General features: G+C 64.8%; 207 protein-coding genes, 2 tRNA genes and 1 riboswitch (2 of these 210 cut by a window edge). Of the genes, 148 read left to right on the forward strand and 61 right to left on the reverse strand.

Going from position 1 to position 230193, the window contains the following annotated elements; all coding sequences use genetic code 11:
* Positions 1–32, forward strand: partial view of a Fe-S cluster assembly sulfur transfer protein SufU gene (sufU, locus tag ACZ2GY_RS04920; protein WP_346028787.1) — the end only. 475 nt of this gene lie to the left of the window's left edge; only the last 32 of its 507 coding nucleotides appear in the window; its start codon lies beyond the left edge, outside the window; it ends in the stop codon at positions 30–32.
* A 53-nt stretch (positions 33–85) separates the two neighbouring features.
* Here sufU and nhaA read toward each other — a convergent pair whose 3' ends face one another.
* The 3 genes from nhaA to ACZ2GY_RS04935 all read right to left on the reverse strand — a co-directional run bounded on the left by nhaA (position 86) and on the right by ACZ2GY_RS04935 (position 2263).
* Positions 86–1432 carry a Na+/H+ antiporter NhaA gene (nhaA, locus tag ACZ2GY_RS04925; protein ID WP_471673174.1) on the reverse strand — a complete coding sequence of 449 codons (1347 nt, stop codon included), beginning with the start codon at positions 1430–1432 and terminating at the stop codon, positions 86–88.
* Between the two features lie 112 nt (positions 1433–1544).
* Positions 1545–1766, reverse strand: coding sequence for an SCO4848 family membrane protein (locus ACZ2GY_RS04930; protein ID WP_056548728.1), 222 nt, complete (start codon positions 1764–1766; stop codon positions 1545–1547).
* Entirely contained in the window at positions 1766–2263 is a 498-nt protein-coding gene (locus ACZ2GY_RS04935) for a DUF2505 domain-containing protein (protein ID WP_471673175.1), read from the reverse strand. Before ACZ2GY_RS04935 ends, ACZ2GY_RS04930 begins: the two co-directional genes overlap by 1 nt.
* Before the next feature lie 219 nt (positions 2264–2482).
* On the opposite strand from ACZ2GY_RS04935, the gene mfd reads away from it, so the two are divergent.
* The 5 genes from mfd to ACZ2GY_RS04960 all read left to right on the forward strand — a co-directional run bounded on the left by mfd (position 2483) and on the right by ACZ2GY_RS04960 (position 10079).
* Positions 2483–6097: a transcription-repair coupling factor gene (mfd, locus tag ACZ2GY_RS04940; protein WP_471673176.1), complete on the forward strand. Its 3615-nt coding sequence runs from the start codon at positions 2483–2485 to the stop codon at positions 6095–6097.
* A 225-nt stretch (positions 6098–6322) separates the two neighbouring features.
* Positions 6323–7339 carry a deoxyribose-phosphate aldolase gene (gene deoC / locus ACZ2GY_RS04945; protein ID WP_471673553.1) on the forward strand — a complete coding sequence of 339 codons (1017 nt, stop codon included), beginning with the start codon at positions 6323–6325 and terminating at the stop codon, positions 7337–7339.
* A 10-nt stretch (positions 7340–7349) separates the two neighbouring features.
* Positions 7350–8822: an aldehyde dehydrogenase family protein gene (locus ACZ2GY_RS04950; RefSeq protein WP_471673177.1), complete on the forward strand. Its 1473-nt coding sequence runs from the start codon at positions 7350–7352 to the stop codon at positions 8820–8822.
* Positions 8819–9700: an aldehyde dehydrogenase family protein gene (locus tag ACZ2GY_RS04955; protein WP_277359805.1), complete on the forward strand. Its 882-nt coding sequence runs from the start codon at positions 8819–8821 to the stop codon at positions 9698–9700. Before ACZ2GY_RS04950 ends, ACZ2GY_RS04955 begins: the two co-directional genes overlap by 4 nt.
* A gap of 25 nt (positions 9701–9725) precedes the next feature.
* Complete coding sequence (locus ACZ2GY_RS04960; RefSeq protein ID WP_471673178.1) at positions 9726–10079, forward strand: YciI family protein; 354 nt, start codon at positions 9726–9728, stop codon at positions 10077–10079.
* Here ACZ2GY_RS04960 and ACZ2GY_RS04965 read toward each other — a convergent pair.
* Positions 10076–10750: a TetR/AcrR family transcriptional regulator gene (locus ACZ2GY_RS04965; protein ID WP_346028798.1), complete on the reverse strand. Its 675-nt coding sequence runs from the start codon at positions 10748–10750 to the stop codon at positions 10076–10078. The two genes, ACZ2GY_RS04960 and ACZ2GY_RS04965, sit on opposite strands and share 4 nt — an antisense overlap.
* A gap of 121 nt (positions 10751–10871) precedes the next feature.
* On the opposite strand from ACZ2GY_RS04965, the gene ACZ2GY_RS04970 reads away from it, so the two are divergent.
* Entirely contained in the window at positions 10872–11927 is a 1056-nt protein-coding gene (locus ACZ2GY_RS04970; protein WP_471673179.1) for an NAD(P)-dependent alcohol dehydrogenase, read from the forward strand.
* An 84-nt stretch (positions 11928–12011) separates the two neighbouring features.
* Positions 12012–12521, forward strand: a complete 510-nt coding sequence (locus ACZ2GY_RS04975; RefSeq protein ID WP_471673180.1) for a DUF6326 family protein — start codon at positions 12012–12014, stop codon at positions 12519–12521.
* Positions 12522–12540: 19 nt separating this feature from the next.
* Here the strand turns inward: ACZ2GY_RS04975 and ACZ2GY_RS04980 are convergent, their stop codons facing one another.
* From ACZ2GY_RS04980 to ACZ2GY_RS05000, 5 genes are all read right to left on the reverse strand, one after another.
* Positions 12541–13311, reverse strand: coding sequence for an amino acid ABC transporter ATP-binding protein (locus ACZ2GY_RS04980; protein WP_471673181.1), 771 nt, complete (start codon positions 13309–13311; stop codon positions 12541–12543).
* The gene (locus tag ACZ2GY_RS04985; protein WP_471673182.1) at positions 13298–13963 is read right to left on the reverse strand and encodes an amino acid ABC transporter permease; all 666 of its coding nucleotides are present in this window, start codon (positions 13961–13963) and stop codon (positions 13298–13300) included. The genes ACZ2GY_RS04980 and ACZ2GY_RS04985 overlap by 14 nt, the downstream gene beginning before the upstream one ends.
* A 131-nt stretch (positions 13964–14094) precedes the next feature.
* Positions 14095–14925 (reverse strand): amino acid ABC transporter substrate-binding protein, encoded by an 831-nt coding sequence (locus tag ACZ2GY_RS04990; RefSeq protein ID WP_056548705.1) that lies wholly within the window; start codon positions 14923–14925, stop codon positions 14095–14097.
* A gap of 183 nt (positions 14926–15108) precedes the next feature.
* On the reverse strand, positions 15109–15381 hold the full coding sequence (locus ACZ2GY_RS04995) for a hypothetical protein (protein ID WP_471673183.1): 273 nt from the start codon (positions 15379–15381) through the stop codon (positions 15109–15111).
* A gap of 95 nt (positions 15382–15476) precedes the next feature.
* Complete coding sequence (locus ACZ2GY_RS05000) at positions 15477–16073, reverse strand: LysE/ArgO family amino acid transporter (protein ID WP_056548702.1); 597 nt, start codon at positions 16071–16073, stop codon at positions 15477–15479.
* A 70-nt stretch (positions 16074–16143) separates the two neighbouring features.
* Between ACZ2GY_RS05000 and ACZ2GY_RS05005 the strand changes: the two genes are divergently transcribed.
* Positions 16144–17034 carry a LysR family transcriptional regulator ArgP gene (locus ACZ2GY_RS05005; protein ID WP_346028804.1) on the forward strand — a complete coding sequence of 297 codons (891 nt, stop codon included), beginning with the start codon at positions 16144–16146 and terminating at the stop codon, positions 17032–17034.
* 80 nt (positions 17035–17114) lie between these two features.
* Here ACZ2GY_RS05005 and ACZ2GY_RS05010 read toward each other — a convergent pair whose 3' ends face one another.
* From ACZ2GY_RS05010 to nirB, 3 genes are read right to left on the reverse strand one after another with little or no spacing between them, the layout of a single operon-like run.
* On the reverse strand, positions 17115–18263 hold the full coding sequence (locus ACZ2GY_RS05010) for a uroporphyrinogen-III synthase (protein ID WP_471673184.1): 1149 nt from the start codon (positions 18261–18263) through the stop codon (positions 17115–17117).
* Positions 18260–19336, reverse strand: coding sequence for a uroporphyrinogen-III C-methyltransferase (gene cobA, locus ACZ2GY_RS05015; protein ID WP_471673554.1), 1077 nt, complete (start codon positions 19334–19336; stop codon positions 18260–18262). The genes ACZ2GY_RS05010 and cobA overlap by 4 nt, the downstream gene beginning before the upstream one ends.
* Before the next feature lie 29 nt (positions 19337–19365).
* Entirely contained in the window at positions 19366–22020 is a 2655-nt protein-coding gene (gene nirB, locus ACZ2GY_RS05020) for a nitrite reductase large subunit NirB (RefSeq protein WP_471673185.1), read from the reverse strand.
* Positions 22021–22290: 270 nt separating this feature from the next.
* Here nirB and nirD point away from each other — a divergent pair, with 270 nt between their 5' ends.
* Positions 22291–22659, forward strand: a complete 369-nt coding sequence (gene nirD, locus ACZ2GY_RS05025) for a nitrite reductase small subunit NirD (protein WP_277359900.1) — start codon at positions 22291–22293, stop codon at positions 22657–22659.
* Here the strand turns inward: nirD and ACZ2GY_RS05030 are convergent.
* Together ACZ2GY_RS05030 and ACZ2GY_RS05035 are read right to left on the reverse strand one after the other, a co-directional pair.
* On the reverse strand, positions 22656–24371 hold the full coding sequence (locus ACZ2GY_RS05030) for a phospho-sugar mutase (RefSeq protein WP_471673186.1): 1716 nt from the start codon (positions 24369–24371) through the stop codon (positions 22656–22658). The genes nirD and ACZ2GY_RS05030 overlap by 4 nt on opposite strands.
* A gap of 2 nt (positions 24372–24373) precedes the next feature.
* The gene (locus tag ACZ2GY_RS05035) at positions 24374–25186 is read right to left on the reverse strand and encodes a purine-nucleoside phosphorylase (RefSeq protein WP_346028808.1); all 813 of its coding nucleotides are present in this window, start codon (positions 25184–25186) and stop codon (positions 24374–24376) included.
* 127 nt (positions 25187–25313) lie between these two features.
* On the opposite strand from ACZ2GY_RS05035, the gene ACZ2GY_RS05040 reads away from it, so the two are divergent.
* Positions 25314–26711, forward strand: coding sequence for an NAD(P)H-quinone dehydrogenase (locus ACZ2GY_RS05040; RefSeq protein WP_471673187.1), 1398 nt, complete (start codon positions 25314–25316; stop codon positions 26709–26711).
* Positions 26712–26938: 227 nt separating this feature from the next.
* On the forward strand, positions 26939–27763 hold the full coding sequence (locus ACZ2GY_RS05045; RefSeq protein ID WP_471673188.1) for a DUF559 domain-containing protein: 825 nt from the start codon (positions 26939–26941) through the stop codon (positions 27761–27763).
* Positions 27764–27878: 115 nt separating this feature from the next.
* Here ACZ2GY_RS05045 and ACZ2GY_RS05050 read toward each other — a convergent pair whose 3' ends face one another.
* From ACZ2GY_RS05050 to ACZ2GY_RS05060, 3 genes are read right to left on the reverse strand one after another with little or no spacing between them, the layout of a single operon-like run.
* A complete protein-coding gene (locus tag ACZ2GY_RS05050) occupies positions 27879–29459 on the reverse strand; it encodes an FAD-dependent oxidoreductase (protein ID WP_471673189.1) in 1581 nt (526 codons plus the stop codon).
* The gene (locus ACZ2GY_RS05055; protein WP_471673190.1) at positions 29456–31657 is read right to left on the reverse strand and encodes a molybdopterin oxidoreductase family protein; all 2202 of its coding nucleotides are present in this window, start codon (positions 31655–31657) and stop codon (positions 29456–29458) included. Before ACZ2GY_RS05055 ends, ACZ2GY_RS05050 begins: the two co-directional genes overlap by 4 nt.
* A 1-nt stretch (position 31658) precedes the next feature.
* Positions 31659–33062 carry an MFS transporter gene (locus ACZ2GY_RS05060; protein WP_346028812.1) on the reverse strand — a complete coding sequence of 468 codons (1404 nt, stop codon included), beginning with the start codon at positions 33060–33062 and terminating at the stop codon, positions 31659–31661.
* Between the two features lie 299 nt (positions 33063–33361).
* Between ACZ2GY_RS05060 and ACZ2GY_RS05065 the strand changes: the two genes are divergently transcribed.
* The 3 genes from ACZ2GY_RS05065 to ACZ2GY_RS05075 all read left to right on the forward strand — a co-directional run bounded on the left by ACZ2GY_RS05065 (position 33362) and on the right by ACZ2GY_RS05075 (position 36962).
* Positions 33362–34768, forward strand: coding sequence for an MFS transporter (locus ACZ2GY_RS05065; protein WP_277359603.1), 1407 nt, complete (start codon positions 33362–33364; stop codon positions 34766–34768).
* 143 nt (positions 34769–34911) lie between these two features.
* The gene (locus ACZ2GY_RS05070) at positions 34912–36249 is read left to right on the forward strand and encodes a serine/threonine-protein kinase (RefSeq protein ID WP_471673191.1); all 1338 of its coding nucleotides are present in this window, start codon (positions 34912–34914) and stop codon (positions 36247–36249) included.
* Complete coding sequence (locus tag ACZ2GY_RS05075; RefSeq protein ID WP_471673192.1) at positions 36246–36962, forward strand: hypothetical protein; 717 nt, start codon at positions 36246–36248, stop codon at positions 36960–36962. Before ACZ2GY_RS05070 ends, ACZ2GY_RS05075 begins: the two co-directional genes overlap by 4 nt.
* Before the next feature lie 48 nt (positions 36963–37010).
* Here ACZ2GY_RS05075 and ACZ2GY_RS05080 read toward each other — a convergent pair whose 3' ends face one another.
* The 6 genes from ACZ2GY_RS05080 to ACZ2GY_RS05105 form a co-directional block, all read right to left on the reverse strand.
* Entirely contained in the window at positions 37011–37628 is a 618-nt protein-coding gene (locus ACZ2GY_RS05080) for an RES family NAD+ phosphorylase (RefSeq protein WP_471673193.1), read from the reverse strand.
* Positions 37622–38146, reverse strand: a complete 525-nt coding sequence (locus ACZ2GY_RS05085) for a hypothetical protein (RefSeq protein ID WP_471673194.1) — start codon at positions 38144–38146, stop codon at positions 37622–37624. Before ACZ2GY_RS05085 ends, ACZ2GY_RS05080 begins: the two co-directional genes overlap by 7 nt.
* 120 nt (positions 38147–38266) lie before the next feature.
* Positions 38267–40078, reverse strand: coding sequence for an acetyl/propionyl/methylcrotonyl-CoA carboxylase subunit alpha (locus ACZ2GY_RS05090; RefSeq protein ID WP_277359598.1), 1812 nt, complete (start codon positions 40076–40078; stop codon positions 38267–38269).
* Positions 40079–40197: 119 nt separating this feature from the next.
* Complete coding sequence (locus ACZ2GY_RS05095) at positions 40198–40824, reverse strand: Maf family protein (protein ID WP_471673195.1); 627 nt, start codon at positions 40822–40824, stop codon at positions 40198–40200.
* A gap of 109 nt (positions 40825–40933) precedes the next feature.
* Positions 40934–42325 (reverse strand): dicarboxylate/amino acid:cation symporter, encoded by a 1392-nt coding sequence (locus ACZ2GY_RS05100; RefSeq protein ID WP_471673196.1) that lies wholly within the window; start codon positions 42323–42325, stop codon positions 40934–40936.
* A gap of 148 nt (positions 42326–42473) precedes the next feature.
* The gene (locus tag ACZ2GY_RS05105) at positions 42474–44096 is read right to left on the reverse strand and encodes a DUF885 domain-containing protein (protein WP_277359605.1); all 1623 of its coding nucleotides are present in this window, start codon (positions 44094–44096) and stop codon (positions 42474–42476) included.
* A 245-nt stretch (positions 44097–44341) separates the two neighbouring features.
* Between ACZ2GY_RS05105 and ACZ2GY_RS05110 the strand changes: the two genes are divergently transcribed.
* Complete coding sequence (locus ACZ2GY_RS05110) at positions 44342–45607, forward strand: serpin family protein (protein ID WP_471673197.1); 1266 nt, start codon at positions 44342–44344, stop codon at positions 45605–45607.
* A 9-nt stretch (positions 45608–45616) separates the two neighbouring features.
* On the opposite strand, the gene ACZ2GY_RS05115 is transcribed toward ACZ2GY_RS05110, so the two are convergent.
* The 4 genes from ACZ2GY_RS05115 to ACZ2GY_RS05130 form a co-directional block, all read right to left on the reverse strand.
* The gene (locus tag ACZ2GY_RS05115; RefSeq protein WP_056548673.1) at positions 45617–45949 is read right to left on the reverse strand and encodes a cupin domain-containing protein; all 333 of its coding nucleotides are present in this window, start codon (positions 45947–45949) and stop codon (positions 45617–45619) included.
* Positions 45950–45962: 13 nt separating this feature from the next.
* Complete coding sequence (locus ACZ2GY_RS05120; RefSeq protein ID WP_346028821.1) at positions 45963–46406, reverse strand: pyridoxamine 5'-phosphate oxidase family protein; 444 nt, start codon at positions 46404–46406, stop codon at positions 45963–45965.
* A gap of 112 nt (positions 46407–46518) precedes the next feature.
* A complete protein-coding gene (locus tag ACZ2GY_RS05125) occupies positions 46519–46749 on the reverse strand; it encodes an acyl-CoA carboxylase subunit epsilon (protein WP_471673198.1) in 231 nt (76 codons plus the stop codon).
* Positions 46746–48380: an acyl-CoA carboxylase subunit beta gene (locus tag ACZ2GY_RS05130; protein ID WP_471673199.1), complete on the reverse strand. Its 1635-nt coding sequence runs from the start codon at positions 48378–48380 to the stop codon at positions 46746–46748. The genes ACZ2GY_RS05125 and ACZ2GY_RS05130 overlap by 4 nt, the downstream gene beginning before the upstream one ends.
* A 229-nt stretch (positions 48381–48609) precedes the next feature.
* On the opposite strand from ACZ2GY_RS05130, the gene ACZ2GY_RS05135 reads away from it, so the two are divergent.
* The 21 genes from ACZ2GY_RS05135 to ACZ2GY_RS05235 all read left to right on the forward strand — a co-directional run bounded on the left by ACZ2GY_RS05135 (position 48610) and on the right by ACZ2GY_RS05235 (position 85799).
* Positions 48610–49458: an SDR family oxidoreductase gene (locus ACZ2GY_RS05135; RefSeq protein WP_277358294.1), complete on the forward strand. Its 849-nt coding sequence runs from the start codon at positions 48610–48612 to the stop codon at positions 49456–49458.
* Positions 49459–49541: 83 nt separating this feature from the next.
* Positions 49542–50261 carry a VIT1/CCC1 transporter family protein gene (locus ACZ2GY_RS05140; RefSeq protein WP_277358295.1) on the forward strand — a complete coding sequence of 240 codons (720 nt, stop codon included), beginning with the start codon at positions 49542–49544 and terminating at the stop codon, positions 50259–50261.
* Positions 50262–50308: 47 nt separating this feature from the next.
* A complete protein-coding gene (locus ACZ2GY_RS05145; protein ID WP_277358296.1) occupies positions 50309–51193 on the forward strand; it encodes a biotin--[acetyl-CoA-carboxylase] ligase in 885 nt (294 codons plus the stop codon).
* 41 nt (positions 51194–51234) lie between these two features.
* Positions 51235–51843, forward strand: coding sequence for a PH domain-containing protein (locus ACZ2GY_RS05150; protein WP_277358297.1), 609 nt, complete (start codon positions 51235–51237; stop codon positions 51841–51843).
* 55 nt (positions 51844–51898) lie between these two features.
* Positions 51899–52981, forward strand: a complete 1083-nt coding sequence (locus ACZ2GY_RS05155; protein ID WP_235563308.1) for an adenylate/guanylate cyclase domain-containing protein — start codon at positions 51899–51901, stop codon at positions 52979–52981.
* Between the two features lie 322 nt (positions 52982–53303).
* Positions 53304–59288 (forward strand): Ig-like domain-containing protein, encoded by a 5985-nt coding sequence (locus tag ACZ2GY_RS05160; protein WP_471673200.1) that lies wholly within the window; start codon positions 53304–53306, stop codon positions 59286–59288.
* Between the two features lie 141 nt (positions 59289–59429).
* Complete coding sequence (locus tag ACZ2GY_RS05165; protein ID WP_471673201.1) at positions 59430–65549, forward strand: Ig-like domain-containing protein; 6120 nt, start codon at positions 59430–59432, stop codon at positions 65547–65549.
* A gap of 72 nt (positions 65550–65621) precedes the next feature.
* Positions 65622–66593 (forward strand): AAA family ATPase, encoded by a 972-nt coding sequence (locus ACZ2GY_RS05170; RefSeq protein ID WP_056548647.1) that lies wholly within the window; start codon positions 65622–65624, stop codon positions 66591–66593.
* 15 nt (positions 66594–66608) lie between these two features.
* Positions 66609–67994 carry a DUF58 domain-containing protein gene (locus ACZ2GY_RS05175; protein ID WP_277358300.1) on the forward strand — a complete coding sequence of 462 codons (1386 nt, stop codon included), beginning with the start codon at positions 66609–66611 and terminating at the stop codon, positions 67992–67994.
* Positions 67991–70417, forward strand: a complete 2427-nt coding sequence (locus ACZ2GY_RS05180; RefSeq protein WP_471673202.1) for a transglutaminase TgpA family protein — start codon at positions 67991–67993, stop codon at positions 70415–70417. Before ACZ2GY_RS05175 ends, ACZ2GY_RS05180 begins: the two co-directional genes overlap by 4 nt.
* 182 nt (positions 70418–70599) lie before the next feature.
* Positions 70600–71682 carry an RDD family protein gene (locus ACZ2GY_RS05185; RefSeq protein WP_471673203.1) on the forward strand — a complete coding sequence of 361 codons (1083 nt, stop codon included), beginning with the start codon at positions 70600–70602 and terminating at the stop codon, positions 71680–71682.
* Positions 71679–72557, forward strand: coding sequence for a PP2C family protein-serine/threonine phosphatase (locus ACZ2GY_RS05190; protein ID WP_277358303.1), 879 nt, complete (start codon positions 71679–71681; stop codon positions 72555–72557). Before ACZ2GY_RS05185 ends, ACZ2GY_RS05190 begins: the two co-directional genes overlap by 4 nt.
* The gene (locus ACZ2GY_RS05195) at positions 72554–74275 is read left to right on the forward strand and encodes a hypothetical protein (protein ID WP_471673204.1); all 1722 of its coding nucleotides are present in this window, start codon (positions 72554–72556) and stop codon (positions 74273–74275) included. The genes ACZ2GY_RS05190 and ACZ2GY_RS05195 overlap by 4 nt, the downstream gene beginning before the upstream one ends.
* The gene (locus ACZ2GY_RS05200; protein ID WP_277358305.1) at positions 74272–75936 is read left to right on the forward strand and encodes a serine/threonine-protein kinase; all 1665 of its coding nucleotides are present in this window, start codon (positions 74272–74274) and stop codon (positions 75934–75936) included. Before ACZ2GY_RS05195 ends, ACZ2GY_RS05200 begins: the two co-directional genes overlap by 4 nt.
* A 16-nt stretch (positions 75937–75952) precedes the next feature.
* Positions 75953–76660: a flagellar basal body rod protein FlgC gene (locus ACZ2GY_RS05205; protein WP_056548635.1), complete on the forward strand. Its 708-nt coding sequence runs from the start codon at positions 75953–75955 to the stop codon at positions 76658–76660.
* 56 nt (positions 76661–76716) lie between these two features.
* Entirely contained in the window at positions 76717–81156 is a 4440-nt protein-coding gene (locus tag ACZ2GY_RS05210; protein WP_471673205.1) for an FtsK/SpoIIIE domain-containing protein, read from the forward strand.
* Positions 81157–81334: 178 nt separating this feature from the next.
* On the forward strand, positions 81335–81604 hold the full coding sequence (locus tag ACZ2GY_RS05215) for a WXG100 family type VII secretion target (protein WP_026544706.1): 270 nt from the start codon (positions 81335–81337) through the stop codon (positions 81602–81604).
* Between the two features lie 179 nt (positions 81605–81783).
* Complete coding sequence (ligA, locus tag ACZ2GY_RS05220) at positions 81784–83925, forward strand: NAD-dependent DNA ligase LigA (protein ID WP_277358327.1); 2142 nt, start codon at positions 81784–81786, stop codon at positions 83923–83925.
* On the forward strand, positions 83922–84758 hold the full coding sequence (locus tag ACZ2GY_RS05225; RefSeq protein WP_277358307.1) for an inositol monophosphatase family protein: 837 nt from the start codon (positions 83922–83924) through the stop codon (positions 84756–84758). The genes ligA and ACZ2GY_RS05225 overlap by 4 nt, the downstream gene beginning before the upstream one ends.
* Positions 84755–85216, forward strand: a complete 462-nt coding sequence (locus tag ACZ2GY_RS05230; protein WP_471673206.1) for a DUF2087 domain-containing protein — start codon at positions 84755–84757, stop codon at positions 85214–85216. The genes ACZ2GY_RS05225 and ACZ2GY_RS05230 overlap by 4 nt, the downstream gene beginning before the upstream one ends.
* Before the next feature lie 91 nt (positions 85217–85307).
* Entirely contained in the window at positions 85308–85799 is a 492-nt protein-coding gene (locus ACZ2GY_RS05235) for a GNAT family N-acetyltransferase (protein WP_346028834.1), read from the forward strand.
* Between the two features lie 93 nt (positions 85800–85892).
* On the opposite strand, the gene ACZ2GY_RS05240 is transcribed toward ACZ2GY_RS05235, so the two are convergent.
* Both ACZ2GY_RS05240 and ACZ2GY_RS05245 read right to left on the reverse strand, forming a co-directional pair.
* Positions 85893–86348: an ASCH domain-containing protein gene (locus ACZ2GY_RS05240; RefSeq protein ID WP_471673207.1), complete on the reverse strand. Its 456-nt coding sequence runs from the start codon at positions 86346–86348 to the stop codon at positions 85893–85895.
* A gap of 188 nt (positions 86349–86536) precedes the next feature.
* Complete coding sequence (locus tag ACZ2GY_RS05245) at positions 86537–88054, reverse strand: HNH endonuclease signature motif containing protein (RefSeq protein WP_471673208.1); 1518 nt, start codon at positions 88052–88054, stop codon at positions 86537–86539.
* 242 nt (positions 88055–88296) lie between these two features.
* Between ACZ2GY_RS05245 and ACZ2GY_RS05250 the strand changes: the two genes are divergently transcribed.
* From ACZ2GY_RS05250 to ACZ2GY_RS05295, 10 genes are all read left to right on the forward strand, one after another.
* Positions 88297–88824, forward strand: a complete 528-nt coding sequence (locus tag ACZ2GY_RS05250; RefSeq protein WP_277358310.1) for a GNAT family N-acetyltransferase — start codon at positions 88297–88299, stop codon at positions 88822–88824.
* A gap of 42 nt (positions 88825–88866) precedes the next feature.
* Complete coding sequence (gatC, locus tag ACZ2GY_RS05255; protein WP_277358311.1) at positions 88867–89163, forward strand: Asp-tRNA(Asn)/Glu-tRNA(Gln) amidotransferase subunit GatC; 297 nt, start codon at positions 88867–88869, stop codon at positions 89161–89163.
* Positions 89164–89165: 2 nt separating this feature from the next.
* Complete coding sequence (gene gatA, locus ACZ2GY_RS05260; protein WP_471673209.1) at positions 89166–90665, forward strand: Asp-tRNA(Asn)/Glu-tRNA(Gln) amidotransferase subunit GatA; 1500 nt, start codon at positions 89166–89168, stop codon at positions 90663–90665.
* A complete protein-coding gene (gene gatB / locus ACZ2GY_RS05265; protein WP_471673210.1) occupies positions 90666–92180 on the forward strand; it encodes an Asp-tRNA(Asn)/Glu-tRNA(Gln) amidotransferase subunit GatB in 1515 nt (504 codons plus the stop codon). It begins immediately after the preceding gene.
* A 49-nt stretch (positions 92181–92229) separates the two neighbouring features.
* Positions 92230–93132 (forward strand): aminoglycoside phosphotransferase family protein, encoded by a 903-nt coding sequence (locus ACZ2GY_RS05270; RefSeq protein WP_471673211.1) that lies wholly within the window; start codon positions 92230–92232, stop codon positions 93130–93132.
* Positions 93129–93866, forward strand: a complete 738-nt coding sequence (locus tag ACZ2GY_RS05275) for a glycosyltransferase family protein (RefSeq protein ID WP_277358315.1) — start codon at positions 93129–93131, stop codon at positions 93864–93866. The genes ACZ2GY_RS05270 and ACZ2GY_RS05275 overlap by 4 nt, the downstream gene beginning before the upstream one ends.
* A gap of 46 nt (positions 93867–93912) precedes the next feature.
* Positions 93913–95019 (forward strand): NAD(P)/FAD-dependent oxidoreductase, encoded by a 1107-nt coding sequence (locus ACZ2GY_RS05280; protein WP_277358316.1) that lies wholly within the window; start codon positions 93913–93915, stop codon positions 95017–95019.
* A 50-nt stretch (positions 95020–95069) separates the two neighbouring features.
* The gene (locus tag ACZ2GY_RS05285; protein WP_471673212.1) at positions 95070–95552 is read left to right on the forward strand and encodes a cation:proton antiporter regulatory subunit; all 483 of its coding nucleotides are present in this window, start codon (positions 95070–95072) and stop codon (positions 95550–95552) included.
* A gap of 7 nt (positions 95553–95559) precedes the next feature.
* Positions 95560–96738 carry a cation:proton antiporter gene (locus ACZ2GY_RS05290; protein ID WP_277358318.1) on the forward strand — a complete coding sequence of 393 codons (1179 nt, stop codon included), beginning with the start codon at positions 95560–95562 and terminating at the stop codon, positions 96736–96738.
* Between the two features lie 217 nt (positions 96739–96955).
* Positions 96956–97498: an AMIN-like domain-containing (lipo)protein gene (locus ACZ2GY_RS05295; protein WP_471673213.1), complete on the forward strand. Its 543-nt coding sequence runs from the start codon at positions 96956–96958 to the stop codon at positions 97496–97498.
* Positions 97499–97607: 109 nt separating this feature from the next.
* Here the strand turns inward: ACZ2GY_RS05295 and hutH are convergent, their stop codons facing one another.
* Positions 97608–99185, reverse strand: coding sequence for a histidine ammonia-lyase (hutH, locus tag ACZ2GY_RS05300; RefSeq protein ID WP_471673214.1), 1578 nt, complete (start codon positions 99183–99185; stop codon positions 97608–97610).
* A gap of 51 nt (positions 99186–99236) precedes the next feature.
* Between hutH and ACZ2GY_RS05305 the strand changes: the two genes are divergently transcribed.
* Complete coding sequence (locus ACZ2GY_RS05305) at positions 99237–99998, forward strand: IclR family transcriptional regulator (protein WP_277358321.1); 762 nt, start codon at positions 99237–99239, stop codon at positions 99996–99998.
* Entirely contained in the window at positions 99995–101674 is a 1680-nt protein-coding gene (gene hutU / locus ACZ2GY_RS05310) for a urocanate hydratase (RefSeq protein WP_277358322.1), read from the forward strand. Before ACZ2GY_RS05305 ends, hutU begins: the two co-directional genes overlap by 4 nt.
* 22 nt (positions 101675–101696) lie before the next feature.
* Here hutU and ACZ2GY_RS05315 read toward each other — a convergent pair whose 3' ends face one another.
* Positions 101697–102074 carry a VOC family protein gene (locus tag ACZ2GY_RS05315; protein WP_277358323.1) on the reverse strand — a complete coding sequence of 126 codons (378 nt, stop codon included), beginning with the start codon at positions 102072–102074 and terminating at the stop codon, positions 101697–101699.
* A 119-nt stretch (positions 102075–102193) separates the two neighbouring features.
* Here ACZ2GY_RS05315 and ACZ2GY_RS05320 point away from each other — a divergent pair, with 119 nt between their 5' ends.
* The 4 genes from ACZ2GY_RS05320 (at position 102194) to ACZ2GY_RS05335 (ending at position 106994) form a co-directional block, all read left to right on the forward strand.
* Positions 102194–103420 carry an allantoate amidohydrolase gene (locus tag ACZ2GY_RS05320; protein WP_471673215.1) on the forward strand — a complete coding sequence of 409 codons (1227 nt, stop codon included), beginning with the start codon at positions 102194–102196 and terminating at the stop codon, positions 103418–103420.
* The gene (locus ACZ2GY_RS05325) at positions 103417–104874 is read left to right on the forward strand and encodes an amidohydrolase family protein (protein WP_471673216.1); all 1458 of its coding nucleotides are present in this window, start codon (positions 103417–103419) and stop codon (positions 104872–104874) included. Before ACZ2GY_RS05320 ends, ACZ2GY_RS05325 begins: the two co-directional genes overlap by 4 nt.
* Entirely contained in the window at positions 104871–106085 is a 1215-nt protein-coding gene (gene hutI / locus ACZ2GY_RS05330) for an imidazolonepropionase (protein WP_471673217.1), read from the forward strand. The genes ACZ2GY_RS05325 and hutI overlap by 4 nt, the downstream gene beginning before the upstream one ends.
* Positions 106086–106205: 120 nt before the next feature.
* Positions 106206–106994: a CPBP family intramembrane glutamic endopeptidase gene (locus ACZ2GY_RS05335; RefSeq protein WP_277359566.1), complete on the forward strand. Its 789-nt coding sequence runs from the start codon at positions 106206–106208 to the stop codon at positions 106992–106994.
* A gap of 44 nt (positions 106995–107038) precedes the next feature.
* On the opposite strand, the gene ACZ2GY_RS05340 is transcribed toward ACZ2GY_RS05335, so the two are convergent.
* Complete coding sequence (locus tag ACZ2GY_RS05340; protein WP_277359567.1) at positions 107039–107680, reverse strand: VOC family protein; 642 nt, start codon at positions 107678–107680, stop codon at positions 107039–107041.
* A gap of 335 nt (positions 107681–108015) precedes the next feature.
* Positions 108016–108146, forward strand: a riboswitch (SAM riboswitch).
* A 17-nt stretch (positions 108147–108163) separates the two neighbouring features.
* On the opposite strand from ACZ2GY_RS05340, the gene metX reads away from it, so the two are divergent.
* The 3 genes from metX to ACZ2GY_RS05355 are packed head-to-tail and all read left to right on the forward strand — an operon-like array spanning position 108164 to position 110836.
* A complete protein-coding gene (metX, locus tag ACZ2GY_RS05345; protein WP_471673218.1) occupies positions 108164–109351 on the forward strand; it encodes a homoserine O-acetyltransferase MetX in 1188 nt (395 codons plus the stop codon).
* 55 nt (positions 109352–109406) lie between these two features.
* Positions 109407–110159, forward strand: a complete 753-nt coding sequence (locus ACZ2GY_RS05350) for an alpha/beta hydrolase (protein ID WP_471673219.1) — start codon at positions 109407–109409, stop codon at positions 110157–110159.
* Positions 110160–110191: 32 nt separating this feature from the next.
* Positions 110192–110836 carry a class I SAM-dependent methyltransferase gene (locus ACZ2GY_RS05355; protein WP_471673220.1) on the forward strand — a complete coding sequence of 215 codons (645 nt, stop codon included), beginning with the start codon at positions 110192–110194 and terminating at the stop codon, positions 110834–110836.
* On the opposite strand, the gene ACZ2GY_RS05360 is transcribed toward ACZ2GY_RS05355, so the two are convergent.
* Entirely contained in the window at positions 110811–111050 is a 240-nt protein-coding gene (locus tag ACZ2GY_RS05360; protein ID WP_277359571.1) for an RNA-binding S4 domain-containing protein, read from the reverse strand. The two genes, ACZ2GY_RS05355 and ACZ2GY_RS05360, sit on opposite strands and share 26 nt — an antisense overlap.
* Positions 111051–111112: 62 nt before the next feature.
* On the opposite strand from ACZ2GY_RS05360, the gene ACZ2GY_RS05365 reads away from it, so the two are divergent.
* A complete protein-coding gene (locus ACZ2GY_RS05365) occupies positions 111113–112078 on the forward strand; it encodes a DMT family transporter (protein ID WP_471673221.1) in 966 nt (321 codons plus the stop codon).
* Positions 112079–112165: 87 nt separating this feature from the next.
* Here the strand turns inward: ACZ2GY_RS05365 and ACZ2GY_RS05370 are convergent, their stop codons facing one another.
* On the reverse strand, positions 112166–113788 hold the full coding sequence (locus ACZ2GY_RS05370; RefSeq protein WP_471673222.1) for a M28 family peptidase: 1623 nt from the start codon (positions 113786–113788) through the stop codon (positions 112166–112168).
* 241 nt (positions 113789–114029) lie between these two features.
* Between ACZ2GY_RS05370 and ACZ2GY_RS05375 the strand changes: the two genes are divergently transcribed.
* Positions 114030–114206: a hypothetical protein gene (locus ACZ2GY_RS05375; protein ID WP_157359096.1), complete on the forward strand. Its 177-nt coding sequence runs from the start codon at positions 114030–114032 to the stop codon at positions 114204–114206.
* Here the strand turns inward: ACZ2GY_RS05375 and ACZ2GY_RS05380 are convergent, their stop codons facing one another.
* Positions 114207–114638, reverse strand: a complete 432-nt coding sequence (locus ACZ2GY_RS05380; protein ID WP_277359575.1) for a universal stress protein — start codon at positions 114636–114638, stop codon at positions 114207–114209.
* 227 nt (positions 114639–114865) lie between these two features.
* Here ACZ2GY_RS05380 and ACZ2GY_RS05385 point away from each other — a divergent pair, with 227 nt between their 5' ends.
* Together ACZ2GY_RS05385 and ACZ2GY_RS05390 are read left to right on the forward strand one after the other, a co-directional pair.
* On the forward strand, positions 114866–116257 hold the full coding sequence (locus ACZ2GY_RS05385; RefSeq protein WP_346028923.1) for a glycine--tRNA ligase: 1392 nt from the start codon (positions 114866–114868) through the stop codon (positions 116255–116257).
* Complete coding sequence (locus ACZ2GY_RS05390) at positions 116258–117175, forward strand: GNAT family N-acetyltransferase (protein ID WP_471673223.1); 918 nt, start codon at positions 116258–116260, stop codon at positions 117173–117175. It abuts the gene before it with no gap.
* A 39-nt stretch (positions 117176–117214) separates the two neighbouring features.
* Here the strand turns inward: ACZ2GY_RS05390 and ACZ2GY_RS05395 are convergent, their stop codons facing one another.
* Together ACZ2GY_RS05395 and ACZ2GY_RS05400 are read right to left on the reverse strand one after the other, a co-directional pair.
* Positions 117215–118030 (reverse strand): lysophospholipid acyltransferase family protein, encoded by an 816-nt coding sequence (locus ACZ2GY_RS05395; RefSeq protein WP_277359577.1) that lies wholly within the window; start codon positions 118028–118030, stop codon positions 117215–117217.
* Between the two features lie 44 nt (positions 118031–118074).
* On the reverse strand, positions 118075–118830 hold the full coding sequence (locus ACZ2GY_RS05400) for an alpha/beta hydrolase (RefSeq protein ID WP_471673224.1): 756 nt from the start codon (positions 118828–118830) through the stop codon (positions 118075–118077).
* A 153-nt stretch (positions 118831–118983) separates the two neighbouring features.
* Here ACZ2GY_RS05400 and ACZ2GY_RS05405 point away from each other — a divergent pair, with 153 nt between their 5' ends.
* From ACZ2GY_RS05405 to ACZ2GY_RS05430, 6 genes are all read left to right on the forward strand, one after another.
* Entirely contained in the window at positions 118984–120387 is a 1404-nt protein-coding gene (locus tag ACZ2GY_RS05405; RefSeq protein WP_471673225.1) for a YibE/F family protein, read from the forward strand.
* 37 nt (positions 120388–120424) lie between these two features.
* A complete protein-coding gene (gene dusB / locus ACZ2GY_RS05410; protein ID WP_277359871.1) occupies positions 120425–121603 on the forward strand; it encodes a tRNA dihydrouridine synthase DusB in 1179 nt (392 codons plus the stop codon).
* 13 nt (positions 121604–121616) lie between these two features.
* A complete protein-coding gene (locus tag ACZ2GY_RS05415) occupies positions 121617–122912 on the forward strand; it encodes a deoxyguanosinetriphosphate triphosphohydrolase (protein WP_277359870.1) in 1296 nt (431 codons plus the stop codon).
* An 86-nt stretch (positions 122913–122998) separates the two neighbouring features.
* The gene (gene dnaG / locus ACZ2GY_RS05420; protein ID WP_277359869.1) at positions 122999–124936 is read left to right on the forward strand and encodes a DNA primase; all 1938 of its coding nucleotides are present in this window, start codon (positions 122999–123001) and stop codon (positions 124934–124936) included.
* Positions 124937–124991: 55 nt separating this feature from the next.
* Positions 124992–125064, forward strand: a tRNA-Asn gene (locus ACZ2GY_RS05425).
* Positions 125065–125157: 93 nt separating this feature from the next.
* Complete coding sequence (locus tag ACZ2GY_RS05430) at positions 125158–126636, forward strand: SDR family oxidoreductase (protein WP_471673226.1); 1479 nt, start codon at positions 125158–125160, stop codon at positions 126634–126636.
* Between the two features lie 37 nt (positions 126637–126673).
* Here the strand turns inward: ACZ2GY_RS05430 and ACZ2GY_RS05435 are convergent, their stop codons facing one another.
* The gene (locus ACZ2GY_RS05435) at positions 126674–127897 is read right to left on the reverse strand and encodes a multidrug effflux MFS transporter (RefSeq protein ID WP_471673227.1); all 1224 of its coding nucleotides are present in this window, start codon (positions 127895–127897) and stop codon (positions 126674–126676) included.
* A gap of 307 nt (positions 127898–128204) precedes the next feature.
* On the opposite strand from ACZ2GY_RS05435, the gene ACZ2GY_RS05440 reads away from it, so the two are divergent.
* From ACZ2GY_RS05440 to ACZ2GY_RS05470, 7 genes are all read left to right on the forward strand, one after another.
* Positions 128205–129590, forward strand: coding sequence for a sugar porter family MFS transporter (locus tag ACZ2GY_RS05440; RefSeq protein ID WP_471673228.1), 1386 nt, complete (start codon positions 128205–128207; stop codon positions 129588–129590).
* Positions 129591–129679: 89 nt separating this feature from the next.
* Positions 129680–130519, forward strand: a complete 840-nt coding sequence (locus ACZ2GY_RS05445; protein WP_471673229.1) for a phage holin family protein — start codon at positions 129680–129682, stop codon at positions 130517–130519.
* Positions 130520–130599: 80 nt separating this feature from the next.
* Positions 130600–131208 carry a CDP-alcohol phosphatidyltransferase family protein gene (locus tag ACZ2GY_RS05450; RefSeq protein WP_318533044.1) on the forward strand — a complete coding sequence of 203 codons (609 nt, stop codon included), beginning with the start codon at positions 130600–130602 and terminating at the stop codon, positions 131206–131208.
* Positions 131209–131221: 13 nt separating this feature from the next.
* Positions 131222–132112 carry a DMT family transporter gene (locus ACZ2GY_RS05455; RefSeq protein WP_471673230.1) on the forward strand — a complete coding sequence of 297 codons (891 nt, stop codon included), beginning with the start codon at positions 131222–131224 and terminating at the stop codon, positions 132110–132112.
* 43 nt (positions 132113–132155) lie between these two features.
* On the forward strand, positions 132156–133352 hold the full coding sequence (locus ACZ2GY_RS05460; RefSeq protein ID WP_277359643.1) for a glycosyltransferase: 1197 nt from the start codon (positions 132156–132158) through the stop codon (positions 133350–133352).
* 63 nt (positions 133353–133415) lie between these two features.
* Positions 133416–133489 (forward strand) — tRNA-Ile (locus ACZ2GY_RS05465).
* A gap of 169 nt (positions 133490–133658) precedes the next feature.
* Entirely contained in the window at positions 133659–134849 is a 1191-nt protein-coding gene (locus ACZ2GY_RS05470; RefSeq protein WP_277359642.1) for an acyl-CoA dehydrogenase family protein, read from the forward strand.
* A 14-nt stretch (positions 134850–134863) separates the two neighbouring features.
* On the opposite strand, the gene ACZ2GY_RS05475 is transcribed toward ACZ2GY_RS05470, so the two are convergent.
* Positions 134864–135376, reverse strand: a complete 513-nt coding sequence (locus tag ACZ2GY_RS05475; RefSeq protein WP_471673231.1) for a M23 family metallopeptidase — start codon at positions 135374–135376, stop codon at positions 134864–134866.
* Between the two features lie 456 nt (positions 135377–135832).
* Here ACZ2GY_RS05475 and rpsB point away from each other — a divergent pair, with 456 nt between their 5' ends.
* From rpsB to ACZ2GY_RS05505, 6 genes are all read left to right on the forward strand, one after another.
* Positions 135833–136792, forward strand: a complete 960-nt coding sequence (gene rpsB / locus ACZ2GY_RS05480; protein WP_277359640.1) for a 30S ribosomal protein S2 — start codon at positions 135833–135835, stop codon at positions 136790–136792.
* Between the two features lie 114 nt (positions 136793–136906).
* Positions 136907–137743, forward strand: coding sequence for a translation elongation factor Ts (gene tsf / locus ACZ2GY_RS05485; RefSeq protein WP_471673232.1), 837 nt, complete (start codon positions 136907–136909; stop codon positions 137741–137743).
* A gap of 207 nt (positions 137744–137950) precedes the next feature.
* The gene (gene pyrH / locus ACZ2GY_RS05490) at positions 137951–138688 is read left to right on the forward strand and encodes a UMP kinase (protein ID WP_277359638.1); all 738 of its coding nucleotides are present in this window, start codon (positions 137951–137953) and stop codon (positions 138686–138688) included.
* A gap of 108 nt (positions 138689–138796) precedes the next feature.
* Positions 138797–139354 carry a ribosome recycling factor gene (gene frr / locus ACZ2GY_RS05495; RefSeq protein WP_056548557.1) on the forward strand — a complete coding sequence of 186 codons (558 nt, stop codon included), beginning with the start codon at positions 138797–138799 and terminating at the stop codon, positions 139352–139354.
* A 155-nt stretch (positions 139355–139509) separates the two neighbouring features.
* A complete protein-coding gene (locus ACZ2GY_RS05500) occupies positions 139510–140364 on the forward strand; it encodes a phosphatidate cytidylyltransferase (protein WP_346028925.1) in 855 nt (284 codons plus the stop codon).
* A 71-nt stretch (positions 140365–140435) separates the two neighbouring features.
* Entirely contained in the window at positions 140436–141014 is a 579-nt protein-coding gene (locus tag ACZ2GY_RS05505; protein WP_277359684.1) for a DivIVA domain-containing protein, read from the forward strand.
* A gap of 23 nt (positions 141015–141037) precedes the next feature.
* Here ACZ2GY_RS05505 and ACZ2GY_RS05510 read toward each other — a convergent pair whose 3' ends face one another.
* The 4 genes from ACZ2GY_RS05510 to ACZ2GY_RS05525 are packed head-to-tail and all read right to left on the reverse strand — an operon-like array spanning position 141038 to position 144865.
* Positions 141038–142498 (reverse strand): sodium/solute symporter, encoded by a 1461-nt coding sequence (locus ACZ2GY_RS05510; RefSeq protein WP_471673555.1) that lies wholly within the window; start codon positions 142496–142498, stop codon positions 141038–141040.
* Between the two features lie 11 nt (positions 142499–142509).
* Positions 142510–142890 (reverse strand): DUF485 domain-containing protein, encoded by a 381-nt coding sequence (locus ACZ2GY_RS05515; protein WP_318533045.1) that lies wholly within the window; start codon positions 142888–142890, stop codon positions 142510–142512.
* 5 nt (positions 142891–142895) lie between these two features.
* On the reverse strand, positions 142896–143615 hold the full coding sequence (locus tag ACZ2GY_RS05520) for a LytR/AlgR family response regulator transcription factor (protein ID WP_056548551.1): 720 nt from the start codon (positions 143613–143615) through the stop codon (positions 142896–142898).
* A 56-nt stretch (positions 143616–143671) separates the two neighbouring features.
* Positions 143672–144865: a sensor histidine kinase gene (locus tag ACZ2GY_RS05525; RefSeq protein ID WP_471673233.1), complete on the reverse strand. Its 1194-nt coding sequence runs from the start codon at positions 144863–144865 to the stop codon at positions 143672–143674.
* Between the two features lie 260 nt (positions 144866–145125).
* Between ACZ2GY_RS05525 and ACZ2GY_RS05530 the strand changes: the two genes are divergently transcribed.
* Together ACZ2GY_RS05530 and ACZ2GY_RS05535 are read left to right on the forward strand one after the other, a co-directional pair.
* Entirely contained in the window at positions 145126–145509 is a 384-nt protein-coding gene (locus tag ACZ2GY_RS05530; RefSeq protein WP_346028854.1) for a DUF485 domain-containing protein, read from the forward strand.
* On the forward strand, positions 145506–147125 hold the full coding sequence (locus ACZ2GY_RS05535; protein WP_277359679.1) for a solute symporter family protein: 1620 nt from the start codon (positions 145506–145508) through the stop codon (positions 147123–147125). The genes ACZ2GY_RS05530 and ACZ2GY_RS05535 overlap by 4 nt, the downstream gene beginning before the upstream one ends.
* Before the next feature lie 90 nt (positions 147126–147215).
* Here ACZ2GY_RS05535 and ACZ2GY_RS05540 read toward each other — a convergent pair whose 3' ends face one another.
* The 3 genes from ACZ2GY_RS05540 to ACZ2GY_RS05550 form a co-directional block, all read right to left on the reverse strand.
* A complete protein-coding gene (locus ACZ2GY_RS05540) occupies positions 147216–147857 on the reverse strand; it encodes a hypothetical protein (protein WP_346028855.1) in 642 nt (213 codons plus the stop codon).
* A 16-nt stretch (positions 147858–147873) separates the two neighbouring features.
* Positions 147874–148293 carry a DUF4383 domain-containing protein gene (locus tag ACZ2GY_RS05545; protein WP_471673234.1) on the reverse strand — a complete coding sequence of 140 codons (420 nt, stop codon included), beginning with the start codon at positions 148291–148293 and terminating at the stop codon, positions 147874–147876.
* A gap of 106 nt (positions 148294–148399) precedes the next feature.
* Positions 148400–148870 carry an Lrp/AsnC family transcriptional regulator gene (locus ACZ2GY_RS05550; protein ID WP_056549215.1) on the reverse strand — a complete coding sequence of 157 codons (471 nt, stop codon included), beginning with the start codon at positions 148868–148870 and terminating at the stop codon, positions 148400–148402.
* 214 nt (positions 148871–149084) lie between these two features.
* Here ACZ2GY_RS05550 and pdhA point away from each other — a divergent pair, with 214 nt between their 5' ends.
* From pdhA to ACZ2GY_RS05565, 3 genes are read left to right on the forward strand one after another with little or no spacing between them, the layout of a single operon-like run.
* The gene (gene pdhA / locus ACZ2GY_RS05555; protein WP_277359677.1) at positions 149085–150230 is read left to right on the forward strand and encodes a pyruvate dehydrogenase (acetyl-transferring) E1 component subunit alpha; all 1146 of its coding nucleotides are present in this window, start codon (positions 149085–149087) and stop codon (positions 150228–150230) included.
* Complete coding sequence (locus tag ACZ2GY_RS05560; protein ID WP_346028858.1) at positions 150230–151246, forward strand: alpha-ketoacid dehydrogenase subunit beta; 1017 nt, start codon at positions 150230–150232, stop codon at positions 151244–151246. Before pdhA ends, ACZ2GY_RS05560 begins: the two co-directional genes overlap by 1 nt.
* Positions 151247–151254: 8 nt before the next feature.
* Positions 151255–152658: a dihydrolipoamide acetyltransferase family protein gene (locus ACZ2GY_RS05565; protein ID WP_471673235.1), complete on the forward strand. Its 1404-nt coding sequence runs from the start codon at positions 151255–151257 to the stop codon at positions 152656–152658.
* Positions 152659–152775: 117 nt separating this feature from the next.
* On the opposite strand, the gene ACZ2GY_RS05570 is transcribed toward ACZ2GY_RS05565, so the two are convergent.
* The gene (locus ACZ2GY_RS05570; RefSeq protein WP_318533035.1) at positions 152776–153315 is read right to left on the reverse strand and encodes a GNAT family N-acetyltransferase; all 540 of its coding nucleotides are present in this window, start codon (positions 153313–153315) and stop codon (positions 152776–152778) included.
* 39 nt (positions 153316–153354) lie between these two features.
* On the reverse strand, positions 153355–153969 hold the full coding sequence (locus ACZ2GY_RS05575) for an SACE_7040 family transcriptional regulator (RefSeq protein ID WP_471673236.1): 615 nt from the start codon (positions 153967–153969) through the stop codon (positions 153355–153357).
* Between the two features lie 174 nt (positions 153970–154143).
* On the opposite strand from ACZ2GY_RS05575, the gene ACZ2GY_RS05580 reads away from it, so the two are divergent.
* The 7 genes from ACZ2GY_RS05580 to ACZ2GY_RS05610 are packed head-to-tail and all read left to right on the forward strand — an operon-like array spanning position 154144 to position 161795.
* Positions 154144–155748: a carboxyl transferase domain-containing protein gene (locus ACZ2GY_RS05580; protein WP_346028861.1), complete on the forward strand. Its 1605-nt coding sequence runs from the start codon at positions 154144–154146 to the stop codon at positions 155746–155748.
* A gap of 5 nt (positions 155749–155753) precedes the next feature.
* Positions 155754–157826: an acetyl/propionyl/methylcrotonyl-CoA carboxylase subunit alpha gene (locus ACZ2GY_RS05585; RefSeq protein ID WP_471673237.1), complete on the forward strand. Its 2073-nt coding sequence runs from the start codon at positions 155754–155756 to the stop codon at positions 157824–157826.
* Positions 157820–158983 (forward strand): acyl-CoA dehydrogenase family protein, encoded by a 1164-nt coding sequence (locus tag ACZ2GY_RS05590; protein ID WP_277359213.1) that lies wholly within the window; start codon positions 157820–157822, stop codon positions 158981–158983. Before ACZ2GY_RS05585 ends, ACZ2GY_RS05590 begins: the two co-directional genes overlap by 7 nt.
* A gap of 48 nt (positions 158984–159031) precedes the next feature.
* Positions 159032–159826 carry a CoA transferase subunit A gene (locus tag ACZ2GY_RS05595; RefSeq protein ID WP_471673238.1) on the forward strand — a complete coding sequence of 265 codons (795 nt, stop codon included), beginning with the start codon at positions 159032–159034 and terminating at the stop codon, positions 159824–159826.
* A 2-nt stretch (positions 159827–159828) separates the two neighbouring features.
* Positions 159829–160485 carry a CoA transferase subunit B gene (locus tag ACZ2GY_RS05600; RefSeq protein ID WP_056548528.1) on the forward strand — a complete coding sequence of 219 codons (657 nt, stop codon included), beginning with the start codon at positions 159829–159831 and terminating at the stop codon, positions 160483–160485.
* Entirely contained in the window at positions 160475–160990 is a 516-nt protein-coding gene (locus ACZ2GY_RS05605) for a MaoC family dehydratase (RefSeq protein WP_277359197.1), read from the forward strand. The genes ACZ2GY_RS05600 and ACZ2GY_RS05605 overlap by 11 nt, the downstream gene beginning before the upstream one ends.
* The gene (locus tag ACZ2GY_RS05610; RefSeq protein ID WP_346028864.1) at positions 160983–161795 is read left to right on the forward strand and encodes an HpcH/HpaI aldolase/citrate lyase family protein; all 813 of its coding nucleotides are present in this window, start codon (positions 160983–160985) and stop codon (positions 161793–161795) included. The genes ACZ2GY_RS05605 and ACZ2GY_RS05610 overlap by 8 nt, the downstream gene beginning before the upstream one ends.
* Positions 161796–161819: 24 nt before the next feature.
* On the opposite strand, the gene ACZ2GY_RS05615 is transcribed toward ACZ2GY_RS05610, so the two are convergent.
* Positions 161820–162779 carry an NAD-dependent epimerase/dehydratase family protein gene (locus tag ACZ2GY_RS05615; RefSeq protein ID WP_471673239.1) on the reverse strand — a complete coding sequence of 320 codons (960 nt, stop codon included), beginning with the start codon at positions 162777–162779 and terminating at the stop codon, positions 161820–161822.
* Between the two features lie 121 nt (positions 162780–162900).
* Between ACZ2GY_RS05615 and dxr the strand changes: the two genes are divergently transcribed.
* The 10 genes from dxr to ACZ2GY_RS05665 all read left to right on the forward strand — a co-directional run bounded on the left by dxr (position 162901) and on the right by ACZ2GY_RS05665 (position 172558).
* Positions 162901–164118 (forward strand): 1-deoxy-D-xylulose-5-phosphate reductoisomerase, encoded by a 1218-nt coding sequence (dxr, locus tag ACZ2GY_RS05620; protein WP_471673240.1) that lies wholly within the window; start codon positions 162901–162903, stop codon positions 164116–164118.
* Positions 164119–164145: 27 nt separating this feature from the next.
* The gene (locus tag ACZ2GY_RS05625) at positions 164146–165495 is read left to right on the forward strand and encodes a M50 family metallopeptidase (RefSeq protein WP_471673241.1); all 1350 of its coding nucleotides are present in this window, start codon (positions 164146–164148) and stop codon (positions 165493–165495) included.
* Positions 165496–165559: 64 nt separating this feature from the next.
* Entirely contained in the window at positions 165560–166180 is a 621-nt protein-coding gene (locus ACZ2GY_RS05630) for a MarR family transcriptional regulator (protein ID WP_277359202.1), read from the forward strand.
* Positions 166180–166614 carry a hypothetical protein gene (locus tag ACZ2GY_RS05635; protein ID WP_318533036.1) on the forward strand — a complete coding sequence of 145 codons (435 nt, stop codon included), beginning with the start codon at positions 166180–166182 and terminating at the stop codon, positions 166612–166614. The genes ACZ2GY_RS05630 and ACZ2GY_RS05635 overlap by 1 nt, the downstream gene beginning before the upstream one ends.
* A 17-nt stretch (positions 166615–166631) precedes the next feature.
* The gene (locus ACZ2GY_RS05640) at positions 166632–166928 is read left to right on the forward strand and encodes a YciI family protein (protein WP_277359203.1); all 297 of its coding nucleotides are present in this window, start codon (positions 166632–166634) and stop codon (positions 166926–166928) included.
* Between the two features lie 66 nt (positions 166929–166994).
* Entirely contained in the window at positions 166995–168161 is a 1167-nt protein-coding gene (ispG, locus tag ACZ2GY_RS05645) for a flavodoxin-dependent (E)-4-hydroxy-3-methylbut-2-enyl-diphosphate synthase (RefSeq protein ID WP_056548510.1), read from the forward strand.
* Positions 168115–169008: a GNAT family N-acetyltransferase gene (locus ACZ2GY_RS05650; protein WP_346028869.1), complete on the forward strand. Its 894-nt coding sequence runs from the start codon at positions 168115–168117 to the stop codon at positions 169006–169008. The genes ispG and ACZ2GY_RS05650 overlap by 47 nt, the downstream gene beginning before the upstream one ends.
* A 44-nt stretch (positions 169009–169052) precedes the next feature.
* Positions 169053–169844: a hypothetical protein gene (locus ACZ2GY_RS05655; protein WP_471673242.1), complete on the forward strand. Its 792-nt coding sequence runs from the start codon at positions 169053–169055 to the stop codon at positions 169842–169844.
* 110 nt (positions 169845–169954) lie between these two features.
* Positions 169955–171754 carry a proline--tRNA ligase gene (locus tag ACZ2GY_RS05660; protein ID WP_471673243.1) on the forward strand — a complete coding sequence of 600 codons (1800 nt, stop codon included), beginning with the start codon at positions 169955–169957 and terminating at the stop codon, positions 171752–171754.
* A 9-nt stretch (positions 171755–171763) separates the two neighbouring features.
* Positions 171764–172558, forward strand: a complete 795-nt coding sequence (locus tag ACZ2GY_RS05665; RefSeq protein ID WP_277359207.1) for a sulfite exporter TauE/SafE family protein — start codon at positions 171764–171766, stop codon at positions 172556–172558.
* A 6-nt stretch (positions 172559–172564) separates the two neighbouring features.
* On the opposite strand, the gene ACZ2GY_RS05670 is transcribed toward ACZ2GY_RS05665, so the two are convergent.
* Positions 172565–173569 (reverse strand): aminoglycoside phosphotransferase family protein, encoded by a 1005-nt coding sequence (locus ACZ2GY_RS05670; RefSeq protein WP_471673244.1) that lies wholly within the window; start codon positions 173567–173569, stop codon positions 172565–172567.
* A 9-nt stretch (positions 173570–173578) separates the two neighbouring features.
* On the reverse strand, positions 173579–174661 hold the full coding sequence (locus ACZ2GY_RS05675) for a DUF4439 domain-containing protein (RefSeq protein WP_471673245.1): 1083 nt from the start codon (positions 174659–174661) through the stop codon (positions 173579–173581).
* 104 nt (positions 174662–174765) lie between these two features.
* Here ACZ2GY_RS05675 and rimP point away from each other — a divergent pair, with 104 nt between their 5' ends.
* From rimP to rbfA, 5 genes are all read left to right on the forward strand, one after another.
* Positions 174766–175383 carry a ribosome maturation factor RimP gene (gene rimP, locus ACZ2GY_RS05680; RefSeq protein WP_277359210.1) on the forward strand — a complete coding sequence of 206 codons (618 nt, stop codon included), beginning with the start codon at positions 174766–174768 and terminating at the stop codon, positions 175381–175383.
* Positions 175384–175413: 30 nt separating this feature from the next.
* Positions 175414–176385, forward strand: a complete 972-nt coding sequence (gene nusA, locus ACZ2GY_RS05685; protein WP_277359211.1) for a transcription termination factor NusA — start codon at positions 175414–175416, stop codon at positions 176383–176385.
* Between the two features lie 74 nt (positions 176386–176459).
* Entirely contained in the window at positions 176460–176738 is a 279-nt protein-coding gene (locus ACZ2GY_RS05690; protein WP_277359212.1) for a YlxR family protein, read from the forward strand.
* A gap of 205 nt (positions 176739–176943) precedes the next feature.
* Positions 176944–179838, forward strand: a complete 2895-nt coding sequence (gene infB / locus ACZ2GY_RS05695) for a translation initiation factor IF-2 (protein ID WP_471673246.1) — start codon at positions 176944–176946, stop codon at positions 179836–179838.
* Between the two features lie 117 nt (positions 179839–179955).
* The gene (rbfA, locus tag ACZ2GY_RS05700) at positions 179956–180402 is read left to right on the forward strand and encodes a 30S ribosome-binding factor RbfA (protein ID WP_471673247.1); all 447 of its coding nucleotides are present in this window, start codon (positions 179956–179958) and stop codon (positions 180400–180402) included.
* 19 nt (positions 180403–180421) lie between these two features.
* Here rbfA and ACZ2GY_RS05705 read toward each other — a convergent pair whose 3' ends face one another.
* Positions 180422–181558 carry a pyridoxal phosphate-dependent aminotransferase gene (locus ACZ2GY_RS05705; RefSeq protein WP_471673248.1) on the reverse strand — a complete coding sequence of 379 codons (1137 nt, stop codon included), beginning with the start codon at positions 181556–181558 and terminating at the stop codon, positions 180422–180424.
* Positions 181559–181693: 135 nt separating this feature from the next.
* Between ACZ2GY_RS05705 and truB the strand changes: the two genes are divergently transcribed.
* The 4 genes from truB (at position 181694) to ACZ2GY_RS05725 (ending at position 184052) form a co-directional block, all read left to right on the forward strand.
* Positions 181694–182554 (forward strand): tRNA pseudouridine(55) synthase TruB, encoded by an 861-nt coding sequence (gene truB / locus ACZ2GY_RS05710; RefSeq protein ID WP_471673556.1) that lies wholly within the window; start codon positions 181694–181696, stop codon positions 182552–182554.
* A complete protein-coding gene (locus tag ACZ2GY_RS05715; RefSeq protein ID WP_277359865.1) occupies positions 182554–182928 on the forward strand; it encodes a hypothetical protein in 375 nt (124 codons plus the stop codon). The genes truB and ACZ2GY_RS05715 overlap by 1 nt, the downstream gene beginning before the upstream one ends.
* Positions 182925–183353, forward strand: a complete 429-nt coding sequence (locus ACZ2GY_RS05720) for a hypothetical protein (RefSeq protein ID WP_277359866.1) — start codon at positions 182925–182927, stop codon at positions 183351–183353. Before ACZ2GY_RS05715 ends, ACZ2GY_RS05720 begins: the two co-directional genes overlap by 4 nt.
* A gap of 87 nt (positions 183354–183440) precedes the next feature.
* Positions 183441–184052, forward strand: coding sequence for a DUF4345 domain-containing protein (locus tag ACZ2GY_RS05725; RefSeq protein ID WP_471673249.1), 612 nt, complete (start codon positions 183441–183443; stop codon positions 184050–184052).
* Here ACZ2GY_RS05725 and ACZ2GY_RS05730 read toward each other — a convergent pair.
* On the reverse strand, positions 184049–185902 hold the full coding sequence (locus tag ACZ2GY_RS05730; RefSeq protein ID WP_471673250.1) for a hypothetical protein: 1854 nt from the start codon (positions 185900–185902) through the stop codon (positions 184049–184051). The two genes, ACZ2GY_RS05725 and ACZ2GY_RS05730, sit on opposite strands and share 4 nt — an antisense overlap.
* A 313-nt stretch (positions 185903–186215) precedes the next feature.
* Between ACZ2GY_RS05730 and ACZ2GY_RS05735 the strand changes: the two genes are divergently transcribed.
* The 4 genes from ACZ2GY_RS05735 to ACZ2GY_RS05750 all read left to right on the forward strand — a co-directional run bounded on the left by ACZ2GY_RS05735 (position 186216) and on the right by ACZ2GY_RS05750 (position 191693).
* On the forward strand, positions 186216–187208 hold the full coding sequence (locus tag ACZ2GY_RS05735) for a bifunctional riboflavin kinase/FAD synthetase (RefSeq protein WP_056548476.1): 993 nt from the start codon (positions 186216–186218) through the stop codon (positions 187206–187208).
* A 115-nt stretch (positions 187209–187323) separates the two neighbouring features.
* On the forward strand, positions 187324–187593 hold the full coding sequence (gene rpsO, locus ACZ2GY_RS05740) for a 30S ribosomal protein S15 (RefSeq protein WP_056548475.1): 270 nt from the start codon (positions 187324–187326) through the stop codon (positions 187591–187593).
* A gap of 355 nt (positions 187594–187948) precedes the next feature.
* The gene (locus tag ACZ2GY_RS05745) at positions 187949–190222 is read left to right on the forward strand and encodes a polyribonucleotide nucleotidyltransferase (protein WP_277359474.1); all 2274 of its coding nucleotides are present in this window, start codon (positions 187949–187951) and stop codon (positions 190220–190222) included.
* A 103-nt stretch (positions 190223–190325) separates the two neighbouring features.
* The gene (locus ACZ2GY_RS05750) at positions 190326–191693 is read left to right on the forward strand and encodes a M16 family metallopeptidase (protein ID WP_471673251.1); all 1368 of its coding nucleotides are present in this window, start codon (positions 190326–190328) and stop codon (positions 191691–191693) included.
* A gap of 21 nt (positions 191694–191714) precedes the next feature.
* On the opposite strand, the gene ACZ2GY_RS05755 is transcribed toward ACZ2GY_RS05750, so the two are convergent.
* A complete protein-coding gene (locus ACZ2GY_RS05755; protein WP_346028878.1) occupies positions 191715–191966 on the reverse strand; it encodes a MoaD/ThiS family protein in 252 nt (83 codons plus the stop codon).
* A 1-nt stretch (position 191967) separates the two neighbouring features.
* Positions 191968–193038 (reverse strand): GTP 3',8-cyclase MoaA, encoded by a 1071-nt coding sequence (gene moaA / locus ACZ2GY_RS05760; protein WP_277359470.1) that lies wholly within the window; start codon positions 193036–193038, stop codon positions 191968–191970.
* Between the two features lie 145 nt (positions 193039–193183).
* On the opposite strand from moaA, the gene ACZ2GY_RS05765 reads away from it, so the two are divergent.
* From ACZ2GY_RS05765 to ACZ2GY_RS05790, 6 genes are read left to right on the forward strand one after another with little or no spacing between them, the layout of a single operon-like run.
* On the forward strand, positions 193184–194497 hold the full coding sequence (locus tag ACZ2GY_RS05765) for a molybdopterin molybdotransferase MoeA (RefSeq protein WP_471673252.1): 1314 nt from the start codon (positions 193184–193186) through the stop codon (positions 194495–194497).
* The gene (moaC, locus tag ACZ2GY_RS05770; RefSeq protein ID WP_346028880.1) at positions 194494–194973 is read left to right on the forward strand and encodes a cyclic pyranopterin monophosphate synthase MoaC; all 480 of its coding nucleotides are present in this window, start codon (positions 194494–194496) and stop codon (positions 194971–194973) included. Before ACZ2GY_RS05765 ends, moaC begins: the two co-directional genes overlap by 4 nt.
* The gene (locus tag ACZ2GY_RS05775) at positions 194970–195452 is read left to right on the forward strand and encodes a MogA/MoaB family molybdenum cofactor biosynthesis protein (protein ID WP_056548469.1); all 483 of its coding nucleotides are present in this window, start codon (positions 194970–194972) and stop codon (positions 195450–195452) included. Before moaC ends, ACZ2GY_RS05775 begins: the two co-directional genes overlap by 4 nt.
* Entirely contained in the window at positions 195442–195873 is a 432-nt protein-coding gene (locus tag ACZ2GY_RS05780) for a molybdenum cofactor biosynthesis protein MoaE (RefSeq protein ID WP_471673253.1), read from the forward strand. The genes ACZ2GY_RS05775 and ACZ2GY_RS05780 overlap by 11 nt, the downstream gene beginning before the upstream one ends.
* 16 nt (positions 195874–195889) lie before the next feature.
* A complete protein-coding gene (gene dapB / locus ACZ2GY_RS05785; protein WP_471673254.1) occupies positions 195890–196648 on the forward strand; it encodes a 4-hydroxy-tetrahydrodipicolinate reductase in 759 nt (252 codons plus the stop codon).
* The gene (locus ACZ2GY_RS05790) at positions 196648–197121 is read left to right on the forward strand and encodes a hypothetical protein (RefSeq protein WP_277359464.1); all 474 of its coding nucleotides are present in this window, start codon (positions 196648–196650) and stop codon (positions 197119–197121) included. Before dapB ends, ACZ2GY_RS05790 begins: the two co-directional genes overlap by 1 nt.
* Here ACZ2GY_RS05790 and ACZ2GY_RS05795 read toward each other — a convergent pair whose 3' ends face one another.
* Positions 197122–198303 carry a heparan-alpha-glucosaminide N-acetyltransferase domain-containing protein gene (locus ACZ2GY_RS05795; RefSeq protein ID WP_471673255.1) on the reverse strand — a complete coding sequence of 394 codons (1182 nt, stop codon included), beginning with the start codon at positions 198301–198303 and terminating at the stop codon, positions 197122–197124. It abuts the gene before it with no gap.
* 43 nt (positions 198304–198346) lie between these two features.
* On the opposite strand from ACZ2GY_RS05795, the gene dapA reads away from it, so the two are divergent.
* The 6 genes from dapA to ACZ2GY_RS05825 all read left to right on the forward strand — a co-directional run bounded on the left by dapA (position 198347) and on the right by ACZ2GY_RS05825 (position 205543).
* Positions 198347–199270 carry a 4-hydroxy-tetrahydrodipicolinate synthase gene (dapA, locus tag ACZ2GY_RS05800; RefSeq protein WP_471673256.1) on the forward strand — a complete coding sequence of 308 codons (924 nt, stop codon included), beginning with the start codon at positions 198347–198349 and terminating at the stop codon, positions 199268–199270.
* An 18-nt stretch (positions 199271–199288) separates the two neighbouring features.
* Positions 199289–200980 carry a ribonuclease J gene (locus ACZ2GY_RS05805; RefSeq protein ID WP_277359461.1) on the forward strand — a complete coding sequence of 564 codons (1692 nt, stop codon included), beginning with the start codon at positions 199289–199291 and terminating at the stop codon, positions 200978–200980.
* 51 nt (positions 200981–201031) lie between these two features.
* Positions 201032–203878 (forward strand): FtsK/SpoIIIE family DNA translocase, encoded by a 2847-nt coding sequence (locus ACZ2GY_RS05810; protein WP_346028884.1) that lies wholly within the window; start codon positions 201032–201034, stop codon positions 203876–203878.
* A 9-nt stretch (positions 203879–203887) separates the two neighbouring features.
* Positions 203888–204478, forward strand: a complete 591-nt coding sequence (gene pgsA, locus ACZ2GY_RS05815; protein WP_277358758.1) for a CDP-diacylglycerol--glycerol-3-phosphate 3-phosphatidyltransferase — start codon at positions 203888–203890, stop codon at positions 204476–204478.
* On the forward strand, positions 204475–205008 hold the full coding sequence (locus ACZ2GY_RS05820) for a CinA family protein (RefSeq protein ID WP_404800726.1): 534 nt from the start codon (positions 204475–204477) through the stop codon (positions 205006–205008). Before pgsA ends, ACZ2GY_RS05820 begins: the two co-directional genes overlap by 4 nt.
* A 94-nt stretch (positions 205009–205102) precedes the next feature.
* Complete coding sequence (locus tag ACZ2GY_RS05825) at positions 205103–205543, forward strand: helix-turn-helix domain-containing protein (RefSeq protein WP_056548454.1); 441 nt, start codon at positions 205103–205105, stop codon at positions 205541–205543.
* A gap of 66 nt (positions 205544–205609) precedes the next feature.
* Here ACZ2GY_RS05825 and ACZ2GY_RS05830 read toward each other — a convergent pair whose 3' ends face one another.
* Entirely contained in the window at positions 205610–206083 is a 474-nt protein-coding gene (locus ACZ2GY_RS05830; RefSeq protein WP_056548452.1) for a MarR family winged helix-turn-helix transcriptional regulator, read from the reverse strand.
* A 41-nt stretch (positions 206084–206124) separates the two neighbouring features.
* Between ACZ2GY_RS05830 and ACZ2GY_RS05835 the strand changes: the two genes are divergently transcribed.
* The 6 genes from ACZ2GY_RS05835 to dapF all read left to right on the forward strand — a co-directional run bounded on the left by ACZ2GY_RS05835 (position 206125) and on the right by dapF (position 211722).
* Positions 206125–206343, forward strand: a complete 219-nt coding sequence (locus tag ACZ2GY_RS05835) for a DUF3046 domain-containing protein (protein WP_277358757.1) — start codon at positions 206125–206127, stop codon at positions 206341–206343.
* 219 nt (positions 206344–206562) lie between these two features.
* A complete protein-coding gene (recA, locus tag ACZ2GY_RS05840) occupies positions 206563–207624 on the forward strand; it encodes a recombinase RecA (protein ID WP_346028885.1) in 1062 nt (353 codons plus the stop codon).
* A 6-nt stretch (positions 207625–207630) separates the two neighbouring features.
* A complete protein-coding gene (locus ACZ2GY_RS05845; RefSeq protein WP_471673257.1) occupies positions 207631–208227 on the forward strand; it encodes a regulatory protein RecX in 597 nt (198 codons plus the stop codon).
* A 172-nt stretch (positions 208228–208399) separates the two neighbouring features.
* Positions 208400–209842: a tRNA (N6-isopentenyl adenosine(37)-C2)-methylthiotransferase MiaB gene (gene miaB, locus ACZ2GY_RS05850; RefSeq protein WP_471673557.1), complete on the forward strand. Its 1443-nt coding sequence runs from the start codon at positions 208400–208402 to the stop codon at positions 209840–209842.
* Between the two features lies 1 nt (position 209843).
* Positions 209844–210779, forward strand: a complete 936-nt coding sequence (miaA, locus tag ACZ2GY_RS05855) for a tRNA (adenosine(37)-N6)-dimethylallyltransferase MiaA (RefSeq protein WP_471673258.1) — start codon at positions 209844–209846, stop codon at positions 210777–210779.
* A 1-nt stretch (position 210780) separates the two neighbouring features.
* Positions 210781–211722 (forward strand): diaminopimelate epimerase, encoded by a 942-nt coding sequence (dapF, locus tag ACZ2GY_RS05860; RefSeq protein WP_471673259.1) that lies wholly within the window; start codon positions 210781–210783, stop codon positions 211720–211722.
* On the opposite strand, the gene ACZ2GY_RS05865 is transcribed toward dapF, so the two are convergent.
* Positions 211719–212351 carry a class I SAM-dependent methyltransferase gene (locus tag ACZ2GY_RS05865; protein WP_471673260.1) on the reverse strand — a complete coding sequence of 211 codons (633 nt, stop codon included), beginning with the start codon at positions 212349–212351 and terminating at the stop codon, positions 211719–211721. The two genes, dapF and ACZ2GY_RS05865, sit on opposite strands and share 4 nt — an antisense overlap.
* 145 nt (positions 212352–212496) lie before the next feature.
* Between ACZ2GY_RS05865 and hflX the strand changes: the two genes are divergently transcribed.
* The gene (hflX, locus tag ACZ2GY_RS05870) at positions 212497–214062 is read left to right on the forward strand and encodes a GTPase HflX (RefSeq protein ID WP_346028891.1); all 1566 of its coding nucleotides are present in this window, start codon (positions 212497–212499) and stop codon (positions 214060–214062) included.
* A complete protein-coding gene (locus ACZ2GY_RS05875; RefSeq protein WP_346028892.1) occupies positions 214055–216076 on the forward strand; it encodes an ATP-dependent DNA helicase in 2022 nt (673 codons plus the stop codon). Before hflX ends, ACZ2GY_RS05875 begins: the two co-directional genes overlap by 8 nt.
* A gap of 20 nt (positions 216077–216096) precedes the next feature.
* On the opposite strand, the gene lexA is transcribed toward ACZ2GY_RS05875, so the two are convergent.
* Positions 216097–216828 carry a transcriptional repressor LexA gene (lexA, locus tag ACZ2GY_RS05880; protein ID WP_056549196.1) on the reverse strand — a complete coding sequence of 244 codons (732 nt, stop codon included), beginning with the start codon at positions 216826–216828 and terminating at the stop codon, positions 216097–216099.
* A 290-nt stretch (positions 216829–217118) separates the two neighbouring features.
* Here lexA and ACZ2GY_RS05885 point away from each other — a divergent pair, with 290 nt between their 5' ends.
* The 8 genes from ACZ2GY_RS05885 to ACZ2GY_RS05920 all read left to right on the forward strand — a co-directional run bounded on the left by ACZ2GY_RS05885 (position 217119) and on the right by ACZ2GY_RS05920 (position 223230).
* Entirely contained in the window at positions 217119–217508 is a 390-nt protein-coding gene (locus ACZ2GY_RS05885) for a LysM peptidoglycan-binding domain-containing protein (RefSeq protein ID WP_277358749.1), read from the forward strand.
* Positions 217509–217628: 120 nt separating this feature from the next.
* Entirely contained in the window at positions 217629–218738 is a 1110-nt protein-coding gene (locus ACZ2GY_RS05890; RefSeq protein ID WP_471673261.1) for a histidinol-phosphate transaminase, read from the forward strand.
* A 67-nt stretch (positions 218739–218805) separates the two neighbouring features.
* On the forward strand, positions 218806–219423 hold the full coding sequence (gene hisB, locus ACZ2GY_RS05895) for an imidazoleglycerol-phosphate dehydratase HisB (protein WP_056548436.1): 618 nt from the start codon (positions 218806–218808) through the stop codon (positions 219421–219423).
* Entirely contained in the window at positions 219420–220058 is a 639-nt protein-coding gene (hisH, locus tag ACZ2GY_RS05900) for an imidazole glycerol phosphate synthase subunit HisH (RefSeq protein ID WP_471673262.1), read from the forward strand. The genes hisB and hisH overlap by 4 nt, the downstream gene beginning before the upstream one ends.
* A gap of 3 nt (positions 220059–220061) precedes the next feature.
* The gene (locus ACZ2GY_RS05905) at positions 220062–220217 is read left to right on the forward strand and encodes a hypothetical protein (protein ID WP_299165299.1); all 156 of its coding nucleotides are present in this window, start codon (positions 220062–220064) and stop codon (positions 220215–220217) included.
* A 44-nt stretch (positions 220218–220261) separates the two neighbouring features.
* Entirely contained in the window at positions 220262–221014 is a 753-nt protein-coding gene (gene priA, locus ACZ2GY_RS05910) for a bifunctional 1-(5-phosphoribosyl)-5-((5-phosphoribosylamino)methylideneamino)imidazole-4-carboxamide isomerase/phosphoribosylanthranilate isomerase PriA (RefSeq protein ID WP_471673263.1), read from the forward strand.
* A 2-nt stretch (positions 221015–221016) separates the two neighbouring features.
* Complete coding sequence (locus tag ACZ2GY_RS05915; protein WP_471673264.1) at positions 221017–221883, forward strand: SseB family protein; 867 nt, start codon at positions 221017–221019, stop codon at positions 221881–221883.
* A gap of 39 nt (positions 221884–221922) precedes the next feature.
* On the forward strand, positions 221923–223230 hold the full coding sequence (locus ACZ2GY_RS05920) for an MFS transporter (protein ID WP_471673265.1): 1308 nt from the start codon (positions 221923–221925) through the stop codon (positions 223228–223230).
* Positions 223231–223259: 29 nt separating this feature from the next.
* Here ACZ2GY_RS05920 and ACZ2GY_RS05925 read toward each other — a convergent pair whose 3' ends face one another.
* The gene (locus tag ACZ2GY_RS05925; protein ID WP_157359090.1) at positions 223260–223670 is read right to left on the reverse strand and encodes a DUF1844 domain-containing protein; all 411 of its coding nucleotides are present in this window, start codon (positions 223668–223670) and stop codon (positions 223260–223262) included.
* A 326-nt stretch (positions 223671–223996) separates the two neighbouring features.
* On the opposite strand from ACZ2GY_RS05925, the gene infC reads away from it, so the two are divergent.
* The 4 genes from infC (at position 223997) to ACZ2GY_RS05945 (ending at position 226779) form a co-directional block, all read left to right on the forward strand.
* Positions 223997–225052 (forward strand): translation initiation factor IF-3, encoded by a 1056-nt coding sequence (gene infC, locus ACZ2GY_RS05930; protein WP_471673266.1) that lies wholly within the window; start codon positions 223997–223999, stop codon positions 225050–225052.
* 111 nt (positions 225053–225163) lie between these two features.
* Positions 225164–225358 (forward strand): 50S ribosomal protein L35, encoded by a 195-nt coding sequence (rpmI, locus tag ACZ2GY_RS05935; protein WP_026545492.1) that lies wholly within the window; start codon positions 225164–225166, stop codon positions 225356–225358.
* A gap of 92 nt (positions 225359–225450) precedes the next feature.
* Entirely contained in the window at positions 225451–225834 is a 384-nt protein-coding gene (gene rplT / locus ACZ2GY_RS05940) for a 50S ribosomal protein L20 (RefSeq protein ID WP_056548429.1), read from the forward strand.
* 42 nt (positions 225835–225876) lie between these two features.
* Positions 225877–226779, forward strand: a complete 903-nt coding sequence (locus ACZ2GY_RS05945; protein WP_471673267.1) for a TrmH family RNA methyltransferase — start codon at positions 225877–225879, stop codon at positions 226777–226779.
* A 41-nt stretch (positions 226780–226820) separates the two neighbouring features.
* Here ACZ2GY_RS05945 and ACZ2GY_RS05950 read toward each other — a convergent pair whose 3' ends face one another.
* Positions 226821–228047 (reverse strand): MFS transporter, encoded by a 1227-nt coding sequence (locus tag ACZ2GY_RS05950; protein ID WP_471673268.1) that lies wholly within the window; start codon positions 228045–228047, stop codon positions 226821–226823.
* A 293-nt stretch (positions 228048–228340) separates the two neighbouring features.
* Here ACZ2GY_RS05950 and ACZ2GY_RS05955 point away from each other — a divergent pair, with 293 nt between their 5' ends.
* Together ACZ2GY_RS05955 and ACZ2GY_RS05960 are read left to right on the forward strand one after the other, a co-directional pair.
* Positions 228341–229903: an FG-GAP repeat domain-containing protein gene (locus ACZ2GY_RS05955; RefSeq protein ID WP_471673269.1), complete on the forward strand. Its 1563-nt coding sequence runs from the start codon at positions 228341–228343 to the stop codon at positions 229901–229903.
* Positions 229904–229933: 30 nt separating this feature from the next.
* A protein-coding gene (locus ACZ2GY_RS05960; RefSeq protein WP_277358741.1) for a (deoxy)nucleoside triphosphate pyrophosphohydrolase crosses the window boundary here: on the forward strand, positions 229934–230193 show its 5' portion. The gene runs 190 nt beyond the window's last position; the window shows 260 of its 450 coding nt (coding positions 1–260); its start codon is at positions 229934–229936; its stop codon lies beyond the right edge, outside the window.

A 230193-nucleotide genomic window follows, 5' to 3' on the forward strand; every position in this document is an offset into this window, starting at 1 on the left:
TGGAGGAAGCGGTCCTCGCCGCGAACTCCTGACCGTTGTGTGTTCCTCGGGAGGGGCGCAGCGACGCTAGCGCGCGTTTTCGGCGTTAGCGGCGCGGAGGGTTGTCTTCGAAGAGATCGGGGATGCCGTCGTCGTCCGCGTCTACCTTTTCCGCCTCTTCGATCCTGCGGTAGCGCTTGTTGCGGGAGCGCAGTAGAGCGGTAGCGAGCAGCGCGGCGAGCAACGATGCGGTCAGGATGGCGACCTTGGCGTTGTCGTTCGGCTCCGACCCCTGAGCGAAGCTGAGGTCATTGACCAGCAGGGAGACGGTGAATCCGACTCCCGCGAGGATGCCGACGCCGAGGAGATCCACCCACCTCAAATCGGGGTCAAGAGTCGCCTTGGTGGTCTTGGTGATTGTCAACGTGGTCAGGAGGATGCCGATGGGCTTGCCCAGGACCAGGCCCAGGATGATTCCCAGGGTGACCGGATCTCCGAGCGCGTTGACGAACCCGTCGACGCCGCCAATTGCCACACCGGCCGAGAAGAACGCAAAAATCGGCACGGCAATGCCTGCGGAGAGCGGGCGGAAGCGGTGCTCAAAGGTCTCCGCGAGACCAGGCTTGTTTGGCCGGGGCAACACGGACTTGCCGCCCTTGCCGATGCGCAGTACCGGAACCATGAAGCCGAGCAGCACGCCGGCCACTGTGGCATGGACACCTGATGCGTGCATCAGCGCCCAGGTGACAAAACCGATCGGCAGGAGGATGAACCAGGCCGCCGACGTGTTCTTCCCGAAGAACTTGGGGTTCTTCTGCGCGAGGAACGCGAACAGCGCCAGCGGGATCAGCGTCAGCAGCAGGAAGGTGAACTCCACCTCTTCCGTGTAGAAGAACGCGATGATGGCGATGGCAATCAGGTCATCCACCACTGCCAATGTCAGCAGGAAGATGCGCAGGGCGCTCGGCAGGTGGGAACTGATGACCGCGAGAACGGCCACCGCAAACGCGATGTCCGTAGCGGTGGGGATGGCCCAGCCGCGAATGGTTTCCGGCGATCCGAGGTTGACGAGGACGTAGATCAGAGCGGGAACGATGACGCCGCCGGCAGCTGCTGCCACCGGAACAATGGCGCGCGCAGGGTTCCGGAGATCCCCAGCCACGAACTCGCGTTTGAGCTCAAGGCCCACGAGGAAGAAGAAGATGGCCAGCAGGCCGTCAGCGGCCCACTGTCCTACCGAGAGCTTCAGGTGCCACGGCTCGTAGCCGAATTCAAAGTCCCGGAGAGCGAAGTAGCTGTCCGCGAAGGGCGAGTTGGCCCAGACGAGAGCCAGTGCGGCCGCAATGATCAGCAGGATGCCCCCGACGGTTTCTTTCCGGAGGATCTCGCCGATCCGGAGATGTTCGGGGTAACTGGACCGTCCGAGGACGTTCCGGGGCTGAGAACTCGACATGAGCGGCTCCTTCAGGGCAGGAAGAAATTATTGCCGACCAGACTTCCCGGCGCACCTGCTTAAGACCCTAGCAGGGGAGTCCGTACGGACGTGACGCACGTTACGTTGGTATTTAGGCTGCCAGCGTGCGGATTCCAATCACCAGGGTTGCTGCGCCCAGGATCATCGAGGTGGTCACCAGCATGAAGTGAACCTTGAGGAACCGGGTGGGTGCGCCGTTCTCATCCTTGGACCGCGGGTCCTTGAACACCCGGCGGAGGAACGGCGGCCAGACAATAAGCGTCCAGAGCCCGGCGATCACCAGGACTATGGACAGCGCGAGGGGCAGTTGCATCAGCGGTTCTCCAGCCAGCTCTTCGCCTGGGCAGCCTGAACGTTCAGGGCCTTGCCGATGAACGGTTCAGCGGCGTCGGCAATTTTGGCGCCCATGAACGGAATGGACGAGGTCACGTTGCCTTCGAGGTCCACACGGGTGGAGGTGCCCTCGGCAATCAGGCGCTGGACGGCGTCGACCGTCACGGGCGCGCCGGAGACCTTCATGGTGACCTTCGCTTCGCGGGAGCCGTCAGGCAGCGGTGCGGCCCAGTTCTCCGTCTGCGTCACGGTGATGGTCTCGCCGACAAACTTGCGGGCGAAATCCGGCAGTCGCGTTGTGGGCAGCGTGCGCACAGCGGTGAGGGTGAAAGCGGCGGAGGTGTCGCCGTCGACCGTCAGTGACTTCAGCTCCCCTCCGACGTGCTCACTGGTGTGCTTGAGGAACGCTTCATCGGTGAACACGTCCGTGACCGTCTGGACGCTGTAGGGCAGGGTGGTTGAGGCGCTGAGTGCCACTAATCCTCCGGGGTAGGTCTATTGGGTTTCCGGTACATCCTATGTGAGCGCTGGCTTCGAGCCTTCGTTGGGGTGTTTGCAGCTTCGTCCACAGGCGCCCTGCCGACCCGCCGAATACGAGTAGGCTTGAACTACTCCCCGGGATTCTTAGGAATTTCGGGCTTTCGTGTTGTCTTTTTCGTGCTCAGCTTCATTTCAAGTTACCCCTGAAGGAACGCCATGGCCCCCTCCGGACCCACCCTCAACGGACTCCGTGCTGCCCTGCAGGAGGACGCCTCCTTCGCGCGGGTGCGCACCAACGCATCCCGCCGGGTTGCGGACCGCAGTACCGATCTCGAGATCGGCGCACCCACCGGCCTGCGTGCCGCGCTGCTGGCGGAGATGGTGGACGGGCTCGCGTCGGCCTCAAACGACGACGGCGGCGCGCCCGTTGTTGTAGCCGTCACCGCCACGGGGCGGGAGGCAGAAGATCTGGCAGCTGCGCTGCGAAGCTACCTGCCGGCGTCGGGCATTGAAGAATTTCCGAGCTGGGAGACGCTGCCGCACGAGCGGCTCTCGCCGCGCTCCGACACAGTGGGCCGGCGGCTGTCCGTCCTGCGGCGGCTTGCCCACCCGGGCGCTGACCCGATCCGCGTGATTACGGCGCCGATCCGCGCCGTCGTGCAGCCGCTGGTTGCCGGGCTGGGCGAGCTGGAGCCGGTCACGCTGAAGGTGGGTCAGGAGCGCGGGTTCGACGAGGTGGTCCGTGCGCTCGCCGACGCCGCGTACGCCCGCGTGGACATGGTCACGCACCGCGGCGAATTCGCGGTGCGCGGCGGGATCATCGACGTCTTTCCGCCCACCGAGGACCACCCCATCCGCGTGGAGTTCTTCGGCGACGAGGTGGACCAGATGCGCTGGTTTGCCGTGGCCGATCAGCGTTCGCTGCCCACCGACGGTGATCGCGGGGCACCCGCGGAGCTGTATGCGCCGCCGTGCCGCGAGCTGCTCATCACGCCGTCGGTCATGTCCCGTGCCGCGCATCTAAAGGATCAGCTGCCGGCTGCGGCGGGGATGCTGGAGAAGATTGCCGGCGGGATCGCCGTCGAGGGCATGGAGTCGCTGGCGCCGGTGCTGGTTGACGCGATGGTCCCGTTTGTCGGCGAGTTGCCGGCCGGGTCGATTGCCGTCGTCGTCGAGCCGGAGAAGGTGCGCGCGCGTGCCCATGACCTCGAGGCGACCAACGAGGAATTCCTCCAGGCTGCGTGGGCAACAGCGTCCGACGGCGGTGCGGCGCCGGTCGATCTGAGCGGTCAGTTGGGTGCCGATCTGGAAGCGGCGAGCTTCCGGTCGCTGGTTGATACGCGGTCCTCCGCGCTGGCGAATGACGTTGCGTGGTGGTCGGTGACGTCCTTCGGGTCTGACGAGCTGCTGACCGAGGTCGACAGTTTCACCGTTGCGGCGCGTGAGCCGCGCGGATACCAGGGCGACGTCGCGGAGATGATGGAGTTCCTCGGCGGCCGGGTCCGTGACCAGTGGCGGGTGGTGGTCGCAACCGAAGGCCCCGGGCCGGCCCAGCGCTTGGCTGAACTGTTCCACGATGCTGACATTCCGGCGTCGCGCGTTGAATCGCTCGACCGCTCGCCGCAGCCGGGGATCATCGAGATCACCACGTCCTCCGCGGGCCGCGGGTTTGTGCTTGACGGGCTGAAACTGGGGCTGCTGACCGAGGCAGACCTGCTGGGTCGCACTTCTGCTTCGGGGACCCGCGACATGCGGAAGATGCCCTCGAAGCGGCGCAACGCCGTCGACCCTTTGCAGTTGCGTGAAGGTGACTTCGTGGTGCACGAGCAGCACGGTGTGGCGCGGTTCATCGAGCTGATCCAGCGGTCCACGGGCGCCGGTCCCACCAAGACCATCCGCGAATACCTGGTGCTGGAGTACGCGCCGTCCAAGCGCGGAGCCCCGGGGGACCGGCTGTTTGTGCCGACGGATCAGCTGGACCAGGTCACCCGCTACGTCGGTGGAGATACGCCGGCGCTGTCGAAGATGGGCGGGTCCGACTGGTCGAAAACCAAGAACCAGGCGCGCAAGGCCGTCAAGGAGATTGCCGGTGAGCTGATCCGGCTGTACTCGGCGCGGATGGCCTCGCGCGGGCATGCCTTCGCGCCGGACACGCCATGGCAGCGGGAGCTTGAGGAGGCTTTTCCGTACATCGAGACGCCGGACCAGCTGACGACTATCAATGAGGTCAAGGCGGACATGGAGCGGGAAGTCCCGATGGACCGTCTGGTCTCCGGCGATGTGGGTTACGGCAAGACGGAGATCGCCGTCCGGGCTGCGTTCAAGGCTGTGCAGGACGGGAAGCAGGTTGCCGTGCTGGTGCCCACCACCCTCCTGGTGCAGCAGCACTTCGAGACGTTCTCGGAGCGGTTCTCCGGGTTCCCGGTGCGGATCCGGGCGCTGTCCCGGTTCCAGACCACCAAGGAGTCCAAGGAAACGGTGGAGGGGCTGAAGAACGGTTCGGTCGACGTCGTGATCGGCACGCACCGGCTGCTGTCCACCGAAGTGCATTTCAAGGACCTTGGGCTCGTGATTGTGGACGAGGAGCAGCGGTTCGGCGTTGAGCACAAGGAGGCGCTGAAGAAGATGCGCACCAACGTGGACGTACTGGCCATGAGCGCCACGCCGATTCCGCGAACGCTGGAGATGTCGCTGACCGGAATCCGTGAGACGTCCACGCTGGCAACACCGCCGGAGGAGCGGCACCCGGTGCTCACCTATGTTGGCCCGTACACGGACAAGCAGACCTCCGCGGCGATCCGGCGTGAACTGATGCGCGAGGGGCAGGTGTTCTTCGTGCACAACCGGGTGTCCTCGATTGACCGGACGGCCTCCCACCTGCAGCAGCTGATTCCGGAGGCGAGAGTCGCCGTCGCGCATGGACAGATGAGCGAGTCCCGGCTGGAGCAGATCATCGTGGACTTCTGGGAGAAGAAGTTCGATGTGCTGGTGTGTACAACGATCATCGAGACCGGGTTGGACATTTCGAACGCGAACACGCTGATTGTGGACCGGGCGGACAACTACGGACTCTCGCAGCTGCACCAGTTGCGAGGCCGTGTAGGGCGCGGGCGTGAGCGGGCGTACGCGTACTTCCTGTACCCGTCGGAGAAGCCGCTGGGTGAGGTGGCTCTGGAGCGGCTGAAGGCCGTGGCGTCCCACAACGAGCTCGGTGCCGGTATGCAACTGGCGCTGAAGGACCTCGAGATCCGTGGCGCGGGAAACATGCTGGGCGGGGAACAGTCCGGACACATTGCCGGGGTGGGCTTCGACCTGTATATCCGGTTGGTCGGTGAGGCCGTGGCGAACTTCCGCGGAGAGGCCGAGGAGAAGGCCGCCGAAATGAAGATCGAGCTGCCGGTCAACGCGCATCTGCCGCACGATTACGTGCCGGGGGAGCGGTTGCGGCTTGAGGCGTACCGGAAGCTTGCCTCGTGTCTGACCGACGCCGCGATTGACGAGGTGGTTGAGGAGCTCAAGGACCGCTACGGTGATCTGCCGGCGCCGGTGGTCAACCTGGTGGCCGTGGCACGGTTCCGGGTGCGGGCGCGGTCGGTAGGTCTGACGGACGTGGCGCTGCAGGGCAACTTCATCAAGTTCGCCCCGGCCAATCTGCCCGAGTCGAAGGAAATGCGTCTGAAGCGGATGTACCCGGGGGCGTCGGTGAAGCCGGCGATGAATGCGGCGTTGATTCCGAAGCCGAAGACTGCTGCATTTGGGGGCCGCGACCTGGCGGACGCGGCGATCCTCGAGTGGGCGCAGAACGTGATCGATGCGGTGTTCGCGGCCTAACCCCCCCCCCGAACTTTTGCGCACCTCCGGTGACTTCCGACCCCTCGGAAGTCACCGGAGGTGCACAAATCTTCCGGGTTTGGGCGGTGGTAAAGTCATAGCGTCCATGCGGGTCCGATCACCTGTCCCGACGCTATCGATACCCCCGGCCCAACAAGGCCAAACGGGTACGCCGGGAACCGTTCCGCGCATGGCCGCGAGTAGAAGTATGGAGAACCTGTGACCATGGAAACCACGCGCGCCGGAACCACCGTTGCACCGGCGTCGAGGGCCCTGGACGTGATCGGTGGCGATCTCACCGAACGCAGCCTGCGCCGCTACCTCGAAGGCATTCCCGGCGTCGACGCCGTGGGCCTCGAAGCCCGCGCCGCCGCCCTGGGCACCCGCTCAATCAAGACCACCTCCAAGGCGTGGGCGCTGGACACCATCATCCGGCTCACCGACCTCACCACTCTTGAAGGTGCGGACACGCCGGGCAAGGTCCGCTCGCTGGTGGCCAAGGCTATGGTGCCGGATCCCGACGACATGTCCACCCCGCGCGTCGCCGCGGTCTGCGTGTACGGCGACATGGTGCCGCACGCTGTGGAAGCGCTGGGTTCAGCGCACGACGACGGCGCCTCCGGCCGCATCAACGTCGCCGCCGTGGCCACCGCCTTTCCCAGCGGCCGTGCGTCCCGCTCCGTCAAGCTCTCCGACACGTCCGACGCGGTTGCCGCGGGGGCCGATGAGATCGACATGGTCATTGACCGCGGCGCGTTCCTCTCCGGGCGGTACGGGCAGGTGTTCGACGAGATCGTGGCGGTCAAGGAAGCGTGCAAGCGCCCCGACGGTACGTACGCGCACCTGAAGGTCATCCTCGAAACCGGCGAGCTGAACACCTATGACAACGTGCGCCGCGCCTCCTGGCTGGGCATCCTCGCCGGCGGTGACTTCATCAAGACGTCCACCGGCAAGGTCACGCCGGCCGCCACGCTACCCGTAACGCTGTCCATGCTTGAGGTTGTCCGCGACTGGCACCGCCTCACCGGCGAGAAGATCGGCGTAAAACCCGCAGGCGGAATCCGCGCCTCCAAGGACGCCATCAAGTACCTGGTCACGGTCGCGGAAACTGTGGGGGAGGAGTGGCTGCAGCCGGACCTGTTCCGCTTCGGCGCCTCCAGCCTCCTCAACGACGTGCTCCTGCAGCGCCAGAAGCTCACCAGCGGCCGCTACTCCGGCCCGGCCTACGTCACGATCGACTAAAGGACCTGCCATGAATTTCCTCGATTACGCTCCCGCGCCCGAGTCGGCAGCGATCCTGAACCTCCGCGATGAATACGGCCTGTTCATCAACGGCGAGTTCGTCGCCGGCAACGGGGAGTCCTTCACCACCATCTCCCCGGCCACGGAGAAGCACATTGCCACAGTGTCCTGCGCCAACGAGCAGGACGTGGACACCGCCGTCGTCGCCGCCCGCCGTGCGTATGAGAAGACGTGGTCGCGCATGTCAGGTGCTGACCGCGGGAAGTACCTCTTCCGCATCGCGCGGCTGGTCCAGGAGCGCGCCCGCGAACTGGCCGTCGCCGAAAGCCTGGATAACGGCAAGCCCATCAAGGAAAGCCGCGACGTCGACATCCCGCTGGTTGCCGCCTGGTTCTTCTACTACGCGGGTTGGGCGGACAAGCTGGAGTACGCCGGAATGGGCCCGAACCCGCGCTCGCTCGGCGTCGCCGCACAGGTGATTCCCTGGAACTTCCCGCTGCTGATGCTGGCGTGGAAGATCGCCCCCGCGCTCGCCGCCGGCAACACCGTGGTGCTCAAGCCCGCCGAAACCACTCCGCTGACGGCACTGCTCTTCGCCGAGATCCTGCAGCAGGCTGACCTTCCCGCAGGCGTCGTCAACATTGTCACGGGCGCAGGGTCCACCGGCTCAGCACTGGTCAACCACGCGGACATCAACAAGGTCGCCTTCACGGGCTCGACGGCGGTGGGCCGGCAGATTGCGCGCTCCACCGCGGGCACGTCCAAGAAGCTCACGCTCGAACTGGGCGGCAAGGGCGCCAACATCGTGTTCGATGACGCCCCTATTGACCAAGCCATCGAGGGCATCGTCAACGGAATCTTCTTCAACCAGGGCCAGGTCTGCTGCGCAGGTTCGCGGCTGCTGGTGCAGGAATCCATCCACGACGACGTCGTTGAGCGACTGAAGGCGCGTCTGTCCACCCTGCGCGTGGGGGATCCGCTCGACAAGAACACGGACGTCGGAGCCATCAACTCCGCGTCCCAGCTGGGCCGGATGCGCGAGCTCTCCGACATCGGTGAGCAGGAAGGCGCCGAACGCTGGAGCCCGGCCTGCAACCTGCCCTCGGAGGGGTTCTGGTTCCCGCCGACCATCTTCACCAACGTGTCCACCAGCTCCCGGATCGCGCGGGACGAGATCTTCGGCCCCGTGCTGTCCGTGCTGACGTTCCGCACCCCCGCCGAGGCGATCGCGAAGGCCAACAACACCCCGTACGGCCTGTCCGCGGGAATCTGGACGGACAAGGGCAGCCGCATCCTGGCGGTTGCAGACAAGCTGCGTGCCGGCGTCGTCTGGGCCAACACGTTCAACAAGTTCGATCCTGCCTCGCCGTTCGGCGGGTACAAGGAATCCGGTTACGGCCGCGAGGGCGGCAAGCAGGGCCTGCACGCGTACCTGGCGCCGACTGTTCCCAACCGCTCGGCACTGAATGGAGCCAACCGATGAGCCGCCTGGCTGTTCCGAAGACCTACAAGCTGTATGTCGGCGGAAAGTTCATCCGGAGTGAATCCGGACGCGTGTATGAGGTTGCAACCACGAAGGGGAGCTTTTCGGTGAGTTCAGTCAACGCCGCGAAGGCTTCCCGGAAGGACGCCCGCGACGCCGTTGTGGCCGCCCGCGGAGCCGTCAGCGGCTGGTCCGGGACCACCGGCTACAACCGCGGGCAGGTGCTGTACCGGATCGCGGAGATCCTGGACGGACGGCGTGCGCAGTTCGCCGAGGAGATCGCCGCGTTCGAGGGTGTCTCCCTTTCGACTGCTACTGCACAGGTGGACGAGGCGATTGACCTGTGGGTTTGGTACGCCGGCTGGGCGGACAAGTACGTGCAGGTTGCCGGCAACGGTAACGCCGTGTCCGGTCCGTTCTTCAACCTGTCCGTGCCTGAGCCCACGGGCGTCGTGGCGGTGATCGCGCCGCAGGGGGCGGGGGTTCCGGGCTCGTTGCTCGGCTTCGTCCGCGCGGTGGCGCCGGTCCTCGTGAGCGGAAACACCGTCGTCGTTATTCCGAGTGAGCGGGCACCGCTTGCAGCGCTCAGCCTCGGCGAGGTCTTCGCGACCAGTGACGTTCCGGCCGGCGTCGTCAATATCCTGAGCGGATCACCGGCGGAGATTGCTCCGTGGCTTGCCGCGCACGCCGACGTCAACGCGCTGGACCTGCTCGGTGCCGGCGAGCTGGAGTGGGTGGACCTGCAGATCGCTGCCGCGGATACCCTGAAGCGGGTGCTTCCGCCGGAGCAAGGCCCCGACGCCGGTGCCCCCTCGCTGGATCGCATCACGTTCTTCACGGAGACCAAGACCGTGTGGCACACGAAGGGTCTGCTCTAGCGCTTCACACGAAAGGACCACCACAGTGCCGCAATTCGCAATCCTCATCTACGCAGACGAGTCCCTCCATGCTGTCGACGCAGCGGAGGCCGAACTCGAAGAGAATGACCGGCATGCGGAGGACCTTTCAGCGTCCGGCACCATGTCGCTCGCTTATGCCCTGACCCCTCGAGCTAGTGCGGTGTCCATCCGGCGGGACGGCACAAGCCCCGGACCGTTTGTCCAAGCCGACCAGTTCGTGGCCGGGTTCTACGTCATCGAAGCTCCGGATCTCGACGCCGCTATGGCAATTGCCCGCGTGAACCCGGCGGCGCGCACTGCCACCGGGGGCGTCGAAGTCCGCCCTGTACACAGCGGGGGCATCACCGCCAATAGCTAGGCGGATTCTCGTAGGGGTTCGAGGGCGGCTAGGATGAGGTCGAGGCCGAATATGAACTCCTCCGCCGGGTCGTAGCCGGCAGCGACGAGCGCCGCGGCGGACTCGTTGAGGTAGGGGAACTCGTCGGGAGGAAGCTGGGGCAGGTACACCTCCTCGCCCATATCCGCGAATTCCTCAGCGGTGTCGAACGGCAGGCTGGCTTCCTGCAAAGCGAAACCGTAGACATAACTGTCGAGCAGCCAGTTGGCATGGGTCGCCATCAGGACCGGGAAGCCGGCCCTCCGCAGACAGGCGGTGACCGCTTCGTGGTGGCGTAGGTTCGCGGGCCCCGGCGATGTCCGTGACTCCAGCAGGCCGATAGCCCACGGGTGCCGTGCGAGAACCTGTCGGGTGGATACGGCCCGCTGTCGCATCGCGGACTGCCAGTCGGTCTCCACGGGCGCGAGCTCGATCTCCCCGAATACGACGTCGATCATGGCATCCAGCAACTCCTCCTTGCTTGCCACGTAGTGATAGAGCGACATCGCGCCCGCACCGAGCGCGCCAGCCAGCCGGCGCATGCTCAGCCCGTCGACCCCCTCGCGGTCGGCAAGCCGCATCGCCTCGGCTACCACCCGTTGCTTGCTCAGCCCCGCGCCTGACGTGACCTCACTTTGCTTTTTCGCAGACATCGATCTCCTTGCTCTCTCAAGGTCTTGACAATAGTACACAGTACGATCACTCTATACGTACAGCGTACGTCGTACGGTGTACGGGCCGCGAGAGTCGCCGCTCGGACGTGAGGAGGCTTATGTGGGAATCGAACAGCAGTCCAAGGGTGGAGCAAGCCCGGTGCCGGGGGTAGACCCGGGCGGAGCAGCGACAATGCGGGCCGCCGTCCAGCACCGCTACGGGCCGCCGTCAGTCCTCGAAGTATCCGAGGTCGGGGTGCCGCTGCCCGGTCGAGGCGATGTGTTCGTCCACGTGGGTGCAGCGTCGATACATCCCGGCGACTACGTCGTCATGACCGGGAAACCGTACCTGGTGCGCCTGGCGTTCGGGCTACGCCGGCCACGCCACGGCACCCCTGGTATGGACCTAGCCGGCGTGGTGGAAGCGGTCGGGAAGGAGGTCACCACTCTCCGCCCCGGCGACAAGGTGTTCGGCTGGAGCGCGGCTGGAGCGCTCGCTGAGTACGCCTGCGTCCCGGCGAAGAACCTTGTTCCCATGCCTGCCAACCTGTCGGTTGTGGAGGCGGCAGCGGTGCCCACCTCGGCCATGACGGCGTTGCAGGCATTGCGCGACATCGCGCACTTCCAGCCGGGCCATACGGTGCTGGTCACGGGCGCGTCGGGCGGCGTGGGCTCCTTCGCCGTACAGATCGCCAAGGCGTTGGGCGCCGAGGTGACGGGTGTGTGCAGCACCCGCAACGTTGAACTGGTGCGGTCGCTCGGCGTCGACCACGTCGTTGACTACACGAGCACCGACTTCACGAGCACCGATTCAACCCGCACGGGGAAGCGCTACGACGTCATCTTCGACAACGTGGAAGCCCACCCCCTGGCCGCTGTCCGTGAAGCGCTGACACCTACCGGCACCCTTATCCCCAACAGCGGACGCGGCGGCCGCTGGCTCGGCCCCATCGCTCGGATTGTCAAAGCGCGCGTGCTGTCCGGCTTCACCCGTCAGCACTTGAGGCCTTTTACATCGCTCGGGAAGCGCCAGGACCTGCTCACCCTGGCTGATCTGCTCGCGGCCGGGCAGGTCACGCCCGTCATCGACCGTACCTACCCCCTCGACGAAGCTGCCGACGCCCTCCGCTACGTCGGGGCCGGCCACACCCAAGGGAAGGTCGTGATCACCGTCTGAGAACCGGACCGACTCAGCCCGTATGTATCACTCCCAGGCCTGCCGCCACTTTGGCGGACCGACCACCCCTCACGAAAGAAACCGATGACCATCCGAACGAACACCCCGAAACTGTCCGATAACCCTCCAGTCCCCGTCCAGGCCAAGCTCGCGGCCGCCTGGACCAGCTTGATGTTCTTCGTCATCTACATCGACTACTTCCACCTCTATAAGCCCGGCGCCATCGACCAGATCCGGGGTGGCGAAATCTATGAGTTCGACATCAGCGGGTTCTTGTTGACCATTTTCGTTGTGGTCATAGGGATCCCGGCCCTGATGATCCTGCTCTCCATGACCCTGTCAGCCCGGATGAACCGCGCCACGAACCTCATCGTGGCATCCCTCTACATCCCCGTGATGGTGTTCAACGCGGCCTCGACGGACTGGGAATGGGCCTCCTTCTACGCCTTGTCCATCGGAATCGAGGTGCTGATCCTGGCCTTCATCCTGCGCTCCGCCTGGACCTGGACCCGCATCCCCGCCGTCCCAGCCGGTCCCGCAACGGACTCCGAAATGACTCTGCGGTCTCGAGATACGAGGACCAACACAGTATGAGTACGCCGAAGGACGTCCCTTAGAACGGGTGCAGCAGCCGATGCACGAACCGCCGGGTCCGTTCCTCCCGGGGATCGCGCAACACCGTCTCAGGCGGGCCGTGCTCAACCACCACGCCGCCGTCCATGAAAACCACTTCGGTGGCCACCTCGCGAGCAAAGGCAAGCTCATGCGTGACAAGCACCATGGTCCAGCCCTCGTCAGCCAGCTCCTTGATGACGGAGAGGACCTCGCCCACCAGTTCGGGGTCCAGGGCCGAGGTTGGCTCGTCGAACAGCAGCAGCGTGGGACGCAGCGCGAGCGCGCGGACAATGCCCACGCGCTGCTGCTGACCGCCGGACAGCTCGTGCGGGTACTGGTCCTTTTTCTCCGCGAGGCCTACGCGGCCCAACAGTTCCTCTGCCTCTTGAACAGCCTCCGCCTTGGGCCGGCGCTGCACCTGCACCGGGCCTTCGATGACGTTTTCGAGCACCGTCTTGTGCGGGAAGAGGTTGTAGTGCTGGAACACCATGGCGCTGCGGTCCCGCAGCGCTGCGAGCTCCCGCTTCGATGCGCCTGACCCGAAGTTGACCACCGGGCCGCCGTCGAAAGTGATGCGTCCGGCGTCGGGAATTTCCAGCCCGTTAAGGGAACGCAGAACCGTGGTCTTGCCGGATCCGGAAGGCCCGACCAACGCCACCACGCCGCCCTGGGCAACGGACAGGTCAATCGAGCGCAGCACCTCGTTGTCTCCGAAGGATTTCCGGAGTCCCTCGACTTTCATCACCGGTTCAGGATCAGTGCGCGACATAGCGGTCCAGCCTCTTCTCGATTCGGGACTGCCCTGCCGAAAGGACAAGACAGAAGACCCAGTACACGGCCGCGGCCTCAACGTAAATCAGCATGAACTGCTGGCTGAATGAGGCGATCTCCTGGGCCTGGCGGAACAGCTCCGTTACCAGGACTATCGACGCCAGCGAGCTGTCCTTCACCAGCGAAATGAACGTATTGGACAGCGGAGGCACAGATACCCGGGCAGCCTGCGGCAGGATGATGCGCCGCAGGGTTAAAGTGCGGGACATGCCGATGGTGTGCCCGGCTTCCCACTGGCCGCGGGGGACGGAGAGGATGGACGCCCGGATGATCTCGGCAGCGTAACCGCCCACGTTGAGGGAGAACGCGATGATGGCGCTGGGCCAGGGCGGAATGGTGAGGCCGATCGATGGCAGGCCGTAAAAGATCACGAACAGCTGCACCAGCAGTGGAGTACCGCGGATCACGGAGACGTACGCCCGGCCGATCCCGGACGCGATCCGGTTGTTGCTGAGCCGCATGAGCGCCACCAGCAGCGCCAGCATAAGGCCCAGTGCCATGGAAGCCAGCGACAGGGGAATAGTGCCCTTCAGGCCGCCCTCGATGAGTGGCCAGAGCGAGGTCAGGGCCAGATCCCAGTCGATGTCCATAAGCTCCTACGCTATCCCAGTGGCTGATCGTGATTTCTGCATGAAAACGCACATACAAACGGCGGGCACCGCGGAGGCTGCGTGCCTCGCGACCGGTGCCCGCCGTCGTCGTACTGGTTACTCTGCGCTGATTACTCGGCGCTGACGTCCTCACCGAAGTACTTCTCCGAGATCTCGGCCAGCGTGCCCTCTTCGCGGAGCTCGGCGAGGGCCTCATTCACGGCCTCAACAAGCTCGTCGCTGCCCTGGCGGAAAGCCAGCGCGCTGCGGGACTGCTCGTCGGTCTCCGCGACCACCTTGATGTTCTCGTTGGGGGTGGACTTCTGGTAGTCGAGGAAGGTGAGCTCGTCATTGATGGTGGCGTCAACGCGGCCCTGCTCCAGCAGGGTCACTGACTGCGCCCAACCCTCAACGGCCTCAACCTGGGCGCCGCTTTCCTCCGCCAGCTCGTACCAGTTGCTGGTGAGTGACTGCGCCGTGGTCTTGCCTGCGAGATCCTTGAACGAGCTGATTTCGCTGTTGTCAGCCGAGGTCACAATGACGCCGTTGCTGTAGGTGTAGGGCTCGGAGAAGGCGTAGGCTTCCTCGCGCTCCGGGGTGATGGAGACCTGATTTGCGATGACGTCGAAGCGGCCCGCCTCGAGTCCGGCGAAGATGGCGTCCCACTGGGTCTCTTCGAACTCTGCTTCAACGCCGAGCTTCTCGGCGACGGCGGTGATGACCTCGACGTCGTAGCCGGTCAGCTCGCCGGCGCCGCCCTCGTGGTAGGTGAAGGGCTTGTAGGTGCCCTCGGTCCCGACGGTCAGCACGCCGGACTCCTGGATCTCAGCGAGCGTGGTGCCGCCTGCGGACTCGGTGGCCGCGCCCGTGGCGGTGTCGGATGAAGCAGATGAACCGCAACCGGCAACCGCAAAGAGGATGGCGGTAGCGGCGCCGAGCAGCGGAAGACGGCGAGAAATCATGGAGGTATCCTTTGACGCTTGAACGGAAAGCTTGGACTGCCCGGGTACGGGAGCTATCCATTCCAGCAGTCGACGGCCCGTCCTTATTCCCCCGCGTAACAGTGCGTAACATAGCGCTGAGGCGGTCAGGGCAAGCAAAAAGGGGCCCGCCTCCGCGGACCCCTCCTGACAAAATACGCGGCGTTAGGCCTTACGGTTGCCCTTTGCCATCCGGTAGCCGGAATCTGAACGGCCCATGATGGTCTGTGGAATCCAGAACGCAAGGAAGAAAAGTGTGAGGCACACCGCAAACGGCCACACGTTGGTGCGCTCGAAGAATGACAGCACATAGATGGACGCGGCGAAGAGGATGAACATCACCACGAAAGCAACAGCGGCGGTCAGGCCGTGGCCCTCGCCGGAGTGCTCGGGGCGCTTGTTGTTCTTGTCGCGGGTTGTGCCTACCGGGTGTGCCATGAGTCTCCTCGTTCTGATGCGTGGCCTGTCTGCCTTAACTCTAGCGCCCGCGGCAGGTTTCCGCGGGCCGGTGCGGACGTGGCAGAGCGCCGGCCTCAGCCCACGATCAGCTTGACCGCAAGCGCCAACATCACCACGCCGATGACCACGTCCACCACCCGCCAGGTTCGCGGACTCTTCAACACACCCGAGAGCGCCCGGGCACCGAAACCGAGGGCGCAGAACCAGATAATGCTGCCGACGACGGCGCCGGCCGCGAACACCCACCGGGTCCCCTCTCCCTGCTGGTTGGCCAGGCTTCCAAGCAGGACGACGGTGTCCAGGTAGACATGCGGATTGAGATAGGTCAGCGCGAGAGTGGTGGCAACCACCGACCCGCGGCTCCGCGGCGCTTCCGCGGTCAGGGCCGCCGGCTTCAGCGCCGAGCGGAAGGAGCGGACGGCGAACCAGGTCAGGTACACAGCGCCGCCCCACCTCAGGATGTCGAGGATGGCAGGGAACTGCGAGACCAGCGCGCCGATTCCCGCAGTGCCTCCGAGGATGAGCGCCGCATCGCTGACAATGCACAGCGCCACCACCACTCCCACGTGTTCCCGCCGGATGCCCTGCCGCAGTACGAATGCGTTCTGCGCGCCGATGGCGATGATCAGGGCAAGGCCCGTCAGCAGGCCGGTGCCCCAGATGCTCAACATGGGATCAACGCTATTCAGCGGAAGCAGTGTAGACAAACGATAGATTCTGCGCATGCATTAGGTTTGCTTCATGCAGTTCGAACAGTTGCGGGCTCTTGCGGCCATCATCGACGAGGAGTCCTTCGAGGCCGCCGCAGACACTCTTCGCATCACCCCCTCCGCGGTCAGCCAGCGCATCAAGGCACTGGAAGCCTCGGTAGGCCAGATTGTGGTGCGCAGGGGCATACCCTGCACTCCGACTGATGCGGGTTCGGTGCTGCTCCGCATGGCTCGACAGGTGCAGATCATCGAGGCTGAGACCCGTTCTGCCCTTGGCCACGGTGAAGCAACCCGAACTGTCACCCGGGTTGCAGTCAACGCCGATTCGCTGGCCACCTGGTTTGTCCCCGTCCTGGGCGAGGCTGCCGGCTGGACGGACACCACGCTGGACCTGCGCGTGGAAGACCAGGACCACAGCAGCAGGCTCCTCCGGCAGGGCGACGTCATCGGCGCCATCACCTCGGATCCCGCCCCGGTGAACGGGTGCCGGGCTGAGTTGCTTGGGTACATGCGGTACCTGCCCGTGGCCACGACTGCGCTGCGGAGCCGCTTCATGAACGACGACGGCATCGACTTCACCCGCATGCCGGTCCTGCAGTTCAATGCGAAGGATGACCTGCAGCAGCGCTTTTTGCTGTCCCACGGCGTCACTCAGCCTCCGCCCCGACACCTCATCCCGTCGTCGGAAGCGTTCCTCGCGGCACTCCGGGCGGGCCTGGGCTGGGGCATGATTCCCGAGCTGCAACTCGAATCGGACCTCGATCTCGGGGCCCTGGTGCTACTGGAGAAGGACGCGCACGTTGATGTGCCGCTCCATTGGCAAACGTGGACGCTGAATTCGGAGCGGTTGAACCGCATGACGGAGGCCGTCCGCGAGGCGAGTCACCGACTGCGTTCTGGAACTTTCGCGCAGATCCGGTGAGCTGGCGGCGTCCGGATCCCGCCGTACCTGCGCAAAAGTTCCGGTTCGCCACCCGGTGGCCAGAGGTCTCATGGGTGTAGTCAGAGCTGCAGGCGGTACCCGCGCTTGATGACCGTCGCCACCAGAGACGCCTCGGGCAGCGTCTTCCGGAGCCGGCTGATGGTCATGTCCAGCGCGTGTTCCCCGGCACCGTCTCCGAGCACCCCGGCCAACTGCTCCCGCGACAGCACCGCACCATTGGCCTCGACCAGCGCTCGGAAGAGGCTCATCGGCGCAGGTGCCAACTCGACAGGATTCCCGTCAATCCGCAGGTTCTTCCCACGCAGCTCGATCAGCCCGTAGCGGCTCGGGTACTGCAGCACGCGATGCTGGCCCAGGTACTCACCGACCAAGCGGATCAGCGCTCCCATGCGGAACCGTTCCGGAATCAGCGGCGACACTCCCGCCTCCACCAGCGGCTGCGCAGTCACCGGCCCGACGACGGCGGCCGCCACCGGCCCACGAAGCGCCGCCAGGAACGCGTCCCGGCAGCCCATTTCGGACGCTGTGCTCAGCACGGCGTCGACGGCCGGAGCGCTGGTGAACGTCACAACATCCAGCCCGCCGTTGCAGACGGCCTCAATGAGCCGGGGCAACTGATTCGCGCCGGCGGGCTTTACCCAGCGGTACGGGGTTGCGGTCAGAACGTCGGCGCCTGCCCGCCGCAGCCGGTCGAGCTGCCGATAATCGGTGTAGCCGTGGAGTTGGACGGCGACGGTCTTTCCTCGCAGCTCCAGTCCGAGCATCATGTTCACCAGCGACGCCGTGGTCTCATCAGCGCTGATGCCGGCGTCCGTCAGCCCGGCCGCCCGCACGGCACCGCGTGCTTTGGGCCCACGGACGTAAATCTCTGACTCACCGAGCACGGCCAACAACGCTTCCCCGACTCCCGCGGCGTCCGCAGCCTCCGACCAGCGGCGCAACCCGTACGCCGTGGTGATCACGGCGTAGTCCGGCCGAGCTGCAATGATCTGCTGCGTGTCCTCGACCAGCGGCAGGTCAGCTGCCACGGGAGCGATCTTGAGCGCCGGCGCGTGCATCACCGTAGCGCCGCGCCGCTCCAGCGCGTCAATGAGGTCAGCCGAACGCCGATCGGACGTCACGCCGATTCGGAATCCGGCGAGGGAGCCCTCAACCGGTAGATCCGGTGCTTCCGGCGACGGCGTCGATGAGGGCGCTGTCACCGTCACGATGCTCCCAGCGGCTGCGCCAGAACGTGCTCAAGCGTGGCGGAAAAGTCCCGGTGCTGACGCACCACCTCACCGATCACGACGACGGCGGGAGACGCGCAGCGCGCCCGCCCCGCCGCTGTGACGGCGTCACCCAGGGTGGTGACGGTGGTCCGCTGCTCGGGGCTGTAGCCTTTTTCGACGATGGCGACGGGCACGCTCGAAGCCAGTCCGGCCTTGCGCAGGCCGGACGTCAGCTGCGGAAGCGTCCCGATTCCCATCAGCACCACGATAGTGCCGCCGAGCTTCGCCAGCGCCTCAAACTCGGTATCAGTGAGCGGTTGATGACCTGAGATGACGGTGAACGCATGAGCCACCCCTCGATAGGTGACGGGTATGCCCGCGGCCGCCGGAACGGCAATGGAGCTGCTGATCCCCGGCACGGTGGTCACCGGGATGCCCTCCGCCAGGCAGGTGTTGACCTCTTCGCCGCCCCGCCCGAAGACAAACGGATCGCCGCCCTTGAGCCGCACCACGTGCTTGCCCTCGCGCGCCTTGGCGACCATGAGCTTCTCGATCTCCGCCTGACTGACCGGGTGGTGGCCTGGGGTCTTCCCGACGTCGATCAGCTCTGCACCCGGGGCCAGCTGCGGCAGCGTCCGGTACGGTCCCAGTCGGTCATAGAGCACGACGTCGGCCTCCCGCAGCGCCTGCTTCGCCCGCACGGTCAGGAGGTCCTCCACACCTGGCCCGCCGCCGATCAGGGTGACCCTCCCGCCCGTCGTGGCGGGTTCCTCGGAAGCGGTGAGGATCCGGCGCTCGCGGCAGGCCGCACGCAGCGGTTCCCAATCCTGCTCACCGAGGGGAGCGCCGCCGGCTCCGGAATAGCCCGGCATCGTCCTGTCCGCAGTAGCGCCGTCCATCACTACCGCAAGGCTCACTGCGTCCAGCAGCCGCGGCTGGAACTGGGCCGGCGTCGCGATGCGGCGGACTGTCGCTCCACCGGCGGTGTAGCGGCGCACCGTGTGGCGGGCCGCCGTCGTCGTGCCTGCGATAAGGACGGTCAGTCCTGCGCAGTCGAGGGTGAGTTCGATGCCGTTGACGTTGATTCCAGCAGCGGTGCTCATTCTGCTGCCTCCAGCGTCTCCATTGCTTCCAGCGACCCCGGTCTCTGCGGCAGTGCGGCGCGGACCGGGATCCCGGCGCCCAGCAGCACCGGCCCGGTACCGGCCTGCGCGGCTGCACGTTCCTCGTCGGTGGCGGGTCGGATCTGGCCCCGTTCGGGAACATTGGCGATCCAGTCGTCCTTCTCATGCGGGGCGTTGACAAAGGAGCGGAAGCGGCGCAGGCGCTCGGGGTCCTTGAGGGTGGCGGCCCACTCGTCCTCGTAGTTGTCGATGTGGCGGGCCATGGCGGTTTCGAGGTCGTCGGCGATGCCGAGGGAATCGTGGATGATGACGTCTTCGACGTGCTTGAGGCCGCCGTCGAGCTCTGCCTGCCACGCCGCGGTGCGTTGCAGCCGGTCGGCGGTGCGGATGTAGTACATGAGGTAGCGGTCGATGTAGCGGATGAGGGTGTCGTCGTCGAGGTCCTTGGCGAGCAGCTGCGCGTGGGCCGGCGTGGCGCCGCCGTTGCCGCCGACGTACAGGTTCCAGCCGTCCGAGGTGGCGATGATGCCGACATCCTTGCCGCGGGCCTCGGCACACTCGCGGGCGCAGCCCGAGACGCCGAACTTCAGCTTGTGCGGGCTGCGCAGGCCCCGGTAGCGCAGCTCCAGGTTGATGGCCATGGCCACCGAGTCCTGGACGCCGAACCGGCACCACGTCGAGCCGACACAGGACTTCACGGTCCGCAGGCTCTTGCCGTACGCCTGGCCGGACTCAAAGCCGGCCTCGACGAGGATCTTCCAGATCTCGGGGAGTTCCTCGAGCCGGGCACCGAACAGGTCGATGCGCTGGCCGCCGGTGATCTTCGTGTACAGGTTGAAGTCCTGGGCCACCTTGGCAATGACGCCGAGCTTCTGCGGCGTGATTTCGCCGCCCGGGATGCGCGGCACCACCGAGTAGGTGCCGTTCTTCTGCATGTTGGCCAGCGCGCGGTCGTTGGTGTCCTGCAGGATGCCGCGGCCGCCGTCGAGCACGTATTCGGCGCGCTGCGAGGCGAGGATGGAGCCGATGACGGGCTTGCAGATGTCGCAGCCGAGGAGCCCTGATTCGGGGACACCGAAGCGTTCGATGATGCCCTCGAAGCTGTCGAGCTCCAGGACGCGGACGGCTTCGAAGAGCTCCGGGCGTGACATGGTGAAGTGTTCGCAGAGTGCCTTGGAGACCTCGATGCCGCTCTTGGTCAGCTCGCCCTCGAGGAGCTTCTTGAGCATCGGCACGCAGGAACCGCAGCCGGTGCCGGCCTTGGTGCAGCCCTTCAGCGGGCTGAGCTCGCGGACCGGTTCGGAGCCCTCGCAGGTGCCGCAGCCGTTGACGGCATCGCGGATGGAGCCGGCGGAGACGTTGTTGCAGGAGCAGAGAATGGCGTCGTCGGGCAGCTCGGTGTCCGGGGCCTCACCTGCGACGGCAGCGGAGAGGTAGGCGCCCGGCTCGGCGCTGAGCTCCCGTCCCAGCAGCGGGCGGAGTGCCGTGTAGGGGGAGGCGTCGCCCACGAAAATGCCGCCGAGGAGGGTCTTGGCATCATCGGTGACCACGAGCTTCTGATAGAGGCCGCGAGCGGGATCCGCATACACGATTTCGAGGCTGTGCTCGGTCTTCGCGAAGGCGTCACCGAAGCTGGCAACCTCCACGCCGGAGAGCTTGAGCTTGGTGGCGGTGTCAAAGCCGGGGAAGGTTGCGGTGCCGCCGTGCAGCCGGTCAGCGACGATCTCCGCCATGGTGTTCGCCGGCGCCACGAGGCCGAGGCACATGCCCTCGAAGCAGGCCACCTCGCCGATGGCCCAGATGCTCGGATCCTCGGTGGCGCAGGCGTCGTCGATCACCACGCCGCCGCGCTGGCCCATGGTCATTCCGGCGTCCCGGGGGAGCTCATCGCGGGCGCGGACACCGACCGCGACGACCACGAGGTCAGCCGGGATCCGGCGGCCGTCGGCCATGTCGACCCCGGTCATCCGACCGTCCTCAAGCACAAAGCCGGCGGGGAACACGCCGCCGTGTACGGTGAGCCCCTTCGCGGTGATCAGCCGGTCGAGGGCCTGCCCGGCGCCCTGGTCCAGCTGGGTATTCATGAGCCAGGGGGCTCCGTTGATGACGGCGGCGTTGGCGCCGAGGGACTGCATGCCGCCCGCCGCTTCAAGGCCCAGCAGGCCGCCACCGATGACGACGGCGTCGATGGTCCGCCCATACTCCTCCGTCAGGCGGGCGACTTCCGCGCGGAGGGTACGGACGTCGTCGACCGTTCGGTAGACATGCGCGGATTCCATGCCGGGAAGCGGTAGCCGGGCAGCGTTGGAGCCGGTGGCGAGAACCAGTTGGTCATAGGGGTACACCTCGCCGGCCTCGGTGGTGACCGTGCGGGCTTCCCGGTCCAGCGACACCGCACGGGAGCCGGTTGCGAGGGTGACGGCCGGGTGGTCCCACATGGTTGGCTCGCCGAGGGTGAGGTCGACGTCGTCGAGCAGTGCCTGGCTGAGGGCAACGCGGTCATACGGCAGCCAGGTCTCCTCGGTGAGGACGGTGACGCAGAACCCGTCCAGCCCACGGGAGACCATGGCCTCGACGAAGCGGTGGGCAGCCGGGCCGCCGCCGACGACGAGGATCTGTTGGAAGTTCATGAGGGGTACCTTTCGCCGCTTTGCAGCTTCCGAACTCAGCCGGTTGCCGCACTTAGGTACCGAGCGTACGGACGCCCAATTGCCCCGCGATTTCGCTTATGTAAACGAAGATTAACTTCACACTCACCGGTGACAGGCGGCTTGGTGAGGTGCGTTTTACGCAGCCGCAACACTTCGGGCGGGAGCGCGTAACGCGGCGTTCGTAGCGTCGGATGCAGGCTCAGTTGACCAGTAATCGCAACTGATCAAACAATCCGAACGGGGAGACTCATGACTCTGCAACTCGATCACACACCGACGCTCGCTGCTTTCGAGGACGGCACCTGGTATCCCATCTGCCGGCTTGAGGACCTCGAGCTGTGCTGGGGAGAAGCTGCGCTGATCCACGGCCGTCAGGTGGCGCTGTTCCGGGTGGATTCAGCGACGGTGTTCGCCGTTTCGCACCGCGACCCGGTCAGCGGCTCACAGGTCATGGCACGCGGAATTGTCGGCTCACGCGGGCAGAGGTTCACCATCACCTCGCCCCTGCACAAGGAGGTCTACTTCCTGGATTCCGGCGTTCCCGCAGCGGGATCCGGGACGGCCCTGCGAAGCTTCCCGACGCGGGTGATCAGCGGAATGGTGGAAGTGCTCGTCTAGAGCCCTAGCGCTTCCTCAACATCGCGGATCACGGCATCGAGCCGGGTCCGCGCTGTTGCTTTCGCGTCCGCTACCTCTGCTGCGGAATCCACCGGTTCAATGACCTCCAGGTAGCACTTGAGCTTGGGCTCGGTGCCGCTGGGGCGGATGATCACGCGGGTGTCGTCCCGGGTGACGTAGAGCAGCCCGTCGGTGGGCGGCAGATGGACGCCTTCAGCCAGGTCCTCCTCGACCACCACATCTGAACCCGCAAACGACGACGGCGGCGCCTCGCGAAGGCGGTTCATCATGGCTCCCAGCAGCCCCAGGCTGCCTACCCGTACTGACAGTTGGTCGCTGGCGTGCAGCCCGTGGACGAGTGCCAGTTCGTCGAGGATGTCGAAGAGGGTCTTGCCCTCGGCTTTGCAGGCAGCGGCGAACTCGGCCAGCAGCAGGGCTGCGGACAGGCCGTCCTTGTCCCGTACCAGTTCCGGTGCCACGCAGTAGCCGAGTGCTTCCTCGTAGCCGTAGGTGATGTCCGGAACGCGGGAGATCCACTTGAAGCCCGTGAGCGTTTGGGCGTGGCTGATGCCGGAGGCGTCCGCGATCCTGCCGAGCAGTCGCGAGGAGACGACCGAGTTGGCGAAGACGGCGCCGTGCTTCGCATCGCCCGCGAGCCGGGCCGCCACGTGGAGGCCGAGCAGCGCGCCCGTTTCATCCCCGCGCAGCATCCGCCATTCACCTGTCGCAGGGTCCTTGGCCGCGGCGGCAACGCGGTCGGCGTCGGGATCATTGGCCAGCACAAGATCGGCGTCCTGGTCAGCCGCAGCGGCCAGCGCCAGGTCGAGCGCACCGGGCTCCTCCGGGTTGGGGAAGTCGACCGTGGGGAACGTGGGGTCCGGTTCTGCCTGTTCCTCGACGACGTGCACGGTGTCGAACCCGGCGGAGGCGAGGACGCTCTGCGCGGTCCGCCCGCCCACTCCATGTAGAGGCGTGAGCACGATCGACAGGTCGCGGGACGGGTACGCCTCCCGGTCCGCGAGGGCAAGAACGGAAGCAACGTAATCCGTCTCAATGCTTTCGGGGAGGACGTTCCAGCCCGGCGCCAGTTGAATATCGCGAGCGGCTGCAATCTGCTCGGCGATCTGCGCGTCATGCGGGGCGACAATCTGCACGCCGCGCGCAGTCTCCTCCACCGCACGGCCGCCGAGGTACACCTTGTACCCGTTGTCCTGCGGCGGGTTGTGGCTCGCCGTCACCATCACACCGACCTCGCACTCAAGTGCACGGACCGCGTAGGCGAGCACCGGCGTCGGCAGTTCAGAGGGCATGAGGAAGGTTTCGAGGCCGGCCGCAGTGAAGATCGCTGCGGTTTCCTCCGCGAAGATGCGCGAGTTGCGGCGTGCATCAAAGCCGACGACGGCGCGCGGCGCGTAGGCGCCTTTCGCCAGGTTGAGCGCGTGGGCGGCCACTCCCGCCGCGGCACTGCGCACGACGACCCGGTTCATCCGGTTGGGACCGGGGCCCAGCGCGGCACGCAGGCCGGCCGTGCCGAAGAGCAGCGGTCCGCTAAAGGCGTCCTCAAGCTGCTGCAGGGCAGCGGCCTGGCCGGCGTCGTCGTCGTTCCGGGCTCGGGCGAGGAGGTCTTCCAGCTCGGAACGGGTCTCGGGATCCGGGTCCTGGGCGGCCCATTCGCGGGCAACGGTGAAGAGGTCGGTGGAGGATGGCTGCATGTCTAGAGCCTGCCGATGATGTCGGCGAGAAGCCGGGAGATTCGCGGGCCTGCTGCCTGCCCGGCTTCGAGAACCTCGGCGTGGCTGAGCGGGATGGGGCTGATGCCGGCGGCCAGGTTGGTGACCAGGGACATGCCGAAGACCTCCATGCCTGCGTGGCGGGCGGCGATGGCCTCGAGTGCCGTGGACATGCCGACGAGGTCCGCGCCGATCCGCTTGGCGTACTGGACCTCGGCGGGGGTCTCGTAGTGCGGGCCGGTGAACTGTGCGTAGACGCCCTCGTCCAGGGTGGGGTCAACTTCCCGGGCCAGGTTGCGCAGGCGTGGGGAGTAGAGGTCGGTGAGGTCCACGAACGTGGCGCCCTCGAGCGGGGAGGCGGCCGTGAGGTTGAGGTGGTCCCTGATGAGCACCGGTGTGCCGGGGGTCCACTGTTCCTGCAGGCCGCCGCAGCCGTTGGTGAGGACGACGGTCTTGGCGCCTGCGGCGGCGGCGGTGCGGACACCGTGGACCACTGCGCGGACACCGCGGCCCTCGTAGTAGTGGGTACGGGCGCCGAGTACGAGCGCGCGCTTGCCGGCCGGCGTGAGGATGGAGCGGACGGTGCCGACGTGGCCTTCGACCGCGGGGGCGGCGAAGCCGGGAATGTCCGTCGCCTGCAGGGTGTGCGTGGTTTCGCCGATCAGCTCGGCGGCCTCACCCCAGCCCGAACCCAGCACCAGGGCAATGTCATGGGACGCTACCGACGTCTGGCGGGCAATGTAGTCCGCGGCATCGCGGGCAAGGGCAAACGGGTCCGTCGAGGATTGGTCAATCACCGGTCCAACCTACCGGTCGAGCGCGTGTTGTTCCACCCGTCCGGGGCTTCGGCGCGGTGATTCGGGCGGGTGCGTGGCGCCGTCGGGCTGTTTGAGGGCTGGTGCCTGATAGGACAGAATGGCAGGTGTGACGAGTCAACTGGATTTCAGCGCCCTCCGTATCGCAATCCTCGGGGGTGGTCCGGGCGGCTATGAGGCGGCCATGGTCGCTGCCTCGCTGGGTGCGAAGGTCACCATCGTTGAGCAGAACGGGCTTGGCGGCTCAGCGGTGCTCACCGACGTCGTTCCTTCCAAGACACTCATTGCCACGGCGGACACCATGGCGCGCGTGGCGAATGCCCACAGCCTTGGCGTGAAATTCGCTGATGCCTCCTCGGCGTACGCCGACTTCACCCAAGTGAACCAGCGGCTGCTTGACCTGGCCGTGGACCAGTCCAAGGACATTTCGGCGGCGCTGGAGCGGGCCGGCGTCACCATCATCATCGGCACCGGGAAGCTGCTGGACAACCACCGGCTCGAAGTTGAAACGGACGCCGGCACCAGCATCGTGGAGGCCGACGCGATCCTCCTGGCCCTCGGCGCCCATCCGCGCGAGCTTCCCACCGCTGTTCCCGATGGTGAGCGGATCTTCAACTGGAAGCAGGTCTATAACCTCACCGAGGTTCCGGAACACCTGATCGTGATCGGCTCAGGCGTGACCGGCGCGGAGTTCGCTTCCGCTTACCACGGTCTCGGCGCTGAAGTGACGCTCATTTCCAGCCGTGACCGCGTGCTTCCTGGTGAGGACGCCGACGCCGCCGAGGTGCTGGAGGGCGTCTTCCGGTCCAGCGGGATGACCGTGCTGTCGAAGTCCCGCGCCGAGGGCGTGGAGCGGGTAGGGGACGGCGTCCGGGTCACGCTGTCCGACGGACGAACGGTTGATGGCAGCCACTGCCTCGTTGCCGTCGGTGCCATTCCCAATACCGCAGGGATCGGGCTCGAGGAAGCGGGCGTTGCCGTGACCGAGTCGGGGCACATCAAGGTGGACGGCGTCTCGCGTACCACCGCGCCGAATGTGTACGCATCGGGTGACTGCACCGGCGTCCTGGCGCTTGCCTCCGTGGCGGCGATGCAGGGGCGGATCGCCATGGCGCACCTGATGGGGGATGCGGTGTCGCCGCTCAAGCTCAAGACCGTCGCCTCCAACATCTTCACGGCGCCGGAAATCGCCTCCGTGGGTGTTTCGGAAGCCGACGTCGAGTCCGGCCAGTACCAGGGCGACATCTTCAAGCTCTCACTCAGCACCAACGCCCGCGCCAAGATGCTGAACGTCAAGGACGGGTTTGTGAAGATCATTGCGCGGAAGGGTTCGGGGACGGTGATCGGCGGCGTTGTGGTTGCTCCGCGTGCGTCCGAGTTGATCTTCCCGCTGGCGCTCGCCGTCACCAAGAAGCTGCACGTGGATGATGTGGCCAACACGTTCACCGTGTACCCGTCGCTGACCGGGTCCATCTCGGAGGCCGCGCGCCGCCTGCACGTCCACTGATCCGTCTGATTCGCGCCCGCGGGCCGGATCCCCCAAGTTCTCCCGTCGTCGTCGTTGTTTTGGCGGCGTGTCGTCGTGCGACACGCGGGTTGGGGCTCAGTAGGTGGGGGATCCGGCCCGCCTGCGGGGAGTCGACCGTCCCTGCACAAGCCGCGATATGCGGGCATTTTGTTCACATCGTCGTTGTTCCTCCGCAGGCTGACGTGGGCGCACGTGAGCATGGGATCGTGGATGCAGTTGAGCTGTTGCGGAGCGTCGGGTCGGTAGCGCGAACCCAGACACTTCGGGACCGCGGGTTGAGTAAGCGGCAGATCGCAAACGCCGTGGCGCGCGGTGAGATGATGCGGCTGCGGAAGGGGGTCTTGGCTTTGCCCGGAGCCTCTGACGATTTCAAGGCCGCGCTCATCAACAACGGGCTGCTGACCTGCGTATCGGCCTCGCGGCACTACGGTCTCTGGCTACTGAACCCGCATAGTCGCCTCCACCTTAGTTGTCTGCATGGCCATGGACGGGGTTTCGCAAACCATCGTGAGCGCTCCGTTCCCCCGCATGAGTACCTGCCGCTCGTCGGAGTGGTCGACGTACTGATTCATGCTCTGCATTGCCTTCCACCGGTGGAAGCTGCTGTCATGGTGGAGTCTTCCCTCAGGCGGAGCGACACCGTGAAGCCCTTCCTGCTTGAACGACTTCAGGGAGACCGAAATGGAAAGGCTCGTTCCGCACTCGAGCTGGTGACAGGCTGCGCCGACTCGGCGCTTGAGGTCGTTGCCAGAATCCTGTTTCGCAACGCCGGATTCCATGTCGAAACCCAGGTGCCCATCAACGGAGTCGGCCGCGTTGACTTCCTGCTCGAGGGTTTTCTGGTGGTGGAAGTCGACGGCGCTGCCTACCATTCCGACCGCAGGGCGCTGCGCCGCGACCTGCATCGCAACAACACTACGATCGCCGGCGGCTACCTCGTACTGCGCTACAGCTACGAGGACATCATGTTCAACCAGGAAGCCGTTCTCGAGCAGGTACGCGCTGTGCTTTCCGGCCGGGTAATCCGGTGAAAGGCGGGCCGGATTCCCCAGGTCCCGGCGTCGTCGTCGTTGTTTTGGCGGCGTGTCAGGGCGGGACACGCGGTTTGAGGCTTTGTACCCGGGGAAAGTGGGCCGGGCCAGGGCGTCAGACGGACGCGGGCTGTTGGAAGTGCTGCTCGATGATCGTGCGGATGTCCGCGTGACAGCCGCCGCAGCCCGTGCCCGCCCGCGTTGACGCCGACACCTCCGCCACACTCGAACAGCCGACGACGGCGGCCTGCTCGATGCTGCCCCGGCTCACCCCCGCGCACCGGCAGACAACGGACGCGGGATCCGTCACCGAAGCCGACGCCGACGATGACGCTTCCGCTCCATCCAGCCGCAGCAGGCTCGACCGGTCCGACGGCAACACCGCACCGCTCTCGAACAGCAGCACCAGCTCCGCCCCCGCACGCGGCATTCCGACACACACCAGACCCTGCAGCACTCCGTTTCGCGTGACCATTTTCGCGTAACTGCCCTGCTGCGGATCGGCCCAGAGCGCGACGGCGGTGCCGTCCTCGTGCGCGGCCCACGGGTTGGCAGAAACGTCACCCGCCACCACGGCATCCAGGCCACGAGCCTTCAACATCAAAACCGGTGGGAGAGCCGCCTCCACATAGCGGCGGGGGCCTGAAGAAGCGCCAGCCGCGCGCAGCCCGCCGCCAGTCGCGAGGTGCCCGTTGCCAGCCAGATCCGCAGCGAACGACTCCGCCAACCACTCCGCCTGCTTCCACCCCGGACCGATCAGCCCGGACGGCGCAGTGTTACCCGAGCAGTTCCCGCAGGAAGGAGAAGCACAGCGGACCTCGGCACAATCTCCGATGGCATAAACGTGCTCGTCATGATGCGCCCGCAGCGAGTGGTCCACGAGGATGCCCGACGAGACCGGAAGCCCCGCGCCCTCGGCCAACTCAACCCGGGGCCGCACTCCGCAGGACAGCACCAGCAGGTCGCCGGACACCAACCTGCCATCATCGAGCCGCAGGCCAGTGAAGGCACCACCGCCCGACTGCTCAAGACCCACGGCCTTCGCCCCGGACACCAGCCGCACGCCCTGCGAACGGAGCGCGGACGCCAGAACCAGCCCGCCGCCGTCGTCAATGTTCCGCGCCAGCGGATAGTCGCCGTGGTGCACCACGGTCACCCGCGCACCCTCCTCAGCTGCGGCGAGCGCCGCCTCAAGTCCGAGGATTCCGCCACCCAGAATTGCCACATCACCCCGGCGCTCGACGACGGCGCGGAGCACACGCGCGTCAGCCAGGTCCCGCAGTGCCGTGACGCCGTCAGGCAACGCAGGGTGCAGGGGATCCGGATTCAAGCCGGCCAGGTACGGAATCACCGGGCGTGCTCCGGTTGCGAGGACCAGTCGGTCATAGGAACGGACGGTGCCGTCATCGAGCAGAACCTGGCGCCGCGCCCGGTCGATCCGCCGTACGCCGGTTCCGAGCAGCACCTCCGCCCCCAGCGAGGCGAGACGGTCAGCATCACTCAGCCCGATCGCCGAAGGGGAAGTCCGCCCCACTCCGACGTCAGCGACCAGCACACGGTTATACGCGGCGTCACCCTCGGATCCGATCACGGTCAACTGCACGGCTTCCGAAACCACGGAAGGCTCCAGGACGTCGATGAAACGCGCCGCCACGGGCCCGAATCCCACCACCACAACGCGCTCGGAGGAACTCATACCCCCACCACCTCACTCTGCGCAGGCCGGTGCACCCGCACCAATACCTGCGTGGTCTTGAATTCGGGCATCCCGGACACCGGATCCGTCTCCGACGACGTCAGCACATTCGCGTTGCCCGTCCCAGGGAAATGGAAGGAGAGGAAGACGGAGTCGGGCCGCACGGCAGGAGAAAGCCGGGCGACAGCACGCACGATTCCCCGCTCATTGCTGACCTCAACCTCCGCACCGTCCAGGATGCCGAGGCCCGCAGCCGTTACCGGGTGGATCTGCAGCGCCTGCTCGCTGCTTGTGGAGTGGAGGTCACTCACCCGCCGGGTCTGCGCGCCGGACTGATAATGCTCCAGCAACCGCCCTGTCATCAGCGTGAGCACGCCATCTGGAGCAGAGGCAAAAGGAGCAGACGACGACGGCGCAACCGGATGCAGCACGGCCCTCCCGTCCGCGTGGGCGAACCTGTCGAGGAAGAGTCGCGGTGTTCCGCTGGAACCGGCCGGGTAGGGCCAGTAGGCGCCGGCGCCGCCGTCGTGCAGTTCCCTGCCGTGCAGTTCCCCGCGGTGCAGTTCAGCATCATGCAGTTCCGCATCGAGCATCGCGTAGTCCACGCCGGAGTAGTCCGCGAGGCCCCCGGCGCTCGCAGCCCGCAGCTCGGTGAACACCGTTTCCGGGTCATCAGGAAACGACGACGGCGCCTCCAGCAACTCCGCCAGCCGCGCCATAATCCACAGCTCACTGCGTGCCCCCGGGGGAGGGCTCACCGCTGCACGGCGCCGCAGGATGCGTCCCTCGATGTTGGTCATGGTGCCTTCCTCCTCCGCCCACTGCAGCACCGGCAACACCAGGTCCGCCTCCGCTGCGGTTTCGGAAAGGAAGAAGTCGCACACCACCAGGAAGTCGAGGCTGCGGAGGCCCATCAGCACGCTCGACGCGTTCGGAGCCGATACCGCCACGTTCGCGCCGTGCACAAACAGGCAGCGCACCCCGCCCGGCTGGCCAAGAGACGCCAAGAGTTCGACGGCGGGAAGTCCCGGTCCTGGAATGAGAGACTCCGGCACTCCCCAGACTCCGGCGACGTGTTTCCGGGCTGCCGGGTCGGTGATCTTCCGGTACCCGGGAAGCTGATCCGCCTTCTGCCCGTGTTCGCGTCCGCCCTGCCCGTTGCCCTGCCCGGTCAGGGTGCCGTACCCGTTTCCGGGTGTTCCCGGCAGGCCGAGCAGTAGGGCGAGGTTGATCGCGGCCGTTGCGGTGTCGGTGCCGTTGGCATGCTGCTCGACTCCGCGTCCGGTCAGGATGTACGTGCCGCCGGGCTCCGCCAGCCGATGTGCCGTCTCGCGGATGAGCCGGGCCGGGACGCCCGTGACCGAGGAAACGCGTTCGGGCCACCAGGGGGCTACGCTGCGCACGACGTCGTCGTACCCGTTGGTTCGACGGTGCACATACGGCTCATCGATCAGCCCCTCCATGATCACCACGTGCGTGATCCCGAGCAGCAGGGCGAGGTCCGTTTTCGGTGCGGGCTGCAGGTGCCGGCCGCGGCCTTCCGAGGTGAGCTCGGCGGTGGCGGACCGGCGCGGGTCAACGACGATCAGCCCGCCTGCATCCCGCGCGGCCTGCAGATGCTGCACAAACGGCGGCATCGTGTCTGCGGTGTTGGAGCCGAGCATCAAAATGGTCCTCGCTGTCCCGAGATCCGTCAGCGGGAACGGTAGGCCTCGGTCCAGACCGAACGCCCGATTGCCGGCGGCAGCCGCCGAGGACATGCAGAACCGTCCGTTGTAGTCGATCCGCGAGGTACCCAGAGCCAGGCGTGCAAACTTCCCGAGCAGGTAGGCCTTCTCGTTGGTGAGTCCGCCCCCGCCGAAGACGCCCACCGCATCGGCGCCGTACCGGGCGCGGGTCGCAAGGACACGGTCACGGATGAGCCCCAGCGCACGGTCCCAGGAGATGGGGTGGTGCTCGCCGTCGTCGTTCTTCAGCAGGGGTTCGCGGAGGCGGTCCGGGTGCTTCAGCAGCTCGGCGGAGCTCCAGCCTTTCCGGCACAGGCCGCTCTGGTTGGTGGGGAAGTCCCGGCCGCTTACTTCGACCGAAGCCGAAGCCGAACTAGACGCGGCCCCCGGCCCGGACACAGTCAGCGTCATGGCGCACTGCAGCGCGCAGTAGGGGCAATGGGTGGCGGTGGCGCCTGACGAACTGCACATGCTAGACGTGACCCACCCTCGAGGTGCTGCGGCGCAGGTAGAAAAACCACGTCACCGCGAGCATCAGGACGTAGGCGGAGACGAAGCCGTAGAACGCGGCATCGTACGTGCCGGTTGCGCCCTTGGAAGCGTTCAGGACCTGCGGAATCACGAAGCCGCCGTAGGCACCGATCGCGGAGATGAGGCCCAGCGCGGCTGCCGCTTTGCGCCCGGTACTCATGGCCGCGTCCGACCGTCCGCGGAGCGCGAAGATTACCGGGATCATGCGGTAGGTGGAGCCGTTGCCGGCGCCGGCGGCGGTGAAGAGCACCAGGAAGAGGCCGAGGAAGAGCCAGAAGTTCCCAAGCGGTAGGGTCCACACCACGGCCAGCGCCGTCAGGGCCATGACGGCGAACGCGCAGACTGTGATCCGCGCGCCGCCCCATCGGTCAGCCAGCCGGCCGCCGTAGGGCCGCGCGAGCGAGCCGACCAGCGGACCGAGGAACGCCAGCGACAGCGCGGCAGGCCCCAGCGCAAAGGTGGAGAACTCCGGGAACGAATCGAGGATCAGCTTGGGAAAGACTCCGGAGAACCCGATGAATGAGCCGAACGTGCCGATATACAGGAACGCCATAATCCACAGGTGCGGTTCGCGCAGGGCGGCGAGGGAGCCGGCGAGGTCGGACTTCGCGCTGGACAGGTTGTCCATGTACTTCCACGCGCCGAACGCGGCAACGAGAATCAGCGGCACCCAGATCCAGCCCGCCAGCGGCAGGTTGAGCGTCGCGGCGGCACCCGCTGCAATCACCAGCGGAACCACCAACTGCGCGACGGCGGCGCCCAGGTTCCCGCCCGCGGCATTCAGTCCCAGCGCCCAGCCCTTTTCGCGGACCGGGTAGAAGAAGGTGATGTTCGCCATCGAGCTTGCGAAGTTGCCGCCGCCAAAGCCGGCAAGCGCCGCAATGCCGAGGAGTACTCCGAACGGTGTGTCCGGATTGCCCACCGCGACCGCCAGGCCAACCGATGGAATCAGCAGCAGGAGCGCCGAGACGATCGTCCAGTTCCTGCCGCCGAAGCGCGGCACCATGAAGGTATAGGGAATACGCAGGGTAGCGCCGACGAGGCTGGGCATCGAGATCAGCCAGAAGATCTGCGAGGTGGTGAAGTTGAAGCCGGCAGCCGGCAGGTAAATTACCACAATGGACCAGAGCTGCCACACCACAAAGCCGAGGAACTCACAGACAATGGACCACTGCAGGTTGCGGCGGGCAATCGCCTTTCCACCGGACTCCCATTGCTCGGCGTCCTCAGGATTCCAGTTGTCGATCCAGCGGCCCGGACGCTGAGCAAGGCCCGGACGCTGAGCAAGCGCTCCGCCGGGCGTCGTCGTCGGAATATCCGGGGAAACTGCGCGGTCAACGCTCATGGTGAACCTTTCATTCAAGGAGCAGTACCGCCACACTAGGAAAGGCGCGTTTCGACTCTGGGCGCTGCGTGTAAACGGGATGTGACATCCGGCTATCCGCGAACGGGAAGATTTGCGCAGCTCCGGTGACTTCGACGCCGTCGGAATCCACCGAAGGTGCGCAAAAGTTCCCGATGGGGCGAGATGTCCACTATGTGGACGGGTTATCTCACGCTTCGGTTCCGGTGATGAGATTGATAGGCACCAAATACTCCGGCTTTCGGTTTCCTCGACGGCCGTCTTCGAGAAAGCAAGCAACCATGTCATCGTCATCTTCGACCGTGGAGCCGGCGGCAACAAAGCCCCTGAACTCTCGTGGTCGCGTTATCTTCGCCAGCCTCATCGGCACCACCATCGAGTTCTACGACTTCTACATCTACGCCACGGCGTCGGTGCTGGTGTTCCCGGCGCTCTTCTTCCCCGACTCCACCCCCGCCAATGCGCTGCTCCAGTCCTTCGCGGTCTTCGGCGTTGCCTTTGTTGCTCGTCCGCTTGGGTCCATCCTCTTCGGGCACTTCGGGGACCGGATCGGGCGCAAGGGCACCCTGGTGGCGTCGCTTTTGACGATGGGTATTGCTACCTTCCTCATCGGTGTCCTGCCGGTTGCCAAGGACAACCCAGGCTGGATTTTCCTGGCCCCGGCCCTGCTCGTCCTGCTGCGTTTCCTCCAGGGCCTCGCACTCGGCGGCGAATGGAGCGGCGCAGCGCTGCTCGCCACGGAGAACGCCCCCAAGGGCAAGCGGGCCGTCTACGGCACGTTCCCCCAGCTTGGCGCACCGATCGGCTTCATCCTCGCCAACCTGCTGTTCGTTGTCCTCAACGCCACCCTCTCACCCGAAGCGTTCATGGCATGGGGCTGGCGTGTTCCGTTCATCGCCAGCGCGGTGCTCGTCATTGTTGGGCTGTACGTCCGGCTGAAGCTGATCGAAAGCCACTCATTCCAGCAGGTGCTGGACAAGGGCAAGGTCGTCAAGCTGCCGCTGGCCTCGGTATTCACGAAGCAGTGGCGTCCGCTGCTCCTCGGCACGTTCATCATGTTCGCCACCTACGTTCTGTTCTACCTGATGACCTCCTTCACGCTGACCTTCGGCACCTCGCCGGCCTCGGTGGAAACGGCTTCCGCAGCGGCGGAAGCGGCAGGCAAGCCCTTCAACCCGGACGCCTTTGTGCCGGGTCTTGGAATTGCCCGCGGTGACTTCCTCTGGATGCTGATCATCGGCGTCGTGTTCTTCGGAATCTTCACCCTCGTGTCCGGACCGCTGGCGGAGAAGTTCGGCCGCCGTCGTATGCTGCTGGCCGTCACTACCGGTATTGCAATCTTCGGCCTGACCTGGGTTCCGCTCTTCGGTGCCGGAACCATGGGCGCCATGGCGCTGCTGATCATCGGCTTCATCCTCATGGGCCTTACCTTCGGACCCATGGCCGCGATCCTGCCCGAACTGTTCCCCGCGAACGTTCGCTATACCGGGTCCGCGGTGGCCTACAACCTGTCCAGCGTGATCGGGGCGGCACCGGCGTCGTTCGTTGCTATTGCGCTGTGGCAGGCGGCGGACGGCAGCACGTTCCTGGTGGGCCTCTACCTGAGCGCTGCCGCCGTGCTGACCTTCATTGCTCTGTGGCTCACCCGTGAAACCCGGGACAACGACTACGAGAACAACATCGCCTAACCCGAACCGCAATTTCAAGGCTCCCGTTCACCTGCAAGGGTTGGACGGGAGCCTTTTGCATGGGCTCACTTCCCAAGTTTTCCGCAGGGCGCCTCGGCCAGAATGATCCACAGGCTTACCTTCTCTAGCGGGAGCGAATTGGCATGAATCAGGAAACGCTCGCGAGCGGACGGTACGTCCTCGACCGCGTGATCGGCGCCGGCGGCATGGCCGATGTCTACCGCGCACGGGATACCCGCCTGCACCGGGATGTTGCGGTGAAGATGTTCCGCCGCGGTTCTGCTGAGGGTGTCGCGCGCGGGTCCGGCGAGGCGCGCATGCTGGCCGCCCTCCACCACCCCGGCCTGGTTCGCGTCCTGGACATGGACGCCGAGTGCGCCAGGCTGGAACCGTCCTACCTCGTCATGGAGTACATCAAGGGCCCGGACCTCGGCGCAGTCCTGAGGGATGGCGCACTGCCGATCCACAGCACGACGACGGCCGGCCGGGACATCGCCCGCACCCTTGAGTACATCCACGGCCAGGGCATAGTGCATCGCGACATCAAGCCCTCGAACGTCCTCACCCGCTACAGCGAGACATCCTCCGGGAAGTTCAGCTTTCTGCTCACGGACTTCGGCATCGCACGGTTCTTCGAGAGCAGCCGGGTCACCGCCACGGGAAGCCTCATCGGCACCGCAACCTACTTCAGTCCGGAGCAGGCACGCGGAGACCGGGTAGGTACCCCGACCGACATCTACGCACTCGGCCTCCTGCTGATCGAATGCCTCACCGGCGAGCCGGCCTTCCCCGGCACCGGACTGGAGAGCGCGCTTGCCCGGTTGAGCCGCCCGCCGGCGATCCCTGAGTGCTTTGGGGAGGGCTGGCACCGCCTGCTCACCAGGATGACGTTGGATAATCCGCTTGAGCGTCCCACCGCAACCGAGGTGGTGCGGCTCCTCGATGCCATCGACGTCCCTTCCGTGGGCGCAGGATTTCCTGCCGGACTCGCTGCCGGAACGGGTACTGAAGAAACGACGACGACGACGGCGCAGCCTTTCGCTGCCGGGAGCGAAGTCGCTGTCGCGACCGACGGCGCTGATGCGCCGGCCTTCGTCGAGTCAGGCACAGTCGAGCCAGGAACCGTCGAACCTGCTCCCGCCGAATCGGCCGCCGCCGTGCCAGCCGCAGATCGATCCGCGGCCACCACGTCGCGGAGCTTGCCCCCGAGTCCGGCGCAGCGGCCGTCCGGTCACCGCACGCTCGAGTCTTTCGATGTGGAGACGGCATCCCGCCCTGAGCCTCCGCGCCGACGAGCGGCAGCGAAGGTGAGGCTGCGCGCCCGTGCGCTGGCCGCCGTCGTCGTGTTGGTGGGGTTGACGCTTGCCGTCCTGTTCACTGTCTTCGACGTCAATGCCGGGCCGGGGCCGACTCCGCTGCCCACTGTGCCCGGCAGCACAGGCGCAATGCTCGATAGCCTGTATGAAAGCGTCCAGCCGTGAACCTGCGTGCCGGTCTCAGCGCGCTGATCGTGTCCGCGTTCCTCACGTTCAGTGGGTGTTCTGCGCCACCGATTGCGGCCGACGTTGCCCAGGAACTGCAGTCCGAAGTGCAGGGGATTGCCGTCCTCACAGCCCGCGGGGACACCTCAGATGCCGTAGCCGCTGCCCATGGCCTCGCCTCGAGGGTGCGGACTGCGCAAATCAACGGGGAGATTTCCGGTGACCGAGCGGTGATGATCCTGCAGCGGATCGAGCAGCTCATCGACCGGCTGGTGAGCTCCGGTGCGGCGCCCGCAGCGTCGGACCTGCCGCAACCCCTCGCCGGCCCGGCCGTGCCGGTCGTGCCGCCGCCTGCCGTGCCCGAACCTGTCAAAACCCTCGAGCCTGCTCCTTCAGCGGCACCGGAACCTCAGCAGGCCCCCGTATCGCCGGAAACGCCCGAGCCGGTCCCCAATGTGAACACCGACACCCCGGAGGCGGGCGAGCCGGAGGGCGACGCTCAGGATTCTTCGGGCAGCGGATCCTCGGGAAGCGGTTTCGACGTCGGCAGCTCATCAAACGGCGGTGCGGGTAACCGGAGCGTCCCGGTCCCCGTTGGCGCCGACCCCGCGAACGACGCAGACGATGATGATGCGAACGACGCCGCTAACGACGACGACGATGACGACGACGGCGGCAAGGGCCGCGGCCGCGGCCGTAGCAGCGACGACTAGCCGGGATCCGGGGGAGATTCTGTGTCACCGCATATGCGCAACCGTTCCCTACCAGCGAACGTCCACGTGGAGTGGGGCGCAGAAATCGGAGAGCCAGGCACGGTCAGGACCAAGTTCAAAAACCCGGGCGAAATCTGGATCGATGTGGAGGTCGGTGTAGCTGACACGGTCGCCGAAGAAGACGAAGGCTCGGTCGGTGTTGCAGCGGTGACTCATCCACACCATTCCGTCGTAACCTGCCCCATGAGCTGCCTTGGCCCAAGTCACAGTCTCTCCATACCTGGAAGCCGGTGTTGCGGTGACATCCGTTTCCTCCACCTTGAGCCGACGCAGCCCCGTCCCCATGAAAGAGGCCAAATTCAGGTCGCGGGCCACGATGAGCCGGGCCATGACCTGGTCGCCGTAGTCGTCGTGGTTGATCATCCCACCGTCGACCGGAACATCGTGCAGCAGCGTTTCGCAGACTGCCGCTTGCTGAGTTTGGGCTGCATAAAGCACCGGGACGACAGGATCGCCGAAGAATGCGAAGCGAGTTGGTCGGCCCATGCCAGGGTTGAAGACGTTCGCGAGACTGCCTGATCGATTGCTGAACACCCGGTAGAGCTCCGACGAGGACTCGAGCTCAAAACTCTGCGGGTTGAAGGCGCCTTTCGGCCCCGTTACCACTCCACCCCGTAATGGTTTTCAGCTGCTTCGAGGACCAGGGAAGCCTGGTGCAGATGATCGACCGGCCGGTCACCGTCGAGTTGGCCAGTTGGCGCGCACAGCCACTGCGCCAAACCCTCTTGCGTTTTGCCGTACTTCCTGGCAACCATCAGCAGCTCGGGGATGACGGGCAGCACCGTGCCTTCCGTCCGATCAAACTGAAACGCCGGGTAGTGGAATGCGTTGCGGCGGCGGACACCGATCAGCTTCCCGGCGCGCCGCTTGTCAGTGGCATATCCAGTGGGGCTGCTGGAACGAGAGCCCAGCAGTTCGGCGACTTCGGCCCCGGTGAGCATTCCGAACTCTGCTTCGATCTCGCGCCAGGCATTCTCGGTGGCCTGTACACCGCGGGCCATCTGCGGAGACACCGGGACCTCCACCGCCGAAACGGCGGCGCCAAGGGCCGCCATGCTCTTATGCATATTGGCGATAGCCTGTTCGGCTTCAGCGGATATCCGTTCGGGAAGTGCTGTACTCACGGGAAAGACCACCTCTTCCATTTTTTCCAGATAAGCAGTCTATCGCTGGAAAAGCTTGATCGGAAGGTGCTGTCCGCCAGGGGACAGGTTTACGGTCTCGATCGCATATAGGCGGTAAATCTAGTTGATCGCCGCGATGACCGCGCCGGCGGACACAGTGTCTCCGGGCACCGCCGTCAGACCGGAGAGCGTTCCTGCCTTGTGGGCCGTCAGCGGCTGCTCCATTTTCATGGCTTCGAGCACCACAATGAGATCGCCCTCGGACACCACGTCGCCGTCCTGGACTGCCACCTTCACGATGGTGCCCTGCATGGGCGACGTGAGGTCATCGCCGCCGGCACCGGAGGCCGCACCTGCCCGTGAGCGGGCAACCTTCTTCGGTTTCCCGGGCTTGCCTGCCCCTTTGCCTGCGGCTCTGCCGGTGGCGACTCCGAGGGAAGCGGGAAGCACAACTTCCAGTCGCTTGCCGCCTACCTCAACGGTCACGCGCTGGCGGGTGTCGTCGTCATCAGCGGGCGCCGCAGCACCGCCGTCGGGAGTCCACGGCGCGATGGTGTTGGCAAACTCAGTCTCGATCCAGCGGGTGTGCACCGAGAAGGTTCCGGACTCGGGCGCAAAAGCCGGGTCGCTGACCACGGCGGCGTGGAACGGCAGGACGGTCGGCATGCCGTCAATCTGCATTTCCGCCAGCGCACGCCGGGACCGCTCGAGGGCTTGCCTGCGGGTAGCGCCGGTGACAATGAGCTTGGCGAGCATCGAATCGAAGTTGCCGCCGATAGTCTCGCCTGCCTCGATCCCGGAGTCCACACGGACGCCGGGTCCGGTGGGAAGCTTCAGGGTCTGAACGGTCCCGGGCGCGGGCATGAAGTTCCGGCCGGCGTCCTCGCCGTTGATGCGGAATTCGAAGGAGTGGCCGCGGATCTCGGGGTCGGAATAGCCGAGCTCCTCGCCGCGGGCAAGGCGGAACTGCTCTCGCACCAGGTCAATACCGGTGACCTCTTCAGAGACCGGGTGCTCAACCTGCAGACGCGTGTTGACCTCGAGGAACGAGATAGTGCCGTCCTGACCTACCAGAAATTCGCACGTACCCGCACCCTGATATCCGGCCTCCTTCAGGATGGCCTTCGACGCCTCATACAGCCGGCGGTTCTGGTCTTCGGACAGGAACGGCGCAGGGGCCTCCTCCACCAATTTCTGGTTGCGGCGCTGCAACGAGCAGTCGCGGGTGGAGATGACAGCGACATTGCCGTGTGCGTCCGCGAGGCACTGAGTTTCGACGTGGCGGGGCGCGTCAAGGAAGCGTTCCACGAAGCACTCGCCGCGGCCGAACGCCGCAGTTGCCTCACGTACCGCCGACTCGTAGGCCTCGGGAATCTCATCGCGGTCACGTACCACCTTGATGCCGCGTCCACCGCCGCCATAGGCAGCCTTGATCGCCAGCGGCAGGCCGAACTCATCGGCGAAGTCGAGGACTTCCTGGGTCGAATCGACGGGATCCTTGGTGCCGGGAACCAGCGGTGCACCGACCTTCTCAGCGATGTGGCGGGCCTGCACCTTGTCACCGAGTTGCGCAATCGATGAGGGGGAGGGGCCAATCCAGGTGAGTCCGGCGTCGATCACTCTCTGCGCAAACTGGGAGTTCTCGGACAGAAAACCGTAGCCAGGGTGGATGGCATCCGCACCGCTGCGTGCGGCCGCGTCGAGGATCTTGTCCATGACCAGATAGGACTCGGCAGCGGTGTTGCCGCCCAGCGCAAACGCCTCATCGGCCAGGCGCACATGCAGCGCGTCCCGGTCCGGCTCGGCGTAGACGGCGACCGAGGCGATACCTTCATCACGGGCCGCCCGGATCACACGCACCGCGATCTCGCCGCGGTTGGCAATCAGGACTTTGGTCACGGGCGCGGCAGGTGCGGACATCGACTCGCTCATGGGTTAGGGGCTCCTTTGATCTGTTGGGAGCCTAGCGTGGTTTTGTTGCTACTGCCCATAAACCATGCCGATTCCCCGTGTTGGGCAGGGATTATTTGTAGGGAAGCTACAAAGCGCTGCTACTGCCAAACATCGGTGATGCTCACTTCTGCAGCGCGGAGCAGCTCGCGCAGCGTGGAGATACTGAGCCCGACGACGGCGTGTGGGTCACCGTCGACCTTGCGGATGAAGGCCCCGCCGCGTCCGTCGATTGTGAAGGAGCCGGCACAGTTCAGCGGCTCACCGGTTGCGATGTAAGCCTCGATCTCGGCGTCATCCAACGGCATGAAGTGAACCTCAGCGGAGGCGACTGCGCCCACCGCGGCGCCTGATCCGCCGTCGTTCATTTCCCGGGTGTCCACGAGCCAGTGGCCGGTGTGGAGTGTTCCGGAGGAGCCGGACATGCGCTTGATGCGCTCCCTGGCAACCTGCGCCTCATACGGTTTGCCGTGCGCCTCGCCCTCGAACTCGAACACCGAATCGCAGCCGATCACCAGGGCGCCGCGCGCTTCGGGAAGCGCTGCAACGGCCTCGGCCTTGGCGCGTGCCAGCAGCTGGGCGGTGTCGTACGGACTCGGCGAGCCATGTGCGGCTGTGACGGCGTCCTCGTCGACATCGGACACCGTGACCGTATGCGCGATGCCCGCCTCGGTGAGGAGTTTCGTGCGTGCGGGGGATGCGGAAGCGAGGATCAGCCGGAGGGTCATGCGAACCAGCCTAGTGTTCCCGGAGCTCCTACAAACACCCGTGAGTTGGCAGGACACACCCCTTACGAAGGTTCATGAGGGGTGTGTCCTACCAACTCAACGACGGTGGTTAGGCCTTGGCCCCCGCGAGCTCAGGCGCTGCGTCAGAGCTCGGGGTGTCATCCACGAACGGATCCCCAGTGCGCTTTGCGTTGTAGAGCTCCGTGTCGAGGAGGTTTTCCCGCTTCGCGACGATCGTCGGGACGAGCGCCTGGCCGGCAACATTCACCGCGGTTCGGCCCATGTCCAGAATCGGGTCGACGGCAAGCAGAAGTCCGACGCCGGCGAGCGGCAGTCCCAGCGTGGACAGCGTCAGGGTAAGCATGACGACGGCGCCCGTAGTGCCCGCGGTCGCAGCCGATCCCAGTACGGAAACCATTGCAATCAGTACGTACTGCCCGAAGTCCAGCTGGATGCCGAAGAACTGGGCCACGAAGATCGCTGCGATGGCGGGGTAGATCGCGGCGCAGCCGTCCATCTTGGTGGTAGCGCCGAGCGGCACGGCGAAGGATGCGTAGCTGCGCGGTACGCCGAGGTTGCGCTCGGTCACCCGCTGGGTCAGCGGAAGGGTGCCGATGGACGAGCGGGAGACGAAAGCCAGCTGGATGGCGGGCCATGCGCCGGAGAAGTACTGCTTCACGGATAGACCGTTGGCGCGGATCAGTACGGGATAGACGGCGAACAGCACCAGCGCAAGACCAACGTAGATGGCGAGCGTGAACTTGCCGAGTGAACCGATGGTGTCCCAGCCGTAGACAGCAACGGCCTTGCCGATCAGGCCGACGGTGCCGATCGGTGCAATCCGGATGATCCACCACAGCACCTTCTGGATGACGGCGAGAGCGGAGGCATTGAGAGCGAGGAACGGTTCGGCCGGCTTGCCCACCTTCAGTGCGGCAATGCCGATGGCGACGGCGACCACCAGGACCTGCAGCACGTTGAAGCTGAGACCAGTGCTGACGGAGCCGGCGTCGTCCACGCTGGACGAGGCCTGCAGGCCAAGGAAGTTTGCGGGAATGAGTCCGGTCAAAAACGCCCACCAGTCGCCGGTTCGGCCGGTGTACTCGCTCGGAGGCGCCGCGTTGGTGTTTGCACCGGGCTGGAAAATTGTTCCAAGCCCGATGCCGATCACCACAGAGATCAACGCGGTGATGGCGAACCAGAGCAGCGTCTGTCCAGCCAGGCGTGCAGCATTGTGGACAGCGCGGAGGTTGGCGATCGAGCTCACCACTGCGGTGAAAATCAGGGGTACGACGGCGGCCTTCAGGAGCGCGACGTAGCTTGAGCCGATGGTCGCGAGGGTTGTGCCGAGGGCGGTGGGAGTCTCTTCGGTGTGGCCGGAGTACTTGGCCACGAGGCCGAGCGCCAGGCCAACGATGAGGGCAGCGATGATTTGCGGTCCGAAGGAGGTAGCCCAGCGGGGCAGCCTGCGGGACGCCGGAGCGGAAGTTTCTGAAGTCACCCGAGAAACAGTAGGTTCGTTCCACTAACAAACAAACTGCTTATTGCGAAATGTTTCATCCTGAACTAAATGAGTAGGCAGGACACACCCTGCTGAACCTTAATACAGAGTGTGCCCTGCCAACTCAACGCTGGGGGACCAGCGGGGACTAGCTGAGCAGCGCCCGGCGGAGCGTGTCGAGACCGACCGATCCCAGGTTGAGCGCCCGGGTGTGGAAGTCCCGCAGGTTGAAGGACTCGCCTTCACGCTGCTTCACCTCGTCGCGGATCTGCTCCCAGAGGCGTTGACCGATCTTGTAGGAGGGCGCCTGTCCCGGCCAGCCGAGGTAGCGGTTGAACTCGAAATTCAACTGGCCCTCACTGATGGCGATGTTCTTCTTCAGGAACTCGTACCCCTTGTCCGGGGTCCAGGTACCGGAGCCCCAACGTTCCGGAATTTCTAGCTCGAGGTGGACGCCGATGTCGAAGACCACGCGGGCCGCGCGCATCCGCTGGGCATCCAGCATCCCAAGGCGGTCTCCCGGATCATTCAGGTAGCCGAGGTCTTCCATGAGCCGCTCCGCATACAGCGCCCAGCCCTCGCCGTGCCCGGAAACCCAGACGGCGTTGCGGCGCCAGGAGTTCAGGAGCCCGCGTTGGAAGGTTGCCGTGGCGATCTGCAGGTGGTGTCCCGGAACGCCCTCGTGGTAGACCGTGGTGGTTTCCTTCCACGTGGTGAAGGTGTCCTCACCCTCCGGAACCGACCACCACATGCGGCCCGGGCGGGCGAAGTCGTCGCTGGGACCCGTGTAGTAGATTCCGCCTTCTTTGGTGGGAGCGATCATGCATTCGATGGTGCGCATGATGTCCGGGATGTCGAAGTGCACACCGGCAAGCTCCCGGACAGCGCGGTCGGACAGTCCCTGCATCCAGGCCTGCAGCGCATCGGTGCCCTGCAACTGGCGCTCGGGCGATTCATCGAGGATGCGCATGGCTTCCTCGATGGATGCGCCTTCCTTGATCTCGTTGGCGACGGACTCCTGCTCGGCAATCAGCCGGTCCAGTTCCTCGACGCCCCACTGGTAGGTCTCCTCGAGGTCTACCGCCGCACCCAGGAACTGGCGTGACATCAGCGAGTAGCGCTCACGGCCCACCGCGTCCTTCTCCGGAGCCTCGGGCAGCAGTTCCTCCTCGAGGAAAGTGCTGAGGTGGCGGTAGGCGTTGCGTGCGGCCTCGCAGCCGGCGGCGAGTTCCGTTAGTACGGAGTCCGGAAGGCCGCCGTCGTTCTCCATGGTTGCGCCGCTGACGTATTCATCGAAGTAGCCGCCGTCCGCAGCGTAGGCGTTGGTCTGTTCCATGACGATGCGGATCTGGCGCGCTGCGGGCAGGATGCCGCGGTTCTTGCCCTCGCGAAGGGAAGTGATGTACCCGCCGATGGCGTCCGGCACATTGCAGAGCCTGCCGGCAATGTGATGCCACTGCTCAGCGGTGTCAGTGGGCATGAGATCAAAGATCATGCGGATTTCCTGCGCCGGGCAGGCCAGGTTGTTCAGGTCCGCGAGGTTCAGGCCCGTCTCGTGGATCTCCAGTTCCAACCCGAGGCGTTCATGCATCGCATCGAGGGTGACGGCGTCGACCTCGTCGGTAGGTTCGAGGTCATCGAGGCGGCCGAGGGTTTCCCTCGTGGCCTCTGCGAAGGCCTCCAGCCCGGCGGGCGAGTAGTCGCGGTATTCGGTCTCGTGTCCCGGCAAGCCAAGCTGGGTGGCAAACCCGGGATCGAGTTGCAGCAGCATCTCCGTATAGGCCTCGGCAACGGCGTCGATGGCCGTCTGGGCGCGGGTGGGTGCCTCAGCGGTCAGGTGTGCGGTGGAAGTCTCGTTGATCACCCGTAGAGCCTAACGGCACGTTATCGCCCACGGCCACAGAGCTGTCCATAGTTCAGCGGGATCGTGACCGGATTGTGTTCCGGCCCTGCTGGAGGCCGGCCCCAATGGTGCCCTACGTTTGAAGTCCGGCGGTTCACTCAAGGGAGACAGCCATGGGCACCATTCCGAAACGCCTCCTCACCTCCATTTTGGCCGCCGGAATGCTGGTGCTGACCGGTTGCGGATCACCGGCGCTGCCAGAACAGCGGATCGCCGATGTGGAGCGGGAAACCGTTCTGCTCACAGATCATCCCGACGCCGTCGCAGCCCTCCGCGACTCCTCCTACCGGCTCGGCGCAGCAATGCTTGCCGCAGATCCCGAGGGCAACCAGGTCACCAGCCCCGTCAGCGCGCTCGCGGCCCTTGCCATGCTGAGGATCGGAGCAGGAACGACGACGGCGGAAGAGTTGGACTCCGTTCTCGCCTTCCCGGCGGAAAACCGGGACGAGGCGATGAACGCGCTGCTCACCAACTGGGCCGCATATGATGGCGATCCCGCCACGGTCGATGATGAAGAACCGCCGGAAGAACCTCTGCTGCACCTGGCGAACGGGCTATTCCCGGCGGAGGCCCTCGTGCTCGAGGATGACTTCCTGGAACCTCTCGCCCAGCACTTCGGCGCCGGTGTGTACCCCGTGGATTACCCCAGCGGTGACGCACTCGATGCAATGAACGCGTGGGTGAAGCAGCACACCGGCGGGCGGATTGAAGAAGTACCACTGGAACCGACGCCGGACACCCGCCTCAACATCATCAACACCGTCTACTTCGCAGCGGCCTGGGCTGCCCCCTTCGACCCTCAAAGCACGCAGACCGGACCTTTCAGGACGAGCGGCAGCGTGATCCAGACCCCTCTGATGCACGCCGTGCTCCCGCTGAAGTACGTCGACGGCGGCAGCTGGCAGGGCGTTGACCTGCCCTATAACAACGGGTTCGTGATGCGATTGCTCCTGCCGGAGGAAGGCTCAAACCCGGTCCTGGGCGAGGCTGCCCTCGCGGAGGCCAATGGGAAGATGGACGGCGCCGGCGAAGGGTTGGTGGCGCTGACGCTGCCTTCGTGGGACCACACCCGTGAGCTGGACCTCAAGGAGGTGCTCACCACCATGGGACTGGAAGAGGCCATGGGTAGGACGCCGGACTTCAGCGGCATCAGCGCCGACGGACTCTACGTGGAGGGCGCGGCCCAATCGGCGAACATCACCGTTGCCGAGAAGGGCACCATCGCCGCTGCCGTGACGCAGATCAGCATGGCCGAGAGCGGATTCGCGGAGCCGGACGTCGAGATTACGTTCGACCGGCCCTTCCTCTACCAGATCCTCCACGAGGACACCGGCATGCCGCTGTTCCTGGGCACAGTGATGGACCCGAGTGTGAGCTAGCCGGGCGACTCAGGAAAGTTTCGCAACCGTCAGGAGAACAACCGACTCCTCGATCGCTTCGAGCGAGTGGCGGGCCTGCGGGACAATCAGCAGGTCCCCGGGAGACCCTTCCCAGGACACGTCCCCTGCACGTAGCGTTACCCTGCCCTGCAGCACCTGAACCGTCGCCTCACCGGGATTCTCATGTTCAGCCAGGTGCGAGCCCGCAGCGAGGGCGATCATGGTCTGGCGCAGGGTCTGCTCATGCCCGCCGAATACTGTCCGGGCGCTGCGCCCGCTCGAAGCGTTGCGGGCGAGCTCGAGTTGATGCCGCATCAGCGCGGTCAGTGACGATTTTTGCATGGGCTCCTCCGCCTCAGACTGCCTGGACACTGCGGCCGCTGATCTGTGTGGGCTGAATTCCGACGAACGTTGTCCGCGATCCGCCCGCCCATGGTTCCTCTGCTGAGCGCCCCCAGAGTTCGGTCAGCAGCGCCTCGTCGCGCACGGCGTCCGCAGTTCCATTGGCCAGCACGGACCAGCCGGCCATCGCCTCCGAACGGACCTCGTCCACCTGGAAAGCGCAACCGTTGAGGGGGAGCAGACTGCCGATGTCCCCGTCATCCCGGGTGCGGAAGTAAATTGCGCCGTCGTGCACCAGATAGTTCACCGGGTAAATCTGCACGGCGCCGTTCCGGAGGAAACCGATCCGGCCCGTCTGGTGCGTACTCAGCAGCGCCCAGCACCTGGTTTCCGAAAGATCCTCCGACATGTGAAGCGTGCCGGGCTGTCCTCGCCACTCGTCTTCCCTGGAATCCATCAGCTTCCTTCCGCCGGAACAATTCCGCGATTGCCGTGCTCGGTCTCGTACCCCCACCCTAGGGTGGTTGCCGACGGAAGTGGAAGGATCCTGCCTATTGTGGCCGTGTAAGTCACCGCCGGGCGCTGCGCCGCCACGATCCCGGGCCCGGCCGGGGTCCGAGCCGCAACTGATCGCGGCGGATCCAGGTGCGGTGCGGCGCATGCCGGCGCGCGCCGTCGTCGTTCGCCTGCAGTCCAAGCACGACGACGGCGAGAGCCGCCAGCTCCTCCGCCGTCGGGTTCCCTGCCACCACCTGAAACAGCGGCTCGGCTTCTTCTGTAGGCGAGAGGTCCGCGCTCACAGCGGGATGTTCCCATGCTTCTTGGCGGGCAGCGAAGCGCGCTTGTCGCGCAGCGCGCGCAGACCGCGGACAACCTGAATCCTGGTGTCCGACGGCGCAATCACCGCGTCCACATAACCCAACTGCGCGGCCTGGTAGGGATTCAGCAGTTCCTCTTCATACTGATTGATCACCTCGCTGCGGGCGGCTTCAACGTTGCCTCCGGCGTCAGCTACTGATTTCAGGTGACTGCGGTACAGGATGTTCACCGCGCCCTGTGCGCCCATGACGCCGATCTGCGCCGTGGGCCAGGCGAGGTTGAGGTCCGCGCCAAGCTTCTTGGAACCCATGACGATGTACGCGCCGCCGTAGGCCTTGCGAGTGATGACGGTCAGCTTCGGAACCGTGGCCTCCGCGTAGGCATACAGGAGCTTGGCGCCGCGACGGATGATGCCGTTGAACTCCTGGTCCTTGCCCGGCAGGAAGCCCGGGACGTCCACCAGGGTGAGGATGGGAATGTTGAACGCGTCGCAATGGCGGACAAACCGTGCGGCCTTCTCTGAGGCAGCGATGTCCAGGGTGCCCGCGAACTGCATCGGCTGGTTGGCGACGATTCCGATGGTGTGGCCCTCGACGCGGGCGTAGCCGATCACCACGTTCGGCGCATAGAGAGACTGCATCTCCAGGAAATGGCCGTCATCCACGATTGTTGAGATAACGGTGTGCATGTCGTACGGCTGGTTGGCGGAGTCGGGGATGAGCGTGTCCAGCTGAGTGTCAGCCTCATTGATTTCGAGGTCCTCGGTGAACTCGGTCAGCGGTGCTTCGGCGAGGTTGTTGGACGGCAGGAAGTCGAGCAGCTCCCGGACAAAGTCGATGGCGTCCTGCTCATCGGTGGCCAGGTAGGCGGAGGTTCCCGTGGTGGAGTTGTGCTGCCGCGCGCCTCCCAGGGTTTCCATGTCCACGTCCTCGCCGGTGACGGTCTTGATGACGTCGGGGCCGGTGATGAACATATGCGAGCTCTTGTCCACCATGACCACGAAGTCGGTCAGCGCGGGGGAGTACGCCGCGCCGCCTGCACACGGGCCCATGATGAGCGAAATCTGCGGGACCACGCCGGAGGCATGCACGTTGTTGCGGAAGATGTCAGCGAACATCGCGAGCGACGCGACGCCCTCCTGGATGCGTGCGCCGCCGCCGTCGTTGATCCCCACCAGCGGGCAGCCGTTACGGAGCGCGAATTCCTGAACCTTGACGATTTTCTCGCCGTTGACCTGGCTGAGCGATCCACCGTAGACCGTGAAGTCCTGGCTGTAGATCGCGATCTGCCGGCCGTCCACGGTGGCGTAGCCGGATACCACGCCGTCGCCGACGGGCTTTTTCTTCTCCATGCCGAATGCCGTGGACCGGTGGACGGCAAGGGCGTCGAACTCCACGAAGGAACCCGGGTCCACGAGCAGGTCGATGCGCTCGCGTGCCGTGCCCTTGCCCCGGGCATGCTGCTTCTCGATCGCCTCCGGGCCGGAAGGCGCTAACGTCCGTTCCTGGCGTTGCCGGAAGTCGGCTAGCTTGCCTGCGGTTGTCTGGAGGTCTGGCCCGGTGTCGACTGCGTCTTCGGTGCCCTGCTCGAGGGGAAGCGTTTCGGGTTGCATCGAGTCTCTTCCGATTGGTGTCCTGGTGGCGGGCGAGTAGCCGGTCTCGAGGGGCCTTAAGTAGGTTTCCTCCAAAGAACCGGGCTTCTCGCCCAGTCTAGTAAGCAAAACGACCCGCATAGCTGTAGAACCCCTACAACAACTTCTTGAAAGACTTAGCGCCCGCCCCGAAGTTACCCACGAGTAACAATTAGGTTCCCCACCCCCTGTGCCGATTATGGTGTCACCTATGACCCGCAATGGCGCACCTGTGTCCGGCACCCTTTCAGGGCGCACCATCCTCATGTCCGGCGGCAGCAGGGGGATCGGCCTGGCCATCGCCCTCCGTGCGGCGCGTGACGGCGCCAACGTCGCCATTCTCGCCAAAACGGGCGAGCCCCACCCCAGTCTCGAAGGCACCGTGCACACCGCCGCGGAAGAGATCCGCGCAGCCGGCGGCGGAGCGCTGGCCCTCGTGGGGGATGTAAGAAACGACGACGACGTCGCCTCGGCGGTGGAGGCGACGGTCGCCGAATTCGGAGGTATCGACGTCGTTATCAACAATGCGTCGGCGATCGACCTCTCGAAAACGGCCGACGTGTCCATGAAGCGCTATGACCTGATGGCGGACATCAACGTGCGCGGGACGTTCATGCTGAGCAAGTTCGCCTTGCCGGCGCTGTGTAAGGCTACGAATGCCCACATCCTGACGCTCTCCCCGCCGCTGAACCTGGATCCGGTCTGGGCGGGAAAGCACCTTGCCTACACCATGGCCAAGTACGGCATGAGCCTGACAACGCTCGGGCTCGCCGAGGAACTCCGGGACGAAGGCATCGCCGTCAACTCGCTCTGGCCGGCCACGTTGATCGACACCGCGGCGATCCGCAACATGCCCGGCGGGAGCGAACTCATCAAGGCTGCCCGGACACCGGACATCGTCGCTGACGCCGCCCACGCCGTGCTGGTCCGGCCGGCGCGCGAGTGCACCGGGAACTTCTTCACCGACGAGGAAGTCCTGCGCTCCGAAGGCGTCACCGACTTCAGCCGCTACAGCCTCGGCGCTCCCGAGGACCGACTGGTGCCGGACATCTTCCTCTAGGTTGACGGCTGCCCGGCAGCCGTGCGCCGGCCGGGCCCTGCATCTGCCTGGTGGGAACCGGTCATCGGTGCTGTACTTCTGTCATGACTGATCCAGGAGGACACGCGGCTGAACCGCATGACAACGGGGTTGCAGCTCGCTTGAACTGGCTTCGCGCCGCAGTCCTGGGAGCAAACGACGGTATCGTATCGACTGCCGCCACCGTCGTCGGTGTCGCAGGAGTGACTAATGTTGTCGCCCCGATCCTCATCGCTGGAACGGCCGCCGTCGTCGGCGGAGCGGTGTCCATGGCGCTCGGCGAATATGTTTCGGTGAGCAGCCAACGGGACAGCCAGGAAGCCTTGATCGAGAAGGAGCGCCAGGAACTGCGCGATGATCCGGACGGAGAGCTGACCGAGCTGGCCGGTCTGTATGAGCAGCGTGGGCTCAGCAGCGAAACTGCCCGCCAGGTCGCCGAGGAGCTGACCCAGCACGATGCCCTCGCCGCGCACCTCTCAGCGGAGCTGAACATCGACGAACTCGAGGTCGTCAATCCGTGGCATGCTGCCTTTGCGTCTGCTGCATCCTTCGCGGCAGGGGCCGTCCTGCCCCTCCTGACAATTCTCATCCTCCCCGCAGGTGTCCGCATCCCGTTCACGTTTGTAGCGGTTCTTGTTGCACTGGCCATCACCGGTGCAGTCAGCGCGCAGGTCGGGGGCAGCTCCCGGCGCCGGGCGATGGCGAGGCTCGTCCTCGGCGGAGCGCTTGCCATGGCCGTCACCTACGCCGTGGGATCCCTCCTGGGAACCACCGGAATCGTCTGACTGCGGGCCGTCTCCAGCGCGGTTCCGGCGCCCAGTAGGCTTGGACAATGACATCCCGCTACTCCAACCTTGAACGTCCGGGCCTGGACGAGAACGGCCTGCGCGAGGCGCTGTGCCGCCCGCAGGGTCCCTACGGCAGGCTGGACCTGGTGGAGGCAACGGGCTCAACCAACACCGACCTTGCGGAGCACTGCGTCGAGGATCCCGGGAACTGGCCGGATCTCAGCGTGCTCACCGCCGAGGAGCAGACGGCCGGCCGCGGCAGGCTGGACAGGATCTGGACGGCGCCGGAGCGCTCCTCGCTGTTCGTCAGCGTTCTGCTGCGCCCCCATAATCCGGAGGGCCGGCCCCTGCCAACGCAGAGTTACGCGTGGATGTCCCTGCTGGCGGCGCTCGCGCTCTCGGAGAGCATCGAGGAACGCACCGAAATCTCTCCCCAACTCAAGTGGCCCAATGACGTCCACGTTGACGGCCGCAAGCTGGCCGGTGTCCTCGCCCAGCTCGTGCCGGGCGCCAACGCCGAGCCGCCCGCCGTCGTCGTCGGTGCGGGTGTGAACGTCAGCCTCACCGATCAGGAACTGCCGGTCCCCACCGCCACCAGCCTGCTGCTTGAATACGCCGCCACCACGGACCGGAACATCCTCCTGAAGGCCTATCTGCGCCGCCTGTCAGCACATTACGGTGACTTCACCGCGGTCGACGGCGACGCAACCCGCCCCTGGAAGGGCGGCGCCTCGCTGCTCACACGGGTCAGCGAACGCATGGTGACGCTGGGCCAGGATGTCCAGGCTGATCTGCCCAACGGCAGCGTCATCACCGGGCGTGCCATGAACCTCGATTCCCACGGTGCCCTGGTGGTGCGCGATGAGGATGGTGAGAGGCATACGGTCTCGGCGGGCGACGTCGTACATCTGCGGCCGCTGACGCTGTAAGGAGGAGCTCGACCAATGCGGCACGCACCGGATGCACGATCATGCGGATAAGACTCGAGCCGGGGGAGCACGTGGTGGTGCGTACCCGGCCACACCCGCGGCGCCTGCTGGTTCCGTTCTGCCTGGCCCTGCTGATTCTGGCCGGTGCCGGCTACGGGCTCGGTTGGTTCAGCCGGTCACAGCTGCCGCTCGGGTGGGAGCAATGGGGCCCGGCGATTGTCACCGTATTCCTGCTCCTTATGCTGCTTTTCCTGTTCCGCGTCTTCCTCCGGCCGCTGCTGCGCTGGGCCGGCACCCGGTATATCCTGACCAGCCGGCGGCTGATCAGGCGGGCAGGTATCACCAGGCGCAGTGAGCGGGAAGTTCGGCTGACGGGAATCTTCCAGATCATCATCGAGCAGGCCCTCGTCGAGCGGCTTACCGGTGGAGGCACGTTGTTTGTTGATCTGGGCCGAGACCGGATCCTCTCCTTCCGCGAGGTTCCGCAGGTGCATACGTTCAAGGAGTACATGGTGGCTGCGATCAGCGACCTACCGCTGACCGCCATGTTCGATGGTGTAGATATGGAAGCGGAGCCGGTGGACGGGGTAGAAGACGAAGCATGGAACAGGAGCGGTGATGAGCGCCAACAGCGGCACGGATGGAACTGAAGCCGGTGGCACCGGCTCCTTTGCCGATGACCCCGACAACCCCTTGACCCTTTCCATGCCGGCGTTCAACCGGGCAGACCTGCCTCCGCCGCCGGAGAAGCTGGACCGCGACGCCATCCGGCGCCTCGAGGTTGAACTGCTCGGCGCTGAACGAACGCTGCGCCGCAGGGATGTGGCAACAGGCGCCGGAGTGTCCCTGCTGTCCGCGCGGAAGCTCTGGCGCGCAATGGGATTTCCCAACATCGGGGACGACGACGTCGCGTTCACCGAAAAGGACATGGAAGCCCTGACCACCATCATCGAACTGGTGCGCAAGGAGCAGCTGACGGAATCGGCGGCAATTTCCATCACCCGTGCCATCGGGCAGATGACGGATCGCATGGTGGTGTGGCAGATTGAGGCGCTTGTCGAGGAGATGGTGGTTCAGCGTGGAATCTCCGACTCCGCTGCCCGCCGGAACCTCGTTGCCGAGCTTCCGCACCTGCTCGAGCCGCTCGAGAAGACGCTGGTCTACGCGTGGCGCCGCCAGATGAACGCAGCGGTCCAACGGCTGGCCGTCCGCTCGGAGTCGGGGCTCGCCTCTAGCGCGGGAGGGCCTGAAGGAGCCGAGGACGACGCACCGCTGCCGCTGGCCCGCGCCGTCGGGTTCGCGGACCTGGTCTCCTACACGAGCCTGTCCCGGCAGATGAATGAACGCACCCTCGCCCAACTGGTGCAGCGGTTCGAAAACCGAAGCGCGGAGATCATCTCTGTCGGCGGCGGACGCCTGGTGAAGACCATCGGCGATGAAGTGCTCTACATTGCCGAGACGCCCGAGGCCGGCGCTGAAATTTCGCTGGCGCTCGCTAAGGCGTTCACCGAGGACGACCTACTTCCCTCGGCGCGCGTCTCCATGGTGTGGGGCCGGATCCTGTCCAGACTGGGTGACATCTACGGGCCCACGGTGAACCTGGCGGCCCGCCTGACCTCGCTGGCGGAGCCCGGCACGGTGTTGATCGACGCCTCCACCGCCGCAACCCTGCGCGAGAACGAACGCTTTGTGCTGATGCCCCACAAAGCGCGGACCGTACGCGGTTTCGGGGAAGTTCACCCCGTGACGCTCGCGCGCGGCACCGGCACCGGCCTGGTTCTCGACTGACGGTTTCATTCACGACTGACAACGCCTCACCGATGGGCACAAGTACCCACGAGTGCCGGTCGGCCGGTTTGCGAAGTCATGCAACACTTTAATCGGTCAAGTATTCCGGCCGCCTCCTATTGAGTGAGGAAGCGGCCGTCCAGCGTCTCACCCGGGGAACATTGTGAAGCTACTGAACCGCCTTCGACGATTCAGCACCAAACACAAACGAGCATTATCGGTATCCACTGCCTCTGCCGTCAGCATGGGTGTGATCAGCGGTGCCTTGCTTTATCCCGGTTTTGCCACTGCCGAAGTTGACCTGAACGACGGCGGTGTGTGGGTGACGAATAACAACACCGGAATGGTGGGTCACCTTAATTACCAGTCGCGGCTCCTGGACGGCGGCTACGCAGCGAACAGTGACAGCTTCGACATCATTCAGGACCAGGCCACGGTCTTCAATATCAACTCTGATCAATCCAAGGTCAGCCCCGTCGACGTGGCCAACGTGGTCCGCGGCACTGAAGTTCAGCTGCCCGGTTCAGCAGCGGTGGCCATGGGGGGTACGACGGCGGCGGTGACGGACCGCGCCGGTGGTGCGGTCTGGATTACTACGGTGCAGAACCTCGCTGCTTTCAGTGACCAGGAAACCGAGCCGGTGGTGACCGGTTCGTCCGGTGTGGTTGCGGCGGTTTCTTCGAACAATCGCGTTTTTGTCGCAGACCCCGGCGCTGCAACGGTCTCCACCTACGTGGTTGCGCCCGACGGCACCTATGAGGAACCGGTGGTTGTTGAGGCGGAGGCACTGGGAACCTTCGGTGATGCGCAGATCGCCGCCGTGGGAGATCAGGCAGTGGTGTTCGACGGCGAGTCCGGTCAGCTCGTCCTGCCCGGCGGAGAGGCGGTGACCCTTCCGGATGCTGTGGGTGGGCGTCTGCAGCAGAGCGGCCCGGCGGGCAGTTTCGCGGTGGTGGCCACCCCGACGTCGTTGATCAAGCAGCCGCTGAGTGGCGGGGATCCGATCATTACACCCCTGGATTCCACCGGTGTTCCCGCTGCGCCGGTGCAGCTGAACGGTTGTATCCACGCAGCCTGGGCCGGAGCTGCCGTCTACATCCGCGACTGCGCAGACGATGCCAGTGATCAACGGCAGGACATCCCCGAACTCGGTGCGGAATCGGAACTGGTGTTCCGGGTCAATCGCAGTGTGGTGGTCCTCAACGATGTCAACGCCGGTGATGTCTGGCTGGTGCTGCAGAACATGCAGTTGGTGAACAACTGGGGTGACATCATCCCGCCGAAGGATGAGTCGGATGATGAGGACCAGGAATCCGCGAGTGAGAACCCGGTCAACACGCTCCCTGACCGCACCGGTGAAAACCGTCCTCCGGTGGCCGAAGACGATACCTACGGCGCAAGAGCCGGCCGCACCACTATTCTGAACGTCGTCGCCAATGACACAGACCCGGACGGCGATCTCCTGACGAGTACCCTGACCGGGGAACCGCCGGCCGCAGGCAGCGTGCAGCCCATCTACAACGGTGCAGGACTGCAGATTGTGGTCCCGCCGAACGCCACCCCCGGCAACTCCACCTTCACCTATGAAGTGTCCGACGGACGCGGAGGCAGCGATTCCGCACAGGTCACCCTTGATATTCGCGGGGCTGATTCGAATGAGCCGCCCAACGCATTGCGCTCCACGAAAATTCTTGTGGAGGAGGGCAAGTCCGTCAGCCAGAACATCCTCTCCAGCTGGATGGACCCGGACGGCGATGACCTGTTCCTTGTGAGTGCGGAGCCGACGCCGGACGGTGATCAGGTGAGAACCCGCTCGGACGGGCTGCTGACCTTCCGTGATGTCGGCAAGGGCCAGGGCGTGAAGGAAGTAAACATCGTCGTCTCGGACGGCCGTGAAGAGGTGTCCGGCGTCATCAGTTTCGATGTCCGGGCAGCAGGGACGTTGGCGCCGGTGGTCAATTTCGATCACTTCACTGCCGTCGTCGGGCAGGAATCCCAACTGAGCCCACTGCAGAACGATCTCGATCCGGCAGGTGGTCAGCTCAGCCTGGCGAAAGCGGAACTTACCGGCGGGGATGCGGTGGCAACACCGGATTATGACACCGGCACCATCGCTTTCACTCCCAACGCGGCGGGCACTTACTACGTCGAGTACCTGGTGACCAACGGTCCGCAGAGCGCCAGTGGCCTCATTCGGGTTGATGCGAAAGCCGACGGCGCTGAGGGAGCTCCGATCGCCGTCCGCGACGTTGCTCTGCTGCCGCGCAACGGCGATGTGCTGGTCGACGTTCTGGGTAATGACAGCGACCCTTCGGGTGGCGTGCTGGTGGTGCAGTCAGTGGATGTACCGGCCGGTTCACCGCTGGAGGTCGCGGTACTCGATCACAACGTGCTGCGCATCCACGACGTGCGGAACCTCAGCGAGCAGACCACCATCACCTACACAATCTCGAATGGCAAGGCGTCCGCCACCGGGGAAGTAAGCGTGCTCTCCGTCGAGGGCCCGGAGACGCCGCTGCCTCCGCAGGCTAACTCCGACGAGGTCACAGTACGCGCCGGTGATGTCGTCAACATCCCGGTGCTCGACAACGACACACATCCCAACGGCGACGAGCTGACACTGAATCCGGTCCTCGCACAGGGGATCGACCTTGCGGACGGCCGAATTTTCGCCTCCGAGAACTCGTTGCGTTTCGTCGCAGGCACGACGGCAAAGACTGTCTACGCAATCTACGAGGTGCTGGACAGCACCGGGCAGACGGACTCGGCGGAGGTCCGCATCAACATCCGGCCGCTCGATGAACGAAATACGCCGCCCGTACCGAAGAACCTCGACGCCCGCGTGATCGCAGGATCAACCGTGCGCATCCCGGTTCCACTCGATGGCATCGACGCCGATGGCGATTCCGCCTTCCTCACCGGCATAGACGCGGCGCCGACAATGGGCGCGGCCGTACCCGGTCCGAACTACATCGACTTCACCGCGTCTGCGACTGGAGCGGGAACTGACACCTTCACCTACACGGTCCGCGACCGGCTCGGGCTGGAGAACACCGGCACCATTCAGGTGGGCATAGCCCCGGCCGCGGAAGCCAACCAGAAACCCATTGCCGTCAACGACGGCGTCATCCTCCGGCCCGGCCGTGCCATCGCCGTCGATGCGCTGCGGAATGATTCGGACCCGGACGGTGACCCTATCGCGCTTAATCCCGAAGCGGTCACTGCCACCCCCGAGGAGATGGCTCCGGAGATCGTGGAAGGCCGCGTGCTGTTCCGCGCACCACAGGCCGAGGGAGATTTCAGCGTCCGCTATTCAGTGGCTGATGATCGCGGTGCCTCCGGCAACGGCAACATCAACGTGACGGTCGACCAGAACGCTCCGCTGCTCCTGCCGATCGCGCGTGATGACAGGGTCGAGGTGACCGAGACCCGCGGGCAGACAGCCGTGGACGTGCCGGTCCTGAAAAACGATGAGGATCCGGACGGTGTCGCCGAAGACCTGAAAGTCAGTGTTGACGTCGCCGACGCCACGGCGGCAGTGGGAGCGGAGAACGTTGTCCGCGTCGAGCTGACACCGGAGCCGCAGTCCATTCCCTACACCGTTGAGGACATCGACGGCGGTGTCGCGACCGCCGTCGTCTGGGTACCCGGGCTGAGTGAACAGTATCCGACGCTCATCAGCAACGCTCCCATCGATGTGCAGGCGGGGGAGGAACTCGCCCTCGACCTGCGCGAGCTGGTGGAGGTCCGCGAGGGCCGCACGCCGCGCCTGACCGTCACTGAGAAGGTCACGGCGATCGGCACCAGCAACGCCAACGACTGGGTGGTCGATCCGAACAACCTCCGCTACGCCGCGGACGCGGATTACGCCGGCAAGGGCTCCATCACCTTCGAGGTCACCGACGGCACCGGACCCGATGACCCGGAGGGCTTGAGCTCCACCCTCACCGTCCTCACCAACGTGATCGCCGCTGAGGAAAGCCCCAACTTCCCGCCGACCCTGGATTCCGGGTCCCTCGAAGTTGCCATCGCCGAGCCGGCAGTCACGCTCGATCTGGCAGGTCTTGCTGCCGACCAGAATCCTGAGGACACCCTGGAGTTCTCGCTCACCGGTGAGCAACCTGCCGGCTTCGACATCTCTTTCACCGGTTCGGTGCTGACCGTTGCGGCCCAGGACGGCGCCGAGGTCGACACCACCGGAACCGTAGGTATCTCCGTGACGGATGGGGAAGACACAGCCAACAGTTCGGTGGCGCTGACGGTGCTCGCATCCAGCCGGCCGTTGCCTGTTGCTACCGACGACGAAGTGCCTGACGCCGTTCAGGGCGAGCCGGTGACCGTGGACGTGCTGAGCAACGATGTGAACCCGTTCCCGGACGAGCCGCTGCGCATTGTCGACGTCATCGCGGACGGCAACGGGAGTGTGTCCCAGCAGGGCGACTCCGTCCTCGTGACACCGGGTGAATCCTTCGTGGGCAACATGACAGTGCAGTACACAATCGAGGACAAGACCGGGGAACTGTCACGGGTTGCCACTGCTCAGATACTGCTCACGGTCAAGGGCAAGCCGGGCGTACCCTCCACGCCTGTGGTTGAGAGCACCCGGAGCAAGTCGGTGGTCCTTTCCTGGGATCCGCCGGCTGACAACGGCTCAGCGATCACCGGTTACACAGTCACCAGCAACAACGGGTTCAGCCAGGAATGCCCGGCGACAACGTGCACGCTGACCGGGCTCACCAACAACGTGGAGTACGTGTTCACGGTCACCGCCACCAACGACATCGGTACCTCCGATCCGTCGCCGGAATCGGCGGTTGCGCGTCCGGATACGCAGCCGGCCCAGCCCGCTCCGCCGGCGCTGGTGTTTGGTGACGGATCGCTGACGGTCAACTGGACTCCGCCGGCCAATGAGGGCTCACCGATTGAAGGCTATGACCTGCAGATTTCGCCTGCGCCGCCGAACGGAGCAGTGCAGCGTAGTGCCACCGGCAGTCCGCTGACCTGGGAAGGCCTGGAGAACGGCACCGCCTATAAAGTCCGGGTGCAGGCACGCAACGCCGCGCCGGAACCGTCGGAGTGGAGCGACTACTCCGCGGCCGAGATTCCGGCTGGGTTGCCGGGAATCCCTGCTGCGCCGACGACGACGCGTGCCGATTCGGTGGGCACGGAGAGTCAGCTGGTGGTCGACTGGGCAGACGTGTCGCCCAATGGCGACGCGGTGACGAAGTATCAGGTGCAGGAGTTCCGCGGTGGCGCGCTGGTGCGTACCCTGCCCGAGGTCCAGGCGTCCGAGCAGACCATCGTGGTGCCCAACGCCGAGGCGGACTACAGCTACGCTGTCCGCGCCTACAACAAGGCAGGCTGGACCGAATACGGCGCGCAATCCGCACCGCGCCGCGCCGTAGGAAGCCCTGAGGCGCCGCAGGCCCCCTCCCTGGTGGAAACGAATACCGGGGGAGCGGGAGAGACCGTCACGATCAGCTTCCAGGAAATCGCGGCGTCGCAGCGGAATGGCGCGCGGGCCTCCGAAGTCAGCTACGTCGCCGAATTCAGCAACGGCAAAGTCGTCAACGGTGTGCGTAATGGCCAGAACGTGGGGGGTTTCCCGAACGGATCCAACGTGTGGGCTGTGGTTCGGGCCGTTGCTACAACGGACGGATCAAGTTACAGCAGTGCTAACAGCGCGCGCTCCACTACGGTCGTTCCGTACGGGAAGCCGCTTGCACCGCGTGCGAGCTCGGGCAAGAGTGCCCAGGGTGATATGGAAGTCCACTTCGACTGGTCTGCCCGGCGTGACAATGGTCGTCCCGTGGTGGAGGTGCAGCACCGCAAGCTGAACCCCGCAACCAGTTGGGTGTCGCGAGGCACGTCCGGAAACGTGTCCTACAAGGTCGGTGATTACGGAGACCAGGAGACCGTCGAGTTCAAGGCCTGTGACTCGACCGGCCAGTGTTCGGAATCGACAATCGTATCCGGCAATGCAGGGAATGCGCCGGCACCGACGACGTGGGACATCACAGCGGGCGGCCCCGGCCTCGATGCTAGCTCAAGGACGTGCATGGACGGCCTGGGTGGAACCAACTGGAGACCGAATGCCTCCGGAGACGCCAAGTGCAGCGGGAACCACTGGCTCTACGACCGGCAGACCATCGTGTCGAACTGCTTCAGGTACCTCTACACCAACGGTGAAGCCTGGTACCGCCAGCAGTCAGGGCCAAACACTGACGCCATGAACAATGGTTTGTTTGTGCGCGGAGACACAACCACCGAAGGGTTCTCGCCGCCGCAAGGCATGCCATCCTGCTGATCTTTCTCACGCTCCAAGCCACTGACTGCGACTGTCCTCCGATGGGTACCTGTACCTATGGGAGGACGGCAGCCCAGCCTATAGACTTGCTACGGCGCCGCTGACGGTCGAGGCGCCCATTTTCGGGGGACAGCAACTTTGATGAAACGTGTATTCGATCGCCTGCGTCGTTTCAGCATGAAGCACAAGCGGGCACTGTCGGTATCCACTGCTTCCGCAGTCAGCGTGGGCGTGATCAGCGGTGCGCTCCTCTATCCCGGTTTTGCTACTGCTGAGGTTGACCTGAACGACGGTGGCGTGTGGGTGACCAACCGCAACACCGGCATGGTGGGTCACCTCAATTATCAGTCACGGCTGCTGGACGGCGGATACGCGGCGAACAGTGACAGCTTCGACATCATTCAGGACCAGGCTACGGTCTTCAATATCAACACCGACCAGTCGAAGGTCAGCCCTGTCGATGTGGCGAACGTGGTCCGTGGGACGGAAGTGCAGCTCCCCGGTTCAGCTGCCGTCGCTATGGGCGGTACGACGGCGGCAGTGACGGATCGTGCCGGTGGTGCGGTCTGGATTACCACGGTGCAGAACCTCGCTGCCTTCAGTGACCAGGAAACCGAGCCGGTGGTCACCGGTTCCTCCGGAGTGGTCGCGGCGGTGTCCTCAAACAACCGCGTTATCGTCGCAGACCCCGGCGCTGCAACGGTCTCCACTTACGTGGTTGCAGCGGACGGGACCTTCGAGGAGCCAGTGGTTGTTAAAGCGGAGGTGCTGGCGGCGTTCGGTGACGCGCAGATCGCCGCCGTGGGAGATCAGGCAGTGGTGTTCGACGGCGAGTCCGGTCAGCTCGTCCTGCCTGACGGAGAGCCGGTCATGCTTCCGGATGCTGTGGGTGGGCGTCTGCAGCAGAGCGGCCCGGCGGGAAGTTTTGCGGTGGTGGCGACACCGACGTCGCTGATCAAGCAGCCGCTGGCCGGGGGCGACCCAATCGTGACGCCGCTGGACTCCACCGGTGTACCCGCCGCCCCCGTGCAGCTGGACGGCTGTGTCCACGCAGCCTGGGCAGGGGCTGCCGTCTACGTCCGCGACTGCGCCGATGATGCCAGTGACCAGCGGCAGGACATCCCCGAGCTGGGAGCGGAATCCGAACTGGTGTTCCGGGTGAATCGCAGCGTCGTGGTCCTCAACGACATCAACGCCGGCGACGTCTGGCTGGTGCTTCAGAACATGCAGTTGGTGGATAACTGGGGCGACATCATCCCGCCGAAGCAGGAGTCGGACGAGGAGGATCAGGAGTCGGCGAGCGAGAATCCCGTGAACACGCTCCCGGACCGCACGGGTGAAAACCGTCCTCCGGTAGCCGAGGACGACTCCTACGGTGCTCGTGCAGGCAGGACCACCATCCTCAACGTGCTGACGAATGACACGGACCCCGACGGGGACCTGCTCACCACGCGATTGAGCGGGGACCAGCCGGCCGCGGGCAGTGTGCAGCCGATCTACAACGGTGCAGGCCTGCAGATCGTGGTTCCAGCAGATGCTCCGGTGGGTATTTCTACGTTCGCTTATGAGGTTGAGGACGGACGCGGCGGCACCGCTGCCGCCCAGGTCGACATCGAGGTTCGCGAGGCTGACACGAATGAGCCGCCAAATCCTCTGCGTCCCACGAAGATCCTTGTGGAGGAGGGGAAATCGGTCAGCCAGAACATTCTTTCCAGCTGGACTGATCCCGACGGGGATGATCTGTTCCTGGTGAGTGCGGAGCCTACGCCGGATGGGGATCAGGTTCGTACGCGCTCGGACGGACTGTTGACCTTCCGCGACGTCGGCAAGGGACAGGGCGTCAAGGAAGTCAATATTGTCGTCTCGGACGGACGTGAAGAGGTGTCCGGCGTCATCAGTTTCGATGTGCGTGCGTCGGGGACGCTGGCCCCGGTGGTCAATTTTGACCACTTCACCGCCGTCGTCGGGCAGGAATCCCAACTCAGCCCACTGCAGAACGACCTCGATCCGGCCGGCGGCCAACTGAGCCTCGCTAAGGCCGAACTCACCGGCGGGGATGCAGCGGTGACGCCGGATTATGACACCGGCACCATTTTCTTCACGCCGAGCGCCGCGGGGACTTTCTACGTCGAATACCTGGTGACCAACGGACCCCAGAGCGCCAGCGGTCTCATCCGGGTTGACGCGAAAGCTGACGGTGCGGAGGGAGCTCCGGTCGCCGTCCGTGATGTGGCGCTGCTGCCGCGCAACGGCGACGTGCTGGTTGACGTACTCGGCAACGACAGCGACCCGGGCGGCGGCGTGCTCGTTGTGCAGTCCGTCGAAGTGCCGGCAGATTCGCCGGTGGACGTTGCAATCCTGAACCACAATGTGTTGCGCATCCACGATGTGCGGAACCTCAGCGAGCAGACCACCATCACCTACACGATGTCGAACGGCACGGCGTCGGCAACCGGTGAGGTGAGCGTGCTGCCCGTGGAGGGCCCGGAGACGCTGCTGCCGCCGCAGGCCAACTCAGACGAGGTCACAGTGCGTGCAGGGGACGTCGTCAATATCCCGGTGCTCGACAATGACACCCATCCCAACGGCGATGAGCTGACGCTGAGTCCTGTCCTGGCCCAGGGAATTGATCTCGCGGACGGGCGCATCTTCGCGTCGGAGAACTCGCTGCGCTTCGTCGCTGGACCCACTGCGAAGACTGTCTACGCCATCTACGAAGTGCTGGACAGCACCGGGCAGACCGATTCCGCAGAGGTCCGGATCAATATCCGACCGTTGGATGCACCGAATACGCCACCCGTGCCGAAGAACCTCGACGCCCGCGTGATCGCCGGATCGACGGTGCGGATCCCGGTTCCGCTGGACGGTATCGACGCGGATGGAGACTCCGCCTTCCTGGCAGGAATCGACGTTGCTCCGCAGCTGGGCGCGGCGGTTCCCGGCCCCAATTACATCGACTTCACCGCCTCGGCCACCGGAGCGGGAACTGACACCTTCACCTATACGGTTCGCGACCGGCTCGGGCTGGAGAACACCGGCACCATTCAGGTGGGCATAGCCCCTGCAGCGGAAGCCAATCAGAAACCCATCGCCGTGAACGATGGTGTGATCCTGCGGCCCGGCCGAGCCATCGCCGTCGATGCGCTGCGCAATGACTCGGACCCGGACGGTGACCCGATCGTGCTTGATCCGGAGGCTCTGGCGGGCACGCCGGAGGAGATGGCTCCCGAGGTGGCCGAGGGCCGCGTGCTGTTCAGTGCGCCTCAGGCAGAAGGTGATTTCAGCGTCCGCTACGGCATCCAGGACAGCCGGGGTGGCACCGCCGCAGGCAATATCAGTGTCACCGTCGATCAGAACGCACCGCTGTTGTTGCCGATCGCCCGCGATGATCGGGTGGAGCCGGAAGAGACCCGCGGCCAGACGGCTGTGGACGTGCCGGTCCTGAAAAACGACGAGGACCCTGACGGTGTGGCCGAGGACCTGATTGTTCGGGTCGATCCGGCAGCCGTCACCGCCTCAGTGGGAGCGGAGAACGCAGTCCGCGTTGAGCTCACCGAGCAGGCTCAGATCATCCCGTACACGGTGGAGGACATCGACGGCGGTGTTGCCACCGCCGTGATTTGGGTGCCGGGACTGAGCGAGCAGTACCCCACGCTCATCAGTGACGCACCGATCGACGTGCAGGCAGGAGAGGAACTGGCTCTCGACCTGCGGGAGTTGGTGGAGGTCCGGGAAGGCAGGACGCCGCGGCTGACGGTGACCGAGAAGGTCTCCGCAATCGGGACCAGCAACGCCAACGACTGGGTGGTCGATCCGAACAACCTCCGCTACGCCGCGGACGTCGGTTACGCCGGCAAGGGCTCCATCACCTTCGAGGTCACCGACGGCACCGGCCCCGACGACCCCGAAGGGTTGAGCTCAACCCTGACCGTACTCACCAACGTGATCCCCGCTGCGGAAAGCCCCAACATCCCGCCCACCCTGAACTCTGGATCGCTGGAAGTTGCAGTTGCTGAGCCGGCGGTCTCCTTGGATCTGGCCGGCCTTGCCTCCGATCCGAACCGCGAAGACACCCTGGAGTTCTCGCTGACCGGTGATCAACCCGCCGGGTTCGAAGTGTCCCTCGACGGCTCGGTTCTGAGCGTGGCACCCGGTGAGAATTCTGAGGCTGGGCTCACCGGCGTCGTGGGAATTTCGGTATCTGACGGTGAGGAGACCGCATCGAGTTCAGTTGCGGTGGCGGTGTTGGCGTCGAACCGGCCGCTTCCGGTGGCGAATGACGATGAGGTGCCTGACGCAGTGCAGGGTGAGCCCGTCCCGGTGGATGTGCTGGCCAACGACGTGAACCCGTTCCCGGAGGAACCGTTGCGCATTGTCGATGTGGTCGCTGACGGGAACGGCAGCGTGTCGCAGCAGGGCGAGTCGGTTCTGGTGACGCCGGATGAGTCCTTTGTTGGGACGATGACGGTGCAGTACACGGTGGAGGACAAGACGGCTGACCAGTCGCGCCTGGCGACGGGGCAAATTGTGTTGACGGTGAAGGGTAAGCCGAGGGCGCCGTCAACGCCGGTGGTGGAAAGCACCCGGAACAAGTCGGTGGTGTTGTCCTGGGATCCGCCGGCCGACAACGGTTCGCCGATCACCGGTTACACAGTCACCAGCAACAACGGGTTCACGCAGGAGTGCCCGGCGACCACGTGCACGCTGACCGGGCTCACCAACAACGTCGAGTACGTGTTCACGGTCACCGCCACCAACGACATCGGTACCTCCGATCCGTCGCCGGAATCGGCTGTAGCGCGTCCGGACACACAGCCGGCCCAGCCCGCTCCGCCGGCGCTGGTGTTTGGTGACGGATCGTTGACGGTCAACTGGACTCCGCCGGCCAATGAGGGCTCACCGATCGAGGGTTATGACCTGCAGATTTCGCCTGCACCGCCGAACGGGGCGGTGCAGCGTAGTGCCACCGGCAGTCCGCTGACGTGGGAGGGTCTGGAGAACGGCACCGCGTACAAGGTTCGGGTGCAGGCACGCAACGCGGCGCCTGATCCGTCGGAGTGGAGCGATTACTCCGCGGCTGAGATTCCGGCTGGGTTGCCGGGAATCCCTGCTGCGCCGACGACGACGCGTGCCGATTCGGTGGGCACGGAGAGTCAGCTGGTGGTCGACTGGGCAGACGTGTCGCCCAATGGTGACGCGGTGACGAAGTATCAGGTGCAGGAGTTCCGCGGTGGCGCCCTGGTGCGTACCCTGCCCGAGGTCCAGGCGTCCGAGCAGACGATCGTGGTGCCCAACGCCGAAGCTGACTACAGCTACGCTGTCCGCGCCTACAACAAGGCAGGCTGGACCGAATACGGTGCCCAATCAGCACCTCGTCGCGCGGTTGGTTCTCCTGCAGCGCCGAGTAACGTGAGCCTGAAGGAGACTCGTACCGGCGCCGAGGGCCGCCACGTCCAAATCAGCTTCAGCGAACTCAACGCGGAGCAGCGCAACGGCGCACGAGCGTCCGAAGTCAGTTACCAGGCGGTGTTCAGCGATGGTCGTCAGATGACGGTCAGGCCCGGCCAGGAGATCGGCGGGCTCGCCAACGGATCCGCAGTGACCGCTACGGTCACTGCCATCGTCAACAGCGACGGCGCCAGCTACTCGAGTTCACCCGCCACCTCCAACCAGGTAAGCCCCTACGGCAACCCCGGGAAGCCTTCGGCGAGCGGACAGAACGGTACACAGAACGAAAACAGCGTGACCTTCAACTGGGCACCGCCCAACACCGGAGCTCATGACGTCAAGCAGATTCAGATCAGCATCGACGGCGGTGGTTGGCAGAATGTTGCCAATTCCGGTTCGAGGCGGGTCAGCGGCAACTTCGAACAACAACACGAGATTCGGGTTCGCTCGCTGAACTCCCGCGGCGAAGCAGGGGGAATCGCGAACGCTACAGCCCGCGCGGGCAAGGAACAACCGAGCCAGCTCGACACACGGCTCCTGGGACATATGCAGCGCAGCTGCACCGACCCCGCGAACCGGGCCACCTACGATCCCGAGGAGTTCACCTGTGAAGGCGTGGGCGGAAATAATCCCCCGTGGTTCTACGCCGAGCACCAGTTCACTGTCGGTTGCTGGATCAGCCACACCGATGGCTACGGCCGGACCGGTCAGTGGTACCGGATTGTTGGAGGGCCGCGCAACGTTGGCCGCTACATCGACGCCGGCCACGTGACCGTCGGCGGGCCGGCCCAGAGCAAACTGCCGCAGTGCTGACAGCCGACGTCCTGCACGTATTCTTTCCCGTGGGCAGCACGGATTCCGCAAGAGAAAAAGGAACAGATCATCATGACAATGACCGCTGAACAGGCCGCGTGGTTCGCCGGGACGTTTGACAAGCTGGTTGGCAACGTGGGGCAGGCAGTCCTCGGCAAGTCCCACGTGGTACGGCTTGTCCTGACCGCGATGCTCGCCGAGGGTCATGTGCTGCTCGAGGATGCTCCGGGAACCGGAAAAACCATGCTGGCGCGGTCACTCGCTGCGACGGTGCAGGGAACGCACTCCCGCATCCAGTTCACCCCGGACCTCCTGCCCTCTGATGTCACGGGCATCACCATCTATGACCAGAAGACGCAGGAGTTCGAGTTCCACAAGGGCCCCATCTTCGCGAACATCGTGCTCGCAGACGAGATCAACCGCGCCTCGCCGAAAACCCAGTCGGCGCTGCTGGAGGTCATGGAAGAATCCCGCGTCACAGTGGATGGCGTGAGCTACACCAACGACCGCCCGTTCATGGTGATCGCAACCCAGAACCCGATCGAACAGGCCGGAACCTACCGTCTTCCCGAAGCGCAGCTTGACCGCTTCCTGATCAAGACCATGATCGGCTACCCGGACCATGCCTCCACCGTCCAACTGCTCAGCGGCTCGGCAACCCGTGACCGTTCGGCGGCGCTGACCCCGATCATCACCACCCAGGCCATCAAGGACATGGCGGATCTGGCGACGGAAACCCACGTGGATAACGCGGTGCTCGAGTACATCTCCCGGTTGACGGAGGAGACCCGCTCTGCACCGGAGACGCGTCTCGGAGTGAGCGTGCGCGGAGCACTGGCCATGGTCCGCACAGCGAAGGTCTGGGCTGCCGGCCAGGGCAGGCATTACGTCCTGCCCGACGACGTTAAGGAACTGGCGCCGTACGTGTGGACCCACCGCTTCGTCATGGACCCGGAAGCGGAGTTCGCCGGAGCAACACCCGAGGCCGTCCTGCGCCGCGTGCTTGCCGACGTGTCAGCTCCCCAGCAACGCGCCACCGCCTGACACTCCTGAGGATTCATGGCAACGAACACGGAAACCGCGGAAAAAAGCGCCTCACGACGGCGCGCGGCTGATCCTGCGCGCCGTCGGGCGTCCCAGCCGTCCCCGGAACGGACCGGAAGACAGAAACGCACGGCGTCGTCGTCCCGTCTCCACCCACGGTCACTAACCCGGGAAGCCTGGCAGCTGGCGCGGGACGCAGGCGCGCCGGTGGCCAGCCGGATCCTCGACGGACTGAGGAAATACTGTGGCCCCGTAGTGGGAGTGGTCAGTCCGCTCGGGTGGATCATTGCCGCAACTGTCACCGCACTCTGGATACTCGGCTCTGTCTTCGACTGGCGGGAAGCGCTCGTTGCAGCGTTGCTGGGCACGGTTCTCTTTCTCCTGGCCGTCGGATTCATTCTCGGCCGCTCCTCCTACGCTGTGGAGCTGGACCTGACGCGTACGCGCGTGGCGGTGGGGGACCGCGCCGTCGGAAGCGTTGCCGTCTCCAACACCTCAGCCAAGGCGCTGCTTCCGGCCTCGCTGGAGCTGCCGGTAGGAGCGGCGACGGCAATTTTCCACCTGCCAAGACTCAAGCCGAACCAGCAGCACGAAGACCTGTTCACCATCCCCACGCAGCGCCGCGCCGTCATCGTGGTGGGGCCGGTCCGCTCGGTGCGCGCTGATCCGCTGAGCCTGCTGCGCCGCCAGGTGTTCTGGACCGAACCCACCGACCTGTACGTGCACCCGCGGACGGTGGCACTGGTCGGCTCGGCCGCCGGCTTCATCAAGGACCTGGAGGGACTGCCCACCAAGGACCTCTCCAGCGCTGACGTCTCCTTCCACGCGCTGCGCGACTACGTACCCGGCGATGACCGCCGCCACATCCACTGGAAGACGACGGCGCGGACCGGCCAGCTCATGGTCCGCCAGTTCGAGGAGACCCGCCGCTCCCACCTCGCCGTTGCCCTCTCAACCAACACATCCGAATACGCATCAGACGCCGAGTTCGAGCTCGGCGTGTCCGTTGCCGGCTCCATCGGACTGCAGGCCATCCGCGAGCAGCGGAACCTGAGCGTGCTCACCCAGGACGGACCCGTGCGCTCCGAAACCGGGCGCAACCTGCTCGATGACATGACGCGGATCGAGGGCCGGAACCGGCGCCTCACGGCAGTGGACCTTGCGAGGACGACGGCGGATTCGGTACCGAATGCCTCGGTTGTGTTCTTCGTGGTGGGCCCACACGTCACCCCGTCCCAGCTCCGCTCCGCAGCCGCCTCGGTTCCCCCCGGCATCAGATGCATTGCCATCCGTTGCGTGAGTGACCAGGATCCGGGAAGGGCCACGATCGGGGATCTCACCGTGCTCACCCTCGGTAACCTCTCCGACCTCGCCCTCATCCTCCGCAAGGCAGCAGCATGAGCCGCCGTGCGGGACGCGCAGGCAGGGCGCTGCCGGGAAGGGTGCAGACCGGCATCGATCTCGGCGCCCTGGTCCTCCTTCTCGGTCTCGGCATCCTCGGATTCGGCCCCACTTTCGGGGGGGACCTGCGCTATCTTGCGGCTGGATTCGGTGGGATCGCGATCGGCCTCGTCACGGCCTGGCTGAGTACCCGCCACCGCTGGGGTTTCTGGCCGACTGCAGGGGTCCTGCTGGGCGCCTACCTGGTGCTGGGACACGCGCTGGCCGCGCCGGTGGAATCCTTCCTCGGGTTCCTGCCCACGCTTGAATCGCTGCGGGTCGTTATCGCCGGCGTCGTCTTCTCCTGGAAGGATCTGCTGACGGTCGCGGATCCGGTGGGAATCAGCCGCGGCATGCTTGTGGTGCCTTTCCTTTCAGCCCTCCTGCTCGCGGCGGTCGCCGGGCTGCTGGCCTGGCGCGTGCGCACGCCGTACTGGGTGCTCCTGCCGGTCCTCGGACTGTTCCTCGTCAGCATCGCCTTCGGCACCAACCGGGCAGCGCTGCCGGAACTCCGTGGCATCCTGCTGATCGTCGCAGCAACCGCCTGGCTGGCGTACCGCCGGGACATTGCACGAACTGACCAGACCGGAGCGCTGTCGGCAAATACAGCTGCGCAGCCGGACCCTCCCGGCGTCGGTGTCGTTGGAGTTCGCGGTCTTTTCCGCTCCAACACGGCACGCCGGCTGGGACTGGGCGGAGCTGTCCTCGCCGTCGGCACCATTGTTACCCTCGTGGTGAGTCCGGTGCTGGCGGGGAACACGGACCGCGATGTGCTCCGCGACGTCGTCGAGCCTCCGGTTGATCTGTTCGACTACCCCAGCCCACTGACCAGCTTCCGCAAGTACGTCAAGGACCAGGCTGATGAGACGCTCCTGACCGTGGACGGGCTGCCCGAGGGCCAGCGCATCCGGCTCGCCGCGATGGATGCCTACGACGGCGTGGTGTACAACGTGAATCCGCAGGCTGCCGGGAACTTTGCCCGGGTAGGGGATGCGCAGCAGCTCGGCAGCGCGGACGTCGCGGAGGACGAAGGCACCGTCGCCACCCTCGACATCACCGTCGAGGCGTACAACGGCGTGTGGCTGCCCACGGGAGGCGAGCTGCTCGGCGTGGATCTGGACGGACCACGCTCACAGGACCTCAACCGGTCCCTGTACTACAACAATGACGCCTTGACCGCACTGTCCACCATCGGGGTGCAGTCGGGCGACACCTACAGCATCAACGTGGTCTTCCCGGAGGTTCCGGGTGACGAGGTGCTCACCCAGTATGACTTCGCGGACCTTAGCCTCCCGCGCGTCCAGAACGAGCCGCCCATCATCGCGTCCAAGGCGAGCGAATACGTGGGAGAAGTTTCCGACCCGATCGAGCGGGCGCGTCGCCTCGAGCAGGTGCTCAGCTTGCAGGGCTTCTTCAGCAACGGCAAGGACGGTGAAGCGCCGTCCCTGCCCGGCCACGGCGCCGCCCGCATGCTCACCCTCCTTGACGCCGAGCAGATGGTCGGCGACGACGAGCAGTACGCCGTATCGATGGCCCTGATGGCTCGCAAGCTCAACATTCCGGCCCGGGTAGTGATGGGTTTCTACCCCGACTGGGACGAGGTCGAGGACCCTTCAGCGCCCCTCGCCCTCACCGGTGAAGACGTGCACGCCTGGGTGGAGATCGCCTTCGACAATGCCGGCTGGGTTCCGTTCGACCCCACCCCTCCGGAGGACAACGAACCGGTGCCGCCGCAACAGCAGCCCAAGTCCTCGCCTAAGCCGCAGGTTCTCCAGCCTCCGCCGCCGCCGCAGGAACCGGCCGAACTGCCGCCGGATTCCGCACCGGAGCCCCAGGACGCCGAAGACCGCACCAAGGACTTCTGGGATGACTGGGGTCCGCTGGTCCGCGCCATAGCGCTCGCCCTGATCCCGTTGGGTGTCCTGCTGCTTCCGCTGCTGCTCATTCTTCTGCTGAAAGTACGACGGCGGAAGCGGCGCGCGAACATCGGCGCGCCTTCCCAGCGGGTCGGCGGAGGATGGAGCGAGGTGTTGAGCCTCGCTACGGACCTCGGTGCGGAGACCAACGCCAGGGCAACCCGCCGCGAGAGTGCACATGAACTCGGAACGGCTTTTCCCGCCAGCGCAGGATCAACCACGCTCCTCGCACAGCGCGCAGACGCCAACATCTTTGCGTACGGTGAACCGACCGAACGTGAGGTCGAGGAGTACTGGAGCGCCGTCGAGTCATCGTTGGAGGGTATGCGCGGCTCGGTTGGCTGGTTCCGGCGGCAGCGTGCCCGCTTCTCGCCGCGTTCCCTCATCCGGGAGGCGCGGTCAAAGGTGCGTCCGCGCAGCACTGCCCGGGGAGCACGCCGTGGTTCAGAGCGAAGGCAGGACCCGTGAGCGTGGACGGGCTCCAGTGCCCGCGTTGTTCGTCACGGGTGGCCGCCGGCACGGCGTATTGCGTGCGCTGCGGCGCTTCCATTCCCAATCGTGCCCCGCATGTCCGTACAGTGGACCCACCGGGCGGTGCGTTGGCGCATCCTGATGCCCGGATGAACGGTGAGGGAGGAACGCGGGGCACCATGGCTCAGCTCAACCTTGAGAACGGTTCGGCAGGCAAGCGGCTCGGAGCAAAGCTGGTTGACGGTATTCCGCCTGCGCTGATCAGCGGACTGGCCGCCGTGGCCGGTATGCCACTGATTGGCTACGAGCAGGTGTCGGCGAGTTCCGCCGTCGTCGATCTGTCCATGTTTTTCGTTGTGATGGGTGCAGGCAGCCTGCTGGCGCTTGGCTACTGGATCTTCCTCTGGGGCTGGGAAGCGAAAACCGGCAAGACCCCTGGCAACCTGATGTTCGGCCTGCGGACCACCAACGAGGAGGGCTTCGCGCCCGGCTGGCTGGCTGTCTTTCTGCGCAACCTCATCATCGCGCTCTCGGGGATCATTCCGGTGCTTGGCTTCGTGATCGTCATGATCTCCAACCTGTTCGACCCCCACGGGAAGCGTCAGGGCTGGTATGACAAAGCCGCGCGAACGTTTGTGTTCGATGTCCGGCGCGGCCGCAATCCGCTGCTGACCGGAGGAATCAACGGGCCGTCGTCGTTCGCTCCGCAACCGGTTCCGCCTGCCGTCCAGCCCATCCAGTCGCCGGTCGTTGCCCGGCCTGAACCGGTGGCGCGCACAGCAGAACCGGTGCTCTTCCAGCCAGAGAAGGTTCCAACGGGCAGGACGGCCCCGCTTCCTGACTTCGGCACCCTGCACCCCGATGAGGAAGCCGGAGAGACGGTCATGTCCCGGGGGTCCGCGCCGGTGAAAACGTACGCTGAGCCGGCCGGCCGTAAAGCTGTGCGTATCCTGCTCGACGACGGCCGCGACCTGGTGCTGGAATCCGTGGCGCTGATCGGCCGCAACCCTGCAGGGAAGGACAACGAGCCGGCACAGCTGATCCCCGTGAAGGACGAGGGGCGCTCAGTCTCGAAAACCCACCTTCACCTGCGCGTCGACGCGGGCAGGCTGTGGGTGACCGATCGTCATTCAACCAACGGCAGTGCCGTGGGCGGTGCGGACGGTGAACGTACTCCGCTGCCGGGAGGCCAGCCTTCGTGGGCGCCACCCGGTTCCACTGTGTACTTCGGCGACCGCAGCTTCAGGGTGGAACAGGCATGAGCAATTTCGAACAGATGAAGGACCGGAACATCGAACTCACCGTCGGGTACGCGACCGACCGCGGCCTCAAGCGCCAATTGAACGAAGACTCCCTGATTGCGTCCGAGCCGATCTTCGCGGTGGCGGACGGCATGGGCGGGCACGAGGCAGGGGAGGTCGCTTCAGGAATCTGCGTGCGGACCCTGGCGGAGAGCAGCATCATCGGCGAGCATGCCCCGCACTTTTCAGCGGCGGATCTCGAGGAATTGCTGCGCACTGCTGATGAGCACATCCGCTCAGAGACGGGAGGCCGGGCGGGCACTACGCTGTCCGGCGTCGTCCTGGTGGAAGAGTCCGGGATGCCCTACTGGCTCTTCTTCAATGTGGGCGATTCACGCACCTACCGGTTGTGTCAGGGCCGGTTCGGGCAGATTTCCGTTGATCATTCCGAGGTGCAGGAGCTGGTGGACCGCGGCCACATCACGCAGGAGCAGGCCGTTGGCCACCCCAGACGGCATGTCATCACCCGTGCGCTGGGAACGGGTGACGATTCCGAGGCCGACTACTGGCTCATGCCGGTGGAAGAGGACGACAGGATCCTCATCTGCTCGGATGGACTGAGCACCGAGGTCTCCGACGATCGCATCTACACTCTCCTCAGTTCCACGGCCGATCCGCAGCAGGCTGCTGACGCGCTGGTGCAGGAGACTCTCCGCAATGGTGCCCGCGACAACGTGACCGTGGTGGTGATCGACGCCCACGGGATCGACCCCGATGCCGAGCTCCACACCACAGCGCCACGCATGATCGGTGCGGATACCGCTGCTGCGGATGGTCCGAATGGTCCGGGTGCTCCGGACGCTGATGCTTCCAACGCCGAGGTGGAGCGTTCGTGAGCGCAGTCCGTTACCTTCCAGGGGAGGGGTGGCTCAGTGTGGTGCGTTCCGGCGTCGTAGTGCTGGTCCCTGCTGCCACCGCACCTGAGCTGACCGACCGGCTCTGGAACCAACTGGGGGAGAACCCCAATTTGCAGGCTGTGCTGCCGATCGTCGCGGGTGGTTTTGGGCAGGGGCTCGAATCCATGCCTCCGTTCGGTGTGGTGTCCCACACGGACCGGCTCCATGTACTGCTTCGAGGCGATGTTCACCTGAGTGTCGACACCGACGACGGCGGCGCGCAGGTTGAGTTGTCCGGGCAAAAGGTGACCACGTGGGTGGAGCGAATCGTCGACGGCGGCGGAAACGGCTTCACGCTGAGCGGCGGCTCTGTCGACGCAGCCGGTTCTATTGGCCCAGGCGGTTATTCCGGGGCAGGCGGGGACACTGCTACCCTGCCGCTTGAGTCAGGGATTGTCCGGGCGTCTGTCGTCTCCGTTAAGTCTTTTGGGCCGGTCGGGCCGGCTGATCCCGTGCGCGCCGAGCCCGAACCCGCTGATCCCGAACGCGCTGTGACGGGTGCTGCTGAGGCTGAGGAACTCGCCACAATCAACCCGAGCCTTTATCTGAGCTCCACTGACGGCGTCGATGAAGACGGCCAACGTGCGGCGGACGGTGCGGACAGCATCGGTGAGGACCAGAACCAGCAGGCCGAACCGGATCCCGAGCTCCAGACCACCGGCTACGACCACCTGTGGGACCAAACTGTCATGCGGCGCGTGGAGGACGCTGCGGTGCGTCCACCTGAGGAAGCTAACCCGTCGAACGAGGTAGACGTTCAGGAGGACGTTGCTCAGGTGCCGGAACAACCGTCACGGCCGTCGGAACGACCACAGCAGGCGGAGCTGTCAGAGCAGTCAGAGCAGTCAGAGCTGTCAGAGCTATCAGAGCTGTCAAAGCCACAGCCGGAGCCGTCCACGCCGCCGGCCGATGCGTCGCCGATACCGCTGACTGCACCCGGGCAGCTGATCGACTCCGTACCGTGGGCACGCAAGAGTGCCGGGACCGGCGGAACGGCAACAGGGCCCGCAACCTTAAACAAGTCCGCAACCCCAATCACGCCTGACACGTCGATCACGCCTGACGCCCCCGCACCGAAGCAGCCCCGCGACCTCCCCGACGCCGAAGATCACGATGGCCAGACGATCATGCGCAGCGACCTGCAGGTCCAACCATCGCAGCAGCCTGCCCAACCGGCAGCTGAGCCGCGTCCCGGTACCGGACCTTTGGTGCTGGCGAGGCTGTGCGGGCAGGGTCACGCCAATCCGCCGGAAGCATCGGACTGCAAAGTCTGTTCCCAGCCCCTTGACAGCGAACCGCGTGAGGTCCGCCGGCCAAGTCTTGGCACCATGCGCATTTCAACCGGTGAGGTGGTGGAACTGGACCAGTCGCTGATCATTGGCCGGCAGCCGTCCGTCTCACGGGTTCAGGGCCGTGGTATGCCGAAGCTGGTGCAGGTCACCAGCGCCGGCGGGGATATTTCGCGCTCACACGTCGAGGTGCGGCTCGACGGCTGGCACGTCCTGCTGTGCGATCTCAAGGCCACCAACGGCACGGTGCTGATTCGCGCGGGCCAGCCGCCACGCCGCCTGGGCGAATCGGAGACCGCGTTCCTCCTTGATGGTGATGTCGCCCAGCTCGGTGACGACATCTTCCTGCGCTTCGAGGGCCTGCGATGACTTCACGGCGCGCCGCCGCACCACCGCCGCACATCCCGGGCTACCGCTACGTCAGCCTGCTCGGATCGGGTGGTTTCTCCGACGTGTACCTGTACGAGCAGGACCGTCCGCGCCGTCGCGTAGCCGTCAAGGTCCTGGTGTCCGGTCTGCTGACCGAAGGCGCCCGCAAGGCGTTCGAGTCCGAGGCCAACCTCATGGCCCAGCTCTCCACGCACCCGTATATCGTCACGATCTACGAAGCGAACATCACCGACGACGGGCACTCCTACCTCGCGATGGAGTACTGCTCGCGCCCGAGCCTGGACGTGCGGTACCGCAAGGGGCGGCTCTCGCTGGCCGAAACACTGACGATCGGCATTCAGGTCGCTTCAGCCGTCGAGTCTGCCCACCGCGCCGGCATCGTGCACCGCGACATCAAACCGGCAAATATCCTGGTCACCGAATACAACCGCCCTGCGCTCACGGACTTCGGCATCTCCGGCACCACGGACGGCGGCGCCGATGAGGACCTCGGCATGTCCATCCCCTGGTCCCCGCCGGAAGCATTCGAGGGCGGCAGCGTGGACGGGATCCGGATGGACGTCTGGTCCCTCGGAGCCACCCTCTACACGCTTCTTGCCGGCCGCTCGCCCTTCGTGTTCCCGGGCCTGGACAATTCGCAGAGCCAGTTGATGGACCGCATCGGGTCAATGCCGCTTGCCCCGATCGGCAGGGATGATGTGCCGCAATCCCTGGAGCTTGCGCTGGCAACAGCGATGGCCAAGAACCCGGCCGCCCGCTACAGCTCGGCACACTCCTTTGCGCTTTCGTTGCAGCGGATCCAGACGGAACTGGGCATCTCGGTCACCCCGTTTGAAGTTCTGGATGACACCGAACACGTGTATCAGAACGACGACGGCGCCGAAGCCACCCGCGTGCGCAAGGTCGTCTCCATCGACCCGGAGTCTTCCACCTTTTCACCCACCTTCCCGACGGCGTCACCCACCGCGCCCAGTCGCCCTTCGCACGGTTCCGTGCCCACCTACTCCGCGCCGTCGTCGTCCATGTCCTCCAGGGTCGACCAACCTCCAGCAGCGGAGGACGCGGCAGACAATAGCGCAACCGAAGACCACGCGTGGCGGGACCGCACCATCCTCCGTGGGGGTGAGCCGCAGGGCGACTCCGTCCGTCTGGATACGACGCTCGGCAGGCCCGTGGGTACGGGGCTGGAAGCCGCTCCAGCCGACGCCGAACCTGTCCGTCGCAAGCGCAGCCCACTGGTGGGCATCCTGCTGGGGCTGGTGCTGCTGGCCGGCGTCGGAATCGGGGTATTCGCCATCGTGAACGGGCAACCGGAAGACCAACCGACCGTGGCACCGCCCACCCAGCCGCCGCCGGACGCGCTGGCCGGTGTTGAGGGCGTTGTGCCGGCGCCCACGGGTATCACCGCAGGGGAGTCCGGCAACACTGTTGTCTTCACCTGGACCAATCCCGATCCGCAGGAAGGTGACGTGTACCGCTTCCGGACCGTGACCGTCACCGAGGAGGGGGACTGGGACCGCACAGTGCAGACCGAGGCGCCCGTCGCGGCCAATCCGGACGGACGCACCTGCGCTGATATACAGATAGTGCGGGCAAACGGAACTGCTTCCGAACCCGAACGCGCCTGCTGGCCTGAGTGAGTTGAAGGGAATACCCGTGGGGGAACTGGCAATAGATTATTGCGGTGAGTGGCATGAGCCGAAGGACGGAGAGCCGTTCAACATCGGTCGCGAAGGCGATCTTGAGGTGGACGACAATCCGTACCTACACCGCAAGTTCCTCCAGATTGCCCATCAGAACGGAATCTGGTGGCTCAATAACGTGGGCACCATGCTCTCGGCCACCGTTGCGGACACCACCGGCGGAATGCAGGCGTGGGTTGCGCCCGGTGCCAGGATTCCGCTGGTCTTCGGGCAGACCCGCGTTGTCTTCACGGCCGGCCCCACTACCTACGAGTTCGACGTGCACCTCAAGACCCCCGCCTTCCGCCAGGAGCGCCAGGTCGACGACGGCTCCGGGACAACGACGATCGGCCCGGTTCGCTTCACCGATTCGCAGCGTGCGCTGATCGTAGCGCTCGCTGAACCGATGCTGCGCCGTGAAGGGACCGGGTTCAGTTCCATTCCATCCTCTGCGGCGGCTGCGCAACGGTTGGGCTGGGCGCTGACCAAGTTCAACCGCAAGCTGGACAACGTGTGCGACAAACTGGACCGGGTGGGAGTCGTGGGCCTGCGCGGCGGCGGCGGCAAGCTCGCCACCAACCGGCGCGCCCGGCTGGTGGAACATGCCGTGACCTCGCACCTGGTCACGCCCGAGGACCTCGATCTGCTCGAAACCATGAAGGGCAAGGCGGATGAGGACTGAGCTGTCCGCGCCGTTCCGTCCTGACGTCCACCTCAACCACCCGGAGTGTTCCTGACATGTTGCTGCGCCTCACCCTGCGGCGTGATCCTGACCCCGCGAAGGATCTCGCTGTCACCGTGGACGGGCTCGCTACCGTAAGCGATGTTGCCCGCGAGCTGTATGTGGCTGATCCGGCGCGTGCGGGGGCTGAACCTCCTGGTCAGTTGTCCCTGACAGTCGAGGAGTCCTACGTTGCCGGCGGCATGCGCGGCCGAACGCTCAATCCCGACGTCAGCCTGTTTGAATCGGGTCTGCGGCCCGGCTCCGCCGTGACTATCAGCCGGGTCAGCGACCAGTTCAACGTGCCGGGACAGGACCGGGGGCCGGCGGTCGCCACGCTACGGGTTCTGTCAGGGCCCGACGCCGGCAAGGAATTTTCGCTGCCGGCCGGCGCCAGCTACCTGGGCCGGGACCGCAACTGCGATATCCGCTTCGCCGATCCGATGATGTCCAAGCGGCACGCGCGGATCAACGTGGCCGACGGCATTGAAATCATTGACACGAACTCCGCGAACGGCCTCCTCATGGGCGGCACGAGGGTGGAGCGGACAACCCTGACCAGCGCGGATGAGATCACGCTGGGAGACACCACCCTTGCAGTGGTGCCGCTGACCCGCGCCTACTCCGCCGATCCCACCAACCCGCTCATAGAGTTCAACCGCTCGCCGCGCGTTGTACCGGCCTTCGTCGAAAAGCCCAAGCAGATTCCGGCGGGCCCGAGGCGGCCGAATCCCATGCGCTTCCCCTACCTGCTGCTCATTGCGCCGATCCTGCTGGGCGCCATCATGTTTTCCATTACACGCAGCCCGTTCAGCCTGATTTTCATTCTCATGATGCCGATGATCCTGGTGGGCAGCTACCTCGACCAGCGGATCAACGCCAAGCGGACCTTCCGGGAGGCTGTGGCGCAGTTCCGCGACTCGATGGCGTTCTTCCGCAGCGACATCGAAAGGACACGGAAAGTAGAGCGTGCCGTCCGGCATGCCGAGGCGCCCTCGGTGGCGGACACGGTCGACGCCGTCTACAAACTGGGCCCACTGCTGTGGACGCACCGCCCGGAGCACGACTTCTTCCTGAGCCTGCGGTTCGGTACCGGCCGTGCACCGTCCCGGATCGAGCTGTCTGAACCTGCCGGCTCAGACACACTGCCCGAGTTCTCCGAGGAGATCCGCGACGCCGCAGAGGAGTACGCCTACATTGACGACGTACCCATCGTGGCGAATCTCCGTCTGTCCGGCGCACTGGGCGTCGCTGGGGCACGCGGGATCGTTGACGACGTAGCACGCGGACTGGTCATCCAGGCGATCGGGCTGCATTCTCCGGCCGAGCTGACCGTTGTTGCGTTGACCTCGGTGCAGTCGAAGGAACGGTGGGGTTGGCTGCAGTGGCTCCCGCACACCGGCTCAGTCCACAGCCCGTTGACCGGTGACCATCTGGCGGCCGGACCGGCCGCGGCGGGACTGCTGTTGTCCCGGCTGGAGGACCTCGTCTCGGTCCGCGCTGCCGAACGCTCGGGGGTCGCGCTTCGCGGGCGGTTGGACCCCACGAAGGAAGTGGAACAGCCTGTGCCGGTCACGCCGTCGGTCCTCGTGGTCGTGGAGGACGATGTCACGGTTGACCGCGCCCGCCTGACCAGAGTTGCCGAGGCAGGAGCGGACGTCGGCGTCCATGTTGTTTGGGTTGCCGGGACGGTTGCGGCGCTGCCGGCGGCCTGCCGCGACTTCCTCTTTGTCGACGGCGACGCGGCGAATGTCAGCGGCCAGGTGCGGTTGGGTGAACTGTCGACGCCGGTCAGCTGCGAAAGCGTGGATCTTGAGCTGGCAGGGCAGCTGGCGCGGATGCTGACTCCCGTCGTCGACGTCGGCAAGCCTGTGGAGGATGATTCGGATCTTCCGCGTGCAGTCTCCTACGTGACGTTGGCGGGGAATGAACTGGTGGAGGCGACGACGGCGGTCGCCGACCGCTGGACGGAGAATAACTCGGTGGCGTCCAGTGCGCTGCCCAACCGGAAGCACCAGGGATCGCTTCGTGCACTGGTGGGTTCGAAGGGCGTCGAGCCGATGTACCTGGACCTCAAGACCGAGGGCCCGCACGCACTGGTCGGGGGAACCACCGGCGCCGGCAAGTCCGAGTTCCTGCAGTCCTGGGTGCTCGGCATGGCCGCTGCGTACAGTCCTGACCGGCTCACGTTCCTGTTTGTCGACTACAAGGGTGGAGCGGCGTTCGCCGACTGCGTGAAGTTGCCGCACACGGTAGGTCTGGTCACCGACCTGTCACCGCACCTGGTGCGGCGGGCGCTGACCTCGCTGCGGGCCGAGCTGCACTACCGGGAACACCTGTTCAACCGCAAGAAGGCCAAGGACCTGTTGGCCATGGAGCGGGATGCGGATCCGGAGACGCCGCCCTCCCTTGTCATCGTTGTGGACGAATTCGCGGCGCTCGCCCGCGAAGTGCCGGAGTTTGTCGACGGGGTGGTCGATATAGCGGCGCGCGGTCGGTCACTCGGCCTGCACCTGATCCTGGCAACGCAACGGCCGTCCGGTGTCATCAAGGACAACCTGCGCGCCAACACCAACCTCCGGATTGCTTTGCGGATGGCTGACACGGATGATTCACAGGACATCCTCGGGACGCCGATGGCTGCCTACTTCAGCCCCACCATTCCGGGCCGTGGTGCTGCCAAGACGGGGCCCGGCCGCATCCAGAGCTTCCAGACGGGCTATGCGGGGGGCTGGACCACGCGTGCGCCTGCGCGTCCGCGCATCGACGTGGTGGAGATGAATTTCGGCTCAGGCACGAGGTGGGAGTCTGCAGCTGATGAGGTTGTCTCCGAGCCGGGTGGGCCGAATGACATCGCGCGGATCGTGGGAAATGTTTCCCAGGCGGCGCTGGAGCTTGGCATCAAACCGCCGCGCAAGCCCTGGCTGGCCGAACTGGCCGAGGCATACGACTTCTCGAAGCTGCCCAACCCGCGTACCGATGAATCGCTGCTGCTTGGCGTCACTGATGATCCGGAGCACCAGGAGCAGCCCACGGTCTTCTACCAGCCGGATGTCGACGGGAATTTGGCGATCCTTGGATCCGGTGGGTCCGGCAAGTCCACCGCCCTGCGGACACTCGCCATCGGGTGTGCTGTGACGGTGCGGGGTGGTCCGGTGCAGGTGTACGGCATTGACTGCGCGTCCAATGGGCTGCAGATGCTCGGTCAGTTGCCCCACGTGGGCGCGATCCTTGACGGGGATGATTCCGAGCGGATCGGCAGGCTGCTCCGGTACCTGCGCGGAATCATCACCGAGCGCGCTGACCGGTTCGCCGAGGTGCGGGCCGGAAGTATCTCCGAGTACCGGAGGCTGGCTGGCCGGCCGGACGAACCGAGAATCCTGCTCCTGGTCGACGGCATCACCACCTTCCGGGAGACCTACGAGTTCAAGGGGCGGGAGCGCCACTTCGAACTGTTCCAGCAGATCGCGACCGATGGCCGTCCCATGGGTGTGCACATTGTCGTGACCGGTGAACGCACCAATTCACTGCCGCCGTCGTTGGCGTCATCGATCAGCCGCCGGATCATCCTGCGGATGGCAGCCAAGGACGACTACTCGACCCTCGGGGTGCCGCGCGACGTACTTTCGAGCTCGTCTCCACCCGGGCGCGGGCTGCTCGACGGGCTGGAGGTGCAGCTCGCCGTCTTCGGCGGCAACGCCAACCTGGAACTCCAGGCTCGCGAGGTCGAACGCATGCGTGATGCCATGCTGCGCCAGGGCGTTCCGCAGGCGCCCGGCGTGCTCAGCCTGCCGGAGTCGATCGATCTGGACGTGCTGCCGGAGGCGCAGGCGGGTTCAGCAGTGATCGGCGTCGACGACTTCAACCTCGAGCCTGCAGCCGTTGCTGCAACCGGGGCCTTCATGGTGTCCGGCCCGCCTGGGTCCGGGCGGACCGTCGCGCTCGTGACGCTGGCAGCGGCGCTGCAGAAGTCGTCGCCGAATGTCAGGCGGATCTATCTCGGTGCGCGGCGATCGACGGTGGCGTCGCTCGGGCTGTGGGACGAGGCCCATGTAACGGCGGCACTGGTACAGCCGGAGCTAGCGCGGCTCGCAACCTTGGCGGACGGCGCCGAAGGATCGGTGGCGTTCTTTATCGAGGGACTGACGGAGTTCAGCGATTCGCTGGCGGAACTCGAGCTGGGCTCGCTGGTGAAGGCTGCAGTGAAAGCCGGGCAATGGGTGGTCGGGGAGGCTGAGACCTCAACCTGGTCCAGCGCCTGGAACCTGTCCGGTCCGTTCAAGTCGGGCAGGCGGGGGCTTCTGCTCAACCCGAACGAGCTCGACGGCGACACGCTCCTGAACACGTCGCTCGGACGGACGGCCGGAAACCGCTTCATCCCGGGCCGCGGGTACGTGATCGGCCGCGGAAAGGCCTACAAGCTACAGGTCGCTACAACCATGGGCGGCCTGGACTGACACGCCGATCCAGCCCGTACGTGGGGAGTGCTGCTTGGGGAGCGGTCCCCATCGACACCGGCAAGCGGGCTTGGATAGGTTGTAGTTGGTCGCTCAGCAGGGGAGCCCGCGAGGGATATCCCGGCTTGGGCAGGCGGTTCCGGAAATGCCGGACCGCCACAGACGAAAGGTGGGGACAATGAGCAACGTTACACACGGTAACAACCCGGAGCAGATGGGACAGCTGGCACAGCTGCTTACCCAGAAGTCCGAAGAACTGAACCAGACCGCCAACCAGCTGACGCAGCAGCTTGGCAACACAGCCTGGGTTGGCCCGGATTCCGAGCGCTTCCGCGGCGAGTGGGAAACGCACCGCGCGCAGCTGACCCAGATTGCAGCCCAGCTGCAGGAAGTCAGCGCAACCGTACAGCGCAACCGCCAGGATCAGGAAGCAACCTCCAACGCGTAGGTTCTTTCGGACGGCTGAACGGCCCGCGGCTTCGGCTGCGGGCCGTTTGCGTTGACCCCATCCTTCAACGCGGGCAAGTGTCGGAGGTCTGGGGCAAGATAGGAAGCGTGGCCACAGTGAACCAACACGCCGATGCGCATTCCGAAGCAGGTCCCAACGTCGAGCTGCCCGCCGGCGAGGTGCCGGATGACTCCCTGAAGGAGGAATACGGCAGCCTGGTTGAGGAGGTTCGGCGTCACCGTTTCGCGTACTACAACGAGAATGCGCCGCTGGTCTCGGACGCAGAGTTCGATGAACTGTTCCGCCGGTTGGAACAGATCGAGGCAGAGCACCCGGAGCTGATCTCCAATGATTCCCCTACACAGGAGGTCGGCGGGGATGTGTCTGCCGCCTTCTCGCCCGTGCAGCATCTGCAACGGATGTACAGCCTGGAAGACGTATTCTCCACGGATGAGCTCGAGGCATGGGTCCGGCGTGCCGAGGCCAGTATCGAGTCGCAGCGTCCGGGAAGCGGCGTGTCGTGGCTGACCGAGCTGAAAATTGACGGCCTCGCGGTCAACCTTCTCTACCGCAACGGGGAACTAGTCCGGGCAGCAACCCGCGGTGACGGAGCAACCGGAGAGGACATCACGCACAATGTCCTCACGATCAAGACAATCCCGCGCAGGCTCAAGGGCTCCGAGCATCCGGCGGAGGTGGAGATCCGGGGCGAGGTGTTCTTTCCCTCGAAGGAATTCACCCAGCTCAACGAGTCGATGGTTGAAGCAGGCAAGGCACCGTTCGCCAATCCCCGCAATGCAGCGGCAGGTTCACTTCGGCAAAAGGACCCGGCGCTCACTGCCCAGCGGCCGCTGGACATGTATGTGCACGGGATCGGTGCGCGCGAGGGTCTGCAAGCCGAAAGCCAGTCGGAAACTTACGGCTTGCTTGAGCAGTGGGGGCTGCCCGTCTCGCCGTACTTCAAGGTGCTCGGTTCCTATCAGGAGGTCCTCGACTTCATTCAGCACTATGGCGAGCACCGTCATGATCTGCTGCATGAAATTGACGGGATTGTTGTCAAAGTAGACAGCTTCGCCCTGCAGCGGGCCCTCGGACACACCTCCCGTGTGCCGCGGTGGGCTGTCGCGTACAAGTATCCGCCGGAGGAAGTGAACACCAAGCTCCTGGATATCCGGGTCAATGTGGGCCGCACCGGGCGCGTGACGCCCTACGGCATGATGGTTCCCGTGAAGGTCGCAGGCTCCACCGTGGAGATGGCCACACTGCACAACCAGGAGGTCGTCAAGGCCAAGGGAGTGCTCATCGGTGACATCGTGGTGCTCCGTAAGGCCGGCGATGTCATTCCGGAAATTGTCGGTCCGGTAGTGGCGCTTCGCTCGAAGCAGGATCCGCCGCCCCACGAGTTTGTGATGCCTACCGAGTGTCCCTCCTGCGGGACACCGTTGGCACCTGCAAAAGAGGGCGACGTCGACATCCGCTGTCCCAACGCAAAGTCCTGTCCATCCCAGCTCCGGGAGAGGGTCTTTCACGTAGCAGGCCGCGGTGCCTTCGACATTGAGGCGCTGGGCTGGGAAGCGGCGATCGCCCTCACCCAGCCCGCTGAACCTCACGAACCGCCGCTGACCACCGAAGCGAACCTGTTCAGGCTGACCCCCGAAAAGCTCGCCGATGTGCGAATCCTTCGGGACAAAAAGATCAAGGGGGTGGTCAGCGGCCAGGAACTCGTTCCCTATTTCTATACGCGTGGAACAGCAAAGAAACCTTCGGAACCAACCGCGAACACACGGAAGCTGTTCGCGGAGCTGGAAAAAGCCAAATCGCAGCCGCTGTGGCGTGTGCTGGTTGCGCTGTCCATCCGCCATGTCGGGCCAACGGCGTCGCGGGCACTGGCCACGGCATTCGGTTCGATGGATCGGATCCGCGGTGCCAGCGAAGAGGAACTTGCCAATGTCGACGGCGTCGGTCCAACTATCGCGGCAGCTCTGAAGGAGTGGTTCGCGGAGGACTGGCACTGCGAGATCGTCGACCGGTGGGCAGAAGACGGAGTTCGCATGGCGGATGAGGTGGATGAGTCCATGCCACGCACGCTGGAGGGGCTCACCGTCGTCGTCACCGGTTCTCTAGAGGGTTTCAGCCGTGACGAAGCGAAAGAAGCCATCATTCAGCGCGGAGGCAAGGCGTCGGGTTCGGTGTCGAAGAACACCAGTTACGTGGTGGCGGGGGAAAACGCGGGAACCAAGCTGGACAAGGCTGAGCAGCTTGGACTGCCGGTCCTGGATGAAGACGGTTTCCGGAAGCTGCTTGAGGAGGGAAGCGTATGAATACCAGTGCCAGCCCGGCAGAACTGCTGCACGTCGCGTTGCAGGCCGCTGAAGCGGGTGCGGCAGTGTTGCGGAAGCGCGGTGAGGGTGAGCTTCAGGCGGAGAACAAGAGTTCGGACAGTGACTGGGTGACGGCTTTCGACACGGCTGCCGAGCGGGCCGTCCGTGATGTGATCTGGCGGTCCCGCCCGCATGATGCGATCACCGGCGAGGAGTACGGGACCACCGTGCCTGAAGGATCATCTTCCGGCGTCCGCTGGTCCATAGACCCACTTGATGGAACCACCAATTTCATCCGGAACATCGTCTACTACGGTACGTCTGTAGCAGCGGTGGACAACGACGGCGTGTGGCTGGCGGGCGTCGTTCATGCGCCTGCGCTGGACCGGGTGTACTGGGCATCGCACGGGCAGGGTGCGTGGGTACGTGAACGGGGTACCGTGCGGCAGCTGCACGGTCCGGCTGAAGGCAGACCGGGCACGCTGGTGGGGAGTGGCTTCACCTATAACCCGGGGCAGCGTTCCCAGCAGCTGGGTGAACTGGGTGAGCTGTTGGCGGGGCACGGTGATCTGCGGCGGATCGGGTCGGCTGCTCTGGATTTGTGCATGGTGGCTGACGGCACGCTGGATGCCTATGTCGAGCGAGGGTTGAATGAGCATGACTGGGCGGCCGGTGCGCTGATTGCCGAGGAAGCAGGCGTGGCCGTCCGTCGGCCCGGCATTACGTCCGTCCTCGATGGCGGGCCGGATGAAGCCGAGCGCTTCTCGGCTTTCACAGTGGCTGGTCCGCAGTCGGTTATTGATGTTACGGAACGTCTGGAGCTCAGGACATGACGGTCAGTTGGCAGAAGGTCTTTTCGACGCTGGCCTCAGAACCTCTTCGGGAAGCGTATGCGCGGGCCATTCTTGGTGAGGACGTCAGCGCCCGGTCCAGGGAGTTTTCGAAGCTCGTTGAATCGGGGCTGCTGTTGAGCGATGGATCCGTCAACGACGGGATGTTCAAGGACGTACTGGGTTCTGCGGCGGGTGCGCGGCCACGGGGAGTGGACCGGTTCTTTCACGAGGGCAGACTCGATGGATTGCCGGCGGGCCAGGAGGACCGGTTGGCGGTGCTGGAGCACCTTGCCGATCGCTTGTTCCCGCTTGATCAGGAGCTGGATGAGCCGGCAGTGAACCTATTGATAGCGACGGTTACGGGGGACATCCCGACTCTTCGGCGTGCGCTTGTCGACTTCGGGTTTCTCGTGCGCAACCCAGACGGAACGCGGTACCGGAGAGCGACTGCCGGCTAAATTAATCTGATCGTTGCATTCGTCCGGCGCTCGCGGTTCGTTGGTCTGCCACACTCAGATCATCGCTCGTCCAACGCAAGAGGAGGCGTCCATGGACATTAATATCAGGTCGGCGGACAGGAACGATTTCGCAGAGATCCGACGTATCACTGTGGCCGCCTATTCGGATGCCGGCTACATCGACGATGAGTACGCATACAACCACATCCTGGCGGCGATTGAGGAGGGGTACTCCGGGTCATCATTACTGGTTGCGGAATCGGCCGGAAAAATTATGGGATCGGTTTTTGTTACGAGGGCCGGCGGTGATTTCAGCGATGTCGCGCATGACGGTGAACTCGAGTTTCGGATGCTCGCAGTTGAGCCCGGCGAACAGCACAAGGGGATCGGGCACGCGCTGGTGGCGGCCGTGATCGAGCGGGCTCGCATGGATCCTGACGTGTCGGCGGTTGTCCTGACCATCGCACCGAACATGGATGGACAGCACAAGTTGTACGAGTCAATGGACTTTGTCCGAGTTCCTGCCCGGAACTTTCTGTTGTCCGATACATTTGCGTTGCACGTCTACAAGTTGACTCTTTAGGACCGTTTCGCCGTGTCGCGGATCGCTGGATCGCTGGATCGCCGGAGTGCTGGAGTGCCGGAGTCCGCCGGGAGTCAGCGGGTTTCACCGGAATCAGTCAGCGTGTTCCGGTGGCCAGGTGACAGCAAAGCGCTCGAAGATAATCTCGTCATCCTCTGACCATCGCCGGCCGCTAGCGGCGCTGACCCGTGTGAAGTAGCGCCGGTGTTCGTGCTGCCAGCTTGCCAGGGTTCCGTCGTCTTCGCCTTCGTCGGCGGCGAATGCCGCGTCAGCGCTGGTGAAAGGGCCGACACGAAGGCCAGTGCTGCGGATGATGATGCGGGGGTTTCCTTCGCTGTCGCACGCAACCCAGTGGGAACCGATGCGCGGTAGCTCGTCACCGCGTGCCAGGAATTCAGCGACGAGATCCGCGGTAGCCCGTTTCCGACCGCCGATGACCAGGCTCAGGAGCTCGTCGGCTAACCGCTTCGAATCACCGAAGTGATCAACCGTGTATTCGGGCGAGGCAGCTACTGCTTCGGGATGTGCTTGGGCATAAGCGTTCCACATGAGGCTGGCTGCTGAGAGATCGGGTGGAGAGACTGGTTCAGGCTGCACGTCATCATGGTCGCAGGCAGCATCAGCCGGCCGCAATAGCTGTAAACGACAGGTCTGGGGACTGCTCCTCTGCTACTCGCGCGTGATCGCTCAGCCGCGTGATTGCTCGGCCGTCTGCTTTCCAGCCGGGTGCGATTTGTTCAGCAGAGTGTCCAGTAGTGGTTGCGTCGGGGTTGTTGGTCTGGGTCGAGGTGTGGGGGTGGGATGAACCAGGGGAGGCGGTCCCGGATCTGGATGGTCCATTCGTTTTGATGGATCAGATGGTGGTGGTGGCTGCACAGAAGTATTCCGTTGTCGGTGCTGGTGGTTCCGCCGTGTGACCAGGGTCGGATGTGGTGGGCTTCGGTCCAGTGGGCAGGCATGGTGCAGGTGGGGAAGGCGCAGCCTTGGTCTCGGGCGATGAGGGCTTTGCGTTGTTTGGCTGTGAAGAGCCGTTGTGTGCGGCCGAGGTCGAGGATTTCGCCTTGTCCGCCGAGGACGACCGGGATGATGTCGGCGTCGCAGGCGATTTTGCGGGCCGTGCGTGCGTTGACGGGCCCGGTGTAGGCGAGTGATGCCCCGGCGGTGGGGGAGAAGGTGCCGGTACTCATTTCGAGGTCGCCGAGGAGTGTTTGGTAGTCGATGGTGACGAGGACTTGTGGCCGCTGTCCGCCGGTGGCCGGGAGTTTGTCGGTGGCCAGGGCTAGTTGGCAGGCTCCGACGAGTCCGTCCAGGAGCAGCTGGGCGCGGGTTCTGGTCTCGATTGCCGCGGCGTCGCTTCCGCTGTCTCGGGGGTTGGTGGTTCGGGGGTTGGTGGCGGTGTTCATGATGGTGGTGAGGTATTCGTATTGTTCGTCGGTGGCGGCGATGTCGAGTAGGTGGACGCCGCGTTTTTTGCCGTGGAGGAATACGCCTTGGCGGGCGGTGAGTTCCTTCTCGCTCGGTTCCGGTCCGTCGGGGTCCAGGTGTGCTTCGACGCGGCCGATGAGTTTGGTGAGGAAATCGGGATCGAAGCGGGTGGCGCTGCCGGTGAGTTGGGCTTCGATCGTGTTGAGCACGGCTGGTTCGGTGGTGAACTGTGCGCGGTCCAGGGCGCTGTTGATCATGGTGGCTGCTTTGCCGGACACCACTCCGGCGGAGACCGCCGCTGCGAGGTGTGCACAGGCGGCGGGTAGGGGTTCTCCGGTGAGTGTGGTGCGGGGGATGAGTTTCGCGCCGAGGCGGAGCCGGCGGTTGGCTTCGCTTCTGCTGATCCGTAGCCGGTCCTGCAGGTATCCGGCGGTGCACCGGTAGGCCGAACGCCCACCGGAATGGCCGGACAAACCGAACGCGAAACCGGCACCACCACCGGTGGGGGTCCCGTCGTCGGTCGTGGTGTTGTTGGTGTCGGTGGGCTTGCCGCCCGCTGCGGCGCTGCTGCGATCCACTGCCGTTGCCGCAACGAGCTGAAGGTACTCGACCGTCCGGGACAGATCCTCGATCCCGGTCAAATGCTCGGCGAGTTTATCCTGTCCCATTCCCGCGAACTCGGCCACCAAACGCGAGGTGTACGCGGCAAGGAGCTGCTTCAGCTCGCTGATCGAAGGTTCGGAGCAACCGGCCGGATCATCGAATCCGAAGGCTGGGAGAGCGCGCAGCCGTTCGCCGGGGAGGGTGTCGAGTGCGGCTGTCAGGCTCATACTTCATTCTATTAGAAGATATCTTCGAAAGAAAGGGGCTGTGGGTAACGGGATAAACCGTTAGCTCGCCTCACCAACATCGGAAGCGTCTCAGGCCGTCCGGTTGACCGTAATGAATTCAGTGGCGAGGGCGCCTCGGTTTTCATCCAGGAAGCCCGGTAATAAGAACCGGGTGCGTCACAATAGATAGGCGGATCTTCCGCCCGCTTCAGATCCGCCCACTCCACGACAAGGCTTGCGTTATGCCCTTCACTATCCGTCGCGTCACTGCAGCAGATTACGACGACGTCCGCCGGATCACCCGGGACGCCTACATTCACGCCGGCTACTTCAGCGACCCAGACCACCCCTACGTGCAGATTCTCTCCGATATCGAGCACAGGGCCGAACACGCCGAGGTATGGGTAGGGGAGGAGGACGGCGTAGTCGTCGGTTCCTTTGCCATTACGTTCGAGGGTCAGCGCTACACCGACATCGCACTCGCGGGGGAGCTGGAGTTCCGCATGCTCGCTGTGGATCCCGCCGTCCAGCGTGGTGGGTTTGGGCGCCGGATGGTCGAGTGGATCATTGACTACGCGCGCGCCCTGGACGGCATCGACGCCGTCAGCCTGACCAGTGGCTCCGACATGGTGCGGGCACACCGACTGTACGAATCCTTGGGGTTCGAACGCGTGCCAGGCCGTGACTGGTGGGTGCGCGACGAAGACATCCAGCTATGGGTCTTCAGGCTTGGGCTGCAACCGGACAGGACTGTCACCTCCCGCCCGTAGACTAGAACCCGAAACCCAGCCATCTCGAGATCCTGGAGAAACATGCCCGAGATCACCCGTGAGGACGTCGCGCATCTGGCACGGCTTGCCCACATCGACATGACCGGCGAGGAGCTGGACCGGATGACCGGCGAGCTCTCCGTCATCGTCGACTCCATCAAGACGGTCAGCGAAGTTGCCGGTGATGACGTTCCCGCAACCAGCCACCCCATTCCGCTGAGCAATGTCTACCGCGATGACGTCATCGGTGAAACGCTCACCAACGAGGAAGCTCTCAGCGGCGCCCCGGACAACGCAGCCGGCCGCTTCAAGGTCCCCGCAATCCTGGACGAGGAGTAGAAATGACCGATCTCACCAGGCTCAGCGCCGCCCAGCTTGCCGAGAAGCTTTCCTCCCGCGAGGTGTCGGCAGTGGAAGCTGTCCAGGCTCACCTCGATCGCATCGGTGAAGTGGATCCGGCGATCAACGCGTTCCTCCACGTCAACACTGATGAAGCCCTCCGTGTGGCATCCGAGGTGGACAAGGAGCGGTCAATTGGAGATACGATGCATCCGCTCGCAGGCGTCCCTATTGCCGTCAAGGACCTCATCGTCACCAAAGGCCAGCCAACCACAGCCGGCTCGAAAATCCTCGAGGGCTGGCACAGCCCCTATGACGCCACTGTCGTCCGGCGCCTTCGCGACGCCAAGATGCCGATCCTCGGCAAGACCAACCTGGACGAATTCGCCATGGGCTCCTCCACGGAGCACTCCGCTTACGGTCCAACCCGCAACCCGTGGGACCTCGACCGCATCCCCGGCGGTTCCGGCGGCGGGTCAGCGGCCGCCGTCGCCGCCTTCGAAGCGCCGTTGGCGCTCGGAACCGACACCGGCGGTTCCATCCGCCAGCCCGGTGCCGTGACCGGAACCGTCGGCGTCAAGCCGACCTACGGTGGCGTGTCCCGCTACGGTGCCATCGCCATGGCGTCCTCCCTCGACCAGATCGGCCCCGTCACCCGCACGGTGCTGGACGCCGCACTCCTCCACGAGGTCATCGGCGGCCATGATCCACACGACTCCACCTCGCTGACTGATCCTGTCGGCGCTCTCGCCGAGGCTGCACGCAACGCGGACGTCAAGGGCCTGCGCATCGGCGTCATCAAGGAATTGCAGGGAGAGGGTTATCAGGACGGCGTCCAGGCACGCTTCACTGAAGCACTGGACCTGCTGCGCCAAGCGGGTGCCGACGTCGTCGAGGTTTCCTGCCCCAATTTCAAGTACGCGCTGGGCGCCTACTACCTGATCATGCCTTCGGAAGCCTCATCCAACCTTGCCAAGTACGACGGCGTCCGCTTCGGTCTGCGTGTAGTGCCCGACGGCGCTCCCACGATTGAGCGGGTCATGGGCGCCACCCGCGCAGCCGGCTTCGGCGACGAAGTGAAGCGCCGCATCATCCTTGGCACCTACGCACTGAGCGCCGGGTACTACGACGCCTATTACGGCTCCGCACAGAAAGTCCGCACCCTGATCCAACGGGACTTCGACGCCGCCTTCACTCAGGCAGACGTTCTTATCTCGCCCACGGCTCCCACCACGGCGTTCAAGCTGGGGGAGAAGCTGGACGATCCGCTCGCCATGTACCTGAACGACGTCGCCACCATCCCTGCCAACATGGCCGGCGTGCCGGGCATCTCGGTCCCCGGCGGCCTGGCTGACGGACTGCCGGTGGGCATCCAGTTCCTCGCCCCCGCGCGCCAGGATGCACGGCTCTACCGGGCAGGCGCCGCACTGGAAGCGCTGCTGGAAGACACCTGGGGCGGACCTTTGCTGGCACAGGCACCCGAGATTGCTGGAGTGAAGTAAATGAGCACTGCAACCGCCGAAATTCTGTCCTTCGACGAGGCCATGGAGAAGTTCGACCCGGTGCTCGGCTTCGAGGTCCACGTCGAACTGAACACCCGCACCAAAATGTTCTCTTCAGCGCCGAACGCTTTCGGAGACACGCCGAACACCAACGTCACCCCGGTGGACCTTGGTCTGCCGGGCGTTCTTCCGGTCATCAACCGGGTAGCCGTCGAGTCCTCGATCAAGATCGGCCTCGCGCTGGGCTGCAAGATCGCCGAGAAGTGCCACTTCGCCCGGAAGAACTACTTCTACCCGGATACCCCGAAGAACTTCCAGACCTCGCAGTATGACGAACCCATCGCCTATGACGGCTCAATCGACATCGAGCTCGCTGACGGCACCGTCTTCACGGTCGAGATCGAGCGCGCCCACATGGAGGAGGACGCCGGCAAGCTGACGCACATGGGCGGCGCCACCGGCCGCATCCAGGGCGCCGAATTCTCGCTGGTCGACTACAACCGCGCCGGCGTACCCCTCGTGGAAATCGTCACCAAGCCGATCGTCGGCGTTGGCGAGCGCGCGCCGGAACTGGCCAAGGCCTACGTGGCAGCTATCCGCGAGATCGTGAAGAACCTCGGCGTTTCCGACGCAAAAATGGAGCGCGGCAACGTCCGCTGCGATGCCAACGTCTCCCTCAAGCCCAAGGGCCAGGAGAAGTTCGGCACCCGCACCGAGACGAAGAACGTCAATTCACTGCGTGCCGTTGAGCACGCTGTCCGGTACGAGATCCAGCGCCACGCCGCAGTGCTCGACGCCGGAGGCACCATCACGCAGGAAACCCGCCACTGGCACGAGGACACACGGTCGACGACGGCGGGGCGCCCCAAGTCCGATGCCGACGACTACCGCTACTTCCCGGAACCTGACCTGGTGCCCGTGGTTACCGACGACGCCTGGATCGAGAAGCTCCGCAGCGAGCTCCCTGAACCTCCCGCCGCACGTCGCAAGCGCCTCCAGGCCGACTGGGGTTACTCGGACGCTGAGTTCCGCGATGTGGTGAACGCCGGTGTCATGGACGCCATTGAGGAGACCATCGCTGCCGGCGTCAAGCCTGCAACCGCACGCAAATGGTGGATGGGTGAGATCTCCCGCCGAGCCAAGGTCGCTGATGTTGAACCCGCCGAGTTGGGCGTAACCCCTGCGCTGATCGTGGAACTGCAGGGCCTCATCGACGCCGGCAAGATCAACGACAAGCTCTCCCGGGAGGTGCTCGACGGCGTCCTCGCCGGCGAAGGCACGCCCACCGAAGTAGTCTCGCAGCGCGGCCTTGAGGTCGTGTCAGACGACGGCGCCCTCCTCGAAGCGATTGACGGCGCCCTTGCCGCGCAGCCCGATGTCGCGGAGAAGATCCGTGGCGGGAAGCTGCAGGCAGTCGGAGCAATTGTGGGCGGGGTCATGAAGGCCACCCGCGGCCAGGCAGACGCCGGGCGAGTTCGTCAACTCATCCTCGAACGCCTCGGGGTTGAGGGCTAGCCGGCATCAGCAGAAGATCAGGTTCAGCGGTGAGGACAACGTGACCAGAATGCCGCCAGCAGAGGTGGACGTCACCGCCGCCCTGGTCATGCGCCTGCTCGCTGACCAGCACCCTGATTTCGCCGAGTTGCCGCTCTTAGAGGTGGCCAACGGCTGGGACAACGTGATCTTCAAGCTCGGTGACGAGCTCGCTGTCCGCCTTCCGCGGCGGCAGGCGGCGGCGGAGCTCATCCGCAACGAGCAGCGTTGGCTGCCGGAAGTGAGCCGGGGCCTCGCGACTGTCATGCCTCTTCCGGTGCGGACGGGCACGCCGTCGTCGTACTTTCCGTGGTACTGGACCATCACGCGCTGGCTGAAGGGGACCGTGGCGGCTGACATCGAAGCAGCGCACAGGTTCAACGCGGCCGCCGATCTGGCACGGTTCGTGAACGCTTTCCACCGCCCGGCACCGGCTGACGCCCCACGAAATACGGTCCGCGGAGTACCACTGTCCACACGGAGCGCGGTTGTGGAGGAGCGAATCGCCGCAGCCGGCCAGCCCGAGGAACTCCTGCACCTCTGGCGGGTCCTGCGGGACCAACCCGAGTGGACCGGACCGCCGCTGTGGCTGCACGGCGACCTGCACGCAGCGAACCTCGTCCTGAATCCGCAGGGCAGGCTCGCCGGCGTCCTTGACTTCGGCGACCTGACGGCAGGGGACCCCGCCACGGACCTCGCCGCGGCCTGGCTCGTCTTCGACCGCATTGGAAGGCGTATCTTCATCGAGACGGTCACCAGGGAACGGTCTGTGGATTCCGCGACCTGGCAGCGGGCACGCGGTTGGGCGCTCTGTATCGCCGCAGCCATGGCAGCAACATCCGATGACAGTCCCGCCTTCCACACGATTGGGATCCGCATCCTCGAGGACGTTCTCGCCGATGACATATTGATCGACGAAGGGCCTTGCCGATGAAATTCACACATGTCTCGCGGGTCCAGACCGAGGGTGACAACCACGTCATGGAAGACGCATGCGGATACCGCGCCAACGCCGCCTGGATGATCGACGGCGCAACGTCGCTGCTCGACGAACTCGATCTCCCCGGCGCGTCGAACCCTTCCTGGTATGCGCAGGTCCTGGGGCTGGCGCTGGCGGAAAGCGCCGGACCACAGGACCCCCGCGCCGTTCTGGCCGCCGCGCTGGCGAAAGTGGACGAGCTCGGCCACCAGTTGGTGGGACCGGAATCCCAGCGCTTCCCGAGCGCCGCGGTCTCCCTGGTCACAACCGACGACGACGGCGCCCTCTCGGTCCTCAGCCTCGCCGACTGCCACGTGGTGGCGGCCCTCAATGACGGGGAGGTCAGACACGTGGGGCAGGCCCTGGACGGACCGTCATCGCGTGACGAATTGCGCCGGGCACGGCTGGAGCGAAACACGCCGGAAGGGGTCTGGGTTGCACGCCGTGAACCGGCAGCGGCGCAACACGCCCGGCTGGTCACGCTCGGGCCTGCCCATACCGTGGCGCTGGCATCCGACGGCGCGTGGCGGGCGGTGGACCTCGGGCTGGTCAGCGGCCCGGCGGATTTCCTTGAGGCTGTACAGACTCCGATGGGCGCGCAGGAGCTTATGCTGATGCTGCGGACCACACAGGATGAGATCGGCGAATCGGCCGATGACGCCTCAGTCCTGTGCGTCGCACTGGAGTAGCTGTGGCTGGTGTGAAAGCGCCAGGGAAGCGGAACGAAGGAGCGCAATGACTGAGACAGCGGACGTTGTGATTGTTGGCGGCGGTATCGCGGGGCTCTCGCTCGCGGCCGCGCTGGCATCGGACCAGCGGGCACAGTTGAGGATCATCCTCGTCGAGGCGGAACATTCCCTCGCGTACCACACCTCCTCGAGGTCGGCCCGGCAGCTCATCCCCAGTTACGGGCCCGAGGCGATCCAGCAACTCACCGCACGGACGCTTCAGCTCATCCGGGAACGTGAAGATGAGCTACCCTCGCCGGTGCTCACTCCCCGCAGTTTCATGCTGATCGGTTCGGACAACGACGTCGCTGCCAGAGCCAGCGGCGCCATGGAACGCCTCCCATGGGAAGAAGCAGTGCAGCTTTGTCCGCAAATCGAGCCGGCCGCCCGGCAGCAGGGTTACAACGCCGCCGGACTCGACACCACGGCGGTCGGCTGCAACACGGACGTCCTGCTGGATCATCACCGGTCGGCAGCGGAGGCAGGCGGCACCAGGATCATGACCGGCGCGCGCGTTCACTCGGTCCAGCGGCTCCGGACGGCCTGGGAAGTCGGTGCCGGTTCGCAGGCAGTGCACGCCGCCGTCGTCGTCAATGCGGCAGGCGCGTGGGCTGATGAACTGGCTGTCCTCTCCGGTGTGGCCACACAGGGCATGCGGCCCTACCGACGGACGGCAGCGGTTGTCGGCGCAGACAATATCCCCGCCCCCGATTCGCCGATGGTAGCGGCGGCGGATGACAGTTTCTATTTCCGCAGGGACGACGACGGCCTCCTCATCTCACCCGCCGAGACGGTCCCGAGCGTGCCGGAGGACGCACAGCCGCGTCCCGAGGACCTGGAGGCACTGATCGCTCGCCTTGATTCCATGACCACACTCGGAATCGGGAGCGTGATGCGCGCCTGGACAGGATTGCGGACCCAGGTGGCAGACGGTCTCCCGGTTGTCGGATTCGATCCGGAAGCCGAGGGATTCTTCTGGTTGGCGGGCCAGGGCGGCTACGGGTTCCAGACGTCGTCGGCCATTGCCGAACTGTCGGCCGGGCTCATCACCGGCACTGGAGCAGGAGCCGCCGCCGGCCAGTCTCTCGCCTCAGCGCTCGCCGCCGGACGCTGAATCAGGAATCCTGAGCATCCCGAGTGCACCGGCGGGTCTAGAGTAAAACCATGAAGGTTGAAGAGACGCCGCTGCCGGGAATCGGCGTGCGCAAGGACATTGTGACGGCGTCGGGCCGCCGGATCGGCACAGTCACCCAGCGCAGCGGAGAGACGGAGTTGATCGTGTCCCGTGCCGATGATCCCGATGCGTGTCTGGCATCGATCCCGTTGACTGCCGAGGAGGCCTCTGCGCTGGGTAACCTGCTCGGAGCCCACGAGATTGTGGCGCAGTTGACGGAAGACCACCGGGATCTGCCGGGGGTCAACACCCGGCAATTCCTCATCGATGTCGACTCCCCGTATGACGGACGCAAACTCGGTGACACGAAGATGCGCACGCGCACCAGCGTCTCGCTGGTTGCGGTGCTCCGGCGAGGGCAGGTCCAGGCCTCGCCCACACCGGATTTCACGTTGGCTGCCGGCGACTTGCTGGTGGCCGTTGGAACCTCCGAAGGGCTCGACGCCGCGGCCGAGATTCTTAGCGGCGGCTGAGCCGCCCGTGGAGAATCACAGCGCGCTGGTCCTCATTGAACTGGGAGCGGTTTTCCTTGGCCTCGGTATCCTCGGAAGGCTCGCCGGGCGGATCGGTCTCTCGCCCATCCCGCTCTACCTGATCGGAGGGCTGTTCTTCGGGCAGGGCGGTTTTGTCGAGCTGGACGGGCTGGAGGAGTTCAGCGAGATAGCCAGTGAGATCGGGGTCATCCTCCTGCTCCTGCTGCTTGGCCTGGAATACACCGCCGGCGAACTGGTGACCGGCCTGAAACAGTCATGGATGGCGGGAGTCCTCGATATCCTGCTGAATTTCCTGCCCGGCGCGATTGTTGCCCTCATGCTCGGCTGGGGCGGTGTCGGAGCACTCGTCCTCGGCGGAGTGACGTACATTTCGTCGTCGGGCATCATCGCCAAAGTGCTGACGGACCTGGGGCGCCTCGGGAACCGTGAGACCCCGGTCATCCTGTCACTGCTGGTCTTCGAGGACCTCGCAATGGCCATTTACCTTCCCATCCTCACTACGGTGCTCGCGGGGGTCAGCTTTGCCGGCGGGCTTCAGGCAGTCGGCGTGTCGCTGGTGGTGGTCACCATCGTCCTGGTGATCGCGCTCCGCTTCGGCCGCACAGTTTCCGCCATCGTTGACTCCAAGGACCGCGAGGTGTTCCTGCTGACGCTGATCGGCGGTGCGCTGCTTGTCGCGGGCTTTGCAGCGGCGATGCAGGTTTCAGCCGCCGTCGGCGCCTTCCTGCTCGGCATTGCGATCTCGGGGGCCACTGCCACCAATGCCACCCGCCTCCTGGAACCACTGCGCGATCTGTTCGCAGCCATCTTCTTTGTGGTGTTCGGACTCAATACTGACCCCGCAACCATTCCTCCGGTGCTCGGCTACGCGTTGCTCCTGGCCGCCATCACGGCTGCAACCAAAGTGGCAACCGGCTGGTGGGCGGCGAAACGGCAGGGTGTCGGCAAGTTGGGCCGTGCGCGCGCAGGTGCAGCGCTGATCGCCCGCGGCGAGTTCTCCATCGTCATTGCCGGCCTTGCCGTGGCGTCCGGAGCCATCACAGACGAGCTTGCTGCACTGGCAACGGCCTACGTGCTGCTAATGGCCATCCTTGGTCCAATTGCGGCACGGCTCGCAGAACCAGCCATGCGTCTGGTCCTACGCATGACGCCGCAGCCAGCCTAGAACCCTGCGTAAACCAGCAGAAGCAACACAGGATCCCGCAACACACACGGTGTCATTGCGGTGTCCGAATGATTGCGATTTACCGCCGAAAAGCCCGGTGAACATCCGGCACATGCGCCGCCCGTAACGGTTGGGCGCCGATGGTTCACAGACCGGATCTTCCCCGGAAACGCGGCCCTACGATGATCCCACCTACTTCTTTGAAAGGTGGTGCATCATGCACACACTCCGTGCGCTGCTGGCGAGCCTGCTACTTATTGTCGGGTTCGGGCTGGTAGTGCCGTCTTCCGCCTCCGCTGCTCCCTACTGCGGAATAACCTGGGGCTCACTGGCCAAGACCAGCACGGCCCAGACCAGTGCCCCGGTGGTGAACGCACGGGCCGGCCGCCATGCCTGTTTTGACCGGCTCGTGATCGATGTTCGGGGCAAGGGTGCAGGCTACACCGTCCGGTACGTAAGCGCCGTCGTCGGGACCTCCGGCCTGGCCACGCCGCTGCGCGGTGGGGCCGACATCCAGGTGACCGTCAACGCACCGGCCCAGGACGGACGGGGCAACGCAACCTACCGTCCGGCCGTCAGGTCCGAAGCGGTCAATGTTGCCGGTTTCACAACCTTCCGGCAGGTGGCCTACGTGGACAGCTTCGAGAGCCGCACCACGTTTGGCCTCGGCGTTCGCGCCCGCCTTCCGTTCCGGGTCTTCTCACTCGACGGGCCGGGTACCTCATCCCGGTTGGTCATCGATGTGGCCCATCGCTGGTAGGGGATCCGCCCCCAACCCTCCTGCGTGTGGAGTCACATAATGGCGCTTTGAGTTACTCAAAGCGCCATTACTGCGCGTGCGATGGGGTGATGGGGGTAATGGGGACTACCTAGGCGAGCGGCTCGCCCAACACGCGGTCGACGGCGGCAAGAACCGCCCCGGCCTCCACCAGCTTCCGCACCGCCTCAATTTCAGGCGCGAGATACCGGTCCGTCCCCGGACCCTCCACCACCTCCCGGAGCGCGGCCCGCGCCGCAGAGATGGCGGGCGAACTGCAGGAGGTGCTGATTCCGCCGTCGCGCATGTCCAGCGCGCGGGCCGCGGTCAGCAGCTCGATCGCCACCACCCGGGTCAGCCCGTCCAGCGCCCGCCGCAGCTTCAAACCGGCGGACCAGCCCATTGACACATGGTCTTCCTGCATTGCGGAGGACGGGATGGAATCGACGGAGGCCGGAACAGCCAGGCGCTTGAGCTCGGACACAATGCCGGCCTGGGTGTACTGGGCGATCATGTGCCCGGAGTCAACACCCGGATCATGCGCGAGGAACGGATTGAGCCCGTGGCTTCGGCTCTTGTCCAGGAACCGGTCGGTCCGGCGTTCGCTCATGGACGCGAGGTCCGCAACGGCGATCGCGAGGAAGTCCAACGCATAGCCGATCGGCGCGCCGTGGAAGTTGCCGTTCGACTCAACGCGGCCGTCAACGGTCACCACCGGATTGTCGATGGCGGAGCCAAGCTCGATCGCCGCGACGGACTCGACGTGTGCCAGCGTTGCCCGCGCGGCCCCGTGAACCTGCGGCGCGCAGCGCAGCGAGTAGGCGTCCTGGACCCGCGTGAACCGGTGTGCCTTGCGCTCATCAGAGGCGTGTTCGCCGATGAGGCGCGACCCGGAAAGCACGCGGCGGATGTTCGCCGCGGAGACAATCTGTCCGGGATGCGGCCGAAGCTGGTGCAGATCCTCCGCGAAGACACTGTCGGTTCCCAGCAGGCCCTCCACGCTCATTGCCGTTGCAAGGTCAGCGGTCCGCAGCAGCCGGTGCAGATCCGCAGAGGCGAGAACGAGCATGCCCAGCATGCCGTCGGTGCCGTTGATGAGGGCGAGGCCCTCCTTCTCGCGCAGTTCGACCGGGGTGATTCCGGCGGCACTGAGCGCCTCGGCGGCGGGCAGCAGCGCGCCGTCGTCGTTCCTTACCTCTCCCTCGCCCATCAGGGCCAGCGCCACGTGGGACAGGGGAGCGAGGTCGCCGGAGCAGCCCAGCGACCCGTATTCACCGATCACGGGAGTGATGCCTGCGTTCAGCAGGTCCGCGTAGGTCTGCGCGACGACCGGCCGCACGCCGGTCCGGCCGGTAGCCATGGTGGAGAGCCGCCCGAGCATCATCCCGCGCACCACCTCGCGGTCGACTTCCGCGCCCGACGACGCCGCGTGGCTGCGGATGAGGCTGCGCTGCAGGTGCGTGCGCTCCTGGACGGGAATGTGTTTGGTTGCCAGGGCGCCGAAGCCGGTGGACACGCCGTAGTGGGGTGTCGGATCATCGATGAGCGCATCAATCACCGAGCGGCTGTCCTGCATGGCAGACAGCGCGTCGTCGCCGAGCTCCACCCGCGCACCGTACCGGGCCACGGCAACAACCTCCGCCGGCGCCAGTGCTCCTAAACCGATTGTCACGGTGCTCTCTTCTGGCATGACCTGTCCCTTTTCTCGTCCCGCAATCGACCGCTCTTGCCAACAGATGAAATGAGCGTTTCAATAAGTGAAATACATATTTCCACCGAACGCAAGGAAGAACTCGTGGCGGATACCTCCACCCGCACCGTTGAGCGGGCCCTGCTCCTGCTCGGCACGGTCTGTGACCGTGGTTCGGTGACCCTGGCCGATGCTGCCCGTGATGCCGGACTTTCGGCATCGACTGCGCTGCGGCTGTTGCGCACCCTCGAGGGCACCGGTTTTGTCCGCAGGGACGACGACGGCTACCGGCCCGGCATGCGCGTGGTCCAGCTCGGCGCGCAGGCGCTCTCGCACGAATCGCTGGTGTCGCTGGCGGAGGGCGCATTGGAACGATTGGTCGACTCAACGGGGGAGTCCGCCTACCTCAATGTGCCCTCCCACGATGGCCACGGGATCTACCTGTCCGTCCGGGAAGGAACCCACTCGGTTCGCCACACCAGCTGGGTGGGCAGGAGCATTCCGCTGGACGGTTCCGCCGCCGGTGCTGTCCTGAGCGGCAAGACTCCCGACGACGGCTACGTGGTGGTCAGCAACGGCATCGAACCCGACGTCACCGCGATCGCCGCACCCGTGCTGTCCGGCGGACACGTGGTGGCAGCGCTGAGTGTCGTTGTGCCCTCCTACCGGATCACCGACGACGGCGCGCGCCGGATCGGGCGCCAGGTCGCCGGCGAAGCCACAGGTATTCTCACCGCCCGAACAGACACTGCCCCGCAGGAAACTGAAACCTCTCCCACGAACGAGTCCTCAACGTCAGGAGCACAATCATGACCTTCACCCAGCACGATCCGTCGCGCACCATCCGCGCACCGCGTGGCACCGAACTCACGGCGAAAAGCTGGCAGACAGAAGCACCCCTGCGGATGCTGATGAACAACCTCGACCCCGAGGTGGCCGAGCGGCCCGAAGACCTCGTTGTCTACGGCGGCACCGGCCGGGCGGCACGCAGCTGGGAGGCATACGACGCCATCGTGGCCACGCTGAAGGACCTGGAGGACGACGAAACCCTGCTGGTGCAGTCGGGCAAACCCGTGGGCGTCTTCCGCACCAATCCCTGGGCACCGCGGGTCCTCCTGGCCAACTCAAACCTGGTGGGAGACTGGGCCAACTGGCCCGAGTTCCGGCGGTTGGAGGCCGAGGGTCTCATGATGTACGGGCAGATGACCGCCGGGTCCTGGATCTACATCGGTACCCAGGGGATCCTGCAGGGAACCTATGAAACCTTCGCCGCCGTGGCTACGGCCAGATTCGGCGGGACTCTTGCGGGAACGCTCACACTCACCGCCGGCTGCGGCGGGATGGGCGGTGCCCAGCCGCTGGCCGTCACACTGAACGGCGGCGCGGTGCTGATTCTTGACGTCAGCGAGACCCGCCTGCGCCGGCGGGCCGCCAAGCGCTACCTCGACGTCGTTGCCGCTGACCTTGAAGACGGACTGAAGCAGGTCCTCGAAGCGAAACGCCAGAAGCGTGCGTTGTCTGTCGGCGTCGTCGGGAATGCTGCCGAAGTGCTGCCGGCGCTGCTGGAGCGCCAGCGGAACGGTGAGTTCACCATCGATATCGTCACCGACCAGACTTCCGCGCATGACCCGCTGAGCTACCTTCCCGAGGGCATCGGGATGGACGAGTGGGAGCGGGAAGCCTCAGGGGACCCGGATGGGTTCACCAAGAAGGCCCAAACCTCCATGGCCCGTCATGTCGAGGCAATGGTTGGGTTCCAGGACGCCGGAGCCACCGTCTTCGACTACGGCAACTCCATCCGCGATGAGGCACGCAAGGGCGGCTACGGGCGGGCGTTCGAATTCCCCGGCTTTGTACCGGCCTACGTTCGGCCGCTCTTCTGCGAGGGCCTCGGCCCGTTCCGCTGGGTCGCCCTATCCGGTGACCCCGCCGACATCGCCGTCACCGACGCCGCGCTCAAGGAACTGTTTCCGGAGAACGAACACCTGCACCGCTGGCTCGACGCCGCCGGTGAGCTCGTGGAGTTCGAAGGACTGCCTGCCCGGATCTGCTGGCTGGGTTACGGCGACCGCGCGAAAGCCGGCCTGCTCTTCAACCGGCTCGTCGCCGAGGGCAAGGTGTCCGCACCCATCGTGATCGGACGGGACCACCTCGACTCGGGTTCGGTTGCCTCGCCCTACCGCGAGACCGAAGCCATGGCGGACGGCTCCGACGCCATTGCAGACTGGCCGCTGCTCAACGCCCTGCTCAACACTGCCTCCGGTGCCACCTGGGTCTCCATCCATCACGGCGGCGGAGTCGGTATCGGCCGTTCGATCCACGCCGGGCAGGTGTCCGTAGCGGATGGAACGGCGCTGGCAGCAGAGAAGCTCGAACGTCTCCTGACCAATGACCCGGGAACCGGCGTCATCCGCCACGTCGACGCCGGCTACGAGCGAGCCCGGGAGGTGGCCCATGAGCGTGGAGTCCGTGTGCCCATGGAGGGCTGACCCGGGGTTCGTGCCCGGAGGGTCAGGGGTTCTGCCAGAGGCCCATCACATTGCCCTCGGGGTCACGGAAGTAGGCGGCGAACCCCATGTCACCGACGGTCATCTTCTCGCCGACGGCGGACCCTCCGAGCGCTTCGACCTTCGCGATCGACTCCTCGATGTTCTCGACGTCAATCGTGATGATCGGACCGGAGAGCGGGCCGCCGTCGCGCTTGAACATGCCGCCGTTGATGTAGCCCGGCTCAGTGGGACCCTGTTCTCCGGCAGGTCCGGTGCCGGCGGCGGTGTAGTCGAACTCGGGCATTTGGGTAACGTCCCAGCCGAACGCCTCGCGGTAGAACTCCCGGGCGCGATCGCCATTGTCAAAAGGGATTTCGAAATGTACAACACGTCCGGCCACGATGAACTCCTCCAGATTGATCGGTTAGCGAGATGCTGGTGAGTCTAGGCCTGATCAATCAGTCTGCACAGGGGTACCTGTGGCACTGGGAAAACTCTGAAGAACCGGAAGGGAAACCGATGGACAGCGTAAGCAACCTGCTGGAATCAATCGAAGGTGTGGGGCGGGATACGGTCCGCGGCGGCTACTCCCGCCCTGTGTTCTCTCCGGCTGAACTGGACCTGCGGTCCTGGTTCGAGCAGGAGGCCCGTCGGCGCGGACTGGATATCGAAACTGACCGCAACGGCATCCTCTGGGCCTGGTGGGATGTCGATGGCGCTGACCGGAACGACGGCGGCACCCGGGACGGCGCGCTCGTCACCGGCAGCCACCTCGACTCGGTGCCCGGTGGAGGTGCATTTGACGGTCCGCTCGGCGTCGCCGCTGCCCTTGCTGCAGTGGACGTCCTGAAGGAACGCGGAGTCCAGCCGCAGCGGGCGCTCGCCGTCACAGTATTTCCCGAGGAGGAAGGCTCGCGCTTCGGTGTGGCGTGCCTTGGTTCGCGGCTGCTGACCGGTGCAATTGACCCGGATACAGCCCGGAATCTCAAGGATCCGGACGGCGTCACATTCGCCGAGGCCGCACGCGCCAACGGGCTGGATCCCGCACATCTGGGCAGGGACGACGAGGCACTTAGCCGGATCGGTGACTTCGTGGAACTCCACGTCGAGCAGGGCCGCGGACTCATCGACCTCGACTCCGCCATCGCCGTGGGCACCTCGATCATCGGCCACGGCCGCTGGAAACTGACCATCAGCGGACAGGGCAACCATGCCGGGACCACCTTGATGGAGGACCGCGCGGACCCCATGGTGGCCGCAGCACAGGTCATCCTCGCCATCCGCAAGACCGCCGCCGCCACGCCCGAAGCCCGCGCCACTGTGGGCAGGCTGCAGCCGATCCCGGGCGGTACCAACGTAATCGCTTCCCGGGTGGAGCTGTGGATCGACATCCGGCATCCCGACGACGCCACCACGGCCTCGCTGGTGGAGTCGATCCACGGCCAGGCGCAGAAGGCTGCGGCGTTCGAAGGGTGCACCGCCGCGCTGACCCGGGAGTCCGTCAGCGGCACCGTGACCTTCGATGGAGAACTCCAACGGCAGCTGCAGCTCGCCATTCCGGGCGCTCCCGGCCTGCCTACCGGTGCCGGTCACGACGCAGGCATCCTCGCCGCCCACGCACCGTCAGCCATGCTGTACGTGCGGAATCCGACCGGCATCAGCCATTCCCCGGAGGAACATGTTGAAAACGACGACGCCGACTATGGCGCCGTTGCGCTCGCCGACGCCCTGGAGCGGCTGCTGTGAAATCACTCTGGTGCGAGCAGGCCTGGCTGGAACCGGGGGACATTGCGGCGGGCGTGCGGGCCGAGTTCGGTGACAACGGCGTTGTCCGCACCGTTAGCCGCGGTGCTGAACCGGAACCTGATGATCTGCGGCTGAACGGCGTGGTCTTCCCGGCTGCGGCAAATGCACACTCGCATGCATTTCACCGGGTGCTTCGCGGGCGAACCCATGCCGGCACGGGCACGTTCTGGACGTGGCGGAACGCGATGTACCAGGCGGCCGGTACCCTCACGCCCGAGCTGTACGAGGAACTTGCGACCGCCGTCTACACCGAAATGGTCACGGCCGGCTGGACCAGCGTCGCCGAATTCCACTACGTGCACCACAGACAGGACGGCACCGAGTACGGCAAGCAGCGTATCGGGCCGCCAGAAACCGCAGCGCCAACGCACGCAACACTAACGCAGGCAGCACCAACGCACGACGACGGCCCGCATGCCATGGAGCTGGCGCTTGCCCGCGCTGCGGTCACCGCCGGCATCAGGCTGACACTGCTGGACACCTGCTACCTCTCCGCCGGCTTCGGCGCGCCGGTGCTGCCCGAACAGGCACGCTTCACCGATGGCAGCGCGGACGCCTGGCTCAGCCGGTGGCACTCCCTGCACACCGCCATCACGGGCAGCTTCGACGCATCCCAGGTCTCTGTCGGTGCTGCCCTGCACTCCGTGCGCGCCGTGGATGAACCTGCGCTTGCATACATTGCACAACACCTTCCCGCAGACGTACCCCTGCACATTCACCTTTCCGAGCAGCCTGCCGAGAACCGTGAGTGTCTCGAGGCGACCGGAACCACACCGACCGGGTTGCTGGCCAGGCATGATCTACTCTCGGAACGGTTGACTGTGGTTCATGCGACCCACCTGACCGCCCAGGACATGAATCTCCTCGGTCAGGCGCGGGTCACCGTAGCCATGTGTCCCACAACGGAGGCGGATCTCGCCGACGGCATCGGTCCGGCTCGCGCTCTGCAGGATGCCGGCGCGGTGGTGAGTCTGGGGACGGACCAGCACGCCGTCGTCGACCCCTGGCTTGAAATGCGGGCGCTGGAACACGGCGAACGGCTGGCGAGCGGCCGGCGGGGGCGATTCTCACCTGCCGAGCTGGTGCGTGCGGCCGCCAGCGGCGGGGCGCGGGCACAGGGTCGGCCCGCAGCCGGTCTGGCACCGGGACAAGTCTGCGACCTGGTCGCACTTGATCCCGCGACCGCGCGCACGGCCGGCTCTTCCCCGGCCCAGCTCGTGCTGACGGCAACAGCGCAGGATGTCACCGCCGTCGTCGTCGGTGGGGAAGTGGTGGCCCGGAACGGGCGCCATGTGCGGCTGGGGGGTCCGGGCACGCTGCTCGCCGCGGCGATTGCGCGGATGGACGAGGCAGCACCAACAACGAAGGCCACAACGGGGAAGGCACTCTCATGACGGGCGCTACAACGATCATCACCGGCATCGGCGAGCTCATGACGCAGGACGCCGAGCAGCGGGTTCTCAAGGACGCGGCGATCGTGCTCGAGGATGAGCGGATCGCCTGGCTCGGTCCGGCCGCAAACGCTCCTGCCGCTGATTCCCGGTACGACGCCGGTGGCCGCGCCTGCCTGCCCGGCTGGGTGGACAGCCATACCCACCTGGTGTTCGCCGGCGACCGAACCGCGGAATTCGAGGCACGCATGGCCGGGCAGTCCTATGCCGCGGGCGGGATCTCTGTGACGGTGGACGCCACGCGGCGCGCCTCGGATGAGGAACTCGGCTCGCTCGTGGCCCAGCGGGTGGCCGAAGCCGGAGCGAACGGAACCACCTACCTCGAAACCAAGACCGGCTACGGTCTCAACGTCGAGGAAGAAGCCCGCAGCGCACGGATCGCCGCTGCAACAGCGGACGAGGTGACCTTCCTCGGAGCACACCTCGTTCCGCAGGGGTGGAAAGCGGACGACTACGTTCAGACCGTCACCGGACCCATGCTCAGCGCCGTCCGGCCCTACGTGCAGTGGGCTGACGTATTTTGCGAAACGGGCGCGTTCACACCGGACCAGAGCCGTGAAGTGCTTCGCGCATGCCGGGACGCGGGTCTGGGACTTCGGGTGCACGGGAACCAGCTCGGCCCGGGGGAGGGCGTGCGGCTCGCTGTGGAGGAGGCAGCGGCCAGCGTCGACCACGTGAACCATTTGGAGCTGTCGGACATCGACGCCCTCGCAGGTTCCTGGTCCGGCTGGGAGGGTGATCCGGACAGCCGGGGGACGGTGGCAACCTGCCTGCCCGCGTGCGATCTGTCCACCCGCCAACCCCTCGCGCCCGCCCGGCAGCTGCTGGATGCCGGAGTACCCATCGCGCTTGCCTCCAACTGCAATCCGGGGACGTCCTACACCTCGTCCATGGCGTTCTGCGTAGCTACTGCCGTGCTGCAGATGGGACTGACGGTTGCCGAAGCCGTCCGCGCGGCAACCTACGGCGGTGCGCTTGCCCTCCACCGCGAACAAACAACCGACGACGGCGGCCGGCTGGCCGTTGGGTCGCTCGCTGTCGGACACCGCGCGGACCTGCAACTGCTGGACGCACCGTCCGCAACCCACCTGGCTTACCGTCCGGGGATGCAGCTGACCCATGCGGTGTGGCGCGCCGGGCAGCGCCTCCGTTGAGTTTTTGTCGCCTAGTTGCTGTTTCACGACGCTCAGAACAGCAGATAGGCGACAAAAACCTCCCGGGGAACCGTTTTTGTACGCTTTGGCAAGCACCGAAGCGTACGGCACCATGAAGGCATGCCAACCGCCAAAACCAGCCAGCCGTCGTCGTTATCCCCGACCGCCCGCCGGAAGAGGATCAAAGCGGAAATCCTGATTGTCCTTGGTCTGTCCCTCGGCCAGGCCGGGGTTTACGCGGTGGTGGAGTTGATCGACAAGCTGACCCGTGCGCCGCTGGCTGCGCAGACCACCAGGCTCAATCCGGTTCTGGACAACCGGCAGTACTTCGATCTCACCTACCAGCTGCTGGGAATCTTCTTTGCGCTGGTTCCCGTGGTGCTTGTGCTGTTCCTGCTCACCCAGCCGGGGAAGTCGGCCTTCCGCCGGATTGGCTTCACCTTCAGCAAACCGAAGGTCGACTTCGGTCTGGGAGTGGGGCTGGCCGCGGTGATCGGGGTGGGAACGCTCGGGGTGTACGCCGCGGGCCGGGCACTGGGGCTTACCACTGCGATCATCCCGACGGCGCTCGACACCTACTGGTGGACGCTGCCTGTGCTGGTGCTCTCGGCGATCCGTCACGCGGTGCTCGAAGAGGTCATTGTGGTGGGCTACCTCTTTGAGCGGCTCCGGGAACTGGGCTGGTCAGTCCCGGTGATTATTGTGACTTCGGCGCTCCTGCGAGGGAGCTATCACCTGTACCAGGGGATCGGCCCGTTCATCGGGAACGTGATCATGGGGCTGATCTTCGGCTACGCCTACACGCGCACCAAGCGGGTGATGCCCCTGGTGATAGCGCATGCGCTGCTGGACATTGCAGGCTTTGTCGGCTTCGCGCTCTTCGGCCCGGCTATCGGCATCGGAAGCTAACCCCCGGCCACGCGGCCTGGGGAACCAGCGTCCGAAAGAACCAATTAGATCCGGACCGCACCTTTCGGGGTTTCGAACGCTACCGACATGATGCCGGGCGTGCCGTTGGGGGCGATCCACTCGACGTCGACGTCGTCCAGCGGGTGGGTGACGGGCGTTCCGAGCCACTCTGTGACGCGCTCTGCCGACCCGGCGATGGTGAGCGCGCTGAGGCGCACGGACGCGGTGCGCGCCTGGGATGGGTGGAGGGACTCCGTGCCTTCATCCCAGCGGATCATGTAGGGGACCTGAGGGTCAGCGATGAGGCCCTTGATGCCGATCTGCTGCCAGGTCAGCTCCTGCCCGTCCGGGAATTTGCGGTTACCGGGGACGGCGCTGCGGCCAAGGCGGTCCTCGAACGGGGCGAGGTCATCAACGGCTACGCACCAGCCCATCCAGCCGCCGCCGGCCTCGGACCGTGCCCGCACCGCCTGGCCAAATGGAGCCTTGTCCGAGGCCGGGTGGTCAAGGACCTCGACTACCTCGAGGTACTGGCCGTTGACCAACGGAAAAATCATGTTGCGGGTACCGAACCGCGGGTGGATTCCACCCTTGACGAATTCAACTCCGAGGGCGTCGGAAATCCGTTCCGCAGTAGCAGTCAGTCCGTCAGGTTCGCAGGCATAAGACACATGATCCAGGCGCATGGCCCCATTTTGGCACTTTGTGATGGAGGCCTCGACTAAGGGTTACCTAAGTCACACCGCGGGCGACAATGTTCCAAGCAAAACCCAAGGTCAGAGCCGGATAGTTGCTTCACACAGGGAGCCCGGTTCCGAGACCGCCGGACTTTCCTGCCAGGGACGCCCACTGGGTGTCCCCCTTGAGTGGGGCCGACCGTTTTCCCATAGACGCCGAACGGCCCCACTCAAGCATCCTCTGCCGCACGCGCGCCTTTCACGGCTACTACGCCAGCCGGCTTCATTTCACGGCGAGTCACACAAGTTGCCCTCACCCGCGCTGGTCAGGTTTCCTAATACGAGGTAACGAGTGACAGTACGGCAGGTTCCACCCGCCATCAGCCCCGGCTTGCTGTCCGGCAACCCTCCCTCGCGGCGGGGTGCCCCGGGTGAAGACCAGGCCCTGCATGCAGTGCAGGAGCAAGCGCGATTCAGTGAGGCGGCAGGGTTTTGACAGGCATCACCACAGCGGTTCCGCAGCCGGAAGCGGGGCTGGTTGACGGCGTCGTCGTGCAACGGTTCCGGATTGGCCCGTTGGCGCTGGAAACAGGCGGCCATTTGCCCGATGTCGTCCTCGCCTACGAGACCTGGGGCACGCTCAATGCCGATGCCTCCAATGCGGTGCTGATCGAGCACGCACTCACCGGCAGCTCACATGTAGCGCGGGGCGAGTCCTCCGAGGATGGCTGGTGGGACGGGTTGGTGGGTCCGGGCAGAACCATCGACACGAACCGCTACTTCGTGGTGTCCATCAATATGCTGGGCGGCTGTTACGGATCCACGGGGCCGGCGTCGCTTGATCCGGAGGGCAAGCCGTGGGGTTCGCGTTTCCCCTTCGTTACCATCCGCGATTCCGTGCGTGCCGAGGCACTGCTCGCAGACCTGCTGGGCATCTCCTCCTGGCACTCCGTGCTGGGTGGGTCAATGGGAGGCGCGAGGGCTCTTGAGTGGGCTGTCACCTATCCCGGGCGGGTGCAACGGTGCGCCGTCATCGCGTGCGGAGCAGCGAGCACCGCGGAGCAGATCGCCTTCGCGCAGGCCCAGGTGCAGGCCATTCGCCTCGACCCGCGGTTCACCGGCGGTGACTACTACGGAAGCGCCGGTCCCGAGGATGGGTTGGGCCTTGCCCGGCGCATCGCGCACATCACCTACCGTTCGGAGGCGGAACTCGTACACCGGTTCGGTCGGGCAGCGCAGGGTATGGAAGAGCCTTTTGGGTCGTCGGCGCCGGGCGGGCGCGGCCGCTACCAGGTGGAGAGCTACCTGGACCATCAGGCGGAAAAGCTGGTCCGGCGGTTTGACGCCAACAGCTACGTCATCCTCACTGAAGCGCTCATGAGCCACGACGTTGCCCGTGACCGGGGGAGCCTCAGCACTGCGCTCGCAGCTGCCTCGGCAGAGTTCTTCGTCGCGGCGGTGGATTCGGATCGCCTCTACTGGCCTCGCCAGTCCGTTGAACTGGCGTCCGCATTGCCCGGGAACGTTGCCGTCCACACCATTGAATCTCCCATCGGCCACGATGCCTTCCTCACCGAGATTGCGCAGCTTGAGCCCGCGCTGGCAGCAGCGTTCTATAGCAACACCGACGACGGCGATGTCAAGGAGAGCGCCTCAGCGCTGCGGTTTCGCGCGGGCTGAGACGCAGCCTGCCGCAGCACGCCGCCGGCACAGTTCAACATGCCACTATGGAGCTATGACGAATTTTTCCTCGACTGACGGTTCTGCTGCGCCCTCCTCCGCCTCCTCCTCCGCCTCCGCCCCCGAGACCGGGCCCGGGACCGGCCCGGCCTCGACCGCACCGACTGTCGTCTGGTCGAAGCCCGAAGACGAGCGCTCCGGCTCGCCGCTCCTGGTGCTGCTGCACGGACACATGGCCAACGAGGAAGACCTCATGGGCATCCTCGACTTCCTGCCCGACGAGTTCACCGTGGCATCCGTACGTGCACCGGTCGCCCTGGGAGCAGGTTTCACCTGGTTCCCGCTGATGCAGGACGCCGCCTATTCGGTCGACAAGGTCACCGCCGCCGTCCAGGACGTCATTGACTGGGTCGACTCCATCAAGCAGTCGCACTCGAGCGTCACCCTGCTCGGCTTCTCGATGGGCATGGCAGTGGCAAGCTCCATGCTGCGTGCCCGGCCCGCAGACTACGCGGCCGTCGTCGGGCTTTCAGGGTTTGTTGTGCCGACCGACGGCAGCACGTTCTTCAACGACAGCGCGCTTGTTGCGAAGCCAGTGCCGTTCTTCTGGGGCCGGGATCAGGAAGACCCGGTCATTCCCGCCGATCGAATCGAGTTCACCCACGGCTGGCTGAACCGCCACACCAAGCTCACCAAGGTGCTCTACGCGGGCATGTACCACAGCATCAACGCACAGGAACTGGGACATGTGCGGGAATTTCTGCAGATGGTGGTGCCCGGCGTCAGCCGGACACCACTGTCACGGTAACGCCGTTACGGTGGCGGGTTAGACTCCCGAATGTGAAGAAAGAAACGCTCTGGGACGCAGGAAAACGCGCGGACCCCAACAGGTCAGCCGCCTACATCCAGCGTTTTGAACAGCTGATATCCGAGGGTGCGGACTTACACGGGGAAGCCCGGTGCGTCGACGCAATGGCTCCCCGAAATGCGCGTATTCTCGACGCCGGCTGCGGGCAAGGCCGGGTTGGCGGGGAACTGGCGCTGCGTGGCCATTCCGTGGTGGGAGTTGACGCGGACGCCCAGTTGGTCGAAGCGGCGAGGGCAGCCCACCCAGGGCCTGTGTGGCTGGTGGGAGACTTGACAGAGCTGGATCTGCCGGCCCGCGGAGTGGCTAAGTCCTTTGACGTGATTGTCTGCGCAGGAAACGTCCTCGCCTTCCTTGCTCCGGGCACGGCGCCACAGGTTCTTGCACGCCTGCATCGCCACCTGGCGCGCGGTGGACGCCTGATCGTCGGGTTCGGCGCCGGGCGCGGCTACACCTTCGACCAGTTTTTCACTGACGTCGCCGGCGCCGGCTTCTCCGTCTCCTTGCGCCTGGCCACGTGGGATCTTCAGGCCTGGACGCCAACATCGGACTTTCTCGTTGCGGTGTGCGAAGCCGAAGCCCGCGATACCCGCGTTATCCCTGCACCACTGTCACGGTGACGCCGTTCACCGTCACGGAATCACCGGGATGGATCTGGCGTCCCCGGCGATCCTCAATTTCACCGTTGACTTTCACCAGACCGTTCTCAATGAGTTCCTTGGCCTCCACCCCATCCTCGGCAAGATTGGCCAGCTTGACCAACTGGCCCAGCCGGATCATCGAGTCACGGATAGGCACTTCAGTGGCGGCGCTGGTCTCATCGTTTATGCTCATGGTTACATTCTGCCCGCCGGAAGTGACCGGCCGGAACAGGCCAGTGCCCTAGGGTTTAACGGGTGTCTCGAGCCCCCCACCTTCCCGCCGTCATCGGCCTCCCGCTGGCAATATCCTCCGGCGTAGCCATTCCGCTTCAAAGCAGGATCAACGGAGCACTGGGGCAAACGCTCGACGACGGACTTGCAGCCGCGCTCATCAGTTTCGGTACCGGATTGGTGCTGATGATCCTGATCTCGTTGCTGCTTCCGCGCGGACGGGCGGGCCTCGGCCAGCTGATCCCTGCCGTGCGGCAGCGGCGGTTTCCCCGCATCTACCTGGCCGCAGGGACCATCGGTGCGTTGTTTGTTTTCTCGCAGGCGCTCACCATCTCGGTCCTTGGAGTCGCGCTCTTTACGGTCGCCGCGGTCATGGGCCAGACGCTGAGCGGACTCGCCGTGGACAGGCTCGGGATCGGACCCGGCGGGCGGCGCATAATCACCATCATGCGGGTAATCGGCGTGACGCTGACGGTCGCGGCAGTTATCTGGGCAGTCTCACCCCGCCTCGGCGGAACAGGTACGACGGCGGCACTCATCCTTCCGCTCCTGCTTCCCATCGCAGCCGGCATCCTGGTGAGCTTCCAACAAGCCATGAACGGAACCGCCGCCGTGCAGTACGGCACACCCATTACCGCCACCCTGATGAACTTCATTGCCGGATCGGTCGTGCTCCTCGCCGCCTGGCTAGTGAAACTGGTGCTCACCGGCCCTCCTGAACCGCTGCCGGAAGAGTGGTGGTATTACCTGGGCGGGCCGATGGGATGCATCTTCATCGGTATCGGCGCCCTCCTGGTGCGATCCCTGGGTGTGCTGCTCACCGGCCTCGGAATGATCGCAGGCCAGCTGCTGGGTTCGCTGGCACTGGACCTTGTGCTCCCCACACCGGGGACCGTCGTCGTCTTCGCCACTGTGGCGGGACCGATCCTCGCGCTGGGGGCCATCATCCTGACCACGCTGCCCTGGAACCGGCGCCTGCTGCGACGCTGATCCAGGAAAAGATCGCGGGCAACGAAAAGGCGGGTCGTTACCACCCGAAAGAAGTGGTCCCGACCCGCCTTTGGCTAGCCCGGGATACTACCGGTCGGCCAGTTCGGAATCGTGGTCATGCTCCGGGTGGAGCCCGCCGCCACTTTCGGTGCCGCCGCCCAGCGGGTTACCTTCGAAGCCGCCCTTTTGCTTGAAGTTACCCTTCACGTTGTCTCCAACGCCGTTCACCGCGGTCGTGTTCATGGCGTAGGTGAGGGTCAGATGAGCAATCGCATCGCTCATCTGGTCCAGTGACTCAACGCTGACGTTGCTCAGGTCATCACATTCTGCGTGGTAGCAGGCATCGTAGGGTTCGCCGGCAACGCCACCGAACAGTTCTGCCTGCTCCTCGGTCTTGATGCCCTCTGCACCGGTGAACAGTCCGCCTGCGGGAATGCCCTCTGCAATGAATGGTCCGTAATCACTACGTCCGCTGAACGCTGTTTCACCTGAGGCCAGTCCCTCAGCTGCGAAGTAGTCGTGGAAATCCTGCTCGATCTGACCGGATCCCGCAGGACCCTCAGCAGCGCCGGGACCGACAGGGAAGGCCGAGTTGTCACCGTCGTACACGAAGCGGCCAAAGTTGGCGGAGCCGATCATGTCGAAGTTCAGGTACAGCCCAACCCTGTCCAGCTCTCCCGTCTCCGCGAGGTCTGCGACATAGTGCTCAGCGCCGAGGAGTCCCTGTTCTTCTGCACCCCACCAGGCAAAGCGGACCTTGTTTGCAGTCTTGACCTTCTGCATCGATTCCGCGACCGCAAGGATTGCGGCGCTACCCGTGCCGTTGTCATTGATGCCGGCACCGGCCACCACGCTGTCGAGGTGAGCGCCGACCATCACCACATTGTCGGCGTCGCCGGTTGCGGTTTCCGCAAGCACGTTGTAAGTCGCGCGGTTCTCGGAGACGGTGTCCACCGTCACTGTGCCCGTGACGTTCTCGCCGATCAGGCTGACGCCCACGTCGAAGCTTGCTCCCAGGACCGGAATATCGATTCCCGGTGCCCCGAGGGTGCCGTTGATCGGACCGGTGCTGCCTTCCGATCCGGTGTTAAAAATGACGACGGCGGTGGCCCCGGCTGCTTCTGCGTTGCTGGCCTTCTGCGCGAACGAACAACTGCCACGCTGTATCAGCGCAATTGATCCGGCTGCGAATCCATCGAAGTCGGTGGCTTCACACCCGCTGGTGTTGGCGCCGGCGGTACCGGTGGTGTCGACGGCGGTGATAGCGCCCACCGCTTCTCCTGCCCCCGAATAGGTCATGGTCGCGAAGGATTCCGCTGCGTAAACCTGTGACTCCGGGCTGATCTGGGTGAGGACCGAAGGGCTCAGCTGCTGGAAGTACGGGAACATGAATTCCTGCACAACGGGGGAGTACCCAGCAGCCTGGAGCTTCCCGACCACGTAGGCCACGGAGTCGTCATATCCCGGGGTTCCGGATGCCCGGGTGCCGTCATTGGCATCGGCGATCGCGTCCAGGGCTTCAAGATGACCGACCACCCGGTCAACCGAGACGGCGGCGCGGAGCTTTTCAGAGGTGTTGTTGTTGCTGTTCTCGTGGGTTGGCCCGGCAGTTGCCGCCAGCCCTCCCGAGGCAACGAGCGCGAGTCCACCGGCAAATGCAAGCGATGCTCGCCGAAAATGCGCGCGCTTAAGTAGAGCGTTTGGGATCACCGTTGTTCCTTCTGTCGCGAAGGCGTGCCTACGGTTGCAGACACTCGAACCCCTGTGACGCGGATCACGGCACAGGGGTGCGTTCAATCTATGGACAGTTGTCCCGCCGCGTCAAGGGCTCCCTACCCGCCGGTAGATCACCGGTGGGAGACCGCCTCATCACCGGTAGAAAACCGCCCCCAAGGCGCGTAGGGTCGGAACTCCCGAAGCGGGGAACTATGTGAGGCAAAGGAGATTTCCCATGGGCCTAAGCAACATCATCAGGAGCGCCGCCGGCCGATTCGCAGGCGGAGGCAGCGCCGGAACAACCCGAGGCACACCGCGGACCGGCGGGATGCGAACGGGACGTAGCGGCGCCAACCGCCCCGGTTCCGGTGGAGTCGGCGGAATGATCCGCAGCATCCTCAACCGGCGGTAGTCAGGAAGCTGTTTTCACTACGAGGACGTCGCACGGAGCGTTGTGAACAACGCTCCAGGCGACGCTCCCCAGCACTCGCCCTAGCCCCTTGATGCCCACATTGCCTACCACGAGCAATTGGGCGCCCGAGCGCTCGGCCTCTTCCATCAGGACGTCCTGGGGCTTCCCGCGGCCGGCAGCAGGGCGAATTTCCACCCCTGGGTGCTCACCGCGCAGTTTGGTTGCCACTTGCTCTGCCATCTCCAGCGCACGCTCGGCATCATCCAGCACCCAGGTTTCGCTGCCGATCTTGACGATCTCCGTGTTGCCGGTGATGTGCGCGCTCAGAACGACCAGTTCGGTTCCCAGCCCCTGCGCGAGCGTCGCTGCCCGTGATGCCGCCTTATAAGCGGTTTCGCTGCCATCGACTCCCACGACCACATTCCCTGCCATGCTGTTCCTCCTTGAACGGTGAATCCCGGGCGGTTCCCGCGCCGGACCAACAGGAACGACCTTAGCGCCAGCGAGCAGGCAGGCGTGTTTCGGTAGGCTAAGGTAGTAGCTTCGCCCGCCCGGTCCGGCACGGCAGTTCGCGTTGAATTCCGGCTGCTGGGCCGTTCCGCACGGCACAACGACGACCGCACCCAGCGGCCTGTCCAAACATGTAGAGGATGGCATTCATCGTGGCCAAGCAGGTTTCAGCCCTGGACCCAATCATTTCCCTCGCCAAGCGGCGCGGCTTCGTCTTCCAGGCCGGTGAAATCTACGGCGGTTCCCGCTCCGCCTGGGACTACGGACCCCTTGGCGCCGAGCTCAAGGAAAACATCAAGCGCCAGTGGTGGCAGTCAATGGTCCGTGGGCGCGAGGACGTCGTCGGTCTGGACTCCTCGGTTATCCTTCCCCGCCAGGTATGGGAAGCATCCGGCCATGTCGAAGTATTCTCCGACCCCCTGGTGGAGTGCCTCTCCTGCCACAAGCGCTACCGGGCTGACCACCTCGAGGAAGAGTATGAGGAGAAGAAGGGCAGGCCCGCGGAGAACGGCCTGGCGGACATCGCCTGCGCCAACTGCGGCACCCGCGGCCAGTGGACGGAACCCCAGGAGTTCTCCGGTCTGCTGAAAACCTTCCTCGGCCCTGTTGCCAGTGACGAGGGCATGCACTATCTACGGCCCGAAACCGCGCAGGGCATCTTCGTTAACTTCAACAACGTGCTCACTACGTCCCGCAAGAAGCCACCGTTCGGCATCGGCCAGATCGGCAAGAGCTTCCGCAACGAGATTACACCCGGAAACTTCATCTTCCGCACCCGTGAGTTCGAGCAGATGGAGATGGAGTTCTTCGTCGAGCCCGGCACCGATGATGAGTGGCACGAGTACTGGATCAAGGAACGGTTCGACTGGTATACCGGCCTCGGCATCAACCCGGACAACCTGCGCCTCTTCGTCCACCCGCAGGAAAAGCTGAGCCACTACTCCAAGGGCACCACGGACATCGAGTACCGCTTCGGATTCTCCGGCTCCGAGTGGGGTGAGCTTGAGGGCGTCGCCAACCGCACCGACTTCGATCTCTCCACGCACTCGAAGCACTCCGGCACGGAGCTGAGCTACTTCAACCAGGCCACCAACGAGCGGTACACCCCCTACGTCATCGAGCCTGCCGCCGGGCTGACCCGCTCCTTCATGGCGTTCCTCGTGGACTCCTACGCAGAAGATGAGGCGCCCAACGCGAAGGGCGGCGTGGACAAGCGCACCGTCCTCAAGCTCGATCCGCGTCTTGCTCCGGTGAAGGCCGCCGTTCTCCCGCTCAGCCGCAACGAGGACCTCTCGCCCAAGGCCAAGGATCTGGGAGCCCAGCTGCGGAAGAGCTGGAACATCGACTTCGACGACGCCGGTGCCATCGGCCGTCGTTACCGCCGCCAGGATGAAATCGGTACCCCGTTCTGCATCACCGTGGACTTCGACACGCTCGAAGACCAGGCCGTCACTATCCGTGAACGCGACACCATGGCCCAGGAACGCGTTTCCCTCGACAAGGTCGAGGGCTACCTGGCGCAGCGGTTGGTAGGCGCGTAAGTGGCAATCCAGTACCGCCCCTGGCGTGACGGCGACGACCTCGAACTCCTGCAGGTGTGGGGAGGCCCGCCGAATCCGCAGGCGGAGCAGTCCCGGGCACTGTTCCGGCCGTCGTCGGATTCCCCGTGGCTGCGCTGCATCGTGGCAGAAGATGCAATGGACGGTGTGGCCGTGCCGGTCGCTGCCGCTTACGTCTTCGAGCCGAAGCTTCATGATCAGCGGCTCTGGGCCTACGTTGAGGTCAGCCAGGCTCATCGGGGAACAGGGATTGCCGCCACGCTCCTGGGAATGCTCCGCCACGAAGCCGGCTCGTCGCCGTCGGGCGTTTCCACGCTGCGGGCAAAGGTGGTCCCCGGATCTGACGGCGCTGCCTTCGCAGCGGCGGCAGGCTTCCGGGAGATCCAGCGCTCGCGGATCATCGAGGTTGCACCCGGAGCGCTCGCGGTACCGAACTTCGACGACGACGACGGCCCCCAGCTTGAGGAGGCTGCCACCGGTTCGGTTGAGCTCACCAGGGCGGTGACCGAGTGGTACAACGCGGTGCACTCGTGGGACCCGGCTGATATGACGCTGGGCCAGGCGCAGCAGTTCCTGCTCGCTGATACGGCAGGTGCCGGTGGTGCCGTGGTCCTGCGTGACAAGCCCAAGAGCGCCGGCGGTGCGATTGCGGCATTCGCGCTGAGCTACACACAGAGCCGAACGGACGCGCCGGCAGACGTGCTCATCGGGTGCGACACAGGCCTGCGGCCCAGCGAGCAGAGCGCTGCCGTCGCGTCGCTGCTGGCGATGCTGGTGTATCAGTACCCCGTGCAGTTGGAGGTTGATGACTCCATGACCGCGCTGGTTGAGGTGCTTGATCCGCTGCTTGCCACTGGTGCCGCCAGGGTCGTGGCGGAAACGCGGGTTGTCAGCGACTGACCGAAGTCGTGGTCGCTTGCGTCACCCGCGTCGCCTAGATCATCCGCGGCGGTAACGTCCGGCCGCGGCGTCCCGTGCATCCGCTGCAGCACGCTCGGCCTCGGTCAGCGCACCTCCACCGAGATGGGCAGGCTGCCACCACGCGCCAGGTGGCGGCACCAGCGGAAAATCAGCAATCCCGCGGTCAATGCCGTCCTGCAGTTCCGCACGTAGTTGTTCCGTCTCGAGGGCTATGTCCGCGTCCTGGGTATGCCTGATCGGTTCGCTGATGTGAACCCGGATTGGTGCACGCCAGGCCCGGCGGAGTGAGAACCCGTGACCGCGGGTCATCAGCCGGTGCGCTCCCCAGACTGACACGGGAATGAGCGGCACATCGGCTTCGGCCGCAAGGCGTACCGCGCCCGTCTTGAGCTCGCGCACCGTGAAGCTACGGCTTACACCGGCTTCGGGAAGGATGGCGATGTACTCGCCGGCGCGAAGTTTTTCGAGCGCACCCTCGTAGGCCGCGGCGCCTGCGCTGCGGTCGACGATCACGTGTCCGCAGGCGGAGATGGCCGGTCCTGCAAACCAGTGCGACGCCGCAGCCTTGGTAATCAGAAACTTCAGTTGGGCGCGGGTATGCTTCCACAGCACAAGCTCGGCAAACGCAAAGTCGAGGTAACCGAAGTGGGTGATAGCGAACACCGCTCCCTCTCCAGGCACAGGCGTTCGTGACACCCCCGTGCCTGCGTGCGCGGAAGGCAGATGTGATTCGCCGCTGACCATGACGCGCATCCGGAAGATCCACCGCAGCAGCAGACCGCTGTGCACCAGCATGCGGTAGAACCGGACGCTCTGCTTCGGAACCCAGGCCATCGTTCAGACGCCCCGCTTCGAACGGGGGGATAGGGACAACGGGTTCACAGCGTGACGCCGAGCGGTGAGGGTTCAACGAGCACGTCCGCAGCGCGCCGGAGGTACTTCGCGTCCACCGGTGCGCCGGTGTCGTCGGAGAAACTCTTCAGCAGGTAAGAGGCGCTGAGCTCGTGCCATACGGAAAGTTTCGTGAACATGAAGTGTCCGGCACCGGTCAGCGTGACGTACCGGACGTCGTCGGCAATGTGCTGAATTCGCTGCGCGTATCTCAGTGACTGCCGCGGCGAGGTCCAGCGGTCCGCGTCCCCATGGACGATGAGCACTCTTCGTCCGGACACCTGCTGCAGCGGCGTTGTGCTGTCAAGCCATGGTGCCAGGGCTACGACGGCGCGGACCTGCGGATCATCCGCCGCGCACAGGGCCGTCAGGCCACCCATCGAGTGGCCCAGCAGGTAGACAGGCTTGCCGGGGTGACGCTCACGGATCTGCTGCAGCGCCCAGCGCGCATCGTGCAGCGCGGACATGTGCTCGCCGTTCCATCCTCGCACCCTGTTCCGCAGGCTCCAGGTCTCAAGGCCGGCCGGGGATCCCCAGGAAGAAAGCAGCCGGGCAAACGGAATCATCCGTGCCGGGCTCAGGTGTCGTGACCGCACCGGCTCGAAGCTGTTCGAGCGCCCACCGTGCAGCACCAGCACAACCCCGCGTACGGCGCCAGCCGCCGGCCGGACCGTCACTTCCGGCGCATGCGCCATCCCGTCGGCCGCATCCTGGTCGGCTTCACTGAACCGTTCCTTCGCCATGCACCCTCCACTCACTTCCGATCCGGATACACACAGGCCATGCGCTGCGTCCCTGCTCCCGACCGCCATCCTGCGTAGAATCCTCGGGGGACTCCGCACCAGGCAGACCGGTTTCCATCCTGCCAGTAGTACACCGACAGCAAGGAACGATGAGTGGGCGACAGCCATATCCATCCTTCTGACGGGGCCGCTCCTCCACCCAACCCGGAGCAGATCGCTGCCCTGTCAAGAACGCGCCGGCGGGCGAATTTTCTCCTCGCGGCGATCCTTGTTCCGCTCGGCGTCATCACACTCGTCGCGATGATGATGCTGTGGCCGGGCGCCGACCGGTCCGGCATCACCGTTGCCGATCCGCTCGCCACCGCGCCCGGCACCTCAATGGATGTGGGTACGGTGCAGCGCGTGGTTTCGGAGGACTGCCCGTCCTCCCAACCAACCGTCGACGCCGGCGGCGAAGCGCAGCAGTGCCTGGTCGCCTACACAGAGCCTGACTCCGGCGGCTCAGCCGTTCCGGTGGAACTCAACCCTGAAATTGCACATTCCGGTCAGGTGGAACCGGGCGATTCAATCCGCTACCTCAATCTCGACGGTGTCATCAACGGTGCAGGCACGCCCTACATTTTCGTGGACTTCGTGCGCACGCTCCCCGTGGCAGCGCTCGCGGTGCTGTACGCCGTCGTCGTTGTTTCTGTTGCCCGGTGGCGCGGACTTCGGGCGATCATCGGACTGGTGGGCGCGCTCTTCGTCCTGGCACAGTTCATGCTGCCCGGGCTGATCGAGGGCAAACCTCCCTTGCTGCTGGGGCTGGTGGGCTCGGTTGTCATCATGTTCGGGGTCCTCTACTTTGCGCACGGCTTCTCGGCGCGAACCTCGACGGCGCTGCTCGGCACGATCTTCGGACTCGCCATCACCGCGCTGCTGGCAGCCTGGGCCACGGACACCGCGAACCTCACCGGTGTGGGCAATGACAGCGCAAGTGCACTGATCAATGCAGCGCCTGAGGTCTCGCTCTCCGGAATCATCCTCTGCGGACTGATCATTTCCGGGCTCGGTGTGCTCAACGATGTGACCATCACCCAGTCCTCGGCGGTCTGGGAGCTTTACGAACTGGCGCCAGGAACGTCCACGCGGCGGCTGTTCGCCGGGGCCATGCGCATTGGGCGCGACCACATCGCCTCAACGGTCTACACGATTGCCTTTGCCTACGCGGGCGCCGCCCTTCCACTGCTGATCCTCGTGTCGCTACAGGACAGTTCCCTGATGACCGCCCTGACCAGCGGTGAACTCGTTGAGGAGGTGGTTCGTACCCTGGTCGGATCAATAGGCCTGGTTCTTGCCATCCCGGTTACCACGCTGGTTGCCGTCCTGGTGGTCAAGGCGGTCGGCCGTGGAGCCGGTCCGGTCGTCTCCAGGAAACAGCACGACGGCGCATCCACCCCTGCAGCGCTCGCCGCCGAGGAGGCGCCTGGGCAGCCGGCTGAAGGCGCACACAGCGGGCAGGTTGCGGCGGGCGCGCTGCCGAGCCGCAGGGAGCTGCGCGAGCAGAGGCAGGGCTGACGCCCCTCGATTTGCCCTGTCTTGCGACAATGGTTGGGTGAGCATCGCACCGACTACTACCTCCACGCGGCTCGACCTGCCGCCGCTGCGCCTGGGCGGGATAACCGTCGATACCCCTGTGGTTCTCGCTCCCATGGCCGGCATCACCAATACAGCGTTCCGCCGGCTGTGCCGCGAGTACGGCGGCGGCCTGTACGTCTCCGAAATGGTGACGTCCCGCGCCCTCGTCGAACGCAATCCGGAGTCCCTGCGCATCATCTCCCATGACGAGGATGAATTGGTGCGCTCCGTCCAGCTGTACGGCGTGGACCCCAAGACCGTCGGAGCCGCCGTTCGTATCCTCGTCGAGGAAGACCGCGCGGACCACATTGACCTGAACTTCGGCTGCCCGGTCCCGAAGGTCACCCGGAAGGGCGGCGGAGCGGCGCTTCCGTGGAAGCTCGACCTCTTCACCGGCATCGTGCAGACGGCCGTCCGGGAAGCTTCGCGGGGGAACATCCCGTTGACCATCAAGATGCGCAAAGGCATCGACGAGGATCACCTGACTTTCCGTGAGGCAGGCAAGATCGCGCGCGATGCCGGCGTGGCCGCCGTTGCGCTGCATGGACGCACTGCCTCCCAGTTCTACTCCGGCAAAGCCGACTGGAACGCCATCGCCGAGCTGCGTGAGGCCCTGCCGGATGTTCCGGTACTGGGAAACGGTGATATCTGGAGTGCGGAAGACGCAATCCGCATGGTTCAGCAGACTGGTGTTGACGGCGTCGTGGTAGGCCGTGGCTGCCAGGGTAGGCCGTGGCTGTTCGGTGACCTCATGAACGCCTTCGAGGGCAGGGATGAGCGGCACCAGCCCGGGCTCGGGCAGGTGGCGGACACGGTGTACCGCCACGCGGAGCTGCTGGTGGACACCTTCGGCAACGAGATGATGGCGCTGCGCGACATCCGCAAGCACATGGCCTGGTACTTCAAGGGCTACGTGGTGGGTGGAGAATTGCGTGCAGCGCTCGCCGCCGTACCCACGCTCGAGGTTCTGCGCGGTCTGCTCGATCAACTGGACCGCACGTCTCCGTATCCCGGCACTGACGCCGAAGGACCGCGCGGGCGTGCGGGATCACCCAAGCGCACGTCGCTGCCGGACAAGTGGCTCGAGGCCCGCCAGCTCAATCCTGAACAGCAGGCGGACATCGCCGCGGCGGAAGTCGACATATCGGGTGGATAGGGCGGCTGAGCACATGCAGAATTCCCCCGTCGGCAATGCAGCGCCGATTACTCCCGGCTACACGGATGCGGACATGCAGCGCTGGGTCGATGAAGCGCCCAAGAGCCTGCATCGTACGCACTTTGAGCGTGACCGCGCACGCGTCCTCCACTCCTCGGCGTTGAGACGGCTTGGCGCGAAGACGCAGGTGGTCGCCCCCGATACTGACGACTTCGTGCGGACCCGATTGACCCACAGCCTCGAGGTGGCGCAGGTGGGGCGGGAGCTGGGTCGCTCCCTCGGCTGCGACCCGGACATCGTCGACGCCGCCTGCCTCTCCCACGATCTTGGACATCCTCCGTTCGGGCACAACGGCGAGGCCACGTTGAATGACCTGGCGCACTCCATCGGCGGGTTCGAGGGCAACGCACAGACACTTCGGCTCCTGACCCGGCTTGAGCCCAAAGTCATCCGTGCCGACGGCGAACCGGCCGGGCTCAACCTCACCCGAGCCAGCCTCGATGCCGCGTGCAAGTACCCGTGGACTGCTGTGAACGCGCCGGTGATCCACGGACACCGCACCTCGAAGTTCGGCGCCTATGAGGACGATCTCCCCGTCTTCACCTGGCTGCGGCAGGGGGCACCGGCCGGCCGGTCCTGCCTTGAAGCGCAGGTCATGGACCTGGCCGATGACATCTCCTACTCCGTCCATGACGTCGAAGACGCCATCGTGGCCGGTCACTTCCAGCTCAAGTGGATGGACAACCCCGACCACCGCGCCCGCGTTGTCGGGTACACCCAGCAGTGGTACCTGCCGCACTCCGATCCGGCCGCCGTCGACGCTGCGCTCGCACGGCTGGAAGCAACGGACGTTTGGGTTCGCGAGGCTGACGGCAGCCGCAAAGCCATGGCCGCGCTGAAGAACATGACCAGCCAGCTGATCGGTCGTTTCTGCCTCAGTGCACTGCAGACAACACGGGGCATTTACGGCACCGACCCGCTCACCCGGTACGCCGCCGAGATGGTGGTTCCCGAGGACACGGTCACCGAGATCGCGGTGATGAAGGGCCTTGCAACCACCTACGTGATGACCAGCGTCCACCGCCAGCCCATTTATGAGCGGCAACGTGAGGTGCTGTCCTCGCTGGTGCAACAGATGGCCGCCGCAGGGGACAGCTTCCTTGAGCCCATGTTCGCCTCCGATTGGCGCCAGGCGGACGACGACGACGCCCGCCTCCGCGTGGTGATCGACCAGGTGGCATCCCTGACGGATGCCTCCGCCCTCGCCCTGCACGAAAGGGTTGTCGGGCCCGTTCCCGCGCTCTGGTAGAGGTTATGCACACGCCCGGATAGCGGTATTCACAGGGCCGGGCTACCGGACGGCGGAACCGGAGACCGAACACTAGACTGGATAATATGGCCGGACTCATCAAGCGTGAAGACATCGATGAGGTTCGCCAGCGCACCGACATCAAGGAAGTGGTGGACGGGTACGTCACCCTGAAGTCCGCCGGTGTGGGGTCCTGGAAAGGTCTCTGCCCCTTCCACGATGAGCGGTCGCCGTCGTTCCATGTCCGTCCGCACATGGGCTCCTATCACTGCTTCGGATGCGGTGAAGGTGGTGATGTCATTTCCTTCGTGCAGAAGATGGATCACACGTCCTTCGCGGAGACGGTTGAAAAGCTGGCCGCACGCATCTCTTTCGAACTGCGCTATGAGGATGGCGGAACCGGCCCCCGGCGCGAGGATTCCGGCAAGCGGCAGCGCCTCCTCGATGCACACAAGATTGCTGCGGAATTCTACCGCGACCAACTGTTGACACCAGAGGCGGCGACCGGCCGCGCTTTCCTGCAGGAGCGCGGCTTCGACCGGGCCGCCGCTGAACACTTCGGCGTCGGCTACGCGCCCCAGGGGTGGGACGGCCTGCTCAATCACCTGACCGGCCGCGGGTTTCTCCTGGACGAGCTGAAGCTGACCGGCATGTTCAGTGTTTCGTCCAACAACTCGGGCCGGCTCTACGACCGCTTCCGGGGCAGGCTGATGTGGCCCATTCGGGACATCACCGGGGACACCGTGGGATTCGGCGCACGCAAGCTGTATGAGGATGACCCGGGGCCCAAGTACCTGAATACCCCTGAGACCACCCTCTACAAGAAGTCGCAGGTCCTGTACGGAATCGATCTCGCCAAACGGGAGATCGCAAAGTCACGTCAGCTCGTGGTGGTGGAGGGCTACACCGACGTCATGGCGTGCCACCTCGCCGGAGTAGGCACCGCCGTAGCCACCTGCGGCACGGCCTTCGGTGCCGAGCACATCAAGATCGCGCGCCGGCTCCTGTCCGACGACGGCACCGGCGGAGAGGTCATCTTCACCTTCGATGGCGACGCCGCCGGGCAGAAAGCGGCGCTGCGCGCCTTCGAGGAGGATCAGCGGTTCAACGCGCAGACTTATGTGGCGGTCGGCGCTGACGGCGCTGACCCCTGCGAGCTGCGACAGACCGCGGGGGACCAGGCCGTTCAGGACCTCATCAGCACCCGGCGCCCGCTGTTTGAGTTCGCCATCAAAGCATCGTTTGACCAGTTCGATCTCTCCACCGGCGAGGGCCAGACAAAAGCGCTACGGCACGCGGCTCCCATCGTGGCCAACATCCGCGATGTGTCCCTGAGGTCGGTCTACACCCGGGAACTGTCCCGGTGGCTCGGCATGCAATTCGTTGGCGAGGACCAGGTGGCGCGCGCGGTCACGGCCGCGGCAAAGCGGGCAACCCAACCGGCACAGGATGGCAAGCAGGGTGCACAGAACCCGCAGAGCCGCCAACCCGCCCAGGCACCGGGCAGCGGCCCTGAATTGGTGGAAGAAGTGCCGCAGTTCCGGCGTCCAGATCCGCGTGATCCTGTTGCACGGATGGAGCGCGAAGCGCTCGAGGTGGTTCTCCAGTATCCGCAACTGCTTGATCAGGACCAGTGGGACCGTTTTTCTGATTCCCGCTTCTCCGTGCCCGCCTACGCCGCGCTGCATGATGCAGTGCGTGCTGCCGGAACTGCAGGGAGAGACAGAGCCGACTCCGCATCGAACTGGGTGGAACGGGTGCGCCAGGAGGTTCCCGACATGCTGCGTGGTTATGTGAGCGAACTCGCCGTGACGCCGCTGCCCGCGACGGATGGAGAGGGGATGGCCGCGTACTGCCGAGACATCCTCAGCAGGCTCTCGGAGCTGCGCATCACCCGGCTGAAGGCAGAGAAGCTGAGCTCACTGCAGAGGCTCGATCCGGCGGCTGATCCATCCCTCTTTCAGCAACTGAACCGGGAGCTGATGGAGCTCGAAATGGAACGCCGCGCCCTGCGCTCGGACTAGCAGCCGGCCAATTTCACTTACCCGGTTTTCCTATGTAAAGTTGTTTCTGCTGCTTTCCCCCGTAGCTCAATTGGCAGAGCATTCGACTGTTAATCGAAGGGTTACTGGTTCAAGTCCAGTCGGGGGAGCAAATAGGCTCCTGACCTGCGTTTTCGCCGGTCAGGAGCCTTTCTCGTTAGCCGCCGGGTTGCCACTCAGGCTGGGCGCGTAGTCTGACCCCTATGCGCAATGATGATCTTGTTCTGGTAACGGGCGCCACTGGATATATCGGAGGTCGGCTCGTCTCCCGGCTGCTGGAAGACGGCCGGCGGGTCCGCGTGGTTGTGCGGTCACCCCAGAAGCTGCGGGACGTACCGTGGGCAGCGCAGGTCGAGGTGGTCGAAGGCGATCTGCAGGACGCCGAAACTATGAACCGTGCAAGCGAGGGGGTCTCCACGCTCTATTACCTCGTGCACTCCATGGGCTCCGGACGGGGGTTCGAGGAGCGGGAAGCGCAGATCGCATCGACCGTCGCCAAGGCTGCTTCGCAGGCTTCCGTCAAGCGCATCGTTTACCTCGGCGGCCTCCACCCGCAGGGCGTAAAGCTCTCAACGCACATGCGCTCCCGCGTGGCCGTGGGCGACGTGCTGCTGGCATCGGGCGTTCCCACCATCGCTTTCCAGGCCGGCGTCGTCATCGGTTCCGGCTCCGCGTCCTTCGAGATGATCAGGCACCTGGCCGATGTACTGCCGGTGATGCCCGCGCCGAAGTGGGTACTGAACCGCATCGAACCCATCTCCGTGCGCGATGTCATTCACTACCTCCTGGCTGCACTGGAACTCCCGGAGGGCCTCAACCGGACCTTCGACATCGGTTCCGGCGACGTACTGACCTACGCGGACATGATGAAGCGCTATGCAGAAGCCGCCGGTCTGCCCGGTCGAACGGTCCTGGCGCTGCCGGTGCTTACTCCGCGACTGGCCGGGCACTGGGTGAACCTCGTGACCCCCATTCCGCGGGCTATGGCGATGCCGCTGATTGAATCCCTCCAGCACGACGCGGTCACCGCCGAAGCAGACATTCATGAGTATGTGCCGCACCCAGAGGGCGGATTGACCGATTATCGCGCCGCCGTCGACCTCGCCCTGAACAAAATGAGCGCCGGTGAGGTGGAAACGAGTTGGGCGGGAGCTTCGCAGCGCGACGCTGTCGCGGATCCGCTTCCCTCGGACCCCCAGTGGGCCGGCCACACGGTCTATAAGGACGAGCGCACCTTCCGCTCCAGCGCACCCGCTCCCGCGGTCTGGAAAGTGATCGAAGGCATCGGCGGGGAAAACGGCTGGTACTCCTGGCCGGTCGCCTGGGCTGCCCGTGGCTGGCTGGACAAGCTCGCCGGCGGCGTAGGCCTGCGCCGCGGACGCCGGCACTCGTCGGAGCTGATGGCAGGAGAGGCCCTGGACTTCTGGCGCGTTGAAGAGCTGGTGCGCGGCGAGAAGCTCCGTCTGCGGGCGGAAATGAAACTTCCTGGACGAGCCTGGCTCGAACTCTCGGTAGTGCCCGACGGCGGAGCGAGCGAATACCGCCAGCGCGCCATCTTCTTCCCCCGCGGCCTGGCCGGCCGGCTCTACTGGCTCGGCGTGCTGCCGTTCCACGGCGTGGTGTTCGCCTCCATGGCGCGCAACATCACACGTACAGCCGAGCGCGCAGGGCACCAGGCGTAGAGCCTGCTGTCCCTGGCCGTCGCTTGAGAGGAGCTGGCTAGCTGATCGCGGGTACGGTCCTCGGCCGCACAATCGTCCAGAGGAACACAATCCCGAGGGCAATACAGCAGGCCATGACCGCCGCCATGGGTGTGGCTGACGCTATCCCGAGAACTCCCACAATCGGTGAGATGATCCCAGCCAACCCGAAGGTGGTCGCGCCGAGAAGGGACGCGGCGGTCCCGGCCTGCGCGCCATGGTTGGCCAGCGCGAGCACCTGGACGCAGGGGAACGTGAAGCCGGCAGCCGAGATGTAGAACCAGAGCGGAACCGCGGTACCCCAGAATCCGAAGCCGAGGTAGTCGAAGAGGATCATCAGGAGCGCCATCGCGAGCATTGCCGCGGTGGAGCAGGCGATGATCCACTGCGGACCCACCCTCCGGACCACCCGGGCGCTGATCTGGACAGCAGCCACAATGCCGAGCGAGTTCACTGCGAAGAGCAGCCCGTACTGCTGGGGATCAAGCCCGTACACGTCCTGGAACAGGAACGGCGATGCCGACAGATAGGAAAACAGGCCCGAAAAGTTCATGCCGCCCACCAGCAGAATGCCGATGAAGACACGGTCGGTCAGCACCGCGCGATACCGCTGAAGAGCCGTGGACGACGACGCTTTCCGCCGGTCCGCAGGCAGGGTTTCAATGATGAACAACGAGACGGCGAGGATCACCAGGAACCCGTACGCGGCGAGGAACCAGAAGATTCCGGGCCACGGCATGATCACGAGTAACTGGGACCCGATGACGGGCGCGAAGATGGGGGCCATCCCGTTCACCAGCGCCATGTAGGAAAGCATGCGAACCAGTGGGTAGCCGCTGAAGAGGTCGCGGATCATCGCCATGGCCACCACGCCGCCTCCGGCTGCGCCCATTCCCTGCAGCACACGAAAGACCATGAGCATGCCGATCTCTGTGGACAGCGCGGCCCCGAGCGAGGCGATGACGTGCAGGCTGGTGGCCATGATCAGCGGCAGGCGCCGGCCCACCTTGTCACTCAGCGGACCCACGATCAGCTGGCCTGCAGCAAAGCCCACAATCGTTCCGGTCAGGGTGAGCTGCACCGCAGCCTCGGTGACGCCGAGATCATCCTGCAGTGCCGGGAATGCGGGCAGGTACAGGTCGATGGTGAACGGACCGAGCGCGGTGAGCGTGCCGAGAATGACAACGTAGATCAGCTTCTGGCGCCTGGTGAGCTCGTCGCCGGGGTGCGTGGTGGTGCTCAACAGATACCTATCTGGCGTGGCGGATGCGGGAGTCGCACTGCTGCGCTGCAGACGAAAGGTGGTGGAGAGCCGGTCGAGGCAGTGAGGTGGTTGCCGGAACGAATCAACATCCATCTTAGGCCCCCCAGTCAGCCTCGCGGAAGACCGCCCGCTATCCGCGCCGACGCCCGGGTGCTCAGTAGGCTTCGGATTGTCGTAGGGTGAAATGCAGCTCAGAGGTCCACAGGGTAGCGCAGAGGTCAGGAGAAACAACGTGAACGCCGGAGATCGGGATACAAGTGCGCCCTCAGGTGCACCGCAGCCGCACATGGGAAAAGTCATCGGAGTCAGTGTCGCGGCCGCTGTCGGTGGACTCCTGTTCGGCTTCGACACTGCCGTCATCAATGGTGCGGTTGACGCTATCCAGGAAGACTTCAGCCTGGGGGAAGCCGTCCTGGGGTTCACTGTCGCGATCACGCTCCTGGGCTGTGCCGCGGGCGCCTGGTTTGCCGGTGAACTCGCGGACCGGCTCGGCCGCAAACGCGTCATGTTGGGCGCAGCTATCCTTTTCCTGATCAACTCGGTCGGATCCGGTTTCGCATTCAGCGAGTGGGACCTGATGCTCTGGCGCCTCATCGGTGGCGTCGCCATCGGAGTCGCATCAGTCATCGCGCCCGGCTATATCGCCGAGATCGCTCCGGCCAAGTGGCGTGGCGGACTCGCATCCATTCAGCAGCTGGCAATCACCGTCGGCATCTTCGCTGCACTGCTGTCCGACGCCTGGCTTGCCGACCTGGCAGGCGGAGCCACCGGAGAACTGTGGTGGGGGCTGCCGGCCTGGCGCTGGATGCTGCTTGTCGGCGTCGTACCGGCAATCATCTACGGAGTGCTGGCGCTGACCATTCCGGAATCGCCCCATTATCTGATTCGCGGTGGCCGCGACGCAGAAGCCGCACACGTGCTGTCCCGCGTGACCGGTATTCGGGACACCACCGCCAAACTGACCGAGATCCGTTCCACCCTCCGGATGGAGGACAAGACGACGCTGCGTGATCTCCGTGGATCGATGCTCGGCCTGCAGCCCATTCTCTGGGTGGGCATGACCGTTGCTGCCCTGCAGCAGCTTGTCGGTATCAACGCCATCTTCTATTACTCCACCACCCTGTGGCAGTCAGTCGGGTTCAGTGAGAGCGAGTCATTTACGACGTCGGTGATCACGTCGATCATCAACGTCGCGATGACCTTCGTGGCCATCTTCTTCGTTGACAGGATCGGCCGCCGCAAGCTGCTGCTGGTAGGTTCCGCAGGAATGTTTGTCGGCCTTCTCGCCGCAACCGTGTCCTTCGCGCAGGCAACGGGGAGCGGAGCGGATGTTTCGCTTCCCGGTGTGTGGGGGCCGGTGGCCCTGGTCGGCGCAAACCTGTTCGTCATCTTCTTCGCGGCGACGTGGGGGCCGGTCATGTGGGTGACACTCGGAGAAATGTTCCCGAACAAGGTGCGCTCCATCGCACTGGGCGTAGCAACGATGGTGAACTGGATTTTCAACTTCATTGTCACGCTCGCATTTCCCTGGGTCAGTGAGAACCTTGGCGTCTGGATCATGTACGCGGTGTTCACCGGCTTCGCCGTTGTTTCCTTCTGGTTCGTGAAGACCCAGCTTCAGGAGTATGCCGGCCGGGAACTCGAGGACCGGGACGAATTGCCGGCCCGCTGAGCCGGTGATCGGCCCGGGCGCGGGCGGGAAGTATGCGTCAGTGGTAATTTTGGGAACAGATGCAGGATGAACGGATGGGAGCAGGGCATATGGACAGCTCGACCAGCACGCGGGTGAACCGGGCCGGCGGCAAGCCGTCGGTGATCGGCTTGATCAGATTGCTGCTGCGGCTGACCCCGCGCCAGTTGGGCGACGAAGTCTCGCTTGCCCGCGAACAGCTCAAACAGAAGGGCATCACGGCCGGCATTGCTGCGGCGTTCTTCGTCGTGGCGCTGGTGTTTGTGGCATTCCTTGCCGTAGCCCTCATTGTCGCGGCGATCATGGGGCTGGCTACGGTCATGCCCCCCTGGCTGGCTGCTCTGTGCTTCGCTGCCCTGTTCCTCATCATTGCCGCCATTGCAGCACTGATGGGCCTGTCCCGCTTCAAGAAGGCGCTGCCGCTCCTGCCGGAAGACGCCATTCGCGGCATCAAGTATGACATCGGTGTGCTCAAGGAAGGGCGCAAGTTCAACCCGGCCACGCTTGACGTCAAGAAGCCGAAGGAAGAAAAGAAGCCCAAGCACAAGGAAACAGGGGAGTCCAAGCCGCCTGCGCCGTCGTACGCTGAGCTCCGCAGCCGCTCCGGCCGCCGCCGCGATCACATTGCAGAAACCAGGGATGATCTCGGGCGCGGACTGGACTTCAAGTCCCAGGTGGACCACACGAAATCACGCGCGCGCACCGCCGCCGCCCAAGCCAAGTCCTCGGCAGTTCATGCCCGGGAAGCGCAGCGGACCCGTAGCGGCTCGACCCGCGTGACCCACACTCCTGGGTCATCTGCCCCTGCACGTCACAACCAGACGCTCGCTGACCGCTGGAAGCCACTAAGCGTTGTCGCCGCTTCTGCCGCTGCAATCGCTGTCATGGTAAGACGGCTCGTCGCCAAGTAGGCACTGCACATCGCGCGGACACTGCGTCAGCCGCTTCGGTGCATCCAGGGCCCTGCCTGCATAATGGGAGCGGAGGGACTGTGATCAGACTTATTGGCGCCGGGGGAAAGCCTGGTCAGGCGACGGCCGAACTGGACACGTTCTGGACCGTACCGAACATCATCACCGTTGTCCGGTTCCTTGGGGTCCCGCTGTTTGTGATGTTCATTGTCCAGCGCGAATATGCCGCGGCCGTCATCACCCTGGTGCTGCTCGGATCAACCGACTGGATCGACGGCTATATCGCCCGCAGGTTCAGCCAGGTGTCCTCGGTGGGCAAGTGGCTTGATCCCGTGGCAGACCGAACGGCGCTGATCGTGGTTGCCGTGACCTTCGTGGTGGACGGCGTTGCGCCCGCCTGGCTCGTGTGGGCCATCGTGATCCCTGATGCAATCCTCATTATCAACGTCCTGATCCTCTTCGGCGGACGGCTGCGTCTGCCCGTGTCCAACATCGGCAAGATCCGGACCGCACTGCTGCTGGTGGGATCCCCCCTCCTGCTCCTGCAGCGTGTGGAAGGGTTCGACCAGCTGTGGCTCGAGATCACCGCCAACGTGCTGCTGATCCTCGGGTGCATCGGTCACGTCATTGCGTTCTACGGTTATTTCACGGCGTCGCACCGGGTGTACCGGCTGGAGCGCACCGCATGACGAAAGCGGGCGCATGGCCTGGGTAGCGGTACTCCTTGCGCTCCTCGGCGCCTGCTTCCTTGCTGTCGGTGCCCAGCGCCAGGGCAGTGCGGTGCGCTCCAACACCGGCGGGCTGTCCCTCAACTCCACGGGGTTCGTCCGGTTGCTGCGCAATCCGCGCTGGATCCTCGGCCTGATCCTGCTCGGTGCCGGGATGGTGTGCAACGTCATCGCCCTCAGCCTGGCCAGCCTCACCGTTGTGCAGCCGATCGGCGCCATCGCGCTGGTCATCACCACCGTCGTGAACTCCAGGGACCAGGGCGTGCGCATCAACCGGCCCACCGTCGTCGCAATCTCCGCGTGCGTCGCAGGCAGTGCGCTGTTCGTGCTGCTGGCACTCAATGTGACACGCAAAGACCATGTTGTCCTGCCGGACCAGGAACTGACCGCCGTGTTGCTGCTGTGCATCGCCGTCGCACTGTTCGGCACGCTTGCCGTCGTCTTCAAGCGCAGGCTCAGCGCTTTCGCCTACATTCTCGGCGCCGGCGTCCTCTTCGGCTTCGTTGCCGTGCTGACCAAGATCATTGCTACGCACCTGTTGGACCCAAACGGCCGGGTCTTCCTCAACGTCCCCATCTACAGCGTCGTTGCGATCATCGCAGCCGCCGGCCTCGGCTCATGGTTCGTCCAGAGCGCCTATGCCACCGGCCCGCCGGATCTGGTGATTGCCGGACTCACGGTCATTGATCCCATCGTGGGAATTGCCGTCGGCATAGTGGTGCTGGGTGAACTCCAGCCAAACGTTGAATCGGTGATCGCAATTGCCATGGGAGCGGCCGCCATCGTTGCTATTGTTGGAGTGATAGCACTGTCGCGCCACCATCCGGATGTGGTCAAGCGCCAGAAAGAAGCACGACGGCGGTAACGCCCGTAACTTCTCCCACCGTTGCCAACCCGAGGACTACTTCGTGACCGATACGGCAGCAGATGCGCCGCTGACCATCCTGATCGCTGCAGACACCTACCCGCCGCATGTCAACGGCGCCTCCATGTTCGGCTACCGCCTGGCCAAGGGGATGACGGCCCGCGGCCATGACGTTCACGTTCTTGCCCCGAACACGATCAACGGCCGGAGCTTCACCGAGCCGGGCGGAGACTGGACGGTGCACCGACTCCGTTCGCACTCTGTCCCCACCCACGAATACTGGCGGATCTGCCTACCCTGGGAAATCAAGCGCGAGATCAGCATGCTCTTCGACCGGGTGCAGCCCGATGTGGTGCACATCCAGTGCCACTACATGGTGGGTGAGTACGCGCTGTATGAAGCCGTGAAGCGCGGGATCCGTGTGGTCGCCACCAATCACTTCATGCCGGAGAACCTGAACCCCTTCCTGCCCTTCCCTCAGTGGTTCAAGAACATTGTCGCGAAGAATTCCTGGCGCGACATGGGCAAGGTCATGGGGAAAGCAGACGTTGTGACCACGCCTACGCCTCTTGCCGCAAAGGCCATGCACGAACACGCGTTTCTGCGCAAGGTGCTGCCGCTGTCGAACGGCATCGACGCGGCAGCGTACGAGGCCAGGCCCGGCGAGCAGCTCGAGCATCCCGGTCACCCGACCGCCCTGTTCGTGGGGCGCCTCGCTGAGGAAAAGCACGTCGACGTGCTCATCGACGCGGTCGCGAAGACTCCCAGCGAGCTGAACCTGCACCTGGAGATTGTCGGCGGGGGAGAAGTGAAACCGGCTCTGCAGGCGCAGGTCAAGCGGCTGGGGCTTGAAGACCGGGTCACATTTCACGGCCTCATCTCTGATGAGGAACTCCGTCAGGCGTACCTGCGTGCCACCGTGTTCTGCCAACCGGGGACAGCGGAACTGCAGTCCCTGGTCACACTCGAGGCGATGTCCGCTTCCACCCCGGTTCTGCTGGCAAACGCCATGGCATTGCCGCACCTGGTCGAAGACGGGGCAAACGGCTATTTGTTCACTCCCCATGACAGTGCCGAGCTGGGCCGCCGCCTTACCGAAATCATCTCCATGCCGGAGGCTGAACGCGAGCGGATGGGGAAGATGAGCCGTTCCATGGTTGAAAAGCACAGCATCGATGCCACACTGTCCACGTTCGAGGACCTCTACTTCGGCAGGTTCCACGACACCGAAACGGTCTAGCCGTCTGATTCACGGCCACCATCGTGGCTACAATGGACTGCGCCGGCGCGTCGTCGGCGTTGCGGGGCTGTAGCTCAGCTGGTTAGAGCAGCGGACTCATAATCCGTTTGTCCTGGGTTCAAGCCCCAGCAGCCCTACTCGTGCAGGAAACCCCGGTCCGGATGGGCCGGGGTTTTTTGCATCGTGCGCACGGGTGGCACTGGAAGTTACCCGCGGGTAACATAGGCCGAGGTGATCCGCACCGCGAGGGTACGGACAGCGCCGGTGCAGTTGAGCGCCGGTGCGACTGATGGTGAGGAACGTTTCATGGGTGCACCCGCAATCGACGCTGACAACCTGCCGTACGCGGACGGCGACTTCTACTTCTTCGAGCAGATGCTCGACCCGAAGGAGCGTACCCGGCTCCTTGAGGTGAGGGAATGGCTGGCCCAGGAAGTCCGCCCGCACGCAGCGTCCTGGTGGAACGTTGGCGCTTTTCCCACTGAGCTGATCCCGCGGATCGCCGAGCTGGACATTGTGTCTCCAGTCAAACGGCTGGGCTATTCAAACCTGTTCGCGGGCCTGCTGCACGCCGAATTCACCCGTGCCGACACCTCTATTGCAACGTTCATGGGTGTTCACGACGGCCTGTTCACCGGCTCCATCGAGACGCTCGCCTCCCCGGAGCAGCAAGCCGAATGGCTTCCGGACATCTACGCCATGAAAAAGATCGGCGCTTTCGGCCTGACGGAACCGCTCGGCGGTTCCGACGTCGCGGGCGGTACGCGGACAACCGCGGAGCGCAGCGGAGACGGGTGGGTCCTCAACGGTGCAAAGCGCTGGATCGGGAACGCTACCTTCTCCGACTGGGTTGTCATCTTCGCCCGTGATGTTGCGGACAACCAGGTCAAGGGGTTCATGGTTGACACCTCGCTACCTGGCTACAAGGCCACCAAGATCGAGAACAAAACCGCTCTGCGCACCGTTGAAAATGCCGACATTGTGCTCGACGGCCTTCAGATCAGCGACGACTACCGGCTCACCGGCGCCAACAGCTTCAAGGACACCAACAAGGTCCTGCGCATCACGCGGCTTTCGGTGGCGTGGCAGGCTGTAGGGCAACAATTGGCAGCCTTCGATGTTGCCCGGCGGTATGCCGTGGAGCGCCAGCAGTTTGGCCGCCCGCTCGCGTCCTTCCAGCTCATCCAGCAGCAGCTGGTCGAGATGCTCGGCAACACGGTGAGCTCCCTGGGCATGATGGTGCGTCTGGCGCAGTTGGCCGACGATGGCGGCGCGCGGGATGAGCAGTCCGCCCTCGCCAAAGCGTTCACCACTGCCCGGATGCGGGAAACAGTTGCCCTGGGCCGCAGCATCCTCGGCGGCAACGGCATAGTCACCGATTACGAGATGGCCAAGATCTTCGCCGATGCCGAAGCCGTCTATTCCTACGAGGGAACCTACGAAATCAACTCGCTTGTGACGGGTCGGGCCATCACGGGAATTGCTGCCTTCGTCTAAGTCGCTGCACCGGCTCAGGGATCGGCCAGCGGCAGCAGGACTGACGGCCGCCGGTCCGAGACGAAGGGTAGTGGGTTGACGTATTCCCCGTGTTCCCGCACGCCCCAGTGCACGCACAGGGATGGGCAGTGGGGTTCCGTGCTGATACGCCCCACCTCCTGCCCTGCGACGACCGTATCTCCTTCCGCTACCGAGGCTGTCACAGGTTCGAAGCTGGATAACAGTCCGCCGCCATGGTCGAGAGTCAGTACCGGCCGGTCCACCACCGTGCCGACGAACACCACCACGCCCTCAGCCGGGCTGAGGATAACGCCGTCCGACGCACCGAGGTCAACACCGCGGTGCCCAGCCATCCAGGGTTCCGGCGGCCGGTCAAAGTGCCGCAGTACGGGCGGGGTTCCGTCGAGCGGCCAACTCCAGGGAGCTTCCGGATTCGAGGAAGCAGGCGACGGCCCGGGGGAGGGCAGCAGTCCGATGCAGACGGCGGCGCCCGCCAGGAAGCGGAATATATTCGCGAAAGTAGCCACCCACCCACTGTGAACGAGCCTGGCTGCGCGGGATCGGCGTCGTGCGCTCTATGTGGACAGCTTCAGCGGAAGCGGCGCGCTGTGCAGGTCGAGTGTTGTGCAGGTGGAGTGTTGTGGAGGTGGAGTGTCGCCTGCCTTTGCCAGTCCGGGGGACGTGGCGGCTGTAGTACACTTGACGAAGCAGTTCTCCGTATCCCGTCGTGCCATAAAAGGCTCTTTCGGTCCGTTGGGTGTCGGGAACTGACTACGCGTGTCCCCGATTCGCAGGCATCTCGCCATCGATTTTCATGAGTGAGCTTACGCCTGGGAACACTGCTCCAGCGGTCCGGAGAAATCCGGTTGGAGGAGTGAGCGCACAGCTGACGGGAACCAGGACCCCCGCGTTCACCCGCGGGACATCAACCGTCAAACCGGCAGAACACAGCAGTGCCTGTGCTGCCCAACGAAAGGAACGGCATGCCAGTCGTTACCATGCGCCAGCTGCTTGACAGCGGCGTCCACTTCGGCCACCAGACCCGTCGCTGGAACCCGAAGATGAAGCGCTTCATTTTCACGGAGCGCAACGGAATCTACATCATTGACCTCCAGCAGTCGCTGTCCTACATCGACCGCGCCTACGAGTTCATCAAGGCCACTGTTGCCCACGGCGGCACCGTCCTGTTCGTCGGCACCAAGAAGCAGGCACAGGAAGCAATTGCCGAGCAGGCAACCCGTGTTGGCCAGCCGTACGTCAACCAGCGTTGGCTGGGAGGCATGCTCACCAACTTCCAGACGGTTTCCAAGCGCATCCAGCGCATGAAGGAACTTGAGGAGATCAACTTCGAGGATGTCGCCGGTTCCGGGCACACCAAGAAGGAACTGCTGTTGCTGCAGCGCGAGCTGACCAAGCTCGAGACCAACCTGGGTGGCATCCGCAACCTCACGAAGGCTCCGTCCATCGTCTGGGTTGTCGACACGAAGAAGGAACACCTCGCAATCGACGAGGCGAAGAAGCTCAACATCCCGGTTGTCGCCATCCTCGACACCAACTGTGATCCTGACGAAGTTGATTTCCCGATCCCGGGTAATGATGACGCCATTCGCGCAGTCAACCTGTTGACCCGCGTTGTCGCTGACGCCGTTGCTGAGGGTCTCATCGCCCGCAATAACCGGTCCTCCGGCAATGATGCTGCCGCAGCAGAAGAGCCGCTCGCCGAGTGGGAGCGTGAGCTGCTTGAGGGTAGCGCCGCACCTGCCGAGAGTGCACCCGCTGCTGATGCTCCCGCTGCAGACGCGCCTGCTGAGGAAGCTCCGGCAACTGAGGCTCCCGCCGCTGAAGTAGCTCCCGCCGCTGAAGAAGCACCGGCTGCCGCTGCTGAGGAAGCCCCCGCAACTGACGCTCCTGCTGAGGAAGCTGCAAACAGCGAGAGCAAGTAGTTTCATCGACAGGGTGCGGGACGTCAAAGCCCGCACCCTTTCGCTTGTGCCGGAGAAAGATCCGGAGAACTTTTACTCAATACTTGACGAGAAACCCACATCTGAGGAGTTCAAATGGCAAACTACACTGCCGCTGACATCAAGGCTCTCCGCGAGCGGACCGGCGCCGGAATGATGGACGTGAAGAAGGCGCTCGACGAGGCCAACGGCGATGCCGATAAGGCCATGGAGCTCATCCGCATCAAGGGCCTGAAGGGCGCCACCAAGCGCGAAGGCCGCTCAACCGCTGAAGGTCTCGTGGCCGCCAAGGTCGACGGTAACGTCGGTGTCATGGTCGAGGTCAACTGCGAAACCGACTTCGTGGCCAAGGCCGGGCCGTTCATCGAGTTCGCCAACAAGGTGCTCGCTGCGACCATCGAGTCCGGCGCCTCTGACGTTGAGTCGCTGCTCGCTTACACCCTTGACGGCAAGCCGGTTTCCGAACATGTCATCGAGGCCGGTGCGCTGCTCGGCGAGAAGGTCGACATCCGTCGCGTGGCACGCGTCGAGGGCGCCATTGTCGATGCCTACCTGCACAAGACGTCAAAGGACCTCCCCGCACAGGTGGGCGTGCTGTTCGCCGTTGAAGGTAGCGGAGATGCCGCGGCTGAGGCTGCCCATGATGTGGCAGTTCACATTGCCGCCTACTCGCCCACGTACCTCACCCGTGAGGACGTACCGGCAGAGCTGGTCGAGACCGAGCGCCGTATTGCCGATGAGACCGCACGCGCCGAAGGCAAGCCCGAGGCCGCCCTCACCAAGATCGTCGAAGGCCGCCTGACCGGGTTCTTCAAGGAGGGCGTGCTGGTTGACCAGGCGTTCGCCAAGGACGCCAAGAAGTCGGTTGCCCAGGTACTGAAGGAAGCTTCTGTCGAGCCCAAGGAATTTGCTCGCTTCCGGGTGGGTGCCTGATCAGGTACTGACCCTTCCGGGCCGGTTTTTGTTTGAGATGATGGAGGGGCGGTCGCCACGGTGGCCGCCCCTCCGCCATGTCCGGCGAGTGGACCTGCCGGAAACCTGTAAGACTTACCAAGCCGGACATCAGTTCCACTGCTGACGCGCTGACACCCACACGGAACTCAGATTCTGACACGCACGTACGACTGCCCGGGAGGCATCATGGACACATACGACAAGGCCGGTCACAGCGAATCCCCGAGGCGGCGCGTGCTGTTGAAGCTCTCGGGAGAGGTTTTCGGCGGGGGCAAGCTCGGTGTCGATCCTGACATGGTGCGCGGCATAGCCAAGCAGATTGCCGCGACGATCGGCGAAGTGGAGGTTGCCATCGTGGTGGGCGGAGGCAACTTCTTCCGCGGTGCCGAGCTCTCGCAGAGCGGGATGGACCGCTCGCGTGCGGATTACATGGGCATGCTCGGCACGGTCATGAACTGCCTGGCGCTGCAGGATTTCCTGGAACAGGCCGGCGTTGAAACCCGTGTGCAGAGCGCAATCACCATGGGCCAGGTCGCCGAGGCCTACATCCCCCGCAGGGCAATCCGCCACCTGGAAAAGAGCAGGGTCGTCATCTTCGGTGCAGGTGCAGGCCTGCCCTACTTCTCCACCGACACAGTCGCCGCCCAGCGGGCGCTGGAAGTCCGTGCCGACGTCGTTCTGATGGCCAAGAGCGGTGTCGACGGCGTCTACACCGCGGACCCCCGCAAGGACCCGAGCGCGCAGAAACTCGATTCGCTGTCCTATGACGACGCGCTGCGCCAGGACATCCGGGTCATGGACCAGACGGCCATGACCATGTGCAAGGACAACAATCTTTCCATGGTGGTCTTCGGCATGGAGGGCGAGGGCAACGTCACCAGCGCGATCATGGGTGAACGGATAGGCACGGTCGTCACGGCCTGAGCGCCGCGCAGCGGTCGGTGAAGTCCCGGCAGGAGCCCGGCTGTGAACTAGGATTATCAACTGAATCGGACGCTCAGAAGCAGCGGATTTCGAACCAAAGGAGCAATCGTGATCGAAGAGACCATGTCAGAGGCAACCGCGCGCATGGACAAGGCAGTCGAGGCGGCGAAGGAAGATTTCGCAACCATACGCACTGGCCGTGCCAACCCGTCCCTGTTTTCGAAGGTCGTCGTGAACTACTACGGCTCGCCGACGCCGCTGCAGCAGCTGGCATCCTTCCAGAACCCGGAAGCACGCACGCTGCTCATCACGCCGTTCGACCGCTCCGCGCTCTCTGAGATCGAGAAGGCCCTCCGTGACTCAGATCTTGGCGCCAACCCGTCCAACGACGGCAACGTCATTCGTGTGGTTCTTCCCGAACTGACCGAGGAGCGGCGCAAGGAATACGTCAAGGTAGTGCGCGGCAAGGCTGAAGACGCCAAGATCCAGATCCGGAACATCCGCCGCAAGGCCAAGGACGGCATTGACAAGGCGGTCAAGGACGGTGACGCCGGCGAGGACGACGGCGCCCGCGCCGAGAAAGACCTCGACGCACGGACGAAGTCCCACACTGACACCATCGACGACATGCTCAAGCGCAAGGAAACCGAGCTGCTCGAAGTCTGATGAGCGACTCCCAGCCTTCTCCAGAGGCTGGCCGCACGCCTGCCGCTGATGCTGCAAACGCTGATGCCGCGCACCAGGCGCCGGCCGGTCCGCCGGCTTCCGGTGCGCTGTCCGGCAGGCGTGCACTGCGCGAAGGGGCACTCCAGAGCAAAAGCATGTTCAAGCGCCGTCCGCCCCGTGCCAAGTCCGGCGAGCCCTCACGGGCAGGGCGGAACCTTCCCGCGGCCATCGGGGTCGGGCTTGCGCTGCTGATCTCGCTGCTGGTCGGCATGCTGTTCCTTCCCCTTGCGTTCGTGGCGCTGACCACGATGATCGGCGTCGTCGGCGTCTGGGAAGTCGGCAGGGCGCTTGAGGTGCGCCAAATCAAGGTTCCCACCGTTCCGGCGCTGGCTGCCGGCGTGGCGCTGCCTTTCGCCGCCTACCTCGGCGGCCCTGAGGCGTTGGCATTCGCCACAGTGGTGTCCGTGACCGCGATCGCTCTGTGGCGCAGCCTCGACCCTGCGCCCGACGCCGCGCGGAGCATCATGGCGGGAACCTTCGTCCTCCTCTGGGTACCGTTCCTCCTGAGTTTCGCAATGCTGCTGCTGCAGGAGCCTTCGGGACCGATCAAGGTGGCAACCCTGCTGCTGCTCGTGGTTGCCAATGACACCTTCGGCTACCTGGTGGGGGCGTTCTTCGGCAAGCACGCCATGGCACCCCGGATCAGCCCGAAGAAGTCCTGGGAAGGCTTTGGCGGGTCGATCGGCGGAGCAATGGTTGTCGGCGTACTTGCAGTGGTTTTCCTGTTGGACAGGCCCTGGTGGGTCGGTATCTGCCTGGCGGTCGCCGTTGTCGCCGCGGCTACCGCCGGAGACCTCGCCGAGTCCATGATCAAGCGGGAACTCGGAGTCAAGGACATGAGCAGCATTCTGCCTGGACACGGCGGCGTGATGGACCGGCTTGACTCGATTGTTTTTGCTTCGCCGGTTGCGTTCCTGCTGTCCGTTACATTGGTACCCGGGACCCTATAGAACTTGACGACGGCGCGTCGTGACTGCGCCGTTGCACCGAAGCCGTTGCAAAGAAAGTGAAACGCACAACTATGGATGGAGCTCGCAACGGCAGTTCGCCGTTCGCCCGTGTCGGCCGCCGTGAATACGGCTATAGGGCAAAGCAGGTCGACAGGTTCCTGACCCGTGCACGCACCTTCTACAACTCGGACGGCACCGACGGTGAGCCTGTGACCAGTGCCGAAGTCCGCACCACCGCCTTTGATCCTGCCCGGGGCGGATATGAACCACGCGCGGTCGATGCCGCACTGGACCGGCTGGAAGACGTCTTTGCCCAGCGGGAGCGGGACACCCTGATCGCGGCGAGCGGCGAACAGGCGTGGCTGATGCAGATCGGGCGCACGTCCGCCGTCCTGAGGAGCAGGCTGCACAGGCCGCCGGGGGAGCGGTTCCGGCGTCCTTCCCGGAAGAACACGACCAGCTATGACATCGAGGACGTAGATGCCCTCTGCAACGAGCTGCTCGGGTACTTCGAGAGGGACATGCCGCTCAGCGTCGATGTAGTTCGCCGGGCCGTTTTCCGTGAAGCTATCGGCCAGGACGGGTACGAGGAGACCCAGGTGGATGCCTTCCTAGACCGCGTGGTTGAACTCATGGCGGCCATCGACTAGCTTCCGGGCACGTACCAGTACCGTCACACAGCCTCAGGCGTATGCAGCCGCGCAAGCACCCGTGCTGTGTTCATCGGCCGGCGGTTTGCGGTCAGCCGCGACACCGTGATGGTGACCGCAAACGCGGCAGGGACCGTCCAGAGCGCGGGCAGCTGGAGCCACTGCGGGGCCTGATCCATACCCAGGCCCGCAGCTATCAGGATCGATCCGCCGCACAGAACCGCCCCGGAAACCATGCCCGCGATGGCTCCTGCATCCGTGAGCCCCCGCCACCAGATGCCGAGCACCAGCAGCGGGCAGATCGTGGAGGCAGTGAAGGCAAAAACCATGCTCACGCTGCCGGCCAGGGCAAGGGTGTCCGTCAGCAGGGCAAACCCCAGCGGTATGAGCGCCGAGACAATCGCCGCCCATCGGAACCCGGAAACGCTGGCACGGAAGAAGTCCTGACTCACCACGCCGGCCAGCGAGACCACAAGACCGCTGGTGGTCGAGAGGAATGCGGCGAATGCACCGGCCGTGACGAATGCCGACAGGATGTCTCCGCCAACGCCGTCGAAAATGCGGCTCGGGAGCAGCAGCACGGTGGCATCGGCCGCGCCGCGGACCGCCAGATCCGGAGTGTGGATCCGTCCCAGCAGTCCATACAGCGTCGGGAAGAGGTAGAACACGGAGAGCAGCCCCAGCACCAGCAGGGTTGTCCGGCGGGCGGAAGCGCCGTCCGGGTTCGTATAGAAACGCACCAGCACGTGGGGCAGTCCCAAGGTACCGAAGAGCAGGGCGATGACCAGCGAGATGTTCTGGTACTGGGTGGCATCGGCGGTGGTGTTGAGTTCCGGTGCGAAGACCGCGCCGTCGTTCGTGATCGATTCACCGGTGCCGGTCAGCTGAACCAGGATGAAGACAATGGGGACGGCAAGCGCAGTCAGCTTCAGCCAGTACTGGAAGGCCTGGACAAAGGTGATGGACCGCATGCCGCCGGTAATGACGCTGAGGCAGACAACCACGACGACGGCGACGGAACCTACCCACGACGGCAGCCCGGTAGTGATCCGCACGGTAAGGGCGGCGCCGTGCAGCTGCGGCACGATGTAGAGCCAGCCGACGGCGATGACGAGGAGGCTGGTGATCCGGCGGACATTGCGGGACTCGAGGCGGGCTTCAGCGAAATCAGGAATGGTGTAGGCGCCGGAGCGCCGCAGGGGAGCGGCCACGAACAGCAGGAGCATGAGGTAACCGGCCGTGTAACCGATGGGGAACCACAGCGCATCCACCCCGGAGAGCAGGATCAGGCCGGCCACGCCGAGGAAGCTGGCTGCTGAGAGGTATTCGCCCCCGATCGCCGAGGCGTTCCACCAGGGTCGCACCGTACGCGAGGCCACGTAGAAGTCACCGGTGGTCCGGGAGATCCGGAGTCCATAGATGCCGATCAGGACGGTGGAGACCGCGACCATCACCAGTGACACGTAACCGACCACAGGGTTCAGCTCAGGGAATGTCACCGGTCGTCCACCAGGTCCCGGAAGCGCTGCTCAATGCGCCCGGCGCTTCGCACATACAGGACGGCGCAGCCAATCACGAGCGGATAGATGCCCAGGCCGAGCAGGAGCCAGGGAACGGGCACGGTTGCGACGGTCCACGTGGTGACGGCCGGGAAGATGCTGAACAGGATGGGGATGCCCACCAGGATCACAAGGAAACCGGAGGCGACCACCACGGCGAGGCGCAGCTGGGATCGGATGAGTGAACGCACAAACAGCTCGCCGACGTCGGACTGTTCAGCCATCTCCCGCGAGACGGGAAAGGTTCCGGCGGGCCCGGCGGCGGAGTGCGGCGCGGTGACCCGAACCCGGGCCGGGCGGTCCTCAGGCTCTGTCACGTTCGTTACTGTCCCGGCCTCAGGCGGGTGGCTTCCAGCTTGCCGCGGATCTGGGACAGGTGCCGCCGGCTGACGGGCAGTTCCGCCTCGCCCACGAGGACACTTGCCCTGCCCGACCCGAGCTTGACCTGGGTCACCTGATCCATGGCCACGAGGTAGGAGCGGTGCGTCCGCAGGAAACCGGCATCGGCCCATTGCCGTTCAAGGTCGTTGAGTGGAATGCGGATGAGGTAGCTCGCCTCGGCCGTATGCAGCCGGGCGTAGTCGCCCTGCGCCTGCACGTAGCGGATCTCGTCGCGCCGGATCATCCTGCTGATGCCGCCCTGATCCACGGTGATGACGTCCGGGGTGGCTGCGCCGTCCTCCATCAGCTCGCAGATCCGCCGGACGGACTCGGTCAGCCTTTCCGTGCGCACCGGCTTGAGCAAATAATCGACGGCGCGAAGTTCGAACGCCTCCAGCGCCCGGTCCTCGTCCGCCGTGACGAAGACGACGGCGGGAGGCCGGCTGAAGCGCGAGATGACCCTGGCGATGTCCAGCCCTGAGAGGGACGGCATGTGGATGTCGAGGAACAGTGCATCTATCGGGTGGCTTTGCAGGATCCGGAGAGCCTCGGCGCCGCTGGACGCCTGATGGATTGCGTCGATGCGGGCGTCCTTGGAGAGCAGGAAGCCGAGTTCGGCGAGCGCCGGGAGTTCATCGTCCACGATGACCACGTTGACCATGCTCCTTAGGTTACGCGGTCGATCAGGCGTCCGCGCCACGGGACGCAGGGCAACCCTCAGGTCTGGTGGGCGGGCTGGGATTTCGGAACGCGCAGCGTGATCAGGGTGCCGGCGCCGGGTGCGGTATCGATGATCAGCCCATGGGCGTCACCGTACACCTGACGCAGCCTGGAATCGACGTTCCGCAGCCCCACGTGGACTCCGTCGACGTGCCCGGCAAGGACGGCGCGCAGGCGATCGGGATCCATCCCCACGCCGTCGTCCTCGACGGTGACCACCGCGTAGGCGCCGGCGTCGTGCGCTGTGATGGTGATGTTGCCTGTTCCGTCCTTTGAGTCGAGGCCGTGGCGGACGGCGTTCTCCACCAGCGGCTGGAGGCTGAGGAAGGGGATCACGGTGCTGAGCACCTCCGGACCGATCTGGAGGCTGACGCGGAGCCGGTCACCGAAACGCGCCCGCTCCAGCAGCAGGTAGCGGTCGATGGACCTCAGCTCCTCCGCCACGGTGGTGAAGTCGCCGTGGCGGCGGAAGGAGTAGCGGGTGAAGTCGGCGAACTCGACCACGAGCTCCCGCGCCCGCTCCGGGTCCGTATTGATGAAGGACGCGATGGCGTTCAGGGAGTTGTAGATGAAGTGCGGGCTGATCTGCGCCCGGAGCGCACGGACCTCGGCCTCCATCAGTTGGGTGCGCGAGGAGTCCAGCTCGGCCAGCTCCACCTGGGTGGCCACCCAGGCGCCGACCTCATTCGTCGCGCGGACGAGCCCTGCGCTGACTGTCGGTGCGAAGGCTCCCACCGTTCCCACCACCCGGCCGTTTACCCGGATAGGTGCCAGAACTGCCTCGGCAAGTCCTTCCTCTCCTCCGGTCACCGGCCCCAGCCGGAGCCTCTTGAAGATCTGCGTCCGCCCGCTGGAGAGGACCTCCTGCACAACGGTCATCACCTCAGCGGGTTCGGCGGAGGTGCCATCCCACGCCAGGACGCCGTTCAGGTCCGTCACCAGGAGAGCCTGGCTGCGCAGCAGGCCCCGCAGGTGCCGTGCCGCCTTCGACGCTCCGCCGGGCGTCAGGCCGGTCCTCAGGTGCTCAGAGGCCAGCGCAACGGTGTGCAGCGTCGCGTAGGTGGCGCGGTCCGCGTCGGAACCGAGGTCACGGTAGGAACGGGAGAACCTGAAGCCGAGGACCGCCACCACCGCGAGGGTGACGAGAACGACGGCGCCGACCAGCGCGGCGTCGACGGCGGGGCTCAGCATGGGTCAAGAGTAGCCGTGAACCCCGCCATGCCCTGAACCGTTCGGCACGGTGGCCTTGAATCGTCTGGCGCAGTGGCCGTGAGCCGTTCGGCGCAGGCGCGCACCGTTTATCGCAGGCCGACGCGCGTTGGGCGATGTGCCTGCCCAAGGTGCTGGCGCCCTCACGCGATGTGACCAACAGTGATGGGAGTCACACTCCCTCGTTCCCTGCCGTCCAGTGCGGTACTGATCCTGCGTGGGAGCCTAACGAGGAGGTATCAATGGGCCACGACCCATCCGCACCCGGCGCACCGCCGTCGGCGTCCGTGGACTTCACGGAAGTCCAGCAGCGGCCGCAGTTTCAGGAATTGAGGAAGCGTCACCGCAGCTTCGTTTTTCCCATGGCAGCAGCATTCCTGCTGTGGTACTTCCTGTACGTGCTGCTCGCTGACTACGCACACGAATTCATGTCCACGCCCGTATGGGGGAACGTCAACATCGGACTGCTCCTTGGGCTGCTGCAGTTTGTCAGCACCTTCGGGATCACCATGTGGTACGTCAGCTACGCCAACAGGAGACTCGATCCCATCGCCGAGGAACTGCGCAACGACCTCGAAGACGCCGCACCTGAGGTATTCAATGCCCCAGAGGGAGGAACCAAATGAGGCAGTACCTGCCGCTGCAGACCGTTGAGACGACGCAGGTCGGCGAGCCCTGGCTGAACATCACCATTTTCGGCATTTTCGTGGCAATCACCCTGGTGATCGTGCTGCGCGCGAGCCGCAACAACAAGACGGCGGCGGACTACTACGCTGCCGGACGATCCTTCACCGGCCCGCAGAACGGAACGGCTATTGCCGGGGACTACCTGTCCGCCGCGTCCTTCCTCGGCATCGTGGGCGCCATTGCGATCAACGGCTATGACGGATTCCTGTACTCGATCGGCTTCCTCGTCGCCTGGCTGGTGGCACTGCTCCTCGTCGCGGAACTGCTCCGCAACACGGGAAAGTTCACGATGGCGGACGTCCTGTCCTTCCGGCTGCAGCAGCGTCCCGTACGGATAGCAGCGGCCATCACCACGCTCGCTGTCTGCTTCTTCTACCTCCTGGCGCAGATGGCCGGAGCCGGCGCCCTGGTGTCCCTGCTCCTCGGCATCGACGATCGGCTGGGACAGTCCCTCGTCATCACCGTGGTTGGCGGGCTCATGATCCTGTACGTGCTGATCGGCGGCATGAAAGGCACCACCTGGGTCCAGATCATCAAGGCCTGCCTGCTCATCGCGGGCGCATTCGTGATGACCATCTGGGTGCTCGCCCTGCACGACTTCAACCTCTCGACCCTGCTCGGTGCCGCCATCGAGACCTCCGGCAACCCTGCCATCACCGGCCCGGGGCTGCAGTACGGCGCCTCGGGCACCACCCGCCTGGACTTCGTGTCCCTGGCCCTGGCGCTCGTCCTGGGAACCGCGGCCCTGCCGCACGTTCTCATGCGCTTCTACACCGTTCCCACAGCCAAGGAAGCCCGCCGCTCAGTGGTGTGGGCGATCTGGCTCATCGGAGCGTTCTACCTGTTCACGCTGGTTCTCGGCTACGGCGCCGGAGCCCTCATCGGCGCTGACCGGATCAACAATGCACCCGGCGGCGTCAACTCGGCCGCACCGCTCCTGGCGTTCGAACTCGGCGGGCCGTTCCTGCTGGGAATCATCTCCGCAGTTGCCTTCGCCACCATCCTCGCGGTGGTTGCGGGACTTACCATTACCGCCGCCGCATCCTTCGCGCATGACATCTACGCGAACGTGGTTCGCCGGGGCAAGGTGGATCCGGACGGTGAGGTGAAGGTGGCGCGCCGCACCGTCGTCGTTATCGGTGTGCTGTCGATTGTCGGCGGAATAGGTGCGCAGGGACAGAACGTTGCGTTCCTCGTCGCGTTGGCCTTCGCCGTGGCGGCGAGCGCCAACCTGCCAACCATCATCTACTCGCTGTTCTGGAAGAAGTTCAACACCCAGGGCGCGCTGTGGAGCATGTACGGCGGCCTGCTCACCGCAATCATCCTGATCGCGTTCTCGCCGGTGGTCTCCGGCGGGGAGAAGTCGATGATCCAGACGGCTGACTTCTCCTGGTTCCCGCTCAGCAATCCGGGCATCGTCTCGATCCCGCTGGCGTTCTTCCTGGGCTGGCTCGGCACCGTGCTGGCCAAGCGGACTGAGGATGCGCAGAAGCAGGCGGAGATGGAGGTCCGCTCGCTGACAGGGGTAGGCGCGGAAAAGGCGACCAACCACTAGTCCCAACTAGACGCAGCAGGGGCCGGAATCATGTCGATTCCGGCCCCTTCTGTCATCTTCGCGAACTTGCCTGTTCATGAACTCGCTTGTTCAGTGACCGGGATGCTCCGCCGGCGCGGGAACCAGGCCGTGCTCGCCGTGCGGCACCGCATTGTCACCGGCCGTTGATGCGGCGAGTCCCGGCGTCGTAATTCCGGCAACCAGGACGGCACAGAGGAAGAGCCCGGTGAGAAGCCTGCCGGGGGAGAGCTTCGCGCCGGCAGCTGAACGGTCTGCCCGCCGGTGCAGGGCGCCGCGGCAACCGAGCTGCAGGAGGACGAGCGCCAGTGCGGAGGCAAGCGTGAGGTCGAAGTTCCTGCTTTCGGCCGGCGCGAGCAGCGCACCCCACACCAGAACACCCAGCACGACGGCGGCGGCACCGGGAAGAACGGCGGGCACCACCACTGCCAGCAGGGCAGGAACCCGGTTCCGCCCGGGCGTTCCGCGCAGCGCCAGAATTCCCCACAGGGTAAGTGCGGCCGCCCACAGCCCGGTGAGCATTCCCACCACAACATTCAGGATGCCGCCGGCAGCCAGCAGGGCGTCGGCTGCGAGGGCAAAGAACGTCAGGCCTGAGCCGAGGGCAGTGAATCCGGCCAGCAGGCGGAGCAGTTCACCCGTGGTGCCCTGCTCCGCGTCGGCGCGCGGTTGAAAAGCGGGCAGGGCCCGCTCCTCAACCGCAGCACTGTTCATCAAAGCGACGTCCGGACTACGCGGTGTGTGCGTGGGTGCTGGCGGTGCGCACGTTCTTGTCCTGTGACAGGCCTACGCCCAGCAGGAGGACGGCGCTCGCGAGGTGCAGAACGTTGTCGGCACCGTTGAGGGCAATGATGTTCAGCGAGGTGCCGACCAGGAAGAGCCCGAGGATGCCCACCAGGAGGTAGACCGCACCCACGGTGGTGTTGACGCCCTTGGCGGCGCTCACCGAGTTGAGGCCGGCAAGCAGCAGTGCTGCGCCGATGGCCAGGTGGATGATGTTGTGGAGCGGGTTGACCTCGAAGATGATGAGCGTGTTGCCCTCAGTGGCGAAGAAGCCGACTCCGGCGGTAACGAAGAAGCCGAGGATTCCGACGAGCAGGTAGACGACTCCGAAGACGGTTGCGAGTAGCCGGTTGGGGGAGGTTCCCATGGTGATGCCTTTCGTGTGATGTGCGCTCCCTGGTGGAGCTCTGCACACCATTCGGATCAGTGCTCACTTTGGATGGTTCTGCTGTTCGGATCAGGAATGGAAGAGGTTACTCCGCGGAACCGCGCTCCAGCAGGGGCTCCATGCGGTAAGGGATCAACTCGTGCATGGCGAGGGAGGTATCGCAGCGTTCCACTCCGTCGCAGGCCAGGATCTTTCCATTGATCCGGAAGAGGTCTTCGGCGTCCACTGACACCACGCGGACCAGGATGTCCGCCTGCCCGGTCAGCCCGTGCGCCTCGAGGACCTCGGGGATACCGGCGAGCTGGCCGGTGATGGAGCCGAGTTTCCGCTGGTCCACGTGGACATTGATGAACGCGGTGAGCGGGTAGCCGAGCGCTGCCGGATTGATCCGCCGTTCAAAGGACAGGAACGTCGAATTCTTCTCCAGCCGGGTCATCCGTGCCTGGACGGTATTGCGCGAGAGCCCCAGCTTCTGGGCGAGGGCGACGACGGTCCGCCGGGAGTCCCGCGCCAGTGCGAGAAGGAGCCGCGTGTCAGTGGCATCAAGGGGCTGCATAGTGCGCAACGGTAGCACGGCGCGAAGGCAGCAAATCGAGCACAATGCTCAGTCATTCCATGTTCGGTTGTGCTGTGTGGCTTGCGTGAGTATCGTCACACTAAACCTCGGGCAACGGCGCCCTCGGCCCGCCGAACACCCACGGATCGGCGTCGGAGGCTGCGGTTGACCGGTGTACAAACGCCGAAGCCGGTAAGAAGAAGGATGAGTGAACGTGCCTCTGAACAACGATGCGGATGCCACGCAGGATGAGCTGGTCCAGCTCATTGCGCCCAATGGCGAACGCCGAAGCAACGCCGCGTATGACCGCTGGGTCTCCGACGTCGACGACGCCGCTCTGCAGGCCCTGTACGAGGACATGATCGTCATCCGCCGGATCGACGCCGAAGCCACGGCTCTCCAGCGCCAGGGTGAGCTTGCGCTCTGGCCGCCGTTGCTGGGACAGGAAGCGGCGCAGATTGGCTCCGGCCGCGCTCTGCGCGAAGATGACTTTGTTTTCTCCAGCTACCGCGAGAACGGCGTTGCCTACTGCCGCGGCGTGGACCTCACGGATCTCCTGCGCGTCTGGCGGGGCAACGCCTCCGCCGGCTGGGATCCCTACGCCATCAACATGGCCCCGCCGCAGGTCATCATCGGCGCGCAGACCCTGCACGCCACCGGATACGCCATGGGTGTCCTGGCGGACGGTGCGGACTCCGTTGCGGTCACCTACTTCGGAGACGGCGCCACGAGCCAGGGCGATGTCAACGAGGCAATGGTCTTTGCCGCCAGCTACCAGGCGCCCGTCATCTTCTTCTGCCAGAACAACCAGTGGGCCATCTCCGAGCCGGTCGGGTTGCAGGCACACGTGCCCATCGCCCACCGCGCGCCCGGATTCGGCATCCCCTCCGTCCGCGTGGACGGCAACGATGTGCTCGCGTGCCTCGCCGTTACCCGTGAGGCGCTCGACCGCGCCCGGACCGGCGGCGGTCCCACCTTCATCGAGGCGGTGACCTACCGGATGGGCCCGCACACCACGGCCGATGACCCCACCCGCTACCGGGACGCGAACGAGCTTGAGGACTGGGCCGCGAAGGATCCCATCGCACGCCTGGCCGCGCTTCTGGACGCACGCGGCCTGCTGTCCGCGGAGGTGGCGGATTCCGTCAAGGCCACCGCCGACGACGTCGCCGCCCGGCTTCGCGAGGGCTGCATCTCTATGCCGGAGCCGCAGGTCCTTGACGTCTTCAAGCACGTCTACAGTGAGCCGAATTCATGGCTCGATCGCCAGCAGGACTCCTATGAGCAGTATCTGAAGTACTTTGATTCCGCCGACGCAGATACCGCTGCATCCAACTCCTCCAGGGAGGTGAGCCGCTGATGTCCACCATGACATTCGGCCGTGCCATCAACGCAGGCCTTCGCAGGGCCATGGAAAATGACCCGAAGGTTGTCCTGATGGGCGAGGACATCGGAAAGTTGGGCGGCGTTTTCCGCATCACCGACGGCCTGCAGAAGGACTTCGGGTCCCACCGCGTCCTCGATACGCCGCTCGCGGAGTCCGGCATCATGGGCACGGCAGTCGGCCTGGCCTACCGTGGCTACCGTCCCGTCGTCGAAATCCAGTTCGATGGCTTCATCTACCCGGCGTTCGACCAGATCGTGTGCCAGGTTGCCAAGCTGCACTACCGGACCCAGGGTGCAGTCAAGGTGCCGCTGACCATCCGGGTGCCGTTCGGCGGCGGTATCGGATCCCCGGAGCACCACTCGGAGTCCCCGGAAGCGTACTTCACCCACACGTCCGGGCTGCGGGTGGTGAGCGTCTCCAACCCCCAGGATGCTTTTGTGATGATCCAGCAGGCCATTGCGAGCGATGACCCTGTGCTCTACTTCGAACCGAAGCGCCGCTATCACGTGAAGGGTGAGGTGGACGAGGGCGTGGACCTGGGCGCCACCAGCATGAATGACGCGAAAGTGGTTACCGAGGGCAGCGACGTCACGCTCGTCACCTACGGGCCTCTGGTGCCGACGGCACAGAACGCCGCCATTGCAGCCTCCGACGACGGCATTTCGATCGAGGTGATTGACCTGCGCTCCCTGGCTCCGATTGACTTCGCCACCGTGGAGAAGTCGGTGCGGAAAACCGGACGCCTGGTCATTACGCATGAAGCCGCTCAGTCAGGCGGCCTCGGCGCCGAAATTGCGGCGAGCATCACCGAGCGTTGCTTCTACCACCTGGAGCACGCACCGGTCCGCGTGACGGGATTCGACATCCCGTACCCCTACTCCAAGCTTGAGTTCCATCATCTACCGGATCTGGACCGCATACTCGATGGAGTTGACCGCGCCCTGGGCCGGTCAAACTCCCTTAGCTCCCGCAGTGGACTGGAAGGATAGTGTCACCGGTGATCAAGGAATTCCGACTGCCCGACCTCGGCGAAGGCCTGACTGAATCGGAGATCGTCGCCTGGCATGTAGCGGTGGGCGACACCGTGGAGCTGAACCAGGTCATCGCGGACGTTGAAACCGCGAAAGCGGTCGTGGAACTGCCGTCGCCGTACGCGGGCGTTGTGGCGAAGCTGCACGAGCAGCCCGGAACGGTTGTGGAGGTCGGCTCGCCGATCGTGTCCTTCGACGTGCCGGGTTCCGGCGGACCCTCCACCAATTCTCCGGACGCCTCAGCGGACACAAACGACGACGACGCGCCGCCGGCCAAGCGGGAACCCAACCTCGTGGGGTACGGAGCGGCTGTTGAGAAGACGGGCCGGCCCGCGCGGCGGGCTCGGCGCAGCAGCGGAGCGGCAGAGCCTGCCCGCGCTGCAGAACCCGTTGGCGCTCCTGTGATGGCTGAGGCACCGCAGCCCTCCGTTCCGGCGGAGGCGCAGCTGGAGCGTCCGCGGTCAACCCCGCCGGTACGCAAGCTTGCACGTGATCTCGGCATCGACCTCACCGCTCTGAACGGCAGCGGTCCACAGGGTCTCATCACCCGCGAAGACGTGCTGGCGGCACAGGGGGGATCCGGTCAGGAGGGATCCGGAGAGCAGGGATCCGACCGTGGGGTGCAACCTGCAGAGACAGGCGGGGCGCCGGCGTCGCGCATGAGTGGCAAGCGGGAGACACGCACACCGATCAAGGGCGTGCGGAAGCACACCGCCGCTGCCATGGTGGCCAGTGCCTTCACTGCGCCGCACGTCACCGAGTTCCTGACCGTGGATGTCACGGCTTCCATGGACCTGCTGGCACGGTTGAAAACGAGCAGGGCGTTCGCAGATGTCCGCATTACTCCGTTGGTGCTGGTGGCCAAAGCACTGTGCATCGCGCTGGACCGCAATCCCACGCTGAACTCCCGGTGGGATGAGGCCGCCCAGGAGATTGTGCAGCATCACTACGTGAACCTGGGCATTGCAGCCGCTACTCCGCGCGGCTTGGTCGTCCCGAATATCAGGGATGCGCACACGCTCGGGCTCCGCGAGCTGGCAGATGCGCTCAAAGGATTGACGGAAACGGCACGTGCCGGCAAGACCAGTCCCGCGGATCTCTCCGGCGGGACCATCTCCATCACCAACGTCGGTGTGTTCGGCATTGACGCGGGCACGCCGATCCTCAATCCGGGAGAAGCGGCGATCCTGGCCATGGGGTCGGTGCGGAAAATGCCGTGGGAGTACCAGAATGAGGTTGCCCTGCGGCAGGTCATGACCCTCAGCCTGTCCTTCGACCACCGGCTGGTGGACGGCGAACAGGGCTCACGCTTCCTCGCGGATATCGGGACCATCCTGTCCGACCCGGGCATGGTCCTGACGATGGTCTGACGGACCTGTCCACCTCGGGTTGGGCCGCCCGTCCACCCTGAACTTTTGTGCAGCTCCGGTGACTTCGACAAGCGTCGAAGTCACCGGAGCTGCACAAAAGTTCCGTTCTTGGGAGCGTTAGCGAAGCTCGAGGACGAGCTCCCTGACCACCGCGCCGCGAGCGTTCGCGAAACCCTGCGTCTCACCGACCTGGGTGAATCCGTAGCGTTCGAGGATCCGGATCGAATTGGTGTTGTCTGCGACTGCGCGTGCCCGGAGCGGGCGCTCGGTGAACTCTTCGAGGAAGAGGCCGACTGCCGCCGTCGTAATTCCCTGGCCCCAGCGCGCCTTGTCGATCCAGTAACTGATCTCGGGGATGTCGGCGTCGCGGTAGGCGAGAATACTTCCCACCACCGCTCCGTCAGCCTCGATGGTGCGGACTGTGACCGTGGGGTCATTGAGGATGTTCTGCCAGTGGAGGTCGAAGACCCCCCGGTCCGAGGGGTTCTTGGCACTGAAGGCGGCCATGTGGTTGGCGCTGGGGTCGAGTTGGTGTGAGAAGAACTCGTCCAGATCGGTGGGTTCAACGGCGCGTAGCGTGATCACTGGAGACTTTCCGGTAGGCGGAACAGGGGTGGTTTCTGCGAGGTTCGGGTGCACGTGAGGTGCTCTACTCATCAGCGTACTAGGACGCGGGAAGTGGCGCCCCGTGTGCACTCATGCCTCCACGGTGAGGGCGGCCCACGCCATTTCCTCAAGCAGCTGGCGCAGGTCTGCGGTGTCCTTGCTGCTGCGGCGACGGTGAGTGGAGTGCGGGGTGGAGTTGATGAGCCCGAATGCGGCGTGGGCCTTGCGGCGCAGATGGGTTCTGTCTGGTTGTTGCGCGAGAGCGGCGAGGGCATCCACCCATACCTCCACGTAGGTGCGCTGCAGGGAACGCACGGTCTCCTGGTCCTCATCAGCCAGGGAGCTGAGATCCCTGTCCTGAACCCTGATGACGTTGGCATTGCGGAGTGCAAAGTCCACCTGGAACTCGATCAGCCCGCGGAGCGCCTGCTGGGGGCCGGGGGATTCAGCAACAACGGCACGGCTGCCCTCGAGCAGATCCTGGCTGACGCCGGCCAGCAGCGCGGCGAGCACTGCTGGTTTTCCGCTGAAGTGCCGGTACACCGCCGGTCCGCTGACACCGGCTGCTGCTCCCAGGTCCTCGATGGAGACTCCGTTGTAGCCGCGCTCGGCGAACAGTTGCGCGGCCGCATCCAACAGTGCCGCTCGCCGTGAGGCCTTGGCGAGGCTGCGGCCGGTCATCCGGGTGGGAGCTGGGGCGTCCATGCCTGTCTTTCTTCGGTGGAGGAACTTCGGTGGCGGAATACTTCGGAGGGGATTCCTCCATTCTGGTGGACAGTTCGGTTAATAGCTACTAACCTAAATTTGAGTTAATCCCTGCTAACTGAGTGGTTGCGTGCGTGAAGTTTGAAGGCTCGCGCGCGGACCGAAAGGACGTCAATGGAGACCCTGGCCTCGCGACTGGACCCGAACGCCGAAGCGTTCCGGCAGAACGACGCCGGCCAGCGCGCACTCGCTGCCGAGCTGCGGGACCGGCTCGCTGACTCTGCCCTCGGCGGCCCGGAGCGTTCCCGCGAACGTCACGTCAGCCGCGGGAAGCTGCTGCCGCGGGACCGGATCGACCACCTGCTCGATCCGGGCAGTCCGTTTCTGGAGATAGCCCCGCTGGCCGCCAACGGGATGTATAACGACGAGAGCCCCGGAGCGGGAGTCATCGCGGGTATCGGTCTGGTGCACGGACGTCACGTCCTCGTCATTTCCAATGACGCCACAGTCAAGGGCGGCACCTACTATCCGATGACGGTCAAAAAGCACCTTCGCGCCCAGGAGATCGCGCTGGAGAACAACCTGCCCTGCGTGTACCTGGTGGATTCAGGCGGAGCGTTCCTGCCCCGACAGGATGAGGTATTCCCGGACCGCGAGCACTTCGGCCGCATCTTCTACAACCAGGCCACCATGTCCGCGCGGAAGATTCCGCAGATCGCCGCAGTCATGGGCTCGTGCACCGCAGGTGGAGCGTATGTTCCGGCGATGAGTGATGAAACGGTGATCGTCCGGAACCAGGGAACCATCTTCCTCGGCGGCCCGCCGCTGGTGAAAGCCGCCATCGGTGAGATCGTCACCGCCGAAGAGCTCGGCGGCGGGGACGTGCACGCGAAGACGTCCGGCGTTGTCGACCATCTCGCGGAGAACGACCAGCACGCACTGGAGATCGTTCGGGATATTGTCTCGACCCTGCCCGTGCCGGAGCAGGCGTGGGCGCCTGCTGTTCCCGAAGAACCAGCCGTGGAGCCGGAGAGCCTCTACGGCGCCGTGCCGGTCGACGTGAATGCGTCCTATGACGCCCGGGAGATCATCGCGCGCATCGTGGACGGCAGTAAGTTCCACGAGTTCAAGAAGGAGTACGGCACCACTCTCGTCACCGGTTTTGCCACACTGCATGGCCACCACGTGGGCATCGTTGCCAATAACGGCGTGCTCTTCGGCGAGTCAGCTCTCAAAGGCGCCCACTTCATCGAACTGTGCGACCAGCGGGGCATTCCGCTGATCTTCCTGCAGAATCTCTCGGGTTTCATGGTCGGCCGCGACTATGAAGCCGGCGGCATCGCCAAGCACGGGGCAAAGATGGTCACAGCGGTGGCGACGTGCCGCGTGCCCAAGCTGACCGTCGTCGTCGGCGGTTCCTTCGGTGCGGGTAACTATTCGATGTGCGGGCGCGCCTACTCGCCGCGCTTCCTCTGGATGTGGCCGGCCAGCCGCATTTCCGTCATGGGCGGCAACCAGGCGTCTTCCGTGCTGAGCACGGTCAAGCGCGACCAGCTGGAAGCGCGCGGGCAAGAGTGGAGCGCCGAGGATGAGGAGGCGTTCAAAGCTCCTATCCGCGAGCAGTACGAAGCACAGGGGAGTCCCTACTACTCCACCGCGCGGCTCTGGGACGACGGCATCATTGACCCGGCGGACACCCGCCGTGTGCTTGGCCTCGCGCTCGATGTCTGCGCCAACGCGCCGCTGCCGGAGACCTCCTTCGGCCTCTTCAGGATGTGAGTGAGATGCCCCTTTTTGAAACAGTCCTGGTAGCCAACCGCGGTGAAATCGCCTGCCGGGTGATCCGGACGCTACGCGCACTGGGCATCCGCTCGGTCGCCGTGTACAGCGACGCCGACGCCGGTGCACGCCACGTGCTAGAGGCTGATCAGGCAGTGCGGATCGGCCCGGCTGCCGCTGCCTTGAGCTACCTCAACATTGAAGCGATCATCGCGGCTTGCAAGGCGACCGGCGCCGACGCCGTGCATCCCGGATACGGGTTCCTCAGCGAGAACCAGGCCTTTGCCCGCGCGCTCGAGGAAGCCGGCCTGGTGTTCATCGGGCCGCGGGTCCACGCCCTCAACGTCATGGGTGACAAGATCCGGTCCAAGAACCACGTCAGCGGCTTCGACGTGCCCGTGGTCCCCGGCATCGCTGAGTCGGGCCTGACCGACGAAGACCTCATCGAAGCAGCCGGCCAGGTGGGCTACCCGCTGCTCATCAAGCCCTCGGCCGGCGGCGGCGGCAAAGGCATGCACGCCGTGGAACGCGCTGAAGATCTCTCGGAGAGCCTCAAGACGGCGCGCCGCGTTGCAGCGTCCGCCTTCGGTGATGACACCCTGTTCCTCGAGCGGCTCATCCGCACACCGCGGCACATCGAGGTGCAGGTGCTCGCGGATTCCTATGGCAACGTGATTCACCTGGGGGAGCGGGAGTGCTCGCTGCAGCGGCGGCACCAGAAGGTCATCGAGGAAGCTCCCTCGGCGCTTCTTGACGAGGCGACCCGCGCGCGGATCGGCGAGGCCGCGTGCAACGCGGCCCGCAGCGTGGACTACGTGGGGGCCGGGACCGTTGAGTTCCTGGTGTCCGACGACGCGCCGGATGAATTCTTCTTCATGGAGATGAATACGCGGCTCCAGGTCGAGCACCCCGTCACCGAAATGGTGACAGGCGTGGACCTCGTCGAGTGGCAGGTGCGTATCGCCGCCGGCGAGAAGCTCACGCTGGCACAGGACGACGTCGTCCTCACCGGCCACGCAGTGGAAGCGCGCGTGTACGCGGAAGACGCGGAGGCGGGCTTCCTGCCCTCGGCGGGGACCGTCGTCGACCTGGCCGAACCGCAGGGTGAGGGCATTCGGGTTGATAGCGCGCTGCTGCCGGGGCTGGAAATCTCCCCCACCTATGATCCGATGCTGTCGAAGGTCATTGCGTGGGCGCCGTCCCGCTCGGAGGCCCTCGACCGGCTGAATTCTGCGCTTGCGCGCACCCGGATAGCGGGCCTGCGCACCAATGTGGAGTACCTCCGCCTGCTCATCAATGACGACGACGTCCGCGCCGGCCGGCTCGACACCACCATGATCGAGCGGAAGCTTCCCCACCTCGCCTTCCGGACGGCCTCCGACGCGGAGATCGCTGCGGCCGCCGTCGTACTGGCAGGGCATTCCACAGGTGGCGGTGCGGCCTCCCCGTGGCACTCAAGGGACGGCTGGCGCATTGGCGGGGTGCACGCGGCAACACCCGTTCAGCTTCAGGTCGGGAACACTTCGCCGCAGACCGTGTTCCTGACGCGCGACGGCGCGCGCAGTGTGGTTGCTCTCAATGACAATCGCTATGAGGTTGACTGGCTCGTCGATGGGGAGGGAAACGGGACGGGCCGCGCTGTTGTCGACGGTGTCACGCTGGATACCCGGTTCGCCTCGAACGGCTCCACACTGTGGCTGACGGATGCCGGTTGGTCCCAGCCAGTACGGATGCTGAGCCGCGAGGAGGTCCTCCAGACACAGCTGGCTTCCATTGCCCGAACGGACGGCGCCGCCGATCCGGAAGTGCGCTCGCCGATGCCCGGCACGGTGATCACGGTGAACGTCGCCGATGGTGATTCCGTTGCCGAAGGGCAGGTGCTTGTGAGCGTCGAAGCAATGAAGATGGAACACCAGCTCACCGCGACAGTGTCCGGCACCGTTGCTATCACCCTCAGCCCGGGTGACCTCGTGTCAGCAAACCAGGTTGTTGCCCGCATTCACCCCGTCCCGTCCGGCGAGGCAGAAGATCCTGCCGCCGGAACAGTTCCCACCGAACAGGAAGAGCCCCAATCATGAACTTTGAACTGAGCGAGGAATACCAGGACCTGGTTGATACCGTCCGGGAGTTTGCTGACCAGGTCGTGGCGCCGGTATCCGCCAAGCACGATGAAGAGCACAGCTTCCCCTACGAGGTCATTGCCCAGATGGGCGAGATGGGCCTGTTCGGGCTCCCGTTCCCGGAGCAGTACGGCGGCATGGACGGCGATTACTTCGCGCTGTGCCTGGCCCTTGAGCAACTGGCGCGGGTCGACCAGTCGGTGGCGATCACCCTCGAGGCGGGCGTCTCACTGGGCGCCATGCCCGTGTACCGGTTCGGTACCGAGGAACAGAAGCAGCAGTGGCTGCCGATGCTGACCAGCGGTGAGGCGCTCGCCGGGTTCGGGCTGACCGAATCAGAGGCCGGCTCTGACGCTTCCGGCACCAAGACCAACGCGAAGCTGGTTGACGGTGAGTGGGTCATCAACGGCAGCAAGGAGTTCATCACCAACTCCGGAACCGATATCACGCGGCTGGTCACGGTCACCGCCGTCACTGACACTGCCACGCGGGAGGACGGCTCGGTGAAGAAGGAGATTTCCACCATCCTCGTGCCCACCGACACACCGGGCTTCACGGCGGAAAAAGCGTACAACAAGGTTGGCTGGAACGCGTCGGACACTCACCCGCTGACCTTGAAGGACGTGCGCGTACCGGAAGCCAACCTGCTCGGGACGCGGGGGCGCGGTTACGCGAACTTCCTCCAAATCCTCGACGAGGGCCGTATCGCCATCGCTGCGCTCGCTACCGGAGCCGCCCAGGGCTGTGTAGAGGAATCCATCCGCTACGCCAAGGAACGCCAGGCCTTCGGCGCCAATATCGGCAGCTACCAGTCGATCCAGTTCAAGATCGCGCGGATGCAGGCACGCGCTCACACTGCCCGGCTCGCGTACTACGACGCCGCTGCGCGGATGCTCGCGGGCAAGCCGTTCAAGACCCAGGCATCCATCGCTAAGCTGGTCGCAGGCGAGGCAGCGATGGACAACGCCCGCGATGCCACGCAGATTTTCGGCGGCTACGGGTTCATGAATGAGTTCACGGTGTCCCGCCACTATCGTGACTCGAAGATCCTCGAGGTTGGAGAGGGAACCACCGAGGTGCAGCTGATGCTGATTGCCCGCGAACTGGGACTCTGAGCCGGGCAGTCGGCCACTCACCTGATTGAAACGAGTAAGGGAGAAGCAGTGATAGACAAAGTCGTCGCCTCAGCAGCCGAGGCCGTAGCGGACATTCCTGACGGCGCGTCCCTGGCCGTGGGCGGGTTCGGGCTCTGCGGTATTCCTGTGGCCCTCATCGATGCGTTGCACCAGCAGGGAACCAAGGAACTCGAAACCATCAGCAACAACTGCGGTGTGGACGGCTGGGGCCTGGGACGGCTCCTTGACGACCACCGGATCCGGCGCACCATCAGCTCGTATGTCGGTGAGAACAAGGAGTTCGCCCGCCAGTACCTCGCGGGGGAACTTGAGGTTGAGCTGACGCCGCAGGGAACGCTGGCGGAGAAGCTGCGGGCCGGCGGCGCCGGCATTCCCGCCTTCTACACGACTGCCGGGGTAGGCACGCAGGTGAGCGAGGGCGGGCTGCCCCAGAAATACGACGACGCCGGCAACATCGCCATTGCTTCCTCCCCCAAGGAAGTGCGGGAGTTTGACGGGCAGGACTACGTGCTGGAGGAGTCAGTCACACCTGACTTCGCCCTCGTCCATGCGTGGAAGGGCGACCGCCACGGGAACCTGGTGTTCCACGCGACGGCCATGAACTTCAACCCGCTCTGTGCGCAGGCCGGCCGCATCACTATCGCGGAGGTGGAGGAACTGGTGGAGCCGGGCGAGCTCGATCCGGAGCACGTCCATATTCCCGGCATCTTCGTTCAGCGGGTTGTGCATGCGCCGGACACCGAAAAGCGCATCGAGAAGCGGACGGTTTCCCTGACTACCTCCAGCCCGGAAGAATTCTCCGGCCAGGCGAAGGAGCTCTAACCATGGCCCTGACACGTAACGAACTGGCTGCGCGGGTGGCGCAGGAGCTGGAGAACGGGCAGTACGTGAACCTGGGCATCGGCATGCCCACGCTCATTCCCAACTACATTCCTGCAGGCGTTGAAGTGGTACTTCACTCGGAGAACGGAATCCTCGGTGTCGGACCGTATCCCACGGAGGACCAGCTGGACCCGGACCTGATCAACGCGGGCAAGGAGACTGTGACCGTCAATGACGGCGCGGCCTTCTTCGATTCCGCTTCCTCCTTCGGCATGGTGCGGGGAGGGCACGTCGACGTCGCTGTCCTCGGTGCCATGGAAGTTGCCGCCAACGGGGATCTGGCCAACTGGATGATCCCGGGCAAGATGGTCAAGGGCATGGGCGGCGCCATGGACCTGGTGTTCGGAGCCAAGCGGCTGATCGTCATGATGGAGCACGTGGACCGGAACTCCAACCCGAAGATTGTCGAGCGGTGCTCGCTGCCGCTGACGGGCAAGGGGTGCGTGGACCGCATCATCACCGACCTCGCCGTCATTGACGTGGATTCCGGGCGCAACTCAGGAACGCTGATCCTTCGTGAGACCGCTCCAGGAGTCAGCGTTGATGACGTGATCGCGGCCACCGGTGCCCCGTTGGAGGTCGACCTCGATGAGCGGTAAGGAACCAGCGCCCGGAACAGTGGTGCAGCGCGGCCTCTACTATGACGAACTGCAGACGGGCGTGGTGTATGCGCACCGTCCGGGCAGGACGCTCACTGAAGCGGACAACGTCCTGTTTACCACCATGACCATGAATACGCAGGCGCTGCATCTTGATGCTGCGTGGAGCGGGGAACAGCCCTTCGGGCAGCGGTTGGTGAACTCGATGCTGACGCTGGCGACCGTCGTCGGGCAGTCAGTCACGCAGCTCACGCAGGGGACCATCGTGGCGCAGCTGGGACTGACGGACATTTCCTTCCCCAAGCCGGTCTTCCATGGCGACACCCTGTACACCGAGACGGAGATCACCGAGAAGCGGCCGTCGAAGTCCCGCCCCGGCCAGGGGCTCGTGACCATGAAACATACCGGACGCAATCAGGACGGCGAGATCGTGGCGCTCGCTACCCGCACCGTCCTGATGTGGACGGCTGTGGCGCATGGAGTCGGGGAGCGCGTTCATGACTGACTTCGGCATGGGCCCTGCCCTGCTCTTTTGCCCTGCTGACCGTCCCGAGCGGTACTCCAAGGCAGCAGAGCGCGCGGACGCCGTCATCCTCGACCTCGAAGACGCGGTTGCCCCTGAGAGCAAGGCAGCAGCCCGCGAAGCCCTGATCGCGAACCCGCTTGATCCTGCGAGGACCATCGTGCGGGTGAATCCCGCCCAGAGCCACGAGTTCGCGCTGGACCTGCAGGCGCTTCGGGACACCCAGTACCGCACGGTCATGCTGGCCAAGGCGGAGGGCGTAGAGGACCTGTGGTCGCTGAACGGTTTCAGTGTTGTCGCGCTCTGCGAGACGGCGTGCGGAGTGCTGAAGGCGACCGAGCTTGCCGAGGAACCCAACGTCGTCGCCCTCATGTGGGGAGCCGAGGATCTGGTTGCCTCGCTGGGTGGTACGGGCAGCCGTAAGGAGGACGGCAGTTACCGCGACATCGCGATGCATGCCCGCTCCACGGTCCTCCTGGCGGCGGCCGCTGCAGGGAAGCAGGCGATTGATTCGGTCTACGTCAATATCCCGGACGTGGACGGGCTCGCCGCGGAGGCGCGTGACGCCGTCGCTTCGGGGTTCGGTATGAAGGCCTGCATCCACCCGAGCCAGGTCAGCATCATTCGGGAGGCCTACCAGCCTTCGGCCGACGAGGAACAGTTCGCGCGCGACGTGCTGGCAGCGGCGCAGCACGAGGGCGGCGTCTTTACCTTCCGCGGCACTATGGTGGACGGGCCGATCCTGCGGCATGCCGAGCAGACCCTCCGCAGGGCTGGCCAGCCCTAACGCGATGGTGTGAGCGTTGCCGCCTCAGGCTCCGAGTGACATGAGCCGCTGTCGCGGTGACTGGCGGTACCACTGGAGGGTACGCCGTATCCCGTCCTCATAGGCTGTCGGTTCCACCGGACCGAAGCGTTCCTGATAGGCGCTCGCATCCACTACGTGCGGCTGGTGAAACTGGTAGAGCATTTCGGCGCCTTCCTGCGCCACTTTCCACACCAGACCGAGCGCCCGAGCGGTTCCGGCGCCTACACGAAGCGCGCGCACTCGGCTACCTGACTCGGCTTCGAGGATTGACAGGAACTTCCGGGCGGTTATTGCCGGCGGAGTAGGAATATGCCACACCGAACCATAGGACGCCTCCTGCTCACCGAGCTCGATCATTCCACGGGCAAAATCGTCAATGAACAGCGGGCCGAGCGGCTGATCCATCGCACCCACCCACACCGCCGGCGAACGGCCGACGGCGGCCCCGAAGAGGTTGCGGGCCAGGAGGGACTCAACCTGGGGTCCATAGAGTTCGGGTGCCCGCGCTATCACCGTCCGGACCTCGCCGCGGGAATGGCTGGCCAGAACGCGCTCAGCCAGCCACGCGCGCAACACCCCCTTGTCGCTGACCGGACGATAGGGCAGATCCTCCCTCATCGCACCTTCAACCCGGCCGTACATCCACGTGTCATCCGCGAAGACCATGACCGCACCTGCGGCTCGCGCGCCGGCCAACACACCATCAACGGCTTTGGGGAAGGCCTCTCTCCACTGCACAAAGGGGACGTTGACGGCGTTGTAGACAACAGCCGCTCCCCGGCACAGCTCAATCATCCGATCCGGGTCGGTTGCATCGCCGGCGGCAACCTCCACACCCTCCGGCACCGGTATGCTGCCGCTGCGGTTGATGGCCCGTACCTGACGGGCGCGCCGGACTAGTTCGCGTACCAGCGCTCTGCCGGTGCCGCCGCTGGCTCCGACCACCACATGAATGCCAGTCACTCGCCGTCCTCCGCTTCGATCGGCAACGATCAAGAAATATCCATACCTTGGCAGAGCAGGTGCAAAGGTACAAGAGGACGGTTGTTCCGCCTCGCTCAAGGCAGTGCGGGATACTGGGGAGATGGAGTTCCCGCTGCCCCAACCCGATCCTGCACAGTCCGCGCGTCGCGTCATCATTCTTGGATCCACCGGTTCAGTCGGTACCCAGGCCCTGGATGTCATCGCACAGTCTCCGCACCTGTTCACGGTCGCGGGTCTCTCCGCCGGAGGATCCAACCTGGCGCTGCTCGCTGAACAAGCGGTGAACGCCGAGTCTCCGGCGGTGGCCGCGGCGGCCAGCTCTGAGGAGGAACTCAACGCCGCTATCTCTGACGCCGCCCGGAAGGCAGGCAAAGCGGGGTACCGGCCGGAACTGCTCACTGGTCCCGACGCATCCGCCGGCCTTGCCGCCCGGCCGGACGCCGACGTCGTTCTCAATGCCATCACCGGTTCGATCGGCCTTGCACCTACCCTTGCCGCACTGAAGCAGGGCCATCTCCTGGCGCTCGCCAACAAGGAATCGCTCATCACCGGCGGTCAACTGGTCCGTGACGCGGCCCGTCCGGGGCAGATCGTTCCCGTCGATTCTGAGCACTCCGCCATTGCCCAGGCACTCCGCTCCGGAACCGCCGAGGAGGTTCAGCGCCTGGTGCTCACAGCTTCCGGCGGCCCGTTCCGCGGTCGGTCCCGCGCCGAAATGGCGTCGGTCACCCCTGCGGAAGCACTCGCCCACCCCACCTGGGACATGGGGCTGATGGTCACTACCAACTCCGCCACCATGGTGAACAAGGCCCTCGAGGTGATTGAGGCGCACCTGCTGTTTGACGTGCCGCTCGACCGGATCGACGTCGTTGTGCACCCGCAATCCGTGGTGCACTCGATGGTGGAGTTCATTGACGGCTCCACCATCGCCCAGGCCTCGCCGCCCGACATGCGCCTGCCCATCGCCCTCGGTATCGGCTGGCCAAACCGCGTACGCGGCGCAGCATCGGCGTGCGACTGGACCACGGCCACCTCCTGGACGTTTGAACCGCTGGATGAGGACGCATTCCCCGCCGTTGCGCTCGCAAAGGACGCAGCGGCGCGCGGGGGGACCTTCATGGCGGTCTACAACGCAGCAAACGAGGAGGCAGTAACGGCATTCCACGCCGGCCGGATCCGCTTTACGGATATCGTGGACACCGTGCGCGCCGTGGTCGAAGACCATACCAGCGAAGCGCACCTCACCCTGCAGTCGGTGCTCGACGCCGAAACCTGGGCACGGCGCCGGGCTCGGATTCGTTGTGGTTTCCAGGACTGAGACTTACCAGCGAGAAGGAACTGACGAGTGACCATTGTGCTGTTCATAGCCGGCGTGCTCTTTGTGGCCGTCGGTATCGCGGCCTCCATCGCGCTGCATGAGGTGGGACACCTGGTGCCCGCGAAACTCTTCCGGGTGCGGGTCACGCAGTACATGATCGGGTTCGGTCCCACCGTGTTCTCCCGTCGCAGGGGCGAAACCGAGTACGGCATCAAGGCCCTCCCGCTGGGCGGCTACGTGTCCATGGTCGGTATGTTCCCTCCGGCGAACAAGGCCGACGGCGGCGCAACAGTCCGCCAGTCCAGCACCGGTATGTTCCAGCAGCTTGCAGCGGATGCCCGCCAGGCGGCAGCCGAACAGCTCCAGCCCGGTGACGAGTTCAGGGTGTTCTACAAGCTGCCCATCTGGAAGCGGATTGTGATCATGCTCGGTGGGCCGCTGATGAACCTGCTGATCGGCATCATCATGTTCGCCGTCCTCATCATGGGCTTCGGATCCGCGCAGGCAACCACCAGGGTCTCGGAGGTGTATCAGTGTGTGGTTGCGGCCGATCAGCAGCAGGAAACCGGTCAGACAGACTGCGGCCCCGCGGATCCGGCCGCTCCCGCTTTCGAAGCCGGGCTCCAGCCGGGGGACCGCATCGTAGCTTTCGACGGACGCGAGGTGACGAGTTGGAGCGAACTCTCGTCCTGGATCCGGGATGCAGCCGGCCAGGAAGTGCCGATCACCTACGTTCGGGACGGCGAGACGATCAACGAAACCATTGAGCCGCTGCTCACCGAGCGCCCCGTCCCCGACGTCGATGGCAGGGCAATGCTCAATGACGACGGCACCCCGGTCATGCAGGAAGTCGGTTTCATCGGGGTCGGGTCCCAGCAGGAACTGGTGCCGCAGCCGGCTTCGGAAGTGATGCCGGCGGTGGGCGAGAGCCTGGTCCGCGTGACCGGCGTCGTGCTCAATCTGCCTCAACGTGTCGCGCAGGTGGCCGAAGCCGCGTTCTCCGACGCACCGCGTGATCCGAATGGCCCCATCAGCGTGGTGGGTGTCGGCCGGATCGCCGGGGAGGTCTCCGCTATGGAGGAAATCCCCTTGGAAGCCCGTGCAGCGACGTTGGTCGGCCTGGTGGGAGGCGTGAACCTGGCGCTGTTCGTGTTCAACCTGATTCCGCTCCTGCCGCTCGACGGCGGCCATGTAGCCGGCGCGTTGTGGGAGGGACTGCGGCGCGGCGTGGCTAAACTCTTCAAACGCCCGGACCCGGGGCCATTTGATATGGCGAAGCTGCTGCCCGTGACCTACGCCGTCGCGATTCTGCTGATGGGAATGGGTGCGCTTCTCATTTACGCCGACATCGTGAAGCCGGTGGATCTTTTCGGCTAGGTTGAATTCATAAATTCACCTTAAATAGGTTGAATTTCTAAGATCAACCTTCTAAGGTTCCAGTATGTACGTTCTGACGATCGATCAGCGGAACAGCACCAACGAGCCCGACCGCGTTCCCGCCCTGCTCAACTATCTGGAGGGGGTCCCCGCAGCCGTTCCGTTCGAGCGGTCAGTGGGGGATGAGATCCAGGGAGTCCTGGCGGCCGGGGAAGACGTTGTTGAAGCTGCATTGCGCTGCCTGCGTTCCGGCGGATGGTATGTCGGCATCGGCATCGGCACAGTGGAGCTTCCGCTGCCGCCGACCCCGCGCGAGGGAAGGGGGAGCGCCTTCGTGGCTGCAAGAGCCGCCGTCGAGCGGGCAAAGAAAACAGGTGACCGTGCGCCGCTCGCCGTGGAGGGTGCAGACGGCGCCGCTGACGCGGAAGGGGTGCTCTCGCTCATTGGACGGTTCGTCATGCACCGGACAGATGCGGAGTGGCGCATTCTGGACCTGCTCGAACCGCAACAGAGAGGGAGCCAATCGGCGGTGGCCAGGACGCTGGATATCAGCCCGCAGGCGGTCAGTAAGGCGGTCTTCCGATCAGCCTGGATCGAAGAGTGGGCTGCCCGTCCCGCCGCCGCAGTATTGTTGCAGCTGGCAAGTGCAGATGCTGGGCATACCGCAGATGGGGTAAGGGAATAGTGGAATTTTTTTGGGGCGTTATGGCGCTCGTCGTTGCAGGCGGCCTGGGCTCTCCCATCACGCTCGCCGTCCTGCGCCTGGCGCGTGCTGTTGATGACCAGAAGCGGCCCCCTGCCCCCGTCACCAACAGTGAGACGCCCGCTGTCGAGGTAACGGGTGAAACGGAAGCGGCGCTCGAGGAGACCGCTCCGGACACACCGGGTGTGCTCCGCGGCGGGCTGGTGATCGGCATCCTGGAGCGCACGGGTGTGGCGCTCGCAATTCTATTGAACGAACCGGTTGCCATTGCCTACGTCGTTGCCATCAAGGGACTGGGGCGTTACGCGGAGCTGAAGGAAACGCCCGCGGCCGCCGAACGGTTCATCATCGGGACGCTGACGTCGTTGTTGTGGGCCTGCGCTGTCGCGGGACTCACAGCTGCCTACCTGCTCTGATCACGTAGGGTGGAGCCATGAGTGTTTTCGCAGTCGAGTACGTGTATGGCGCTGAATCCGCAGCCAGTCGGGATGAGTACCGTCCCGCACACCGGGAGTGGCTGAACCAGCTGGTCAGCCAGGGAAACGTCCTTGCATCCGGCCCTTTCGTGGACAATGCGGGAGCGCTGCTGCTTTTCGTCGCGGACGGTGAAGCGCAGCTCAATGAGCTGCTGAAGCAGGATCCTTTTGCCGCTGCAGGCGTCATCTCCGCGGTCAAGACAACGCAGTGGAATCCAGTGATTGGCGTTCTCGCCGAACATGCGGATCGCTGACTGATCGGTAGCGATCAGAAACGTATCCATCCACATCCAGCCAAGAATCTAGCCCTGGAGGACATTTTGACCTCGGTCAACCTCGGAATGCCTGCCGCTCCGCCGCCAACACTGGCACCGCGGCGCAAGACCCGCCAGATCAAGGTGGGTTCCGTAGGGGTGGGCTCGGACTCGCCTATCAGCGTGCAGTCAATGACCACCACGCCCACCACGGACATCAACGCCACCCTGCAGCAGATCGCCGAGCTGACGGCTTCAGGCTGCGACATCGTCCGGGTGGCCTGCCCCTCCGCAGATGACGCCGAAGCGCTGCCCATCATCGCCAGGAAGTCGCAGATACCGGTTATCGCGGACATCCACTTCCAGCCGAAGTACGTGTTTGCAGCCATCGATGCGGGCTGTGCTGCTGTCCGGGTCAACCCCGGCAATATCCGGAAGTTCGATGACCAGGTCAAGGAAATCGCCGCCGCCGCGAAGGCTGCAGGGACGTCCATCCGAATCGGCGTCAATGCCGGCTCCCTCGACCCGCGCCTGCTTCAGAAGTACGGCAAGGCAACTCCTGAGGCGCTCGTTGAATCGGCCGTCTGGGAAGCCTCCCTGTTCGAGGAACACGATTTCCACGACTTCAAGATTTCCGTCAAGCACAATGACCCAGTGGTGATGGTGCGCGCCTATGAGCTGCTCGCTGAGCGGGGCGACTGGCCCTTGCACCTGGGTGTGACTGAAGCCGGCCCGGCCTTCCAGGGCACCATCAAGTCGGCCACTGCGTTCGGGGCACTACTCGCCAAGGGAATCGGGGACACCATCCGGGTCTCGCTCTCAGCGCCTCCCGTGGAAGAAATCAAAGTCGGGAACCAGATTCTGCAGTCGCTGAACCTGCGCCCGCGCAAGCTGGATATAGTCTCCTGTCCGTCCTGCGGCCGCGCCCAGGTGGACGTGTATACCCTCGCCGAGCAGGTGACCGCCGGGCTCGAGGGCATGGAGGTCCCGTTGCGGGTCGCGGTCATGGGTTGCGTGGTGAACGGTCCCGGCGAAGCACGTGAAGCTGACCTCGGCGTTGCCTCCGGAAACGGGAAGGGGCAGATTTTCGTCAAGGGAGAGGTCATTAAGACTGTTCCTGAGGACCAGATTGTTGAGACACTCATTGAAGAAGCAATGAGGATTGCAGAAGAGATGGGCGAAACCGATGGCGAAACTGCTGGCTCGGGTAGCCCCGTGGTTTCCGTCCGGTAAGCACACCCCGGGCGGAGTTGCATTCCGTACCCTGGGCGGGAAAGACACCTGTGATCTCTGGCAGCTGGTGAACACAGACAGCACGGCCAATGTCTTCATGGCTGCGCATCTGGAGGCAGCAGGAACGGCGGCACCTTCGTCGTCGGGCGGTGAAGTGATCGGCGCGTTCCACGATTCACGCATGGTCTCCGCATGCTGGACCGGGGTCAACCTTGTTCCTGTGGGGATGGCGGGTAGCGATGCCGCCGCCCTGGGAACCCTCCTCGGCGAGAGCGGCCGCCGCTTTTCCTCCATTTTTGGTCCCGCGGCTTCCGTGATGGGCATTTGGTCCACGTTGAGTTCCTTCAGCGCGGAGCCGTTCGACGTCCGGTCCGAGCAACCGCTGTTGGAGATCCGGGAGCCGTCGCCGGTGCCGCCCACCTCCACCCTCCGGCATACCAAACCGTCTGAGTTGGAAAAGATCCTGCCCGCATGCGCTGCCATGTTTGAGGAGGAAGTGGGCTACTCCCCGTATGTCGGCGGCGAGGAGCACTACCGGCGGCGAGTGGCCAACCTGATTCGAAGGCGGCACTCGCTGGTGGATTTCGACGACGCCGGCCAGGTGATCTTCAAGGCGGAACTGGGAACGGTTTCGGCCACTACTGCCCAGGTCCAGGGTGTCTGGATCAATCCCGCTTACCGCGGGCAGGGGCTGGGTGCAGGCTATATGTCGGCGGTGGTGAACGAGGCGCTCAAGCTTGCACCCGTTGTCAGTCTCTACGTCAATTCATTCAACACACGTGCCCTGGCGCTGTACCGGACCGTCGGGTTTACCCGGACGGGTGAGTTTGCGACGGTGCTCTTCTGAACCGTTTCGCCGCCGCTCCTTCCCGCCGTCCTGAAAGGTCAACCATGAGGCGTGTGGTTCGTCTTGCCGGCGGATTAACGCTGGTTCTCGCGTTGACGGCCTGCACCGCGGATCCGCCGCGCGGACAGACGCCGGAACAGCCATCCCAAACCGCGGCGCAAACAGCCGCTCCGGCTTCAGGGACACCGGCCCCGGCCACATCCAGTCCAACGGCAACCCCTTCTTCCGCACCGGGCAGCGGGTCCCGACTGAGCGCCGAACAGCTCGAGGCGGTGCTGGCGGCAGTCAGCGAGGCGGAGTCCCTTAATGCGCAGATCATCGCTGACGTGGAGCTGCGTGCCCTTGAGGAGGAGGGAGCCCGCGGGGCAGAGGACATCGTGGTCACTCCCGAGGAGTGCAACGTGTACGCGGAATCCAGTACGGAGGGCCTTTCCGCTGAAGCCAGCCGCGCAGCGATGACCTTCGCGGGGGAGTCCTCGCTGCAGCCGGACACCGTGAGTCTCTCCGGCCTCGCCTCGGAGGAAGCAGCCCGCACGCAGCTACGCGCCGGCAGGGACCAGTTGGACGCCTGCTCAGAGTTCACCATGGAGGTGTCCAACCAGGAGATCAGAACCACCGTCTCCGAGGTTGACGTTGATACTGCCGCGGATGAGGACCTTGCCCTGCGCACCACCGCGCGGGTTCCCGGAACCATCCAGGAATCCATTACGGTGCGTGCCGTTGTGGGCAGCACCGTCGTTGACGTTTTGGTGGGCGGCTCTCCCGATCCGGCAGCCGATGCGGCGCGCGCTGAACGCCTCACGGATCTCGTGGCGGCTGAGCTCCGCGCGCGCTGAGACTGCCTGTCACCGGCAACCCGCCGGACCGGTTAGATTGGTAGGTGTTGTTGCTGCCGCCCTGATCCTAGAACCGCGGCAGAAAAGTGCCAAAGAAACGGATTCCAAGCGTGGTCCTTCGACTCTCCACTCTTTTCCTGCGCACGCTGCGCGAAGATCCCGCCGAAGCTGAGGTGGCAAGTCATCGCCTGCTCCTGCGCGCAGGCTACATCCGCCGCGCCGCTCCCGGAATCTACAGTTGGCTTCCGCTGGGCCTGAAGGTGCTCGCCAGGGTGGAGTCCATCATTCGCGAGGAGATGGACGCGATTGGTGCGCAGGAGGTTCACTTCCCTGCGCTCCTGCCGAAGGAGCCTTACGAGGCAACCAACCGCTGGACCGAGTACGGCGAAGGGATCTTCCGCCTGAAGGACCGCAAGGACGCGGACTACCTTTTGGCGCCTACGCATGAGGAAATGTTCACCCTGCTGGTGAAGGACCTGTACAACTCCTACAAGGACCTCCCGCTCAGCCTCTACCAGATCCAGACGAAATACCGTGATGAGGCCCGGCCGCGGGCAGGGCTCCTGCGCGGCCGTGAATTCATCATGAAAGACTCCTACTCGTTCGACATCGACGACGCCGGTCTGGAACGCAGCTATGAGCTGCACCGGGAAGCGTACCTGCGCATTTTCTCCCGGCTGGGACTCGATGTCATCCCGGTCGCCGCGACAGCCGGCGCCATGGGAGGCTCCCGGAGTGAGGAGTTCCTGCACCCTTCCGCAATCGGCGAGGACACTTTTGTAGTGTCCGACGGCGGTTACGCGGCGAACGTCGAGGCCGTCACCACAGTGGCGCCCTCCGAGCTGGATTACGCGGACGCGCAGCCGGCGGAAGTTCGGGATACCCCGGACACTCCGACGATCGAAACGCTGGTTGATCACGCCAACGCCGCGCTGCCTCGGCAGGATCGTCCCTGGTCGGCCGCAGACACGCTGAAGAACGTGGTGCTGGCCGTGGTCCTGCCTACCGGTGGGCGCCAGCTGGTGGTGATTGGTGTTCCCGGTGACCGCAGCGTGGACCTCAAGCGGATCGAAGCCAACATCGGTCTCCACCTGTCCGTCAGCGGAGAGGTAACTGTGGAGGCTGCAACTGATGAGGACCTCAAGAAGCACCCGGGCCTCGTCAAGGGCTACATAGGGCCCGGCCTGAGCCTTGACGCGGCAGTACTTGGGTCGAAGGGCTCCACCGGCCTGACGTTCCTGGTTGACCCGCGCATCGTGTCCGGGACCACCTGGGTGACCGGCGCCAACGTCCGCGGGAAGCACGTCTTCGGGCTCGTTGCCGGCCGGGACTTCACCTGGGACGGGGTGATCGAATCCGTCGAAGTGCGTGTTGGTGATGAAGCTCCTGACGGCTCCGGTCCGCTCCGTACCCAGCGCGGCATCGAAATGGGCCACATCTTCCAGCTCGGGCGAAAGTATGCCGAGGCACTGCACCTCAAGGTTCTGGACCAGAACGGCAAGCTGACCACGGTCACCATGGGTTCCTACGGCGTCGGAGTCACACGAGCGGTGGCCGCACTGGTGGAATCCAACCGTGACGACAAGGGCATCATCTGGCCGCGGAACGTGGCACCGGCTGACGTTCATCTAGTAGCAACAGGCAAGGGTGACGAGGTATTTGCCGCGGCAGAGCAGCTTGCCGGGGAGCTTGAGGCCAGGGGACTGAGTGTCATGTTCGATGACCGCCCGAAGGTCTCGCCCGGGGTGAAGTTCGGCGATGCCGAGCTGATCGGTATTCCGACCATCGTCGTCGTCGGACGCGGGCTGGCCGAAGGCCACATCGAGGTCAAGGACCGCCGTTCGGGCACAAGCGAGAACGTCGCTGTTGCCGACGTCGTCGATCATCTGCATGCGCTGATCAGCGCCTGAGGCGCGTCGATGATGTCCGGGCTGGAGGAGATCCAGCTCTCTACGATCGTGCTTGTCGTGGTAGCCGGCTTTGCCGCGGGGTGGGTCGACGCCGTCGTTGGCGGGGGCGGCCTGCTCCAGCTTCCCGCGCTGCTGATGGTTCCCGGCATCACGCCGGTGCAGGCGCTGGCCACGAACAAGATGGGCTCCATCTTCGGGACCACAACAAGTGCCATCACCTACTTTCGTCGTGCGAGACCGGATCTCCGGACGGCGGTACCGATGGCGCTGGTTGCGCTCGTGGGCAGTTTCGGCGGCGCGATGCTGGCGGCGTTCCTTCCGGCTTCCGTGTTCAAGCCGATCATCATCGTCGCCCTCGTCGCCGTCGCGATCTTCACCGCGTTCCGGCCTACCGTCGGTACCCTGACCAAACTCCGGTATACGGGCCACCGGCACTACGGGACGGCCGGGGCGATCGGTCTGGTCATCGGTTTCTACGACGGCCTGATTGGGCCCGGCACGGGTTCATTCCTGATCATCGCGATGGTCACGCTGCTCGGGTACAGCTTCCTCGGTGCCAGCGCCAAGGCGAAGATTGTGAACATGGCAACCAATTTCGGCGCCCTGGTTTTCTTCCTGCCCAACGGATCTCTGCTGTGGGGGCTCGGACTGATCCTTGGCGGCGCCAACATGGTGGGCGGCTACCTGGGATCCCGGATGGCCATCACACGCGGCAGCACCTTCATCCGGGTGGTGTTCCTGGCCGTGGTCGGTGCGCTTATCGTGAAGCTCGGTTACGACGTCTGGGTGGAGAATATCCGCTGACGCCGTTCAGGGCGCCGTCAGCCGGGCCGCCGGCGGCAGGTTCTCCAGCGGTTTGCGCAGCAGGTTGCTCGCCACCCAGAGTGAGCGGTCCGCGTCGTCCGATCTGCCTTCCCTCAGGTAGTCCAGCGCGTTATCAACCTCCCGGACCACCGACCAGTCGCGGGCCAGCATCGGATCCAGATCCGCAGCGAGTGCCAGATCCGTGCAGCGATCACGCAGATGGCTGGCAGGGTCAACCGCAGAGAGCTCACTGATCCGGTTCCAGAGCATCGGCGCCACCGCGAACTCCGCATCGCCCAGGAGCGGTTTCGGATCGATCGCCAGAAACTGCCGGGGATCTCCAAGGACCGGCAGGATGTTCAGGTAGTGCAGGTCGGAGTGAACCAGCACATCGTGATTCCGGCGTCGGCCAACTGCGCCGTGCAGCTGGCACACCTCGAGTGCGTACTCCAGCAGCCAACGGTCAAAGGGGCGCCCGAGGGCCTCCCATTCAAGCGGCAGCGTATCTGTCCACTGTTCTGCCTGGTCGGCAACAGAGGGAAGGGAGAACCAGCGGGGATCGGAACCGGCCGCACCAGCCGGAGGAATCGAGAGCCGGCGCATGATCGATCCCCAGATGTCGGTGGTCTCGGCCAGCGGCAAATCAGCCAGGGATGAGTCCCCGTCCAGCCGCTCAAGCAGCAGGACGAAATCTTCCGGCGCACTGTCCAGGAGTCCGACGGCGCCGCGTCCCTCCCACAGTGCTAGCGCGTCCGGCTCCGGAACTGCCTCCGCATGCGGGACGGTGATCTTGAGGACGGCTGGCCGGCCGCCGGCGCGGACAACCGGAAGCACGACGGCGCAGTGACCGCTCCATGGCTCAGCTCCCGGTTCCAGCTCAAGAACCAAATCCCATGTCTCGAGGTAGCGGTTTGCGATGTCAGCCCAGGCTTCCACCCACGCCCTGCCACCCGGCAGGTTCAGCACCTTGCGCATAAGGGTGCGTGGGAGCTCGATATTGCGTGCGTCCACCCGCTAAGACTAGCTGCCCGGCCCGGACAGCTGCGGGTACTGGCCCGGGTTGATACCGGGAAATGCCTCGGGTTCTCCGCCGGCGGGCACGCTGTCCGCAGATTCGACGGAATACTGCGCGGTACCGACCAGCTGCCGTAATGCCCAGTCACGCACCGGTCCGGGGCCGCTCACGCCCACCAGGTCCGCGTAGGTACCGACCAGCGATTCCTCCAAATCCCGCAAGGCAGGCTCGGGATCAACCAGGAACACTTTGTTCAGCGCATAGGCCGCTGCCGGTAGGGGCTCCGCGACGCAGTGCCGGGTCAAAACGGCCGAACCCACGGCCGCCGCGGCTTCGTGCTGCGCCATCCGTTGCAGAAGCTGTGCGGAATCACCGGAACGGGCCGCAACCACTTCATAGGCGTAGGCTGCGCGCTGTTCGGCGAGTACGGCTGTCCGGACACCGGCCAGACCACTGACGGCCGTGAGCGCTGTCTCCGGGGGGCAGGTGGGGGCGTCGTCGTCGTACTGTATCTCCGGAACAGGAATCGCAGGCGGCTCCTCGCCCAGGCTCGCTGCAAGCGTGCGGCTTCGGAGCCACTGGGCTGTCGCAGCCGATGCCAGCACCCGTGCCGGCCCGGCGTCAACCACCGCTGCTGCTTCAAAGGCACCGGTGTAGGAGTTCCTGAGGCCGCTCAGAAGGTCTGCCGGCGTTGGAGTATCCGGCGATGCGGACGGCGATGCAGGTGCGGATGGTGGTGCCGCCGGGAAAGCGGAAGGGGTGGGCTCGGGGGAGCTGGCTCCAGGGCGCAGGGCGATCGCGTGCAACCGGAGCATCCCGGCCAGCGCCGCGTAATCAGGTCCGGCCGGAGGAGCGGCATCTTCGAGAAAGGCGGCGGCTTCCGCGAGGGTCTGCGCCGCTTGCGTTCCCTCGCTGAGGGCCAGTTCGGAGGCACTCGGCTCAGGCTCCGGGGACCCTCTGCCGATGACGAGCCCGATCGAAGCCACGAGAAGGAGGATCAACAGCAGTATCACCGTGCGGACAACACGCCACACTGCTGCCTTGAAGCCGCTGCCGGTGGAGGCGGAACGGGCCTTCGAGTGCGTCACAACCGATCATCATGCCATGCGGACGACCGTTCCGTGTGCCATTCACCGACCTGTCATAAAGTCGTTAGGGTAGTAGCTACAAGATCATCGAGCGGGAGGCGGCAATGGCGGGTAAATCCGGCAAGCAGAACACTGCTGCAAGGCAAGACACTTCCATACCCCGCCGGAATCCGGCCCCTGCGCACCTCGATGCGGCGGCTGAGGCCGAACGGCTGCGGGAGTTCCTGCGCCCCACAGTGGAACGGCACAAGCTTCTCCTCGAAGACGTTGAAGTCCGCATCGTCGGCAGCCACCGTACCCTCCATGTGGTGGTGGATCTGCCGGATGACGGCGTCGACGGCGTGAGTCTTGACACTGTCTCCGAGGTGTCCCAGAGCGTCTCCAATGCTCTCGATAATGATCCGGGGGATGATGGACGCCCCTACAATCTGGAGGTTTCCTCACCCGGAGTTTCCAGGCCGTTGACCCAGCCACGTCACTGGCGAAGGAATATCGGCAGGTTGGTTGATGTGAGACTTGTCGATGGCGAGGTGCTGGAAGGCCGCTTGATTGATGCTGATGAGACGTCGGTGTCGCTAAAGCCGCTGATGACGGTCAAGAAGGGCACCAAACCGAAGTTCGGGGAAGATCGGGCAATTCCCTACGACAAAATCCGCAAGGGGACCGTCCAGGTTGAATTCGCCCACGCTGATGCCGAGGAATCCGGCGGCAACAATGACTGATTACCACCGCTGGTTGCTGAGGAGGCCCCAATGGACATAGATATGAGCGCTCTGCGGCTACTGGAACGGGAACGCGAGATCCCCCTTGAACTGCTGATCCCCACGATCGAGCAGGCACTCCTTGTTGCCTACCACAAGACCACAGGTGCGCAGGAGATTGCCCGGGCGGAGCTGGACCGGCGGACGGGCCACGTCACCATCTGGGCTACCGAGGTCGACGACGACGGCGTGGCCGTGGGGGAGTTCGACGACACACCGACCGGTTTCGGACGGATCGCGGCGAGCACAGCTCGTCAGATCATCCTGCAGCGGCTGCGCGATGCGGAGGATGACAACATCCTCGGCGAATTCCGCGGTAAGGAAGGCGAGCTCGTGGCCGGCCTTATCCAGCAGGGCAACAACCCCCACATGATCCAGGTGAACCTGGGCTCAGTTGAGGCATTGCTTCCGCCGCCCGAGCAGGTACCCGGTGAAAAATACCTGCACGGTACCCGTTTGCGCGCTTTCGTCATTGACGTCCACCGCGGGATGAAGGGTCCGTCCATCACGCTCTCGCGGTCGCACCCCGGTCTCGTCCGGAAGCTGTTCGAGCTCGAGGTACCGGAGATCGCCGACAAGAGCGTGGAAATCGTCGCGTTGGCAAGGGAAGCCGGCCACCGCACCAAGATCGCTGTGAAGGCACATGTTCCCGGAGTGAACGCCAAGGGCGCCTGTATCGGAGAGATGGGATCACGCGTCCGCGCCGTGATGAACGAGCTCAACGACGAAAAGATCGACATTGTTGACTACAGCGACGATCCAGCCACCTTCATTGCCAGCTCACTCTCGCCGTCGCGGGTTTCATCGGTGACCATCACTGATGAAAAAACCCGCAGCGCCCGGGTGGTTGTGCCGGACTACCAGCTGTCACTCGCCATCGGCAAGGAAGGCCAGAACGCGCGGCTCGCCGCGAAGCTGACCGGATGGCGGATCGACATCGCCTCGGACGCCGCCGGCGCGTGAAGCACCGGGGCTCGCCTCAATAAACCCGCCGATGCGTCATATCGAGATGCTTGGCGCTAGAATGGATAGGGCTTATGTCGTTACGTCATCAACCGGTACGAACCTGTATCGGTTGCCGAAGTCGTGATGACCAAGCCAATCTGGTTCGATGGTCAGCGGTCAGCCGCAGCGGCGTCACTGTCGCCGAGGTGGATCACCGCCGTCAGCTAGCGGGCAGGGGTGCCTGGTTGCATCCCCGACCGTCCTGTGTGGAGCTTGCGCTCAAACGCAAAGCGTTCAACCGCGCCTTTCGTGGTGTCGTTGATTCGCAGAGTGTTGAGCAGTGGCTGCACACACTCCGGGGCACCTCCTGATGGAGGTTCCCCGCACGTACACCGTCCTCCCTGAAAGCGGGTCAGAAAACTGATGGAAACCCGATGAGTACCCAGCGATGAGTGCCCAACGATGAACAATCTGTTGAGCTCTGCAATCAGCGCGTCAGCTGCCCCGGCGGCTGGGGTCTGCAGTAGGAATTAGACGGTTCGCTCCTGACTCGGTGCGGACCGAGACAGGAGAAATGTGGCCAAGGTCCGCGTACACGAGCTCGCCAAAGAGCTCGGAATTACTTCGAAGGATGCAGTAGCAAAGCTGCAGGAACTGGGCGAATTCGTCCGGTCGGCATCCTCAACCATTGAAGCGCCCGTCGTGAAGAAACTTCGCGGCGCTTTCCCGGACGCCCCGGCGGCAGCCAAGGCACCGGCGTCGGCACCGGCACGTGGGTCGCAGCCCACCCCCAAGGCGGCAACGCCAGGTCCTGCTCCGGCAGCCCCGGCACCTGCCCCGGAAAAGCCGGCAGCGCCGGCCCCCGCTGCTCCGCAGGAGCAGGCTCCGGCAGCGCCCGCATTCAAGGCGCCGGAGACTCCCGCAGCAGAGACGAAGACCCCTCAAGGCGCGGGCACGGATGCTGCTCCCAGCAGCGACTCCGGCACCGACAGCAAGCCGGGGCCAAAGCCCGCAGCCGCACGGCCAACCTCTGCCCGTCCGGGAGCAGCCCGCCCAGGCAACGACCGCTCCGGTGGGCCGCGCCCCGGCAACAACCCCTTCGCGACATCGCAGGGTATGCCGCGGTCCGGCCGCGGAGAAGGCGACCGCGCCGGTGGTCCGCGTCCGGGCAACAACCCGTTCGCGCCATCCCAGGGCATGCCCCGTCCGGGAGGGCGCCGCGACGATGAGCGCAGCCCCCGTCCTGCCGCGGGTGCAGGCGGCCCACGTCCTGCCGCTGGTGCAGGTGGTCCGCGACCCGGAGCGCCGCGTCCGGGTGCGCCTCGCCCCGGCGCTCCGCGCCCCGGTGGTGCCGGTGGAGCCCGACCGACTCCGGGCATGATGCCCAACCGTACCGAGCGTCCGGCTGCGCCCGGTCGTGGTGGAGCTGCCGGTGCAGGCGCTGGACCTCGGCGCGGCCCCGGGGGAGCCCCCGGTGCCGGTGGTGGAGCGCCCGCCGGTGGCGGTTTCGGCAAGGGCGGCCGCGGTCGCGGCGGCACTGCCGGTGCTTTCGGCAAGGGTGGAGCCGGCCGCGGCAAGCAGCGCAAGTCGAAGCGGGCAAAGCGGCAAGAGCTTGAGCAGATGTCAGCTCCATCGTTGGGCGGCGTCAGCGTTCCCCGCGGCGACGGCAACACTGTTGTCCGGCTGCGTCGCGGATCGTCGATCACCGACTTCGCCGAGAAGATTGATGCGAACGCCGCAGCACTGGTTACCGTTCTGTTCCACCTCGGTGAGATGGCCACAGCAACCCAGTCCCTGGACGAAGCGACCTTCGAGGTACTGGGCGGCGAGCTCGGCTACAAGATCCAGGTTGTGTCGCCGGAAGACGAGGAGCGCGAGCTGCTCGACAACTTCGACATCAACCTGGATGCTGAACTTGCGGCCGAGGGTGACGAGCAGCTTGAAGCACGTCCCCCCGTAGTGACCGTTATGGGCCACGTCGACCACGGTAAAACCCGTCTGCTGGATGCGATCCGCAAGTCGAACGTCGTGGCCGGCGAACACGGCGGCATCACCCAGCACATCGGTGCGTACCAGATCGACCATGAGCACGAGGGCGACAACCGTCCCATCACCTTCATTGACACCCCGGGTCACGAGGCGTTCACCGCCATGCGTGCCCGTGGCGCGAAGGTTACCGACATCGCTGTGCTTGTTGTGGCAGCGGATGACGGCGTCATGCCGCAGACCGTCGAGGCGTTGAACCACGCCCAGGCGGCCGGCGTGCCGGTTGTCGTGGCGGTGAACAAGATCGACAAGGAGGGCGCCAACCCGGACAAGGTCAAGGGCCAGCTCACCGAGTACGGACTGGTCCCCGAAGAGTATGGCGGCGACACCATGTTCGTGCACGTCTCGGCGCTGCGCGGCGAGGGAATCGACGAACTGCTCGAAGCGGTTCTGCTGACCGCCGATGCCGCACTTGACATGCGCGCAAACCCGAACAAGGACGCCCGCGGTATCGCGATCGAGGCAAACCTCGACAAGGGCCGCGGTGCGGTTGCTACCGTGCTGGTCCAGTCCGGAACGCTGGTTGTCGGAGACACCATTGTCGCGGGCATCGCGCACGGCCGTGTCCGCGCAATGTTCAACGAGAACGGCGACAACGTCACCGAGGCGGGCCCGTCCCGTCCGGTCCAGGTACTGGGTCTGTCCACGGTTCCCCGTGCCGGCGATACGTTCCTCGTCACCCCGGACGAGCGCACGGGCCGCCAGATCGCCGAGAAGCGCGAGGCAGCAGATCGCAACGCGGCCCTGGCCAAGCGCCGCAAGCGCGTCAGCCTGGAAGACTTCGACCAGGCCGTGGCCGAGGGCAAGGTTGACACTCTCAACCTCATCCTCAAGGGCGATGTCTCCGGTGCCGTGGAGGCGCTCGAGGACTCGCTGCTCAAGATCGACGTCGGCGAGGGAGTCGCACTGCGCGTCATCCACCGCGGTGTCGGTGCGATCACGCAGAACGACGTCAACCTGGCAACGGTGGACAACGCGATCATCATCGGGTTCAACGTCAAGCCGGCCGAACGTGTGGCTGACCTCGCTGAGCGCGAAGGCGTGGACCTGCGCTTCTACTCGGTCATCTATGGAGCCATCGATGACATTGAGCTTGCACTCAAGGGCATGCTCAAGCCGGAGTATGAGGAAGCGCAGCTCGGTACCGCGGAAATCCGGGAGGTCTTCCGGTCTTCGAAGTTCGGCAACATCGCGGGCTCGATTGTCCGTTCCGGTGTTATCCGCAGGAACACGAAGGCACGTCTGATCCGTGACGGAGTGGTGGTTGGCGACAACCTCAGTGTTGACACGCTTCGCCGCTTCAAGGACGACGCCACCGAGGTCCGCACGGACTTCGAGTGTGGTATCGGGCTCGGATCGTTCAATGACATCAGGGAAGGCGACACCATCGAGACCTACGAGATGCGTGAGAAGCCTCGGGTCTAGGCCCGTATCGGGTGGGTCCGCTGCTCGCAGCGGGCCCATCCAGCCCATACCGGCGATCGACGCATGAGCGCTCGATCGCCGTTTCAGCTCCCCTGGGGGAGGAAGTAAGGAGAAGTCATGGCAGACGCCGCACGCGCTGCACGGCTGGCACAGCGCATCAAGGTCATCGTTGCGGAGGCCCTTCGCCGCCGGGTGAAGGACCCTCGGCTGGAAGCGGTCACCGTTACTGACGCCCGTGTTACCAACGATCTGCAGCATGCCACCATCTACTACACAGTGTTCGGTGAGTCCGAAGAGCAGGCAGCAGTGCATAAGGCACTCGATTCGGCCAAGGGCGTGCTCCGTTCTGAGGTGGGTCGGAACATCACCGCACGACTGACTCCCACGTTGGAGTTCGTGCCGGACGAGATCCCGGTCAACGCAAGCCATCTGGAGGAACTGCTCCGGACCGCCAAGGAACGGGACGCCGAGGTGGCCGAACTCGCGAGGAAGGCCGCCTTCGCCGGCGACGCCGATCCTTACCGCAAGCCAAGCGAGGACGACGAGCAGGAAGACTCCCTCTAGTCTCCACCCGCCGCGGGATTCAGCGTTTGGGAAGCCTGCTCACTCCGGTGAGCAGGCTTTCCCTGTCTGTGCACAGCGCAATCCGGATCCAACCCTCGCCCTGTGAGCCGAAGGCCGTTCCGGGCGCGACGGCGACCCCCTGCTCCGCGAGGAACGTGCGGACCCAGCTGCGTACATCTCCGCCGGTGGCGTGGGACATATCAGCCCATAGGTAAAAGGCCCCCTGCGCTTCGAGGTACTTGATGTTGAGCGAAGACAGCTCTGCCGCCGCTGCATCCCTGTTTGAACGGTAGTGGTGCGCCGCTGTTTCCACGTAGTCGGTGGGACCCGTGAGCGCAGCAATTGCCGCGTACTGCTGGGCCGCACCGACACAGGACACAATCGACTCCATCACTGCGTTGAATTCGGCACCGAGCCCCTCCGGCAGTACAAGCGCACCGATGCGCAGACCTGTCAGCCCGAACGTCTTTGAGAGGGTGAGCGAAGTCAGCACCCGCGTGGCATCAAATCGTGCAGGGCTCGCGTGGGGAACGCCGTAGGTGAAGGCCTCATAGCATTCATCCGACAGAATCCAGAGGTCGTGACGTTGCGCGAAGCGCACCAGATCTCGCGTGAGTTCCTCGCTGAAGACGGCTCCCAGCGGGTTGGACGGCGAGTTCAGCACGAGGAGGCGGGTACGCGAACTTACAAGCTCCTCGAGGTCGCTGATGTGAGGTTGGAATCCGTTCTCAGGACGAAGCGGGTAGCTGACGGGACGGGCATGAACCAATTGCGCGGTCATGGCAAAGGTCGGGTATCCCGGATTGGGAATCAACACCTCGTCGCCGGCGTCAAGCAGCATGCTCATGGCAAGGTGCAGTCCCTGCTGCGCGCCTGCAGTCACGTAGACCCGGTGTTGTGTCACGTCCATGCGGTTTCGGCGGCCGAACCACTCCGCGAAGCTCCGCCGCAAAGGAGCGATACCTTCGTTCGGGGTGTAGTTGGTGTCATCGCGATCCAACGCCGCCATCCCCGCGTCCAGGATGTGGCGTGGAACCGGAAACGCCGGTTCGCCGATGCTGAGGACAATTGCGTTCGGCGTAGCCCAGGCAGCCTGGGTGATCTCCCTGATCTGATTTGAGGGGAGTTGCTCGATGTGCTTTGCAATGGACGGCATAGGGGCATCGTAGCGGTGAGGGTTGGCTCGCCACTGACACCTATACTGGGAGGCGTGAATTCGGGGCAGGTCCACTCAGGACTAGTGATAGTGGACAAGCCGCAGGGCTGGACCAGCCATGACGTTGTGGGCAGGATGCGGCGGCTTGCCGGCACCCGCAAAGTGGGACACGCAGGTACCCTCGATCCGATGGCCACCGGAGTGCTCGTGGTTGGGATCAACCGGGCTACCCGCCTTCTGACCTATGTTGTCGGCACCTCAAAGACCTACACCGCAACCATCCGTCTGGGTCAGTCGACTGTCACTGATGACGCCGAGGGAGAAGTGACAGCTGAAACTTCCGCCGGGGCGGTTCCGGCCTCAGCGATTCGCGCCGCAGTCGAGGAGCTGACCGGTTCCATCAGCCAGGTTCCCAGCAGCGTGAGCGCCATCAAGGTCAACGGCGAACGCGCCTATAGCCGGGTACGGTCGGGCGAGGAGGTTGTCTTACCGTCGCGTCCAGTCATCGTGCACAGCTTCGACATTGCCGATATCCGGCGCGAGAACGACGGAGCAGTCCAGGACCTCGATGTGACGGTCAGCTGCAGTTCCGGAACCTACATCCGTGCCCTGGCGAGGGACCTGGGCGCAGCCCTTGGCGTGGGAGGCCACCTGACAGTGCTTCGCCGCATGGAGGTGGGCCCTTATACGTTGGCCCAGGCATCCACGCTGGAGGAACTCGCCCAGGACTTCCGGCTTCTCGGCATTGACGAAGCTGCCCGTGCGCTGTTTCCTGTGCGCGAGTTGAGTTCCACCGAGGCGCTGGACCTTTCCCACGGACGGCGTATCAGCGCGAGCGCCGGTGGTGACTGTGGCGGTTCGCCCAGGAATGATGCCGGCGACCAGCGGCCCGTTGCTGCCTTTGCCCCTGATGGTGCGCTGATCGCGCTCCTCGAGAATCGGGGGAGTGAGGCGAAGCCGGCGCTGGTCTTCGCGCCGGGACAGGCCGGCAGCTGATGGTCGTCGACGGATTTTTCATCGCCGGTACTGTGGTGTGCCTGATCTCAACCTTGATCTGCGTTGGTGCTGCCGTGATCAGGCAACCTCCCAACGATGTGACCATCCTTACTGTGGCGGCTGTGGAACTGTTCCTTCTCGTCTACGCGGTGGCCGGGATTGTTCGGCAGGTAGGCGGGGAGACTGTCACCGGTGAGCTGTGGGAGTTCTGGGGTTACCTGCTCACCGCGCTGCTGGTTCCAGTGGGCGCGTTCTGGTGGGCAATCCTTGAACGTTCACGCTGGAGCAATCTGGTCCTCGGCGCAGTGGGCCTCACCATCTTCGTGATGTTGTACCGGATGGAACAGATATGGGACGGGGCGGTGCCGGCGTGAACCTGCACAGTAAGCCGGCCGGATCTGCGGGGACGTTGAGCCGCGGGCCCGGTAGGCTGCTCATCGCCGTGTACGGCGTTTTCGCCCTGGCGGCCACAGCGCGCGCGGCCTTCCAGATCGCTACCAAATTCTCCGAGGCTCCGCTCGCCTACACGTTGACGGCGTTTGCGGCCCTCGTCTATGTCTTTGCGACCGTATCCCTGAGCCGCTCGGGACGGCGCTGGTACCGGCTGTCCGTCGCTGCCGTGGGAATCGAGCTGGTGGGGGTGCTCACCATCGGCACACTCAGCGTCGTCGACCCTGTCCTCTTTCCAGCGGACACCGTGTGGTCGGTATACGGCAGGGGTTACGGATTTGTTCCCTTGATCCTGCCTGTGCTGGGCCTTTGGTGGCTGTATCGCCACCGCCGCACGGTAGCTACCTGAGGCCTGCCGGGCACAGGGTCGTCCGGGGTGAGAAGATGAATTGTGCAGGCCTTGCCCGGCCGAACCGTCGACCACAGAGGGAACACCATGAACAGCAACACCCCTGACAGCCCGCAGCCGGAGCGTCGCAGTTCTTCCGCGGATACGGGAAAGGGCCCAGCGGGCTCACACGGCTCGGACCAGACCTCCGCTTCGGGCCGGCCCGCTGCAAAACAACCCGCGACAGGTGGCACCACGGCGAAGACCTCGAAGAAGGACTCAACGAAATCCGACAAAACCGGGAGTGACTGGAGCGTCTTCCGGACGGTGGTAGTGCTCGTCGGACTCGTTATTGCCGGCTTCGGGGGCTACTACCTGATTACCGGCACCGCCGGGCTACCGGAAACTGGCGACGGTCCGGTGAACCCGACACTCGAGAACCAGTTCCGGTTCTTCGCCGCGATGATGATCGGCGTGGGCGCCGCTTTCGTGACCATCGCGATCAAATTCCAGTGGGCAAACATGCTGTGGCTGGTTTGCCTCATGGTATTCATCGGCGGAATCGGGCGGGTCCTTTCCTGGGCCTTCTCCGGGACTCCGCACTTTCTGTTGATCATTCTCATGGTTGTCGAGCTGGCATTCCCCGCAGCGCTGCTGGTGTGGCACCGCTACATCGCCAAGACCAGCGAACTGCGCAGGGAGTACGCAGCCCGCCCTTAGCATGGGACGCTGCCACTGACCCTACGCGTGGATTCCCGTCCCCGGCGCAGGCAGGCAAGGCCCGCTCCGAGCAGTACCAGCGCCGCTCCGGCGGTGACCTCAGCGCGAACTCCCGTCTGAGCCAGCTCGGGGCGGTGCGGCGGAGCAGCCTGCGCAGCGGGGCCGTCGTCAGCGGCCGGAGTCCCGTGGGTCTCCCTCGTGTCAGGGGCAGGGGATTGTGTAGGGGCCGGCGCTTGAACGCACACCGTTTCAGACGGCTCCCCAAACGCGGAGGTGAATGGATCTGTGTGCTCGTCGCCGGGGTAGGTTGCCACGACGGTATAGCAGCCGGGCTTCGTGAAGGCGGCGAACGGTTCACTGGACTGGCTCCCGTTTACCGCGGGCACAAAGGTCTGGGAGTGCAGCGGTGCATCCGCAGGAATCTCGGTGGTGGGCGAGGGCAATTCTGCGAGCGGGCCATACATCGTCAATGTGATCGTGCTGCCTGATCCCTGTGCAGATGGGCCGAATCCCTCTCCAACCACAGCATCGGTGACCTGGTCGCCCAGGAAGGCATCGCCCGCCGACAGCTGCGTGCGAATGTTCGGTGCCCAGGGCACAAAGGTTGTCTCAGCCGCGATCCCGAACTGTCCCTGCCAACCGAGGACATAGGGGGCCGCCTCCGCCGGGAGCACGCTCTCAGGGGAAATTGACTCGGTCCAGACGTACCACCCGGGTGAGGGAACGACGAGGTCAGCGGTGCTGTACGTGCCCGGCCCCGCCACCCGCGTGGTGACCTCGCCAACGCGCGGCGTACCCTCCGGTACGGCTTCCTGCAGGACGGGTTCAGCGTCGAGTGGTCCCCACAGTGTGGAGACCACCTCCACGGATACCGGCGAGTCGCTGCCGGGCACCGACAGCCACGGAGCGGGCTCAGCCGAACTGCCCTCGGCAGGAGGGGCGCTGCCTACGGTGAGCACATCATGGATGGATGCGCCTGGGTGTGTTCGGGCAGCCGAGGTCCTCGTTGCTACGGCAGGCTGGAAGGCGGGGAGGTCTGCCACCGCTGCCGCCGCGTCGCGCGGTTCCAGCACTGAGGCGAACAGCAGCCGCTGTACTTTACTGCTGGAAGGGGCCAGCCACTGGACTCCCGCCGCGGGCGTCCGTGGGACGGTCACCGTGATGGATCCACTGCCCAATCCCGTCCTCTGAAGCATGAGGCGGTGTGCCTCTTCTCCGGTCGTCCAGGTCGATGCGGCGGTTTCCGCAAGGACGAACGGTCCAGTCAGCTTCGCGGCTGCGCCCAGCCCGGCGGCCGGTTGCCCATTGGCTCCTAGCACCTCGATCACCGCGGAGACGGTTCCTGCGTCCGTAGCGTCAAGATCGATATGGACTGCGTAAGGACCAGCTTCGTTGAACGCCGTCCTGGTCATGGAGCGGGCACGTTCCACTACATCAGCCGGCAGTTGTTCGGCCCTGAGGATGTCGTTCATGCCCGGGGAATCCCAGGACATCCCGGGTGAGGTAAGCGCCCAGACAGCCAACTGAACAGAGGCCGCCGTGGCATCATCGGCCGTAGCGCCCCACCGGTGCAGCAGGTAGGACAGCGCCGCATTCTCCGCCGTACTTAGCGCACTGCCGTCGCTGCGCACAAAGCCACCTGATTTGCCGTCACCGTAGCCGCCGGAGTTTTCCGGGGACAGCCGTTCGAAGTCGGTGCAGTAGGCCACCTGGCCGCCGGCATCCCTGTATTGGCCTACGAAATGCTCGGCCGCGTGTATGCCGGCAGCCCGGGACCAGTCTGATCCGGCCGGAGCGGCCTGCGACGGCGGGACCTGCGGAACCAGGAGGAGCACCGCGATGAGTAGCACGAGACCACCCGCCGGCAGCAAGCGCAAACGCAGGAAAAGAGATGAGAAAAGTTGCACGGATGTCCTCCAGATCGCAGGTTTCAGGGCGGCGCCGAAGCCGGCAGAGCAGCGCACAGGAACCAACACTGGTCCTTCCAAACAACACTGAACGGGACTGAGCCGGCTATGTGCGCAAGTGGCCTGATCGGACGGCGATGTGGAGGAACAGTGACAGTTCCACTGGCGCGACGTCGAGACCGCCCGCAACCATCGGCCATAATGAGAGGAACGACGAAGGGCTCCTGCTGCCCGTCCAACCGCTAAAGGGAGATGCGTGTTCTACTGGAGAGACCTGGCCGACGTGCCGGAAGGTTTCGGTCCCGCAGTTATCACCATCGGAAACTTCGACGGCGTGCACCGAGGCCACCAGAGCGTGCTGGGGCAGCTTGTTGCCGCCGCCCGGGAACGCGATGCAGCCGCCGTCGTCATCTCCTTTGAGCCGCATCCCGCGCAGGTGCACCGCCCGGAAAGTGCTCCGGAACTCATTATGGGCCTGCAGGACAGGGTGGAAACCCTTGCCGACACCGGCATCGACGGCCTGCTGATGATGCACTACACCCTCGAGCTTGCCGCACTCACCCCGGAGGAGTTCGTCCAATCCGTCCTGGTAGACGGACTGCGGGCGAAAGCGGTCGTCATTGGTCATGACGTGCGGTTCGGACGCGGCAATTCCGGTGACCTCTCCACCATGCGGACACTCGGCGGGCAACTGGGTTTTGACGTGATTGTCATCGATGACTACGGCTCCAGCCTGCAGAGCACGACGGCGGCAGCCGGGGAACGACGCTGTTCCTCGACCTGGGTGCGTGAGGCTTTGGTCGACGGCGATGTCACCACTGCCGCCCGCATCCTGGGCCGGCCGCACCGCATGCGCGGCGTTGTAGTTCACGGCGCGGCGCGCGGGCGGGCGCTTGGGTTTCCGACGGCAAACCTGTCGCCGGACTCAACCGGTTTCATCCCCGCAGACGGAATTTACGCCGGCTGGCTCATTGACAGCAGCCAGGTCCGCTGGCCCGCCGCGATCTCCGTTGGGTCCAACCCGACGTTCGAGGGAGTCAGCAGACAGGTCGAGGCTCACGTCATCGACAGACCCCAGGAGGAAGTTGACGTCTTCGACCTGTACGGGCAGACGGTCATCGTGGAATTTGTCCGAAGACTTCGCGGAATGGTTGCCTACCGCGGGCCGGAAGCGTTGATCGAGCAGATGCGGCTGGACGTCAACCAGACCCGCACTGTGCTTTCGACAGAACAGCGCACGTACGGGTAAAGTTGACTGCGGTCCTGCTGCAGTCCGTGGTTGCTGGGCCACCGCCGGAGTTCCGCTCGCTTGCGAGGGGAACCGGCATCTACTTTGTTCACGGTACAACTCATAGGAGTTATTTGTGGCACTTGACGCCGCTCTGAAGCAGGAAATCATCAAGCAGTACGCAACTTCCGAGGGCGACACCGGTTCGCCCGAGGTGCAGATTGCAATGCTTTCCCGCCGCATTCTCGACCTGACCGAACACCTCAAGATGCACAAGCATGACCACCACACCCGTCGTGGCCTGCTGCTGCTGGTGGGTCGCCGTCGTCGTCTGCTGGATTACCTGCGCGACACCGACATCACGCGCTACCGTACGCTCATCGAGCGCCTCGGCCTGCGCCGCTAAGCAAGCAAACGCGGGGTCCCCGGGCGAGCGAAGCGAGTTCGGGGAAGGTGCGAAGCGTTAGACTGTGAGGCGGCGCCTTCCTTCGGGAAGGGGCCGCCTTCAATCTTTATGGGTTCCTCTCGGTGCCCTTGAAGGCCGCATTCGCAGCGCGGATGCAAAGAAGTACGAAGTTCATAACCAGGAGCCAGGCGGACACGCAGGCATTCGCGGTCCTCGGTAGTGGTCTCCGGGAAACCATCGTGTGATGGATTTCCCGTGGACCTCGATCGAAGACCGGGTGCCACAACCCGTCCTAACGGCGTTGATCAGCAAAACGCCGCCTGCCTCCGCCACCAAAGAAACGGAGGTGACTCTCTTGGAGGGTCCCGAAATCCAGTTCGCCGAAGCCGTCATTGACAACGGGCGGTTCGGCCAGCGCACTGTTCGCTTCGAAACCGGGCGCGTCGCCCAGCAGGCCGCAGGCGCTGCCATGGTTTACATCGACGAGGACACCGCGCTCCTCTCCGCCACTACCGCCGGAAAATCTCCGCGTGAGGGCTTTGATTTCTTCCCGCTGACCGTGGACGTCGAGGAGCGTATGTACGCGGCCGGCCGCATCCCGGGCTCGTTCTTCCGCCGTGAAGGCCGCCCGTCCACCGAAGCCATCCTCGCCTGCCGCCTGATGGACCGTCCGCTGCGTCCCGCTTTCGTCAAGGGTCTGCGCAACGAGGTCCAGATCGTCGTTACGGTGCTGGCCATCAACCCGGACGTCCGCTATGACGTCGTCGCGATCAACGCTGCGTCAATGTCCACGCAGCTTTCGGGTCTGCCGTTCTCCGGGCCGATCGGCGGCGTACGCGTTGCGCTCGTGTCCGATGGCTCCGGCGAAGACCAGTGGATCGCCTTCCCGAAGCACTCCGAGCTCCAGAACTCCGTCTTCGACATGGTCGTAGCCGGACGTGTCGTCGGTGACGACGTTGCCATCATGATGGTCGAGGCCGAAGCTACCGACAACTCCTGGTCGCTCATCAAGGACGACGGCGCTACCGCACCTACCGAGGAGGTTGTCGCTGACGGCCTCGAGGCTGCAAAGCCCTTCATCCGCGCATTGTGCGAAGCTCAGGCTGACCTCGCAGGCCGGGCGGCAAAGCCGACCGTTGAATTCCCCGTGTTCAAGGATTACCAGGACGACGTCTTCGCTGCCGTTGAGGGTGCTGCCGGTTCACGCCTGGCGGAGATCTTCACGATTGCTGACAAGCAGGAGCGCGAAGAGACCGCCAACGCCTACCGCACGGAAACCATCGAATCCCTCTCCGGTCAGTTCGAAGGCCGCGAGAAGGAAATCGCGGGTGCCTTCAACTCGGTCACCAAGAAGGTTGTCCGCCAGCGTATTCTCCGCGACCAGGTCCGCATCGACGGCCGCGGCCTGAGTGACATCCGCAAGCTCACCGCCGAGGTCGAGGTCCTTCCCCGCGTGCACGGATCGGCTATCTTCGAGCGTGGCGAGACCCAGATCATGGGTGTCACTACGCTGAACATGCTCAAGATGGAACAGCAGATCGACTCGCTGTCGCCGGTTACGCGCAAGCGCTACATGCACAACTACAACTTCCCGCCGTACTCCACCGGTGAGACCGGCCGCGTCGGTTCCCCGAAGCGCCGCGAGATCGGCCACGGTGCACTTGCCGAGCGTGCGCTCGTTCCAGTGCTTCCGAGCCGGGAGGAGTTCCCTTACGCCATCCGCCAGGTTTCCGAGGCCCTCAGCTCCAACGGCTCCACCTCGATGGGTTCGGTCTGCGCTTCGACGCTGTCCCTGCTCAATGCCGGTGTGCCGCTGAAGGCTCCGGTTGCCGGCATCGCCATGGGTCTTGTATCCGATGAGGTTGACGGACAGACCCGCTACGCTGCGCTGACCGACATCCTGGGTGCGGAAGACGCCTTCGGAGATATGGACTTCAAGGTTGCAGGTACCTCGGAATTCGTCACTGCCATCCAGTTGGACACCAAGCTTGACGGGATTCCCGCATCGGTGCTCGCCGCAGCGCTGAAGCAGGCCCGGGAAGCGCGCCTGCACATCCTCGGTGTGCTTGAGGCAGCAATCGACACCCCGGATGAACTGTCGGAATTCGCGCCGCGCATCATTTCGGTGAAGATCCCTGTTGACAAGATCGGCGAGGTCATCGGTCCCAAGGGCAAGATGATCAACCAGATCCAGGAAGATACCGGCGCGGACATCTCGATCGAAGATGACGGCACGGTCCTGATCGGGGCCACGGACGGATCCTCCGCCGAGGCGGCGCGGGCAGCTGTGAACGCCATCGCCAACCCGCAGGTCCCCGAAATCGGCGAGCGTTACGTGGGCACGGTTGTCAAGACCACCACCTTCGGTGCGTTTGTCTCGCTCACGCCGGGCAAGGACGGCCTGCTCCACATCTCGGAGCTGCGTAAGCTCGCCGGCGGCAAGCGGGTGGATAACGTCGATGACGTCGTCTCCGTGGGCCAGAAGGTCCAGGTCGAGATCACCAAGATCGATGACCGCGGCAAGCTCTCCCTCTCGCCTGTAGTTGCAGAGGAAGCCGGCGAAGCGGATTCGGACAATGCTCCGAATTCAAACGCACAGGATTCCGCTGAGGGCGACGACAACAACTAGGCGCCAACAACCAACTGTTGGGCTCACGCTCAAAGTACAAACCGGCGGCTCCGCGGCGAAACTTATGTTCGCCGCGGAGCCGCTGGCGTTGAGGAGAGAATGAATGACTGAGACAGGACAGGGCACACCCGTGCTGTTGCCATTGACACCGAGCGGACCGGACAGCAAGTCCATGCTCGTTGCTGGAACCTCCGGAGGAGCAGTAGTCCGTCGCTCCGTACTTCCGGGAGGGGTGCGTGTGCTCACGGAGGCCATGCCGGGCCAGCGATCGGCAAGCATCGGTTTTTGGGTGGGAGTCGGATCCCGGGATGAGGCGGACGGCGAGCACGGGTCCACACACTTCCTTGAGCACCTGCTCTTCAAGGGAACGAAGCGGCGGACCGCGCTGGACATCGCGGCGGCCTTCGATGAAGTGGGCGGAGAATCCAACGCAGCGACTGCGAAGGAGAACACCTGCTACTACGCCAGGGTCCTCGACACCGACCTGCCCATGGCTATCGACGTCATCGCCGACATGGTGACCTCGGCTGTCATCGACCCTGAGGAACTCGAGCAGGAACGGCACGTCATTCTGGAAGAAATCGCCATGGACAGCGATGATCCATCCGACGTTGCGCACGAGAAGTTCGTGGAAGCGGTACTGGGCTCCCATCCGCTCGGTCGCCCCATCGGCGGCACCCCTGAGGCCATCAAGGAGGTCGCGCGGGAATCGGTGCTGCAGCACTATCACCGCTATTACCGCCCGGAGGAGCTCGTGGTCACGGCTGCCGGCGGGCTCGACCATGAGGTTGTCTGCGCGCTCGTCGTTCAAGCCCTGCAACGGGCCGGGTGGGAACTTGCGGACGATGCGGCGCCGGTGCCGAGGCGCGTGCCGGTTCCGGCCGTCCTCGAAGAATCCGGGGGAGTGCAGGTTATCCGCCGCGCCGTCGAGCAGGCCAACGTCCTGGTCGGGTGCCCGGCACTGATTGCCACTGATGACCGGCGGTTCGTGATGAGCGTGCTCAACGCGGTGCTCGGTGGAGGAATGTCCTCCCGGCTCTTCCAGGAGATCCGCGAGAAGCGAGGACTTGCGTACTCGACCTACTCCTTCTCAGCGTCGTATGCCGACGCCGGTTACTTCGCGATGTACGCGGGTTGCAGCCCGGCCAAGACCGGCCAGGTCATCAGCCTGCTCAGCGCAGAGCTGGAGCGTCTGGCGTCGGAGCCGGTCAGTGATGAGGAGTTGCGGCGCGCCGTGGGGCAGTTGTCCGGGGGAATGGTCCTGTCCCTCGAGGACAGCGGTTCCCGGATGTCCAGGCTCGGCCGCGCGGAATTGGTCAGCGGCGAGTTCCTCGGGCTGGATCTGACTCTTGAGCGTGTGAGGGCCGTTACTGCCGCGCAGGTGCAGGACCTTGCCCGGCAACTGGCGGACGCTCCGCGCACCATCACGGTTGTCGGTCCGTTCGACAGCGAAGCCGAGCTGGGACTGTAACCTGCTCAGTATCCTGCCGCCCTAACCTCCGGCGAACGGCGGCAGGATGTCGAGCACATCGCTGCGCCGGATGGGCGCGTTGCGGTCGCGTAGCGCCACTTCGTTGAGCAGGAAGCTGCTTCGATCGAGTACGCGGGCCATGGATGGTTCGCCAGCGGGATGCAGCGAACGTATTTCTCCGAGCGCCTCCTCCAGGGAAGCGCCGTCCAGTTCAAGGCGCTCTTCAGGGACGCCGGCGGCAGCCTGTGCCGCGCCGAAGTATCTCACCAGCATCTCAGCCGCCGATCGCGCTCATGGAACGGTCCGGCTGCACGAAATCCGCAGCCCCGAGTCCCGTATGGTCCATGCCGTGCGCCTTGGGCTTGGCCCACATAGCCTCCTGCCAGCGCAGGGCAATGGCGGCGTCGTCGGCGTCTGACCGGAGCAGGTCCCTCAGGTCAGTCTCCTCGTGGGAGAAAAGGCAGCTCATGATCTTGCCCTCGGCAGTGACGCGGGTACGCCGGCAATCCGCGCAGAACGGCTCCGTGACGGAGGCGATGACGCCTACGGTACCAACGACGATGCTGGGCTCCTCCGCCCGGCGGACCTCCCACCGTTCAGCGGGGGCGCCGTCACGGTTTCGTGGGTCGGGAGTGAGGACGAACCGTTCGCTGAGCCGCTCACGGACTTCTGCTGCAGTGATCATTCCCTCGCGGGTCCACCCGTGATCGGCATCGAGGGGCATTTGCTCGATAAACCGCAGCTCGAAGCCGCGGGACACTGCCCACTCCAGCAGATCCGGCGCCTCATGGTCATTGATGCCGCGCATCAGCACTGCGTTGATCTTCACGAGGCCAAGCCCAACCGCTGCAGCCGCTTCGATGCCCCGGAGTACCCGGTCCAGGAAGGGTCGACGCGTCAACTGCGCGAAGGTGTCGGGGTGGAGCGAGTCCATTGAAACGTTGATGCGGGTCAGGCCTGCATCCTTGAGCCGCTGCGCCTTTTTGTCCAGGCCCAGTGCGTTGGTGGTGAGCGATATGGGCAGGTCCGGGTGGCTTGCCCGGATTTCCGCGATGATGTCGAGCAGGTCAGCCCTTACCAGCGGCTCGCCTCCCGTCAGACGCAACTCGCGTATTCCCAGGCGATTGACGCCGATTCCTACAAGGCGCACAATCTCTTCGCGGGAGAGCACCTGGTCTTTTTGCAGCCATTGCAGCCCTTCAGCGGGCATGCAGTAGGTACAGCGAAGGTTGCACTTGTCCGTCAGTGAGAGCCGCATGTCCGTGGCCCGGCGGCCGTAGGAGTCGAGCAGCCCGTCAGCAGGTGCCGGAGCGCCGATGCGCGGTGTGCCGAGTGGGATTCCCATAGTCCGAGGTTACGCCCTTCGCCTTGGTGCCTCCATCAGCGGTCCACATTCCGGGCGCATCCTGCACTCCCGCGCGGCTAGGCTGTTAGCTGCGGCAGTGATGCCGCAGCACAAATGTCAGGGCGGGTTGATACAACGGGGCGTAATGACACGATCAGTAGAGGAACACCAGCAGGCCGTGCTCGGGCTGCTGCGCTACAGCAGCGCCTTCGCCGACGGGGCGCCCGAAATACTGCCGCTCGCAACGGCCCGTGGCCGGGTGCTCGCCGAGGACCTCCTCTCCCCGGTGAACCTGCCTCCGTTCGACAACTCCCAGATGGACGGTTACGCGGTTCACGGCGATGATCTGGACGGGAGCGCGCCCCTCTACCTTGCGGTCGCGCCGCCGGTGCCGGCTGGTGCGGAACCTGTTGCACTTGAGCCGGGTCACGCTGCTCCGATCATGACGGGAGCCATGATTCCGGAAGGTGCAGCCGCCGTCGTGCCTATCGAGAACGCAGTGCCCTCGCAGTTTCCCACCACGGGGCAGTACTGCGGGGAGGAGGGCCTCACCGTCGAGTTGCCCGTGGCCCAGGCGGGCTCGTTCATCCGGCGTGCCGGCAGCGATCTCGAAGCGGGGAGCGTTGCGCTTGTTGCCGGAACCCTGTTGGGACCCTCCCAGCTGGGACTCCTCGCGGCCTGCGGGCTGGCGACGGTGCCGGTGCGCCCGCGGTTCCGCGTCCTGCTGCTTAGCACCGGAGACGAGGTTCAGGAACCCGGAACCGAACTGGCGCCCGGCCGGATCTTCGATGCCAACACCACACTGCTGACGACTGCGCTGGAGGAAGCGGGCGCGCACGTGCAGCGGCACAGTGTGGTGGCTGACAATCCGGAGGAGCTGCGGGGCGCCCTCCAGAACATCGGCGGGCAGGTCAACCTCATCCTCAGTACCGGAGGAATCAGCCAGGGTGCCTACGAGGTTGTGAAGCAGGCCCTGGCGGACAGCAGCGTGGAGTTCCTTTCAGTGGCGATGCAGCCGGGCGGGCCGCAGGCCATCGGCACCATCAACGGCGTGCCGTTCCTTGGATTCCCGGGCAACCCGGTAAGCGCACTGGTCTCCTTTGAAATGTTCCTGCGCCCGGCACTTGGTACGGTGACGGGGCTCCCGGGGAACCGCGTCTGCCTGCCGGCGCGGCTCACCGAGGACGTTCAGTCACCCGAAGGTAAGCACCAGGTCCGCCGCGGCCTGTATACGGACCGGTCGGGTCAGGGGGAGGGGATCGGAGACGTCACCTTGCTTGGCGGGCCGGGCTCCCACCTGCTGCACGCCCTCGCTGCATCCAACGCCCTCGTACACCTGCCGGCTGGCACGGGGACGGTGGAGGCGGGGACGCCGGTCGCCGTGTGGCTGCTGGGCGAACTGCGCCAGGGCGCGCAACCCCTCCATCCCGGCAATCCCACTAGAGAGGCGCTGACATGACCACACCTGATTCCGGATTGACACACGTCCGTGAGGACGGCTCGGCACACATGGTCGATGTATCGGAGAAGGCGGTCACCGCCCGCCAGGCCACCGCGCAGAGCATCCTGCGGACAACGCCGCAGGTTCTTGCGCTGATTGCCGATGGGGATCTTCCGAAGGGCGACGCACTGGCTGTGGCCCGGGTAGCGGGGATCATGGCGGCGAAGCAGACATCGGCGCTCATACCGCTGTGCCATCCGCTGCCGTTGAGCAAGGTGACGGTCGACTTCGCACCGGAAGGTGCCGCCGTCGTTATTCAGGCAACGGTGAAAACCACTTCAGTGACCGGCGTGGAGATGGAGGCGCTGACAGCAGCGACAGTTGCTGCCCTCACGCTGTACGACATGATCAAGGCCGTAGATAAGCACGCAGTCATCACGGACATCCAGGTGTTGGCGAAATCAGGCGGCAAGAGCGGAGACTGGGTCGCATGAGCAAGCAACGGACCGCGGCGCTGATCATTGCGTCGACCCGCGCGGCGGCGGGCGTCTACCAGGACGAGTGCGGGCCCATGATTCAGCGATGGCTGGTCGGGAAAGGGTATGCCGTGCAGCTGGCCGAAGTGGTTCCGGACGGTGATGCCGTACGGGAAGCGCTGGCCGCCTGCCTCGCAGGAACACCTTCGGTGCTCATCACCAGCGGAGGTACCGGACTCAGCGCCGATGACGTGACCCCCGAGCTCACCGAGCCCTTCCTTACCCGATCCCTACCGGGGATCATGGAAGCAGTGCGCCGGGCCGGCGCTGCGAAGACACCCATGGCGGCGTTGAGCCGCGGTCACGCGGGCGTCTCGGAGGGCACCTTCGTCATCAATCTTCCGGGTTCACCGAAAGCCGTCCAGGACGGCCTGGACGTGCTGGAACCCATCCTCGATCACATCTGCGCACAACTGGAGGGAAGCCATGAGCACTAGCACCGTTCTCCACGCAGGAGTTTCCGGGCAGCCGCTCGACCTGAACCATGCCCTGGCCGTCGTTGATTCCGCTGACTGCGGTGCCGTCGTCGGCTTCGGCGGCGTGGTGCGCAACCACGACGGCGGGAGGCAGGTTGACCGTCTGGGCTACAGTGCCCATCCTTCCGCCGGCGGTGTGATTGCCGACATCGCTGCGGAGATCGCCGAGAAGTACGACGGCGTACGCATCTGGGTGGCGCACCGCATCGGTCCGCTGGAGGTTGGGGATCCGGCCCTCGTCGCTGCCGTTGCCTCCGGCCACCGTGGAGAAGCCTTCGCCGCCTGCAGCGAGCTGGTTGATACCGTCAAGGCGCGAGCGCCGATCTGGAAGGAGCAGTTCTTCGCAGACGGTGACGTGGAATGGGTCGGAGTGGATGGCTGACACTACTCTTGAATCCATGACACAACCTCTTGCCGTTGCCGTACTCGGCGCGTCCGGGCGCATGGGTTCCGAGGCTGTAAGCGCCATCGAGGCTGCTGCTGATCTGCATCTTGTGGCGGCGCTTGGCAGGAAAGACCCACTTGAGGAACTGGTGGCGGCCGGCGCCGCGGTAGTTGTTGACCTCACCGTTCCGGACAGCACCGAACAGAACGTTGCCTTCGCCGTCGAACATGGAATGCACGCGGTCGTCGGCACTACCGGCTGGGACTCTGAACGGCTCGGCCGGCTGCAGGATCTGCTCGCGCTCAATCCGGAGGTGGGCGTGTTGATCGCGCCCAATTTTGCCCTCGGATCCGTGCTGGCCACAGCCTTTGCTGCACGGGCAGCCAAGTATTTCGAGTCGGTCGAAGTAATCGAACTCCATCACCCGGACAAGGTGGACGCCCCGTCCGGCACAGCCGAGCGAACAGCGGTGCTCATCGCTGAAGCCCGTGCCGAAGCCGGTCTTGCCGCCAGCCCTGACGCCACCCGCACCTCCAGGGACGGCGCGCGTGGTTGCGACGTCGATGGCGTCCGGGTTCACTCCGTACGGCTCCGTGGGCTGGTGGCGCACCAGGAGGTCCTGTTCGGTGGGGTCGGTGAGCAGCTGACTATCCGTCACGACTCCTTCCACCGTGAGTCCTTCATGCCCGGTGTTCTGCTCGGCGTCAGGGAAGTGGGTTCCCATCCCGGACTGACCGTCGGTCTGGACGGCTACCTGGACCTGCAGGCGTGATGGGTGCACTGGACTTCCTGAAGCAACATCGCGTCAAAATAGGCGTGGTCTTCGTCACTGTCCTGCTGGCGTTCTGGCTGGTTGTGGCGCTCCAGCGGAGCGTCCTTTTGTTGACGGACCCCGAACCGGTGGCCAAAGCCTTGGGAGTTGCGTACCTCCTGCTTCCGCTGATCGGGGCGTGGGCGTTGATTCGTGAATTGTCCTTCGGCGCCCAGACCGAGCGGATGGCGTCTGCGCTGCATACGGAGGGAGGGCTGCCCGTTGATGACCTCCCCCGGACACCGGCCGGCCGGATCGTACGTGAGGCAGCGGACGCTCAGTTCCCCGCCTACCAGGCGGACGCGGAGGCCAACCCGGATGACTGGCGTTCCTGGTTCCGGCTTTCATGCGCGTACGACGCCGCAGGGGACCGCACCCGTGCACGCCGCAGCATGCGGCATGCTGCGAAACTGTTCCGCGGCAGGGCGGCGTGACTAACGCCTCGAAACAGCCCCTGCTGACCGAGCAACGTCGCTTGCGCCGGCCGCCACATACTCCAGCGGACCGCGGGCACCCAGCTTCCGCAGCAGCAGCCCGATCGCAATGAAGACAGCGGCCTGGGCCCAGTAGACCGGCGCCGGATCCAGCGGGATCTCCTGCTGGTCGACGATGCTCATGATCCAGATATGCAGTGAGTACAGGGACAGCGTTATGGCGCCGGAAGCCGAGAGCGGCAGAAGCAGCCACTGCAGCCGCCTGGTCGCCATAAGGCAGAGCCCGACGACGGCGGCGGCCGTTCCTGCGGTATGCATCAGATCGAGCGGCGTCCCGGAGTGCGGTGCGCTGACCGCCAGCCACCACCACGTTCCGGTCTGGTCAATGCCGGTAAGGCTCACCGGGAGCATGGCCTCAATGTCGTAACGCCGGCCCTGCGGAGTTTCGAGTAGGACGGCCAGCCCACCCAGCGGTCCCAGCAGGAAGGCGCTGACGAACTTGGACAATCCGGCGAGCCCGACGCCCGCAACAAGCAGTCCGGCCTGCACCCCGAACGACCTCAGGTTCAGCCTGCCGATGAGGATGCCCAGGAGCAGGTAGCTCAGCCACTGGAGCGCCGGGTAGTAGCCGGTCACGAGGATGTCCGCGAGCAGGGTCGCGGGCTGGGCGAAATGCTCAAGCGCAGGGTTGCCATCGAGGTCGGAGGGATTGATATTGGTTCCAACCCAGGGGCGCAGGAGGAAAGCCGCCACCGGAGAGATCAGGGTCCACCCGGCCGCCCACCAGCAGAGCCTGCGCAACGGCATCCCGATGAACGGCAGTGCCATCAGGAACAGGATGCCGTAATGGAAGAGGATCACTGCGATGTTGGTTTCCAGTCCGCCCAGCATCAGCCCGACCATCGCGATCACGACGGCCCGAGCCGCGATTCCGCGCCGGTCGCGGGAGATTCCGGCGCGGTCGTGCATCCTGCTACCGCCGCTGAGCAACGCCAACCCTATTCCTGCGACGAGCGCGAACAGGGCCGAGGATCGTCCGGAGAAGGTGGCGCCTATCCAGGACGCGTCCGAGGTCCCCTCCACATAGAGCGGAAATACGTGGGTGCACATCATGCCGAAGAGGGCGATGCCCCTGGCCGCGTCTATGCCGCTGAGCCGGCCCGGGGTTTGTGTGATGGCCATGATGGAATGTTCTCACGCCTGCCGCAGCGGGTAAGTTTGACCCATGGCTGCCTCCGACATTCGCCCGCTCCCATTCGGTTCCCTCGTCACGGCAATGGTGACACCGTTCACCGCTGACGGCGCTGTGGACTTCGATGCCACGGCTGCCCTGGCTGTCCGGCTTGTCGAGGATGGCTGCGACGGCCTTGTCGTATCGGGTACTACCGGTGAGACATCCACCCTGGAGGACCAGGAAAAGGAAGACCTTTTCCGCGTGGTCGCAGAAGCCGTCGGCGGCCGTGCAAAGGTGATCGCCGGCACCGGCACCAACCACACCTCGCACTCCGTCGAAATGGCGCAACGCGCGCAGCGCGCCGGCGCGGATGCGCAGCTTGTCGTGACCCCCTACTACAACAAGCCAACCCAGGCCGGCGTCCTCGCGCACTTCGACGCCGTTGCCGCTGCGTCGGACCTGCCCATCATGATCTATGACATTCCGGGCCGGGCCGGGATCCCGATCAGCACGGAAACAATGATTCGACTGGCGGACAACCCGAAGATTCTCGCACTGAAAGATGCGAAAGCAGACTACGCAGCGGTGACGCGAGTGCTTGCCAACACTGCCCTGGATGTCTACGCCGGCGACGACGGGCTGACGCTGCCGTGGATGGCAGCGGGGGCCGTCGGCGTCGTCAGCGTCAGCGCCCACGTCGCCACGGTTCAGTTCCGGTCCCTCGTGGACGCACTGGCCGCCGGTGACCTCGCCATGGCGCGCAGGATCCACTTCGAGCTTGACCCCGTTGTACGTGCCGTCATGACGCACATTCCCGGCGCAATCTCAGCCAAGCACATCCTTCGGATGCAAGGTGTGCTGGCAAACTCCGTGGTGAGGCTGCCGCTGGTCGAGCCCACCGCCGTCGAAATGGAGCCGGTACTCACCGACCTCGCGGAAGCGGGTTGGGACTTCTCTGCGGGCACTACCCGATAGCATCTGAAAGGCCAATCCATGACAGAACCCGCAGGAAGCGCACTCGTTTCGCCTCCACCGCTCGCCGAGGGAACGCTTCGGATTGTTCCGCTTGGCGGCCTCGGTGAGATCGGCCGGAATATGGCGGTCTTCGAGATCGGCGGGAAGCTGCTGATCGTTGACTGCGGAGTCTTGTTCCCGGAGGAGACCCAGCCCGGTGTGGACCTGATCCTGCCTGATTTCTCCTACATCGAGGATCGTCTGGATGACATCGTGGGCCTGGTGCTTACTCACGGACACGAGGATCACATCGGTGCAGTGCCGTACCTCCTGCGTCTCAAGAACGACATCCCGCTGATTGGATCCCAGCTGACGCTCGCATTGATCGAGGCGAAGCTCCAGGAACACCGGATCAAGCCGTTCACGCTCACCGTCGCCGAGGGCCAGATTGAGCAGTTCGGGCCCTTCGAATGCGAGTTCATTGCAGTTAACCACTCCATCCCTGACGCGCTTGCCGTCTTTATCCGCACTGCGGCTGGCACTGTCCTGCACACGGGCGATTTCAAGATGGATCAGTTGCCGCTCGACGGTCGTATCACCGACCTTCGTGCATTCTCGCGGCTGGGAGAAGAGGGCGTCGACCTGTTCATGGTTGACTCCACCAACGCCGATGTTCCAGGCTTCACCACCGCCGAGCGTGAGATTGGTCCGGAATTGGACCGGCTCTTCGGCCAGGTGAGCAAGCGCGTCATCGTCGCGTCCTTCTCCTCGCATATCCACCGGGTTCAGCAGGTGCTCGACGCGGCGGCGGCCCACGGCCGGTTCGTCTGCTTTGCCGGGCGCTCCATGGTGCGCAACATGACAATTGCCGCCAAGCTGGGATACCTGCGCGTACCCGATGGAATCCTCGTCGACGTCAAGAACGTGGATAGCCTTCCCGATGACCGGGTGGTGCTGATGTCCACGGGCTCGCAGGGTGAGCCGATGGCAGCGCTTTCACGCATGGCCAACGGGGACCATCAGATCACCGTCGGAAAGGGAGATACGGTGATCCTTGCCTCCTCGCTCATCCCCGGAAATGAGAACGCCGTCTTCCGCGTCATCAACGGACTTCTCAAACTGGGCGCCGACGTCATCCACAAGGGCAATGCCCGGGTACACGTATCCGGTCACGCCGCTGCCGGTGAATTGCTCTACTGCTACAACATCCTCAAGCCGAAGAACGTCATGCCTGTCCACGGCGAAACCCGCCACCTTATAGCCAACGGAAAACTCGCAATCCAGACGGGCGTCCCGGCGGAAAACGTGCTTCAGACCGACGACGGCTCAGTGGTGGATTTGTCGGACGGCGTCGCCCGGATCGTTGGTGCAGTCGAGTGCGGCTACGTTTATGTGGACGGCTCCAGCATCGGCGAGATCACCGATGCCGATCTGAAGGACCGGCGCATCCTCGGTGAGGAAGGCTTCATCTCGATCATCACGGTAGTCAACCGCAGCACCGGGACAATCGTTTCCGGTCCGGACATCCACGCGCGCGGATTCGCCGAGGATGACTCCGTCTTCGATGACATCAAACCCAGGATCAGCACCGCACTGGCAGAAGCTGTCATGAGCAACAAGGACCACACAGCGCATCAGCTACAGCAGGTCGTTCGCCGCGTCGTAGGGACCTGGGTAAACCGCCGCTACCGGCGTCGCCCGATGATCATTCCGGTTGTGCTTGAAGCCTGACGGGCGCGCTAATCCCGGGAACGGCGGGCGCCGTCCGGTAGCGTAGCGGGTATGGCGACTCGTACTTCCCCCACAGCGCCGCGAGGTTCACAGCCGCGAGCTCCGAAGCCGCGAGGATCCCAGCAGTCGCGCACCGGCAGCACCTCCGCGGCCGGCCGCGGCTCAACCGCGCGAGGCACAAGCAAGACCCAACCGTTGCCGGCAGCCGAGGAAAAGCTGCCGCTGCCGCTGCGCGCCGTCCGTGGCTTCTGGATGGGCCTGGCCCACCTGGTGGCCGGCGCTATCCGCAAATTCGGCCACGATGTGCAGCCGCAAAAGGACCTCCGCAGGGACGGCACGGGTTTCTTCCTTTTCCTGTGCGCGGCAGCCGTCGCCACGGTTGAGTGGTGGGCACTGCCCGGGCCGGTTGCAGGCGTCGTGCATGCTGTGGCCGGAGGTTCTGTGGGCTGGATGGCGCTGCTGCTGCCCTTCGTCCTACTGATTGGCGCGGTCCGGTTGTTCCGGTATCCGGAAAATCCTCGTGCCAACAACCGTATCGGCATCGGGCTCACCGTCCTGACTTTCGCGGGCGCGGGCATTGCCCATCTGGTGGGCGGCCGGCCCGAGCTCGCCGCCGGACTTGATGCGCTGTGGCGGGCAGGCGGTGTCATTGGTTACCTCGTTGCCGGACCCGTCGCTGCAATTCTCTCGGTGTGGCCGGTTGCCGCTGTACTCGCCTTCCTCGTCTTCGTGAGCATCCTAATCATCACGGCTACTCCGTTCCGCCATATTCCGTCTCGGCTACGCCAGCTCTATGAGCACCTCATGGGACAGGACCTGCACGAGGGCAGCGCGGACGGCGACGCTCACGATCAGAGCTACCTGTCCGACCGCGAGCGCGCGGCGGCCAAGCCCAGGAAGAAGTCCGGCCTGTTCGGTAGAAAGAAGAAGAACACCGATCAGGATGATGACCTGGACGGCTATGTCGGCGATGAAGCCTTCGAACGCGCAGTGCTCGACGACGACGAGGGGAACGACGACGGCGGCACAACGTCCCCGTCGCCGGCCGTCCGACCGGGCGTGCGCCGTCCCACACAGCAGGAGCTTGCCGCCGAAAAGATCAAGCGCAACCAGGGGCTCGGGGAGACAGAACCTGCAACCGAAGCCATGGCGGTGCTTCCGCCTGCAAGCGCACCGGCCGCCCAACCCGTTCCGGTCCCGTCCAATCCGGTTCAGCCCCAGGCGCCCGTTACGCCGATCCCGCAGCGCACTGAGCAACTGTCCCTCGCCGGAGACGTGACCTACACGCTGCCGCCCTCGGACTACCTGCCGCCGGGGACTCCGCCCAAGGAACGGTCGGAGGCCAACGACGCGGTCGTCGCCGCCCTCACCCACACCCTGGAGCAGTTCAACGTCGACGCAAAGGTCACCGGCTTCTCACGCGGACCGACGGTGACGCGCTACGAGATCGAACTGGCGTCGGGAACCAAGGTGGAGCGTGTAACCGCGCTGTCCAAGAACATCTCCTACGCGGTCGCCAGCTCGGACGTGCGCATCCTTTCGCCGATTCCGGGCAAGTCCGCGATCGGCATCGAGATTCCGAACACAGACCGCGAGACTGTGTCGCTGGGAGACGTCCTTCGATCCGGCAATGCCCGCAAGACGGATCACCCGATGGTCATGGGCGTAGGCAAGGACGTCGAGGGCGGGTTCGTGGTCGCGAATCTCGCCAAGATGCCGCACCTGCTCGTCGCGGGTGCCACCGGTGCTGGTAAGTCCTCCTTTGTGAACTCGATGATCACGTCCATCCTCATGCGGGCCACCCCGGATGAGGTCCGCATGATCATGATCGACCCCAAGCGGGTGGAACTTACTGCGTACGAGGGCGTACCGCACTTGATCACACCGATCATCACCAACGCCAAGAAGGCAGCGGAAGCGCTCCAATGGGTGGTCCGTGAGATGGACACCCGCTACGATGACCTCGCCAATTACGGTTACAAGCACATCGATGATTTCAACAAGGCGGTCCGCAACGGCAAGGTGGTTCCGCCACCGGACTCCAAGCGCGTGGTGCGGCCGTACCCGTACCTGCTGGTGATGGTCGACGAGCTGGCGGATCTGATGATGGTCGCGCCGCGGGACGTCGAGGACTCAATCGTCCGCATCACCCAGCTGGCCCGGGCAGCGGGTATTCACCTGGTGCTCGCTACCCAGCGGCCGTCTGTGGACGTTGTGACAGGTCTGATCAAGGCCAATGTGCCCTCCCGCATGGCATTCGCCACTTCGTCGGTGACCGACTCCCGGGTGGTCCTTGACCAGCCGGGCGCTGAGAAACTGATTGGCCAGGGCGACGCGCTCTTCCTGCCCATGGGTGCGTCGAAGCCCATGCGCGTCCAGGGTGCCTGGGTGACCGAGTCTGAGATCCACCGAGTGGTGGAACACGTCAAGGAACAGTTGAAAGCCGTCTATCGCGATGATGTGGCGGTGGAAGCACCCAAGAAGCAGATCGACGACGACATCGGGGACGATCTCGAGGTCCTGCTGCAGGCGACCGAGCTTGTTGTCACGACGCAGTTCGGTTCCACCTCCATGCTTCAGCGCAAACTGCGCGTGGGATTTGCGAAGGCGGGCCGCCTGATGGATTTGCTGGAGTCCAGGGGAGTGGTTGGGCCGTCGGAGGGATCGAAGGCGCGTGACGTCCTGGTGAAGCCTGATGACCTCGGTCCTGTTCTCGCTGCTATGCGTGGCGATGACCCGCCGGCGCCGGCCGCATCGCCGGAGGTTGATCAGTCGCGCTACCAGCCGGGCGCCGCGGACCTGGTGGCGGAGGACCTGGACTCGCGTCCGCAGGCCGTGGACTACAACGATGATGATGACGACGGCGGTGAAGACGCCTGGGAGCTGACAGGCAGGTAGCCTTGAGCAGTGAGTAATTCTGACGCTGGAGCGGTGCCAGTCCTGAACGTCGCGAATGTGCTGACGGTCGTGAGAATCCTGCTGGTACCGTTTTTCGTCTGGTTCCTGCTGGCCGACTCCGGCGAGGGCGGGCTTTTCCGCTGGCTCGCGGTAGCCACGTTCGCAGTGGCAATCTATACCGACAAGCTCGATGGTGACCTGGCGCGCAGCCGTGGTCTCATCACAAATTTCGGGAAGATTGCAGACCCGATCGCGGACAAGCTGCTCATCGGTTCCGCTTTGATACTTCTGTCCGTACTGGGCGAGCTCTGGTGGTGGGTGACCATCGTCATCCTTGCCCGCGAGCTCGGCATCACCCTGCTCAGGTTCGCGGTCATCCGTTATGGAGTCATGCCTGCCTCCCGCGGTGGGAAGTTGAAGACCGTCGTTCAGACGCTGGCTATTTTCCTCTACCTGCTGGTGCCGGCTCTCGGCGACTGGGCGTGGTGGCCCGCCGTCGTCGTCATGATGGCTGCCTTGGCAATTACCGTGGTGACCGGCGCAGATTATGTCCTGCAGGCGCTCCGACTGCGGCGCTCAGCACGTAACACCGCACTGTGACAGCTGCCGCTGGGGTGTCAGGCGGGTTGGGCAGGGCCGCCCTTGAACGGGTTGTACTCCTCGCGCAGGAGCGCGGGCTCACCATTGCTACCGGAGAATCGCTGACCGCCGGGATGGTTGCGGCCGCGCTTGCTTCGGTTCCTGGGGCTTCGACTGTGCTTCGGGGCGGCGTCGTGTCCTATCACCGGGACGTGAAGGCGGCCTTGCTCGGTGTTGAACCAGAACTTCTGGAACGTGCGGGCGCTGTTGACGCGGAGGTAGCACGGCAGATGGCTCTTGGTGCCAGAGACAGCTGTGGCGCCGACATCGGCGTGTCCACCACAGGAGTAGCAGGCCCCGAACCGCACGATGGAAAAGCGGTGGGTACTGTGTTCATCAGCGTGGTGGCGGTATCTGTCAACCTGGTTCGAGAATATCGCTTCCGGGGAAGCAGGAGCCAGATTCGGGAAGCATCCTGTTCGGCTGCGGTGATCCTGCTCACGGAGGCGCTTGAGCTTGAGTCCGCGGGAACAAACGGAGTTCCGCAATAGTTATCAATAGTGTCCAGCACGGAGAAGCAAGACGGGCTAGGCTTAAATCAGACGGCAGCGAAAGCGGCCAGCACAAGGGAGTTAGGCGATACACATGGTAAAGCAACCCGTATCCGTGAACGGTGTCATCCGTTGGCGGGATGTGGGGTTGGCAGAAGATCCGCAACGTAAGCCGAAGGAGCGCAAAATGGTCGTTTTACGCCACGAGATCGGGGACGTCCTGCGTGACGTCCGCCAGCGCCAGGGCCGCACACTCAGGGAAGTGTCGCATAGCGCCCGGGTCTCCCTCGGTTACCTCAGTGAGGTGGAGCGGGGCCAAAAGGAAGCGTCCTCGGAACTGCTGTCCTCTATCTGCTCTGCACTCGATGTACCGCTGTCGATGATGCTTCGGGAGGTCAGCGACCGGCTGGCCGAAGCCGAAGGTGTTGCTGTCCCTGACACAGTCCCGCAGGAGTTTGCCCAGCAGTTCGGCGGGGACATGCCGGAGGATTTCACCGGTGGTTTCAGCAGGGGACTGGCAGTCACCAAGAACTGATACCGGCACAACCCACGTTCCACAGGGAGGTCCGCCGAATGCGGCGGGCCTCTTTCTGGTCTGCGGCTACCAGTTGTCTCTCGTATAGGTCTGGTTCAGCTGGGAAATGAGCTCCCCGAGTGTCGTGAGATCCGAAAGGCTCCAGTCCTCCATCAGCTGATGGAACGCCTCCTTGCGCGCTTCCTGTGCTGTGGACAGCTGCGTCAGTCCAGCCGCCGTGAGGCTGATCGACTGGGCGCGGCCATCCAGCGGATCTGCGGTTTTCTGAACCAGGCCCAGGTGTTCGAGCATGGCGATCTGGCGGCTGACGGAGGGCTTGCCGACGCCAATGCTGGCGGCCAGATCGGTCAGGCGCATGGAGCCCTCCCGCTGTAGGATGACCAGCAGCCCGTAGGCAGCAGGTTCCATATCCGGATGGACCCGCCGCGCAACCTTGTAGGAGTTCGACCGCGCACGCCGCCACAGCATACTGAGTTGTTGTTCCAACGCCTGCACGGCAGCATCGACGGAAGCATCGGGTTCCTGGCGGTCAACAGTCATGCGTTTCATTCTAGGGTTTATCTGGAGAAGGAGGATGCAGCATGCGCACGAGCGACTTCTGGCGGCTCATGGACGACGAATTCGGGCCGGCCTATTCAAGGACGCTGGCCCAAACACTGCATCTGTCCGGGCTCGGCGACCGCACGCCGGCTGGAGCCCTGCAGGCGGGAGCTGACCCGAAGGCCGTCTGGCTGGCGGTCTGCGAGATGCAGGACGTGCCCGAGTACAGACGGCTCGGACGCGATGTGAAACCGCGCTAGCCGGTTCAAACACGCCGGGCGAATCAATCGAATATGTGTTCGGATCCGGACTATGCTGGAATCAGAAGATTCCCATGCCACTCGTCCTCCACAATCCCGTCGCTTCAAGTGGGATGTCCACATCGGATGCCCCGCGGGGCAAACTGTCGGAGGGGGACGCTACGGTCAAGGGGAAGAGAAAAACAGGCCCTGGCGGCCATGAGTATACCGAGGTGAATGATGGCCGTACCAGCCGATCGTGAAAAGGCTCTCGAAGCCGCACTGGCACAGATTGATAAGCAATACGGCAAGGGCTCAGTCATGCGCCTTGGAGACGAGGTCCGCGCTCCTATCGAGACCATTTCCACCAGTTCGATCGCACTCGATGCAGCGCTTGGCATCGGTGGTCTGCCGCGGGGCCGGGTGGTGGAAATCTATGGTCCGGAATCATCGGGTAAAACCACCGTTGCCTTGCACGCTGTGGCCAACGCCCAACGCAACGGCGGTATTGCCGCCTTCATTGACGCGGAGCACGCGCTGGATCCCGAGTACGCCAAGAAGCTTGGGGTGGACACCGACGCTCTTCTCGTCTCCCAGCCGGACACCGGTGAGCAGGCCCTGGAGATCATGGACATGCTCGTGGGCTCTGGTTCCATTGACATCGTCGTGATCGACTCCGTTGCCGCCCTCGTTCCGCGCGCTGAGATCGAGGGAGAGATGGGTGACAGCCATGTGGGTTTGCAGGCCCGGTTGATGAGCCAGGCGCTGCGTAAGATCACCGGCCGTCTGAGCCAGACCAAGACAACTGCCATTTTTATCAACCAGCTCCGCGAGAAGATCGGTGTGTTCTTCGGCAGCCCTGAAACCACCACAGGCGGCAAGGCGCTGAAGTTCTACGCATCAGTGCGGATCGACGTGCGGCGCATTGAAACGCTCAAGGAAGGTACCAATCCGGTTGGTAACCGGACCCGGGCGAAGATCGTCAAGAACAAGATGGCTCCGCCGTTCAAACAGGCGGAGTTCGACATCCTCTACGGCTTCGGAATCTCTCGCGAGGGTGGGTTGATCGATGTTGGCGTGGAGAACGGTCTCGTGAAGAAGTCCGGAGCCTGGTTCACCTATGACGGAGACCAGCTGGGCCAGGGCAAGGAGAACGCCCGCAAGTTCCTGCTCGACAACCCGGACCTGGCGGATGAGCTCGAACAGAAGATCCGGCAGAAGCTCGGCGTCGGAGGTGCGGTGGAGGAGACACCGGAACAGGATGGTCCCAAGCTGAAGGCAGTCGGCGGCGAGGGCCGCTAGCGGTCCATGAACGGATTCTTCGGAACTCCGGGTGCAGCAACGCAGCGCAGTGCCCGGCGTTCAGCACGGAAGAGCGGCCCGCGGGCTCCTACGCCGGGCTCGCCTGCTGATCTCACGCCCGAGGCCGATCCCCATGAGGTGGCACGCGCTATCGTCCTGCGCCAGCTCTCCATGGCCCCGCGCAGCCGCCACCAGCTTCACACTAAAATTCGTGAGCGGGGTGTCTCAGAAGAGGTGGCGACGGGCATCCTGGATCGCTACGAGGAAGTTCAACTGATTGATGATGCCGAGTTTGCCCGCATGTATGTACGAAGCCGGGCACAGACCAGGTCGCTTGCGCGGTCCGCCATCAAGCGCGAGCTCGCTGAGAAGGGCATCACTGGAGAGCTGGCCGAGGACGCACTGCTCCAGCGGACAGACGAAGACGAGCGGTCAGCGGCCGAGGACCTTGTGCGGAGAAAGGCGAGGCCCCTTGCGGATCCTGGTGACCGTGCATCCCGTGACAAGCAGGTGCGCCGGCTTGTGGCAATGCTCGGACGCAAGGGCTATGCGCCGTCGCTCGCGTTCTCCATCGTCAAGGATGTCCTTGACCAGCAGGAGTAATCTCAACCGCCCGTCTTCCCCGGCGGTAGTTGGCCGGGTTGGGGCTGCTCTCGGTGGGCCGTACCCTTGACAGGTGAGTTCCACAGTTGCCTACCCCTCCCCGTCAGCACAGCCGGCCGAGCCCCTCTCTGCCACGCAGCGCACCTATGAGGTGCGCACCTTCGGTTGCCAGATGAACGTCCATGATTCCGAACGGATCTCCGGGCTGCTTGAGTCCGCCGGGTATGTGAGCGCCGGCGGCGACGAGGCCGACGTCGTCGTCTTCAATACCTGTGCTGTTCGCGAGAACGCGGACAATAAGCTGTACGGAAACCTCGGCCAGCTCGCGCCGGTCAAGCAGTCACGGCCTGGAATGCAGATCGCGGTCGGTGGATGCCTAGCCCAAAAGGATCGCGAAACGATCCTCCGCAAGGCGCCGTGGGTGGACGCCGTTTTCGGCACACACAACATCGGAGCCTTGCCCGCGCTCCTTGAGCGGGCACGCCACAACGAGGAAGCGCAGCTTGAAATCCTCGAATCCCTGGACGTTTTCCCGTCCACCCTGCCGACCAAACGTGATGCCGTGTACTCCGGCTGGGTGTCGATCTCCGTTGGCTGCAACAACACCTGCACCTTCTGCATCGTGCCCTCGCTGCGCGGCAAGGAAAAGGACAGGCGCCCCGGGGATATCCTCGCCGAGATCGAGGCCCTTGTGGCGGACGGCGCTATCGAAGTGACTCTGCTCGGCCAGAACGTCAACTCCTACGGTGTCGAGTTCGGGGACCGCGGTGCGTTCGCGAAACTCCTGCGCTCCTGCGGAAGCATCGACGGTTTGGAAAGGGTCCGGTTTACGAGCCCCCATCCGGCCGCCTTCACCGATGACGTCATTGATGCAATGGCAGAGACCCCGAATGTTGCTCCGCAGCTGCATATGCCGTTGCAGTCTGGGTCGGACCGGATCCTGAAGGCAATGCGGCGGTCCTATCGTTCTGAAAAGTTCCTCGGCATCCTTGACCGGGTCCGATCGCGGATGCCGCATGCGTCGATTTCCACCGACATCATCGTCGGATTCCCCGGAGAAACCGAAGAGGACTTCCAGGAGACGCTTCGGGTCGTGGAGCAGTCGCGTTTCGCGACGGCGTTTACCTTCCAATACTCCAAGCGCCCAGGCACGCCTGCCGCGGACCTGCCGGATCAGCTCCCGAAGGCCGTGGTGCAGGAGCGGTATGAGCGGCTCACCGAGCTGCAGGACCGCATCTGCCGCGAAGAGAACGCGGCGCAGGTTGGACGGCAGGTGGAGGTGCTCGTTACTGCTCATCAGGGCCGCAAGGACCATGAGACCCACCGACTGAGTGGGCGGGCGCGCGACCAGCGGCTCGTTCACTTCTCCGTGCCCGAAGGAGCAGACGCTCCGCGGCCTGGCGATCTCGTGACGGTGACTGTCACCGGAGCTGCCGCGTTCCACCTCGTCGCCGATCCGTCGGCGTCGGACTATCAGCTCCGCCGCTCACGCGCAGGCGACGCTTGGGACCGATCTCAGGCAGAATCGTGCGGGGCGCCGGCCCCCGGCGTCGGCGCTGCGGCAGGCAGGTCAGTAGTGCTCGGCATGCCCTCGCTTCCTCTCCGCAGCAACTGAGGTGAGCCGCGCTGTTGCTGCGCCCGCGACGCCGGTGATCGCCGTCGTCGGGCCGACCGGATCCGGAAAGTCCGAGTTGGGCATCGCGCTGGCCGAGGCGCTCGGCGGTGAGATCATCAACGCCGATGCCATGCAGTTTTACCGCGGCATGGACATCGGCACCGCCAAGCTGTCAGTCGGTGAACGCAGAGCTGTTCCCCATCACCTGTTGGACATCCTCGATGTGCGTGAGGAAGCAAGTGTCGCCCGTTATCAGGAGCACAGCCGCGAGGCAATTGCGCAGGTGCGTGCGCGGGGAAACGTGCCCATTCTCGTCGGCGGATCAGGCCTGTACGTCCGTGCGGTGCTCGACGAGCTTGAATTTCCACCGACCGACGCCGTCGTTCGAGCCGGTCTCGAGGCTGAAAGAGACAAGGTGGGCCTTCCTGCACTGCGGGAGCGCCTTGCCGCAGTCGACGCGGTATCGGCGGAACGGCTGGGGGACGAGCGGCGGGTGATCCGCGCCCTTGAGGTGCACGAGCTCACGGGCCGGCCCTTCAGTTCGTACATGCCGCGCCGCGTCTATCACCAGTCTGCCGTCCAGATCGGATTGCAGGCCGATCGGGACGTCCTCAAGGAGAGACTCGCTGAGCGGGTGTACTCGATGGTGGAGCGGGGGTTGCTGGAGGAGGTCCGCAGGCTGGACGACCTCGGGCTGCGAAGCGGCCGCACGGCTTCCCGCGCGCTGGGATACAGCCAGTTTCTGCGGGTACTCGACGGCGGCTGGTCGGCAGCAGAGGCAGCCGAAGACACCGTTGCGGCTACCCGCAGGTTCGCCCGCCGGCAGCTGACGTGGTTCCGGGCCGACGAGCGGATTCAGTGGTTCAACTGGCGTGATCCGGAGCTCCTCACGAAGGCGCTGGGCACCGTCGCCGCGCACGCCCCCTATCCTAGGTAACGTGACTTCACACACTGAACCAGCATTGTCCGCAAGGCCGGGACTGACGGGACTCTCCTTCTCCAAGGGGCACGGTACCGGTAATGACTTCATTCTGGTGGCAGACCCGAACGGCTCGGTCGATGTGACCGCAGCCGATGTGGCTGCCGCCTGTGACCGCCACCGGGGTATCGGCGCGGACGGATTGATCCGTGCCGTGCCGTCGTCGTTCCTTCCCGAAGGACGGGCCCTGCTTGAGGACACTCCTGAAGCGCAATGGTTCATGGACTACCGCAATAGCGACGGCTCGGTATCAGAGATGTGCGGCAATGGTGTCCGCGTCTTCGTCCATTTCCTCCTCGAATCCGGTCTGGTTGAGTTGGCGGATGGCGCCTCGATGGCCATCGGCACCCGCGGCGGCGTCAAAGTGGTGAAGCGGTCAGTCGATGGGTACTCCGTGGACATGGGGCCGTGGGAGTTCATCTACCCGGAAGCCGCGTCCGCGCGTGCAACCGACTCGCTGGTCGAAGCAGACGGGCTGCAGGTCGCCCGGCCTGGACTGTCAATCAGCATGGGTAATCCACACACGGTCGTCGCCCTTGCCGAAATCGCGGAGCTTCGCGCCACGCGGCTGTTCGACGCGCCTTCGGTGGACCCGGCACCGCCGCACGGAACCAACGTGGAATTCGTCGTCCCGCATGATCCACTCATGCACGACGGCGTTGGACAGCTGAGCATGCGCGTGCACGAACGGGGGGTTGGAGAAACCCTCTCCTGCGGAACCGGAGCCTGCGCCGCTGCAATTGCCACCCGCTACTGGGCGGGAGCGGACGCGCCCGACGTCTGGAGCGTGACAGTGCCCGGCGGAATCGTCGGCGTCCGCTTCACAGTCAGCGCACAGGGGGTAGAGCATGTGCATCTCAGCGGTCCCGCGGTGCTCGTGGCGCGAGGTACGTTCAGCTAGGCCTTCCGGGCGTTTTCCGGTGCGGTCCGCTCAACCCGCAGAATGCGGAAAGACTTCGACGTGGTAGGGCGGTCGACTTCATAGTCGGGCGGCAGCAGCTGCGCTGCAAGCCAACGCTGCAGCGAATCCGCACCAAGGTTCTTCTGGACTACCAACCATGCGCTCCCGCCGGGAGCAAGGCGCGGGAGCCAGCGCAAGAGGAGTTCGTGAAGCGCCTCTTTGCCGATCCGAATCGGTGGATTGGACCAGATCGTGTCGAAGGCAATGTCAGGGTTGACGTCGTCGGGCAGCATGGCCGCCACATTGCCCAGCTCCAGCCTCCGGGCGTTCTCCCTCGTCAACTCCAACGAGCGTTCGTTCACATCGATTGCGATGACCCGGGCGTGCGGTGCCTGAACGGCCATGGTCAGGGCAAGCGGGCCCCAGCCGGAACCAATATCAAGCAGAGTGGAACCGGTGACGGGAGGCACCTCCGACAACAGGATCGCTGTGCCTTTGTCGATGCCGTCGGGACTGAAGATGCCACCTGAGGTGATGAGGTCACGTTCCTGACCCGCAATGGGTACCCGGAGCGGCCGGCGCTTGTCGGGTCCGGAGGGGGCGGCGCTGAAGTAGTGCTGCGAATCCATAATGCTCCAGCCTAGTGCTCCGGGCCGTACCCGTGCGGCCGGGGACCGCTGGCTGTGCAGGAGTTGTCCCTCCGCGCTGAGAGAATTTTTGCCCATGCCGCGGGGGCAACGGACTACCATGGAAAGACGATCACCAAGGGAGAGTATGACCACACATAACGGAGCGTCCGCAACGCCCGAGCCGGAAATGGGCCCGGATGAAATCCAGGCCGTCATTGATCGGATACTTGCCAAGGACCCCGCCTCGTCTTCGAGCGGTTCCCAACGGCGTTTCGGTAGCGGGCCCGGTGGCCGCGCGCAGGCGCTGTCTGATCTCGACGAAGAGCACACGGGTTACGACGGTGAACAGCAGGATCGTGAGGAGCGGCGCGCACTGAGGCGTGTGGCCGGGCTCTCCACCGAACTCGAAGACGTCACCGAAGTCGAGTATCGCCAACTTCGCCTTGAGCGGGTGGTGCTGGCCGGCATCTGGGGCGAAGGGACGGTTGATGACGCTGAAAATTCACTGCGTGAACTCGCTGCCCTGGCTGAGACGGCGGGATCGGAAGTGCTTGACGGCATCATCCAGCGGCGCCTGAAGCCGGATCCCGGAACGTTCCTCGGGGCCGGCAAAGCGGAAGAGCTCAAGAACATTGTGATGGCCACTGGTGCGGACACCGTTGTCGTTGACAGCGAACTGGCCCCCTCCCAGCGCCGGGGGCTTGAGGACATCGTCAAGGTGAAGGTCATCGACCGCACGGCGCTCATCCTGGACATCTTTGCCCAGCATGCAAAGTCCCGTGAAGGCAAAGCGCAGGTCGAGCTTGCGCAGCTTGAGTACCTCCTTCCGCGGCTGCGCGGCTGGGGCGATTCGATGTCCCGTCAGGCTGGCGGCCAGGTTGGCGGCGCCGGTGCCGGTATGGGTTCACGCGGGCCGGGTGAAACCAAGATCGAACTCGACAGGCGGAAGATCCGCACGCGGATGGCCAAGCTGCGGCGCGAAATCGCGGGCATGAAGCCCGCACGCGAGACCAAGCGCGCCAACCGTCGTCGTCATGAGGTTCCATCAGTGGCAATTGCCGGGTACACGAACGCCGGAAAGTCGTCTCTCCTCAATCGGTTGACCGATGCGGGCGTGCTGGTGGAGAACGCGCTGTTCGCGACCCTGGACCCCACCATCCGCCGGGCACAGACGCCTGACGGACTCGAGTTCACTCTTGCTGACACCGTCGGTTTTGTCCGGTCGCTCCCCACCCAGCTCGTCGAGGCGTTCCGTTCGACGCTCGAGGAAGTTGCTGATGCGGACCTGATCCTCCACGTTGTGGACGCATCCCATCCGGATCCGGAGGGGCAGATCACAGCGGTCCGCGACGTCCTGACGGAAGTCGACGCACGCAAAGTGCCTGAGATCGTCGTCCTGAACAAGGCCGACGCGGCAGATCCGTTTGTGCTTGAACGCCTCAGGCAGCGCGAACCCCGCCATGCAATTGTTTCCGCCCGCACAGGTCAGGGGATCGAGGAGCTGCTGGAACTGATCAGCCAGTCCATCCCGCGTCCAAGCGTGAAACTGACTCTGCTCGTGCCCTACCAGCGCGGAGACATCGTGAGCCGACTGCATCAGCCGGACGCAGAGATCCTCGGCCTGGAGCATGTGGAGGACGGCACTCGGGTAGATGTGATGGTCAGGGAGGGTCTGGCGGCAGAACTGGAGCCGTTCGTCACGCATGGCTGAGGGAAGCATCAGTCCCCTTCGACTGCTTGACGACGTCGTAGCGGCGATGGGCGGGCAGCAGCGTAGCGGGCAGCATGAAATGGTACGCCAGGTCGAGGAAGCAATCGGCAACGGCACACACCTGTTGGTGCAGGCCGGAACCGGAACAGGGAAGTCACTGGCCTATCTGCTTCCGCTCATCGCGCATGCCGTGAAGGGTGACACAACCTCGATCGTCTCGACGGCCACCCTTGCCCTTCAGTCCCAGATCGTCAACCGCGATCTGCCGAGACTTCTCGAGACCCTGCGTGGTTCGCTTCCTCGGCCGGTCGACGTAGCGCTTCTGAAAGGCCGGGGGAACTATGTCTGCCGGCATAAGACGGCAGGAGGTTTCCCCGACGAGGATGATTCGGGAGCCCTCTTCTCACTCGACGGTGACACCGCGGCGCCGCATCCTGCGGCAGGACCTTCCACCCCGCTCGGACGGGAAATCGTGCGGTTGCGGGAATGGGCGGAAGAAACGGAGACCGGGGATCGGGACGAACTCCTTCCCGGTGTCAGCGACCGGGCCTGGCGCCAGGTATCCGTGTCCAGCATGGAGTGCCTTGGTGCGCAGAAGTGTCCCGTTGCTGAGGAATGCTTCAGTGAGCGCGCACGGGAGAGGGCAGGAAAAGCGGACATTGTCATCACCAACCATGCGCTGCTGGCGATCAACGCTTTCGAGGGGCTGGCGGTCCTTCCGGAGCACGACGTAGTGGTCATTGACGAGGCGCACGAGCTACACGACCGCGTCACGTCTGCGGTGTCTGGGCAACTGTCAGGAGCACTGATCGGCGCTGCGGCCTCAGCGGCGAGGCGCCATCTCGGTTCCAACACGGACACATTGGCGGCCGCACAGGATGCCTTCGAGAACGCGTTCGACGCTCAGCCCACGGGTCTGATGGCTGGGGGACTGGACGAGTTGCAGGAACTCGCGCTCGTGCAATTGCGGGAGTCATGCCGCCTGGCGCTGTCCGAATCGAGTTCCGACGGGTCCTCCCAGTCGGCAGACGGTGGCCGCCAGATGGCACGCTCACGGCTGTTGGTATTGCTCGAATTGTCCGAACGGATGGTCGCAGCAGGTGGCGCGGGCGAAGTGCTCTGGTCGAGTCGGCCAAGTACCTTTACACCGGGCTCCGGTTACTCCGCGGCTGATGACTCCTCGCCTGCCACGATCAGCATTGCGCCGCTGTCGGTTGCCGGGCGTCTCAGGCGGGGATTGTTCGAGGACCACACGGTTGTGCTCACGTCAGCTACGCTCGCAATCGGCTCGGAGTTCGGACCGGTTGCCGGGTCCCTCGGTTTGACGGGCGAGGGAGCGCCGTCATGGACCGGCGTGGACGTTGGCAGCCCATTCGACTACCCCCGACAGGGTGTCCTGTACGTCGCCAAGGACCTGCCCAAACCGGGCCGCGGGACTTCCGGGGAACAACTTGATGAGCTGGAGGCGCTCATCAAAGCCTCCCGCGGAGGAGCGCTGGGACTGTTCTCCTCGCGGCGTGCGGCGGAGGACGCTGCCGACGCGTTGAGGGACCGGCTCGACGTTGAGATTCTCTGTCAGGGTGAATCTTCCATGTCCGCGCTGGTGAAGCAGTTTTCAGAGGAGCCCGACACCTGCCTGTTCGGCACTATGTCGCTGTGGCAGGGCGTCGATGTGCCTGGAACTGCCTGCCGGCTTGTCACCATCGACCGCATACCGTTTCCCCGACCTGATGATCCACTCATGACTGCGCGGACCCGAGCTGTCGCAAAGGCCGGAGGCAACGGATTCATGAATGTTTCCGCTACCCATGCCGCCGTTCGTCTTGCGCAGGGAGCCGGCCGTCTCATCCGCTCCCACGATGATCGAGGCATGGTGGCAGTACTGGACTCCCGGCTGGCAACCGCGGGCTACGGCGGCTTCCTCAGGGCTGCGCTACCGCCGTTTTGGTCGACGACGGACCGCGCAACGGCGCTCGGGGTCCTCTCCCGGCTCGCTGAGACGCAGCGCGCCTAGCACCATGCCGCGCGCCTCGGTCAGAGCGCACGCATCACCGAGACAACTTTGCCCATGATGGTGGCGTGGTCACCGAGTATCGGCTCGTAATTGGTGTTCTGCGGCAGAAGCCAGGTGTGACCGTCACGCTGCCGGAAGGTCTTCACTGTGGCCTCATCATCGAGGAGTGCTGCCACCACATCGCCGTTCTCGGCTGTGCTCTGCTGGCGGACCACTACCCAGTCTCCGTCGCAGATCGCTGCATCAATCATGGAGTCACCTGAAACACGCAGCATGAACAGATCGCCGTGCCCGACGAGCTGCCGGGGCAGTGGCATGACATCCTCAACAACCTGATCCGCCAGAATAGGACCTCCGGCTGCAATCCGTCCGACCAGCGGGACCATTGCCGCGTCGACGGCCGACGATGCCCGCGCAGGTTCCTCCCTTTCGGCGGAGGAGGGCAGCGCACGCGGTGTGCTGTCACCGAGCGTGAGAGGAAGCAGGATTTCCATCGCTCGCGGGCGCTTGGGATCGCGGCGGATGTAACCCATGCGTTCCAGCTGTGAAAGCTGGTGCGTGACGCTGGACAGACTCGCAAGCCCTACGGTGTCACCGATCTCGCGCATTGAGGGCGGGTAGCCGTGCGCAGCTACGCTGCGCTGAATTGTCTCGAGAATTTTTGTCTGACGTGCTGTCATTCCCTTTGGCATGGCCCTGCCGCGCGGCCTTCCGCGTCCGCGCTTCGCATCGGGCGAAGGCACCTCTGCCATGTCCTTTGCCGCACTGAGATCTGCCACGAGATGCATCCCTTCCTCCGGCCGGGCCCGGACTGCCGGCTCGCCAACCATTTTTGTCAGTGGCGGGTGATGAGCTGGTTTGTGAAGCAGCCGGACCGTCACCCTTGACAGCAACGCTAGGGGAGGCGGGACGTGTTTTCAAACATTTGTTCGAGTGAGTCTCGACAATATTAGTTTACAAGTGCTAATAATAAGTGCAGAGGAATAGAACACAGCTTCGAACAAAGCTGTGGGAGATCCACACAACGAGAAAGGTGGACGCCATGTCTACGCTCCATATCGCAGGATCAGCTTCCGTACTTCACCCAGAGGACCGTGAGAATAACGGGCCGGCTGCGGCGCCGCGCCTTCATCTCACCCGTCGCGGCTGGGTGGTTCTGGTGGCAATTCCGGTCGCATTGCTTGTTGCCGTACTGCTGGTGGTTGCTTCGTTCTTCACCTCCCAGGCGCAGGCAGCGACAGCCGGCGGTGACCTCACGGACACTGTCCGGGTCAGTGTTGCATCGGGGGAGACACTCTGGGCTCTTGCTGCCGAGTACGCGCCGGAACGTGATCCGCGAGCCGTCGTTGAGGAAATCGTCGAACTGAATGTTCTAGGCTCGTCGACCGTGCAGGCCGGGCAGTCGCTTCATATTCCGGTTGGAAATCCATAAGGAGCGGATCTGCTTCCGCACAGCGGTAGGCGCGCTGATTCTTCACAGGTTGGCTCGTAACAGTTCGCCCGGCTTCAGCGGAATTCTTCGTGGCGGATGGGGCGGCCTTAAACTCTCATGGTGACCGATCCGCTAGAACGCCTTAACAGACTGCCGATCCGCGAGAATCTGCGCGGCCTTCGACCATACGGTGCGCCCCAGATCGATGTGCCCATTCTGCTGAACGTCAATGAGAACACCCATGGCGTTCCGGAGGATGTTCGCAGTGCAATTGTTGAAGCAGTCGAGGGCGCCGTGGCGGGGCTGAATCGCTACCCTGACCGGGAGTTCACCGTGCTTCGCGAACATCTCGCCACGTACCTAGGGCACGGACTCACCGCGGACAACATCTGGGCGGCGAATGGATCCAATGAGGTTTTGCAGCACGTCCTCCTCGCGTTCGGCGGACCGGGCCGGACTGCGTTGGGATTTCCTCCCACCTACTCGATGTATCCGCTGCTCGCAGGCTCCACCGGTACTGGATACCTGACAGGTTCGAGGGATGAATCCTTCGACCTGGACGCTCGTACCACCGCCGGCGAGGTAGCCGCCACGGGCGCAAACATTGTCTTCCTGTGCAGCCCGAACAACCCGACCGGCACAGCGCTTCCCCTGGAGGTGGTTTCCGAGGTCTACGATGCAGGCGAAGCGGCGCAGGCAATCGTCATTGTGGACGAGGCGTATGCAGAGTTTTCCCACTCCGGCACTCCGAGTGCGCTGGAGCTCCTGCCCGGCAGGGAACGGCTTATCGTCTCGCGCACCATGAGTAAAGCCTTTGCGCTGGCCGGAGCCCGTCTCGGGTACTTGGCCGCAGCGCCGGAAATTGCGGATGCGCTTCGGCTCGTGCGTCTCCCGTACCACCTGTCGGCGATTACGCAGGCCACGGCTGTCGCGGCGCTGACCCATTCGGCGAAGCTGCTCGCCAACGTGGATGAGATCAAGCGGCAAAGAGACCGCATTGTGTCCGGGCTGACGGGGATGGGTCTGCCCGTTGCACCTTCGGACTCCAATTTTGTGCTGTTCGGAGGGCTCGATGATCCGGGCGCCGTCTGGCAGGACCTGCTTGATGCCGGGGTTCTTATCCGGGACGTCGGGATTCCGGGCCACCTTCGGGTGACCGCCGGAACGCAGGAAGAGACCACAACCTTCCTGAAAGCCCTCGAATCTTTGATCCGGCCGCGTGTCTCCTAAACTGGACCGGGACGCACATGCGGGCCCGCCGCCCGTCTCGCTGCCGAAACAACCGTAAGGACCATCCATGACCGCGGAAGCTACTGCCAATCGCGCTGCCCGACGTGAGCGGACCACGAGTGAGTCGTCGGTGTTCGTCGAGGTCGATCTAGACGGCACCGGGCGCTCGGAGATCAGCACGTCCGTGCCGTTCTACGACCACATGCTGACGGCCCTGGCAAAGCACTCATTGATCGATCTCACCGTGAGGGCCACCGGCGACACCCACATCGATGTCCACCACACTGTGGAGGATGTAGCAATCACATTCGGTGAGGTTCTGCGCGAGGCTCTCGGCAACAAGGCAGGTATCCGGAGGTTTGGTGAGGCAACTGTGCCCCTGGACGAAGCTCTAGCCAATGCCGTCGTCGACATTTCCGGGCGCCCCTATCTGGTTCACTCGGGTGAACCCACAGGCCAGGAGTACCACCTCATCGGCGGACATTTCACGGGATCCCTGACGCGCCATGTCTTCGAGGCGATCACCCTGCACGCCCAGATTTGCCTGCATATGACGGTCCTTGGCGGCCGGGATCCGCACCACATCGTCGAGGCCCAGTTCAAGGCTTTCGCCCGCGCCCTGCGCGCCGCGGTTGAACCGGACCCACGGGTGAGCGGAATCCCTTCCACCAAGGGAGCGCTATGAGTGCGCCGAAAGTGACGGTTCTCGACTATGGTTCCGGGAACATTCGTTCGGCGGTGCGGGCACTGGAACACGTCGGCGCTGAAGTCACGCTGAGTTCAGCGGCTGATGATGTCCTCAACGCCGACGGGCTCGTCGTGCCCGGTGTGGGAGCGTTTGCCGCCGTCATGCAGGGCTTGAAAGAGGTTGACGCGCTGCGCATGATCGGCCGTCGTGTTGCCGGCGGTCGCCCCGTCCTCGGAATCTGCGTCGGGTTGCAGATCCTGTTCGAGGAGGGCGTGGAACACGGCGTACGGACCCAGGGCATGGGGGAGTGGCCAGGTACGGTCGAACGGCTCAAGGCGGAAGTTGTGCCGCACATGGGCTGGAACACCGTCGAGGCCCCCGCCGGGTCGGTGCTTTTCGAGGGCATTGCTGAAGAGCGCTTCTACTTCGTTCACTCCTACGGTGTGCAGGAATGGAACTTCGACGTCACCCAGCCGGCTATGCGGCCGCCGCTCGTCACCTGGTCCACGCACGGCAGCCCGTTCATTGCCGCGGTGGAGAATGGCCCACTCTCCGCCACGCAGTTCCACCCCGAAAAATCCGGCGACGCCGGTGCGCAGTTGCTGCGTAACTGGACCGGCAGCCTTCGCTGATCCATGTGGAGCCTGATTCTCATGGGACTGGCGGGGCTGCTGATCGGCGGCGTCGTTTCATTCCATCGCCAGCAGATGCCCCGCGCGCTCACCATCAGCTTCGGCGTTCTCGCCGTCCTGGCGCTGCTCGCCGCGTACCTGCTCACCCTGACCCCCTAACTGTCCGGCTGCGCCGGCACCGATCTTAAGAACAAAGGAAGCGAATGAGTCCCTTCACCGAATCGCCCATCCTCGAACTGCTCCCTGCGGTTGACGTGGCCGACGGCCAGGCCGTCCGGCTGGTACAGGGAGCGGCCGGCAGCGAAACAAGTTATGGCGATCCACTCGATGCCGCACTGCAATGGCAGAACGACGGCGCCGAATGGGTCCATCTCGTTGACCTGGACGCGGCCTTCGGCCGGGGATCAAATCGCGATTTGCTTGCCCGCGTCGTCAAGGAACTGAGCATCAAAGTGGAGCTCTCCGGCGGGATCCGGGATGACGCGTCCCTGGACCAGGCGCTCGAGCTCGGAGCGGAGCGGGTAAACCTCGGCACCGCGGCCCTGGAAAATCCCGTGTGGACAGCCAGCGCAATTGCCCGCTACGGCGACGCCGTGGCCGTCGGTCTCGACGTTCGTGGCACCACCCTGGCTGCCCGCGGCTGGACGGAGGAAGGCGGTGACCTCTGGGAGGTACTCGCCCGCCTGGATGATGCCGGCTGTGCTCGCTATGTCGTGACTGACGTGACCAAAGACGGAACGCTTCGGGGTCCCAACCTCAAGCTCCTCCGGGAGGTGCTCGAGAAAACCGAGCGGCCGGTGGTGGCATCCGGCGGCATCTCCAGTTTGGATGACCTTGCCGCGCTCCGGCAGTTGGTCCCCGATGGGCTTGAAGGCGCCATTGTAGGAAAGGCCCTCTATGCGGGCGCCTTCACACTGCCGCAGGCGCTCGACGTCGCGGGGCTCCCGGAGCGCTAGCCATGGCAGAGCGGAGGCTTCCTGCCCACATCGAAGCGGCGCTGAGCGGTAACATCACTGACTCGGCAGGCCGCGCCTGGGAAGGAAGGGATCTTTCCGGCGGCGGGAACCCGCTGCACGCCTTCGACAAGGACGACGGCGCGGTGCCGGCGGTTTACGCCGCTGCCCTGCAGGCTCTGGTGCACGGCGCCGCTGATGAGGCCGCAGTGCTGCGGGCGCTGACGGAAATCCGTGTCTTCGTACCGGTGATCGCGCAGCTTGGCGGCCCGGAAGCTGTTGATGATGTCACTGCAGGCCCGGGGCACCGGCACCATGAAGGTGACAAGGAAGCCGACATGGCGCTGGTAACCATCAAGGCGCCGGACGGGCGGAGCGCCCTGCCGGTCTTCACAGCCACAGCGCACCTCCAAAGCTGGCATCCGGAGGCCAGGCCCGTTGCGGTCTTCGCCTCCCGGGCAGCCCTGGCCGCGGTGTCCGAGAAAGCTGAACTCATGGTGGTCGATCCGGGCGCAGAAGTGACATTCGTCGTGCGCCGCCCCGCTCTCTGGGCGCTGGCGCAACAGGGCCAATGGTCGCCGTCGTACTCTGATCCGGACCTGGCCCGCCTCGTGGGGAAGGCGGTCGTTCCGGGCGGGAGCATTCGCAGGGTCGAAATCGCGCCCGGGGGAGGAATCTCAAGCCGCACCGCTGGCGGTAAAGTGGTTGGAGGCGGCGGTGCCGGTCCCGAGTTGCGCCTGACCCTCGTACTTGAGGAAGGTCTCTCACAGGAGGACGTCCGCTCCACAGCGGCGGCGTTCCAGGACCGCCTCCAAAACCTGCAGGAGTTTGTCGAGCGGGTGGACTCGCTCGAAATCCGGCTCACGCGTTGATCTTCCAGGCGGTTGGGCCCGCGTGAAAGATGAAGAACGTTGAACTTTGCCGTTTACCGGGAGCTGCTCAGGATTGTCCCGGTCCGCCGACTGCTGATCGTGGGAATGATCGCACGTTTCCCCCACTCTGCCGCAGGGGTGCTGCTTACCCTCCACGTGGTGCAGACCCTCGAACGCGGTTATGCCGAGGCGGGCGCCGTAGCTGCAGTGATGACCATCGGTATCGCCGTCGGTGCGCCCTGGCGCGGCCGGCGTGTCGATACAGCAGGGTTGCGGGCCGCGCTGATTCCATCGGTGATTGCCGAGGCGGTGATCTGGTCGGTGGCGCCCCACCTGTCATACGAGTGGCTGCTGCTGGCCGCGCTCGTTGGCGGCGTCTTTACTCTTCCCGTGTTCTCCGTTGTCCGGCAGTCTTTGGGTGTGCTCGTGAGCGGCACCTCCCGCCGGACGGCTTTCACCCTCGATGCGGTGGCCACCGAGGTGATCTTCATGGGCGGACCGGCGCTAGGGGCTGTGCTCGCAACGCAGGTGTCCACGGTGCTGGGACTGACTGTTGTGGGCTTCTCCACCGCCGTGGCGGGGATGTTCCTCATGTGGTTCAACCCGCCGACACGCAGTACCCAGCCGGGAGCCGTCGGTGCCACGCTGTCCGGAGCGCAGGATGATGCAGCGGCCGTGGAAGTGTTGGTGGCATCAGCTCCAGCCCACGTCAGTGAAGCGTCAGCAGAACTCGTTCCCGGAGCGCGGCCGGCCCGTGCTGCACGGGCGCGGGCGCGGATGGCGCACAGTTTCGCCTGGCTCACGCTGCCGGTGGCCGTGGTCATGATCGTGGCCGCCGGTGCCGGCCTTGTCCTTGCCGGCACGGATGTCGGCATCATCGCGGTACTGGAAGCCGATCAGCGGGCCTTCGAGCTGGGCTGGGTCTTCCTCGCCTGGTGCTCGGCGTCCGTTGTGGGCGGCCTCGTCTACGGTGCCATGCACCGACCGCTCTCGCCGCTGGTGCTCCTGCTGCTGATGGCGGTTCTCACCATCCCGATGGGCTTTGCGGACAGCACGGTGGTTCTTGCGTTGCTCTCAATTGCGCCAGGGCTGCTATGTGCTCCGGTTCTCTCCGCGGCCTCGGAGCGGATTGCTCATCTGGTCACCGAGGAACGCAGGGGGGAAGCCATGGGCTGGTATGGCTCAGCCCTCACCTCCGGAGTGGCACTGGGCGCGCCGCTGGCAGGCGTGATGATCGACTCCGTGGGCCCGTGGGGCGGGTTCGTCGCAGTGGGTGCAGCGGCCGCCGCCCTGAGCCTGGCGTGTCTGGGAGCACAACAGGTACTACGACGGCGGCGCTTCGCCTGATCTCTCAGATCCCGTTTCGCGAAGGACAGTCAGTTGACCGGACCGGTGAACTTCTCGCCCGGTCCCTGGCCTGGAGCGTCAGGGATGAGTGATGCTTCCCTGAACGCAAGCTGCAGGGACCTCAAGCCATCGCGCAACGGGCCGGCATGCTGGCTGCCGATCTCCGGAGCTGCGGCGGTGATGAAGCCGGCGAGTGCAGTAATCAGCTTGCGGGCCTCGTCGAGGTCCTTGTACGTTTCGGCGTCAGTGCCCTCAGCCAGTCCGCACTTGACGGCAGCTGCGCTCATCAGGTGCACTGCCGACGTCGTAATCACCTCGACGGCGGCGACTTCCGCAATGTCCCGAACGGGATTGTTCGCATTGCCGGACGCGGCGCGCGTTTCCTCCGGCGTCTGGAAGGTGTGGCGTGCGGCGTCGGGATTATTGTCTGCTGTGCTCATGCTGGTAAGCTTGTCACAGACCAACTGGGGGTCGTTATTTTTTGTGGCCGGGAACGGCATGAAAAAGATCACCAGTATGCAAGCGGAGTCCTCTCCCACCCGCGATTGCCGCCGTTGCCCCAGAGGCAGCCACAGGCAGCCGGGTTCAGGTCGGTGCGCTGGCTCTCCCTTTGGTAGGGAGCGCCGTTGATGCACTGATGCCGAGGCCTTCGATTGCGCATGCAGTTGGAGGCCTTCTCCTTTTGCAGGCGGTTCAGTTATTCAACGGATATCAGGAGCAGCACATTAGCGAGCCAAGAATCAATGATCGTATCCGCGTCCCAGAGGTGCGGTTGGTAGGCCCTGCCGGCGAACAGGTTGGAATCGTCCGCATCGAAGACGCCCTCCGCCTCGCCGCTGAGTCCGACCTTGATCTTGTTGAGGTGGCACCTCAGGCAAAGCCTCCCGTTGCCAAGCTCATGGACTTCGGTAAGTACAAGTACGAAGCCGCGGTGAAGGCGCGTGAAGCGCGCAAGAACCAGACGAACACCGTGCTGAAGGAAATCCGGTTCCGCCTGAAGATCGATACCCACGATTACGAGACCAAGCGGGGCCACGCTATCCGCTTCCTCGGTGCCGGAGACAAGGTCAAGGCCATGATCCAGTTCCGCGGTCGCGAGCAGCAGCGTCCCGAGATGGGCATCCGCCTGCTGCAGAAGTTTGCTGAGGATGTGTCCGAGGTCGGCGTGGTTGAGTCCACCCCCCGCATTGACGGTCGCAACATGGTGATGGTTATCGGTCCGGTGAAGAACAAAGCCGAAGCCAAGGCTGAAGCACGCCGTGCTGCCCAGCGCGCCGAGTCAAAGGCTGCCAATGATTCGTCGAGGGACAAGGTTGACACCTCTGGCTCCGCACCGATGACGCAGAGCATCGGAGACTTGCTGCCCGAGGAACTGCGTACGGCAGGATCAGCTTCGGCGTCTGAGACTCCTGTAGCTGATGCTCCTGTAGCTGAGAGTTCAGCACCTGTGACGGCAGTACCTGGGACCGCAGCGTCTGCTGTGGATGCGCCCGCTACTGATGCGCCGAAGGCTGCTGAGGCCACGCAGGTAGAGGAAGCGCCGAAGAAAGCTGCGCCGAAGCAGGCTGCACCGAAGGAAGCTGCACCGAAGGAAGCTGCGCCCAAGCAGGCCGCGCCGAAGGAAGCCGCACCGAAGCAGGTTGCCGCTCCGGCTGCAGCGCCGAAGCCTGCCGCTGCTGCCGCAGCGCCGAAGCCCGCTGCCGCGCCCAAACCTGCAGCAACGCCGAAGCCCAGGCCTGCGTCGGCTGCACCAAAACCAACCGGCAAGGCTGCCCCGGCCAAGGGAACGCCAAGCCGATCGAAGCCGTCCGGCTCCAGCTAGGAGTCGGCTGCCCACCAGGCAGCAAGGCAATACGTAAGCACCGCAGTCCGCTGCGGAGATCGCAAGAGCCGCCGGCAAAGTGCCGGCGGAGACCAAAGGAGATCGGTTTCCATGCCGAAGATGAAGACCCACAGTGGCGCCAAAAAGCGCTTCAAGCTGACCGGCAGCGGAAAGCTCAAGCGCCAGCAGGCCAACCGTCGTCACTACCTGGAGCACAAGCCCTCCACGTTGACGCGCCGTCTGGCCAGCGACCAGATCGTGTCCAAGGCTGACACCAAGGTCATCAAGAAGATGCTCGGCGTCTAACACACCCCCTATCACTTCCGGACACCTTCGCAGGCGGCTGTACTGCCGCCCACGGAACCTCTGTTCGGACGATCTATCTAAGGAGTACGCACGTGGCACGTGTGAAGCGGGCAGTCAATGCCCACAAGAAGCGTCGGGTTATTCTTGAGCGCGCCAAAGGCTACCGGGGGCAGCGTTCGCGCCTGTACCGCAAGGCAAAGGAGCAGCTGCTCCACTCGTTCGTCTACAGCTACGGCGATCGCCGCAAGCGCAAGGGCGACTTCCGTCGGCTCTGGATCCAGCGCATCAACGCTGCGTCCCGTGCCAATGGCCTCACGTACAACCGCCTCATCCAGGGCTTGAAGGCTGCCGGCATTGAGGTTGACCGCCGGATGCTCGCAGACCTCGCCGTAACTGACGCCAACGCGTTCGCGGCACTTGTGCAGATCGCCAAGGACGCACTGCCGTCCGACACCTCTGCGCCGGTCCACGCCTAGGCAGCGCACCCAGCCGGTTCCGTGAGCCGGTTGAAATAATCCATGAATACATCCGAACGCCCCCAGGCACAGCTACTGACCAATCCCCGATCAGATCGGGTCCGGGAGGTAGCGAAGCTTGCGGGGCGTTCGGCGCGTCAGCGGCAGGAATCCTTCCTCGCCGAAGGTCCGCAGGCTGTACGCGAAGCGTTGCGCCTCCACGAGGCCCGCCGTTTGGCCGGGGGAGCCGGCGTCGTGGAGGACGTGTATCTGACGGCTGAGACCCTGGCGCGCTACCCGGAGTTCGGTGCTGTGGTTCCGCCGCGGATGGTGACGGCCGAGGTGCTTGCAGCTATGAGCTCAACCGTCACGCCGCAGGGTGCCCTCGCAGTCTGCCGTTTCATCGACTCGTCGCTGGCGTCGGTGCTTGAGCGCAGTCCGCGGCTGATTGCCGTCCTGGTGGAGGTTCGTGATCCCGGAAATGCCGGGACTATCCTCCGTGCCGCCGACTCCGCCGGCGCTGACGCTGTGGTGTTGACCAGCGGAAGCGTGGACGTCTACAACCCGAAGACCGTCCGGTCGACTGTGGGTTCCCTTTTCCATCTGCCCGTGGTGGTCGGCGTCGATACCCGGGACCTGCTGACAGCGCTTGCCGGTCATTCCGTCACGGTGCTGGCGGCCGACGGCTACGGCGACTGGAACCTGGACGAGCTTCAGGACGCGAGTGCGGCCAGGCGGCTGGCGCCGTCGTCCCTGAGTGTAAATGAGCAGGACGCACGGAAGCCGTTCCTGGAGGCCCCCACAGCCTGGTTTTTCGGCAACGAGGCGCAGGGATTGGCGCCGGAAGTATTGGAGGCAGCCGGCCACCGGGTGTCAGTACCCATTTACGGCAGCGCTGAGAGCCTGAATGTCGGTACCGCAGCAACTGTGTGCCTCTACGCGTCCGCCCGGGCTCAGCGCGGTTAGACGGCTTTCTTCCGTCGGGTCCGCGGGAGGCGGCCAAAAGCTCAGCGGGAGGCGGCGAGAACCGGCTTCTCCGGAGCCGTGGCGGCGCGGTCCATCCGACCGCTGATCAACGCCACTCCCAGACCGAAGGCCGCAAGCACAGCACCCACCAGGGCCGGTGCCGTGTAGCCCCAGCCGAGCGCGATCACCGCGCCGCCGAGAAACGCGCCCAACGCATTCGCCGTATTGAGCGCCGCGTGGTTCATGGAAGACGCCAGCGACGGAGCGTCGGGGGAGACATCCATCAGGCGCACCTGCAGCGAGGGGATCAGAGCCGATCCGATCGCCCCGACGAGGAAGACGAACAGCAGGGCCGTCGGTGCCCACTGCACCGCCACGGCGAAAAGCAGAAGGCACACCGAGATGCTTCCCATCACCCAGTAGATGGTCCCCAATACGGAGATATCGGCGAGTCGCCCGCCTACGACGTTGCCTGCGACCATGCCAAGACCATAGAGCGCGACGACGATCGGCAGCACAGCTTCGGAGACACCGGCCACTTCCGTCATGGTCGGTGCAATGTAGGTGTACACAGCGAAGAATCCGCCGAAACCGACCGTGCCGATCAGCAGGGTCATCCATACCTGTCCCCGTTTCAGTGCCCCCAGCTCCCGGGTGATGCTCGCGCCGTCGCGTACGTCCTGATGGGGTACAAAGCGGGCGATCAGGAGCAGCGTGAGGATGCCGATGAACCCTACGAGGATGAACATGGTCCGCCACCCGAACTGCTGCCCGAGCCAGGTCGCAAAAGGCACTCCCACAACGTTGGCAATGCTCAGTCCCATCATGACCATCGCAACAGCGTGGGCACGCCGCGTCGGCGAGGACAGTGATGCGGCGATGACCGCGGCTACTCCGAAGAAGGCCCCGTGGGGCAAGCCGGAGATGAATCGGGAGACCAGGAGCCACCCGTAGTCGTGGGCAATGTAGGAGGAGAGGTTCCCTACGGTGAAGAGCGCCATCAGTGCCAGCGCTACCCGCTTGTGCGGGAGCCGGGCACCGAGCGTTGAGAGCAGGGGAGCACCAACGACGACTCCCAGCGCGTACGCCGAGATGACGTGCCCGCCCGCGGGGATATCCACGCCGAGGTCATCCACCATGCTGGGCAGCAGCCCCATGATGGCGAACTCGGTAGTGCCGATCCCGAAGCCACCCACCGCCAGGGCGAGAATCGCCAGGACAAGGGTGTGCGTTGGTCGTTCGGCGGGCATTGCAGGCACGGGACTCATTTCGACGACGGGAAGCGCCTAAGCGGCGCCGGTTATGTGGCCGCGCATCGTTGAGCAGGGACTTCTTGCACCTTCCACTTTACGGGTCCGAGATTGGATCGATGCCAAAAAGATCCCGAACCGGGCGGTGCAAAGTACGGCAGTCGGCTCTAAAATTGGACCGGCACGAGGAGCGCGGAGCCATGGATGGATCATCCCCTGAACCAGCAATTTCCCCCGGAACGTCTCAGTATTCGTTCCGGAGATCATCTGACTACGGGTCGCCCGCGCCGCCTTCGGCTGTCCACCGGCTGTTGACCACCTGCCTTCTGACGTTCAGCCTCATTGTGGGCATGCTGGGAGCTACCGTTCCCGCGGCTCACGCGGCGCCCCTTTTCGGTCATGACGTTTCCTGGCCACAGTGTTCGACGGCGCAGGGCGGCTTCGGGCTGCCTCTTCCGCCGCCGGCATCCCAGTTTGTCATCATCGGCCTGACCCGCGGGCTTGCCTTCACCGAAAACCCGTGCCTTGCAGACCAGGTAACCTGGGCGCGCACCAACGCCAAGCCGGCCCACGGCTACGCCATGGCCACCTACCCGACTGCGGCCCAGCTCACCACCTACGGCGGGCAGGGGCCGTGGTCGTCCACAACGCACGCCGGGCGGCTTTCCAACGTTGGCTATTCGGAGGCCCGCTTCGCCGTTCAGAGCCTCACTCGGATCGGATTCCGCCCGCCGGTGGTGTGGATCGATGTTGAACCGCGCCCTGCCCAACCATGGCCGGCTGCAACCGCCGCCCAACGATTGGACAACAGATACGTCGTCGAAGGGCTCATGCGCGGATTGCGTGACGCTGGATTCGCCTACGGTTTCTACTCCTACGCCGCCGGTTGGCAGGAAATCGTTGGCCAATGGCGGTTGACGGGCGTACCTGTCTGGGCCACGGCAGGCAGGCTGGACTACCCGACCGAAGCACTCGACAGGTGCTTTCCACCCAGCTTCTCCGCCGGCCGTGTCTACATTTCCCAGTGGTATGACGATGTCCGTGACTATGACCGCACGTGCGAACCGTATAACTTCACTGCGCTGCCCATCCCGGCCTCTACGCTGACCGGCTCCACCGCCGAGTTCAACGGGGACTGGCGTAACGACATTCTGGCCCGCGTCGGCGCGACCGGCGAGCTGAGACTGTATGCCGGAACCGGTGCCGGGCGTTTGAACTCCGGAATCCAGATCGGCAATGGCTGGGGGATCTTCAACGCGCTGGAGACACTCGGCGACTTCAACGGCGACGGCCCCGCAGATGTGATCGGTCGCGAAGCAGCTACCGGGGTGCTGTGGCTCTACAGGGGGAACGGCACCGGCGGTTGGTTGCCGCGTGTACAGGTGGGCCATGGCTGGAATGGAATGAGCAGCATCACTGCACCTGGGGATTTCGACGGTGATCAGCGGGTGGACCTGCTGGCACGCGAACGGGCCACGGGTGCGTTGTGGCTGTATCGGGGGAATGGTTCCGGTGGTTGGCTGCCGCGCGTCCTCGTGGGAAGTGGATGGAACTCGATAACCGCGATCATCACGCCGGGCGATTTCAGCGGCGACCGGACCAGCGACATCCTCGCACGCGATGCCGCGGGCATCCTCTGGCTCTACCCGGGTAACGGTGCGGGCGGATGGTTGCCACGGGTCCGCGCCGGGCATGGCTGGAACTCGATGACCGCGATCGTTGGAACGGGTGACCTCAACGGTGACCGAATTGCTGACATCGCCGCACGTGATTCGAGCGGTGCACTCTGGCTGTACCCGGGCAACGGCAGGTCCGGCTTCCTTTCGCGCAGTCCCCTCGGCTCAGGCTGGAACGGAATCAACGCCATCTTCTAAGCCGTCGTTCTGCGCCCCTAGACTGGCTGGATGACCGATACCCAGCGCACACAAGTTGTCGGCGCCGCCATTGTTGATTCGCTCACTGTACCGTCCAAACTGCTCGCAGCGCGCAGAAGCGCTCCGGAGCAGTTCGCCGGGCAGTGGGAGTTCCCCGGCGGCAAGGTTGAGCCGGATGAAGATGACTTGGAGGCGGTCCAGCGTGAAGTGCGCGAAGAGTTGGGCGTGGACGTGCAGGTCGGGGCTGAACTCGTCGGCCCTGATCCCGACGGCTGGCCGCTGAATGCCTC

It is taken from the genome of Arthrobacter sp. KKT183, from assembly GCF_055657625.1.

Bases quoted from the DNA above. Each gene is read 5' to 3' on its own strand.
- nhaA (WP_471673174.1), bottom strand. From the start codon at position 1,432: ATGTCGAGTTCTCAGCCCCGGAACGTCCTCGGACGGTCCAGTTACCCC.
- ACZ2GY_RS04930 (WP_056548728.1), bottom strand. From the start codon at position 1,766: ATGCAACTGCCCCTCGCGCTGTCCATAGTCCTGGTGATCGCCGGGCTC.
- mfd (WP_471673176.1), top strand. From the start codon at position 2,483: ATGGCCCCCTCCGGACCCACCCTCAACGGACTCCGTGCTGCCCTGCAG.
- deoC (WP_471673553.1), top strand. From the start codon at position 6,323: ATGGAAACCACGCGCGCCGGAACCACCGTTGCACCGGCGTCGAGGGCC.
- ACZ2GY_RS04950 (WP_471673177.1), top strand. From the start codon at position 7,350: ATGAATTTCCTCGATTACGCTCCCGCGCCCGAGTCGGCAGCGATCCTG.
- ACZ2GY_RS04955 (WP_277359805.1), top strand. From the start codon at position 8,819: ATGAGCCGCCTGGCTGTTCCGAAGACCTACAAGCTGTATGTCGGCGGA.
- ACZ2GY_RS04965 (WP_346028798.1), bottom strand. From the start codon at position 10,750: ATGTCTGCGAAAAAGCAAAGTGAGGTCACGTCAGGCGCGGGGCTGAGC.
- ACZ2GY_RS04975 (WP_471673180.1), top strand. From the start codon at position 12,012: ATGACCATCCGAACGAACACCCCGAAACTGTCCGATAACCCTCCAGTC.
- ACZ2GY_RS04980 (WP_471673181.1), bottom strand. From the start codon at position 13,311: ATGTCGCGCACTGATCCTGAACCGGTGATGAAAGTCGAGGGACTCCGG.
- ACZ2GY_RS04985 (WP_471673182.1), bottom strand. From the start codon at position 13,963: ATGGACATCGACTGGGATCTGGCCCTGACCTCGCTCTGGCCACTCATC.
- ACZ2GY_RS04990 (WP_056548705.1), bottom strand. From the start codon at position 14,925: ATGATTTCTCGCCGTCTTCCGCTGCTCGGCGCCGCTACCGCCATCCTC.
- ACZ2GY_RS04995 (WP_471673183.1), bottom strand. From the start codon at position 15,381: ATGGCACACCCGGTAGGCACAACCCGCGACAAGAACAACAAGCGCCCC.
- ACZ2GY_RS05000 (WP_056548702.1), bottom strand. From the start codon at position 16,073: ATGTTGAGCATCTGGGGCACCGGCCTGCTGACGGGCCTTGCCCTGATC.
- ACZ2GY_RS05005 (WP_346028804.1), top strand. From the start codon at position 16,144: ATGCAGTTCGAACAGTTGCGGGCTCTTGCGGCCATCATCGACGAGGAG.
- nirB (WP_471673185.1), bottom strand. From the start codon at position 22,020: ATGAACTTCCAACAGATCCTCGTCGTCGGCGGCGGCCCGGCTGCCCAC.
- nirD (WP_277359900.1), top strand. From the start codon at position 22,291: ATGACTCTGCAACTCGATCACACACCGACGCTCGCTGCTTTCGAGGAC.
- ACZ2GY_RS05030 (WP_471673186.1), bottom strand. From the start codon at position 24,371: ATGCAGCCATCCTCCACCGACCTCTTCACCGTTGCCCGCGAATGGGCC.
- ACZ2GY_RS05050 (WP_471673189.1), bottom strand. From the start codon at position 29,459: ATGAGTTCCTCCGAGCGCGTTGTGGTGGTGGGATTCGGGCCCGTGGCG.
- ACZ2GY_RS05055 (WP_471673190.1), bottom strand. From the start codon at position 31,657: ATGTGCAGTTCGTCAGGCGCCACCGCCACCCATTGCCCCTACTGCGCG.
- ACZ2GY_RS05060 (WP_346028812.1), bottom strand. From the start codon at position 33,062: ATGAGCGTTGACCGCGCAGTTTCCCCGGATATTCCGACGACGACGCCC.
- ACZ2GY_RS05065 (WP_277359603.1), top strand. From the start codon at position 33,362: ATGTCATCGTCATCTTCGACCGTGGAGCCGGCGGCAACAAAGCCCCTG.
- ACZ2GY_RS05070 (WP_471673191.1), top strand. From the start codon at position 34,912: ATGAATCAGGAAACGCTCGCGAGCGGACGGTACGTCCTCGACCGCGTG.
- ACZ2GY_RS05090 (WP_277359598.1), bottom strand. From the start codon at position 40,078: ATGAGCGAGTCGATGTCCGCACCTGCCGCGCCCGTGACCAAAGTCCTG.
- ACZ2GY_RS05095 (WP_471673195.1), bottom strand. From the start codon at position 40,824: ATGACCCTCCGGCTGATCCTCGCTTCCGCATCCCCCGCACGCACGAAA.
- ACZ2GY_RS05105 (WP_277359605.1), bottom strand. From the start codon at position 44,096: ATGCTGCTGCAACTCGATCCCGGGTTTGCCACCCAGCTTGGCTTGCCG.
- ACZ2GY_RS05110 (WP_471673197.1), top strand. From the start codon at position 44,342: ATGGGCACCATTCCGAAACGCCTCCTCACCTCCATTTTGGCCGCCGGA.
- ACZ2GY_RS05115 (WP_056548673.1), bottom strand. From the start codon at position 45,949: ATGCAAAAATCGTCACTGACCGCGCTGATGCGGCATCAACTCGAGCTC.
- ACZ2GY_RS05120 (WP_346028821.1), bottom strand. From the start codon at position 46,406: ATGGATTCCAGGGAAGACGAGTGGCGAGGACAGCCCGGCACGCTTCAC.
- ACZ2GY_RS05130 (WP_471673199.1), bottom strand. From the start codon at position 48,380: ATGCAACCCGAAACGCTTCCCCTCGAGCAGGGCACCGAAGACGCAGTC.
- ACZ2GY_RS05135 (WP_277358294.1), top strand. From the start codon at position 48,610: ATGACCCGCAATGGCGCACCTGTGTCCGGCACCCTTTCAGGGCGCACC.
- ACZ2GY_RS05140 (WP_277358295.1), top strand. From the start codon at position 49,542: ATGACTGATCCAGGAGGACACGCGGCTGAACCGCATGACAACGGGGTT.
- ACZ2GY_RS05145 (WP_277358296.1), top strand. From the start codon at position 50,309: ATGACATCCCGCTACTCCAACCTTGAACGTCCGGGCCTGGACGAGAAC.
- ACZ2GY_RS05150 (WP_277358297.1), top strand. From the start codon at position 51,235: ATGCGGATAAGACTCGAGCCGGGGGAGCACGTGGTGGTGCGTACCCGG.
- ACZ2GY_RS05155 (WP_235563308.1), top strand. From the start codon at position 51,899: ATGCCGGCGTTCAACCGGGCAGACCTGCCTCCGCCGCCGGAGAAGCTG.
- ACZ2GY_RS05165 (WP_471673201.1), top strand. From the start codon at position 59,430: ATGAAACGTGTATTCGATCGCCTGCGTCGTTTCAGCATGAAGCACAAG.
- ACZ2GY_RS05170 (WP_056548647.1), top strand. From the start codon at position 65,622: ATGACAATGACCGCTGAACAGGCCGCGTGGTTCGCCGGGACGTTTGAC.
- ACZ2GY_RS05175 (WP_277358300.1), top strand. From the start codon at position 66,609: ATGGCAACGAACACGGAAACCGCGGAAAAAAGCGCCTCACGACGGCGC.
- ACZ2GY_RS05180 (WP_471673202.1), top strand. From the start codon at position 67,991: ATGAGCCGCCGTGCGGGACGCGCAGGCAGGGCGCTGCCGGGAAGGGTG.
- ACZ2GY_RS05185 (WP_471673203.1), top strand. From the start codon at position 70,600: ATGGCTCAGCTCAACCTTGAGAACGGTTCGGCAGGCAAGCGGCTCGGA.
- ACZ2GY_RS05190 (WP_277358303.1), top strand. From the start codon at position 71,679: ATGAGCAATTTCGAACAGATGAAGGACCGGAACATCGAACTCACCGTC.
- ACZ2GY_RS05200 (WP_277358305.1), top strand. From the start codon at position 74,272: ATGACTTCACGGCGCGCCGCCGCACCACCGCCGCACATCCCGGGCTAC.
- ACZ2GY_RS05210 (WP_471673205.1), top strand. From the start codon at position 76,717: ATGTTGCTGCGCCTCACCCTGCGGCGTGATCCTGACCCCGCGAAGGAT.
- ACZ2GY_RS05215 (WP_026544706.1), top strand. From the start codon at position 81,335: ATGAGCAACGTTACACACGGTAACAACCCGGAGCAGATGGGACAGCTG.
- ACZ2GY_RS05225 (WP_277358307.1), top strand. From the start codon at position 83,922: ATGAATACCAGTGCCAGCCCGGCAGAACTGCTGCACGTCGCGTTGCAG.
- ACZ2GY_RS05230 (WP_471673206.1), top strand. From the start codon at position 84,755: ATGACGGTCAGTTGGCAGAAGGTCTTTTCGACGCTGGCCTCAGAACCT.
- ACZ2GY_RS05235 (WP_346028834.1), top strand. From the start codon at position 85,308: ATGGACATTAATATCAGGTCGGCGGACAGGAACGATTTCGCAGAGATC.
- ACZ2GY_RS05240 (WP_471673207.1), bottom strand. From the start codon at position 86,348: ATGTGGAACGCTTATGCCCAAGCACATCCCGAAGCAGTAGCTGCCTCG.
- ACZ2GY_RS05245 (WP_471673208.1), bottom strand. From the start codon at position 88,054: ATGAGCCTGACAGCCGCACTCGACACCCTCCCCGGCGAACGGCTGCGC.
- ACZ2GY_RS05250 (WP_277358310.1), top strand. From the start codon at position 88,297: ATGCCCTTCACTATCCGTCGCGTCACTGCAGCAGATTACGACGACGTC.
- gatC (WP_277358311.1), top strand. From the start codon at position 88,867: ATGCCCGAGATCACCCGTGAGGACGTCGCGCATCTGGCACGGCTTGCC.
- gatA (WP_471673209.1), top strand. From the start codon at position 89,166: ATGACCGATCTCACCAGGCTCAGCGCCGCCCAGCTTGCCGAGAAGCTT.
- gatB (WP_471673210.1), top strand. From the start codon at position 90,666: ATGAGCACTGCAACCGCCGAAATTCTGTCCTTCGACGAGGCCATGGAG.
- ACZ2GY_RS05270 (WP_471673211.1), top strand. From the start codon at position 92,230: ATGCCGCCAGCAGAGGTGGACGTCACCGCCGCCCTGGTCATGCGCCTG.
- ACZ2GY_RS05275 (WP_277358315.1), top strand. From the start codon at position 93,129: ATGAAATTCACACATGTCTCGCGGGTCCAGACCGAGGGTGACAACCAC.
- ACZ2GY_RS05280 (WP_277358316.1), top strand. From the start codon at position 93,913: ATGACTGAGACAGCGGACGTTGTGATTGTTGGCGGCGGTATCGCGGGG.
- ACZ2GY_RS05285 (WP_471673212.1), top strand. From the start codon at position 95,070: ATGAAGGTTGAAGAGACGCCGCTGCCGGGAATCGGCGTGCGCAAGGAC.
- ACZ2GY_RS05295 (WP_471673213.1), top strand. From the start codon at position 96,956: ATGCACACACTCCGTGCGCTGCTGGCGAGCCTGCTACTTATTGTCGGG.
- hutH (WP_471673214.1), bottom strand. From the start codon at position 99,185: ATGCCAGAAGAGAGCACCGTGACAATCGGTTTAGGAGCACTGGCGCCG.
- ACZ2GY_RS05305 (WP_277358321.1), top strand. From the start codon at position 99,237: ATGAGCGTTTCAATAAGTGAAATACATATTTCCACCGAACGCAAGGAA.
- hutU (WP_277358322.1), top strand. From the start codon at position 99,995: ATGACCTTCACCCAGCACGATCCGTCGCGCACCATCCGCGCACCGCGT.
- ACZ2GY_RS05320 (WP_471673215.1), top strand. From the start codon at position 102,194: ATGGACAGCGTAAGCAACCTGCTGGAATCAATCGAAGGTGTGGGGCGG.
- hutI (WP_471673217.1), top strand. From the start codon at position 104,871: ATGACGGGCGCTACAACGATCATCACCGGCATCGGCGAGCTCATGACG.
- ACZ2GY_RS05335 (WP_277359566.1), top strand. From the start codon at position 106,206: ATGCCAACCGCCAAAACCAGCCAGCCGTCGTCGTTATCCCCGACCGCC.
- ACZ2GY_RS05340 (WP_277359567.1), bottom strand. From the start codon at position 107,680: ATGCGCCTGGATCATGTGTCTTATGCCTGCGAACCTGACGGACTGACT.
- ACZ2GY_RS05350 (WP_471673219.1), top strand. From the start codon at position 109,407: ATGACGAATTTTTCCTCGACTGACGGTTCTGCTGCGCCCTCCTCCGCC.
- ACZ2GY_RS05360 (WP_277359571.1), bottom strand. From the start codon at position 111,050: ATGAGCATAAACGATGAGACCAGCGCCGCCACTGAAGTGCCTATCCGT.
- ACZ2GY_RS05375 (WP_157359096.1), top strand. From the start codon at position 114,030: ATGGGCCTAAGCAACATCATCAGGAGCGCCGCCGGCCGATTCGCAGGC.
- ACZ2GY_RS05380 (WP_277359575.1), bottom strand. From the start codon at position 114,638: ATGGCAGGGAATGTGGTCGTGGGAGTCGATGGCAGCGAAACCGCTTAT.
- ACZ2GY_RS05395 (WP_277359577.1), bottom strand. From the start codon at position 118,030: ATGGCCTGGGTTCCGAAGCAGAGCGTCCGGTTCTACCGCATGCTGGTG.
- ACZ2GY_RS05400 (WP_471673224.1), bottom strand. From the start codon at position 118,830: ATGGCGAAGGAACGGTTCAGTGAAGCCGACCAGGATGCGGCCGACGGG.
- ACZ2GY_RS05415 (WP_277359870.1), top strand. From the start codon at position 121,617: ATGCAGAATTCCCCCGTCGGCAATGCAGCGCCGATTACTCCCGGCTAC.
- dnaG (WP_277359869.1), top strand. From the start codon at position 122,999: ATGGCCGGACTCATCAAGCGTGAAGACATCGATGAGGTTCGCCAGCGC.
- ACZ2GY_RS05430 (WP_471673226.1), top strand. From the start codon at position 125,158: ATGCGCAATGATGATCTTGTTCTGGTAACGGGCGCCACTGGATATATC.
- ACZ2GY_RS05440 (WP_471673228.1), top strand. From the start codon at position 128,205: ATGGGAAAAGTCATCGGAGTCAGTGTCGCGGCCGCTGTCGGTGGACTC.
- ACZ2GY_RS05445 (WP_471673229.1), top strand. From the start codon at position 129,680: ATGGACAGCTCGACCAGCACGCGGGTGAACCGGGCCGGCGGCAAGCCG.
- ACZ2GY_RS05455 (WP_471673230.1), top strand. From the start codon at position 131,222: ATGGCCTGGGTAGCGGTACTCCTTGCGCTCCTCGGCGCCTGCTTCCTT.
- ACZ2GY_RS05470 (WP_277359642.1), top strand. From the start codon at position 133,659: ATGGGTGCACCCGCAATCGACGCTGACAACCTGCCGTACGCGGACGGC.
- rpsB (WP_277359640.1), top strand. From the start codon at position 135,833: ATGCCAGTCGTTACCATGCGCCAGCTGCTTGACAGCGGCGTCCACTTC.
- tsf (WP_471673232.1), top strand. From the start codon at position 136,907: ATGGCAAACTACACTGCCGCTGACATCAAGGCTCTCCGCGAGCGGACC.
- pyrH (WP_277359638.1), top strand. From the start codon at position 137,951: ATGGACACATACGACAAGGCCGGTCACAGCGAATCCCCGAGGCGGCGC.
- ACZ2GY_RS05500 (WP_346028925.1), top strand. From the start codon at position 139,510: ATGTTCAAGCGCCGTCCGCCCCGTGCCAAGTCCGGCGAGCCCTCACGG.
- ACZ2GY_RS05505 (WP_277359684.1), top strand. From the start codon at position 140,436: ATGGATGGAGCTCGCAACGGCAGTTCGCCGTTCGCCCGTGTCGGCCGC.
- ACZ2GY_RS05520 (WP_056548551.1), bottom strand. From the start codon at position 143,615: ATGGTCAACGTGGTCATCGTGGACGATGAACTCCCGGCGCTCGCCGAA.
- ACZ2GY_RS05525 (WP_471673233.1), bottom strand. From the start codon at position 144,865: ATGCTGAGCCCCGCCGTCGACGCCGCGCTGGTCGGCGCCGTCGTTCTC.
- ACZ2GY_RS05530 (WP_346028854.1), top strand. From the start codon at position 145,126: ATGGGCCACGACCCATCCGCACCCGGCGCACCGCCGTCGGCGTCCGTG.
- ACZ2GY_RS05535 (WP_277359679.1), top strand. From the start codon at position 145,506: ATGAGGCAGTACCTGCCGCTGCAGACCGTTGAGACGACGCAGGTCGGC.
- ACZ2GY_RS05540 (WP_346028855.1), bottom strand. From the start codon at position 147,857: ATGAACAGTGCTGCGGTTGAGGAGCGGGCCCTGCCCGCTTTTCAACCG.
- ACZ2GY_RS05545 (WP_471673234.1), bottom strand. From the start codon at position 148,293: ATGGGAACCTCCCCCAACCGGCTACTCGCAACCGTCTTCGGAGTCGTC.
- ACZ2GY_RS05550 (WP_056549215.1), bottom strand. From the start codon at position 148,870: ATGCAGCCCCTTGATGCCACTGACACGCGGCTCCTTCTCGCACTGGCG.
- ACZ2GY_RS05560 (WP_346028858.1), top strand. From the start codon at position 150,230: ATGTCCACCATGACATTCGGCCGTGCCATCAACGCAGGCCTTCGCAGG.
- ACZ2GY_RS05570 (WP_318533035.1), bottom strand. From the start codon at position 153,315: ATGAGTAGAGCACCTCACGTGCACCCGAACCTCGCAGAAACCACCCCT.
- ACZ2GY_RS05575 (WP_471673236.1), bottom strand. From the start codon at position 153,969: ATGGACGCCCCAGCTCCCACCCGGATGACCGGCCGCAGCCTCGCCAAG.
- ACZ2GY_RS05580 (WP_346028861.1), top strand. From the start codon at position 154,144: ATGGAGACCCTGGCCTCGCGACTGGACCCGAACGCCGAAGCGTTCCGG.
- ACZ2GY_RS05585 (WP_471673237.1), top strand. From the start codon at position 155,754: ATGCCCCTTTTTGAAACAGTCCTGGTAGCCAACCGCGGTGAAATCGCC.
- ACZ2GY_RS05600 (WP_056548528.1), top strand. From the start codon at position 159,829: ATGGCCCTGACACGTAACGAACTGGCTGCGCGGGTGGCGCAGGAGCTG.
- ACZ2GY_RS05605 (WP_277359197.1), top strand. From the start codon at position 160,475: ATGAGCGGTAAGGAACCAGCGCCCGGAACAGTGGTGCAGCGCGGCCTC.
- ACZ2GY_RS05610 (WP_346028864.1), top strand. From the start codon at position 160,983: ATGACTGACTTCGGCATGGGCCCTGCCCTGCTCTTTTGCCCTGCTGAC.
- dxr (WP_471673240.1), top strand. From the start codon at position 162,901: ATGGAGTTCCCGCTGCCCCAACCCGATCCTGCACAGTCCGCGCGTCGC.
- ACZ2GY_RS05630 (WP_277359202.1), top strand. From the start codon at position 165,560: ATGTACGTTCTGACGATCGATCAGCGGAACAGCACCAACGAGCCCGAC.
- ACZ2GY_RS05640 (WP_277359203.1), top strand. From the start codon at position 166,632: ATGAGTGTTTTCGCAGTCGAGTACGTGTATGGCGCTGAATCCGCAGCC.
- ACZ2GY_RS05650 (WP_346028869.1), top strand. From the start codon at position 168,115: ATGGCGAAACTGCTGGCTCGGGTAGCCCCGTGGTTTCCGTCCGGTAAG.
- ACZ2GY_RS05655 (WP_471673242.1), top strand. From the start codon at position 169,053: ATGAGGCGTGTGGTTCGTCTTGCCGGCGGATTAACGCTGGTTCTCGCG.
- ACZ2GY_RS05665 (WP_277359207.1), top strand. From the start codon at position 171,764: ATGATGTCCGGGCTGGAGGAGATCCAGCTCTCTACGATCGTGCTTGTC.
- rimP (WP_277359210.1), top strand. From the start codon at position 174,766: ATGGCGGGTAAATCCGGCAAGCAGAACACTGCTGCAAGGCAAGACACT.
- nusA (WP_277359211.1), top strand. From the start codon at position 175,414: ATGGACATAGATATGAGCGCTCTGCGGCTACTGGAACGGGAACGCGAG.
- ACZ2GY_RS05690 (WP_277359212.1), top strand. From the start codon at position 176,460: ATGTCGTTACGTCATCAACCGGTACGAACCTGTATCGGTTGCCGAAGT.
- rbfA (WP_471673247.1), top strand. From the start codon at position 179,956: ATGGCAGACGCCGCACGCGCTGCACGGCTGGCACAGCGCATCAAGGTC.
- ACZ2GY_RS05705 (WP_471673248.1), bottom strand. From the start codon at position 181,558: ATGCCGTCCATTGCAAAGCACATCGAGCAACTCCCCTCAAATCAGATC.
- truB (WP_471673556.1), top strand. From the start codon at position 181,694: ATGCGGCGGCTTGCCGGCACCCGCAAAGTGGGACACGCAGGTACCCTC.
- ACZ2GY_RS05715 (WP_277359865.1), top strand. From the start codon at position 182,554: ATGGTCGTCGACGGATTTTTCATCGCCGGTACTGTGGTGTGCCTGATC.
- ACZ2GY_RS05725 (WP_471673249.1), top strand. From the start codon at position 183,441: ATGAACAGCAACACCCCTGACAGCCCGCAGCCGGAGCGTCGCAGTTCT.
- ACZ2GY_RS05750 (WP_471673251.1), top strand. From the start codon at position 190,326: ATGACTGAGACAGGACAGGGCACACCCGTGCTGTTGCCATTGACACCG.
- ACZ2GY_RS05755 (WP_346028878.1), bottom strand. From the start codon at position 191,966: ATGCTGGTGAGATACTTCGGCGCGGCACAGGCTGCCGCCGGCGTCCCT.
- moaA (WP_277359470.1), bottom strand. From the start codon at position 193,038: ATGGGAATCCCACTCGGCACACCGCGCATCGGCGCTCCGGCACCTGCT.
- ACZ2GY_RS05765 (WP_471673252.1), top strand. From the start codon at position 193,184: ATGACACGATCAGTAGAGGAACACCAGCAGGCCGTGCTCGGGCTGCTG.
- moaC (WP_346028880.1), top strand. From the start codon at position 194,494: ATGACCACACCTGATTCCGGATTGACACACGTCCGTGAGGACGGCTCG.
- ACZ2GY_RS05775 (WP_056548469.1), top strand. From the start codon at position 194,970: ATGAGCAAGCAACGGACCGCGGCGCTGATCATTGCGTCGACCCGCGCG.
- ACZ2GY_RS05780 (WP_471673253.1), top strand. From the start codon at position 195,442: ATGAGCACTAGCACCGTTCTCCACGCAGGAGTTTCCGGGCAGCCGCTC.
- dapB (WP_471673254.1), top strand. From the start codon at position 195,890: ATGACACAACCTCTTGCCGTTGCCGTACTCGGCGCGTCCGGGCGCATG.
- ACZ2GY_RS05790 (WP_277359464.1), top strand. From the start codon at position 196,648: ATGGGTGCACTGGACTTCCTGAAGCAACATCGCGTCAAAATAGGCGTG.
- ACZ2GY_RS05795 (WP_471673255.1), bottom strand. From the start codon at position 198,303: ATGGCCATCACACAAACCCCGGGCCGGCTCAGCGGCATAGACGCGGCC.
- dapA (WP_471673256.1), top strand. From the start codon at position 198,347: ATGGCTGCCTCCGACATTCGCCCGCTCCCATTCGGTTCCCTCGTCACG.
- ACZ2GY_RS05805 (WP_277359461.1), top strand. From the start codon at position 199,289: ATGACAGAACCCGCAGGAAGCGCACTCGTTTCGCCTCCACCGCTCGCC.
- ACZ2GY_RS05810 (WP_346028884.1), top strand. From the start codon at position 201,032: ATGGCGACTCGTACTTCCCCCACAGCGCCGCGAGGTTCACAGCCGCGA.
- ACZ2GY_RS05825 (WP_056548454.1), top strand. From the start codon at position 205,103: ATGGTAAAGCAACCCGTATCCGTGAACGGTGTCATCCGTTGGCGGGAT.
- ACZ2GY_RS05830 (WP_056548452.1), bottom strand. From the start codon at position 206,083: ATGACTGTTGACCGCCAGGAACCCGATGCTTCCGTCGATGCTGCCGTG.
- ACZ2GY_RS05835 (WP_277358757.1), top strand. From the start codon at position 206,125: ATGCGCACGAGCGACTTCTGGCGGCTCATGGACGACGAATTCGGGCCG.
- recA (WP_346028885.1), top strand. From the start codon at position 206,563: ATGGCCGTACCAGCCGATCGTGAAAAGGCTCTCGAAGCCGCACTGGCA.
- ACZ2GY_RS05845 (WP_471673257.1), top strand. From the start codon at position 207,631: ATGAACGGATTCTTCGGAACTCCGGGTGCAGCAACGCAGCGCAGTGCC.
- miaB (WP_471673557.1), top strand. From the start codon at position 208,400: ATGAACGTCCATGATTCCGAACGGATCTCCGGGCTGCTTGAGTCCGCC.
- ACZ2GY_RS05865 (WP_471673260.1), bottom strand. From the start codon at position 212,351: ATGGATTCGCAGCACTACTTCAGCGCCGCCCCCTCCGGACCCGACAAG.
- hflX (WP_346028891.1), top strand. From the start codon at position 212,497: ATGACCACACATAACGGAGCGTCCGCAACGCCCGAGCCGGAAATGGGC.
- ACZ2GY_RS05875 (WP_346028892.1), top strand. From the start codon at position 214,055: ATGGCTGAGGGAAGCATCAGTCCCCTTCGACTGCTTGACGACGTCGTA.
- lexA (WP_056549196.1), bottom strand. From the start codon at position 216,828: ATGGCAGAGGTGCCTTCGCCCGATGCGAAGCGCGGACGCGGAAGGCCG.
- ACZ2GY_RS05885 (WP_277358749.1), top strand. From the start codon at position 217,119: ATGTCTACGCTCCATATCGCAGGATCAGCTTCCGTACTTCACCCAGAG.
- hisB (WP_056548436.1), top strand. From the start codon at position 218,806: ATGACCGCGGAAGCTACTGCCAATCGCGCTGCCCGACGTGAGCGGACC.
- hisH (WP_471673262.1), top strand. From the start codon at position 219,420: ATGAGTGCGCCGAAAGTGACGGTTCTCGACTATGGTTCCGGGAACATT.
- ACZ2GY_RS05905 (WP_299165299.1), top strand. From the start codon at position 220,062: ATGTGGAGCCTGATTCTCATGGGACTGGCGGGGCTGCTGATCGGCGGC.
- priA (WP_471673263.1), top strand. From the start codon at position 220,262: ATGAGTCCCTTCACCGAATCGCCCATCCTCGAACTGCTCCCTGCGGTT.
- ACZ2GY_RS05915 (WP_471673264.1), top strand. From the start codon at position 221,017: ATGGCAGAGCGGAGGCTTCCTGCCCACATCGAAGCGGCGCTGAGCGGT.
- ACZ2GY_RS05925 (WP_157359090.1), bottom strand. From the start codon at position 223,670: ATGAGCACAGCAGACAATAATCCCGACGCCGCACGCCACACCTTCCAG.
- rpmI (WP_026545492.1), top strand. From the start codon at position 225,164: ATGCCGAAGATGAAGACCCACAGTGGCGCCAAAAAGCGCTTCAAGCTG.
- ACZ2GY_RS05945 (WP_471673267.1), top strand. From the start codon at position 225,877: ATGAATACATCCGAACGCCCCCAGGCACAGCTACTGACCAATCCCCGA.
- ACZ2GY_RS05950 (WP_471673268.1), bottom strand. From the start codon at position 228,047: ATGAGTCCCGTGCCTGCAATGCCCGCCGAACGACCAACGCACACCCTT.